The organism is Iodobacter ciconiae, from assembly GCF_003952345.1.
Classification (GTDB): domain Bacteria; phylum Pseudomonadota; class Gammaproteobacteria; order Burkholderiales; family Chitinibacteraceae; genus Iodobacter; species Iodobacter ciconiae.
In genome coordinates this window covers 1326446-1557131 of sequence record NZ_CP034433.1, presented here as the reverse complement: position 1 = coordinate 1557131, position 230686 = coordinate 1326446, and the positions used below count along the sequence as shown (strand labels likewise).

Below are 230686 nucleotides of genomic sequence, written 5' to 3'. Positions count from 1 at the left end.
AGCAGAACGGCATATTCCGCTGATTGAAGATGATTTATATGGTGAGTTTTATTATAAAGGCGAGCGTCCTCGCCCGGCAAAGGCCTTCGATAAAGAGGGTAATGTTATGCTGATTTCGTCTTTTACTAAAACAGTCGCTCCGGGTTTTAGAATTGGCTGGGTCGTGGCGGGGAAATACCACCAGAAAATAGAGCAGCTTAAATTTATTAATACTTTTTCAAATGCCATGCCGCTGCAAAGAACAATTGCCAGATTTCTGGAAAGTGGTGGTTACGATCATCATTTACGCCGCTTGCGCCGGGCCTGTCATGAACAAGTGGGGCATGCGGTAGCCGCGATCGAGCGATCATTTCCGGCAGATACACGTCTTCATGTTCCACAGGGTGGCTATGTGTTCTGGGTGGAGCTAAATGCAGTAGTCGATACTTTACTGTTGTTGCGACAAGCACTTAAAGAGGGGATTAGCTTTACACCCGGCCCTTTGTTTTCGCCAAGCCACAGCTACGGGCATTGCTTAAGAATTTGCTGCAACGCAGCCTGGAGTGATCTGCATGAGCAGGCTATCGTGCGTTTGGGCGAACTGATACGTCAGCAGATGGCCTCTACCACGACACACTGATAACCTTACCTTCTTCGGTCTTACGGGTTTCCGGCTCTCTCATCACGATCTGACAACTTTGTGGTGAATCAGGTTGTGTTTCTTCACAGCCTTCGGAGTAGCTCATAATGCAAGGCGGATTGCTGCGAGATTCATCCACCAAGATCACCTTTATTTTTGCACCGCAAAAAGCATTTATTGCCTGTTGCAAACCAAGAATGTCATTGATGTCGGCATAGGCAAGGGGCTGAATCAGGCCCAGGCCAAGGAGTAATGCAGGGGTATGTTTGCGCATGATCAATCTCCTACTCTGTATGTGCAGAATAGAGCGCAAAGCCGAGCTGTAAGGACCGAATGTGGCTAAATCCGCCGAACGGATACGTCTTTACGCACAATAATCATCAGCAATGCAGATCTCCTTGCCTCAGACAGGGAAATTATTATTATGGCGATATTTTCGCAATAAAAAACGAGCGGGATCAATAGCTTGCTGCAAATCTGTTTCAATGGGAATAGGGTCCTGGTTAAGCTGGCAGGCCAGTGTTTCTGCGGCAAGAGTTGCCCAGCTTAGCCCGCGAGAACCCAATCCCAATAAGCAATAAGCATTTTTTAAGCGAGGAATCTGATGCAATTGGTGAATAGCGCCAGTAATACTTTGCGGGTCAGGTAATGCGCCAGCTAGCGGCAGACGATCCAGGCTATTTGGACGATAACAGGCGCGGCTGCCCGCACTCTGGGAAGGGGCAAGCGCCGGCAGCAAGGCCTGTAACTCGGCAAGGTTGCGCTGCTCCGCAAAGGACAGATTGCCGTTACTTACTTCGGCAGCACCAATGCATCGATAGCCTCTAAAGGCGGGAGTAATGTAACCGGAGCCGGTAAGGCTGTAGCGGGGTACAGCAAGTGCAGGAATGAGCGTGGTACTGCGTAATGTTTTACTCAGCGGTAATTCAAGCTTTGGCAAGAGCGCCAGTGCTTCGGTAGCATTAGCAATAATCAGTACAGGTGCTGCTGCCAGCGCGAGGCCGTCCAGACCCAATGCCCGCCATCCGTCTGGCGTTTGCACAAGATGCGCCACATGACTATTGCAATGCAACTGTATCTGCTCTGGCCAAAGTGCCAGGCTGGCATGGCATACGCTGGCAGGGTTTGCCCAGCCTCCTTGTGGAAACCACCAGCCGCCATGACTCGGGCGCTCTCCCACCTGTGCAGCGGCTGCATCTTGCGCCATCCAGCTTAATATTTCGGGTGGAAAATTCTTGGCAATGTCCTGCATCAGCCGGGCCTGAGCATCATCTTTTGCCACCTGCAAAATGCCATCAATACCAAAAAAAGCATCTACCCCTTCGGATGGCAGTTTTGCCAGGTGTTGCCGGGTTTCTGCGCACCCTGCACGGCTTAAGCGGGCAGAAATATTGTCATCACGGCTGGCTCCGGGGTGGAATAATCCAGCGTGGTTGCCCGATGATTGCGTGGCAATTTCGCTTTGAGCTTCCAGTAGGTCGATTTTCCAGCCTCGGGCCGCCAGGCGTTCGGCGATGCTAACTCCGGCCAGGCCTGCACCAATAATCATGGCGTGATGAGGGTGCTTGGGCGATTTATCAAAAGGTGGGCGCATGCACGGGCCTGCCAGATAATCACCAAAATCTTCCAGCAGATAACCTGCGCTTTTTAAATGTGCCTCTCCGTATTTTTTGCATGTCACCACGCGCGTGCTGGTGCCAGATAAGCGCCACAGAGCTTTATAGTGAGCTGTGCTCAGATCGGGGGTGTTAAGGTCTGCCGCATCCAGTGTTGCATTTAAACTGCGCAGCTGGGCCAGTGGCTCGCCCCACATCAGCGTGAGTATCAGCGTGCCATTTTCTAAATGAATCCGCTGAAAGCCCCGCTGTAAAGCGGGCCATTTACCGGCTAATTCTGCATGTAAAGTGGTCAGCTCCGGCAGCGGACAAGCCGCCAGGCTGGCTGCATTGATCATGGCAAAGTAATAAAAGCGCTGGCTGCGTTGCGGGTCTTGCTGCCACATCTGCCATGCCTGTAAAAAATCTGCGCCATCTGCAAAATCAAATTGCAGCAGCACAAAGCGATCTTTTTCTTGCCAGCGATTTGGTAAATGGTGGCGGGCTAAAAAGTCATGAGGTGTAGTCATTAAGCTTTAAGCGCCTCGATACGCTGGTGCTTATCCATAAATCGTTTTAATGACATTACAAAAATGCCACCAACAATCAGCAGGGCAGTAGCAAAAAAACGGTTGCCTGCCAGTAAATGCCCTGCCTTGATGCCTTCAATGCCCAGCGAGTAAACACCCATGGTAATCATGCCAAATGCCGCAGCGACCGTACCTTTACTCACGTTACTGGAAAAAAGCACTAGTCTGAATAGCCCTGCATTCACAAGCCCGCAGCCAAAGGCGTAAAAACTAATGCCAATCACTAAAGAAATACAGTGACTAGGCGCGATAATCATACTGATAAAGCAAAAGCCCAGACCAAAGAGCTGAGGAATTAGCCCTAAACCAATCATACGGCGCACTGGCAGATAGTTACTTAATTTAGCCAGTGTGAAGTTGCCAATAATCAAAGCACCAAAAACCGGCATTTGCCAATAGCCAAACTCGATAGGTGAGAGGCCGGCGTCTTTAATCAATATGACGGGTGAAATACCGATCCAGGTGAGTAGTGGTACGCTGCATAGGCCCATTGCCAATGCACCGGTTAAAAAATGCGTATTACTGAATACTTTTTTGTAATCTTGCCAAACGGCAGTAAGCGTAAATGGAGTATCTGCTTTAACAGGCAGTACTTTAGGCATGGCAAACCACAGGCCGATCAGTGAAACAAAAGACACGGCAGCAATCAGAACAAAAATCATTCGCCACGGTGCAAGCTCAATCATGATTGCGCCAGCGAGGGGGCCCAGCAAGGGGGCAATCATGGCCACATTTGCCATTAGTGCAGTTACTTTAATTGCAGTCTTTTCATCGAAAGATTCCTGCACCAATGCATAACCTACTGCGCCAATAAAACACATACCTATACCCTGAAAGACCCGCAGCATAATAAATTGCTCGATAGTGCGAGTGAGTAGCGTCAGTAAGCACATGCAAATAAAAAACATTACGCCGGTTAACATTACGGGCCTGCGGCCAATACGATCGGATAGAGGCCCCAATAACCATTGCAAAGATGCGCCGCCCACCAGGTAGGCGGTCATCGAGGTAGGAATCCACTGTGGGCCGGCATTAAATTCGTGCGTCACTGCCAGCATGCCCGGCAAGATCATGTCGTTGGCGATATAGGTAGAGAACTCAAATAGCACCAGGGCTAAGGGTAGAAGCAGGGTACGCCAGGTAAGTTGCGTAATAAGGGCAGGAGTGGCGGGCATGGGGGTGTAAGCAGGACAATGACTAGCCGGGCATTCTCTCGTGTTTGGCATTACTTAGATAGAGAAGAATTCCCACCTTACTTAATTATTCTCTGCTGCCGATGCCTGCTCTGCCGCTTGTTTGAGGACGATACCTTCTACCTGTTTGGCTTTTTCCAAAGCTTCACGTTGCGGCTCGGCTATTTTATTCGGAGCGGGGCCTGGGCCACAGGCGCTCAGGGTAAGACAAAGAGAGAGAACAAAAAGTGATTTCATAATATGCCTGTATGTAGTGGTCATGCCGGGAAAGCCCGCAGTGAATTTGTTGCGTATATAAAGCCCAAACCTTAAACTCAATAATTAATCGTAAGCATCCTGAATGCATTGCAAGTATTCGCCTACCGTTTGTGTATACCCCAGCTCCAGCGCATCGGCAATAAAGGCGTGCCCGATGGAGACTTCCTGCACGCCAGGCACGGCACGTAAAAAGCGGGTTAAATTATTGCGGTTTAAATCGTGCCCGGCATTGATGGCAAGCCCTAACCCCAGTGCGGCTTGTGCCGTGGCTGTGAAGCCTGCCAGAACCTGCTCTTCTGTATCTGTGCCGTAAGCATTGGCATAGGTTTCAGTGTAAAGCTCGATACGATCAGCACCCAGTTCGGCCACAAAGGGCATGGCAGCCGGGTTTGGGTCCATAAAGAGACTGACACGTACACCCAGCGCTTTGCATTCGGCAATCAGCGGGCGTAAGCGATCCATATCGGCGGGTAAATTCCAACCTACATTTGAGGTGAATTGTTCCTCACTATCGGGCACAAAGGTCGCCTGATGGGGCCGGAATTCACGGATAAAATCCATCAGATTTTGAGTAGGGTTGCCTTCAATATTGTACTCAGCCTGTGGCCAGTTTTTAAGTAAGGCGGCCAGATCGCTTACATCGTTGCTGCGGATATGACGTGCATCGGGGCGTGGGTGAACCGTAATGCCCTGAACTCCTGCAGTAAGGCAAATTTGTGCGGCTTTCACTACACCGGGGATGCCCAGGTGGCGGGTATTACGCAGTAGCGCTACTTTATTAACGTTTACAGAAAGGGCGCAGCGATGGGTTGACGTTGTCATGGCGATCTATTTTCTTGTATTAAAGTTTTGCCGGGCGGGTGTACATGACATCAGGCAGAGGGTTAAGCCCTCTTGCCAAAGGCCTGGCGATAAGGATGCGAAGGGTGATTTTGCCTCAAGCCCGTTTAAAGAGCCATAGCCAGCTTGGCATAGTGCTTCAGATACAAGGGATTTGAAGCTGTAACTTAATTGAGCGGGTCATTTTTACAAAGGGGTCTTGCCATTTAAATCAAATAAAAAATTGAGTCATATGCAGCCGTAGTCATTTCTTAAAGGATGTTTTCTATATAAACGAGCTCCCAAATATGCCCGTCTAAATCCTGAAAACCATGCGCATACATAAAACCATGATCTTGCGGGTCATTATAGGTAGTGCCTCCTGCTGCTACCGCCCTGGCAACCATTTCGTTTACTTCTTTGTGGCTGTCGCATGACAGGCAAAGCAGCATTTCGGTATGGGTGTGCGAATTACAAAGGGTTTTAGGTGTAAAGGTTTGAAATCTGGCTTCTTTTAACAACATAACAAAAATATCATCAGACACAACCATGCAGCCAGCAGTGCTGTTTGAAAACTGAGGGTTAAAATCAAAGCCCAACTGACGGAAGAACCCAAGAGAGGCTTCCAGATTCTCAACAGGAAGATTAACGAAAATTTTGCGACTCATAGATTTACTCTCAGGATAGAATTGCAGCAAGGCAACCCATGTGGCTTAAAGCACCCAATCCAGTGTAGAGAGCGAGCGGCTAAACTGCTACCGAACTGACCTGCCAAAATGCAGCAGTGAACCAGGCTAACTAAACCACTGCTGTAATTTTTGTGCTGTCTGCTCTTTGATTTCTTCCGTGATATACATTGATACCATGCCAATTGCAGCGGCAAGCGCACCTAAATCATCGCTGTAGCCCACTACGGGAATAACATCGGAAATAGCATCCAGAGGCATAATGAAATAGGCGAGGGCACCAAAAATAACTGTCTTTGCCCAGGCCGGGGTTTCAGGACGCTGTGCTGCGTAATAAAGCCAGAGCGCTTTTTCTATCACTTCCCTGCCTGCTTTTAGAGCGAATTTTTTAATTTTTTGCCAAAAATTGTCATCAGAGTAGTCATTTGCTGTGGTCATGATGCTGGCCTGTAAGAGGTAAAAGGGTGTAGGTTTGCCATTGTTTAATCGCGTCCGAAAATTTTGAAAAGCCGATTTCGCAAATGAAATCTCTACCCGCACGGATGGCTTGATTATGAACCTTATCCTGCATCCATAGTTCGCAAAAATATACAATTAAATTAATATCGGATTGCTTAATTACCGCCATATCAAGTTTGATTAACTGGCTAAATTGTTGCTCATTTAATCCATCCGGCATTTCCCATCCTCTCTCACTATTGCCGTTGGGTTGAATCAAGGGGTTTAAGCGTACTAGCCCGGAGTCTGTAACAGGGCATTCAGCGCTAACCCTGGGCAAATACCCACCCATTAATAAATGAGCCAAAAAAGTATGTGAATCAGGTGGGTCAGCCAGAATAGTGGCTGCCAATTTTTTAATATCGTTTTCTATTGAAGAAATTTGTTTTTCTTTAAACAGCGCCTTTGGTTCATTGCCGTTTTGTGCGCTGAGTAATGGCAGCATAGTATTACCCGTGCCGATGCTTAAAATGGCAATTTGATCTTTTTCCCAGCCTGCAGCAATTGCTTCTGTGGCAGCAGCTAATACAGGATTATTATAACCAGTTAAGCCACCATCCCAATATTGTCCTCCCGCTATCTGTGCCGGCTGATCAAAAAAATGAATGGGTGCATTACTTGATGCATGCACTGCATCTACCAGTGAGATATCCCTATAGGGGGAGGTCATTGCGCCTGCGCGGCTTTGCCAGGATCGAAAAAATTTGGCGCGGTCACGATCAAAATCATAACTTACAAATACGAATAAAACGGGCTGATTGTTTTTGCCCGGAATTTGAACATCACGCATCCACCGGGTGCCGTATTGTTTAAATACGGAAATTAAAGCATGATATTTTTGTACAGTTGAAAACCGGGGTAATGGCAAAATCAAACCTAAAGGATTTAATTTTTTATACCAGGGTAATTCATTAAATATTTCTCGCCGTTGTGGCTCGCAGGTAAAGAGATCGAGTATTTCTGCCAGCGTAAAGTCTTCAATCAATGCAGCGGCCACAATACTTCCACCGGAATTGGCTGCGACCAAATCAAAGTGTTTTAAAACAGCATGCCCCCGTGTCTCTGCACCATAAAGTTTAATCAGCACTTTTACCTGAATAAGTGCCCAGGTACCCCCGCCATCTAAAGATAAAATATGGTGTTTCATGATCAGTGAAATTCCTGATGACTAATGCAGAATAAAAACTGTGCTCATTCGGAACACATTGGTCTGTAGCCGATGATTTCAAAGTATTACTTACGTTATTTAAAGAACCTTGTTTTTTTATGATGTTGCCATGTCAAATTACTTTCATCAAGATTAATTACGAGAAATTTTACATTTAACGATGAGGAGGGGGCAGTATCAATCCTATCAACTCAAGAACGGCATCGTAGAAGTGGCTTTGGCCGCGAATATTTTAAAAGTAGCGCTTTCGCGGCTAAAGCCGCTGCTACGAAAAACAGAAAGCCTTTGTGTTGCGCTTCAGTTGATAGGATTGAGGGCAACATCCGTCTTGTTGATGGCAGATCATTTAGAGTAAACCAATCAGGTGACTTTTATCCTTCTTGGCGTTTGTAAAAATTAAATTATTAATAATTATTTCAATAGTATAAATATATATTTTGAAAGTAATTATGGTATAAAAATTTTAAATAGTGCAAAAAGAATTATTGGTTAAAAAACAAAATTAAGAATTGATGTTAATGAAGTTTTTATGATAAATGACGAGTGATACTGAAAATTAAAACATCTTGAATGTGTCTTTTTGAGGGATGCAATATTCTGGAAAACATTATAAATAATAATTTTTTTCAAAATTAATTCAATAAAAATAAACAAAATAAGCTGGGCTAATGACAAAGTTTGATCGCGAAGTTAATTTTTCAGCAGTACTTAGAGTGAAGTGATTCATATCTTTTCTAAGTTGGTTTGGTTATAGTATGCAAATTCCATTCTAAATTAACTCATGTATTATATTTTTGTAGCATCAGGATTCTTTCTCGCAAAAAGAATTTATTTAATAGAGGACTTTTATGTATAAATTTTGTTTAATTTGTGTGTCTGGCCTGATTCTCGCAGGTTGTGCAGCAACTAAGTCAAAATATCCAACTATATTTATGGGGTCCAAAAAAACGGATCTTAATATTGAGCAATTCCTTTATCATACCATTGTGGATGGTACAGATGAAGAAAAAACGGCAGCTTATCTCGAGAAGAAATTTGGCAAACCAACAGTTATTCATCAGTTTACGCGCTTTTCAAGACCATCGCTTGTATATGACTGGCGCATTGCCGGGTGCCAGATTATGGTTGAGCTTGATCCGAAAACAAAAACAATTCAAGAGCATAAGGCACGCAAATATATAGAGCCGGGCCTGTCCTATTATAATAACTGCTCACTCAAGGTCACCGTAAAGAGCCCAGAAAGAACCGTGCTTGTGTCGACTTACCCTGATTATGCCGGGCGTTTGAGCATTAGGTCTGCTTATTATGGCGATCATTGGGTTGCTTGGATTGGTAAAAAATCTGATAAATTAATAAAAGACTGGGGGGTACCAACGAGCACAGCAAAATTAGATGGCGGCAATACTGTTTTTCAGTACTCTAGTAGCAGTTATGATGATTTTATTGGTAAAACCTATAATTGCACAAAAAAATTCCTTATTAAAAATGGCGTTATTGAAAAATTTAGCTATTCTGGCTGCCGAGAAAAACATGAAGGATATAATTCGCCGTACGGTACAGATGTTCCCGGTTTGAACCAGCCTTTATAATTTTATCTTTTACTAAAATTCAGTCTCAAAAAAAGCCCTTTTGAACTACACCTCTAAAGATGCTTAATCCTATATCGTGATGACTGGATTTTAGAGAATGCTTGAGCAGAAATAGACTAGTTTGAATTTTATAAAAATTGTCTATTAAAAATTCTCAAGACATAACGAATGCTAAACTCAGAAGCAAGATAACTCGGCTCAAATAGGCACACTTCAATGCTGTCTCTGTGGCAACCTCTGCTGGGTTTATAATTTCGAGATGGCTTACTGATAAAAGGGTCGCAATGAGTAATGAGCTAATAGTTGAAGATTTACAGCTGGGGGAAGGCAAAGAAGCCGTAAGAGGTGCTTTGATTACGACTCAATACCGGGGTTTTCTGGAAGACGGCACGCAGTTTGATTCTTCTTATGATCGTGGAGTGCCGTTTAAATGTGTAATTGGCACAGGGCGCGTGATTAAGGGCTGGGATCAGGGTTTGATGGGGATGAAAGTGGGCGGCAAGCGTAAGCTTTGGGTGCCTGCACATCTGGCCTATGGTGAGAGGCAAATTGGTGAACATATCAAGCCTGATTCCAATCTGATTTTTGAGCTGGAATTATTGGAAGTGCTAACACGTGATGAGTAATGCCCCAAAGATCCAGGCATCCTTGATAATCCTGGCAATTTAAGTGAAATTCGCTTTGCCAGGGCAGAGTAACCCGCAGGCAATACTGAAAAGTACGCAGGTTGCCTTGTATCTGTGCGTTAAATAAATATAATAAAAAGCGCTTTCGGTGCCCTGATTCGGGTGAGAGCGAAGGCTCTCATTTTTTGAATAGGCACAAAACCCCGAAATACAGACCGCCTCTAAAAAAAGTCGATCCGCACGGTTCAAAAAAGCTTCAAAACCTACTCCATCAATGCGACCGATTTAATCTGTGCCCACACCTGCTGACCGGGGTGAATATCGAGCGAGGCAGCTGATTTTTTAGTCAGGCGAGCCAGAATAATGGCGTCACCGACTTGTACTCTAACCAGCACAAGGCCAGGGTGCTCATCATCGGCGAGGGCATCAACGTGGCCTGGCAAGATATTCTGAATACTACTTTTGCCCGGCGGCCCGATCGCCAGGCTAACATCTCTGGCAAGCACTCGTACCCGCAATTTGCGGCCAACCGGCAGGCCCTGATCTCTGGCCCACAAGCTGCCGCCCGAAAAAACCACTCTGGTTAAATGCCATTCTGGGCTCAGCTCGGTTACACATACATCTAAAATTGCGCCCGCATCCTCGCCCAGGTGGATTGGCAGATCAAGACGGGTGAGGGTATCGGCCAGCGGGCCGGTCGCCAGTGTGCGGCCATTTTCCATGACCACCAGATAATCAGCGAGCCTTGCGACTTCATCGGGGGAGTGGCTAATATAGAGCACAGGGATATGCAGCGCTTCGTGCAGGCGCTCCAGGTAAGGCAGAATTTCCTGCTTGCGCTTTACATCGAGTGCGGCCAGTGGCTCGTCCATCAGTAAGATATCCGGGCGAAGCGCCAGGGCGCGCGCGATGCCGACCCGGCTGCGCTCGCCGCCAGATAATCGCTCGGGTTTGCGCTCCAGCAGGTGGGCTATACCAAGCAGCTCAATGGCTTGCTCCATATCAACCTGCTGACCGGCAGTGGTGCGCTTTAGCCCATAACGCAGATTATCCAAAACGCTCAAATGCGAAAACAAGCTGGCTTCCTGAAACACATAACCCAGTGCACGCTTGTGTGTGGCCAGAAAGTGGTGCTTGTCTTGCCAGATATTGCCATTGATCGTAAGCTGGCCTGCAGCACGCTCCAGCCCGGCGATGCAGCGCAGCAGGGTGGTTTTGCCAGAGCCGGAATGCCCGAACAAAGCGGTGATGCCGCGGTTTGGTAAATCTAAATCTACATCCAGCTGAAAGCCGGGCCAGTTCAGTTGAAAGCGGGCCTGAATACCGGTCATTTACATGCCCTTTTTGCTGCTGGGCCGCCAGAGATACATCACCAGCAGCACAACAAAAGAAAACGCCAGCATAACGGCAGAGAGGCGATGCGCCTGAAGATAATCCATGGATTCAACATAATCATAAATCTGCACAGAAACCACGCGGCTGACACCAGGTATATTGCCCCCGATCATTAGTACCACACCGAATTCCCCTACCGTATGGGCAAAAGTCAGAATAGAGGCAGTCATAAAACCGGGCATGGATAAGGGCACTGCAACGGTAAAGAAAGCATCAAGCGGGGATGCACGTAAGGTGGCGGCAACCTCCATCGGCCGATTGCCAATGGCTTCAAAGGCGGTTTGCAATGGTTGCACCATAAAGGGCAGAGAATAAAACACCGAAGCAATCACCAGCCCCCAGAAGGTAAACGGGAGCAAGCCAAGACCCAGTGATTGAGTTAACTGCCCAACCGGTCCCTCTGGTCCCATCGCCAGTAAGAGATAAAACCCCAGCACCGAAGGTGGCAAAACCAGCGGCAGCGCCACGACTGCAGCCACCGGTCCTTTCCACCATTTTTTGCTACGCGCCAGCCACCACGCAATCGGCGTGCCGATAAACAGCAAAATCAAAGTTACAATGCTGGCCAGCCTTAGCGTAAGCCAGATGGCTTGTAAATCACTCTCTGTCAGAGGCATTTATCGTGTTCCGGTCGATATGGGGCGTCTTGCTGTGTGCATGCCATTATTTAAATCGTATACCCGGACGCATTAATGATTGCTTTTGCCGGAGCAGATTGTAAAAACTGGATCAGTGCCTTAGCAGCAGGTTTATTTTTGCCTTTGCTAAGCAGTACGGCATTTTGCCTGATTGGTGAATAAAAGGTGGGCGGAACAATCCACGCCGAGCCATTTTTCAGCTTGCCTGATTCAAATGCCTGCGACATCGCAATAAAGCCCAGCTCCGCATTTCCTGTGCCAATAAACTGATAGGTTTGAGCGATATTCTCGCCCGTTACAAATTTTGGCGTCAGTTTTTCGTAAACACCAAGTATTTTTAATGTTTCGCTCGCAGCCAGTCCGTAGGGGGCCAGTTTGGGGTTGGCAAGGGCAAGACGGGTAAAGCGATCTGTTTTTAACACTTCCCCTTTATCATCAATAAAGCTGGCTTTTGCACTCCACAGCACCAGTTTGCCAATAGCATAGGTGAACGGCTCTGTGGCTAAGCCTTTTTTCTCAAGTCTGGAGGGGGTTTGCTCATCGGCGGCCAGTAACACTTCAAAAGGCGCTCCATTTTTAATCTGCGCATAAAATTTACCTGTTGCCCCGCTGGACATCCGTATTTTGTGACCGCTGCTTTGTTCAAATAACGCAGCAATCTTTTGCATTGGCCCTACGAAATTAGCGGCAACGGCCACCTGAACTTCATCGGCAAAGGAGGGGGTCGAAATATAGGCCATAAAGGCAGCTATAAAATACCTGGCAGTCATCAAAGCTCCAAAAGGTTACCCACAGCAAGTTCGCTTGCTGCTGATAGCTTAATGGTTTTAGCTGCGGGTGTGTTGGTAAGAAAGGGGTAGTGGGGCTAAAACATATGCCATTTTTTAGATGCCAGATAGTTACGTCAATCTACTGTTTTTAGATGAAAATCAGATCAGGTAATCGATAAGCCTTGTTGTACGATGTTGTTCGCTTTTATAGAGGTATTTAGGGGCTCAGATTTGACTTGGCAGCAGACCCTGCCAGAAGGTGGGGTTATCCATTTGATCAGGTAATGGTTATATATTCAACATTATGAATAGCTGGCAGTGATAATTTAGGTTATTTGATTAATTTGTCAGTAAAGTGGAAACCACCCTGATTTTCTTAATGAGACAGAGCCACAATGCCTTGCTTTGCCAGCATTAATGGTATGAAAATGCATCGGAAAACATCTGCTCTAATTTTGCATTTTTTTTAGATATTAATTGCTCTTTTACCGCTTTAACCATTATGGATGGACCACAAACATAAATATCAAATGATGATATATCGGTAAAATCATTCAAAATAGCATCAAGAACTGTTCCTTTTTTACCTGACCACTTGCCTTTATTGTCTTCAATAACAACAGGCACATAATGTAAATTACTATGTTTTATTGATAATGCCGTCAGTTCTTTGTCTGCATATAAAAAGTCGCTGTTTTTTACTCCCCAATAAATATAAATAGGTTGAGATAATTTTTTGCTCAGGCAGCTTTTTAAAATGCTATTTATATAAGAGAATCCAGTGCCGCCAGCAATCAATAACAATGGCTTATTGCTATTATCACGCAACCATGCTTCGCCATGAGGTGCGTCGATTTCAATGCAATTATTTTCAATTAAAGCATTGGCGAAAAAATGGATTGTATCTAATGAACTATTTACATCTGAACTACCAATGTGTAGCTCAATCATCCCGGTCTCTGTTGGGCAATTAGCAATTGAAAATAATTGTTTTTTATCTGATATTTTAGTTGATATGTACTGACCAGCTTTAAAATCAATTGGTTTATATAGTATCAGATATACTTTATATATATTTTTTATAAATGATTCTATTTTTGAAACTCTACAATTAATAAGCATATACAGTCCTTATTTTATTGAATTTGCCATAGAAAGAGCGCAACCTTTTTGAGCCCGAGTACTTAACCTTCTTACTATTTCAATCGTTGTTCCCGGATATGGATCCGGTGCTTTTATATGATGAATAATGCCAATATCATCTGTTACAATAAATGCCGGATAAGCAGTAGATGAAGCATCCATATAACTCAGTAAACCAGGCTCTCCATTTGTAACGGGTTTTAATGTTTCAGGGTCTAGCGCTCTTGCATAAACCCATGGCGGAACGTGCTTTCTCTGGTACTCATCTTCAAAAAAGCATGTATTTAGCTCAACTTGATTAAAGGTGTCGCGGATCTGATTTATATTAGCTAGCTGAAAAGTATGCATCATCAGTTGATTGAAATCATCGCGTCCCAATGATTCGTTTTGGTTTTTTTTCCAGCCACCACCAGTAATAATATGTAAACGCTTACCAGCATTAAATTTAATGCAGCTTTTTTTTATATACTGGCATAGCAGATAGATAAAATAAGGCGGGCCAATTAAACAAATATCTTTTTTTGTATTGCAAATACGATTCAGGTGGTAGATGGTTTTTTCAAAATCAATACTATTGTCATTGGCTGTAAATTCAGTCGGATAAAGCAGCTCAACTAGACTCATTACATATTTAAACCAAACATTATTAGTATTAAAACGATCCGGGCCAAGATTCACCAGTTCCATTTGGTGGTCAAACCAGCTCCCAACATATTTCATTCCAAAATTTACAGATCCAAGCAATCTTTCAATACTGAGACGGTCACGCCCTATATAGCTTTTAGCACCATTTGTGCCACTACTCGTATACCAATTTTCAATATCGCCTTCAGTGGCAGTGTGCAATTTTAAATATTTAAATACGGACGTTGGAAATACAGGAATATCATCAATAGAATAAATATTCTCATTAATACACTGAGCAATGCAGTAATTTCTATACTTATCATTTTTATGAAAATGATAAGTAAAAGCTTCCCTAACAAGTTTATCTTGAATTTCTTTTTGCTCTTCAAAGGTCCATTCTTGTGGTGAACTCATAAAAATAAGATCATCTATTTCTGAGCTTGCTATAATTTGATTTTTTTCAATTTTCACTAGTGCACTCATATTACCCCTAGATCATTAAATTGAGAAGTGATCATAGAAATAATGGCAGCAAGCTGCCATTATTTTGGCATGAATATTATTTAAGATTTTTAATGATTTTTTGATTGGCCATATTAATAACATCTTTAACCTTGCCCCGGTCTTTCATTGATTCAAATGATAATAGAATATTTTTTACGCCTGTTTTTTCAATTGCAAGTTTGCTTGAGTCATAATAATCGTCATAGGTTCCAATCGCATTTTCTTTAATGATTGTATTTATTTTTTCCTTATGATCAATATTGGGGTACATTTCAACAATATAATCATGTAAATATTTCGTTGCTTCTTTACGGGCAATATCACCATCTTCGTTTAAATTAACAATAAAAGTTAACTGATGGTCAACATTAGAAACATCAACCCCGTATTGCTGAGCTGTTTTATTGTAAATTTTTGCATAGTTTTCTTTAACAGCAAGGCTATCCTCCCACTTAAACGTTAAAGGCAATGCTTTTTTAGCTGCCCATGCAACAACATCCTTATTCGTTGCGACAATATATTGCTTAGGTCCATGTTTGCTAAAACAATGAGGGTTTATAGACACTTTAGGGAAATTATAAAAATCGTTTTGAGCATAACAATAACCTGTGGTTAAAGCCTCATTAATAACATCATAGCAAGCTTCAAACTGCTGCTGTTTAGATGGTAAGTGACGCTTAAAAAATGTCATTTCAAAATCACTTTCACTGTCACTCAAACCAAGAATAAAGCGACCTTCAGACATTTGGTCTAATAAGCTGGATTCCTCTGCAATACGAACAGGGTGATGAGTTGTAATAACTTGGTTTAGTGACCCAATATGTAATTTATTGGTCATTCCGAGCAGAAAACCTGCTGCAGTAATAGGCGCACCAACAATACCATTCTTGGAGAAATGGTGCTCATTAACAAACACAGTATCAAAATGATATTCTTTTGAATCAATAAGAGATACGGTATTTACCATATTATCTAAGATATCTTCTGAAGTAGAATCATCATTTTGGAAGTTGAGGAAAAACAATCCAAATTTCATAATCTATTCCTTATCATATTTAATAGCACGCTTAAATTGTTGACTTAGGATCTTTCAGAAAAGGGGCAACTTGTTTCATAAATCGATCCATTGATGCCACTATTTCGTCTTCAGTTCCATTGGCTTCAAAGCCGCAAGTAATATTGGTAATTCCTGTCGCATCAATATCACGCTGAATGATCTTAATGCATTCTTCAGGGGTTCCTACAGGATTGATTTCATGGCTATAATCTACACGCTTGCTAGTATTGGTATGGCCTTTTAAAACAAAATCGCGCCATTGCCCCTTATGGTAGTCATAACCACGAGTTTGATTGCTATCATTAAATATATTAGTTGCATTTACATATGAATCGTACCAATTAGTAAGGAAAGCACGGCATACTTCACGAGCTTTATCTCCATCATTATCAACAGAACATATAAATGTCATTGAGTGGTCAATTTTAGTTATATCATGGCCATATTCCGTCGCGATCTCATTATAGAGATCCATTTGAGCCTTCTTTTCATTCGTTCCTATGATCCAGCTTAGCACCATTGGCAAGCCTTGCTTTGCCAGCCACTCCGTCGTGCTTGCCGACTCAGCAGTCATGCATGTAGGAACTTCTTTTGAGTAAACTTTTGGATAAAGTACTACTTCAGGAAAATCTATATGGTCGCTATTTGAACTGATCGCTCCGGTTTTTAAGCTCTTCATTATCATCTGGTGGAAATCTTGAGTGATCTCGCGGGAGTCTTCCATATTGACACCAAACACCCGAAAATCTTTATGATATAACCCTCGGACAGCGCCAAAATTGAAACGCCCTTTGGATAATTGATCTAACAGTAAAACATCTTCTGTTTGTCTAACAGGATGAGCAGTAGGAATTACAACGCCCATAGTGCCAACATTCAGTGTTTTGGTTCGGCCTAATAGATTAGCAGCCGCAACAAAAAGATTACCCGTTAAACCAAACTCCGTAAAATGATGTTCAAGAGTCCAATATGTATCAAAACCAAGCTCTTCGGATGCAACACCTAATCGGACAAAGCGATCCATGACTTGTTTATGGGTTTCGCCTGGTGGCTGGTATGAAAAGCAAATGTTTCCAAATTTCATAATATTGCTCCTTTACTTTTATGTAATTGACCATTTAACTACGCTAATTCTAAAGATCCATTTTCAATTTTATTTTTTAATCGACGCTCTTTTACCGTTATACTTGTTATATCCTCAAATCGTGGTTCAACCATATCAACATCAAGCTCAACTGATTCATTATCTAAAGCAATAGCAGCCTTAGTTACTGACTGATAAAAATTTCTTAATACAACCAAGTTCTCACCTAAATCATGAGAGCTGCCAATCAATGAGTACAGTTTGCATTTTTCAAAATTAATATTATCTATTAATTTTAAAACTTCATTTTGTTTAACCCAGCTATCATCGTTAGCAGTAAAAGCAATAAATGGAATCTTTAAATTTTTCATTTTATTTATTGTTGAGTCTAATGAGTCCCAATTATGCTTAAAGCAATCCGATACGAAAATCTTTGACCCTAGATTGTGCCCCTCAAAATCAAGATCCTCGGGCAATTCATGAATAGGTAATTGCAGATAATCATATTTTAATGATTTTTCTAGCGTGTCACGAAGGTTTACAACCCCCACCGCCGTGACTAGAAATGATAAATCAATTTCGTTTGCTATTTCATATGCAATTCTGGCCGACAAACTGGATGCAACAAGACCTAATTTATGAAAGTTTCGCTCCTTTAGCCATTCGATAACAGAAAGCAAACTTTCTTTACCAATAGACATAGAGAATTCATTGATATTGCCGCTGCTTAGCCCGACGTGATGAAGTGAATCATAACGAATGACATGAAATCCATTGCAGGAGAGGTACTCTGCCAACCCCGCAAAATGATCCATTCGCCGGGCAAAGCCAGAGGCAATTAAAATGGTATTATTTTTTTTCAATGTATTTTCTTTTGGCAGTGTTTCCCAAGCTCGAATTATTTTGCCATTTTTGAGAGATATAATATGGTCGATAGTTGAAAGATCATCTGAATTTTCCATTTAATTTCCTTTTCTCTGGTTATGGTACAAAAACTAGGAATTTATCCTCTTCTAAATAACGAGTTTGTTCTATTTCTACTGCAACATCTTTAGTGGTATGCCCGAAAGGTTTCTCTTGTGAAACATATTTAACAAGGTGCTGAAGAGGGCGCTTGCCATCATGAGCACCACCGACACGAAAAATGTTATTCATGCCTGATTCAACAATGCGCTCAGCGCCATGTTTAGCCAGTTCATCGCGATATTTAAATGAAGACTCCCATGGTGCAATTGAAACTGTTTGCGTTATATTTTTATGAATGAAAGGCAGTATGTCTTTAATGCTGGACGCCTGGTGAATATAAGCGGAACGGGATAATGGCTGATTTCCAAATGCATTTAAAGGAGACTGGATGATTATCCAGCTTTGATCTTCTCCTTTTCTTACCTGATATCCGGAAAATAAACACTCTTTTTCTGTGAGTGTAAAAGCTGCTTTTTCATCAAAACTTTGAAAGCTTTTAGGTAAAATTCTGGCGTAAATATTTAATTTTTTCTCTAACTCATCAATAAATAAATTTATTTTATTACCTATATAATAAATGTTTTGTGTTGAAAAACACGCCTGCTGATCATAAAAGCAAATATCATGTGCTACTCCTGTTGCAGCTACCGCTATATCCTCCGGATCATCAATTATGCTCAGGCTTTTCTTTGGGCCAAATTTCAGTATATCGATATGATGTGGTGAATTTTTTACTGCCCATTTAATTGCTTCATCCCCCCCCCAGGCTACGACAACATCAGCATGATCCATTATTTTTTTTACTAATAAAATATCTTCATTATGTGACCAATACATGACTGACATTGCGCGTGTAATAGGGTGCTCTGCATGTACATCAATAAAACTTGATACTAAAGCCGTTGCTGTAAAAGGGTCTGCTGCAGAGGTTTTAATAATGCAGTCATTTTTAGTTAAAATTGCGCGAAGAATAGAAGTTATACCAGACAGAGGAACATTACCTGCAAGTAAATGTATCGATTTTCCTTTTGGAAATGCCTTAATGTAACAATCCCCCTGAGGAATCCACTCATCAATAATATGCAACGAGCCCAAGTCATGATTTACTATGTCATATAGTGCACTTTTTGAACATAACAGCATGGCAATCCAATTTGCTTCTAATTTAGCCATTTCGTTTGAATATCCGAGGTGATTTTTCAAATCCCGGATATATGCCCGGCGACGGGCATACTCTTCACTTTTCCATCTTTGGCCAACCGTGTACAGAAAATTAATTATTTGATTTAAACTTAAATTATTTTCTACTTTATTTTTAATAATATTATCCACACAATCACTGTCAATAACAGGCGTTGACACTTTGGTAGTGTTTTCGAATGTTAGCTCTCTAAAGTTAGGATTGTTTTGAACAATCCCGCCAATTATCATTGGAATGGTCTTAATCATTTTATTCCTTTAAATAAATTAGCCAATTAAGATATATACTGTTTTTTAGATTTTTATACAAATATGGCAGGTAACAGGCCATCAAAGTGCAAATAGCACCGCTGGTAATTGTAAAAAATCTCGCTATATTCCCGAATCGATATTTCTTTCGATTCGTTGGCAGTGTGATGCATCAGCCTAATCTTCAAGCTTTACAGAAGCTTTTCATTGGCACTCTGTTGCAGCAGTTTTTTGCCGAGACCGAGACCCGTAAACCAAATTGCTTAATTGCTTGATCAGCCTGTAATAGCTATACGAGCAATATTGGCGGCCTCGATCTAAATGCAGAGTTAGTTTATTGGGCGGCTATTTTTCACAAGGCCTGGCGAACTAGCTCTTTATCCAAAGCAGGGCCCAAATGGGCGTGCCACGGACTTTATGTTGCCTCAAATGGCGATAGGTAATGACACATAAAGATCAAGAATATTCTTGGATAGGTAGCCTAGGTAATGCACCTATGAAACCAGCTTATTATTTTTAAGTAGAATTTTCTTGATGTCTTTGAGAGGCCAGGCTGACCAACTCCTGCATCATTTTTTGTATCCATGGTGTCAACCCAATAAAGTGTGCCCACGGATTTTATGCTGCTTCAAGTGACTATAGACGATGACAAATAGAGATCAAGAATATTCTTAGATAAATTATTAAGGTAATACACCTACAAAACCGGCTCATTGGCCGGTAATTGCAGTATTTTCCTATTCGATGTGACTGATGATTTTAATTGGGAAGGATCTGGTGTTGAAGTTGGTTTTTCTTTGCCTACAGAGCCTTTGGCCGTAAATGCCCAACTTGCTCCGTAAACAAAAAACCCGCACAAGCTAGCGTTTATGCGGGTTTTACGTTCGTTCTCGGGGCTTGTAGAAGCTTACTCAGGGCGCATTTGCGGGAAGAGGATAACATCGCGAATGCTTGGTGAGTCTGTCAGCAGCATGACTAAGCGGTCGATGCCAATACCGCAGCCGCCGGTTGGGGGCATGCCGGATTCTAAGGTGCGGATATAATCTGCATCGAAATGCATGGCTTCATCATCCCCAGCATCTTTTTGCTCTACCTGGGCCATAAAGCGTTCGGCTTGGTCTTCCGGGTCGTTTAGCTCGGAATAACCGTTGGCGTGTTCACGGCCAACCATAAATAGCTCGAAGCGTTCGGTAATACCCGGCTTGCTGTCGTTAGCGCGGGCCAGTGGCGACACTTCGGCAGGGTAGTCGATAATAAAGGTCGGCTCCCACAGCTTGGCTTCGGTGTTTTCTTCAAACAGCGCCAATTGCAATGCACCCACGCCTGCATTTGGCATTGGCTTGCCACCTAAACGAACTACTTCTGCCGCCAGGAAGGCTTGATCGTTCAGTTGTTCATCCGTGTATTCCGGGTTGTAAGCTTTGATCGAGCCTGCGATGGTGTAGCGGGCAAAAGGCTTGGATAAATCGACTTCTTTGCCTTGGTAGGTAATCACTGTGCTGCCGGTAGCCAGCTGGGCACAAGCGCGGATAATGCCTTCGGACATTTCCATCATGCGCTGGTAATCGGCATATGCTTCGTAGAATTCGATCATGGTGAATTCTGGATTATGGCGTGTGCTCATGCCTTCGTTGCGGAAGGAGCGGTTAATTTCGAACACGCGCTCCAGGCCGCCAACGATCAGGCGTTTGAGGTAAAGCTCAGGCGCGATGCGCAGGTAGAGTGGCATATCCAGCGCATTGTGGTGTGTTACAAATGGCTTGGCCGTTGCGCCGCCGGGGATGCCGTGCATCATCGGGGTTTCAACTTCCAGATAGCTTTCGCCCACCATGTAATCGCGGATGCACTGCACGATTTTAGAGCGCTTGATGAAGGTAGCACGGCTTAAATCGTTAGTGATTAAATCCAGATGGCGCTGGCGATAAATTTGTTCCTGATCCGCAAGGCCGTGGTGTTTATCCGGAAGAGGGCGTAAAGATTTAGTCAGTAAACGCAATTCTGTGACTTGAATCGAAAGCTCGCCGGTATTGGTTTTCATCAACATGCCACGGGCAGCAATAATATCGCCCATATCCCATGACTTGAAGCTGTCGTAAAGATCTTCGCCCACTTTGTCTTTGCTGATGAAAAACTGAATGCGGCCAGTGGAGTCTTGCACGGTAGCAAAGCTTGCCTTGCCCATTACGCGTTTAAGCATCATACGGCCAGCTACGGCTACGCTGACTTGCTGGCTTTCCATCTCGGCTTTTTCAAGCTCGCCGTACTTGGCTTGCAAATCGCCCGCCATGTTTTCCCGTTTAAAATCATTCGGGTAAGCCACGCCGGCAGCGCGCAGGGCAGTCAGCTTAGCGCGGCGTTCTGCGATAATCTGGTTTTCATCTTGCTGGATAATTTGTTCTTCGGACATTTAATTTAAACCCCAAGTCTGTAGGCACAGAGAGCGGGGAGAACACAGAGCACACAGAGAAAATCAAAGTGAGAGTCTGCGAATCCCGTCTTTTAGTAATTTGCTATTAAAGTTGATCAATAATCCAACTTTGCATTGAGTTAATCGCATATAAGTGAGTAACTGGGCCTGATGCAATGGCAGAAAATTCTCAACCGCTTTAAGCTCAATAATTAATTCTTTATTTACCCAAATATTCATTTTGAAAGCGTTTTCAATATGAATATTTTTATAATCCAAAGCAACAAAACACTGTCGCTCAGTGATTAGCCCGCGTGAACGCAGTTCGTAATCAAGGCACTCTTCGTAGGTGCTTTCAAGTAAGCCCGGCCCCAGCGATTTATGCACTTCTAGTGCTGCGCCAATGACAATTTCACTCAGCATTTAAAGTGCCCCCCGAAGCCTGTAGATCACATAGTCAGTCAAATAATCAGCAATGTTTTACCTTTGCTCGATTTTCTCTGTGTTCTCAGTGTGCTCACAGATCTCTGTGTCTACAGAATTCAGGGGGGGTAAATACCACTAAACCCCGTGTTTCAGGCTGGCGGCGATGAAGCCTTCCAAATCGCCGTCCATTACGCCCTTGATATTACCAACTTCATAGCTGGTACGCAGGTCTTTGATGCGGCTTTGATCGAACACATAAGAGCGAATCTGATGGCCCCAGCCGATGTCGGATTTGGTGGCTTCCAGCGATTGCTGCGCTTCCATGCGTTTACGCAGCTCCAGCTCATACAATTTGGCGCGCAGCATTTTCCATGCTTCGTCACGGTTTTTGTGCTGGGAGCGATCGTTCTGGCATTGCACCACGGTATTGGTCGGGATGTGCGTCAATCGAACTGCAGAATCCGTTTTATTAATGTGCTGACCGCCCGCGCCCGAGGCACGGTAGGTGTCGGTGCGCACATCCGCCGGGTTGATTTCAATTTCGAAACTATCGTCCACTTCCGGGTAAACAAAGACTGAAGCAAACGAGGTATGACGACGATTGTTCGAATCATATGGCGAGCAGCGAACCAGGCGGTGTACGCCGGTTTCTGTGCGCAAAAAGCCGTAAGCGTAGTCGCCGGTCAGTTTGATGGTTGCCTGACTGATACCCACGATATCGCCGTCAGATTGCTCCATTACTTCAACGGTAAAGCCTTTACGCTCGCCATAGCGAACATACATGCGCAGCAACATGCCAGCCCAGTCTTGCGCCTCAGTGCCGCCTGCGCCCGATTGAATATCAATAAAGCAGGGCATCGGGTCCATCGGGTGATTAAACATCCGGCGAAATTCCAGCTCTTCTACCCGGGCGGCAATTGCGTCAACATCATCCGATACGGCTTGCAAAGTGTCGAAGTCGCCTTCTTCCTTGCCCATGTCGAATAAATCTTTGGCGTCGCCAAGGCCTGCCAGAACTTCATCCAGCACCACAACCACGCCTTCTAGCGCTTTTCGTTCGCGGCCTAATTCCTGCGCTTTTTTCTGATCGTTCCAGATGTCCGGGTCTTCCATCAGACGCACAACTTCTTCAAGCCGATCGCTTTTGCCGGGATAATCTAAGTATTTGCGTAGTTCTTCGCTGCGAGAAACCAAGTCTGCAACCCGGTTCTCGATCTGATTAAGCTGTTCTGCTTCCATGCCTGTGGCTTTGTCCCATTAACACGGCGTGCAGCCTGCCAGACTTAAACGATCGATACAGAAGGATGTCCGGTTTGGGGCACATTTCGCGGATTTCATGAGGTAAATAGCGTGCTATTTAACAAAAAACACGTGTTGGTGGCCAAATCCGGCGCTCCCGTAGCAGATCAGTCTTAAACCTGACAGGCTGCAAGCACTAAAGCGCAAAATTATACCGTGAGAGTGGCAAGCAGGGGGAGCCTCGGATTGAAAATTACTAAAAGTACGTTTATTTAATCGGAAAAAGAGCCGTTGCCACAATGCCCGGGCATGTGGCAAACCGATCCGGGGTTAAGCCTGTGCTGAAAATTGCGGCATACTTACCTGAATAGTTGTTGTGCCGCCATCGGCAGCATAAACAACCGGGCTATTTGTGTCTTTGCCCGCCTGATCCAGGGCAATAGAGGCTTTCTTGAACGTGTCATCCATGGTTTTTATAGCGTCATCATGGAGTGCCTTGTCTTCTTTTGAATCTCTTTTGCTTTTCTGAATTTCCAGAGCCAGAAGAAGTTTGGCTTTTTGCATTACTCTTTTGGCTTCTTCCATAAAGCCGCCATCCTGGGCGCTCATTCCATTTTTGGATTGCGCCATGGACGGGAGATCAGCCGGGGGTTTTTCCACCTTTTCAGCGTTTTCCACTTTTTCCGCGCTCTCTGCAGCGGCCTGCACCTGCTCTGCTGTTGCACTTTCCGATTTGCCGACGGAGGGGCTTGCCTGGGTGGCGGGAGCACTGCCCGCAACGACCGGGGCCTGTACTGCACTACCGCCGCTGATGCCTGCGTATTCTGCTACGGCGGCGGCAATCTGTTTGGCCAGCCTTGCCGCCGCCGCAACATTACCTTTGCCTACTCCGGCAAATTTCAATAAACCGTCAAGCTGGCGCTTAAGCATATCCAGCCTGGCTCTTGCAGCGCTTTTCCGGCTATCAACGGGGTCCCACTGGGGCAATTTGAATGAAGCCGAGCTGCTTTGTGTTGAGGTGTCTTCACCTTTTTCACTTGTGCGCGAGCGTGTGCTTAAAGATTGAATAATGGGCTGCATAAATTCAGCGGCAATTTTCATAGGGGAAGCCTTGAAGTGAAAGCGGATCGTTCTTCTTATCTCTATATATCGAGGTCAATCTGTAAATCTTTAATGTGATTTATACCCTGATAATTTATTCATAAGCCTACAGTTTTCTGCGCTCTCTTTTTAAAACAGGAAACAGGCGGCAGTAAAAAATAAAATGCGACCTCTGGGAGAGGTCGCATTTTTTAAAGAAGCAGACTGAGCCTAAACGCAGCCAGCTTCTTTACACTGCCAAACGATGCCGGATTTCACGTAATGCTGCAGACATCATGGCTAAGTCTGGTGCGAGTGTTTTCATTTCTTCAAACATTCTGCGGCAATGGGCGATGGCGGTTTCCTGGCTTTGCAGCCATGATTCAACCCGCACAGCTGGCGTGGAGCCAGGGCTTAGCTCAAGTGCGGCACTGGTAAGCGCGATGTGGGCGCGCTGCAGATCGTCGCGGCAGGCTAAGCGGGCCAGTGTTTGCCAGTGATTGGTGCGTGGCAATTGCTCGATCAGACTGTGCAGCCAATCGAGCTCCAGCGCATCCCCCAGTGCAAAGTGGATCGTGGCAACAGTATCCACATCTGCAGTTTGCTTTTTGGTGAGCAGCGCGATATTCAGCAGCTGCGTTGCACCATCAAGGCAGGCACTTTGCTTGGCAAGTGCGGCAGGTACGCCTGCAGCCAGCCAGCTTTGGGTGATTTCCGCCTGTTTCGCTGATCCTGCGTACCACTCGGGCAATTGTGGCAAAAGGGCTGGTATTTTGCCTTTCAGCTCACGAATTAGCTCTGCGTAATCGGGCAGTGTGTCCTGGTTTTGTACGAGCCAGCGTGTTGCATGCTCCAGCTGACGGCGCTCACGCAGCAGCATAGCGTATTGCATTGATGCCGGGATATTGTTATCCAGCGATTCGATCGCAACAAAACGGGCTTCGCTATCAAGCAGCTCGGTGGCGTCATACCAGGCACGCACAATCGTGGCTGGCGGCAGCTCGGTTTCTTCGGAAAGACGGAAAACAAAGCTGATGCCCATGCGGTTGATGGTGCGGTTGGTCAGCTCATTAGCGACAATCTCGCGGCGCAAAGGGTGCTCACCCAAGCGATCACCGAAGCGATCAACGAGTGGTTTAGGGAAGTAAGCCGCCAGCAGGCTGTCCCAATCCGGGCTGTCTGGCAAATCGCTGGCCAGTAAATCCTGGAACAATGCCATTTTTGCGTAGGCCAGTAATACGGCCAACTCTGGGCGCTCCAGTCCTTTGCCTTCTTGCTGACGCGCGGCGATCTGTACATCGGTTGGCAGAAACTCAATGCGCCGGGAAAGACGGCCATTTTTTTCCAGTGCCTGCATAAAGCGCTGATGCACCGGCAAGAGTGATGCTGTCTGCTGGTATTCAAGGCTGATGGCTTCGGTTTGCAGATAGTTGTCCCGCAGCACCAGATTTCCCACTTCATCGGTCATGGAAGCCAGAAGATCATTACGTTGCTTCATGGTCAGATCGCCACCAGCCATCATGCGGCCCAGCAAAATCTTGATATTCACTTCATGATCGGAGCAATCCACCCCGGCAGAGTTATCAATTGCATCGGTATGCACACGGCCACCGTGGGCGGCGTATTCGATCCGGCCAAGCTGGGTAAAGCCCAGATTGCCGCCTTCGGCGATCACTTTGCAGCGAAATTCCTTACCGTCGATACGCACCGCGTCAGTGCCTCTATCGTTGGCTTCGGCCGGGGTCTGTGCGGATGACTTACCATACGTACCAATACCGCCGTTGTAGAACAGATCAACCGGTGCTTTGAGCATGGCGCGGATCAGCTCGCTTGGTTCCAGCTCGTTATCATCCACCTCCAAAATGGCTTTAACTTCAGCCGATAGCGGAATCGACTTAACATTGCGCGGCCATACGCCTCCGCCTGCAGAAATCAGCTCGGCGTTGTAATCGGCCCATGAAGAGCGGGGCAGGTTAAACAGGCGTTCGCGCTCTTTAAACGACAGCTCAGGATCCGGGTTTGGATCAAGGAAAATATGGCGGTGATCAAACGCCCCAAGTAGCTTGGTGTGCTCACTGCGCAGCAGGCCGTTACCGAACACATCGCCAGACATATCACCCACACCAATTACGGTGAATTCATCTGTGCGAGTGTTAATGCCCAGCTCGCGGAACTGGCGCTCCACCGAAACCCACGCGCCCTTGGCGGTAATCCCCATTTTCTTGTGGTCGTAACCCACTGAGCCACCAGAGGCAAAAGCATCATCCAGCCAGAAGCCGTAATCGCGGGAAATGCCGTTGGCAATATCAGAAAACGTGGCAGTGCCTTTGTCTGCGGCCACCACCAGATAAGGATCATCTTCATCTAAACGGTGGACTTGTGCAGGATGAACCACTTCGCCTGCAACCAGATTGTCGGTTAAATCCAGCAGGCCACGAATAAAGTTTTTGTAGCATTCAATGCCGCGTGCCATCAGCGTTTCGCGATCGCCTGGCGGGTTTTTTACTACAAAGCCGCCTTTGGATCCGACCGGCACAATCACGGTGTTTTTTACCATCTGTGCTTTGACGAGGCCAAGCACTTCGGTACGGAAGTCTTCACGGCGATCAGACCAGCGCAAGCCACCACGGGCTACCTTGCCGCCGCGCAAATGCACACCTTCCATTTCTGGCGAGTAAACAAAGATTTCAAATAGCGGCACAGGCTGCGGCATATTCGGAATACGTGCCGATTCTACCTTGAACGACATATACGATTTAATTTTGCCATCGCCATCGAGCTGGAAAAAGTTGGTACGCACTGTTGCCAAAATGGCTGCCAGCAGGCTGGAGAGGATTCGCTCTTCATCTACGCTGGATTGATTAGCGCAGGCCTGACGGATTTCTTCTGCCAGAATTTCTGCCACGCCTGGCGAGTTGCTGACCGGATCGTGCAGCATCACAAACAGCGCCGCCAGTTGCCCACTGAGTTTGCCGTGACGCAAGAGGCAATCGGCAATGATTTCAATGCCGTATTTCAGATTCACCTGACGCATATAGCATGAATAAGCACGCAGAATCAGTACTTCACGCCAGGCAAGGCCCGCTCCCAAAATCAGGCGGTTAAAATTATCGTTTTCGCAGGCGCCTTCAAAAATAGCCGTAAATGCGGCAATCAGGCGTTCGCGGTCGTTGCTGTTTTCCAGCGAAGTGCCTGCAGGCAGACGCAGGCCGATATCAATAATCCAGGCGTGTTCGGTTTGATCAAAAGCCAGTGCATACGGGCGCTCATCCAGCACGCGCACCCCGAGGTTTTCCAAAAGCGGCAGGCAGTCGGATAATTCAATCGGTTTGCCACGGTAAAGTTTTAATCGCCACAAGGTAGGATCAACGACGCTACCCGGGGAAATAGTGATCGCAATCTTGTCGTTTTTCAGGCTGGCTTCCAGCGCTTCAATATCATAAACCGCCACGCGCCCGGTGAAGTCAGCGCAATAAGCAGTTGAAAATGCCCGCTGATAACGCTGATACAACGCCGCACCGATTTCTTCCCCGCGAACATGGGTTAGCTGATTGCGTAAGTCATCCTGCCAGCGCTGGGCCGCGCGGGCGATTTCATCTTCAATTTCTTTAACGTCATAAACAATACGCTCGCCCACCGGCAGATGAATCAGAAAATGAATCCGGGCCAGCGGGCTGTCTGCCAGCAGAACATTGAATTCTGCTTCATGTCCACCCAGGCGCTCCATTAGGATTTTTTCAACCTTCACGCGCACTTCGGTGGTGTAGTTATCCCGCGGCACAAACAGCATCACAGAGACGTAGCGGCGGTAGAGATCTTCGCGAAAAAAGGTGCGCACACGGCTGCGCTCGTGCAGGCTGACCACGCCTTGAGCGATACGGGCCAAATCGTCGATACCGATTTCCAGCAGCTCATCACGCGGATAGGTGTCGATTACGTTTAACAGGGCTTTGCCACGATAACCACCAATGTCGGCATTGCTTGCAAGTAAGACTGCATTAATTTTTTTGCGCAGCAAAGGAATATTACGTGGTGGTGTAGTGTAAGCACTGGCAGTATAAAGACCGAGAATACGTAATTCACCAATGACTTTCCCGCTGGCATCCACTTCACGCAGGCTGACCATATCGAGATAAACAGGGCGGTGGATTAAAGAGCGGGTATCCGCCTTGGTCATTAATATCAGCTGATCTGAACCATAAGCGCGTTCGCGCAAATCAGCGGGTAAAGAGGCCCAGGTATGAGACAGGCCAGAATCACCAGAATCACGTAATAAACCATGACCGGAGCCACCGACAAAGTGTAAGTTGCCGTCATCTGCAAAGCGGTAATCGCGCACACCAAGGAAAATAAAGTGTCCTGCCAGCATCCACTCTAGAAATGCGCTGGTTTCACGCACCAAAACCATATCCAGCGGGGGCGGGCGGTGGCGCAGGCCTTCGAGGGCTGCCGTTACCCGATCCGCCATACCCGGCCAGTCGGTAACGCATGCATCCAGCATGTAAAGAGCATTATTTAAATCATTTTCCAGCTGGGAAAGTGCCTCGACCGCAGTAATGCGGTCGATTTCGATATGCATCCACGATTCAGTGGTCCCTTTTTCATCCATCCCAATCCAGTCGCCATTTTCATTACGGGCAACTTGTAATACAGGGTGAACCACCTGATGTACGCCGTAGCCTAAGCGCGCAACAGCCATACCCACGGTATCAACCAGAAAAGGCCGGTCGGTTTGTACGATTTCAATGACAGTGTGGCTGCTCTGCCAGCCATGATCAGGCACGCTTGGATTATAAATTCTTAATTTCCGGGCGTTTGCCGCTCTGGTGCGGGCAATGCGCCAATGCGCCAGCACCGCGCCAAACCAATCTTCCGGTGTTTTTTCAATTAAATCATCTTCAGAGATGTGGGCGAAGTACGCGGAGAGAAAATCCTGGGTGATTGGCTGGTCACTCGCTGCAGCTAGCTCACCGAGTGCTTTGAGTGTGGACAAAACGGTCATAACAGAAGCTCCGGTTCAGTGTGTCATGACTCTATACCCACCTTTCAGGTATTGCCAGCTTTGGCACATCATGATTTTCACTAATAGCAAGAATTTAATAGTAAGCAGATTGCAGCCAAGTTGTTGTTGTTAATGAATAAGCCTGACTACATGTTATTTTTAACAATAGGGCATTGCGGAAGCAAATGATCAGTTTGTCTAGCCAATCAGACGAAAGACAGCTGACTATTGGCTGACCTGATTGCCTGTAAAAATATGCAGCAAAGAGGCCGCTGCAGGCGATTAACCGGCACAACTATTGTGAGTACCTTGAATACCAAAAAAACAGCAGCACACTGCCGTTTCACCCGGAGCCGGGCCGAAAAGTATTTTTGTAAGCATATATGCACCTGGCCCCGGATAAACGCCCCTGGCGCGTGTTTTTCCAGTATCAGCTGACCTTTGATGCATCGCTGCAGTTTTTAGAGTAGCTGCTGCTTGCCTGGCTAAAGAGGAATTCGAAAATTGGGTAAATTTTCGAATGAGCGTTTATTGAAAGCGATTTATAGCTCATCGGTACGAGACTGAAAACTTACAAGGGAAGGGAAAGCTGCATATCAAAAGGAGGCGGGTCCGGCTAACCCTGTAAGGCTTAATACGCAATTGGCATCTAAATCAGATAAGGAGAAGGCTGAGATGGGCCTGCTTCAATCGCTTAATAACGATTGGCGGGACGGTTTGGCATAAATCCAAAAATTGGATTTTGCGATTTATTCGCCTTTAAATTTTTAAAGTGAGTCATATTATGTTCTCTGGCATTGGTTCTAACATTAGCTCTACAATAAATACGCTCTTTACGGAAAAAAACGCAGGGTCTATGTCCGTAAAGCAATCTCGAATGGCCGGCTCCCTTTATGGTCTTCATAATGATCCGGTTGAAATGACTGATATTATTCCGCAGCAAAATAGCAGAAGTTCATCCACTTTATCTTTAAGTTCTTCCAGTCATCCATTGCCAGCACAAGAGATACCTGATCAGGCTAATAATGGCTGGACACAAAAACTGAAAGGGGCAGCTTCAAGTTTACTTGGCAGTGTTCAGTCCGGGGTTAGTTTAATAGCTAATCACAATATTATTCAGTGCGGGCCTCAATTCAGTGTATTTGGAAATGATTTAAAATTTACACCGACTACTATTGTTAATTTTGCCAATAAATGTGAAAAAATTACATGCTTTCCTATTCATCTGGAACTTGGCGGATTGGTGAAGGGGTTAAATAAGCAGAGCAGCCTTTATGGCTTAGCTGTTAATCAGTATGGCTGCGTTATTCATAGAAATGAAAGCCTTAACCCGTTAAACTGGACTCGAGGTAATTATGTAGTAGAAAAACTGGAACATATCGAGGTAGGCGTCCCGTATAAAAAATGGGGCAATAATGATTTATGGGATGGTTTTGGTTACAGAGGATCAGTTCAAGGCATTGTTGCTTTGGAAGTGGGCAAGACAACCGAAATCAAGCGACAGGATGCCTCTCTTCAGACCGCAAAGGACATGGCTAAAGAAGCCTTTCTGACATGGCCAATTGCAACGATGCAAGCCGTTGGTGCTGCAGCAATGGCGACGCTGGATGAATGTACAAAGGCAGAGCCGGGGCAAGAAAAAAATAATTATGTTAAAGATAAAATAGGTGGGTGTATTTCAAAAATGCTAATTGAAGGCTCTAAAGATAAAGAAAGCACTTACTGGTTTGGAGCCACAATTGGTTATGCAGATATAAATACAAATGTTTTTTTAGTTCCGATCGTTCCCCAGGCAATACCAACAAAATCCAATACAGGTGCGTCTTTTTCATTACAGTTAAATAACTACCTTAGAAAAGGAATAATGGTTTCATATAAAAATGGTAAATTTAATATCCCTGATGATCTGCAAGCCATAGGTAAGTTTTTTGTGCATGCCTGCGGATCAAAAGAAGATGCTATTCAACAGATTGATGATATAAAGTCACAAGTGAGTGTTTCCATTGATGCAAGCACGCTTTCTGCGGGAGCAAAAATACAGGCCCATTCAGATAGTGATGAATTAAATTCAATTCTTCTTAAATCAATAGGTGATTTAGAAGAAAACAAAGGTGCTGAAGATAGTATCAGCGTGATTACAGAACAGCCAAGAAATATTGATAAACCATCGGGTTATCCGCAGGAAAATATAAACCGAGCAGACGCAAAAGTTATTACCGAGCAACCCCGAAGCATGGAAGTAATTGCAGAAGTTCATCAGGAGGAGGATGAGTCTACGCATTTATAAAAAAAGAGTAGACGTCTCCTTATTTATTGGCATTGATCGTTATCGAAAATAACGATTTAATGCTGTATTCAAGATAAATTGGAGTTAAGCTTTGTCCGGAGTGGAGCGTTTACTCGATTTAATACAAAAATTAAGGCTGTACCATTAGCCTGTAAATGGCTCGGTGTTGGCTCGGGAACTGGGTATTGATGTTTACGATCGAGGAAATTGAAGCGCTGGCGCTTGGAGCAAGGTGGGTGGCAGGGCGGGCAGATACGGGTTTGGGAGATGCCGCCAATCAGGCCTTAAGTAAAATTGCAGCCATTTTACCTGTTGAGCTGCGTCTGGAGCTCGATAACGCAGCCTTGTTAGTTGGCCCAAGCCCGTATCCGGCAGGTTCTAGCTAGTGTCTGTTTTATTCCCGGCCAAGCCATAAAGTAAACGTCAACAGAGCGGCTATTGGGGGCGATCGTGCTTTTGCCGTTTTCGCCATACAGAAGGAGAAAGGGCTTCCATTTGCGCCACCATGCTGCTCTGAACGCCTGCGGACTGGCAAATCCGCAATGCTCGATAATGCACTCAATCGAGTGGTGGCCGTCTTTAAGCATACGGTGGGCCAGATCCAGCTTTAATTTTTGCAGGTATTGCTTCAGGGTAATGCCGCAGGCTTGCTGATTGCCACAGTAAGGCAGATCCGCCAAAACGCATTCAGGCTGGCGACAGAATAGTGTATTACTCGCCCGCAACCGTGATGATTGGCGATGATAAATTACAATCTTTTACCGCCATTGGTGAAGTCATGGCAGGGAGCCATATTCTTTTGATATGGGGGGCGGTTTCATTCTTTATCGTAAAGAGGTAGATTGGTGGCCTGCACAGCAAGCGGCCATACAGCCATTATTAGAGCAACTGACGTTTTTTAAAGGGGTGAGTCAGTGGGGCGCGCCATTTCGCTTTGGCCTGTTTGCAATCAACACACAGTATATGCAGATTATTGTGCATGCAATGGGGGCAAATACAGGTGTACCACCGCCTTTATCCTGCAGCGGCCCCAATCAAACAGCTTTTCCTTTTTAAATACACACAAAGTACAGAAAATGAATCCAAAACGTCTTGAAGTGAGTGGCTTTACAGTTGCAGGTATTGCGGTCAGAACAAAAAACAGCGATGAATTCAACCCCACAACGGCCAGAATTGCCAGGCTTTGGGGGCAGTTTTTTACCGAAAACTTAATTGATAAAATCCCGGATCGCCTTGCTGACTCACCTGTTTATGGTGTGTATTCAGAGTTTGAAAACGATGCTAATGGACTTTACGATTTAACCGCTGGTGTATCGGTCCGACAAGCCGGTGACGATTTCACTCATGTCGCTATTGAGCCGGGCAGTTATTTGGTTTTTGAAGGAGCAGGCCCTATGCCCGGCGCTGTGATACAGGCATGGGGCCATGTCTGGACCTATTTTGAACAAAACCCTCAGATCAAACGCAGCTATCAAAGTGATTTTGAATCCTATCTTGGCCCAAGCGAGGTGCATGTTTACATTGGGGTGGCCGCTGAATAAAGTGTTATTCCTGTAAAATCAGGCTGGGCTGCAAGATACTTGCCACCCGCCTGATTGACTCATTTAGACAGGAAAAATCATGCGTAAAGTATTTGCTCTTCTCTTTATGTCTTTATGCTTAATCGCTGGGGCCAGCGCTGTAGCGCCAACACAGACAGCACAAATCCGGTATTTAACCGGCTTAATGGCCCAGCGCCTGGATGTTGCTCCTTTAGTTGCTCAAAGCAAATGGAACACTGGTGCTGCGATCAATGATCCGGTTCGTGAGCAGGCTATTCTGGCTGATGTACAAAAACAAGCACTGGCAATTGGCCTTGATCCCCGCTTTGCTGCGGCTTTTTTTCAAGCTCAGTTTGATGCTGGCAAGCTGATACAAAGTCAGCTTCATCAAAAATGGCAATTACAAAAACAGGCACCATTTTCGCCCGCCCCTGATCTGGCCAAAGATGTGCGGCCCATATTAGATAGCTTAACCCCGCAGCTGCTAATAGCCATAAAAGAGGTGCAAGCCAATTTATGCCAGCCAGAGACAAAACGCCAGTTGCAACAGGCAGGAGCTCTTTCCCGGTTTGATCCAGAGGTAAGAGATGCGGCAGTCAGTATATTAAAATGCCCTTAAAAACCTGCAGCTAAATAGTTATTCTTAGCCAGGGGAGACACCTTGATGTGAATTGAGCGTGCCTGCAGCCATTATTCGCAGCTAGGCATTAAGGACGTAATTACTTAGCAAACAGCGGCGAAGAAAGTGAGTCACTCTGTTAGAATCCTGCCCCATGATACGACTTAAATCCCTCACTCTAAGACGCGGCACCAAGGTGCTGCTTAATTCTGCAGACCTTCTCTTGCAACCCGGCAGTAAAACCGGTGTAGTAGGGGCCAATGGTGCAGGTAAATCCAGCTTCTTTGCGCTGATGCGCGGCGAATTACACCCGGATGGCGGCGACATCGAAATGCCGCCACGCATCACCATCAGCCACGTAGCTCAGGAAACGCCTGCACTGGATTGCTCAGCGCTTGATTATGTACTGGATGGCGATCGTGAATTACGCCGTTTAGAGCACGAATTAGAAAACGTTTCGCATGATGATGGCATTCGCCACGGCGAGCTACTTGGCGAATTTGACGCCATTGATGGCTATACCGCAGCATCACGCGGCGCAAAACTACTGGCAGGTCTGGGCTTTTCTACCGAAGAACTTTCAAACTCTGTATCCAGTTTTTCCGGCGGCTGGCGTATGCGTCTGAACCTGGCTCAGGCTTTGATGTGCCGCTCAGACTTGCTGCTTTTGGATGAGCCAACCAATCACTTGGATCTGGAAACCGTAGTCTGGCTTGAGCAATGGCTCAAAACTTACCAAGGCATGCTGCTGGTGATTTCGCACGATCGTGATTTTCTTGACAATACCATCAAGCAAATTCTGCATGTGGAAGGCGGCACATTGACGCTTTACACCGGTACCTATGAAGACTTTGAAAACCAGCGCGCCGAGCGTTTATCGCTGCAGCAGCTGGCTTTTGATAAACAACAGCGCACGATTAATCACTTAGAATCCTTTATTACCCGCTTTAAAGCCAAAGCAAGTAAGGCACGCCAGGCACAAAGCCGGGTTAAAGCACTGGAAAAAATGGAGCGTATTTCGGCCGCCCATGTTGATTCACCATTTACGTTTGCATTTCGCGAGCCTGAAAACAGCCCTAATCCTTTAGTTAAACTGGAAAACGGCCAGGCTGGCTACGATATTAATCGCCCCATTCTGAAAGATCTGACACTAAGCCTTGAAAACGAAGCACGCCTTGGTTTGCTCGGCGTGAATGGTGCAGGTAAATCGACCTTTATTAAAGCTTTGGCAGGCGAAAACCCTCTGCTGTTGGGTGAGCGCGAAGAGGGTAAGGGCTTAAAAATCGGTTACTTTGCCCAGCATCAGCTCGAGCATTTACGTCTGGATGAATCGCCACTCTGGCATATGCAAAAGATTGATCCGCAAACGCGCGAGCAAGAACATCGCAACTTCTTGGGTGGCTTTGATTTTAACGGCACCATGGCCACCAGTAAGATCGAGCCATTTTCTGGTGGTGAAAAAGCACGTCTGGCACTGGCGCTGCTCATTTGGCAAAAGCCGAATCTGTTACTGCTGGACGAGCCAACCAATCACTTAGATATCGAAATGCGCCAAGCATTAACCATGGCACTGCAAGATTTCGAAGGGGCTATCATTGTGGTCTCGCACGACAGGCACTTACTGCGCGCCACAGTCGATGATTTCTGGCTGATTGAAGACGGCACCGTTCGCCCCTTTGATGGCGATCTGGATGAGTACACCAGATACAGCCAGCAAAAGCGTAGTGAAGAAAACAGCGCATTGCGTAATTCAAGCAGCGCTATCGATCGTAAGGCACAGAAAAAGCTGGAGGCCGACGCACGTCAGCGCAATGCCGTACTGCGTAAGCCTGTAGAGAAAAAACTCGCCAAGGTTGAAAAAGACATCGCAGTGTTTACGGCAGAAATGCAGAAAGTGGTGGCTTTACTGGCTGAAGAAAGCCTGTATTTACCTGCCAGAGCGGCTGAATTAAAAACAGCACGTGCGCAAGAAACTGAGCTCAAAAATAAATTAGATCCTCTGGAAGCATTGTGGTTAGAGATCTCCGATGAATTAGAAACTTTGCGGTAAATAAATATGTGCCGCACACACCTGAATCAATCATTGATTCAGGTGTTTTTGTTTGTTTCCCGGATTATCAACTTTACGAGTGGCTATATATTTTATTTGTGAAAGGATTCTCCTGTCCTACCTTAGTGCTGTAACACACGCACTAAGTTATTAGATTCATTGGATTTGTTAAATATATTGGATAAGCATGAAAACCTTAATTTTATTGGGGGGCGGACACGCCCATCTTGCTGTGCTAAAACAGCTGCAAAAAGGTACCCCTGAAGGTTGGAGAGTGCAGCTATTGTCCCCATCAAAATACCAGACCTACTCAGGCATGCTGCCTGGCTGGATTGCTGGTCATTACTCCCTTAGCGATTGCCAGATTGATTTACAGCGTTTATGCCAATCTGCCCATGTCGAATTTATTATTGATCAAGCGGCAAGTATCGATGCGGATCATTGCAATGTGTCGTTAAACAGCCAAGCGACGCTGACCTATGATCTATTGTCCATAGATATCGGTGGTGAATCAGATGTTAGTCATTTAGCGCTTGCTGCCGATAAATTGATTCCAATTCGTCCCCTTGATTATTTTATTCAAAAATGGGGTGAAATTGTTAATCAGCTGGAGCAGGGCAGGGCACTACGTATTGCAGTTGTAGGTGGAGGCGCTGCGGGTATTGAATTGGCCCTTGCCATGCAATACTTCAGGCAAAATCTAAAACTGCCGCTAGAGATTGATTTTATCTGTTCAAGCCGTGGAATCTTGCCTGGCTTCACTCAGGCAGTAAGGGGCAGAGCGCAGCAGGCCATGCTCAATAATGGAATTCGCCAGCATCAAGCTATTGCTAAAGGTATCGAAGGAGGGCTATTACTCTCCAATGGAGTGCGTATTGCCGCAGATTTTATTGTGGCGGCACCAGGCGTGCGTGCGCCGCTTTGTTTATCCGGTTCCAAGCTTGCACTCAATAAACGAGGGTTTATTGCTCTTAATGATGCGCAACAAAGTATTTCTCACCCGAACGTGTTTGCCGCAGGGGATGTTGGCTCCAGATCCGTTGAACATGAAAAATCAGGGGTTCATGCTGTCCGGGCAGGGCCTGTTCTTGCAAAAAATCTGTTTGATATGATGCAAGGGCGCTCTTCGCTGGTTCATTACACACCTAAAAGAACAACACTCTACCTGCTGGCCACAGGCCCAAAACATGCAATTGCGTCATGGGGCAACTTCAGTGCGGATGGCTATTGGGTCTGGCTCTGGAAACGCTGGATAGATCTTAATTTTATCAAAAAATGCCGTAATTAATGGTCAGTTAATTTTGATGCTAAAGCTTACACCAAACAAAATTTACGCATGCACTGTAATAAAAACAATCGTTATCCGACCAAAAACAGGTATAGATGTGAGGTGAGCTCCTGCCTCATGGTCATTTCAATACATTATTGCAGGCCAGCTACGCATGAATAAAAAAATACCAGTCATTGTACTGCTCTTGTTACTAGGTTTGTTTTTTAGCTTTGACCTGCAGCAATGGCTCACACTGGAGCAACTTAAAAGCAGTCAGGCTCAATTGAGTCTATGGCAGCAGCAATCTCCTTACTTGCTTGGGCTGGTTTTCTTTGCGGCTTACATCCTGGTAACAGCACTATCATTGCCTGGCGCTGTGATCATGACTTTAGCAGCGGGCGCAATTTTTGGTTTAACGACCGGAACGCTGATCGTCTCTTTTGCCTCGTCTATCGGTGCAACGCTGGCATTTTTAACTTCACGTTATGTCTTTCAAAATAGCGTGCAGCAGCATTTTGGCAATCAATTAGCCGGTATTGACGCAGGAATAGCGCGGGATGGCGCGTTTTATCTTTTTACCCTCAGGCTGCTGCCTGTTTTTCCCTTCTTTTTGATTAATTTATTGATGGGCTTAACGTCATTAAAGACGCGTACTTTTTACTGGGTAAGCCAGGCCGGGATGCTGGCAGGTACAGTGGTGTATGTAAACGCGGGGACGCAGCTGGCCAAGATTGAATCACTATCGGGCATTTTATCGCCTGCGCTATTATTTTCATTTGTACTGCTTGGCGTTTTTCCCTTATTGGCCAAATGGGTGGTTACCTGTTTCCAGCGTCGTAAAATCTATAAAAAGTGGAATAAACCCAAGCAATTTGATCGCAATCTGATCGTCATTGGGGGTGGTGCGGCGGGCTTGGTATCGGCTTATATTGCAGCAGCAGTGAAAGCTAAAGTCACCCTGATTGAAGCGCATAAAATGGGGGGGGATTGCCTCAATTATGGTTGCGTGCCCAGCAAGGCCTTAATTAGTAGCGCCAAATTGGCGTATCAGATGCGCCATGCCAGTCACCATGGCTTAAACGACAGCACCAGCGCGTTTAGTTTTCGCGCAGTCATGAAGCGTGTACAGACGGTGATCCTTGCAGTTGAGCCACACGACAGCGTCGAGCGCTACACCAAACTGGGCGTGGACGTCCTGCAAGGCTACGCCACACTGATCGATCCATGGACTGTATCGGTCAAACACCAAGATGGCAGCGAACAACGCTTAACAGCGCGAAGCGTCATTATCGCTGCAGGTGCAGAGCCGATTGTGCCGGATTTACCCGGCATCAACGAGACGGGTTATTACACCAGCGATACGCTTTGGGAAGCTTTTGCCCGGATGGATGAAATACCGCGCCGGATGGTGATTTTAGGGGGAGGGCCGATAGGCTGCGAGCTGGCGCAAAGCTTTGCCCGTCTGGGCGCTCAGGTTTACCAAATAGAACGGGGCAACCGCCTTATGCCACGTGAGGACACCGAAGTTTCTGAATTTGCTCAGACCCAGCTGAGCAAAAGCGGTGTGCAGGTGTTAACCGGGCATATAGCCCTTCGCTGTGAAGTGAAAGATGGTCAAAAATGGCTGATGGTCAAAACACCAAATGGAGAGCAATCAATTGCGTTTGATGCTCTGGTTTGTGCTGTTGGCCGTAAAGCGCGGCTTTCGGGTTATGGACTGGAGCAGCTAGGCGTTGAAACGACACGAACCGTGATCACCAATGATTATCTGCAAACCCTTTACCCGAATATCTATGCCGCAGGTGATGTAGCAGGGCCGTATCAATTTACCCATACCGCTGCACATCAGGCATGGTATGCCAGCGTCAATGCGCTATTTGGGGAATTTAAACGCTTTAAAGTGGATTACTCTGTGATTCCATGGTGCACCTTTATTGATCCCGAGGTAGCGCGGGTAGGTTTGTCGGAGCAGGACGCCAAGGCTGGCGGCATTGCCTATGAAGTGACGCGTTTTGATATAGATGACCTTGACCGTGCTATTGCCGATGGTGCAGCACAGGGCTTTATCAAGGTATTGACCGTGCCGGGTAAAGATAAGATTTTAGGCGTTACTATCGTCGGCGCTCACGCGGGGGAATTATTAGCCGAATATGTACTAGCCATGAAGCATGGGCTGGGGCTGAATAAAATTCTGGGCACTATCCACACTTATCCAACGATGGCAGAAGCAAACAAATATGTTGCCGGGGAATGGAAGCGCGCCCATGCGCCAGCGAAGCTTCTGCAATGGGCTGAAAAGTATCATCGCTGGGCCCGTGGCTAATACACAGGAGGCTGTGTGCTGATTTCAAATTACAGGGTTAATTCAAAAATGATAAAAATTTTACCGGTTTTATTCGCACTGAGTCTTAGCTCCGCCGCGATGGCCAACACCCATTGGAATAAGGTCGAAGCCGAGGCCAGGGGCCAGACTGTATATTTTAATGCCTGGGGTGGTGGGGAAAATATTAATGCCTACATTGATTGGGCCGCAAAGCAAGCCAAGCAAAAATATGGTGTGACAGTCAAACATGTCAAAGTGACAGATGCTGCGGATGTTGTTAAGCGGATTAAAACCGAAGTAGAAGCGGGGCGTATTGCGGACGGCTCGGTGGATTTTCTCTGGGTGAATGGAGAAAATTTCAAAGCACTCAAGCAAGGAAAATTACTATATGGTCCATGGGCAGAAAGCCTGCCCAACTGGAGCTATGTTGACCTAAAAAAACCAGTACAAGTCGATTTCTCAGAGCCCACCGATGGGCTTGAAATGCCATGGGGAACCGCGCAGCTCACTTTTATTGCCAACCAAGTCACCGTCAAAAATCCTCCACGCTCAGCGCAAGCTTTGCTGGCTTTTGCCAAAGCCAATGTGGGCCAGGTCAGTTATCCAAAACCACCAGACTTTCACGGCACAACCTTTATCAAGCAATTGCTACTTGAGCTGAACCCCGACACGAAAATACTACAGCAGCCTGTTAATTCAGAATCAATGACTAAAGCCACTGCGTCACTCTGGGCGTATTTAGATCAACTGCATCCGGCACTTTGGCGCAAAGGTAATAGCTTCCCCAAAAGTGCGGCAGACATGAACCGTATGCTGGCCGATGGCGAGCTAAAGCTCTCGCTGACCTTTAATCCTAATGAGGCGGCCAATCTGATTGCAACTCAACAACTACCCAAAACAGCATATAGCTTTGGCTTTAGCAAAGGCACGATTGGCAACGTTCATTTTCTAGCTATTCCAAGCAATGCAAAATCCAAAGCGGGCGCTCAGGTATTTGCCAACTTTCTGCTTTCTCCCGAAGCGCAAGCAAAAAAAGCAGATTTAAAGATCTGGGGCGATCCAAGCGTATTGGCCATCGATAAGATTCCGGCTCAATACCGCCAGTCCATGCAGATGACAGCACCGGGCGCACTAGCCGAAAAAGTGCCTACGCTTGCCGAGCCGCATTCAAGCTGGGTTGCAGCAATTGAGGCCGAATGGCTTAAGCGTTATGGTGCAAAATAAGTGAACACTCTCTCGCCTTGTAAGCCGGTGAGATTGGTAAGTAAGGGCAGCTTCTGGCTCGCCCTTGGCTTAATCAGTATGGTTTTCTTGCCTCTTATGCCAGGCCTGTACCGGATAGGGGTTGATTTTGTCCAGGCAAGCCATTGGCTGGCCATTTGGCAAGACTCACAAACGAAGTCAGCCCTGATTGCAACGCTGACCTCCACAATAATGAGTGGGGTATTGGCGTTAGGGCTAGCTCTGTCAATCTCCACAGAGCAATATCCGCTAAAAGCATGGCAAGCCACTGTAAAGCGGCTACCTGTCTTGCTGGCGATGCCTCATGCTGCGTTTGCAATAGGCTTCGCTTTTTTATTTGCACCAGCGGGCTGGCTGGCCCGTGCCATTACACCCTTGGCGGGATGGAATACCCCCCCTAATTGGCTGACTGTACAAGACCCTTATGGGATCAGCCTGGGCATTGCCCTGGCGATCAAAGAGAGCTTTTTTCTGCTGTGGGTGATCATGAATTTATTAGGCGAGCGGTACATCGCCCAGCAAATCACCGTAGCGCGTAGCATGGGGTATCAGCGGCAACAGATCTGGCGCAGCATTATTTTGCCGCAGATAGGGCCCCGAATGATATGGCCCTTTATGGCGGTGCTGGCCTACAGTCTGTCTGTCGTTGATATGGCGCTGATTTTAGGGCCAGGCACTCCGCCAACCTTTGCTGTACTGACGTGGCAATGGCTCTCCGATACTGATCCGCAGCTACAGGCTCAAGGCAATATTGCCTCCGTGATCCTGCTGATAACCCTATTGGCTTTAGGTATATTACTGCGTGTCAGCTGGTGGCTTTACCAGCGCTTTGCGCTCAATTTTACTGGTATTCGCCAGCCCAATCGCATATCAGTAATGTCGCGGCTTTATCGCTTAAGTGTATGGATGAGCTTCGGGCTGATGGGTCTTATTTTTATCTGGTCCTTGGCGCAAAGCTGGTTTTTCCCTTCTTTATGGCCTGATGCACTCAGTATTGAGGCCTGGATGAGCGCTGACTTTATCCCTTTTAAAACCTCACTCTGGCTGGGTCTGTCATCAAGTTTTCTGGCCTTAGTAATGGTTTTAATCTGGCTGGAATGGGGGCCCAGGCACAGCAATGCATGGCTCTATGCTCCGCTGATTTTCCCTGTCATCCCACTGGCAGCGGCGCAGTATTTTACACTGCTGCATTTACATTTGGATGGCACCGCCATTGGCTTGATTTGGAGCCATCTGCTCTGGGTTTTGCCCTATATCTTACTGAGTCTGGCCGGCGCTTATCGGCAATTCGATCCACGACTGATGCTAACTGCACAAGCATTGGGTTACTCACGCTGGAAAACATGCCTGTATATAAAGTGGCCTTTACTAATGCGCCCCATTCTGGCGGCTACCGCCTTGGGTTTTACAGTCAGTATTGCGCAGTATCTGCCAACATTATTTGCGGGGGCAGGGCGATATAGCACCGTAACTACCGAAGCAATCGCGCTCAGCAGCAGCGGTAATCGTCGAACGATGGCTATTCAGTCCGTTTTACTGATGGTATTACCTTTTCTGGCTTTCGGATTAGCTGCAATGGTAAGCAATTGGCGAGCAAAACACCGCAGAGGATTACGTTAAAGTGTTGGAAATAAAATCACTAAGCATTAAGTATATTGACCAGTGCCTGATAAGAAAACTGGATGCACAGATTGCGCCTGGTGAAATTTTAACCCTGATGGGCGCTTCTGGTTCCGGAAAATCAACGGTATTGCATTGGATCATTGGCGCGCTGGACCCGGTTTTTCATGCAGAAGGTGAGTTAATTCTCAATGCAAATCGCATTGATCAAAGCCCGACCGAGTTGCGCCGCATTGGTATTTTATTTCAGGACGACCTTTTGTTTGCCCATTTAAGCGTCGGGCAAAACCTGGCATTTGCTCTGGCAAATGATATAAAAGGCAGAGCTCTGCGCCGCCAAAGCATTGAAACGCATCTGACGCAGATTGGTTTAACCGGTTTTTATGATCGCGACCCGGCGTCGCTTTCTGGAGGGCAGCGTGCGCGGATAAGTGTTTTGCGTGCATTACTGGCAAAACCTCAGGCACTCTTGCTGGATGAGCCGTTTGCTAAACTCGACGCTGTATTACGCGAGCAATTTCGTGCTTTCGTCTTTGAACGCGTCAAACAATTGGCTATTCCAACTCTTTTGGTTACCCATGATATGGCCGATATCCCAGCGCAAGGCAGGGTACTTAAGATCGAGGATTTTCAGTATGCTTGATCGAAAAATACTGGAAGCCATCGCTCCGCCGGTTAAAAACGCCGCATGCCGTTTACTCGCACTCGGGCTGCGGGCTAACCACATTAGCTGGATCGGATTTATTCTGGGCTTATGCAGTGTGCCGATGATTATTTGGGGGCAGATGGAATGGGCACTTGCATTAATTTTATTTAACCGGCTCGCCGATGGCCTCGACGGGGCTATGGCAAGGCAAAGTCAGCCAACCGATCGCGGGGCTTTTTTAGACATCACACTCGATTTTCTATTTTACTCCGCAGTCCCATTGGCTTTTGCCTTGGCCAATCCGGCCGAAAACGCCCTTGCCGCAGCCGTCTTGATTTACAGCTTTATTGGTACAGGCTGTAGCTTTTTAGCCTTTGCTATTTTGGCGGCAAAACGCGGTTTATCTAGTGACATTTACCCGCGAAAAGGCTTTTACTACCTGGGCGGCTTAACTGAGGCAACCGAGACCATTTGTGTATTTATGCTGATGTGTCTAATGCCGCATTGGTTCTCAGTGCTGGCGTATGGTTTTGCCACGCTGTGCGCAATCACCACAGTGACGCGCATTTTTGCTGCATATCAAATATTCACTGAACAGGGATAATTGCCATGAAACCACTTATATCTTACCTGCTGAGCATCAGCTTTTTGATAAGTACACACCTAGTTAAGGCCGAGACAACTGCGGTTGGGCTATTTTCCCAAGGGCAACTTGGCGGCTGGGAAGAGAAAACATTTAAAGGAACTACGCATTACAAACTACAACCAGAAGGCAGCGCACAAGTCTTGGCTGCAACCATATCGGGAGGGGCGTCAGGAAAATTCAAAAAAATAAAAATCGACCTAAATCGTACTCCCTATCTCAATTGGCGCTGGAAAGTTGATCAGACATGGCTTGGGCTGAACGAAAAGACAAAATCTGGCGATGATTATCCTGCGCGCCTCTATGTTGTTGTCGAGCGAGGTTTATTCGGCATTTCATCCAAAACAGTTAACTACGTTTGGGCTAGCCAGCAATCAGTTGGCAGCTTATGGCCCAATGCTTTTACTACTCAAGCAGCATTAATTGCTGTCGAAAGCGGCAATAAAAACATCCAACAATGGCGCAGCTACAAACGCAATGTTAAAGCCGATTTGCGCCAAGCTTTCGGTGAGGATTTTACGCACATTGATGCCGTTGCCCTGATGAGTGATGGAGATAACAGCCAACAAACTGGCCGTGCATACTTTGGAGATATTTGGTTTACAGCAGATTAAAGAGCCATGACTGTTTGATAGGCTGCTTGGGGTGTTTCACAACCCCAAGCCTAATTTCTTTAACACTCTGTATGTTTTTAACTTTACATAATATACATTATGCGAATAGAAGTAAAATGATCAGGCGCAATTTGATATTTATCAAGTAGTATTAGGCTACTCAGTATATTCTGCAGGTATTCACTTTACACCGCGTGAACCAGCAACAAGTTCGCAGGTCCCAGCTAGCTAGGATTTCTAAGCCGTTTATAAAGTTTCTTTGGAGATGAAAATGACTGTTTCTAACATTCAAGAACTCGATGCACTGATGGAGCGGGTTAAAAAAGCGCAACAGCTTTTTGCAACGTATTCACAAGAGCAAGTTGATAAAATTTTCCGTGCAGCTGCACTGGCTGCAGCAGATGCACGTTTGCCATTAGCCAAACAAGCCGTTGCCGAAACCGGCATGGGTGTGCTTGAAGATAAAGTAATCAAAAATCACTTTGCTTCTGAATACATTTATAACGCCTACAAAGACGAAAAAACCTGCGGCATTCTGTCTCAGGATGACGCTTACGGCATTATCACGATTGCAGAGCCGATCGGGATTATTTGCGGGATTGTGCCAACAACCAACCCTACTTCTACCGCCATTTTCAAAGCGTTGATTGCACTTAAAACACGTAACGGCATTGTCTTTAGCCCGCATCCGCGAGCAAAAGGATCAACCTGTGAAGCTGCGCGCATTGTGCTGGATGCTGCCGTTGCTGCTGGTGCGCCACGCGATATTATTGGCTGGATTGATGAGCCTACTGTTGAGCTGTCTAACCAGCTCATGAAACATAAATACATTAACCTTATTCTTGCAACCGGCGGCCCAGGCATGGTTCGTGCAGCTTACTCTTCGGGTAAACCTGCAATTGGTGTGGGCGCGGGTAATACACCGGTTGTTATTGATGAAACAGCGGATATCAAACGCGCTGTTGCCTCTATTTTAATGTCCAAAACCTTTGATAATGGTGTGGTTTGCGCATCAGAGCAGTCCGTCATCATTGTTGACAGCATTTATGAAGCAATGAAAGCTCGCTTTGCACAAAGCGGCGGCCACATTTTAAGCAAGAAAGAAGCCGATGCTGTTCGGAAGGTAATCTTGATTGATGGCAATCTGAATGCTGGTGTAGTTGGCCAGGCTGCAGTAAAAATTGCCGAGATGGCGGGTATTAAAGTACCTAGTTACACAAAGATTCTGATCGCCGAAGTGACATCAACCGGCGAAGAAGAAGCCTTTGCACATGAAAAGCTTTCACCCACTCTGGCGATGTATCGCGCCAAAGACTTTTATGATGCGGTTACCAAGGCAGAAGCCCTGGTTGCGCTTGGCGGGATTGGTCACACCTCTGCGCTATACACCGATCAGGATCAGCAACACGAGCGCATCGCTTATTTTGGCGACAAGATGAAAACCGCCCGTATCCTGATCAACTCCCCTGCTTCGCAAGGCGGGATTGGTGACTTGTACAACTTCAAACTTGCACCATCGTTGACACTGGGTTGCGGTTCATGGGGTGGTAATTCTATCTCTGAAAATGTAGGTCCAAAACACCTGATCAACACCAAAACTGTCGCTAAACGGGCCGAAAATATGTTGTGGCACAAACTCCCTAAAAACATTTATTTCCGCCGTGGCTGCCTGCCGTTTGCACTGGCTGATCTTGCTGGCAAAAAGCGCGCTACTATCGTCACCGGCCCTTATTTGTTTGCTAACGGCTACAGCGATGAAACCATCAAAGTACTGAAGCAGATGGGCATGGAAGTTGAAGTGTTCCACGAAGTAGAAGCAGATCCGACACTGGAAGTCGTACGTAAAGGTGTGCATGCGCTGAATCTATTTAAGCCTGATGTAATTATTGCACTGGGTGGCGGCTCGCCAATGGATGCTGCCAAGATTATGTGGGTAATGTACGAGCACCCGGAAGTTCACTTCGAAGATCTTGCATTACGCTTTATGGATATCACTAAGCGCATTTACAAGTTCCCTAAGATGGGTATTAAGGCTGAATTGGTTGCGATTCCAACTACATCAGGTACAGGTTCTGAAGTTACGCCATTTGCAGTGGTGACAGACGAAAAAACCGGTATGAAGTATCCAATCGCTGATTACGAACTCACTCCGAATATGGCGATTATTGATGCCGATTTAGTGATGAATATGCCCAAAAGCCTGACTGCTTTTGGTGGTATTGACGCAGTAACGCACGCTTTGGAAGCTTATGTGTCCGTATTGGCCAATGAGTATTCTGATCCGCAAGCATTGCAATCGCTGAAGCTACTGAAAGAAAACCTGCCATCGTCTTACTTGAACGGCGCAAAAGATCCAAAAGCGCGCGAACTGGTACACAATGCGTCAACCATCGCGGGTATCGCGTTTGCCAATGCATTCCTGGGAGTTTGTCACTCCATGGCGCACAAGCTGGGTGCGGAGTTCCACCTTGCTCACGGTCTGGCTAATGCTTTATTGATTTCTAACGTAATTCGTTTCAATTCGGCAGATATTCCAACCAAGCAAACTGCATTTAGCCAATACGATCGCCCACAAGCACGTTGCCGTTATGCAGATATTGCCGAGCACCTTGATCTTGGCGGCAAGAATGATGAGCAAAAAGTGGCTAATTTGATTGCCTGGGTTGAAGAGCTGAAAGCAACCATCCAGATCCCTGCCTCAATCAAGGAAGCAGGTGTTCCTGAAGCGCTGTTCCTGTCTAAAGTGGATCAGCTGGCCGAAGAGGCATTTGATGATCAGTGCACTGGCGCTAACCCGCGCTACCCATTGATTTCAGAGCTAAAACAGCTTCTGCTTGACAGCTACTACGGCAATGCCTTCGTAGAGAAGCATCTACGCGAAGAAACTAAATAAGCGTATTTTCTTTAAAAACAAGCCCCGCCTTTTTTGCGGGGTTTGTTTTTTTGTACATCACGACTCGTCACGCAGATATTCAGAATACTTAATTTAATTTGCTTAATTAGGGTTACGTTTACTATAAAACCGGCAGGTTGTTATCATGACTCTGCTTGTTTTACCCAAACGTTTTTAGTGTTGTCGTATATTTCACCACGGGCAAATAATTCGCCAGGTCTTTGTTCTATTGGCCTTTGTGCTTGTCAATCCATAGGTCAGGGTAAAAGCTTACACATTCAAAACGTGACAGTAGATACATTCAGTCACTAAAATGGCGTCCGCCTTAAATGATCATAAAGTAATATGCGTCAGATTGAAGATACTAAAACGGCTGAATTGCCTGGCATGCCTACGGCAAAAAGGCGTGGCCGCCCTCCCCTCGGGGAGCGTGCCATGACGGCGGCCGAGCGCCAGAGGGCCAGCAGAAAAGCTCGTTTCCAAGCGGGCTTGAAAAATATGAGTTTAACGACACCTGTACAGTTTAATGCAATGGTAGATATTGCGACACGCGAAAAGCTAAAGCGCCTGGCAACCGAAGAAGGCCTAACAATGGGCCAATTACTGGATCGCCTTATTGAACAGCTTTGAGTATTAATGATGACCTGGAATAAAAAAAAGACACCACTCGGTGTCTTTTTTCATAAAAAACATAACCTTTTATGCAGATGCTTTTTTAGCTGCAACTACTTTTACGCCCGCTTCAGCTGCATTTACTGTTGCGTTTACTAATTCGGAAGCAATTTTTTGGCTTGTTTTAGATACTGCATCATAAGTGTGACTTGCAGTTTCAACAACATTACGCATTGCATTCACGGCAACACCTGAACCTGCCGGTGCGTTTTCAGTTGCTTTTTCTAAAGTGGCCAACAAGTTTTTGTTAAATTCCAGTACTTGCTCTTCGATCAGGCTGTTTAATTCTTGCTGAGTTGCACTGGCCGCATCAAATACATTACGCGCAACGGTAAGGCTTTTTTCTACCGAGGGCTGTGCCAGCTGGCGCTGAAATGCAACCAGGCCCTGAACATCTTTAACACCGGCTAATGTTTTTGTTGTTTCTGCATTTTCAGCAATTAAATCGCGTGTAATGCCAATTTGTAGATTCACCAAACGCTCTACGCTACTTAGTGCAATGTTTGTCAGGCGCAGGGATTTTTCCAGGTGAGCCTGACCAAAATCAGCAAATTGCTTAGGGTTAAATTGTGGGGCTTTAAACAGATCTTTGAACTGGTCGTTAAACATAGTAATTTCTCCGGTTGTGCAGTGCAACAATGTAATTCATTATGAACGCATGCTTCCCGTGAGTCAAATTATTTTGTGCAGTGCAGCAAAATATTTTTTTCCATTGTTAAACCTACCTTAAGCCCTTGTGTCTACAACACTTCCAAGGCCTGCCGGATTGTTATATTTGGGCGCGGGCACTGCTTCAAGCAGGCTCAGTGCTGATTTGGCCTGCATGTCCATTGATTTCTTAGCCATCAACAGCGCTGCGGCACTTTGCACGCCCGCCCCTCCCGTCGCATTAATTGCCAAAACATCCATACATCACCTCACAGCAAGAAGTTATATGCTCTGACTACTTTTACCAGTCTGGCGCAGAGTCAAACACTAGCTTCATTCTAGCATCAGGCACAACAGCGCGCTGTATAGAAATAATCTGCGTGATGTTTCCTGTAGCTCAAAGTGTGATGAGTGATAAAATGCCGCAATGAATTCGCCCTCCTTTATCCATTTACGCCTCCATTCCGAGTTTTCAGTCACCGACGGCATTGTTCGTCTGGATGATGCCGTCAAAGCCGCAAAATCCGGCGGCATGCCTGCGCTTGGTGTTTCGGATTTAATGAATCTCTTTGGAATGGTAAAACACTACAAAGCCTGCCGCGAAGCGGGAATCAAGCCTATTGTTGGTATTGATGCCTGGGTTGAAAACCCGGAAGACAGAGATATCCCTTTCCGTATTTTACTTATTTGCAAAAGCCGGGCCGGTTATGGACGGCTATGCGATCTATTATCAAATGCTTTTCGCAATAACCAGTACCGTGGCCGGGCTGAGCTAAAAAAAGAATGGCTTACCGAAGGAAACAATAGCGAACTTATTTGCCTGTCTGGTGCAGGACTGGGTGAAATTGGCCAGCTACTCATTGGCGGGCAATATGATGCAGCTTTAGCCGCAACCCGCTGGTGGGCTGATACTTTTCCCGATCGTTTTTACCTGGAGCTGCAACGCACGGGTTTTCCTACTTGCGAGCCCAGCGTACAAGGCCATCTTGATTTAGCTTCCGATCTTGATTTGCCCGTCGTGGCAACGCACCCGGTGCAGTTTATGGACAGGGATGATTACAAGGCGCATGAGGCACGCGTTTGTATTGCAGAAGGCACGATGGTTTCGGATAAACGCCGTCCTCGCCTGTTTACCGAAGAGCAATATTTTAAATCTGCCAGCGAGATGGCAAAACTATTTGCCGACGTACCCGAAGCGCTTGCCAATAGTGTTGCTATTGCCGAGCGATGCAATCTATCTGTGACGCTTGGTAAAAACTATTTACCTGATTTTCCTACGCCCGATGGCATGACGCTTGATGATTTCCTGGTTTTTGAGGCCAAACGTGGCCTGGAAACCCGCTTGCAGCTGCTTTATCCAGATGAAGCCAAGCGTGATGCAGAGCGCCCGCGTTATTTGGACCGCCTCAAATTTGAAACCGACACCATTGTGCAAATGGGCTTTCCCGGGTATTTCCTGATTGTTGCCGACTTTATTATCTGGGCAAAGCATAATGGCTGTCCTGTAGGGCCGGGCCGCGGCTCGGGTGCAGGCTCGCTGGTGGCGTATAGCCTTGGCATTACCGATATAGATCCAACAGCCTATGCACTGCTGTTTGAGCGCTTTCTAAACCCAGAACGCGTCTCCATGCCCGACTTTGATATCGATTTTTGCCAGGAAAACCGCTGGCGCGTGATCGAGTATGTGCGTGAAAAATATGGCGCAGAAGCCGTCAGCCAGATTGCCACTTTCGGCACGATGGCAGCCAAAGCGGTGGTGCGTGATGTAGGCCGCGTGCTTGACTTGCCGTACATGTTTTGTGATGGCCTATCCAAACTCATTCCCGCTGCACCAGGCAAGCAGTACAGCCTGGACGATGCACTGGAAATGGAACCCATTTTAAAACAGCGGGTTGAAACCGAAGACGAGGTTAAAGAGCTGTGGGTGCTGGCTAAAAAGCTGGAAGGTCTGACGCGTAATATCGGTATGCACGCCGGCGGCGTTTTGATTGCACCTGGCAAAATCACGGATTTTTGCCCTATTTATCTAGCTTCTGGTGCAGACTCCTCGCCCGTTTCCATGCTGGATAAGGATGACGTTGAAAAAATTGGCCTGGTTAAGTTCGATTTTTTAGGGCTGCGCAACTTAACCATTATCGAGCTGGCGCTAAGCTATATCCACGACATGGAAGGCAGCGCACCCGATTTGATGTTACTGGGCTTTGAAGATCAGGCAGCTTATAAAGTATTCCGAGATGCCAATACCACCGCCGTATTTCAGGTGGAATCGGATGGAATGAAGCGACTGCTGGCCAAACTAAAGCCCGATCGCTTTGAAGATATTATTGCGGTCTTAGCGCTTTACCGCCCAGGGCCACTGGGGTCCGGGATGGTGGACACCTTTATTAATCGTAAAAATAAACTGGAAGAAGTCGATTATTTTCACCCAGACCTGACCGCCTGCCTCGATCCCACCTATGGGGTGATCGTATATCAGGAGCAGGTGATGCAGATTTCCCAGATTATCGGTGGCTATACACTAGGTGGTGCGGATATGCTGCGCCGCGCCATGGGTAAGAAAAAACCAGAGGAAATGGCCGAGCACCGGGAAAAAATCGCCCAGGGCGCTGCACTTAAAGGCTACGATCCGAAGCTTGCCGAGCAACTTTTTGACCTGATGGCCAAATTTGCCGAATATGGTTTTAATAAATCACATACGGCGGCCTACGCAGTTGTTTCCTATCACACGGCCTGGCTGAAAGCGCACCATTGTGCTGCTTTTATGGCGGCCACGATGAGCTCGGAGCTCGATAACACCGATCAGCTAAAAGTTTTTTATGACGATAGCGTTGAAACAAATAAACTTATTTTATTGCCGCCTGATGTAAACCAAAGCTTTTACAGATTTGTACCGGTTTCCCGTAAGGAAATCCGTTACGCCTTGGGCGCAATTAAAGGTGTCGGTGAATCTGCGGTACAAATGATTGTTCGCGAACGTGAAACAAACGGCCCTTTCACCGATTTATACGATTTTTGCCGCCGAACTGAAAAACGTGAAGTTAATAAACGCACATTGGAAGCTTTGATTCGTGCAGGTGCTTTTGATCAGCTGGACTCTCACCGTGCGCGGCTTTTAGCCAATGTTGAACAAGCGATGGCACTGGCAGAAAGTGAGGCGGCTAATAAAAATCAATCCAGCCTGTTTGATATGCTGGAAGCGGTTGATGTTCCGCAAGTCGCTATCATTGAAGTGCCTGAGTGGGATGAGCGGGTTAAGCTGGCCGAAGAAAAAAATGCGGTGGGTTTTTATATTTCCGGCCACCCGTTCGATGCCCATGCCAAGGGAATTCGTCAGTTTATTAAATCTTCCCTGGAGCGGCTGGAGCCTAGTCGTACTCCACAAATGATTGCCGGTATCGTGAGCGGCTTACGGATCAAAAACGGAGACCGGGGCCGTATGGCCTTTGTGACACTGGATGATGGCAAATCACGCCGGGATGTAACAGTCTATTCTGAAGTATTTGAAGCCAATCGGAACAAAATCAAAGAAGACATACTTTTGGTGATTGAGGGCAAGATTTCTGAAGATAGATTTTCAGGTGGCTTACGAATTATTGCAGATACCATCTATGATGTCGCTGAAGCACGCAGCCGTTTTGCCCGCAGTATGACTTTAAGCATGCGCCAAGGAATGGATACCCAGAGACTAAAAAGCTTACTTTTACCTCACCGGGGCGGTGAATGTCCAATTGAGGTTGAGTATCAAAATGCCGATGCAGTATGCACTCTTTCTTTAGGCGAAAGCTGGAGAATTACATTACATGATGAGCTACTGGCGGAACTAAAAAACTGGTTAGGAAGCGAATGTGTTTCAGTTAAGTTTTAGTTAAGTTTTTAACAACTACTGAAATACCTGATTACAAGCACCCTAAAGAAAGCACAGCATCTATATTAAGCTCATTAGTTTTTGACAAGGGATACAAATATGGACGAAGAAATTCGCAAGAAAGCCCTCGAATATCACCGCTTTCCAAAGCCAGGTAAAATTCAGGTCTCGCCGACCAAGGCTTTATCTAGTCAGCGTGATCTGGCGCTGGCCTACTCCCCGGGCGTTGCAGCTGCATGCGATGCTATCGTTGAAGACCCTAGCGAAGCACGCAATCTTACTGCGCGTGGCAACTTGGTTGCAGTTATTACCAATGGCACAGCTGTACTCGGCCTGGGTGATATTGGCCCATTAGCAAGCAAACCCGTCATGGAAGGCAAAGGCGTATTATTTAAGAAATTTGCGGGCATTGATGTATTCGACATTGAAATTGAAGAGAAAGACCCGGAAAAGCTAGTTGAAATCATTGCCTCGCTAGAGCCTACTTTCGGAGGCATTAACCTGGAAGACATTAAAGCACCAGAATGCTTCTACGTTGAAAAAATGCTGCGTGAACGGATGAAAATCCCGGTATTTCATGACGACCAGCATGGTACTGCGATTATTGTAGGGGCCGCCGTTAAAAACGGCTTGCGCCTGATTGGTAAAAAAATTGATGAAGTAAAACTGGTAGCTTCAGGTGCAGGCGCTGCTGCCATCGCCTGCCTGGATTTACTGGTTTCCTTAGGTATAAAACGTGAAAACGTTACAGTGTGCGACTCAAAAGGTGTCATCTATGTAGGCCGTGGCCCGCTGGATGAAACAAAACAGCGCTACGCACAAAATACCGAATCCCGCACTCTGAAAGATGCCCTTGCCGGTGCAGATATTTTCCTGGGCTTGTCAGGAGCAGGTTTGGTTACGGGTGACATGATTCAACTGATGTCGGCGACCCCGCTGATTTTAGCGCTGGCAAATCCGGACCCGGAAATCACCCCGCCGGACGCACGGGCTGCCCGCAGTGATGCAATTGTGTGCACCGGGCGCTCGGATTACCCAAATCAGGTTAATAACGTACTTTGCTTCCCGTTTATTTTCCGTGGAGCGCTTGATGTTGGCGCAACCACCATTAACGAAGCAATGAAACATGCAGCAGTCAATGCCATTGCAGAATTGGCTCATGCCGAGCAATCTGATGTAGTGGCCGATGCTTATAGCGGTCAAAACTTAAGCTTTGGTGTTGATTACCTGATTCCAAAACCGTTTGACCCGCGCCTGATTATTAAAATTGCCCCTGCTGTCGCACGTGCGGCAATGGAATCAGGTGTTGCTACCCGGCCGATAGAAGACTGGGATGTATATATCGAAGAGCTGACGCAATTCGTATATAAATCAAATTTATTTATGCGTCCGGTATTTACTGCTGCAAAAAAAGCCAATAAACGGGTGATTTTCTGCGAAGGCGAAGACGAGCGTGTCCTGCATGCTGTGCAAGAAGTGGTTGACATGGGGATTTGCCAACCAATTATTGTTGGCCGCCCCGCCATTATTGAAAAGCGCATTGAAAAACTGGGCTTACGAATTAAAGCAGGTGTGGATTTCCAATTATGCAATCAGGAAGACGATCCACGTTATCGCGAATACTGGATGCAATACCACGAGATCATGAAGCGTCGTGGTGTGGCTGAAGAGCTTGCAAAAGCCGAAGTGCGTCGTAAAACTACTTTAATTGGCGCGCTGATGCTTCAGCGTGGCGAAGCTGATGCCATGATTTGTGGCACTTATGGCCAGTATCAACGCCATCACTGGTATGTCAGCAATGTACTGGGGCTGCAAAAAGGTGCAAAAGTAACGGCAGCAATGAATGCTTTGCTGCTGCCAACAGGTAATGTATTCATTACCGATACTTACGTTAACCAGGATCCAAACCCGGAAGAGCTGGCCGAAATCACCATGATGGCGGCAGATACTGTACGTAAGTTTGGCATTCAGCCCAAAGTGGCGCTACTGAGTCATTCCAGTTTTGGCAGCATGGACACGCCTTCTGCCCGTAAAATGCGTGCCACTTTAGCTATCTTGCGCGAGCGTGCGCCTGATCTTGAGGTGGATGGTGAAATGCATGGTGATGCAGCCCTATCGGCCACGGTACGTCAGCAGGTGTTTCCAACATCGACTCTGAAGGGGGAGGCTAATCTGTTAATTATGCCGAATCTGGATTCCGCAAATATCTCATTTAATTTATTAAAAATGACCTGCGGTGACGGAGTAACCATCGGGCCGATGCTAATGGGCCTGGCAGCTCCTGTACATATTCTGACACCTACGGCATCGGTGCGCCGTATCGTTAATATGGCAGCCTTAGCAGCAGTAGAAGCAGCATCAAAAGGCTAAAAATGCTGTGAAGCCCGACATCAGACAAAAGCATACGTGCCCTTTTGCCTTGATGTTCGGGCTTTTTTATTTTTCACAAAAGGGAACAATATGAGTGAATACAATTCCAATGATCCATTCGGTTTATTTTCCCAATTTTTCAAACCGACGGCAGGAAATCCTTTTACCCCGCCCATGACGATTGAAGAAATAGATCGTAAAATCGCAGAATGCCGTACTGTGGAGCAGTGGCTTTCTATGCAGATAGGCATGCTGCAAGTAACGGTTAAAACGTTAGAAATGCAAAAAGCAGGGATTGCTGCTTTTAAGCAAGGACTTGACCCAAAGGCCCCATGATTTATACCCGCTCTGCCCGCTCACTCAGCCTCGCCGCTTTTGCTGCGGGGCTTTTGGCTGCCTGCGCTACGCCAACATTACAAACGCCGGCCACAGGCCCGGCTCCCGCAGAAACACCGATTCAATCACCCTATCAGCAAAGCTCATGGTCAGCCCTCCCGAGCTGGCCGGGAGATGATTTGGCAACGAGCTTCAATACATGGAAGAAATCCTGCGCTAAATTACGAAGCGAGCCATGGCTGAAGCTTTGCAAAGAGGCGGGTGATATTACCGCGCAAAATGCACAAGCGTTTATCGAATCAAACTTTACCCCCTATCAGCTTACTAATTCGGATGGCAGCCAGACAGGCTTAATTACAGGTTATTACGAACCAGTTTATTCTGGCAGCACACAGAAATCGAGCCAGGCCATCTACCCCGTTTATGCTCCGCCTAAAGATATGATTACGGTCGAGCTAGCCGAACTTTATCCGGAATTAAAGGGCAAACGTGTACGAGGCCGGCTAGTTGGCAATAAGCTGCTGCCCTATTTTAGCCATGGCGATATTGCCAAGAAGAATCTGGATGCTCCTATACTGGCCTGGCTGGAAAGCCCGATGGATGTACAGTTTTTACAAATTCAAGGCTCTGGACGGGTTCGTTTAAAAGATGGCAAAGAGCTCAGACTAGGTTATGCAGATCAAAATGGTCATCCTTACAGGCCTATTGGGCGCTGGCTCGTCGAGCAAGGCGAGTTAAACGCTGCCGATGTTTCAATGCAAAGCATCAGAAGCTGGGCGGATGCCCATCCTGATCACATCGACGATCTGCTAACTAGCAACCCGAGCTATGTGTTTTTTCGTACCTTACCTCCATCCGGTGACGGCCCTGTCGGCGCACAAAATATTCCGCTGACCGCCGGTTTTAGCATTGCTGTCGATAAAAGAATCATTCCTCTTGGCAGCATGAGTTTTATTGCAACAGACCGGCCAGATAACGGCGGGGGAATCCATCGTTTGGTGGCGGCACAAGATACAGGTGGAGCAATTCACGGCACCATACGGGCAGATTTCTTTTGGGGAACAGGAGATGCGGCTGGAGAATTGGCTGGAAAAATGAAACAAAGCGGCCAGCTTTGGCTTATTTGGCCCAACGGGCAGGCATTACCTAAAGGAGATTGATTGCCTGCTATTTGGATAAAAAATACGCATAAGAAGGGCCGCAATTTTACTGCCCTTCTTATCTATGGCCTAGGGTCTGTTGACGTTTCAAGCTAAAGTCATGCAATGACGGATGCAAACCCGCAGAATTCAGGTTCCTACACCATTTCCCCTACAGGTTTGCGATGCCCCGATTAATGCTCAGTAACGAGCTTTGGTCGAAGCTAGAAAAGATTCTGCTTCAACACACCATTTACAACAAGCCTGATTTACGAATTACCGTCGAAGGAATGTTTTACCGCATGCGCGTTGGCTGCCCGTGGCGGGATTTACCCAGCGCCTTTGGTGAATGGAATTCAGTCTATAAACGCTTTAATGCTTGGTCTGTAGCTGGGAAATGGCTCAATATTTTCAAAGCCTTACTGATCGACCCCGATTTTGAATGGGTATTCATTGATGGTAGCTATGCCAAGGCGCATCAACACAGCGCCGGGGCGGCCAGCGATCAATCTGAAGCGATTGGCAAAAGCCGTGCAGGGAACACCAGCAAAATTCATTTGGCGGTAGATGCTTATGGTTTGCCGATTGCCTTCGAAATTACCGGAGGCGAGATTAATGATTGTACTGCCGCCCCAGAGCTGATTGCCCAACTGCCTTCAGCCGAAGTGATCATCGCAGATAAGGGGTACGATAGTGAGTACCTTCGAGGGCTGATTTCTGCGCAGGGTGCGCGATCAGTGATTCCCAGAAAACGTAATTCAATCAAAGGGAATGTGGATCTAGATCGTGGGCTGTATTGCTATCGACATTTGGTCGAGAATGCTTTTGCGCGATTGAAGCATTACCGCGCAGTGGCATTCCGATATGACAAGTTGAAGCGAAATTATGAAAGTGTCATAGCCATGGCGTGCGCATTTTTATGGCTACCGATGTGAAACGTCAACAGACCCTAGCGAATGGCACTACCTAATTCCCTGCGTAAAAACGCATGAAAATGGCGCATGCCCTCCTCCATCGGGTTTTGATACGGTCCCGTTTCATTACGTCCAGCAGCATAAAGTGCGCTACGGCCAGCCTCCATTCTGCGGATGATATCCTGATCCTCAATAGCTGTTTCAGCATAAGCTGCCTGCTCTGCCGCTAGTAATTCAGGCTCAAACCACGCTATATCTTCCGGATAATAAAATTCAACCACGTTTTTATAACTACGTGGCCCGGTTGGAATAATGGTTGAAATCACCAGTGTATGCGGATACCACTCCACCATAATATTGGGATAATAGGTTAGCCAGATTGCACCATGCTTTGGCGCTTTGCCTTTGCCATAGCGCATTAATTCCGCATGCCAGTCTGCATAAACCTTTGAGCCGGGCTTAGCTAATTCATTGTGTATGCCCACCGTTTGTACTGAATACCAGTCACCAAACTCCCAAGCCAAATCAGCACATTCAACAAAACGCCCAAGGCCTGGATGAAAAGGATCAACGTGGTAATCCTCTAAATAAACTTCAATAAATGTTTTCCAGTTACCTTCATATTCATCAACCACTACGCTGTGAAATACGTATTTAGAAAAATCCAGATCTTTAGCGACTCCTAGATTTTTTAAATCACCTTCAATATCACGGCCTGATTCAAACAATAATCCATTCCAGACTTGTAAAGGCGTATTGGGTAAATGCAGGCAAGGATTTTTTTTGAAATGTGGCGCACCCAATAGCGTGCCTTTTGCATCGTAGGTCCAGCGATGAACAGGGCAAACTGTATGCGTTTGATTGCCGCGCCCTTCCAGCATCAAAGCCTGGCGGTGGCGACATATATTGGAAAGCAGACCCACACCCTCTTCGCTACGCTTTAAATACCGCGCGCCCTTATCTGCTTCAAGCACATGATAATCGCCAACTTGCGGCACCATCAATTCATGGCCGATATAACGCGGGCCATGAGCAAATAAACGGGTTTGTTCCAGCTGATAAAGTTGCTCATCAAAATAAGCATTTACCGGTAATTGTAAATCGATTTTGTCTTGCACAACGGCAATGTTTGCCTGATTAAACATATCCCACACCCCCAAGAAGGTCTAAGAGGTCTTGCCACTACCGCTGCATCCACAGCGAACATCAGATGGGTGGGCAAGCCATCAATAAAAAAGCCGGGCATGGTGCCCGACTCGCAAAGGATCGTGATTTTCGCCGAAACAAGCCACTTTAGGCAAGTTATCTGGCGAAATCACCCAAAAAACCACTACCTGGCGTGGCAAGTGGTGGTATTGACTTACTTCACATCTGCTGCAATATCGCTATAACGCTTGATTTGATCAAAATTCAGGTAGCGGTACACCTCACCCGATTTCTGCTCAAGGATCCCAATATTTGCAAGGTATTCGGCATGTGTTGGAATCTTACCCAGCATTGCACAAACCGAAGCCAGCTCGGCCGAGCCCAGATAAACGCGGGTATCAATCCCTAAGCGATTCGGAAAGTTACGAGTCGATGTTGAAAACGCGGTCGAGCCTTTACGTACTTGCGCCTGATTGCCCATACACAGCGAGCAGCCCGGCATTTCCATACGTGCGCCAGTACGGCCTAATACACCGTAATGACCTTCTTCTGTCAGCTGCTGCGCATCCATTTTGGTAGGCGGCGCAATCCACAGGCGTACCGGAATATCACTCTTGCCTTCAAGCAGTTTAGATGCAGCACGGAAATGACCGATATTGGTCATGCAAGAACCGATAAACACTTCATCGATGGTGTCCCCAGCCACTTCAGACAAGAACTTCACATCATCCGGATCATTCGGGCAGGCTACAATTGGCTCTTTAATATCGGCCAGATCGATTTCAATAATCGTGGCATATTCAGCATCTGCATCCGGCTGCATCAGCACCGGATTAGCCAGCCATTCTTCCATCGCGGCAATACGGCGCGCCAGAGTGCGGGCATCTGCATAGCCTTCAGCAATCATCCATTTCATCAGAGTGATATTGGATGTTAGATATTCAGCAATCGGCTCTTTATCCAACTGCACTGAACAACCAGCGGCCGAACGCTCGGCAGACGCATCGGACAGCTCGAATGCTTGCTCAACTTTTAACTTTGGCAAGCCTTCGATTTCGAGAATGCGGCCAGAGAAAATATTTTTCTTGCCCTTTTTCTCGACCGTCAGCATGCCTTGCTTGATAGCATAAAGCGGAATAGCGTTCACCAGATCACGCAGCGTGATGCCAGGCTGCATTTCGCCTTTAAAACGTACCAGTACAGATTCGGGCATATCCAGCGGCATTACGCCGGTTGCTGCAGCAAAAGCCACGAGGCCGGAGCCTGCCGGAAAAGAAATACCGATCGGAAAGCGGGTATGGCTGTCTCCTCCTGTGCCAACAGTATCCGGCAGCAGCAAGCGATTTAACCATGAGTGAATCACACCATCACCCGGGCGCAGCGATACACCGCCACGGGTTGAGATAAATTCTGGCAATTCGTGATGCATTTTCACATCCACAGGCTTTGGATAAGCTGCGGTGTGGCAGAACGACTGCATGACCAGATCAGCAGAAAAACCAAGGCATGCCAGATCTTTTAGCTCATCACGGGTCATCGGGCCGGTGGTGTCTTGCGAGCCAACCGAAGTCATACGTGGCTCGCAATAGGTCTCCGGGCGAACACCTGTTACGCCACAGGCTTTACCAACCATTTTCTGTGCCAGGCTGAACCCTTTGCCTGAATCAACAGGAGCTACCGGGCGCTTGAACACCGTAGATGGTACCAAGCCCAGGGCTTCACGTGCTTTATCGGTTAAACCACGACCAATAATCAAAGGAATGCGGCCACCTGCACGGACTTCATCCAGTAATACATCTGTTTTCAGGCTGAATGTTGAAACAACCTCTCCGTTTTTCTCAACTTTACCTTCCAGCGGATAAACATCAATCACGTCGCCGGTTTCCATGGCAGAAACATCTACTTCAATCGGCAGAGCACCCGCGTCTTCCATCGTATTAAAGAAGATAGGCGCAATTTTTGTACCCAGACAAAAACCACCAAAACGTTTGTTTGGCACATAAGGAATATCATCACCGGTAAACCACAGTACCGAATTGGTTGCAGATTTACGTGAAGACCCCGTCCCGACCACGTCGCCAACATAAGCGATTTTGTGGCCCTTGGCTTTAAGTGCATCCAGCTGTTTAATCGGGCCCACGCTGCCCGGCTGATCTGCCTCAATACCCGGACGCGGGTTTTTTAGCATTGCAAGCGCGTGAAGCGGGATATCCGGACGTGACCAGGCATCTGGTGCAGGCGACAGATCATCGGTATTAGTTTCACCGGAAACTTTGAATACCGTCAGAGTTACTTTCTCAGGCACAGCCGGGCGACTGGTAAACCATTCTGCATCTGCCCAGGATTGCAAAACCTGCTTGGCAAAAGCATTACCTGCATCCGCCTTACTCTTAACGTCATGAAAGGCATCAAACATTAATAATGTTTTGGATAGCGCAGCGGCAGCAATGGCGGCAACTGCTGCGTCGTCGAGCAAATCGACCAGCGGCGCAATATTAAAGCCACCTAACATCGTGCCCAGTAATTCGGTTGCCTGAGCGCGGCTGATCAAACGGCATACTTCCGTACCGTGAGCAACCGCTGCTAAATAAGAGGCTTTTACTTTAGCGGCGTTATCAACACCGGCAGGAACGCGATAAGTAATCAGATCGACAAGAAAGGCCTCTTCACCCTGAGGCGGATTTTTCAACAGTTCAATTAAATCGGTGGTCTGCGAAACATTCAGTGGAAGCGCTGGAATACCCTGTGCTGCGCGCTCTGCAACATGCTGACGATAGACTTCTAGCACGGTTGGACCTTTCAAGTGATGATGGGAGAGTGTCTGGAAAACTGCAGACAGTGACATTTTACCTGTCTGGCTTTTAGATGTGAATCAAAGTGTAACGACTTTTACCTCACTACAATATAACGCGCCGTTATGGCGCTCTGCCATTTGACAGATGAGCCAAGGAAGCTAAGCCGATTTAGCTTGCGTTTTCGTTTGTCTATGGGTATGATCCGCAACCTTCTTTGTGCTTTGCACAAACTCCCATCGTACCCTGACCTTCCCCCGCCTGTGCTGTATGAGATGCGGATTGACCGGTTAGCGTCGATGTAACGCTGACGGCCGATTTCCGTATTTAATTCCGGAATGCGCCCGTCTTCCCGCTCGCCGGGATATATTCAAAGGAATATTCATGCCACATCGCGACACTCATTCTGATTCCCATGTTAATGCTTTTGCCGAAATGGGCCTTGCCACTGAACTGGTGCAAGAGCTAACTAAACTGGGCATCACCAGCCCTACCCCAGTACAAGCTGCTGCAATTCCACAATTGATGGCTGGCCATGATGTGATGGCTTCTGCGCAAACGGGTACAGGTAAGACTGCAGCATTTTTGCTGCCAGCACTGCATAAATTATTTAAACCTGCCAAACACAATGCCCGCGGCCCACGCGTTCTGGTTCTTACCCCGACTCGTGAACTGGCCGAGCAAGTTGCTAAAGTGGCTACAGATTACTGCAAACTGATCCCTCGTTGCAAGGTTGCTTGCGTGGTAGGTGGTGTTCCTTATCCTGTTCAAAACCGCATGCTGGCACAACCTTACGAAGTTCTGGTTGCAACACCAGGTCGTTTATCCGACCTGATGCGCGGTGGTCGTATTGATTTTGGCCGCCTGGATATGCTGGTTCTGGACGAAGCAGACCGCATGCTGGACATGGGTTTTATTGATGAAGTTGAAGCCATTGTTTCTGCCATGCCTAAAGATCGTCAAACTGCCCTGTTCTCTGCAACACTTTCAGAAACTGTTCAGCGTTTTGCCGGCCCGATGCTGCGTGATCCACGTCTGGTGGAAATGGAAGTTACAGTTAATGCCCAGCCGCAAATCGAGCAGGCAGTTCATTATGCCGACGGTTATGAACACAAACAAAAACTGGTTGCTGCCTTGCTAAAAGAAGCCAGTGAAACACAATCAATCGTGTTTACGGCAACTAAAGCAGATGCAGACAATCTGGCTGAATGGCTGAAGCTTGAGGGTTTTCGCGCTGCAGCAATGCACGGTGACTTAGCTCAACGCGACCGTCGCCGCACTTTAGATCGTCTGCGCCGTGCCGAAATCGATATCCTGGTTGCCACCGACGTTGCGGCCCGCGGGATTGACGTTGCCGGCATTGGCCTGGTTCTGAACTTTGATTTACCACGCTTTGCTGAAGATTATATTCACCGTGTAGGTCGTACTGGCCGCGCGGGTCGTACCGGTAAAGCCATTTCACTGGTTACTAAAAACGACTTCATGTTATTGACACGCATTCGTCGTCGTTACAACATCGATTTCGGCACCGTATCCCTGTCAGGTCTTGAGGCTCGCTTCAAGCCAGGCCAAGGTGGCAATGGTGGCGGTTACGGTGATCGTAAGCCTTCTGGCGGCTACAAAGGCAAGCGCCCCCATGGTGGCGGTTATGCCGGCGCAAGCACCGGTGGCTATGCGGGTAATGGCGGCGGCTACGGCGACAAACGTCGCAATGAATCCCGTGGTGCAGATACTCGCGGCGCAGGCAGCGAATCACGTGAATCACGCGGCACATTTGGCGGCGGCTCACACAACCCAAACAGCAACCCGGGCAGCTTTCGCAGTGGCAGCCGTGATGGTGGCGCTCCCCGCGCAGAGCGCCCGGCTAGCAACGGCGAAACACGTCAGCGTCGCGCCAGCTGGTAATTGAGTCATCTCATGAATTTCTGGCCAATGTATGCAGGTATATAATAAGCCAGTGTTTTTAGATTAATGAACAGCCCATCCTTTACAGATGGGCTGTTTTTACTTTTGAGCTCACTTTAAAAATCAGGTATAGCGCACAATACCATCTTTACCTTTCTGGCTCCCTTGCTACATAAACGAGGCATGCACTCCTTGAAGGCACGATTTAATACAATAACAGCATCAGATTAATACATACATAAGACGAGAAAATGATTAAGCCCCCCCGTACCGTTCGCCGTAGCCGCGGCACCGCTGAAGTTGATGAATTAATCCATATTGCGAGCAGTCTTTCGATCTCCTGCACCCTTGCTGAAGATCGCTTCTGGCAAGACAAGCTAACACGGCAGATCGAAGAAATTCTTATTGATGAAGATGAAGACACGCTTAACAGCGCTCTTGACACTCTGTCTAAAACAGATCCGCAAGCATGGAACGAGCTCGCAGATATCATCGAAGCGTGCACAGAGACTCATCGTGTAACACTTGGCAAACAAGAGGGCCAGAGCGTCATGTTTGCCGTACCTCTTCTGGCCTGGTCACGCTTTAGTATTCCATCCGGGCAACTTGGAACAGAAAGGATTGAAAACTTACGCAAGCATCTAGCCGAGCAGGTTTTTGCCAAAGATACCTGCTTCTCGATAGCCGACTTTTTATTTAGTCCCGACCAGCTTCCGCAAGGCTATTGCAACACAGCCAAGCTCAGCAAAATGCTGGCCACGCTAAGTGTAGAAAACGGCACTCTCGCTTGCGAGCAGGCCAACAGCGCCGAACCCGCAGCCTTTTTAACCGATACCCGCTATTTACTCGGTGCAGTTGCCGCCCCTGCCGGACAGGCACTATTTCGCTGGCAAGAGGAAGATGGCATTCGCAAAGAGGTGCTTAGCCAGTGGCAAAAACAAGGACTTGATTCTTTGCAATCTTTATTTGCCGGTTGCGCCATGGAATCACTTACCCCTCTTTCATACTTTGCTGCATGGCGCGAATCTGACCGTGCTTCACGAGGCTACTCACTCAGAGCAACTGTTTCATTCTTGCAACTTATGCTTGATATTGAAGCATCCCAATTGACCTGCGTGATTGCAGCATGCCACGGACGCCAGCTGGAAGAATACAGAATCGGCTTCATCCGCCGAAATGAAGAGCCCATACTGCATGGCGTAGTCTGGCCACTACTGGACGGCGAAGATGAGCAGACAGATTGTGTTGCTGAGATTGAAGCCATTTTGCGCGCAGCAGGAGTGCACGATATTGTCGCCCACGAACACTCTTTTCCGATGGATCAGTGCGATGACTGCGGGAACCCGCTATTTCCGGATTTAAGTGGCGATTTACTGCATATAGAAATACCGGAGGCCAGTGACACCCTATCATCTACGCATCTGCACTAACGTTTTTTGCAGTGGCAACCCTATCGGTTTGCCACTGCAACACATATCACATGACTGAGTCCAATCGACTATAATCACCTCGCCCCCTCTAACCAAAACGACTTACCATGCAAAAGTTCAGCAATCCCACCGATATTGCTCGTGAAACACTCAAGCAGCTCACTATGCGCAGGGTGCCTCCGACACCTGACCATTACGAGTCAATTTATCATGAGATTGCAGGCACGGCAGACAACGACAAGCTTCACCCTGTTATTAAAGATTTGATCGCCAGCATGGGTGAATTTCCCCGGCAAACCCCCGAATTACAACGAAATATCGAACAGCTCTATAAACAGGCCGCCCAGTCCAGCTGGGCAAATATGCCTGCACTGATTATCCGGAGTATTGAAAGCCAGGGCGGGCAAACAGAATTAAGCCGAGGCTGGGCAGATCTGATTCGTGATTTGATTCGCCAATGGGAATTACGCAACCCTGTCTACACCCCCAGCCGCAAGCAAGAATCACTGGAAAAAGTACTCATTAATTTTGGCAGCGACGCCAACTCTCTCAATGAAAAGCTATCTGCCCTGACAAAAGCATGGTCCGGTGCAAGTGTAGAAAACAGCGAAAACCCGGACGTTCTTTCTGACTTTTCTGAACCAAGCAGCAGTAGCTCAGGCAGCAATTCAAACAGCAGCTCACCAGATCAGGATCACGCAGACTGGCACGATTGGCGTGATGCACTTATAGCCGCACTGACTGTGGGCATAGAAGGCAGGCTTTCACACAATATTGATCTGCAGGCAGAGGTAGCAAGCCTTGCTGTTGAGGTAGCTTCGGTCAGCAACAATGCCGGCACGCAAAAGCTGATGCCAAGACTACGCAAATTCTGGCTAAGGCTGGAATTACAAAATGATCAAGAAATTCGGCTCTGTGACGGCTTGATGGGCCTGCTGCGCCTGCTGACCGACAATATGGCTGAGGTCGTAATTGAAGATGAATGGGTGCGCGGACAAGTAGCAGTAGTACAGGCCATCATGGCTCAGCCCCTGGACATGAAAGTCATTTATGACGCCGAGGCAGGTTTAAAAGAAGTACTGTTTAAACAGGGGCAAATCAAGCACAACCTTGTAGAGACACAAGCCGTACTTAAAAACATGATCGCTACTTTTATTGACCGCCTGAGTGTAATGTCGGACAGTACCGATCAATACCACAGCAAAATCAGCGAATATACAGAGCAAATTCAGCAGGCAAATAACCTGAATAGCATTAAGGATGTTCTGGAATCATTACTGGGCGATACACGCAGCATGCAGCTTGATGTGCGACGTTCGCGTGATGATTTAATCGAAGCACGGGCCCAGGCAGATAATGCGCAGCGCCGGATTACCGAACTCGAACAAGAGCTCACCCAGGTGAGCCAGAAAATACGTACAGATCAGCTGACCGGGGCGCTTAATCGCCGCGGACTGGAAGAGATCTTTGATATCGAGCTAGCCAGAGCGCTGCGTAATGAAAGCCCCTTAAGCATTGGATTACTGGACATTGATAACTTCAAGAAATTAAATGACAGCCAGGGCCACGCCGCAGGCGATGCCGCGTTGGTGCATTTGGTCTCGGTCATCAAGGATCTGCTACGCCCAAGTGACTCCGTAGCTCGCTATGGTGGTGAAGAATTCGTACTGATTTTACCCGAAACGGATATTAACGAAGCAGTGAGTGTTGTACAGCGTTTGCAGCGTGAGCTAACCAAACGCTTTTTCTTAAATAATAATGAAAAATTACTCATTACATTTAGTGCAGGCATCGCACTTACATTACCGGGCGAAGTTCGTGATCAAGTCATTGAGCGTGCAGATCAGGCCATGTACCAGGCTAAAAAATTAGGCAAAAATCGCGTAGAAATTGCCGAAACACCTTCCGGCATCACCTTAAAATAAAAGACTGCCCCATAAAAAAACGCCACTGCAGCCTCTGTGGCGTTTTTTTATGAAGAAATTTTAACTTAGTCTGACAGCGGACCTTACCGAAAGGCGGGGTTAGCCATTTATAGAGGACTGGTCCGGCTTAGCTTGTGCTGCATTTTTCCAACCCCAATCCCAGCTTCTGTTACGCTATGTTCCGGCTGCGCCTGGCAGATGGCATATCGTTTATCTAATAGCGCTTTGCCCTTCCTTTGATGCCGCTGCGATTAATTTTTTGAGCGTAAATATCATTTACTTTACGGGCCGCGTTTGAATTGAAGCGATGAGTTTATCCCATAGCGCAATGGCCTCATCATCTTTAAGGCTGGGTTCATTCACCCCTCGGCTATTTTTGCTTACGCCGGTACTTAATTCCATGTCTATATATGGCCTGAACATATCTTTTGCCACGCCAATCGATTTGAATTTAAATTCATGCGTCCACGGCATGCCTTTTTCGTCAGGGGGCATCCACGATAATTGCTCCGCGCCATCCCAATCACCGATTTTACGCTCGCCTTTGCGCAAAACTTTAATTTGACTAAACAATGACGTTAACCCAAATAAACCAGCCTCTTCTTTGGCATTTTTCATTATGTTTTCGAGGCTACTTTTAGGATTTACTTTATCTTTCCGAATCGTCAAAATCGAAAATCGAACGTCTGGATATTCAGGGAAGCTAAAGCCTATCGAGGTCATTTCGTGGTATTTTCCATTAGTTTCAGGAATAAAGCCCGCTTCGATGCAAATGCCCGGAACTTCGGGGATTTCTGAATCCGCTCTCGAACGCAACAAACCTGCAATTTCCTGAAATTCAGACACTAACCCTTGGTACGCTTGTTTGTCATGCTTGAATTCTGTCTTTGAAGAACTTAAAGGAGCGCCACTGGCTTTTTGTACAAATCCCGAATCACCCAATCGAATAAATGAATGAATTTGCACGCCTAAATTAGAAGTGTAATCTTCATACCCTAAGACAATCTTACTGTCTTTGTTTGGCCCATCAAATATGCCAATAAAGGTTGATGGTTCTCGGATGTGCTTAATTGCTTTTATTTCTTCTGTTTTTTCTCGAATTTCTAAGGGCATTTTTGAACCAGCACTTGGGTATGACGTTATTTTATAATTAACACGTGTCTCCCCCACGAAACTACCGCCGTTACTGGTGCATTAATAATAAATCGACCGAAACATACTGGTTTTGTCTGTTTAAACAATGCTTCAATTTTAGAGTTGTTCTGCTTCATTTTATAACCTTTATCTGCAAATGATGGTGTACTGGCAACAATTCCAATAATTAGTAAACCAAGGTAATTCTTTGCCCAATGATTAACATTAATCATACTGACCACTCCATTTTTTGTGCAATGCGAATAATAGAATGGATTGTTGAGGAAACTGCGTTTATATTTTTATAACTATCTTGATGCTCGTAGCCTGTTTGCCTAAAAATTGCCTTAAATGTAGGACTATTGCAATTTAACTGGTCATCAGCCGAGTAAGCGGGCACGGTTTCATCCCCGGGGTCTTTCGGATCGAGAATGCGCGCTTTAATAATTTGGCCAGTCTTTTTATTTTTTAACTTCAACGTCCCCGTTTCGTTATCGCTATCAATTTCCAGCTCATCAATATCATCATCTGTATATAACTCAGGCGTATCCAATTCCCAAACAACATCTTTAAATGCTTTGTGTTTTGGGTCATTGCCATAGTGGGCATAACTTATTTCATGATAATAAGATGCAATATCTGAATGATAGAGCTGTGCTTTAATTATTTTCTTTTGGCTCGAAACCAATCCAGCTTCATCCAATCCTGCAGGATTAAGCCAATCTTCTACCAATAAACCCCACCATTTTTCTTTTGTGCTGACCTTGTAAATCTCAGCATAGGGATCTCCTGTCTTAGGCCGACTTCCAAGGTCTATTCCGTTTTTATTAACAAACTTTAACCAGTCCTTGCCATACTCTTCGTTCGGCGCAAGTTCCAATCCTCCCTGAGCATTGGCTAAAACAGCAGTAACGTTTGGACCTTTATGCCCCAATACACGGGAGACAATCCCGCCACTTTCCCAGCCTGCCCGCATCCGGCGATAGGCGGCAGCAGCGCCCAAGGCTGGCATTACGCCATGCACGATCCCAAGCACTTTATCGTTCAGCTTGCCATGGGCCGGATGACAAATAGCACGGGCAACTAAACCGCCCATAGAGTGGGTAACCAGGATGACTTTTTCGCACTTCTTGCCTTGAGCCTTATAGCCCTCGATTAGCTTATCAATCCGTTCTGCTAATTTCTTGCCAGAGATCCCATTTGATTCCAGCCAGTTATAGCCAAAGGCATGAACAGGAAAGTAGCAATTAGTCATCACTTGTTTCAATTCATCTTCAGTGATTTTTGTGAGTGTGTATTTTTTATCCAGCTCCCAGTTAGCAGGGTCTCCCTCAACGATTTTTTTGCCTTCGGGGCTAAGTTCAGCGTTAGCAAAAGCAAGGTTGAGTTGAACTTCCATGGTATTGAGTACACCACCATAGCTATCAAACATCACTTCACCCCAGCCTCGTTCACGCGCTTTTTGCGTGGCGGTTTTTTTGCTGCCGCCAATAAGCAGAGGGGAGCCTTTGGCAACGCTCACATTATTGTTCCTGTCTTCTGAAGACTCTTTGCCCTTTTTATCTTGCTTAGGGTCATAGATATCCACTTCTGTTGTACCGGGATCTAGCGCCAACTGGCGTCCTTCTGCGCCAGTAAACAGCATGCCCAGCCCCCAAGTCATCCGATCTGGGCGCCATGCAATATCACTACTTTTATTCAGCTGTTTGAGCCGATCCTCATTTTTGATTCGCAAGTTACTACCCATAATACCGGGGATAAGAATCACGGGAATAACCCGCTCCGGCAAAAATGACGCACTTTGCACTGTGTCTAAGTCTTTAGGGGTGGTAAAGCCTTCAGCATGTTGAGAGCCATCCGCATTTTGCTGGGTTGGGATAGATTGAGATATTGGCTGTGGTGTTGGCATGGTTTGGCTTTTAGTCAGTTATTCAGGGAGCAATTCGATACGATAGCGTGCAAAGCCCATTTCAGACTGGAATTGCTCCGTCTGCCCTTCGGCATTGGTTTCACCTTGCAGTACACGGCCATCTTCCATTTTTAAGCGATATTTACGGTTTTTAATTGGCTCGCCCGTGCCTACCCAATTCAGAATCGCTTTCTGATCAAATTTGGCTTTTTGCGGGGAAAAAGTGCCGGCGGGGCTGCCACCGCCCGCCCCACTCATCTCATGTTGTGCTGCTTTCTGGTTGTGAGTACCTGAGCATTGAGTGGTAATCGCTCCACCACCCATATCGATTTGCGCCCCATTGGCAATGGTTTGTACCTTGGGTGCCTGTAATACAATCTCTTCACTCGAGGTCAATACGATTTTTTTAGTTGCGGTAATGCGAATTTCGCCGTCGTGCGCTTGAATGTCGATATGCCCGCCTGCGGCAATTAATTTCATTCCCAGTTTTTGCACGAAAAAACTCAAAGAGTCTGCAACACGAACCAGCCATTTTCCGCCGATGCTGTGATTGGTGTGCTTGACGCTCACCAGATCAATATTATTACCAGCAGTGATTGTAAGGCTTTCGGGTGTAGCTGCGGCAATGCCTAGCGGGCCTGAAATCCCCACTATGGGTTTGCCTCCACCAGCGGCATTTGCCTTGCTATTACTTCCGTTTTCCCATTCTTGTACGTACTTTAATAACTCACTTTGCGCTTTGGTTTCTGTTTCATCAGCATGATGTTTAACCGACAAATCAGAGAGCGATTTTGCAATCCCGTTAGCGGCTTCAAGTTGCCCCAGGAAAATATCACGGTCCAGCTGTTTACCTCCGGCTTGACTGCGCTCTTCCGCAGAGATTAATACGCCTTGTGCCGCTCGCAATGCCATTCTGGCATCAGTGCGTAATTCTGCACCTTCGCCTCGGGCCTCACCTTTGCCATCTGTACGTGGATGGATCAAGTAGCCAAGGTTAAGCTGGGTTTTCGCATGCTCGCTACTGAGCTTGGTGCGGACCTGACCTTGGGTGTCATCAAACAACAGCTCACCGTACTGGGCGCCTTCGTGCTCTTTGGTTTTTATACCCGATAGCCTTTTATTGGCAGGCAGCGCACCCGCGCCGCTAAATGTGGCCGGTGGATGACTGCCGTTATAAACCACGCCCGTCACAATAGGCCGGTCGATATCGTTATCCAGATAGCCAACCAAAACTTCCTGGCCGATTCTGGGGATAAACTGATGGCCCCAGCTTGCACCCGCAGACGGGTAAGCCACGCGCACCCAACAGGAGGATTTATCATCCAGATTTGCACCGAAATCAGGGTGCTCATCTGCGCGCTGCCACGAAAATTGAATTTTTATCCGGCCAAGCTCATCGGTATGGACTTCTGATCCGGCAGGGCCGACCACGGTAGCTGTTTGCATCCCAAAACTGCTGGGCTTGCTGCTTTCGTCATAGCGAGGGGTGAGCGCCTGGCCCCGGCGCTGGGCGGTAAAGTCCGCCTGATAAGGCATATTTTCTGCTGCTTCTGCTGGATTTGAGCCAGCCAGCAGGCCCGGTGCAATCATCAGCAGTTGCTGGGTCAGATCAACAGGCAAATTATTATTGGCCGTAAATTTAAGCTCGGTCACTACAAACTCACGCTTTTCAGCGGCATCCCACTCGTGGGCGGGGTGATCTTCCAGGCGAAACCACTGGCCTGCCTGCAAGGATCGCAATGTGCCAGAGCCACTAAAAGATTTTTTAACCTGATCGTGCGATTGCTGGCGTAGCTGTGCGTAGTGGCTAAGGTCTTCAGAATTATTCGCATAGTAGTGCGAGAGTGAGCCGTAATCTTCAAAGCTCGACTGAATTTGCTGGCCGCCTTCACCCTGATCAATCGGGCTGTCATCAAAGCTTTGGTTAGTCTTAACGGCCTTATAATCAAAGCTGGCTAAGGCTACGCTACTGCTTCCCAGCTGACGCTGGGTGGTCCAGTCAGTGAGTGCATCATCTGTCTCTGTGGAGTCGGCCCTGTGGAACCTGACGTGCGAATCACTGGCCTCGGGGATAGCGTAAGCGTCATCAAAAATCACCAGTTGTACTTGCGGTGAATCACCGGCTAAATGGGCAAAGCGCCAGGATAAGCCTTCACGCTGCATGATTCTGCATAGAAACGCATAATCAGATTCATTTTTCTGGGTGGTATAAGATTGGAGAGGGTAATTGCCGGACAGTTTGAAATCCAGCGTTTGTACTGAGGCAAAGACGGGGTTTTTGTCCTGATGTTCGGCCAGAACCTGTTTAATCAAATCTGGTACAGATAAATCCTGAAAAACGCGAGAAGTGCGCCGGTATCTAAGCAGGGCAAAGGGCGGCTCAACAGTGAGCTTGTATTTGGCAAAGCCCCCATCAGAGCCCAATAATTGTGCCTGGGAAACCACCCCACAGCGCTCTATTACTCCCCCCGAGCATCGGTAATTGACAGTACAACCGGTAAGCCCAGTAAGGATTTAAGCTCTAAATCCACGTTTGCGGACAAGCAATTAATACTGTAAAGAAAGGGCCGGTTTAGCCCTTCCTCCCCCGTTACCTGCTGGGGCAGCAGCTGATCTCCCCATACGGCACCATCGCCAATTTGCAATGAGATCAATCGCTGATCCTGATTAAAAGCAGCAGCAAAAGAAGCAAGAGGCTGATCGGGGCGCATAGGGTATTCCACAATCTTATCAATCACTAAGATTACCCGATGTTTTGCTTGCTTGCCAAAAAAATTACAAATCCTTTGACTTATTACCTATTTTACATACTAAATTAGTAAGGATTTACACCTATAACGAAATTTTAATTTTAAATCCAATCGCCACTTTTTAAAAAAAGTGACTCAATAAATATGAGAAAAAATGTGTTGCAGCAGAACACCGTTACAGACGTTACTAAAAAACTCCGCTGGAAGGAGAAGGCCACCAATCTAAACTAATCTGAAAATCCGACCCGAATCAAAATAGGGGCAGTCAGATAGGGAGTAAGCTTTTACAGATAAAAGATAGCCCCATAAAAAACGCCACGGAGAGTAGTCTCCATGGCGTTTTTTGATTCACAGCAAAGCCTGGCAGTATTTGATACTAACTTACGTTCGCTGTATTGAATCGAACATTAACAGCAGGCTAAGCAAACAGCTCATCGGGGTGAACCACGGCCGTTCCAAGCTTTGCAACCACTACACCTGCCGCGCGATTAGACCAATCCATCGCTTCCGGCATTTCCAGGCCAGCTGCAAGCATTAAGCCCAATGTTGCAATCACGGTATCGCCTGCACCAGAGACATCAAAAACCTCATGTGCATGAGTTGGCTTATGAACAACCCCCTGCTTACGAAATAATGTCATCCCTTCCTCACTACGTGTCACCAGTAGTGCATCCAGCTCCAGAGAGGCACGCAAAGATTCTGCTTTTTTTGCCAGCTCGTCATCACTCGACCATTTTCCTGCAACCTGCTTGAACTCGCTACGATTTGGGGTAAGCAAGGTGGCGCCACGATAGCGCTCATATTCATCCCCCTTAGGGTCGACCAGCACAGTTTTCCCGGCCGCACGTGCAATTTCAATCATCATCTGTACATGGCGCAGGCCACCTTTGCCATAATCAGACAAAATAACCACGTCGACATTTGGCAAAATCGCCCTGAAATCATCTAGCTTGGCGGCTAAAACCTCATGACTGGGCTCGCTTTCAAAATCAATGCGCAGCAGCTGCTGCTGCTTTGCCAGCACCCGCAGTTTAACCGTGGTATCAATATGAGAATCACGGTGAAAATACGTATTAACCTTATCCGTAAGCAATAAATCTTCTAGGCTGCGCCCTGCCTCATCATCCCCGACAACAGCCAGCAAGTAGGCTTGCCCGCCCAAAGCCGCAATGTTTCGTGCTACATTTGCAGCTCCGCCCGCCCGCTCTTCAGTGCGGCGAATTCTTGCTACAGGCACAGGAGCCTCAGGCGAGATGCGCTCCACATCACCAAACCAATAGCGATCTAGCATCACATCACCTACAACCATGACGCGTGCCTTTGCGACGGCGCGTTGCAGCATTTTTTTACCTTCGGTAGAAAGCATCATTTACCCCGCCAAACTGGCATTGATCTCAAGTAGCGAGGCAGCAGGATCATCACTTTGAGTAATGGGGCGACCAATTACCAGATAATCAGAGCCCGCCTCAATTGCAGCCCTGGGCGTCATAATGCGGGACTGATCATTGGCAGCGCTATTAGCCGGGCGAATACCCGGGGTGACCAACGTGAATGCCGGATGAGTGAAAGATCGCACCAAAGCGGCCTCATGGGCGGAACAAACCACACCATCTAAGCCACAACCATGAGTTAACCGGGCTAACAACTCAACCTGGCTGGCTGGATCTGGCTGCCTGAGCTCAGCCAAATCTTCTGTATTCAGACTGGTTAGCACCGTAACAGCAATCAGCAAGGGCCGCTGAGGCAGTGCTTCTAAAGCATTGCGAGTCGTTTCCATCATGCGCCGCCCACCACTGGCATGGACATTTACCATCCAGACACCCAGCTCTGCGGCTGCTTTACACGCTTGCGCGACCGTATTCGGTATATCGTGAAATTTCAGATCCAGAAAAACGTCAAAACCACGGACAACCAGCTGCTCGATCAATAAAGGCCCGCAGCGGGTGAATAATTCTTTACCCACCTTTAGACGACAAAGCGCCGGGTTAACGCGATCAGCAAACGCTAAAGCTTCGGCAGCATTAGAGTAGTCAAGAGCGACGATTACTTTGGGTAAGGAAGACATACAAAATCCTGTATTTATCATTCTTTTAGGTTTTTACAATTCAATACGCACGCAGCACAATCGATCAAGCTATCCTTTACGTGCCACGGACCGGTGGGAAAGTTTCCCATTCTGCACACGCAGGGCAATGCCAAAAGTATTGTTTTGCTTTAAAACCACAATGTGTACAGCGGTACATCGTTTGTTCTCGTGTTGCATCGTGAAGCAGCTTCACAATGACTTCCAGCTCTACTTTCTGATCATCAGGTGCAACTAAAAGATGAGCCTCCAGCGCCTTCCGCAAACTGGGCATGGTTGGATGAGCTTTTAGCCGCTCGCGAACAAACTCATGCGTAGCCAGCAAGCCCTGTTCCGTTAACAAACGCTCATAAGCCAGATCCAGCACATCTAATTCCGGATACTGACGCAACAAGCCAAGCAGCAGCTTTGTCCCATCCTCTGCACGCCCCTGAGCATCGTAAGCTGCCAATAAACCTCTTGCAGCAAGTGCAATATATAAAGGCTCCTGCGATTCAATTTTTAACCAGGCTTCAATTGCAGCATCAATATTGCCTGCATTTATCTCCAGATCAGCAAGAATCATATTTGCCCGCGCGCATTTACGATGCTCAGCAACCGCTTTTTGCAAGTAACCCCTTGCTGCAGCAGGCTCGGAACGTAAAGCGCCCTGCGAGGCAAGCTCACAATAAAACTGGGCAATTTCATGCTGATAGGTATGGCGCTCATCCCTCAATTGCTGTGCCGTTTCAATAGCCTTGGCCCATGCTTTTTCCTGCTGGTAGACACCAAGCAATTCAATTCGTGCCTGACGTGCGTAATCAGTATCAGCCAGCTCGGTTAACAGGCTTTCCGCGCGATCAAACAAACCTGCCTGCATAAAATCAAGTGCAAGCTCAAACTGTGCAGTCTGTTTTTGTGTAATTGTTAATTCACGGCGAACCAATAATTTTTGATGCATACGAATAGCGCGCTCTAATTCTCCACGGCGGCGAAATAAATGCCCCAGGGTAAATTGCAATTCAATTGTTTCTGCATGATGGCGAGCAATATCCACATAGACATCAACAGCCTGGTTAGTTTCACCATTCAATAAGTAATTGAGGCCTTTAAAATACGCAACAGGCAAGGAGCGTGTTTCGGATAGGACATGTTTAATATCTACGCGTGCAGCTAACCAGCCCAGGGCAAAAAAAACCGGCAGGGCAATAAGCCACCAATATTCAATTTCAAGCATAAGAAAATTTACAACGCATCACGAGGTTGTTCAACAAGAAGATCTGGCGGGAAGTCTGTTACAGTTTGCCGGGCACGTAATTCTTTTTTTAGCCCGACGATTTCACGGCGCAAACGAATAATCTTGGAAAAGGCAGCCAACAAACCAAAAACAGCGCCAATCACGAAGAATACCAACAATAGTAAGGCCAGTGGTGCTTGCCAGAAATAGCCCAAAAAGAATTTAAGCGTGACAGGTTCGGCATTGTGCATGGCAAAACCAAACATAATGACAAATAGAAAAAATTTAATAAACCAGAACAAATAGCGCATTGGTCTAAACCATAGAATATAAGCTAGCTCCCATTGTAACCGATTAAACACGATCTACACGATTAGGAATGACCTGGTATTAAGTAAGAATAAAGAAACAGAACGCTTTTATGCAAAAAGGCGACACCCTGAGGTGTCGCCTTGAAGCAGAATATCAAATCAGGGCATCAACCCTTTCTCTCAGCTCTTTGCCCGCTTTAAAGTGAGGAACAAATTTTTCCGGAACTGACACTTTCGCGCCTGATTTCGGATTGCGTCCCACTCGTGGCGGGCGGTAATTCAGATCAAAACTGCCAAAGCCACGAATCTCGATGCGCTGGCCTTGAGACAAGCTCTTAGCCATTGCATCCAAGATGGTTTTCACAGCCAGCTCTGCATCTTTCGCAACCAGCTGCGGATAACGCTGGGCGAGCTTTGCAATAAGCTCGGACTTGGTCATCCCACCTTGATCCATACTACTCGGCGCCGGACATCTTGGCTTTCAACAGCGCGCCAAGACTAGTTGTACCCGCAGTACCTGTGCTTTCTGTAGACAGCTTGCTCATTACTTCTGTTTCGTCAGCAGAATCTTTCGCTTTGATCGAAAGGTTGATCGAACGATTCTTACGATCAACGTTAATGATCATGGCTTCAACTTCGTCGCCTTCTTTCAGCACAGTACGGATGTCTTCAACGCGATCGCGTGAAACTTCTGTAGAGCGCAGGTAACCTTCAATTTCTTCAGACAGAGCAATGATCGCGCCCTTAGCATCCAAAGATTTTACAGCACCCTTAACAAGGGAGCCTTTATCGAAAGTAGAAACGTAGTTGTTGAAAGGATCACCTTCCATTTGCTTGATACCGAGGCTGATGCGCTCTTTTTCAGTGTCAATAGACAGAACCATCGCTTCAACTTCGTCGCCTTTCTTGTAGTTGCGAACGGCTTCTTCGCCGGCCACATTCCAAGACAGATCAGACAAGTGAACCAGACCGTCGATACCGCCTGCCAGACCAACAAACACACCGAAGTCAGTAATAGACTTGATAGCGCCCTTGATCTTGTCACCCTTCTTGAAGTTTTCTGCAAAATCATCCCATGGGTTAGCCATGCACTGTTTCATACCCAGTGAGATACGACGTTTTTCTTCGTCGATATCCAGAATCATCACTTCTACTTCATCGCCAAGCTGAACAACCTTGGATGGATGAACGTTTTTGTTAGTCCAATCCATTTCTGAAACGTGAACCAGACCTTCGATGCCTTGTTCGATTTCAACGAATGCGCCGTAGTCTGTAAGGTTGGTAACCTTACCGAACATACGTGTACCCGATGGGTAACGACGTGACAAACCAACCCAAGGATCTTCACCCAATTGCTTCAGACCCAGAGATACACGGTTTTTATCTTGATCGAACTTCAGAACCTTGGCTTCAACTTCATCGCCAACAGCCAGAACTTCGGATGGGTGCTTCACACGACGCCAAGCCAAGTCAGTGATGTGCAGCAGGCCGTCAATACCACCCAGATCAACGAACGCGCCGTAATCTGTAATGTTTTTAACGATACCCTTGATGATTGCGCCTTCCTTGAGTGTTTCAAGGAGCTTCTGACGCTCTTCACCCAAGGATTCTTCCAGCACGGCACGGCGTGAAACAACAACGTTGTTACGCTTGCGATCAAGCTTGATCACCTTGAACTCGATTTGCTTGCCTTCGAATGGGGTGGTGTCTTTAACCGGACGAATATCAACCAAAGAACCTGGCAAGAATGCGCGCAGACCGTTAACCATAACAGTCAGACCGCCCTTAACCTTACCGGAAATAACACCGGTCATAACCATGGCTTTTTCGAGGCAGTCTTCAAGCTCGATCCATGCGGCCAAGCGTTTCGCTTTTTCGCGGGAGAGTTTGGTTTCGCCGTAGCCGTTTTCAAGGCTATCGATCGCAACAGGAACGAAATCACCAACCTTAACATCAAGGTCACCGTTATCGTTTTTGAATTCTTCGAGCGGGATGAGCGACTCGGACTTCAGGCCGGCATTCACAGTCACGAAGTTATGGTCGATAGCAACCACTTCAGCAGTGATCACTTCACCAGCGCGCATTTCCTGACGCGTTAGGCTTTCTTCGAACAGAGCGGCAAAGCTTTCCATGGAGCCGGACAGAGTAGCAGTAGTCATATAAATGGAAATTTCCAAGCATTTCTGGCGGAATGCCAGAAATAAGTTAGTTAAACAAATGCTGCAAGGCTTTGCGCCCTGCTAACACGGCAAACGCCCCATAAGGGCAAAAGGCAACAAACCAAGGCCATAGCCTAGAGGGGTGATTCTAAAGAATTCTCTGTTATAGTTCAAGTACTTGGAGGCAGAAGGTGTGACTTATAACAAGAAAAACCACATTTTAAGTGATTATGTACGTGTTTTCCACCAGGATAAAACGCACTCAACCACCTGATCCAGACTCAACTCCGAAGTATCCAGCAACAATGCATCATGCCACTGCCGCAACGGTGCCTCCGCCCTTGCAGCATCACGCTCATCTCTGGATTGCAAATCCCGCATAATTGCCAATAAATCGGCAAGCTCACCCCTGTCAATCAATTGCTGATAACGGCGCTTAGCCCGAACTTCTGCCGTAGCTGTAAGAAAAATTTTAAGCTGTGCCTGCGGAAAAACCACCGACCCCATATCCCTGCCATCAGCCACCAGGCCCGGCCCCAGAGAAAATGCGCGCTGCCGCGCCAACAAAGCCCGCCTCACCGCGCTAAAAGCTGCAACTTGTGAAGCCCCTGCTCCGATCGATTCGCTGCGAATCAAGGCACTGACATCCTGTCCCGCCAGTAAAATCCGGCCATTATCAAAACACACATCCAAGGATTGAGCGATCCGTGCCACAGCCGGCTCGTTACACCAATCCACACCTGCCTGCTGAGCCGCCAAAGCAGTCAGTCGATACAAAGCACCAGAATCCAGATAAGCAAAACCCAGCACCTCGGCAACACGCTGTGCTACCGAGCCCTTACCCGAAGCAGATGGCCCATCAATAGCCAAAATAGCAACACCCGACATATTTTCCCTTTTGACGACCCAAACACCGCCAACTACGCTTTTAAAATTAATTCAATCGCTTGCAACTCGGCCTCATCAAAAGCCAGATTTTGTACGGCTAAAATATTCTCCTGGATTTGTGTAACCTGGCTTGCACCGATAATCACCGATGTCACCTTGAGCAGCGCCCATGCCAAAGCCATCTGAGCCAGTGTTTGCCCGCGTGATTGAGCAATCTGATTGAGCGCCTTAACCTGGGCAATACGCAGCTCTACCTTATCCGTTGTTAAAAAGGGATTATCAGATGCTGCAGCACGCGAATCAGCAGGAATGCCATTCAGATAGCGCGAGGTCAGCAACCCTTGTGCCAGCGGGCAAAAGGCAATCGAGCCAATCCCTTCCTCGCTCAGCACATCGCACAGACCATCTTCAATCCAGCGATCAAACATCGAATAGGACGGCTGGTGAATCAGGCAAGGCGTACCCAGCGCCTTTAAAATATGGCTCGCTTCTCGCGTTTGCTCGGCAGAGTATGATGAAATCCCCACGTACAGTGCTTTGCCCTGGCGGACCATCGCATCCAGTGCCGACATAGTCTCTTCAAGCGGGGTATCTGGATCAGGGCGATGCGAGTAGAAAATATCCACATAATCCAGCCCCATACGCTGCAGACTCTGATCGAGGCTGGCCATCAGATATTTACGACTTCCCCATTCGCCATAAGGGCCAGGCCACATTTCCCAGCCTGCTTTACTCGAAATAATCATCTCATCGCGATAAGGCTTGAGATCTTTAGCCAAAACACGGCCAAACGTAGATTCAGCCGCACCGGGTGGCGGGCCGTAATTATTGGCCAGATCAAAATGTGTAATGCCTGCGTCAAAAGCAGATAAAACCATATTGCGACTGGCTTCGTAGGCGCGATTTTCACCAAAGTTATGCCACAACCCCAAGGAAATGGCAGGGAGCTTTAAACCACTGCGCCCCACCCGGCGATAAGGCATAGCCTGATAACGCGTTTCACTAGCCTTATAATTCATTTTCATTTCCTTTAGTTAATTTACGTAAAAGCCGGCGCCCCATCAAAACGCCCATTCAAGCCTAGCCCGATCACGATCCGGACCGATGCCCCCATTGATTACGCGCCGAGCTGGCACGAACAATTTTCTCGTCCAAGCCTAAAGTATCATGACTTTCAATACACTCTATTAATGCCGATAATTGTGCCATATTGGCTTTTAAATCCAGTAAAATGGCTTTCTTATTGGCTAATGTAATATCCCGCCACATTTCAGGGTGAGATGCAGCGATACGGGTAAAATCCCGAAAGCCCGTAGCGGCAAAATCAAAGCAAAGCGCAGCATCATGCCGATCAAGTACCGCATTCATATAACTAAATGCCAATAAATGCGGAACATGGCTCACTGCAGAAAAAATGCCATCGTGCTCTGCGGCACTCATTTCAAACACCTGTGCCCCACAGGCATGCCATAAAGATTTTAATAACTCGATTGCATCTGGCGCACTTTCGGCAAGTGGCGTCAATACTACCCGCCGCCCTTCATACAAACCATATTGCGCAGCGGCTGCGCCTGACAATTCGGAGCCGGCAATCGGGTGGCCAGGTACGCAACGATGCAAATGATGAGGCAGATGCTGCCGGTAAAGCGCACAGACATCCTGCTTGGTAGAGCCTGCATCACTCACAATGCAATCATCAGGCAGATATGCCGCAATCTGCTGCAAAAGCACCGCCATCTGGCCGACAGGGGCACTAAGCAAAACCAAATCAGCATCCGCCACCGCCAAAGCCGCATCACTACTGGCTTCATCAATTACTTTAAGCTCAAGCGCCCGCGCCAGGTTATCCGGATTACGACCTACGCCCACAACATGCTCGACACACTTTGCCCGCTTTAGCGCCAAAGAAAACGAGCCTCCAATCAGACCCGTTCCAAGCAAAACCAGCTTTTTAAGCTTGCGCATCAGTCACCCAGAACTTCGAGTAATACATATTTAAACGCGGAGGCATCCGCAGGCGGATGAACCACTTTTTCACGCCGTACTTTGATTTTGTAGCTTTTACCCGCCACATAATCGAAACCTTCAATGTGATCATAAAACAGCGACCATTTCTCGGAAGGTGCTTCACGCACCTGCATACATTCCATTGGCCCAACACCGACACATGATTTCGTTTCCGGGGCAATATAGAGCACTTGTTCAACCGTACCGGGCTGGCGCACAAAAATCAGATATTCACCCCTGGTACTACTTAGCTCCAGACGATCCGGGCGCCCTAATTTAAAACGCTTTGCACCTTCAAGCACAGCCAGTACGGCAGTTTCATTACGCCGCTCCTCTTCCCCCAAACAGGCCATACGCGTTGTTGCAAGCGGACCCACTTTAAGTTTAGGCAGGGTACTGATCATCCCTGAATAACGATTACACCCAGCAAAGCCGCTTATGCGATCACCCCGAATTGTTAAGGTTGGCACTTTTTTATATGAGCGAGACATGACACCTGCATACTGCCATTCGCTTAAAATATAATCACCATCAAGCAAAGAACGCGCTTCTGCAGCAATAGACAACGTAAGTAAAGCCGCAAGCAGCGCTGTATTTTTAAGCATCTTCATGTTTATGACTCTTAATAACCTATAGTGAGCGCCCTAATGCCATGACCAGGGGCTTTAATCCAGCCATTAATTGCATCAAGGCTGCCAGACTCAAAGCCTGATCTGCTGCATAACGTGCTTCAGCAGGGCAAGGATGCACATCAAGCAGCACCCCATCTGCACCGGCGGCAATTGCGGCTTGCGCCAAGGCGGGCACCATCCATGCCTTACCACAGGCATCGCTCGGGTCAACCATTACGGGCAAATGAGTTTCCTGTTTCAGTACAGCAATTGCACTAATGTCCAGTACATTACGATAGGCATTTTCAAAAGTACGAATCCCATGCTCACAAAAAATAATATTGTGATTGCCACCAGCCGCAATTGATTCGGCCGCCATTAGCCATTCAACAATTGTTGCCGATACACCGCGCTTTAAAATAATCGGTTTATTAATCCGCCCTATTTCTCTCAATAAATCCAGATTTTGCATATTGCGCTCACCAATCTGAATCATCTCAATATCGTATTCCATAAAAGCATCAAGCATGCGCACATCAGGCAGCTCGGCCACTACGGGCAATTGATGACGCGCGGCAGCGTCTTTTAGCCAAGCCAAGGCTTCGCGCCCTTTTTGCGGCGCAGGTTCGGAATAAAATGCGCCACAACGCATCAGACGGCAAGACGCCGCAGCCAACAAATCAGCACTTAAATCCATTTGTTGCGCTGATTCGGCAGCATAGGGTCCGGCAATGATCTGAACTTGCTCGCCGCCGATTTCAATGCCGCGCACTTTAATTGTTGTGCCATCAGGGTGAGTGCTGCGAGAAACAATTTTGTACTGCTTGGCTACGCGATTAACCCGATCAACCCCTGGCAAAATAGCAAAACGAGAAGGATCCAGCCGCTCTTCATCACCAATTACGCCAATAATCGTCAGCTCTGCACCCCGGGAAAGGTGCTCTTTTAAACCGGATTGATGAATTTTACGTACTACCGCGTCAATTTGCGCTTCACTTGCGCCGTACTTCATCACAATAATCATCACGATCGCCTTTTAACGCTGGCTTATAAAAAACTAACGCTACCTCAAGTGCTCATGAAAAAATTTCCAGCAAAGCAATACACCAGATGTCAGCACAACATATACAGAGACATAGCGGCATCAGGGGAAAGAACTTTATCCTTCTTTGAATTGCTTTGCAGCCAGCTCAAGATAATAAAACATCGAAATAATTGTCAGTATCCCTGCCACATACAACGCCAGCTCACCCACAAATTGCGTAGAGATACCGGGCAGCAAGGGGCCAGACCAAAGCAGCAATAAAATAGCGATCATTTGTGCAGCGGTTTTCAATTTACCGATATAGGCAACTGCAGTGTTTTTTGATTTACCCAGCTGAGCCATCCATTCGCGCAAAGCTGAAATAGTAATCTCCCGGCCAATAATAATCACCGCCAGCCATGCAGGTGCGCGCGCCAGCTCGACCAGTAAAATCAATGCAGCAGCCACCATGAGTTTATCGGCAACAGGATCTAGAAACGCCCCAAAACTAGAGGTTTGATTCCAGCGACGGGCAAGATAGCCATCAAACCAGTCGGTAATTGCAGCTAAAAAAAACAGAGCACCACCCACCATGTTCTGCATCATCACGGGCATGACACTTGTGGGCAGATAAAAGACGCCCACAAAAATAGGAATCAGCGCCACGCGCAACCAAGTCAGAAAAATCGGCAAATTAAAAGGCATGCGAATACGTAACCCGATAGCAAACATTACAAGAAAACCGCATTCTAACAGCATGCACTGTCATATTTGCTGTCGACGGCATTTTATTGCGCGCATTCGTAAAGAATCTGCAACAGAGACGGGCTCCATTGCAGATTCTTTCATAATTCAAGCTCGAAACAAGCACCAACAGCGCCTCATAACCGTAAAAATAGTGGCACTGTGATCAGGCGTGTAAAACCGCATAGATTTTTTCTGCTAGGGCAGAGTTAATCCCATCCACCTGTTTTAGCTCATCCAGACTCGCTGCTTTCACCCCCTGTAAACCACCAAAACTTGCTAATAATTTCTGACGCCGCTTAGGGCCAATCCCTTCCACATCTTCCAGTGAAGACGTCACCCTTGTTTTTGCCCGCCGCGCGCGGTGGCCGGTAATGGCAAACCGGTGTGCCTCATCGCGAATTTGCTGAATCAGATGCAAAGCGGGGTGATCTCGCTTAAGCACAACAGGCGCAGGTCTGTCATTCAGAATTAATTGCTCCAATCCAGCCTTACGTGTTTCGCCTTTGGCAACGCCCAGCAAAATAGGGCTACTCATTCCGACCTCGGCCATGGCTTCGGTTGCCATAGAGAGCTGGCCTTTGCCGCCGTCGATCAATATCACATCAGGCACGACTCCCTCGCCCGCAGCAATTTTTCCGTAGCGGCGAATCAAAGCCTGACGCATCGCTGCGTAATCATCACCCGGCGTGATGCCTTCAATATTGTAGCGACGGTATTCTTTGGGCTGCATATCAAAACGGTCATACACCACGCAGGATGCAACGGTAGCTTCGCCCATAGTATGGGAGATATCAAAGCATTCAATACGGGCCACCGCATCGGGCCACCCGAGCGCCTCAATTAAAGATCCTAAACGCGCATGCTGAGTTGCTGTTTGACTGCTGCGTTGCAAAATAGCCAATTCGGCATTTTTAATCGCCATATCCAGCCAAACACGCCGCTCGCCATTGGGGTGGCTATTAAGCACCACCTTATGTTCGGCTTGCTGTCCAAGTAACTCTGCCAGTACATTGGCATTTTCCGGCTCTGGATGGCAAAAAATGACCGGTGGCACATTACGATCCAGATAATGCTGGGCCAGAAAGGCTTCCAGCGCAGCAGGTGCATCATAGCCATCTGCATGCGATGGGAATAAATTCTTATCACCTACATGTCGTCCGCCACGCACCATAGCCAAATTGACACAAATCATGCCACTACCGATCACACAAACTACGATATCAGCATCCACTTCGCTGCTATTACTTGAGACAAACTGTTTGTCCTGAATTCGTGATAGCGCATTAATTTGGTCACGAATGGCGGCAGCCTCTTCAAACAACCATGCCTCGGATGCAGTCTGCATACGCGTTTCGAGCTCACCCAATACTTCGCTGGCTTTGCCATTTAAAAAACGCACTGCGTTATTAACATCACTACGGTAATCATCCGCAGTAATCAAATCCACACAAGGGGCTGAGCAGCGTTTGATTTGATGCAATAAACACGGGCGGGAGCGATTGGCAAATACACTATCTTCGCAGGTGCGCAGTCTGAACACCTTTTGCAGCAACTGAATACTCTCTTTAACCACATAGCTATTTGGAAAAGGGCCAAAGTATTGGTGGCGCTTATCTAATGCTCCACGGTAATAAGCCAGCCTTGGGGAGGCATGCCCGGTAATTACCACATAGGGGTAACTTTTATCATCACGAAATAAAATGTTATAACGCGGGCTTAATGCTTTTATCAGATTATTTTCTAAAACCAGCGCCTCACCTTCGGAGCGAACCACCGTCGTTTCTAAGCCAATAACCTGTGCCAGCATCAAACGAATTCGGGGGCTATGATCATTTTTCTGAAAATAAGAACCAACGCGTTTTTTTAAACTAATCGCCTTACCTACGTAAAGTACGATGCCATCCGCCCCCAAAAATCGATAGACCCCTGGCTGACCCGGCAGGTTTTTAACTTGTTCCAGCAGCGCCTTTTGCGAACTTAAAGCGGCAGAATGGAAAGGGATTTCTGATGAAGATTGTTCAGGCATGGCTCAAAAATAATCAGCGAAGAGAGCGCAATTCTACCCCTAAGCCACAGCGGCCCGCGCCAAATAAAACGACTTTTTACACGGAAGAGTATTAGTGCCCGCCGATATTTCTCACCCGTCAGCATAAAAACCCGCTCATCATAGCGATGAGACTTTCAATAACTCTATTTTATGAAGAGAACTCTGTTCTGTGCTGTCGACAAACTCACTGTAACGGGCCAGATGACGGGCAGATAGGCGTAAACGATAAACTATTCAAAGCCCAATTTGAACTGCAAAAAAACACAGTCTGAAATATCATGAAATAAGGGAACACAGACCAAAGCCGAGCACACGCCCGGCTTTGGGTGTTTATTTCTTCAATAACACTTCAACATAACGGCGCACTCCCTCCTCCACCGTTAAAAAGTCTTCATCGTAGCCGGACTCCCGTAATAAGGTAGTATCGGCCTCGGTAAAACATTGATACTTCCCTTTGAGTGAATCCGGAAAATCAATATATTCCAGCACACCCTGTGTAATCATTTCTTCCAGGCTAAGTGTTGCTTTACCTTCATGCTCACGACAAGTATTAACTACCGCCAATGCTACGTCATTAAATGGCTGCGATTTACCTGTACCCAAATTGTAAATACCGCAAACATCGGGATTATCCAGAAACCATAGGTTGGCTTTAACAACATCTTCTACAGAAATAAAATCGCGCGTATGGCCACCATTACCGTAACCACCATACTCACCAAATAATTTTACTTTACCGTGTTCACGGTATTGATTGAAATGGTGAAAAGCCACCGAAGCCATACGGCCTTTATGCTGCTCACGCGGCCCATACACATTAAAATAACGAAAGCCCACAACCTGTGCAGTAATTTCATTCATACGCTGGCGCAGCACCTGGTCGAATAAAAGCTTGGAATAACCATATACATTCAGTGGAGCTTCACAATCAGGGCTTTCAATAAAACCATGATCACCATTGCCATAAGTAGCTGCACTGGATGCATATAAAAACTGCACTTCTTCGGCTTGGCACCAATCAAACAGAGCCAAGGTATATTGATAGTTATTATCCATCATATACTTTCCGTTATGCTCCATCGTATCTGAACAAGCCCCCTCATGGAAAATAGCAGTGATTTCGCCGTCGTAATGCCCTTCGCTTAAATCGGCAATAAAATCTTCTTTATCCGCGTAATGGCTAATTTGGCAATCAACCAGATTTTTAAATTGATCCGGCAAAGCCAAATCATCCACAGCAATAATCTCGGTTTCGCCACGAGCATTCAGGCCTTTAATAATATTTGAACCAATAAAACCGGCAGCTCCGGTAACAACGATTGCCATTTTGTATTCCTTTTAAATGATGACTATTTACGCATGGGTAAGCGCTTTACCCAGCCTCTATTTAGTTTTTACCAATTCGCGTGCTTAGTGCCAGAAACAGCCAGGCACCATGCGGCATCCATTGCTCTGTCCAGCGCCAGCTATTTGCCATGGTGGCTATTTCTGATTTTCTGAAATCAATATCGTTTTCATTATCTAAGCCACTGGTAATACCATTGCATACACCACCCGGGGCATTATAAAAGCCAACTTCATAGCGTGGATTGTTGCGACCCCAGCCTTGCAACATGCAGGCGTCAAAAGGATTTGCGCCCAGCAACCAGTCCAGCGCAGCTTGCTCATACTTTATCAATTTCGTGACTAGAGACAAATCATCAACAAAGAAAACTTGTGCACGGACACTGGCTGCGGCAAGCGAGCCTAAACGGGCGTTCTCGCCCTGCCACCAATAACCCGTACCATTATTATGCGGAATAAAAAATTGCTCGCACCCTGCTTCACCAGCCTGTTTTACAAACTGGCGCGGATAACCAAAGGGGTTATTGACACTGGCAAAGGTGATTTTGTATTCATACTCAAAAGCACAGCGCAGCGCTTCACGAATCCGCCCAACTAAAGGCGAGCTAGGTACAACTTCGACAAAACGCATCAGCGCAATATAAGGCAAGCCTGCTTCCGCAGCGTGAAAATAACTACGCTCCCCGGCTGCATCGGCTTTAAACCAACCCTCTGCTGTTTGCCGCTCCAGTAAATTTAAAACCCGCCGTACAGCGGCATCTGCATAGACTGCATCACCACTTACTTCCAGTAATTCACAAGCGGCCAGCAAGGCGCAGTAATCGTCGATAATATTTTCGACACCATTATCTAGGTATTCAATATTGTACTGCTCAAGATGAGCAAAGCCACGCTGTGCTGCTTGCAAATAGAAAGCACGGCTGAATTCACCATCGCGCTGTAAGGCTGATGCGCGGGCCAACGCAGCGATGGCTACCCCACCGCCCTGACGATAGCCAGCCTGATAACAGGCAAATTTCTCGCCTTTTTGCGTTTCATAAGCGCAGATATCCCGGCGATTTTCGTCTTTGGACCATTGATCAAACACGGTCATATAGAAATAACCTGCCGGATCTTGCATACGCACTAAATAATCAGCGCCATGCAAGACCTCATCGACCATTCTTTCATTAAACCATTTAGATTGCGGCGGCAATTGCGCCAGGCCATCAAGCAAATTCCACACCACTTGTGGCGTTTGCTGCGGATTCATAAAGTTGGCAAAAGACAAATGGCTTAGGTATTTGGAGCAATCCCCCGAAGCATCATACCAGCCGCCATGCACATCACGACGCTCTTCGCCACCCCATTTGGGGCGACTGCGATCCGCTTTATCATACAAGCCGGTGCAGCGCTGGCCTTTGATGTAATGCACGATATCCGACAGAATTTGCTCAGAAAATAATTTTTTTGCAATACTAAAGGTGTGCGAGACCAGAGGGGGATTGATACCACCCACCACCAGAAAATACTCGCCCTCAGCATCCAGAGCAGAAAAATCAGCTACCCAGTAATGCCATTGCCCAGCCCCCCAATGATCCACGCCACCGCTTTGCTGAATCTCACCCGAAAAAGCCAGCTCGCGGCTCTCGCTGTGATACACACTAAAATGGCGCGCTGCAAAATCAGCAGGTGCATCAATAATGGCGATTTTTTGCCCTGCCAATTCAAAACCAAGGTGATTCAATAGTATTTTCAATATGCTCCCCTGCTTGTGCCTATACAGCGCCTAACATGCCTGCTGCGGTAAGCTCGGTCATTGTTTCAAAATCGGATGAAAGTTATTGATCACAGACTTGACATCGACGTTTATAATTCCCACATCTGCCTACCGGCATTCACCCGCTAATTTTCCAATCAATGCCTGATTTACCCTGCGCAAGTAAATAGCGATTTGCCGCCGAAAAATGCCCATTCCCAATAAACCCGCGATGAGCCGATAGCGGTGAAGGATGAGCCGAGCACAGGATGCAATGATGGCCAGCATCAATTAAGGCTTGCTTCTTTTTCGCATAAGCCCCCCAAAGCATAAAAACGATATGACTATGCTGCTCGGCCAGCGATTTAATTAAAGCATCGGTCAGCTCTTCCCAGCCCTGCCCGGCGTGCGATGCGGCTTTATCTGCTTCAACGGTTAAAACGCTATTAAGCAGCAAAACTCCCTGCGTGGCCCATGATTGAAGATTGCCATGCTGAGGAGGGGTATGACCCAGATCGCGCGTCTGTTCTTTAAAGATATTGACTAAAGAGGGGGGAGGCTTAACCCCGACAGGCACAGAAAAGCTCAAGCCGTGTGCCTGTCCAGCGCCATGATAGGGATCCTGCCCGAGCACAACTACTTTGACGTGCTCGGGCAGGACAGATTCAAGCGCCGCAAACCACCGTGATTGTTTCGGGTAAATAACCTTGCCTGCGGCAAGCTCCGCATCCAGAAACACGCTTAGCTGCTGCCATTTTGTGCTTTGCAACACATCACCGACTAAAAGCTGCCATTCAGCTGGCAATATCATCATATTTGCATCCCGCGCTCTGCATGCACAATACGGCGGTGGTTTCTGAAAACAGTGCGCTCGAACCAGTCACGCAAAGCTTCTTCCTGCAACAACAGGCGTGCAGTCAGCACATATCCGTGCTCCGCTACCGTGCAACCCATAATTTGGGCAGGCAACTGCAAGGAAAAAGGAAATACATGTGAAAGGCTAATAGCAAGCACACCATGCACGCCAACTGGCAAAGCAGCGGTATCCCGCCATGCAATTGTTTCCAGGCCAACGATAACCTCTTTGGGCGGCGGAAGGCTATGACTCGCATTTTTTGCAGTCCACAGAAGCATCAAGTCCAGCTTGGCGTGCAAAGCATCCTGTGCATGACCGCGCTCATCATTATTTGACTCGAACTCGGCCAGTACCGCAAGATAGCGCGTTGCTTCAAAAGCGCTTTGCTGCAACAAACCATGCCACGCAAGTGGTAAATGGGCGTGAAAATGTACGCCATCAGGAACAGGTAGTGGATTCATCAGTTTGAACCTTGGTTGTTTTACAAATTATAACGCAGCAAAGTTGTCTTTTTGCTGATCACAGCTAAGCTTTCAAAAAGACATTCAGACCTTATCTAAACGGAATACACACTATGCGCTACTCCGCACTCATGATGTGCCTGACTATTACGTTTGCCATTGCCACCGAGCCCAGCCATAAAGCACCGGTCCCTGCTCATAAAACTGAAAAGCCCGACGCAGAATCCGCCAGCAATGAAGCCCCCGCCCCTGAAATAATCCCCATCCCCCATTCTGCTCCTACTGGAAAACATGGCATTCCAGCACCCGGCCGCCGTAGCAGCAGCACCCACATCACAAAGAAACGCAGTACTACGGCACACAATCCATCTCCCGCGCCGAGTGTACACGGAGCGCCTCATGCAGGCGGGCACTGGGGCTACGAAGAAGGCAATACCGGCCCCAGCAGCTGGGGCAATATGAGTCCTTCATTTTCACTATGCACCGAGGGGAAAGAACAATCACCCATCAATATTACGACCAGCTATGCGCAAGAAATGGAAAAAATTAAATTCAGCTATGGCATGAGCAGAATTACCGTCCTTAATAACGGGCACACCATCCAGCTTAATATTGATCCGGGCAGCTTTATTGAAATAATGGGCAGTAAATATCAGCTCCTGCAATTTCACTTTCACACTCCAAGCGAAGAAGCCATCGGCGGAATACGCTATCCAATGGTTGCACACCTGGTGCATAAAAGTGAGGAAGGCAAGCTGGCTGTTGTTGCTGCACTTATTCAACAAGGAACACAGGACAATCCGCTCATTGAAACACTCTGGGACAAAATGCCTAGTGAACACAATGAGACACGAACATTTGATAAACTGACATACAGCCCTGCCGCACTACTTCCTCTGGATCAGTCTTTTTATACCTTTATGGGGTCTCTCACGACCCCCCCATGCTCCGAAGGTGTGCGCTGGTTGATCATGAAAAACCCACTTAGTATTTCTGCGCGGCAGATTGCGCGATTTCGCAAAGAGTTCCCAATGAACGCGAGGCCAATTCAATCAATCAACGCAAGAAATGTGATGGAGGGAATGTGAGTATTCCGCATGCCCCATATAACCCACACTACTATATCAGGCTGACTTGCCTTTGCCGCTCATAACAAAGAATTGCAGCGGCAGCGGCCACATTTAATGATTCAATCTGCCCGCTCATAGGAATAGTTAGTTTCAGGCTGGCCATATCTTGCAAGGCTTGCGAAACGCCAGCACCTTCCGACCCAAGAACCAGAGCCAGATCACCCGCTAAATTTGCGGCATAAGGAGGTACAGCGCTCTCCAGAGTCGTCACAGCCACATCACCGGAAAATCTACCAGCAAAAGAAAGTAAATCGGCATGCTCCAGCATTTCCAATACAAAGTGCGCCCCCATCCCTGCCCGCAGAACTTTGGGCGACCAGATATCAGCACACTCATCTGCGAGCAGTACCTGATCTACACCAAACGCCACTGCAGACCGCAAAATAGTGCCCACATTACCAGGATCTTGCACCCCGTCCAGCAACAGGCAAAAACCACATTCACGTGCTGCGGCGACAGAAGGAATAGCATAGAGCCCCATCACGCCCGTGGTACTGGGCAAATCACTCAGCTCGGCAAACAAAGCTTCATCTAATACAGTTTGTGCCGCAGTAAAACGCTGCAAAAGTATCTGCACTTCGGTGTTTTCACGCGCTGATGGCGTTAAAATGATTCTCTCCAATACCCCGCCTGCATCCGCCAAAGCCAACAAAAGATGTGTACCATCAAGCAGGGTCTGCCTGGTTTTTTTTCGCTCACGGCGGCTACTGGAAAGTTTCAATAAAGACTTAAAAAAAGGATTCTGACGGGAAGAAATAACAAGCATAGATAACCTAAAGCAATCAGCGATGCTGAGCGGGGTGATGAGATAGAGCGCGACTGGTCAGTAAACCAATCTGCTTAAAATGCTGATAATGCGCATCTGTGATACTGTCACCGCCATGCCGGTCTGCATAGATAATTCCTACCGCTTTGTCCCCCACGAAGATGGACATTGCGCAAAACTCTCCCCGGCCGACCTGATTACGAAAACCAGCTGGCAGCATAGGCTCCAGACTTGCGGCATTAGCTGAATTTAGCCAGATACTTTGCTGCTTTAACATAAGCCGCGTCAGTAAATGTGGCTCATCCAGTTTGATATGCAGCTGCCGTGCGGGGTCGGCTGGCTCTATACCATGGGCAAAGCGCGCTTTAACAGCGTTTTCCCCAGTTACCATCAGCGCAAAAAGAATACGGCGCATACCCAACCCTTCAGCTAAAGCGCGCACCGCCAGCGTCATAATCTGATTGGCAGGCGCCCCCTGAGCCCCCGCCAGATGAAGTGCTTGCATTCTTTCTGCCAGGATATCTTTAGTTACTACAGGTACCACCGCCTGCGGTGCAACTGCAGGCTGAGGCCATTCACCTGGCAGCATGGGCAACCAGCGGGCTGCTGGCCAGCCTTGTTTCTGAGGCTCATTTCGCGCGTATTGCAGCATTAATCGGTTGACTCTTTGCCAGATATCATCGACCGAAGTATTTAATATTTCAGCCATAGTGCGCAAACCGATAGCTACCTCGGGCTGCCACCAGCCACGATCCAACAAATGAGCCAATTGCAATGTGGCCTGCTGCAAAAGCTGCCTTGGAGAGGAAGGTTCCTGTGACAATAAAGCATCCAGTGCCAGGGGTAACGACCAGGCGGCCAGCAAAGCATAGGCCTCATCCCGCCCAGGAGGTGCGGCAGGATCAATATCGTGAGCCAGAAGTTCCAGAATTTCCGGCATACGGCTGAGTAAAGCAGAGATAAAAACCTCATCCAGATGCGCATCATAGCGCTCACTGGCAAACTCTCTCGCCAGCTTTGCACAAAAACGGCTATCGGCAACACATTTGTGTATACGGGCAATGGTAAGCGGGTGGCTTTGCAGGACGTCTTCTAAAATGGGCTGCCGGATAAAATACTCAATAAATGGAGTCACCCCCATCAGCATCACAATCCCATTAACGGTTGTGATATCGGCTGCCAGACTATTTTTTTGCCGCTGATTAATATAGCGCAGTGCCTGAGCGGTAAGCAGAGGATCTCTTAAAACAATGTCGGCTAAATCAGCCGGGCTGAAGCGATCAGCGCGACGCAGTGCCAGAAGCAACTGCTCACGGCTGGACTGCAAAATAGGCAGGCTGCGACGAGCCCAGTAGGCCAGCCAGGCGACATTACTTGTAGCGGGTGGGGGAGCTAGATTTTCCATACCAAAAGTCTGCTGCCTTTCCAATCTCCAATATCACATACGCGGGCGGGGGGCGCATTGGGAATATCAAAGCTATTGCTAATTAATAAGCTACCGGGCCGCATTTCTTTTTGCGCTTTCTCCCAGAGCAAGCTCATCGGTTCAGGTGACAAATAGGCATAAACTACATCATAAGCAGCTAAGTCGGCGGCAAATGCATCACCGTGCAACCAGCCCGCACTGCTTCGGGCTAAACGCAAGCGACCAAACAACCAGGGAAGCCAGGAAAATTCAATACCATCTGCCTGTACATCGGGGCGGTGATAGACAAACCATGCCAGTACAGTCCCCGTGCCAGCTCCTAAATCCAGTAGCCGCGCACCCTGTGGTACCTGCTCTGCCAGCCGCTCCAAAGCCTGGGTATTACTTAGATAGAGCGGCACTCTATTGCGCAATACGCCGCCAAACAGCATCCAGCTCAAAACCAAAGCGGCCAGGTACCAAAGTGGATCAACCGGAAGAAACAGTGCCAGCAATACAACAAACGGGAAAACAAGATGAATATAGCGCCACCATTTTCCATCGTGCCAGCGCAAAGATGCCATAAACGACATGCCTGCGACCAAAACTGCCCAGATGATTGCTGGCCATCGAACAAGGCCAACTATCGTTGCGCTCAGTACTATAGCGCTTAATTGAATCAAGACAAAGCGCAGGGCCTGTGTCATTTACCCGTCTTTTCTGCAACAGCAGAGGCCTCTTCCTGGCTTTTCCCCGCCTGCTGGCGAATATTATCTTCAGCATCATGATTTAATACCACAATACTAATACGCCGATTAACCGGATTATAAATGTTAGCCGTATCAAGGGGAACTACATCACCAAAACCATTCACACGCAATATTTTTTTATCGGACAAGCCACCTGCAATTAATTCTCGACGTGAGGCATTAGCCCGATCGGCTGACAATTCCCAATTACTGTACCCCTCATCCCCCCCTGCAAAACGGGATGAATCAGTATGCCCGGACAAGGAAACTGCATTAGGTACTTCATTAAGAAATTCAGCGATTTCACGCAGCATATCACGACTAAAGGATTCGAGATCTGAACTGCCTGATTTAAACATGGGCCGATTTTGTTCATCCACGATCTGAATTCTTAAACCCTCTGCCACCATATCAAGTTTCAATTGGTTTTTAAACTGAGCCAGCTTGGAATTTTCTTTAATTTTATTAGCCATCAAAGCTTCAAACTTCTGTTTAAGCTCGGATAAACGTTTTTTATCTTTTGCAGCAACTACATCACCATTTTTAACCTGCCCAGTCTGCTTAGTTAAATCATTTCCACCGCCTTTAATCAAAGAGGTTGCATCACCAGCCCCATCCCCTCCAGACATAGATACTTTTAGCGGATTAGCAAAATAGCTGGTAATCCCTTTCATCGTCCCTTTGGATACAGAGCCCAGCAGCCACATTAGTAAAAAGAAAGCCATCATCGCTGTTACAAAATCGGCATAGGCAATTTTCCAGGCCCCGCCATGATGACCATGGCCGCCTTTTTTAATTCGTTTGACCACGATGGGGCGTTGTGAATCGTCGCTCATTTTGCGCTACCTTAGAAACTATGTGGTTTTACTTACCCTTGGCACTCTTTACATGCTCTTCTAACTCTTTAAAGCTTGGACGATCACTACCGCTAAGGGCTTTGCGGCCAAACTCAACGGCAACTTGCGGCGCATAGCCATTCAGGCTGGCCAGTAAAGTCACCTTTACCGCCTGAAATGCAATACTTGTTGCTGCACCTTGTTTTTCCAGCACGGTTGCCAAGGGCCCTACAAAGCCGTAAGCCAGCCAAATCCCCATAAATGTACCGACCAGCGCGGCACCAATCAGCTCACCCAAAGCAGGCGGCGGCAAGTGCAGCGATCCCATTACGTGCACAACGCCCATAACCGCAGCCACAATACCAAAAGCGGGCAAACCGTCAGCCAGCTTGGTGATTGCATCCACCGCGACATGCGCATCGGCATGGTGAGCTTCTAATTCCACATCCATCAGATTTTCAATTTCCATCGAATTCAAATTTCCCCCCACCATTAAACGCAGGTAATCGCAGAGAAATTCAGTGAGGTGATGATCTTTTTCAATGGAAGGATATTTGGAAATAATCGGGCTGGAGTGAGGATCTTCAATATCTGTTTCAATCGACATCAAGCCTTCTTTTCGCACCTTGGAAAGAATCTCGAACATCATGGCAAATAAGTCCATAAAAAAAGGCTTGGTATATGGCGTATTTTTAAATAACAGAGGCAGCGCAGCAACCGTTTGCTTCATCCCCTTGGCACCCTGAGCGGCAATCATCCCGCCAATTGCTCCCCCAAAAATAATAACAATTTCAGAGGGTTGCCAAAATACGGCTAAATGTCCGCCGTGCACAACATAAGCGCCCAAAATACAAACGCACATAAAAACGTAGCCAATAATGACGAACATGCGTCAGCTTCCCTGTAATGATCTAATAAAATAACTTACTTAACTTGCATATTAGAAGATTGAATACAGCACGACAACCAATTCGGGAGAATTAAAAAGAAATGAATAACCTGGCGAGCTGCGTTACCAGAGGGGTGCCTGTGCGCCAGCCCTCATTACAGGACCAAAACTTTTCCTATGTACAGGACAGGGACCAAGGCGCTTAAGTGCTTCAAGATGCTGTGCCGTCGGATAGCCTTTATGCTGAGTGAAACCGTAGCCTGGATAAAGGACATCAAAGCCATCCACCTCTCTATCCCGGCTCACTTTTGCCAAAATAGAGGCGGCTGAAATGCAGTTTTCCAGCGCATCTCCTCCAATAATGGCACGACCTGGAACAAGTAGCCCCTTGGGGACACGATTACCATCAATTAAGGCTTCGGCAGGCACAACAGAGAGGCCTGAAACAGCACGCTGCATAGCCAGCATCGTGGCATGCAGTATATTAAGCTCGTCAATTTCCTCGATAGACGCAAAGGCAACCGACCAGGAAACAGCACAGGATTTAATTAAATCAAATAAAACATCACGGCGGCGAGCAGTTAATTTTTTTGAATCATTCAGACCGGGCAAATCGTAGTGCGCGGGTAAAATAACTGCGGCAGCATACACCGCACCGGCCAAAGGCCCCCTACCCGCCTCGTCAACGCCACAGATCAGGCTCACGCTCTGGCACCCAACACTGAGCACACCGCATCTGCCGCACGCTCTGCCGCTTCGCAGCGTAAACCAAGATGCAAATCAGCAAAGCGCCGACTGAGCGCCGTTGCAAGGCGCTTATCATCATACAAATTACTGATGACCTGAAGTAAGTTATCTGAGGTTGCATCATCTTGCAAAAGCTCAGGCACAATAAATCTTTCAGCCAGCACATTAGGCAGGCTAACATAAGGTAGCCGAAGTTTTCTTTTGACTATGCGGTAAGTCAGCGAAGACAAACGATAAGTTACCACCATGGGCCGCCGTGACATCATCGCCTCCAGAGTAGCCGTTCCAGAGGCCAGCAAAATAACATCAGCAGCTTGCATCGCTTCATGAGCATGACCAAACATTAGGCGAAACGGCAACGCTTGCGCGCCTTGTTTCCAGATTTCCTGTTCGAATAAAAGCCGGGTTTCACGCGTGACAAAGGGCACCAGAAACAGGGCGTTAGGATAACGATCAAGCAGCTTTTTTGCCGTTTCAACAAACAGAGCAGCCAGCATGCTAACTTCACTTTGGCGGCTGCCGGGCAGTAAGGCAAATACGGCTTTTTGCGGGGGAATATCTAAAACCTCACGCACCGCCAGTTGATCGGGAACCTCAGGGAAAATCTCAGCCAAAGGATGACCTACATAGCTGGCAGGGATGCGCGCATCCTGGTAAATCTTTTCTTCAAAAGGAAAAAGCAGCAGCATATGTGAAACACACTGCCCGATTTTCTTTAGCCGCTCCGAACGCCACGCCCACACGGACGGGCCAACATAATGGATTGTTGGTATACCAGCCTGTTTGAGTGACTTCTCTAATCCAAAATTAAAATCAGGTGCATCAATCCCGATAAATAAATCAGGTTTATCTGCCAGCAATTGCTGTTTTAATTGACGACGGATGCGCAGTAATTCGGGCAGATGACGAATCACTTCCATATAGCCGCGCACAGCCAGTTTTTCCATAGGCACAACAGAAGCGCAGCCTGCTGCTTGCATTTTAGGGCCGGCAATGCCAAAAAATTCAGCATGTGGCAGACGTTTTTTTAGTGCCAGAATAAGCTGGCTTCCTAATAAATCGCCCGAAGATTCACCGGCCACAACAGCAATACGCAGGCGAGCTTGAGTATTCAATATGCGCTGCATACTAACGGATAATCCCACGCGTAGATTGTGCAAAAAAATCGAGGAAAGCCCGCAGCTCCGGCTGAGTAAGAGACTGCGCTTCAATTGCCGATTTTGCCTCGGCAAAAGGCAAGCCCTGACGATAAAGTGTTTTATAGGCACGCTTAATATGAGTGATCTGCTCGCTGTTAAAACCCCGGCGTTTTAAGCCCTCACTATTAATGCCATTAGGCACTGCACGATTACCTGCAGCCATCACAAAAGGCGGCACATCCTGAGCAACTGCTGCAGTAAAAGCAGTCATTGCATGAGGTGCAATTTTGCAGAATTGATGTACCGTGGTAAACCCGCCCAGAATAACCCAATCACCAATATGTACATGGCCTGCAAGTGTGGTGTTATTGGCAAAAATAGTATGGCTGCCGATCTTACAATCATGCGCAATATGCACGTAAGCCATAATCCAGTTATCATCACCGATCAACGTTACGCCATCGTCCTGTGCAGTCCCTGTGGAAATGGTTACATTCTGAAAAATAGTATTACCATCACCAATGATGAGGCGCGTTGGCTCCCCCGCATATTTTTTATCCTGCGGTGCACAACCGATACTGGAAAAAGAATAAATACGGTTATTTTTGCCAATCTGCGTGTGCCCATCAATGACAACATGAGCTTCCAGCCGCGTACCCGGGCCAATACTGACATGCTGACCAATAACGCAAAATGGACCAATCTCTACGTCAGCAGCCAGTTCGGCTCCGTCATGAATAATGGCTGAAGCGTGAATTTTTGACATATTGTACTCTGGCTAATTAGCGTTGAACTTCGCGTTGCGCGCATATCAAATCGGCTTCGGCAGCTAATTCCGTACCAACAAAAGCCTGTGCTTTGTATTTCCAGATACCACGTTTATTGGCCGTAATCTGTACACATAAAATCAGCTGATCACCAGGCACAACCTGGCGTTTAAATCGTGCATTATCAATGCCGGCAAAGAAATATAAAGAATCTTCCGAGGGCGCAACTTCAAGGCTCTTATACGACAATACACCTGCGGCCTGGGCCATCGCTTCCAGAATCAACACACCGGGCATCACCGGATAAGACGGGAAATGGCCTTGAAAAAATGGCTCATTAACCGTGACATTTTTTATGGCTTTAATCGAAACACCCAGCTCCATTTCCAATACACGATCAATCAGTAAAAAAGGATAACGGTGCGGCAAGCATTTTGTAATTTCTAGAACATCCATAGTCTGACTCATTACTCTTTCTCTCCAGCCGGCATTTTACTGCCGTGATCTCTTACTTAAAGTGGCTTAAAGCCTCTATTCAACAGGCAACTTGAGTACAGCGATTTCTTTTTCAAGCTGCTTGATGCGCCTGGCTAATTCATCCAAATGACGCAGGTGCGCGGCATTATGCCGCCAGTCATCATAGGTTTGCATGGGGTACGAGCCTGAATACACACCGGCTTCACGAATTGTTTTAGCCACCAGCGTCCCCCCCATAACCGTTACGCCGTCACAGATTTCCAGATGTCCGGAAATCATTACTGCCCCACCAATCTGACAACGTGCACCGATTTTTGTTGAACCGGCAATGCCTACACAGGCAGCCATGGCCGTGTGCTCACCGATTTCCACGTTATGGGCCACCTGAATCAGGTTATCAATTCTTGCACCGTTACCAATAATGGTGTCGTTTAATGCACCCCGGTCTACCGTGGTGCAAGAACCAATTTCAACGTCATTGCCAATCAGTACCCGGCCAAGCTGGGGGATTTTCTCCCAGTGATCTGCTGCCCAAGCATTGCCAAAACCGTCTCCTGCAATAACCGAATTACTGTGCAAAATCACCCGATCCCCAATAAGAGCTCCCGGATGTACACTGGCATTAGGATGAATCAAACAATCATTTCCGATCTCGACTTGCTCACCGATATAGGCATTCGCCTTGATAATTGTACGCTCCCCGACTATGGCTCCCGCTTCAATCACCACTCCCGGGCCAATCTGTGCGCTCGCAGCCACCTTTGCCTGCGAATCAACCACAGCACGGGAATGAATCCCAGCTAGAGCGGCAGGACGGGGGTGCAGTAGCTGAGCAACCTGAGCAAAATAAAGCTGAGGGTCCCGTGTCACAATATGCGGACAGCTCAGGCTGGCACTTTCTGTCGGGCGCACGATAAAAGCAACCGCTGCACTGGTTTTTAATTGTGCCCGCAAGCGGGGATTGGCTAAAAAAGCAATCTCCCCTGCCCCTGCTTTTTCTAAAGAAGAAACTCCGGTAACCAGCACATCATCACCATGACGCTCACCACCGAGTAATTCAACAAGCCTTGATAACGTAAAGGAGAGCAACATGCGATTATTTATCCACTAAAAGCTTTAATACTTTGTCCGTAATATCAATACGAGGGCTACGCCATGCTACTTCTTGCAAAATTAAATCGTACTTTTCACTCGTCGCAATTTGCGCAATAGCCGTATTGACCCGCTCTTGTAAACCGGATAATTCCTCGTTACGGCGTACATTCATATCTTCATTGAACTCACGCTGCATACGCTGAAAATCCTGATTTAACTTGATAAGCTCACGCTCTTTAACTCTGCGATCCGCTTCTGCAAGGGCCCCTTTATCCAGGAGCTGTTGCAGCGCTTTCCCCTGAGCCGAAATCTTTTGCAAATCGGCTTTCCGGCTATCAAACTCACGCTCTATCTTTTTAGCCGCCCTCACCGCAGGAGATGCTTCCCGTAAAATTCGTTCAGTATCTACAAAACCGATTCGCATATCTGCAGCAAATACATTGGAAACAAATACAAAACCCATTGCCAGCAATACAGCACTTGGCCATTTCAACATAGAGAGTGGCTCCTTAAAATCAGAATACTTGACCCAATTGGAATTGAAGTCCGCGTTCAACACGATCTGTCGGCTGAGCATTAAACGGCGCTGCCCAGCTTAATTTAATAGGGCCTACCGGAGAAACCCAAGTAAACGCAACCCCTGCGGAGTAGCGAAGATCGCTAAGATCCGGCCTCGAACCAGGCCCCCATACCGCACCAGAATCAGCAAATACACTCAGACGAGTGGAGCGGTCATCCTTCAGGCCTGGAATCGGGAAGAAAAACTCGAAGTTATTCACGATTCGCTTATCCCCCCCCATGCCGTCGCCATGGCTGTCGATCGGGCCAACCGACCCAGACCTGAAGCCCCGGATGGAGCCCACTCCACCAGCGTAGAAATTTTTATAGAAGGGATAAATATTATTGCCATAAGAGTGGCCATATCCCCCTTCCACGTTCCACATCAGACTCATCTCTTTACCAATCGGGACAAAGTACTGGCTCCGGGAGGATATCTTGTAATAATCAATATCGGAAAATGGTGCGGTAATCTCGCCATTGAGGCTCAGCAACCAGCCTGATGTCGGATAAGAAGCACTGTTTCGGGTATCGCGTCCCCAATTTACAGAAACCGGGAATGTTTTATTTCTGGCACCCTGATTATTCACAAAATCCAGTACATGCTGCGGGGCAGAAGCATCAGCCTGAATTGCAAGGCTTTCATAGCCCAGGCCAAAACCGATCCGGTTACTTTCTGTTAACGGCAGGCTGAAATTCGAGCCAAAACCGTAAGACGATGTAGTGTACTGACCCAGATCCACACGTGAAGGATCTGTATCACGGCGATACACATTCCAACCCACAGAAACACCATCAGGTGTTGCATAAGGGTTGGTCACTCCCAGTGAATAGACTTTATTAGATGAGCTGGAATTCACATCAATTGCAAATTGTTTACCACTACCCAGAAAATTGCTCTGGGAAAGCGATAAAACCAAAACAACGCCTTCACTTTGCCCATAACCGGCACCAATATTAAAGTTGCCTGATTTCTTTTCCGTCACGGTGATATTCATATCCACCTGATCGGCTGTATCAGGCACCAGCGGGGTATCAACAGCAATTTCAGCGAAATAATCAAGCTGTTCCAAGCGCTGTTTGGAGCGTTTAATTTTTGCGCCATCATAAGCTGCTGATTCTAACTGGCGTAATTCACGGCGAACAACCACATCACGGGTCTGAGAGTTGCCGTTCACATTAATTCGTCTTATATAAGTTTTTTTACCCGGATCAATATAGAGAGTAAATGCAACTTTATTATTCTTCTGATCTATTTCAGGCACGGCATTCACATTAGCAAAGGCATAACCCTGCTCACCTAAAGTGTCTGTAATAGCGGCAATTGATCGGTTCAAACTTTCACGCGAAAACACTTCACCTGTATTTAAAGTAATCAGTTTCTTTAAAATAACAGGGTCAATCACAGTGTCGCCCAGCAATTTAACATCACTCACTTCAAACTGCTTACCCTCAGTAAGGTTTAAAGTAAGAAAAATGCCCTCACGATCTTCGGAAATAGCAACCTGAGTGGATTCAACATTAAATTCTATATAGCCCCGATCCATATACCAGGAACGTAATTTTTCCAGATCAGCAGACAACTTTTGTTTCGAATACTGATCCGCTTTGGTATACCAGGTTAGCCAGCCGCCGGTTGTCTGGCTCAGCATATCGAGCAAATCATCCTCGGAAAAAGCTTTGTTTCCAACAATATTAATTTGCTGGATACGTGCCACCTCACCCTCGGAAATATCCAGCTGAACGCCAACGCGATTACGCTCTAATTTGGTCACTTCTGTCTTAACAACTACGGAATAACGGCCGCGTGAATAATATTGCTGTTTAATTTCCTGGACTGCGGCATCCAGCACACTCTGATCAAAGATGCGCCCTTCCGCAAAACTCTGGCTTTTGAGGGCACTTTTAATCTGATCTTTGTCCAGCATTTTGGAGCCATTGACATTAATTTGTGCAATGGTAGGCCGCTCGTCAACCGTAACAATCAGCACCTGACCGTTTGATTCAACACGCACGTCATTAAAAAAACCGGTGGCAAATAAAGCTTTAATTGCCTCTTGTGCTCGATCATCATCAAAGCGATCCCCTACCTTAACCGGTAAATAATTAAAGATTGTTCCGGCATCGGTCCGTTGCAGCCCCTCAACACGAATATCGCGGATCACAAATGGCTCAACCGCCCAGGTAGGAAAAGCAATGCCACTAAGGGCAGCGGCTAGCAACAGGTTTATCGATTTTAATTTCATTGTTATAAAGAGTCACTAATGAGTTAGCAGGCGGTAAGCTGCCCACACTGCGTTAAAAAACGGCCGAAACCCTTAATTACTGCTGAAAACTCTGGCCTTGAAATATCCGGTTGAACCAGCAAATATTGTCTAACCAAGAAAAAGTCGATGGATGTCGTTATAAAGAGCCAGAGACATCAAGCCTAACAACAAGATAATGCCAATCTGCTGACCAAACGCTTCAGCACCGGGAGGCAAACGCCGCCCAGTTAAAAATTCTACCGTATGATACATCAAATGCCCGCCATCAAGCACCGGCAGGGGCAGCAGGTTTAATACCCCCAAACTGATACTGATGACACAAAGATATTCAAGGAAAGTGCTCAAACCCAGTCGTGCACTTTCCCCTGCAAAGGTTGCAATCGTAATCGGGCCACTTACCTGCTTGATAGAAACCACACCCGTCAGCATTTTCCAGAACATCACTAAAGTCAGACGACTGCCCTGCCAGGTTTTTTCGAGCGCATATTGCAGCCCTTCCAGCGGGCCAAAATCCTGCATAAATCGTTGCTGCTGCCAGGCATGCATATCGACTTCCGGTGCAAAACCCAGTTTCCCTATCTTCAGACCATTTTCTACAACAGCATCAGGAATGACTGTGTGTTCAATGACTTGCCCCTGGCGCTGCAAACTTAAAAGAAGCGGCTGGGACGCTGAAGAAGCAATATGGCTTTGCACATCCTGCCAGCCATGCAAACGCTCGCCGTTGATCATCATAAGCTGATCCCCCGCCCGAACACCTGCACGGGCAGCGGCACTGCCAGGGGTAATCTGAGCAATTCGCAAACTCAGGGGAACAGGCGACATACCAAGACGGGATAGCAGCTGCTGATCAATTTCATCACGCTTAAGGTGAGTAAGATCAAGGGAAATCGAGCGATCCGAACCAGTATTTGATCGAAGCTGCAAGGGTACTGTTACCGCACCGCCGCTTTTCTCCAGCAGGCTCAATTGCAGTTCATCCCAGCCAGAAATCGGCACTCCGCCTACGGAAATAACCTCATCCCCCTGCCGGATTCCCGATTTTTCTGCCACAGACCCTGAGCTGACAAAGGAGATAACGGGGCGCAATGCCTCAACCCCGGACAAAGACAATCCCCAGTACAACAAGATTGCAAGCAAAAAATTGGCCAGCGGCCCTGCAATCACAATGGCCATTTTGGCCAGAGGGGGGCGACGATTAAAGGCACGAGGCAAATCGGCAGCCTCAATCGGCTCACCCGCCCGCTCGTCAAGCATACTGACATAGCCACCCAATGGAATCGCGCCAATTTGCCAAAGGGTTTCACCACGCTGCCACTGCCAGAGCGGTTTACCAAAACCGATAGAAAAAACCAGCACTTTGACGCCGCAGCCTTTTGCCACCTTGTAATGCCCGTATTCATGAATCGATACCAGCACGCCGATTGCAACAATAAATGCCAGCAGGGACGTCAGCATAAAGCATGACTCTGCAACCATTGGCGTGCAGCAGCACGCGCCATTTGATCGGCACCTAGCAAGGCCTCCAGAGACTCTGCAGATGCCCGATGAGTGCACTCACCCAGCACGGCGTCTATTAAGCGAGGGATATCGGTAAAACGTAGCATTCCATTTAAAAAGCCCTCAACAGCAATTTCATTGGCAGCATTCAAAATAGCCGGAGCCGCGCCAGCCATTGCGAGCGCATCAAAAGCCAGCTGCAGACAAGGAAAACGCTGCAAATCAGGCGATTCAAAATCCAGACGCCCTACACTAAAGAAATCAAGTGATTTTACACCGGCATCAATTCGTTCCGGATAAGCCATCCCATAGGCAATCGGTGTACGCATATCCGGGTTACCCAGCTGAGCGAGCACGGAGCCATCCATATACTCAACCATGGAATGCACAACGCTCTGGGGATGCACGACCACGGCAATATCATTTTTCTCCGGCGCATCAAATAACCAGCGCGCCTCGATAACTTCCAGACCTTTGTTCATCAGCGATGCCGAATCTACAGAGATCTTCCGGCCCATAGACCAATTGGGATGCTTACAGGCCTGCTCCGGCGAAACATGATGCAACTTTTCCTGCGCCATGGTGCGAAACGGGCCGCCCGAGGCGGTTAATAAAATGCGCTTAACACCTGCATCCTGCAAAGGGATTACGCAGGGGTTTTCGCGATAGCTGCGCGGCAAAACCTGAAAAATGGCATTGTGTTCGCTATCAATCGGCAGTAACACAGCTCCGGATTCACGTACCGCATCCATAAATAAGGAGCCAGCCAGTACAAGCGTTTCTTTATTAGCCAGTAAAACCCGCTTGCCTGCACGCGCAGCATCCAGAGTAGGCTGCATTCCTGCAGCACCTACAATGGCAGCCATAACGGCATCCACTTCAGCTGCAGTAGAAACTTCACTTAATGCAGCCACGCCGTATAACACCTCGGTGTCCGAGCCAAGCTCTTTCAAAAGGCCAGATAATGTCCGGGCAGAAACCGCATCCAAAACAACGGCAAAGCGCGGCCTAAACTGCATACACTGCCGTGCAAGCTTATCTAATTGACTTGCTCCGGTTAGCGCAAAGACTTGATAACGATCAGGGTGCCGTGCAATCACATCCAGCGTATTTACGCCAATGCTGCCAGTTGAACCCAAGATGGTGATTTTTTGCATAGAGGACATGATGATATGACCTTGCGCTTTATTTACGGCGCTTTAAAACCCATGCACCGCTGATTAAAAACAGCAATCAAACCAATAATCTTTTTAATAGTTAACACTCTGGTTTGATTACCATGGTTTTAATGGGCAGCAATAAGGTTTGGTAACGCGCGCATGATTTACGCAGTTTGAATTTAGAATAACAAGGAGCTGAGGTAGATTGCAGCGGCCACAGGCAAAATGGCTAATAAGCTATCAACTCTGTCGAGCACGCCACCATGCCCGGGCAATAGACGACTACTGTCTTTCATTCCTATCTGACGCTTAAACAGGGATTCCAGCAAGTCTCCCATAACACTCACCGCTGTTAATACTGCAGCAATGGCAAGCCATACGCCAAGTGATAATAATTCGCCATGAAAAAACAAATTTTTAGGAAGAAAAAAGGCATAAACCAATACGCCAAGCAATCCGCCTGCAGCACCTTCCCAGCTTTTACCGGGGCTAATTAAGGGCGCAAGCTTGTGTTTACCAAAAGCTTTACCAAAAAAATATGCCGCAGAATCGGCAACCCAGGCAATGGCCAGCACCGCCAGTAAAGCCCAGGGACCAGCCGTACGCAGTACAACCAAAGCAAGGCCTGCAGGTAGTAATAGGGCCCAGCCTAGCAAAACATTCAGGTTTGCCGCATTAGCCAGCTTCCATTTTTTAGATAGCCAGCATGGCGTAACAATCAACCAGAATACACTTGCTCCCAGCATCAACCCCAATAACGCCGAAGGGGCGTAAATCAGCTGGCTTAGCAAAGTAAAAACCACTGCGGTTAAAAGCGGGTAGATTTTAGCAATGACCCCTTGCATTCCTGATAAACGTTGCCATTCCCATGAGGCCGCCACCATAATCAGCCCGCAAAAAGCGATCCATGCCAGGGCACCAGATGAACCCATTTGAGGCAGATAAAAAATAGCTGCTAGCACAACAGGTAGCAGCAAAAGGGCGGTGATAATACGCATTTTTAGCATGGTGACTGAAGCTGCTCGCTAATTCGGCCAAAGCGTCGTTCACGCCCCTGATACCAGTCAACCGCTTCTTCCAGTGCCTGACGATCAAAATCAGGCCAGAGCCTGTCGCTAAAATAGAGCTCGGTATAAGCAAGCTGCCATAGCAAAAAGTTGCTGATACGCTGCTCCCCTCCCGTTCTGATAAATAAATCAGGCTCCGGCGCATAAGCCATGGCCAGATAAGGGGATAAATCATCTTCGGTAAAGCAGGTGCTTAACTCTGGGTGCTCTGCCAGCATGGTGCGCGTAGCATGAATAACATCCCAGCGCCCGCCGTAATCTGCAGCAATAGACAGGGTTAAACCCGTGTTTTTGGCTGTTTTTTCTTCGGCGGCGTCAATGAGTGTGACTAATTCGGGGCCAAAATGCTCACGATTACCCACAATTTTTAAACGAATATTTTTTTCGTGCATGCGATGCACTTCACCGCTTAGCACTTTAAGAAAGAGCCCCATTAAAAAAGAGACTTCATCTTGGGGGCGACGCCAGTTTTCATTACTAAATGCAAATACAGTCAGATATTCAACACCAAGCGCATCACAAGCTCTCACCGTATCACGCAAAGCCTCCACACCACGCTTATGACCAAATATACGTGGCATCATGCGTTTTTTTGCCCAACGGCCATTGCCATCCATAATCACGGCAATATGACGGGGAACAGCTGCAATGTCCTGCGGTATTTCTTTAGTTGAGCTACTGAATATGGCCACACAAAACCCCTTACGTTTACTGGCCGGTACAATTGCACCGGCCAGTAAATGATTACATTGTCATCAATTCTTTTTCTTTTTCTGCCAACAACTTATCAATTTCAATTACATATTTATCTGTTAATTTCTGAACATCCTCAGCTGCACGGCGCTCATCATCTTCAGAAATATCTTTATCTTTTACCAAGCGCTTTAATTGCTCATTTGCATCGCGGCGAATATTACGCACGGCGACCTTAGCATCATCTGCTTCATTACGAACAACTTTTGTTAAATCTTTACGGCGCTCTTCAGTTAATGCCGGCATCGGCACACGAATCACATCACCATTTGTTGATGGATTCAAACCTAAATCACCATCACGAATTGCTTTTTCAATCTTGGAAATCATTGTTTTTTCCCAAGCCTGAACACCAATTGTGCGTGAATCAATCAAAGTCACATTAGCAACCTGATTAATTGCGGTAGGTGCACCGTAATAGTCCACATTGATGTGATCCAACAAACCAACGTGCGCGCGACCAGTACGAACCTTTGCCAAATTAACACGCAAAGCTTCAACTGATTTTTGCATTTTTGTATCGGTATTGCTTTTAATTTCTGCAATCATAATGCATTTCCTTATTTACTCGTTTCTATTGAGTAATCGTTCATTTGTACTATGGCTCACTAACAGTGCACGACATAATCATGATGCGTGCCTCTTCAGAAAGTTTAACAGTGTACCAGTGTCCCTTCATCTTCCCCAAGAACTACGCGCTTTAGTGCGCCTGCCTTGAAAATACTAAAGACACTTAAATTCATATTCTGATCACGGCAGAGCGCGAACGCAGTGGCATCCATCACTTTCAGATTGCGGCCAATAGCCTCATCAAAAGTCAGGGTTTGATAACGTACAGCATCTGGATTTTTCTTTGGATCGTCGGTGTAAACACCATCAACCTTGGTGGCTTTCAGTACAATATCAGCGCCCATTTCCATGCCGCGTAAAGCTGCAGCAGTATCTGTGGTAAAGAAAGGATTGCCTGTTCCTGCGCCAAAAATCACAACTTTATTTTCTTCAAGGTAACGAATCGCTTTGCCCCGCACATAAGGCTCGGCTACTTGCTGAATGGTTAATGCAGATTGAACACGGCTCACAATCCCTGCCCGCTTCATTGCATCTTGCAAAGCCAGTGCATTCATGACTGTTGCCAGCATGCCCATATAATCTGCTGTTGCGCGATCCATTCCTGCTGCTGCAGGTGCCACGCCGCGAAAAATATTACCACCACCGATCACCACACCAACTTGCACACCCAAATCTAGTACAGCTTTGATTTCACCAACAATACGATCAATGGTGACACGATTGATACCATAGCTATCCTCACCCATAAGGGCTTCGCCGGAGAGTTTCAGCAAAATGCGTTTATATTTGGGTGCTTGGCTCATTTGAAGTTTCCTTATCCATGGAGGGGCGAATTGTGGAAACGCCGCACGTTACCGTGCGGCGCATAAAGCAAATTTCTTGCAGCCTATTTAGCCCGAAAACAACTTCCGGGCCGAATAAGTTTAATACAAATCATTAAATCTTTGCAGCAGCAGCCACTTCAGCAGCGTAATCAACCACTGCTTTTTCAATGCCTTCGCCTACAACAAACAGATTAAATGCGTTTACTGTTGCAGAGTTGGCTTTCAGTAGTTGCTCGATCGTTACCTTGTCATCCATCACAAATGACTGGCTCAGCAACACAACATCTTTCAGGTACTTTTGTACTGTACCTTCGACGATCTTCTCCAGCATTGCTTCTGGCTTGCCCGCCTCCTTGGCGCGCTCGGTAGCAACACGGCGCTCGGTTTCAATCAGCTCAGCAGGTACGCCGCTTGCATCAAGAGACTTAGGCTTGGTCGCCGCAATGTGCATCGCAATTTGCTTAGCCAATTGCTCATCACCACCTGCGATATCCAGCAGAACGCCCAGCTTGTTGCCGTGCAGGTAAGCTGCAACCTGACCCGCTGTTTCAAAGCGTGCAAAGCGGCGCAGCGTGACGTTTTCGCCTAGCTTAGCTACTGCATCTTTACGGATTTCTTCAACTGTTTTGCCATTAACAACAACTTGCGCCAGCGCATCTACATCAGCCGGGTTTGCATCAGCAACGGCTTGAGCTGCCAGCTTGGCAAATGCGATAAAGCCTTCATCTTTTGCTAAGAAGTCTGTTTCACAGTTCACTTCAAGCACCGCACCGATTTTCTTATCATCAGAGATAAATGCAGCAATAATCCCTTCGGCAGCAGTACGACCTGCTAATTTGGACGCTTTGTTACCAGACTTGATTCGCATTACTTCTTCAGCTTTTTTGATATCGCCATCGGCTTCAACCAAAGCTTTTTTACATTCCATCATGCCAAGGCCAGTCAGCTCGCGCAGCTGGGCAACCATCTTCGCGGTAATTTCCGCCATGATTATTTCTCCTGAAACTGGGTAAGGAGTAGAGCATCGCTTATCCGGGCGTTTTTAACTCAAAGCGCCGGACAGATGCAGAGCTACTTATCTGTTATTTACAAAAAAGGGGCGAAACGCCCCTTTTTCGCATATTAACTTTACGATATTACTGTGCAGCGGCTACAGCAGCTGCTTCGATAAGTTCTTGTGCTGATTGGTTTTTACCTTCAAGCACGGCATCAGCCATACCTTGAGCATACAAACGAATTGCGCGACTTGAATCGTCGTTACCAGGAATAACGAAATCAATACCTTCAGGATTATTGTTGGTATCAACCACACCGATAACCGGGATACCCAGTTTCTTAGCTTCAACCAAAGTACCCTTTTGGTAGCCTGTGTCGATCACGAAAATCACATCAGGCAGACCCTTCATATCCTTGATACCGCCCAGGCTACGATTGAGTTTTTCAACTTCACGATTCATATCCAGCAATTCTTTCTTACCGTAGCCGCTGTTTTCATTAGCAACGATAACTTGTAACTCTTCCAGACGTTTGATCGACTGCTTCACTGTTTTATAGTTAGTCAGCATACCGCCTAACCAGCGGTGATCAACGAAAGGCATGCCGCAACGCGCTGCTTCTTCAGCAACGATTTCACGAGCCTGGCGCTTAGTACCTACGAACAGAACAGTCCCTTTGTTTGCAGCAATACGGCGGGCGTATTTAACAGCATCTTCAAACAGTGGCAGTGTTTTTTCGAGGTTGATAATATGAATCTTGTTACGTGCGCCAAAAATATATTGACCCATCTTTGGGTGCCAGTAACGAGTTTGGTGACCAAAGTGGACACCGGCTTCAAGCATATCGCGCATGCTAACGGACATAGTAAAACTCCAAGCTAAGGGTTACATCTAGCACTCACACGACACCCATAATCAAAGACTAAGAGCACCCTTAACGGGGTGAGCACCAAAATTATCTGCAGGTACCATACCCACAGAGCACAGGATTATAGCCCTTTACGCCATATTCAGTCCAGCTTAATCAGGCTGTCATCCTTTATGCCCTCGCCGCGCCACATCAAACATCAGCGCATAGCAGCATTGCCTACTTGACAACACCAAACCTGCTGAAAAACATCCCCACTAACCTGCCTGCATCGCATGCAGACGAGCATAATAACCATCCGGCTTTTGCAGTAGCTCATGATGCGGCCCTTCCTCCACGATCTGACCTCTATCCATTGCCACAATCCGATGCGCATTTCTAACCGATGATAAACGATGCGCAATAATCAGAACCGTGCGCCCATGACAGATTGCCTTCATATTATTCTGGATAATCCGCTCGGACTCATAATCCAGCGCACTGGTGGCTTCATCAAAAATCAAAATCCGTGGATCACTAACCAGAGCACGGGCAATGGCAACGCGTTGTTTTTGCCCACCGGATAAACCACTGCCATGCTCACCAACCACGGTATCGTAACCTTCAGGCAGCTCGATAATAAAATCATGGGCTCCGGCCAGTTTAGCGGCATTAATTACTCTATCCATACCCATACCCGGATCAGCCAAGGCAATATTGTCGCGAATGCTACGGTTAAACAGCAGGTTTTCTTGTAAGACCACGCCAATCTGACGACGCAGCCATGCCGGATCAGCCAGGCCCAAATCAATACCATCAATCAACACCCGGCCGCGCTCCGGTACATATAGTCTTTGCAGAAGTTTGGTCAGCGTGCTTTTACCGGAGCCAGAGCGCCCGACAATCCCGATTATTTCACCGGCTTTAATACTTAAATTAATGCCACGCAGGATTTCCGGGCCATCTGTACGGTATCTAAAGTGCACCTGATCAAATTCAATCTGGCCAATAATGGCAGGCAATTGTGCCCGGCTCTGATTAATTTCACTGCGGGTATTTAAAATATCCCCCAGGCGCTGCATCGAAATGCCTACCTGCTGAAAATCCTGCCATAACTGCGCCAAACGCATCACCGGGCTCGCCACCCGGCCTGCCAGCATATTGAAAGCAATGAGCTGACCCACCGTCAACTTCCCTTCAATTACCAGCTTTGCCCCCATCCACATAGTGGCCACCGTAACGATCTTTTGAATGAGATTAACCCCCTGGCTACCAATATTGGCAAGATTAGCCACTTTAAAGCCTGCAGCCACATAGGCCGCCAGCTGCTGATCCCAGCGACGGGTAACCTGTGGCTCAACAGCCATCGATTTAACCGTTTCAATCCCGCTTACCATTTCCACAAGAAAAGATTGGTTCTCTGCACCACGGGCAAATTTCTCATCCAGGCGGACTCTTAAAATGGGGGTAATCAGTACCGACAAGCCGATGTAGCAAGGCAAAGATATCAGCACAATTAAAGTCAGCCACCAACTGTAGTAAGCCATCACAGCCAGAAATACGACCGAGAAAAACAAATCCAGCAATGAAGTCAGCGCCTGACCGGTCAGAAAATTACGAATATTTTCCAGCTCACGCACTCGCGCCACCGAATCCCCTATGCGCCGCGCCTGAAAATAAGCCAAAGGCAAAGCCAGCAAATGGCGAAACAGCTTAGCGCCTAACTCCACATCAATCCGGTTGGTGGTGTGGCTAAATACATAGGTACGCAGCCCGGTCATCCCCACTTCAAACAGAGAAATCACCAATAGACCAATAGCGATCACATCCAAAGTAGTCATACCGTGGTGCACCAGTACCTTATCCATCACCACTTGAAAAAATAGCGGGGTAGCCAAAGCCAGGAGCTGTAGAAAAAACGACACCAACAGCACTTCACCAAGCAATTTTCGATACTTAACTACGGCAGGAATAAACCATGAAAAATCAAAACGAGCCAAATCACCCGCCAGGCTGGAACGAGAAGTAAACAGAATCAGACGGCCAGACCATAAAGCCTGCCATTCTTCTTTGGAGCATGCTTGAGGCCGCCCGCTTTGTGGATCATGAAATAACACAGCAGGATCACTATTGGTATCAACCTTAGCCAAAATCACCCAACTGCCATCCAGGCATTGCGCCATCGCTGGCAAAGGGGTGCGATCCAGGCGATCAAAATAAGCATCAATCGCTTTGGCTTTTAATCCGGACTGTTTAGCCGCCCGCAATACATCGGATTCACTTAACAGGCCTGATTCGCCTGCAAACTGATGCTTAACCTGTTCAGGCTCAATTGCTATCTGATGAAAGCGTGCCAGCATAATCAGGCACGCCAATGCAGAATCAAAAGCAGGTGTATCTGCAGAAGATTCGGCTGAGTTTAAAAGTTTCATTGCATTTTCTACTTCAGAAAAAAGAAGAAACCCAACCCCTTGCGGGGCTGGGCATATTGATTACACTAGGACATTAATGCCAGTTGGCAGCCAGCACCGGCTGCAGGGCATCCTGCTGCTGCTGGTTTAATGTCATCTGGCCTGCGGCAGGCGGATTAAAGGCTGCCATAGCCGACACCAGAGCACTAACCTGTGTATCCAGCAACACCAGACCATCTGACGTCTTAAATTGCTCCACATGGTAAGCATTACCCGAATACCAGTTTTGCATTATCAGCTTATCGCCCGTGCCTATGACACTGACTTCCAGATTATTGCTGACCTTACGGAACCAGAGCTGACTGCTGGCAATTCCCGCCTGAAACTGTGCGACGTCTATATTTTTGGCCGTAGCATCATTTTCAGTAACCGTATCACTACCATCACCACGGGCCAGCATATAAGTATCGTTGCCCGCACCACCGATCAAGGTATCAACACCTGCACCACCACTTAAGGTGTCATTACCTGCGGCACCGGTCAGCGTATTGGCCCCTGCATTGCCAACCAGGATATTATTTAGTGCATTACCCGTAGCATTGATTGCAGCAGTGCCTGTAAGTGTCAGATTTTCCAGATGATTACCAAGCGTCCATGACAAGGATGCCTGCACCGTATCACTCCCTTCATTGGCATTTTCTGTAATTACATCACCACTGACATCAACCACATAGCGATCATCACCCTGCCCGCCCAGCAACTTATCGGCCCCCGCCCCACCATCCAGAGTGTCATTACCTGCGGCACCCATCAGCGTATTAATAGCCGCATTACCCACCAGTACATTTGCCAGCCCGTTGCCCGTACCATTAATTGCAGCAGTACCGCTGAGGGTAAGGTTTTCCAGATTATTGCCAAGAGCCCAGCTTAGGTTACTTTGTACCTTATCCGTTCCCTCCCCCGCCAATTCAGTCACCACATCGCCCACGTTATCGACGATATAAGTATCATTGCCTACCCCCCCTACAAGGGTATCCGCAGCAGCGCCACCATCAAGCACATCATCACCGGCAAGCCCTGTTAGAACATCTTTACCCTTATCGCCCACTAAAGTGTCGTTCCCCTCAGTCCCGACCAGCTTCAGGCCAGCAGCTGCAACAGCTGCGTTAATCACTGCAGTTGTCAAGTACGACACATTACCACTGGGCTGTACATAATCAATCGCCCAATCTCCACCAAGGAAATGATTCAGTACTCGTACGCTTTGCTGGGCATTGCCATCTACTGTAATTAATAAATCATCACCCGAACGTGTAAAGCCAAGCTGCTCTTTAGTCACTGTACCGCTGAAGAACACCCCATCGAACCCACCGCCGGAGTTATCAATCACATCCTGCGATTTGCCATCAAAGACGTATCTATCATCACCTGCTCCACCTTCAAGCCGATCGTTGCCATCCTCGCCCGAAAGCTGGTCATTACCCGCGCCACCGATCAGCACGTCATCGCCGGTATTGGCTACATTACCGTAGCCACCGGCCAGGTAATCATCACCATCACCACCTTCTAAACGATCATTTCCTAAACCACCGAACAACTGATCATTGCCAGCAAAACCGCGCAACAGATCTTTTGCCGCTGTACCGGTCAACTTATTATTGCCCGCATCCCCATCAACCAGTGCTTCATACCCCCCCGGGATAGATTGCGCACCGATTATCTGAGCAATTTTCTGGGCAGAAATCATATTGCCACCACTAGGCTGCACATAGCTAATCGCCATATCACCACCAAGGAAATGCTTCAGTACGCGAACAGAAGTCGCTGCACTCTTATCCACCATCAGCAATAAATCATCACCATCACGACTAAAGCTTATTCTGTCTGCGCCAATCCCATCGGCAAGGAAGACTCCGTCACGACCACCACCCGTATTATCAATCACATCCTGTGATGCACCATCGAAAACATAACTATCATTGCCTGTGCCCCCCTCCAGGCGATCATTGCCATCTTCACCATTCAGAGTGTCATTGCCAGCACCGCCCATTAACAGATCATCACCGCTATTCCCACGGCCAAAACCACCAGAGAGATAATCATCCCCATCACCCCCTTCCAGGCGATCATTTCCCCCACCACCAAATAACTGATCATTACCTGCCATTCCGCGGATTAAATCTTTTCCGGAATCACCCTGAAGCTGATTATTAGCAGCATCGCCATCTATAACCTGGTCAAAATCAGCCGTATTTGCATTACCACTTCCACCGTTATTACCACCGGTATTTGGTAAGAGCTCAGCAATATCTGCCGCCGACAACGCATTCCCCGATTTAGGCTGCAGATACGCAATGGCTGCATCACCGCCATTAAAGTGATTCAATATCCGCACACTACGGCCAGCATCGCCCACTACGCCAATCAATAAATCTTTACCCTCTTGCTTAAAACTCAGCTGATTGCGCTCTAAATCAGATAAGAACAACCAATCAGAGCCGCCGCCGATGTTATCAATCACGTCATTACCCCACTGACCGGTAAAGACGTATTTATCATCGCCAGCACCCGCAATCAAGCGATCATCGCCTTCACCCCCAATCAGCTGATCCTTACCTACACCGCCTTCAAGCAGATCATTGCCAAGGCCACCATCCAGATAATCATCGCCTTCATCGCCGCGCAGCGTGTCATTGCCTGCCTGGCCAAACAAAGAATCATTACCCGCAGCACCCGTGATTAAATCAACTTGAGCAGTGCCAGATAAATTGTCATTGCCGCTCGTGCCATTCAGAGTATTAGTACTACTGCCACCGCCGCCCAAGAGTTTGGCAATCTCTACAGCAGACAAAGCATAACCAGATTTAGGCTGCACATAAGCAATTGCCGCATCACCGCCATTAAAGTGATTCAATACCCGCACACTACGGCCAGCATCGCCCACTACGCCAATCAATAGATCTTTACCCTCTTGCTTAAAGCTCAGCTGATTGCGCTCTAATTCAGAAAAGAACAACCAATCAGAGCCGCCACCGGTGTTATCAACAACATCATTACCCCACTGACCGTTAAAGACGTATTTATCATCGCCAGCCCCTGCCAGCAATAAATCATCGCCTGCACCGCCACTAAGCTGATCTTTACCAACGCCCCCTTCTAATTGATCTTTACCTGCGCCACCATCCAGATAATCATCGCCTTCGCCACCTTGCAGTAGGTCATTGCCTGCATTACCGAACAATTGATCATTGCCAGCAAAACCACGCATTAATTCATTGGCATCAGTGCCAATTAATTTATTAGTATCTTCATCGCCATCAATCAGTTCATCACACCCCTGCAGGATGCGTGCCCTTTCTTCCTTATATAATTTAATTATTGTTGCAGAATCCCAAACCAAACCATCCGCAAACTTTATCTGATCAATTGAATAACGTGCGGGAGAATAACTTGAATTAAAGTAATACTCAATTCGCAAGCTATCAGACGTTCCATTAATGGATAAAATAAGAGCATCACCATCAATACTCAAAGTGATTTCACTAGCAAGTATGCCCTTCCCCATGCGGATTTCATCAATTTTCCCTTCGTCTATATCACGTGAAACGATAGTATCTTTCCCACCACCTAGATCAAACAAATAAACATCACTTCCACGGCCACCATCTAAAACATCATCTCCACGGCCACCACCTAAAATATCATCCCCGCTAAATGTTCTAATAGAATCATTTCCATTTCCACCATTAATAATATCATTACCTTCGTATCCCAATAAATAATCATCATCATCAGTTGGAATAATTACTTTCGACTTTACTGTATCAACATCCCAAATTGTATTGTCTGCAAATTTTAAATACTTTAAATATTCTAATTTATAATTATCACTAGAAGATACAACTTGTTTACTGAAATAATTTTTAACTGTCAGCTCATCATTTGTATTAGCTATTTTCACAATCAAATCTTCATCAGAACGGCGCAACACTATATCTTCTGGCGTAATTCCAGCCTCAAATAAAACAGAATCTTCATTATTAGCAAGTGGATTATTTTTATATGAATAATCATAATTGTAATGGCTATACGAAGTAGAGTCATGGCCTGACCCTCTACCAAATAAATAGACATCACTCCCATCACCACCACTTAAATTATCGTCTCCTGCACCACCACTAAGCGTATCGTTGCCAGCCCCGCCCTTAAGCGTATCATCTCCCAATCCCCCCTCAAGCAGATCATTCCCCGCGCCCCCATCAATGCTATCAGCTCCTTCTCCCCCCTCTAGAATATCATCCCCACCAAAGCCAGTAATAATGTCATTACCGCCATGACCAATTACATGACTATTTGATGAACGACCATATAAATTATCATCTCCAGATGTTCCTTCAGCTAATAGGTTAAAAATAGCATCTCTATTCCAAACAGTGCCATTCTGAAACTTAACAAACATTATTCCTGAATAAACTCCATCACGATGAGTGAAGTCTTCTATTATCAATTGATCAGCAGTACCATTAATTGACACGAACAAGGAAGAACCATTACTAACCAACGTTATATCAGCGGGCGTAATTCCTTCCCCCAACACAATCGAACCATCATCTACTGGGCTTAAAAAGTTTTGAACAATGGTATCTACTCCATAACCACGGCCAAATAAATACGAATTAATACCTTCTCCGCCATCAAGAATATCATTTCCTTTACCACCATCAAGCACATCGTCACCCAAGCCACCACGAAGGGTGTCATTACCTATTCCACCTTCAAGTATATCGTCGCCCAGATCACCAATAAGGGTGTCATTACCTGCGCCCCCACTAATCAAATCCTTGCCAGCATACCCAAGCAACACATCATCCCCATCCGTTGAAAGCAGTGTCTTGTTTTTAATGTCCGCATAATCCCAAAGTAAGCCATCAGCAAACCTAATTTGCTCCACAAAATGCTTATCAGCAGGAACATCACTATAAAAATCATTCCAAACTGTCAGTCGATCAGTCGTCCCTTTTATCTCAAGAGTAAGAGACGATTCAGTGTGAGTTAACACAAGATCACTGGCGGAAATGCCTTCACCTAATTGGATGATATCTTGCTCAAAACGATTATTGTCTTTATCTCTATCGCCAATAATATCTTGGCCAGAACCTCTGCCAAACAAGTATGTGTCTTCGCCTACTCCACCATTAAGCCGATCATTACCTGCCCCGCCATTTAAAATATCTCTCCCCTCGCCACCATCCAGTTCATCATCACCACCCCCCCCTAATAGGTAATCATCCCCAGCCCAGCCTAATAGTCGATCTGCCCCCGCTCCACCATCAAAAGTATCATTACCAGATCGCCCATAAAACGTGTCATTGCCGCCTTGCCCAAAAATCGTAGAGCCTTTAAAGAAAGCATAAAAAGCATCATCGCCATCACTTGGGATCAATGCCTGAGCTTTAATAGCCTCAAGATCCCATGATGTGCCATCAGCAAAGCAGATTTGCTTTGCATTCAGGTAGTTAGCCCCCTCCTTAGGTGGCGCAGTAATAGCATATTGAACAATTTTCTCCATAAAATAATTACTAATTCTCAAATTGCTATTCGAATTTTTAACTTTTAAAACCAAATCGCCATTATCATTCCTTAGCTCCATATCATTCATCGATATATTAGAAGCAACTTTAATAGAATCTCCATCTTGCCAATAAGTAATTAAATCATTACCCGCATCTCTGGAAAAAACATATACATCATTACCACTTCCACCATCTAATTTATCATTACCACTTCCACCATCTAAAATATCATTGCCATCCTCGCCAGATAATTCATCATTACCATTTCCACCATTTAAAATATCATCCCCCCAAAAACCACCTAACCGATCATTACCCTCTCCTCCATTTAAAATATCATTGCCTTGTCCACCACCAATTCTATCATTTCCGCCACCTCCATTAATAATATCGTCAGACTTATAACCATTTAATGAATCATCTCCTTCCGTCCCTTCAAGCAACTTACTTTTAATATCTTCCACACCCCATATTGTGCCATCAGCAAACTCAAGCACATCCACGGCAAATTCGCTATAACCATCATTATTTAGAAAATTACGAATATCTAAGCGATCACTTGTGCCATTAACTTTGACTATTAGATTATTCTGACTACGGGTTAACGTAATATTTTCAGGAGTAATCCCATCCCCAAACAGAACTTTATCTTTAACCGTACCAAGAGCATCACCATTACCATAACCATTCCAAATAGAATCAGCCCCTGAACCTACATTAAATAAATATGTGTCCCAGCCCGCCCCTCCAGATAATTCATCATCACCAAGCCCACCATCAAGCATGTCATTCCCACCTCCCCCACTGATCTCATCATTGCCTTCGCCGCCATTGATATACTCATCTAAATCAAAACCAATTAATTTATCATTACCAATAGTAGATTCAAGCACCTTGGCCTTAATTACGGCCTGATCCCAAATTGTGCCATCTGCAAACTTAATATATTTCATTGCCTGATAGGTAGTACCTTCTAGATAGAGATTACCTGATACCAGCAACTGATCATCTGTGCCTTTAATACGCAGAATTAGATCTGCTCCACTATCTCCTCCTCTGCTAAGCATTACATCTGCAACAGAAACCCCCGATGCCAGTTGTATGCTATCGATAGCTTCTTCATAAATACTTCGACTCTGAGAAATCAGATCACTTCCTGAGCCTCGCCCAAACAAATACGTATCTGCACCCGATCCACCATCTAGTAAATCGTTACCACTGCCACCGTCCAGAATGTCATCCCCATCCCCACCATATAATTTATCATTCCCTGCGCCACCCACTATAAAATCATCACCCTCTTTACCAGATAACTGATCACTCGCATTACCGCCAAAAACAAAATCTGACCGACTACTACCTTGCCACACCCCATCAACTTTATGTATTCCTGATAATGAAATTACTTCCGTTACTATAGAGCTATATTCAGGACTGTTTAAATAAGAATCTAACAAATGTAAACCATCAAACCCAACAAACAAGAGTGTTTTTGATGCATATTTATTTATCTCGATCAAATTTATTAAGGCTTGTTTTGGGCTTTCCTTCATTTGTTTCTCAAATAAACTATATATTCCTGAGCAATCAAAGTTAATAGTGCCTAGCTCGCTGTTAGTTTTCACAGCAATAAGATCAAGATAAGGCTTTAAATTTGTTTGAAGGGCCAGCGCTGAATAAACGGAATCTTTTAGATCAGAATAAGACTGATTCAAAAGATTTATTTGCTCTTGGCTATAATTAACGCTTAAGATTGGGATTTGTGGAACGCTAGCCGCACTACTTCCACCGCCGCCGCCGCCGCCGCCGCCGCCGCCAGATAATGCAGCTCCACTTGGTATAATAGGATCAGTATTTTTTCTTTCATTAGGAAATGTCATAAAATAGCGGCCATTAAATGCCTCTAAAATATGCATCTTCTGATTCCAATACTGAATTGTTTCAGAAAAACGTAATGAATCTTGAGCGCTAGTAGAGCCCACAGGTTTTTTAATATCACCAAATGCTTGATAATCAAAATTATAGCTACTCTTCGGTAATGCAAATGCATGAGAATCAGAACTATAGCTAATCTTCGCTCTTTCCTCTAATGATTTAGCCATTCCAGAGGTATCAGCCCAAGCTGCAAGCATTTTATCGATCAGAGTGAAGCGATCTTCACCTGTATTTGTACTGCTATATTGTGAAAGCAACGATTTTAATAAATCAGACTGACTAGCCGCCTCTCTCAAATCACGGACCTTTCCCGATCCAGTCATTTCAGGCAGTGCTTTAATTTCATCAGAAATAGCAAGATGATCAGTAAATTCACGATGAAACGTGTCTTCTGCTAAATCAATATCTGCCATATCGCCAACCTCACCCAATACTGCAGTTTGGCCATCCGTGCGTGTATAGCTGCCCAGATCTGCAAGGCGATTACCATTTCCCAATATCAAACTATGTTTTGTTTCTTTGGTATTAAAGCTAGCAATACCCACTTGCTCTAGCGTAAGCAGCTCGCCACTATCCGTGAGGCCATCACCATTGATATCCCGCCACACTTTGAGCGATGCAAATGCGGCATCATTGATATCCACCTTGCCATCTTTATTACTATCCAAATCTGCCAGCGCATCAAAGCCATTTTTTGCCAAACTACCGTCTAACTTGCGGGTCGCATCACCAAACAACTCACTACCATTATCAATCTTGCCATTGCCATTTAAATCACGCACCAAAAAGCCATCATCGGGTTTCACCCAGCCGGATTTATTTTTAAGACCATCCCCATCATGATCAAAAAATACGCCTTCCTTAGTGCCGACCGTCTCTAATCCATCATTATCGAGGTCGAGGGTGAGCGGATCACGGCGCGGTTGCCAGCGTAAGGCATTGTTAAAGGCATCATTAGCACTAGGATCAATATCTTCTGGATGCAGGGCATCAAACAACCACGCCCCCAAATGCAATGAATTAAAATAATTTATAAATTCATTAACTACATAGCCAGCTGACATTCCAGCAGTAAGCCTTGTGTTAATGTTACTCCATCGAAGCAAATAACTCTTATCTATATATTTAGAAACAACAGGTCCAACTATTTTTTCAAATGTACTTGGATTTTTCCTAATAGATTCAAAAAGAAAATTAAGTCCCTTTGTAGAAAATTTACCCGGTGAAGCTGCAACGGATGCAACAACAGAAGTAATTACTACTGCTGTAATTTGAGCGGATGCAGCAACCACACCTGCATCATCTCCAGAATCAATCGACTCTTGAATTTTATTAACAATATTACCAATTGCCTTTCTATCATATTCAGTTAATATATTTTTTGGTTTGGGCAAGTTATCACCAGAAATTTCATTAACTGTATTAACAATCGAGTCAAAAATCGTAGAATCACTACACATAACGCCACCTTAATAAAATCAAACAAAATGAAGAAAAAATCCAAGAACAAGAGTAAGACCAAATTACAAAAAAAGTAGATTTTGCATTTATATTCAACGCCATCAAACGCAATGATTCCACATACGAATAACAAGAAATATTTAAGTATTTACTAGCAAACCATGTTTCATTTGCTGCAGCAAAAATAAAAACAGCAACAAATACAAGCTCCATAATACTGCAACTAGATTGATAGTTTTTCATCCTAAATATATTTATAAAAGTAAAAAACAAAAACACAAAAATAAAATATATAAACATTATCAATCCAACATCACATACTGACCCACTTAGATAACCAAATACCTTGCCAAATAAAATAACAACTACATTTGGGAAAAAAACAAAAAAAGAGACTATAATTAAATCAATTAAAATCAATTTAACGTCGTAACAGTTTTTATATAAAAAAATCATGCCGCACCAACTAGATAATTAATAATATAATAACTGGGGTCAGAGTACAGTTAAACCCGCTTTCTTTGGTACGAAGAGCATTAAGCATAGTAGGATTTAATTTTGTTCTGACCTCAGTTATTCCTTGTGTCAAAACAGCCAATCTATCTGGATGCCAGATATGCCACTTTGAGTTGCAGATACATTAAGCATCAATCCGTATGCATCTATTGTAGTAGCTGCTACCACACCAGCATTGCTCATTTTTCACCTCTGAAATAAGAAATTATAAAATGCAAACAGGTATCATCAAAATACATAATAAAATAATACCAGTAGGACCTAAATTGGCGAGTGGTTTGGAGATTCCAAACCAAAGCGGGTACAAACTAAAAGAAAACAATATAATCCTAGAAGACACCCTCATTCGCCTCAAAATTAAAATTTGTAATCTCCTTGCTTTTGGTAACATACCCCCATCCACTGGCTTTCTTTGCCGCATAAACACCAGATTGAGCCGGCATGATTATTTCATATTCAGCTGCATAGGAATTCATGGCGAGCACACCGAAAGAAGCTACCGCTGTTAATTGGCACAAGCCTTTAAATAAACCAATCTTTTTATTCTGATAGATAATCATATACAGCACCCATATTGGCCAAATTCACATCCAAAATAATTACCAATTACCAATTACCAATTAATTACATAAATTAAACCTCACAAAAAAATCCATATAAAACAAACAAAAAAACCAAGTATATATAACTAAATTTTCAACTGCGTTGAATGAAATTTTCGCACTGCACTTTTACCACGCCACCCATCAACAAAGTAAAAATTATCAATAAAATAATAATCATATAATTTTATTAAATTAAATTAAACCCATTATTAAATATAAGAACCTAAAGTTAAACCTTTCACCTCTCCCTCACACTTTCCGAAACATGCGCCATAAGTGGCGATAAGAAATATTCAATAATTCTGCGTTGTCCGGTTTTAATTTCTACCGTTACCGCCATCCCCGGAGCCAGCTTTAGCCATTTACCATCAACATTCATTTTATTTTTGTGTAATTTGATTCTGGCCTGATATATCAATCCTAATTTTTCATCTGGTACGGCATCAAATGAAACGTTTCTCACCAATCCTTCAATTAGGCCGTATTTGGTGTAATTAAAGGTTTCAATTTTGATAGCGGCGGCCTGCCCAGCATTTACAAAGCCGATGTCTTTGTTTTCCAATACCACTTCGGCCTCTACGGCTTCATCTTTTGGCACGATCACCAGCAGGGCTTGCGCAGGGGTGACGACGCCGCCCACGGTGTGCACAGCCAGTTGCTGCACGATTCCGGCTACGGGCGCGGTTAGGCGGGTTTGTTTTTGTAGCTGCCCTGTTTTAACCACGTCTTGGGTAAACGAGCGGGCTTGCTCACTGGCTTGGCTAAACAGATCGTGCTGGGTGCGGCGAAACTCTGCCTGTATGGCGATTCTTTGCTGGGCATTGCCGCGAATGGCAGCATCTAACTCAGATTTTTTATGCCGCTGGTTGGCTAAATCTTGCTCGGCCTCTATTCTGGCCTGTTGTTTCTCTAGCACGCCGTGTTTGGAAACAAAGTTTTGCAGCGCCAAATCCTGAAAGTCTTTTTCGCGCTGCTTAATAATCGGTAAGGTTTGCTCAAACCTGGCGATCTGGTCTTGTACCCCCGCCCGCTCGGCCTGCTTGCGTGAAGTATCACTATCTAGGGTAGATAGCCTGGCTTGTAATTCCTGCCACTGGCTGAGCGCCAAACGGCTGGCCTCCAGAGATTGCAGCTCCTTACCCGCCGCCACATGATTAACAACAGGCGCTTGCCTGTTATCTAAAGCGACAAGCAAGGCTTTGGCGCGCAGCGCGTTTAATTCTGCATCGTACAGATTGGTTTGCTGCTTGGTGTTTTCTGCGCCTGAGACGGTGCCATCCAGCTCGATCAATAGCTGCCCCGCCTGCACCATTTGCCCGTCTTGCACATGAATGGATTTCACCACCCCTGCCTCTAAGGGCTGAATGGTTTTACTGCGATCAGACACAATCAACCTGCCAGGCGCCACGGCCACAATATCGATCTTGCCAAGGCAGGCCCAAGTAAAGGCAATCAAGATAAAAGCGAGCAAGGCCCAAAGCGTGATGCGGGCGGCGGGGTGAGGGGGATTTTCTTGCAGCTCTAGCGCTGCGGGTAAAAAGGCAAGCTCGTTAGCACTTTTAGGTGGTAAATCTTGCTGTTTGCGGCTTTGCCACGCCGCAGCAAAAACCTGCCGGTATTTTGTAAGCAATTCACCGACAATTTGATATTTCATATTAACTTTATAAAGTTATTTTAATAAACCATAGTAAGCACCATATAATTAATACGTCAATTAAAAACAAAGAAAAATAAATAATTATTTCAATAATATTTATTAAAACACAATAAATACAAAAGCAATAAGCTGTAATAATTAGCCGAATACCCGTACAAGCCAATATAATTATCTGTTTTTTCAGTAAATTGCTAATTAACAGCAACAATCAAAATACTTACATATTGTAAGTATTTACCTTTAATAAATCTGATAAATCCGCATTTTTTATTTTTCTGCGCATTTAGAAACAACTTAATTAACAGCACTACTAACGTTTTAATTTCTTATTTTTCCGGACGTAAACGTGGGCGCTAAAGATTTGCATTACTTCTAATATTCGCAACAAAACACGCCCCCGGTAAATAGGTTCGTAGTAGGCCGATAGTGGCATCAGTTAATTTTTCACATTAATGGTGGCATCTTTAGGCGTACTGGCATAACGGAGCCGTTCGCAATCACTGACAATTAGCGTTTACACGAAGGAAGGTTACCACTGCAGCCATTTCCAGCGCACACATCAAAAAAACCACGCTACGGCTCCAGATTGCGTGCCACGCAGGCTTGCGCCGGATTTTTCCAGGTTAAAAACGGCTATTGTCATGGGCTAAAACTGATATCCGGGTCAGGTCTGCCCCAGTGGGTGTCAATGTCTTTGTGAATGACTTCGATTTTGTTTTATTAATTCAGAGAGAAAGCGAGATTTTTGTCAGTGTGCGGGGGGAATGCCTGAGCGATTTAGCTGGTGCATGCCTGGGGCTATAGCAAAGCATCACCCCCGCCAAACCCGGCGTCTGCTTTTACCCTAGCGCCAATAACCGGTAATCTGGCTGTTGCGCTAGGTATGCAAGCAAATAACAAAATTGACCAGGAAAATTTTAATGGAGAAACAAAACATCAAAGGTACACATTAAATTAAAACTTAGCCACCTAAACTCTGAATTTAAGATTAATTATAAGTCATCAGTACCAGGAACTGGAGTAGCAGCCGGATAAAATGGCCGTCCAAGTACAACCTTTGGACTTCCACAACCAGAATAACTAAATTTTTTAATAATTCCTTTTCTTATAATAAATTTTTTCTCACAGTGGTAAGTATGATATTCATCATAGCTAGTTCGAGAATATTGAAGAATAGTATCTCCATTGCTTAATTTTACTGAACTATTGGGCACCCCCCAGCTTTTCATTAAATTATCTGCACTGTCCCCAATCCAACTAACCCAAAGATCCCCCACGCAGCCAATCTTATGCTTAAATTGCCTCTGTATATATCAGGGTCAGAAAGCACTTTTCTCTCTGGCCCGGTTATTTCAGTAGAACAATTAGAAATGTAAGAGATAGTTGGATCAATTTTATATCGATGCTCTTTACCTCCTGAAAACTCTATAATTAGTTTTGTTACAGGATCAAAAGCAATCATAATCTGGCAGGAATCTTTATGCCAATCATATACGATCATTGCTTTTGATTTCATATCATAACCATATACAAGTTTTGGTTGTGATTTAATATTATAAATATTAGCGGGCTTCCCAAAAAATCCAGTAAAATAATCAGCTGTCTTTTCTTTATCCGCCCCATCTCTAATAGAATGATAAATAAACTGATTAATAGTATATTTTGTTTTTGGACGCCCCAAGGCGGAAAACATGGTAGATTTTCCATATATTACATTTTCATTTACTGGTTTCAAATCAACACAACCTGTGCCTGTAAAAGTAAAAACCAGCAATACACACACTAAATAAAATTTAGTCATTTAAAGCCTTCCTTTATTAAATTTACCTTCACAAAAAGTAATATAAAAAATAAATAGCAACATCAAAATATATCACCATCTAGCATGGTTTAAAAATATCATTTATTTTATAATGTTTATTATTTAAATAACCCATAAATTTGTCGACTTCATATAATTAATTTAAAAAAAACATCAGAATTATTAGCATTACGCATAGCATAATAATCAGCGTTTCCAAATCTGCCACCTACAATCTCAATACTATCAGGCATACGACCTTTACCATTAAAGCCAGCATATAATATGCAAACTTAAACCGGCCAAACGCACACCATATGACTAAAAACAATCGTTATTCATTTACTTTTTGAAGAGAAACAACCCAGTTAAAAAACACTCCCCAAGTATTACGGCTAAAATATTAGCGGGTATTTAATCATTCACTAAAACATTGTGGATTATACCAAAGTCATTATACGGCCCAACTATTTTTTGCATTAAATTCACAAAAATTGACAAAAAATAAATGTTACTAATTAAAACCCAAGACACGGATTGCCCATTATTGATGACAACGAGGACTCTTTCCCTGATGCACGCAAAAATAAATTAAACACCCTACATCTGTAGCTACAAACAACTCAATTAACAGCATTAAGGGCAGCTTGCATTTTTGAAGTTTTTAAAGAGACAACTTCTTCCGTAGATTCGGTGTCAGTATGCTTAATGGCTTCCATAGGCATTTTCGATTAGAAAGCTCAGCGCAAAAACCGTAAACTTCGTAAAATCCTATGAATACTCCCTACCTTTCCAACACAGGACGCTGATTTATGGCTACGCAACACGCTCGTTTACTTATTCTAGGCTCAGGCCCCGCTGGCTATACTGCAGCTGTTTATGCAGCACGTGCCAACCTTAACCCGGTTATGGTGACAGGACTTGCTCAGGGAGGCCAGCTAATGACAACTACGGATGTAGACAACTGGCCCGCTGATGCTGATGGCGTGCAAGGCCCGGAGCTCATGGCCCGCTTTCAAAAACATGCCGAGCGTTTTGGCACAGAAATGATCTTTGATCATATTCACACCACGCATTTAAATGAAAAACCGATTCGCCTTGTGGGGGATTCCGGTGAATACACCTGCGATGCACTGATTATTGCAACCGGCGCATCTGCCCAATATATCGGTCTGCCAAGTGAAGAAGCCTTTGCTGGCCGCGGCGTATCAGCTTGTGCAACCTGCGATGGCTTCTTTTACCGTAATCAGCAGGTTGCTGTGGTGGGTGGTGGCAATACGGCGGTTGAAGAAGCGCTGTATCTATCCAATATTGCGGCACATGTCACTTTAGTTCACCGCCGTGACACTTTCCGCTCAGAAAAAATCCTAATCGACCATTTAATGGAGAAAGTGGCTACTGGTAAAATCACCCTAGCCATTAACAGCACACTGGATGAAGTATTGGGCGATGCAACAGGCGTGACAGGCGCGCGTCTTAAATCAACCATCGATGGCACGACACGTGACATCGAATTAACCGGTGTATTTATTGCTATTGGCCACAAGCCAAACACCGATATTTTCAAAGGCCAGCTCGAGATGGATGCCAGCGGCTATATCATCACCAAGGGTGGCCGTGATGGCGGCTCAACCGGCACAAATATCCCCGGTGTATTTGCTGCAGGCGATGTGCAGGATCATATTTACCGTCAGGCAGTCACTTCGGCAGCGTCCGGTTGCCAGGCCGCTCTTGATGCAGATAAATACCTGGGTGCCAGCGTTTAATTCACAATTGCGCCAGACCCAAAAAGCGGTCGTGAGCAAAGAAAGTGTAATCGATCTCGATAATCAGGATACATAACAAGGTGAAGCGCTGTTTTTCAGCTCAGCGCCAAAACGGCAGGCAACAAAGCCGTGAGTTAAGTATTGGCATATTGCTTACATTAAAGTAATGGTTCAGATGAACCCAAGGGGCGCCAGGCGCCCCTTTTGCATTGGATTCACATGGACAAACTACGCCAGCTCAGAAAAGCCTTACGCATCAAGACGCAGATTGCGGCAAAGGTGCCTCATAAGCCGCATCAAACAATTGAAGCATTAGATGATCGCGCCCTTTTTATGCGCTCGGTACAAGGCGTTAAGCCATTTCAAACCAAGCAATACATTCACCCCAAACCGGAAGTCAGCCCCTGGCCAAGAAAGCAGCGTGCCGAGAACCTTAGCCCGCTGGATGATATGACCGATTTCTGGCCCTGGGATGAGCTGGCTCCGGGGGAAGAGCTGCTGTACAGCAAACCGGGGCAAAAGCTCGATACCCTGAAGCGGCTTCGCAAAGGACAATGGCCCACAACTAGACATTTGGATTTACATGGTTTGAGCAGCGACGAAGCCAGAATCAGCGTGACACGATTTTTACAAAATGCCCATGCAGCTGGTTTACGCTGTGTACGCATAGTGCATGGCAAGGGCATGGGATCAAAGAATGGCGAGCCAATTCTAAAACAGAAGCTTAAAAACTGGCTGGCACAAAGAGATGAGGTACTGGCTTTTTGTCAGGCACCACAGCATGAAGGCGGCGGCGGCGCGGTGCTGGTTTTAATCAGAAGCCGCCATCAATAAATAAAGTCCTGTGCAAAAACGCAAGGCATTCGCTATTATCTGCCTGAAAATCATCACCCTTTAAGTAGTTTAAGGTAGTGTTTCGTGTGATCAAGTGGCTTCAGGTACAATACCGCACCGCACAATCCTCATCAAAAGACCCATGAATAGTCTGATTAACCGCCCGGCAGCCAAATGGCTGATACTTATTCTTTTGTCCGTCCTCTGGTTTGGCACGCTAGGTCATCGCAAGCTGATCACTCCGGATGAAGGCCGTTATGCCGAGATTTCCCGTGAGATGGTTGCAAGCGGCAACTGGAATACCCCCCGGCTTAATGGCATTAAATACTTTGAAAAACCCGCCCTACAGTATTGGACAACAGCTGCTGCCTTCAAGATGCTGGGCGAATCAGATTTCATCGCCCGTCTGTGGCCCGCCACAACCGGCTTTTTAAGCCTGTTAGCTGTTTTTTTCACCAGCCGCAAAATCTGGGGTGAAGCCACGGCATGGCTGGCGGGCGGTATTTTAGCCAGCAGCGTGTGGTGGATCGGTAACGGGCACTTTCTAACGCTGGATATGGGCGTCAGTGCTTTTCTGACTTTTAGCCTGTGCGGCTTTCTGCTGGCGCAAAGAGACGGTGCCAGCCCCAAAGAAAACCGCAATGGCATGCTAATTGCCTGGACATCCATTGCCCTGGCTGTTTTATCCAAAGGTCTGATCGGTCTGGTACTGCCCGGCATTGCGATTGTGGCCTATTCGATTATTTGCCGGGATCTTAAGCTTTGGACAAGGCTGCATTTATTCAAAGGCCTGGCGCTGGCCTTACTGATTACCGTGCCTTGGTTTTTAACCGTATCTAAAGCCAATCCTGAATTCGCCCAGTTTTTCTTTATTCATGAGCACTTTGAGCGTTTTCTGAGCACCGAACACCGTCGTGAAGGGCCAATCTGGTACTTCTTCCCGATTCTTGCCGTCGGCCTACTGCCGTGGACCAGCCTGCTGCCGCAAGCTTTAAAGAAAAGCTGGCAAAGCAATGAGCAATTTAAAACCAACCGTTTTCTTTTAATCTGGTCGATATTTATTTTTGCCTTTTTCTCCAAATCAGGCTCCAAACTGCCTTCCTATATTCTGCCGATTTTTCCGGCACTAGCCATGCTGATGGCGCAAACGCTGATGGATATCAGCAGCAAGGCGCTGCGCTGGCATTTTGTGTGGATGGTTATTCCCGGCCTGATTTTAATCGGCGCCTATCCCTATGTCAGTACAATAACCAGCGACAACACCCCACAAATGTATAATGCGGCCTATGCCATATGGCTTGTTGCCGCAGGCCTGGTTTTCACTGGCGGCTCGATAGCCAGCTTTATTCTGGCAGGTAAAAACAAAAAAGAAGCCGCCATTGCCACCATGGTGCTAACCGGATTAATAGGCGGGCAATTGCCGATGGTAGGGCATGAGTCTTATGCTTACACTAATTCCAGTTATCATTTGGTAGAAGCAATCAAGCCGCAGGTCAATGAGCAAAGCACCCTTTATGCTGTGCGTTATTACGACCAGTCCCTGCCCTTTTATCTGAAGAGAACAATTCAATTTGTTGAATATACTGATGAGTTTCAAATGGGCCAGAAATCAGAGCCTGATAAGCACATCACGCTGGATGATTTTATTGCCCGGTGGAATAGCGATGCTCAGCCTGTTGCCATCTTGCAAAAAGAAACACTCAATGAATTACAAACACGTGGGTTACAAATGAAAATAATTGCAAAAGACGCCCGCAGACTGGTGATTGCAAAACCATGAAAGCCATCGAATTCGGATTGATTTTATTTGGCGTATTACTCAATGCAGGTGCTCAGCTTTTATTAAAAGCCGGTACACGCACCATTGGGCAATTTGATTTTTCCATGGCCAATGCGTGGCCAATCGGGCTCAAAGTTGCCAGCAACCCGCACATCATTGGCGGGTTATCCTGCTATGTCATTAGCGTAGTAGTCTGGATTCTGGCCCTGTCCCGGGTCGAAGTCAGCATTGCCTACCCCATGCTGTCTATTGGCTATGTTGTGAACGCAGGGCTGGCATGGTGGCTATTTGGTGAAGCCGTAACACCAATGCGCTTAATTGGCATTGCTGTAATTATGCTAGGCGTTCTGTTGGTGGCAAAAAGCTAATGATACGCATAGCCTTTGAAAGACTGGCATGGGCCTATGTGGCCTTTATTTGGCTCATGTCCTTAATCCCCCTCTCTATGCCTGCTGTACCCAACAGCGATAAAATCGGCCATTTTCTTGCCTATGGCTTACTGGCTCTTTGGTTTGGCTTGGCCCGCCAGCAAAAACTGCCACTGATCTGGTTCACAGCCAGCCTGATGGGCGTCGCCATCGAATTTGCACAGGCACTTACACCCTACCGAAGCTTTGATCTCAAAGACATGCTTGCCAATGCCTGTGGTGCACTTATCGGTACGCTATTGGCTGCATTTCTTTTGCGGCTACTGCCACACAATTTAAGAATACACCCGGAAAAACCATGAGCGACTTTCTCCCCTTCACCCGCCCCAGCATTGATGAAGCCACCATTCAGGATGTGGCTGATGTACTGCGCTCCGGCTGGATCACCAGCGGACCTAAAGTCAAAGCATTTGAAACCGCCCTGTCCGCCTATTTTGGCGGCCGTCCTGTGCGTGTGGTGAATTCCGCTACCGGCGGGCAGGAAATTGCACTGCGACTCATTGATCTGCAACCTGGCGACGAAGTCATCACCACACCTATGACCTGGGTATCAACCACCAATGTCATCCTGAATACGGGCGGCAAACTGGTGCTGGTCGATGTAGATCCTGTCACACGCAATATTGATCTGGATTTAGTCGAAGCGGCAATCACACCACGCACCAGAGCGATTATCCCGATTGATCTGGCAGGTTTACCAGTTGATCGGGATCGCCTCTACGCCATTGCAAAAAAACACGGCTTACGCGTGATCGAAGACGCTGCACAGGCACAAGGCGCAACGTGGAATGGCAAAAAAATCGGCAGCTTTGGCGATCTTTGCTCAATTTCGTTTCATGCCAATAAAAATATGACCACCACTGAAGGCGGCGCCTTGGTCATGAATAATGAAGCTGAGGCAGCTCTATTTGAAAAATGGCGTCTGCAAGGCGTTACGCGCTTTCCTGATGGCAGCATGGATGTAGATTTACCCGGTGGAAAATTCAATATGACCGACGTGGCGGCTGCCATTGGCCTTGGACAACTCAGACAGCTCGACAGCTTTAACAGCAAACGAAAAGAGCTCGCCCAAGCTTATTTTGATTTGCTGGATCCCCAATTAGGCTTAGAATTGCCGCCCGCTGACTTTATAAACAGCAACTGGCATATGTTCCAACCGCTGTTACCGCTGGCAAAAATGAAAATCAGCCGAGGTGAGTTTATCAACCGGATGAAGGAAAAAGGCATCGGCATCGGCGTACATTACCCGGCGCTGCATTTGTTTACTTATTATCGTGATCTGGGCTATGCCGAGGGAATGTATCCTCACGCAGAGCATATTGGCGCTAGCACGATCACCCTGCCGCTTTTTCCCGCTATGGAAATCGCTGATGTAAAACGTGTCTGTACCGCTTTGCGCGAAGTACTTTCCACCAGTTTTGAATAAGAGATACTGATTCCTATCATGCACACAGCACTTATGTCATCAGGATTTAAAGAAGAGATATTAATGAAACCCATCATCTCTGTTGTCGTGCCGGTTTATAATGAAGAAGACGGCTTGCAGGCACTGTTTGATCGCCTTTACCCTGCACTTGACGCACTGAAGACGCCGTATGAAATTTTGTTCATTAATGACGGCAGCCGTGATCGCTCGGCAGGCATACTAAGCGCCCAGTACGAAAAACGCCCGGATGTCACGCGGGTGATTTTATTTAACGGTAATTTTGGTCAGCACCGCGCCATTCTGGCAGGGTTTGAGTACTCCCAAGGCTCACGCATCGTAACTCTTGATGCTGACTTACAAAATCCGCCCGAAGACATTGCCACCTTACTGGCCGAAATGGATAAGGGCCATGATTATGTTGGCTCGATCCGTCGCCAGCGTAATGACAGCTGGTGGCGGCATGCAGCCAGCCGCAGCATGAACCATCTGCGTGAAAAGCTCACCAAAATCAAAATGACCGATCAGGGCTGCATGCTGCGCGCCTATAGCCGCCGCATTATCGACACCATTAATCAGTGCCAGGAAATGCATACCTTTATCCCGGCGCTGGCCTATTCTTTTTCGCAAAATCCAACCGAAGTAATTGTAGGGCATGAAGAGCGCTTTGCCGGCGAATCCAAGTATTCGCTCTATAGTCTGATTCGTCTTAATTTTGACCTTATGACCGGCTTTTCGATTCTGCCTTTACAATTGTTTTCCATGCTGGGGATTTTTGTTTCATTAGGCTCAAGCGCTTTATTCCTATTACTGGTTTTACGCCGTATTTTTATGGGTCCCGAGGTGGGCGGCTTATTTACCCTGTTTGCAATTGTCTTCTTTCTTATTGGCATTGCGCTATTTGGTATTGGCCTGCTTGGAGAATATATTGGCCGTATTTATCACGAAGTACGCCAGCGCCCGCGCTACTTGATTGCCGGTATTTTACAAGCCAACCCGGATCAGCATAAAAAGGGCTGTGCATGAAATCAGCAGTTGTTTTTGCCTACCATAATGTTGGTGTGCGCTGCATTAAAACACTACTGGCAGCAGGCATTGAAATCAAGCTAATTGTAACGCACGAAGATAACCCGGGCGAAAACATCTGGTTTGGCTCGGTGGCGCAATTGGCAAGTGATTATGAAATTCCGTTTATTACACCGGACAATCCCAACACGGCAGAAATAGAAACACAAATTGCCGCGCTCGATGTAGATTTTCTATTTTCATTTTATTATCGCAATATGCTAAAAGCCCCCTTATTAGATACGCCAAAACGGGGCGCATTTAATATGCACGGCTCTTTATTGCCGCAATATCGCGGCCGGGTGCCGATTAACTGGGCCATTATTAAGGGCGAAACACAAACCGGCGCAACATTACATGTGATGAATATCAAACCGGACAATGGCCCGATTGTGGCCCAGCAAGCCGTACCTATTCTGCCCGACGATACGGCCCAGGAAGTATTTGAAAAAGTTACTATTGCTGCCGAGATATGCTTAAGCGCCGCATTGCCGCGTTTAATTGCCGGAAAAACTGATTTTACGCAGCAAGACTTAAGCCAGGGCGCCTATTATGGTGGCCGCAGCGCGAAAGACGGCCAGATAGACTGGCAGCAAAGCGCAAAAGAAATTCATAATTTGGTCCGCGCCGTGACCGCTCCCTATCCGGGTGCATTTACTGACATTCATGAAAAACGCCTGATTATCTGGCGCACGCGGCAAATATTTACAGCAACAACCACCGCCATCGAGCCCATTACACCGCTTATGTATGCCGATGGCGATAAAATTATATTGCTTTGCAGTGATGGTGCAGCGCTATTGGTGCTGCACGCAGAATTCGCGGGGGAAACGCTCAACGGCAAGAATTTTATTCACCATTTTGGCGCTTCTTCAATAGATTTACACAGTACCACCCTCGGGAAAACATAATGAAAAAAGTCCTTATCCTTGGCGTAAATGGCTTTATCGGCCATCATTTATCCAAACATATCCTCGAAAATACCGACTGGGAAGTCTTCGGTATGGATATGTATAGCGATAAAGTGTCTGAATTTATGGGGAACTCACGCTTTCACTTTTTTGAAGGTGATATCACCATTAACCAGGAATGGATTGAATACCACGTCAAGAAATGTGATGTTGTGCTGCCACTGGTTGCCATTGCGACTCCTGCTACTTATGTACAGGCACCATTACGCGTATTCGAGCTGGATTTCGAAGCTAATCTGCCGATTATCAAATGGTGCGTTAAATACAAAAAACGCGTGGTTTTCCCATCCACATCCGAAGTTTACGGTATGTGTGAAGACGAAGCGTTTGATCCTGAAAACTCCAATATGGTTTACGGCCCGATCAGCAAACCGCGCTGGATCTATGCCTGCTCCAAGCAATTAATGGATCGCGTGATTGCAGCTTACGGCCAGCAGGAAGGCCTGGATTACACCCTGTTCCGTCCATTTAACTGGATTGGTGCCGGTCTGGATAATATCCACACACCGAAGGAAGGTTCCAGCCGTGTGATCACCCAGTTCCTGGGTCATATCGTTCGCGGCGAGCCTATCAAGCTGGTGGATGGCGGCGCGCAAAAACGTGCATTTACCTATATCACCGATGGTATCGAAGCGCTGGTTAAGATTATCGACAATAAAGACGGCAAAGCCACACGCCAGATTTATAACATCGGCAACCCGGTTAACAATTACTCGGTACGCGAGCTTTCAACCATGATGCTGGATCTGGCGAAAACCTATCCTGAATACGCAGAAATGGCAGCCAAAGTAACCGTACTGGAAACCACTTCAGGCGAATACTATGGCAAGGGTTACCAGGACGTGCAAAACCGCGTGCCAAAAATCGACAACACCAAGGCTGACCTGAACTGGGCACCAAGCACCACGATGGAAGACTCCTTGCGCGGTATTTTTGATGCTTATAAAGATCAGGTTGCTGCAGCGCGCGAGCTGGTTGATTAATTGATCTACTTAGCCTTAAGACCGCTCGCCTGGCTTAAATGAGCGGTCCTAAGGCCATAACAGCATAATGACCCTGCACGCTTTTAATGCCAATCCAATGCATTAACTACCGGCGCGATTACAATTTTCCCGGCTTTTTTCCGCAAAGCACCCGCCGCGCCAGCGTGAAATTAATAAATCCAGAAATGATAACAGGGGCATAAATGCCCCTGTTATCAAAATCTGCGCCAGCCCAGCCAAGCATCGATACATCAGGGCTTAAACAAACAGCATCAGCTCCATCAGGATCTGATGCAGCATATCGCGATCACTTCCCTCCCAAAGCTTTATAAGCCTGAGCAGATGCAGCCAAACGGGCACGACGCGTTTCGATCAGCCCCTGACTTGCTGTATAAAACTCGCGCTGCGCATCCAGCACATCCAGATAGCCCGCCAAGCCCGATGCATAACGCACTTCGGCAAGCTTCAAGCGTTGCTCCTGCCGCTCGCTAAGCCGCTGCTGAGCAGCTAACTGTTTACTCAGCCATGCCTGATCAGACAACACATCGGCTGCATCTTTAAATGCCAGCTGAATGGTTTTTTCATATTCAGCCACAGCAATGACCTTCCGGGCTTCAGCAATATCCGCCCCGGCACGCAAACGCCCGCCATCAAACAGCGGCAGACTGATTTGCGGCAAAAAGCTCCATGCGCGGTTGCCACCAGAAAATAAATCTTCCAGCTCATTACTTACTACCCCGCCACTACCCATTAAAGTGACTTTAGGAAAAAAGGCCGCGCGGGCCGCGCCGATATTGGCATTGGCCGCCACCAGCTTTTGCTCTGCAGCGCGCACATCCGGGCGCTCCAGCAAAACAGCAGAATTTACCCCCCCCGGCAGCTGCACCACTTCTGCATTTAAATTGGCAGCAGGCAGACTAACCGGCTCTCCCACCAAGACCACAAGTGCAGTCTGTGCGTTGGCCGCCTGGCGGGCCAATGCTGCATGATCACTGATGGCAGCATCTTGCGCGCTTTGTGCCTGCAACAGATCAAGACGGTTAGCCACGCCCACATCCACACGGCGTTTTACTACGCGCAGGTTTTCTGCACGCGCTGTAGCGGTTTGCTCGGCAAAATTGCTACGTGCAGTTAATGCCTGCGCGCTGTAATAGCTATTGGCCACATCGGCAATCAAAGAGCTGCGCACCGATTGCTGCGCCTCTTCGCTCGCCAGATAATTAGCCTTAGCCGCCTCGCTTAAACGGCGCACACGGCCCCAGAAATCTACCTCATAGGAGAGCAGTGCCAGATTAGCTTCATAGCGGCGGCTGATATCGGTATCCGGGCTGCTGCGGCTGATACTGCCCGAGCCATTGGCATTCACCGAAGGCAGAAAGTCCGCTTTTTGAATACCATACAAAGCACGGGCTTCTTCGATTCGGGCGGTGGCAATTTTTAAATCACGGTTATTCGCCAGCGCTTTTTCAATCACCAAGTGCAAAGCAGGATCAGTAAAGTAACTCCCCCACTGCGGCGTATTCACGTCCGCTGGCTGGCTGCCTACCACAGCAGCGACAGGTGCTGCAGGGCGAATATAATCCGGCCCCATCGCGCATGCACCCAAGGCCAGCGTCATCGCCAGCAGCAGCGTCTTAGACATTAATTGTTTTTTCATACATTGATTACCTATGGATTTGCATCATCACTCGAAGGATGGACACACCACCCTTCGAAGGACTGCAACGATCAGTCTAATTAACGATGGTCATCGGCGATTTCGTCGCTTCGCACCACAATTTTTTCTGGGAAGAAGCGGCGCACGACAACAAAGAACACCGGCACCAGGAACACCGCAAAGACCGTCGCTGTAATCATCCCGCCCATCACCCCGGTACCAATCGCGCGGCGACTGGCAGCTCCTGCACCGGAGCTGGTAACCAGCGGCAATACACCTGCAATAAAGGCAAAGGACGTCATCAGAATCGGGCGAAAGCGTAAGCGGCAGGCTTCCAGTGTGGCATCAATTGCACTCATACCCTGGCGCTGCAGATCCCGGGCAAATTCAATAATCAAAATCGCGTTCTTGGCTGACAAACCGATAATGGCAATCAGCCCCACCTTAAAGTACACATCATCCGGCAGGCCGCGTAATGTCATGGCAGCAACCGCACCAAAAATACCCAGCGGCACAACCCATAACACAGCAAACGGAATCGACCAGCTTTCGTACAGCGCTGCAAGGCACAAGAACACGATCAGAATCGACAAGCCAAACAGAAATGGCGCTTGCGAGCCGGAAAGCCGCTCTTCAAACGACGTACCCGACCATTCAAAGCCCACACCCGGCGGCAATTGCTTGGCCATCGCTTCCATGGCATCCATCGCCTCGCCCGAGCTTTTACCCGGAGCCGGGCCGCCTGAAATCTTGAACGCAGGCAAGCCGTTGTAGCGATCCAGCGCAGAAGCACCCGCCTGCCACTTGGCTACGGCAATTTCAGACAGCGGCACCAGATTACCCGCACGGGTTTTAATCTGCAGCTTGAGTAAATCATCCGGAGATAACCTGCTTTCCGGTGTAGCTTGCATTAAAACGCGCAAGATACGGCCTTCACGCACAAAGTCATTCACATAGGCTGAACCCAATGAAATAGCCAGAGTGTTGTTCAGCTCGGTCATATCAATCCCCAGCTGGCTGGCTTTTACCTTGTTTACATCCAGTAAAAGCTGCTGACCCGGCTCCTGGCCATCCGGGCGAACACCGGCCAGCGCTTTGTTTTGCGCAGCCATGCCCAGCAATGCATTGCGTGCATCATAAAGGCGATCACGACCTAAACCGGCGCGATCTTGCAAACGAAAATCAAACCCACCTACCGAAGCCAGTTCAGGAATCGGCGGCACATTAGTTGCAAATGAGAACGCCTGTTTAATGCGAAACAACATCATATTGGCGCGCTGCACCACCGGGCCAACCTGACTATCTGCCAGCGGGCGATCTTTCCAGTCTTTTAAGGTAACAAAGGCCAGCGCTGCATTTTGACCACGGCCAAAGAAGCTAAAACCCACAATCGCAATCACACGATCCACCTCAGGCTGTTTCACAAAATGCGCTTCAACCTGTTCAACGATTTCCAGCGTACGCTCATGCGTAGCCCCTGCAGGCAATTGCACCACGCTAATAAAATAACCCTGGTCTTCATCAGGCAGAAAAGACGTGGGCAAACGCGACATCAGCCAGCCGGTAGAAACCAGAATCAAAGCAAAAAACAGTAAAGATAAACCGGTTTTACGTATGCATGTACCTACCCAGCCCTGATAGCGCAGGGTTAAAGCGGCAAATTTGCGGTTAAACCAACCTAAAAATCCCTTAGTGCCATGATGCTCGCCCTTTTTCAAAGGCTTAAGGAAGGTCGCGCACAAGGCAGGCGTTAAGGTTAAAGCCATCAGCGCCGAGAAGAACATCGTCAGCACTAAAGTTACCGAGAACTGGCGATAAATAGCGCCCACCGCACCCGAGAAAAACGCCATCGGCACAAACACGGCCGTCAGCACCAGCGTAATGGCAATAATCGGGCCAATAATCTGCCCCATTGCTTTTTGCGTGGCTTCGCGCGGCGCAAGGCCTTCTTCGCTCATAATCCGCTCGACGTTTTCGATCACTACAATGGCATCGTCAACCAAGATACCAATAGCCAGCACCATGGCAAACATCGTCAGCACATTGATCGAATATCCAAAGAGCTGCAAACCTACCAGAGCCCCCAGAAGCGCAATAGGTACCACAATGGTCGGAATCAGGGTGGCGCGGATATTTCCCAGGAACAAATACATCACCACAAACACAAGGCCAATCGCCTCAACCAGAGTACTCAGTACTTCCTTAATTGAAACATCAACAAACTTGGATGTGTCATAAGGCACTTCAACTGCAATACCCTTAGGAAAAAACTGCGATAACTCGGTCAGCTTGGCTTTCACCGCTTTAGCCGTTTCCAGAGCATTGCCATCAGGAGACAGCTTAATCCCGATCGCTGCGATACTTTTGCCGTTTAAGCGCGCCAGCACGCTGTAATCGGATGCGCCCAGCTCAACCCTGGCCACGTCTTTTAAGCGTAATTGCGAGCCATTCTTACCATCACGCAACACGATATTGCCAAATTGCTCAGCCGTTAAATAACGGCCCTGCGTCACGACCGTGGCTGTAAATTGCTGGCCTGCAGGTGCGGGCAGCTGGCCGATTTCGCCGGTAGCCAATTGCACGTTTTGCGCGCGTACAGCAGCCAGCGCTTCGGAGGCAGACAGCTTAAAACCCGCCAGCTTGGCCGGGTCCAGCCAGATGCGCATAGCGTATTCGGAGCCAAACAACATCGCCTCACCCACGCCCGGCACACGGCGGATAGAATCAATCACGCTGGAATTAACATAGCTGCCCAGCGCCACATTGTCGTAACTGCCATCTGGCGACAAGAGCGTCACAAACATCAGAAAATTACTGCGGGATTTAACCACCTGCACGCCCTGCTGGCGCACTTCGCTCGGCAAGCGTGCTTCAACCCGCTTTACACGATTTTGCGCTTCAACCGAGGCAGTATCTAAATCTGTACCCGGCTTAAACGTCAGCGTAATTGCCATATTGCCGGCGCTATCGCTGTTGGAGCTCATATACTGCATGTTCTCCAGCCCGTTCATTTCCTGCTCAATCAGTGCGGTAACCGTTTCCTCCATCACCTGCGCACTGGCACCAGGATAAGTGGCATTAATCGTTAAAGCGGGCGGAGCCACTTCGGGGTACTGGGAAATAGGCAGGCTTTTCAAAGCCAGCAAACCCGCCAGAACAATAATAATTGCGATCACCCAGGCAAATACGGGGCGATCGATAAAAAATCGAGCAAACATAAACTCTCCTAATGCGCCAGTGATGCTTATGCATCATCAGCAGCATCTATTTTTTTGCAGGGGCAGAAGCAATTGGGGCAGATTTAGCCGCAGCCGCATCAACCGGGCTCACTACAGCGCCGGGGCGTACTTTCTGGATGCCATCGATCATTACCCGCTCGCCACCTTTTAAACCACTCAGAATGATCCAGTCCGTACCCGAAAAACCGCCAGTTTTAACCGGGACAGGTGCAACTTTATTGTCGCTGCCCACGATATAAACAAGCTGCCCCTGTGGTGAAGAAACAATGGCTTTTTGTGGTACACGCACTGTGGCATCCATTGCACCTTGCGCTACACGCACGGTAGCAAACATACCCGGCAGTAATAGATGATCAGGGTTTGGAAATTCAGCGCGTAACGTCACCGTACCGGTAGCAGGATCAATGGTTTGCTCGGCAAACAGTAATTTACCGGCATGAGCGTAAGGCGTGCCGTCTTCAAGCAGCAAATCAACCGGCAGCGAGGCTTGTTTAAGCTTGCCGACTTTTGCCAGCTGTTTTAGGCGTAAGAGATCTGCACCGGACTGACTGAAATCCACATACACCGAATTGATTTGCTCGATAGTGGCCAGCGCCGTACCTGAACTCTTACTTAGCAAAGCCCCTTCCGAAACCAGGGCGCGACCAATACGGCCACTAATCGGCGCCTGTACGCTGGCGTATTCCAGATCTACGCTACTGCGGCGCACTTCCGCTTCAGCGGCAGCCATTTCTGCCTCGCTTTGCTTGAGCTGCGCTTCGGCCTGATCAAATTCCTGGCGGCTTACACCTTGCTCGCCTACGAGCTGGCGGTAGCGATCGGCAGTTTGCCGGGCAATCAGCACACTGGATTTGGCCTTGACTAAAGCCGCCTTTGCCGTCGCCGCATTGGCTTCAAGCACACGCGAATCAATCTTAAATAAAGACTCACCCGCTTTAACTTCACCACCTTCGTTAAATAAGCGCTTCTCTAAAATACCATCCACCCGCGCCCGCACTTCAGCAGTGCGTACTGCCGTAATCCGCCCACTTAGATCACGGGTCAGCGCAGCACTACCCGCCTGAGCCGTCACCACGGTGACTTCTGCTGGCGGCATGCCCCCCCCTGCAGCACCCGCAGCTTCTCCTTCCGGTTTGCCGCAAGCGGCCAGCATGGCTGCCGCTCCAATAACTAAAACCACACTTTTTTTGAGTGAAGGCAGCATTCTCAATCCTTTGTAATAAGACACTATTTAAATTTCCCTGCTTAAGCTCATATTTAATGAGACTAATTTTCATTTGAATGATAATTTAACACTTTAATCCCGCTTAAAACCAGCCCAGACTTACGCCTGATAAGCACGCAAGAACATATCCACAATGCGGTTCACTTTTGCAGTCTCACCCGCCGGGTCTGGTGGCTCACCGCCAAACAACAACTTTAGATGATCGTAACCTTTCAACATATCAAATAGAAATGTGGCCGCTTCCATAGAGTCAGCCCGGCGAAGCTGCCCTTCCTGCATGGCAGTTTCTAACTGCGCCGCTAATTGCCTGGTCGTGCGCTCGATACAAAGCTCGAAATGACGGCGGGCCAGCTCGGGAAAACGAGGTGCCTCGCTTGTAAGCATCCTGTGTGCTTTAACAGACTCTGCTGTCATCATTCGTGCACGAAACGACAGAGAAAAACGCAGCAGCCGCTCCCTCACGCTCCCCTCGTTCACCGCCAGCGGAGCAAGCATTTCGCCAATAAAATATTCAATCGTCAACTCAAACAGCGCTTGTTTACTACCGAAACGATTATAAATAGTTTGTCTTGCCACTCCCGCCCGTGCCGCAACTTTCTCAATACTGGCGCGATAACCCATTTCACAAAAAACGGACTTAGCCGCACAAATGACAGGGTCAAGCCCTGCTTCACTCCCTGCAAGCTTACTCTTAACCATTGTCACACCTCATTTTGGACTGGACAGTCTAATCTAAAAAAAACCAAAAGTGAAGACACCTGAAAAGATCTGCTTTACTTGCAAAAAAACCGCATCTACACACTTGCAAGTCAATAAAACAAAGGCAGTAAATAAGTTTACAAACTAAACCCCTACACTTCAGGCAGGTAAAATGACACAATCCACCTCATCCCTTACTTCAGGCAAACTCAAAAACAATTAAACTTGCAAGGTAATAATGTGAATTAATAAAAATTAATATGCACTGGTTTTTTAAAATAAAAAACAATACCCTTACCTTCCTGATTTTTAATCAATGCAAATGACATTGCATTGTAAGAATACTTACTCTTCACATACACGTCCCGATACGGAGCCCACCCATGAACCAGGGTACTAGGTCTTTACCAAACATATTTCGCCTGAGTGCACTTACCACCCTGGTGCTACTTAGCGCCTGTGGAAAAGAAACTGGCCTGACAGCCCCCTCCCCTGCTCCGGTCAGCTTTATCGAGATTAAAGCCAGCGATGTTGCCCTTACTAAAGAGATGGTAGGTGAAACAGCAGGCTATCGTGATGTAGAAGTACGCTCGCGCGTAAATGGTATTCTATTAAAAAGGACCTATGTAGAGGGTGCACAGGTTGCAGCCGGGCAAGTGTTATTTGAAATTGATCCCGAGCCTTACAAAGCAACGCTGGACCAGGCCAAAGGCCAGCTATTGCAAGAAGCATCCAAACTGGAAAAAGCCCGTGCAGACCGCGACCGGATTACGCCGCTTTTCAAAGAAAACGCAGTAAGCCGCAAAGATTATGATGATGCAATGTCAGCATACACCTCGGCTTTAGCCAGCAACCAAACAGCGCAGGCCAGCGTTAAACAAGCTGAGCTTAATCTGGGTTACACCAAAGTCACCGCCCCTTTTTCCGGCACCACCAGCAAACTGGTGCAATCCGAAGGCAGCCTGATCTCGGCCACTGGCGACTCCGGCCGCCTTACCACCATCAGCCAGCTTGATCCGCTTTATGTGAACTTTTCTTATTCCGAGCAAGATAAGCAAGCTCTCGAAACCGCAACACGCAGCGGCCAGGTTACGCTAAACGATTCGAAACACTTCACAGCCCAGATCAAGCTGGCCGATGGCAGTATTTACCCGCAAACCGGCCTGATTAACTTCTCCGATAACCGTGTTGACCCCAAAACCGGCACCATCCGTGCCCGCGCCATTTTCAAAAACCCCAAGGGTGATCTGCTTCCGGGGCAATTTGTCCGTGTCACGGTAGCGCTAGGCAAACGCAAAAACACCATCCTGATCCCTGAGCGCGCCGTGGTTCAGTCGCAGGCAGATCACATTGTGATGACACTGGGCGCTGATAACAAAGTTGTTCCGGTGCCAGTCAAGCTGGGCTCGGTTACAGACGGCAAGGTCATTGTTGAATCAGGGCTGAAAGTGGGGCAAAAAGTGATTGTAGACGGGCTAATGAAAGTTAGACCCGGTGCCGTCGTCAATCCATCCCCCGCCAGCAGCCCGGCTGCTCAATAAGGACACACTATGTTTTCGAAATTCTTTATTGAAAGGCCAATCTTCTCCAGCGTGATTTCAATCATCATCGTGCTGGCAGGTCTGGCCGCAATGCGCTCGCTGCCGATCGAACAATACCCGGGCATTACGCCACCCGTAGTTTCTGTTTCTGCCGTTTACCCTGGAGCTACGCCTGAAGTGATCGCTCAAACGGTCGCGGCCCCGCTGGAGCAACAAATCAACGGCGTGGAAAAAATGATTTATGTGCAATCTGGCTCCGCTTCGAACGGCCAGATGAATATGAACGTGTACTTTGAAATTGGTACCGACCCCGATCAGGCCACCATTAACGTCAACAACCGCGTCTCTGCGGCACTGGCGCAATTGCCCGAAGAGGTAAAACGCCAGGGTGTGACGGTTAAAAAGAAATCGACCTCGATTTTAAGCGTGATGACGCTTAGCTCACCCAATAACCGCTATGACACCACCTATCTGTCCAATTACGCCCTACTCAATATTATTGATGAGCTAAAGCGTTTACCTGGCATTGGTGATGCATCACTGTTCGGGGGGACTGATTACGCCATGCGTGTCTGGTTGCGCCCTGATCGTTTAGCCCAGCTCGGGCTGACCCCATCGGATGTAATCGGAGCAATCCGCGAGCAAAATGCGCAATTTTCAGCCGGCAAAATCGGTGCTCAGCCAACCACAGCACCCATCGACTTTACTTATACGGTTAATACACAGGGCCGTCTAAAAGACGTCAAAGAGTTTGAAAACGTCATCGTTCGCTCTACCGCAGACGGCGCAAAAATCCGCCTGAAAGATGTGGCCAGAGTAGAAATGGGGGGGAAAGATTACGATCTGCAAGCCCGTGTAAATGGCAAATCTGCAGTTGCGGTAGCACTCTACCTGCAACCGGGAGCCAACGCAGTTGCAGTCGCTGAGGGTATTAAAGCCAAAATGGAAGAGTTGAAAGGCCGCTTTCCGGACGGCATTGAATACTCCATTCCTTACGACACCACCGAGTTTGTTAAAATCTCCATCGAAGAAGTTGTCCATACCTTGTTTGAAGCCATTGTTCTGGTATTCATCGTGGTTTATCTCTTCTTGCAAAACTTCCGCGCCACACTGATTCCGTGTATCGCCGTACCAATTTCGCTGATTGGTACCTTTGCGGGGATGCTCATGCTGGGCTTTTCGATCAATCTCTTAACCCTGTTCGGGATGGTACTGGCTATTGGTATTGTGGTAGATGACGCCATTGTGGTGCTGGAGAACGTCGAGCGGATTATGAGCGAGACCAAATGCTCGGCCAAAGAAGCCTCAATCCAGGCCATGCAGGAAGTCGCAGGCCCCGTTATTGCCATTGTGCTGGTTCTTTGCGCCGTATTTCTGCCTGTTGCCTTTATGGGCGGCATGACAGGGGTAATGTATAAACAATTCGCAGTAACAATTGCGGTTTCGGTTGTTATCTCGGGGATTGTGGCCTTGACCCTCACCCCGGCGCTTTGTGCCATTTTGTTAAAAAACAATCATAGTGAGCCTGCAAAATTCTTTGTCTGGTTTAACAAAAGTTTTGATCGCCTCACCAATGGCTATGTAAGTGGCGTCGCGTTTCTGAACCGCCGTGTGGGTGTGGCGTTTGTGCTGTTTGCTGCGGTATTGCTGTCGATCTTTGTTCTGCTGCAAAAAGTACCTGGCGCGCTGGTGCCTGACGAAGATCAGGGCACATTAATCAGTTCGGTCATGCTGCCGGACGCCTCTTCACTCAACCGCACAACAGCCGCCAGTGATCAGTTTGAAAAAATGCTGATGGCTAATAAGAATGTTGAAAATGTTGTGTCTTTTGTAGGTTTTGATATCCTTTCCGGCGCCATTATCAGCAATAGCGGCATTGTGTTTTCTACGCTCAAAGACTGGAAAGAACGTAAAGATCCGGCAGACAGCTCATTTGCACTGGCCAAAGTATTCCAGGGCATGGCCTATATGGGCATGAAAGACGGCTTTGCTGCAACATTTAACCCGCCTGCCATTCAGGGGATGTCCACCACGGGCGGGATTGAAGGTTACCTGCAAAACCGCGGCACGGGCGACACTAAAGAGTTTGCCAAAGCGGCGCAGCGCTTTGTAGATGAAGCCAAGAAACGCCCTGAATTTGCCAGTGTTTCAACCACCTTCCGCGCTAATGTACCGCAGATTTACCTTGATCTTGACCGGGAAAAAGCCAAAGCACTCGGTGTAAGCATCAATCAGGTATTTGACACCATGCAGGCCACATTCGGCCAGGTTTATGTCAATGACTTTAACCAGTTTGGCCGCACTTACCGCGTGCAATTGCAATCTGAAGCCGATTTCCGTGCCCGCCCAGATGACATCCGTAATGTGTATGTGCGCTCAGATAAGGGTGACATGATCCCGCTCACCAGCCTTGTGCAAGTCAAAACATCGGTCGGCCCGGAGCTGGTTGAGCGCTTCAATGTGTTTCAGTCAGCCAAAATCATGGCGCAACCTGCACCGGGCATCAGCTCCGGGCAAGCCATTAAAGCACTGGAAGAAGTCGAAGCCAGCGTAATGGGCGCAGATTACAAGCTGCAATGGACAGGCTCGGCCTATCAGGAAAAAGCAGCTGGCTCGTCTGCAGCACTGGCCTTTGGCTTTGGTATCATCATGGTCTTTTTAATTCTGGCTGCACAATACGAGCGCTGGACTTTGCCCATTGCCGTAATCAGCGCGGTACCATTTGCACTGTTTGGTGCCTTGCTATCCGTATTTCTAACCGGCCTGACTAACGATGTTTACTTTCAGATCGGGCTGGTCACGCTGGTGGGGCTGGCTGCAAAAAATGCGATTCTGATCGTAGAGTTTGCCGTCATGAAGCATGAAGAAGGCATGAGCCTGCTTGATTCTGCTCTTTCAGCAGCCCGCCTGCGTTTCAGGCCAATTATCATGACCTCACTTGCATTTATTCTGGGTTGCCTGCCCCTGGTTTTATCCAGCGGTGCAGGCTCGGCCAGCCGTCATTCACTCGGCACCCCCGTAATTGGCGGCATGTTAGCGGCAACCTTTATTGCTATTTTCTTTATTCCGCTTTTCTTCCGTTTGATTATGAAAGGCAGCGAGAAAAAAACCGCAACAAGCCCTGAAGCAGGAGATCATCATGCGTAAAACAATTCTTGCTCTTCTGATTGCATCCGCTTTAAGCGCCTGCGCTCTGACGCCTCCTGCTATCGATAAAAACACTGATCTGCCCGATTCATGGCACAGTGATTCTGCCAGTGATATCAGCATCGGCAGCAACTGGTGGGTGCAATTTGACGACCCGGCACTAAATAGCTTGATCAATGCGGCAGAAGCGCACAACCAGAATCTGGTCATTGCCGCCGCCCGCATTGACGAAGCGCGTGCAGCGCTGGGCATTACCTCTGCGGAGCAGTTACCAAGGCTTGATCTGGGAGGCAAAGCAGGCCGCGGCCTGTCGACGCAGCTTGGTACTCCATCTGATAACTACTCACTTGGGGCAAGCGCATCATGGGAGCTGGATCTATGGGGCCGCATTAAAAACACCAATGACGCCGCCAGGGCTGATCTACTCGCCAGCGAATACAACAGAGATGCCGTGGCATTAGCGCTCTTTGCCAATGTGGCGCAAACCTACTTTAATTTGCGCGCACTGGATCAGCAGCTGCTTATCGCACAGGAAACACTTAAAACCAGACAGGAAAGCTTTCAACTTAGAAAGCGCCGTTTTGAAGGCGGTGTCACTTCCGAGCTGGACCTGCGTCAGGCCGAAGTAGAGCTGGCCTCAGCACAAGCCAGTGTGCCGGGTATCGAACAAAGCATAGCCAAGGTCACTGGCAGTCTGGGGATTCTGATTGGCCAAAACCCACGAGAAATGATCGAATCCGGCATCAACCGCGGAAAAACACTCAGGCAGATCAGCCTGCCTGTAAATGTGCCGCTGGGCCTGCCCTCCCAGCTACTGATTCGCCGCCCTGATATTCAGGCCAGCGAGCAATCATTGCAAGCTGCAGGAGCCAGAATTGCTGCTGCCCGAGCGGCTTACTACCCTACAATTTCCCTTACAGGCTTTTTAGGAACAGAAAGCACATCGATCAGTAATTTATTTTCAGGACCGGCAAAAACGTGGTCTTTTCTTGGCAACCTTACTGCGCCACTATTTGATAATGGCCGCACCACCGCCAATGTAGAAGGTGCCACGGCCAGACAAAAACAGGCCGTAGCCAATTATCGCCTTACTATTCAGCAGGCTTTTGCCGAAACCCAAAATGCACTGATCGCCCGCAGCAGCAGTGTAAAAATTGTAGCCGCCCAGCAATTACAGCTGGATTCGCTCAGCCGGCAATTAAAGCTTGCCACTTTGCGCTACGACAATGGATTTTCTGGCTATCTGGAAGTACTGGACGCGCAGCGCTCACTCTTTCAAGCCCAGCTCAATCTTGCAGCAGCCCAGCGTGATCAGCTCAATGCCACGGTCGATCTTTACAAAGCCATGGGCGGAGGCTGGAAAGCCGACAGGCAATCATCCAATAGCTGATAAACCAAACCAATCCGGCTTATTTTACCGGATGTAGTACACCGCATAAAACGGAAAAAAAGCACCAGAATTTATTCCCGTTTTATGCGGCTCTTTTCCCCCTGCGGCACAACAACCTCACCTCATATGACAGCAACTTCTGGCATAACCAGCAGTTTTTCTTTGCTGCCAAACACCCCGTCATCATTGATACTCATCATGGCCTGATAAGCATTTTTTATCACCACATCAGTATCTTTAATAGCTTTTTGCAGCAAGGGACGCGCCTCTTGCGCTGAGGCCTGTACTTCTTTCAGTGTTTTATCAACTCCATTTTCATCCCGTCGATCCAGCACAACCTCCAGTGTCATACTGATCTGTACCAGCCGGGCATCCATACTTTGTGCGGCTTTTTTAAATCCAGCCAGCGTGCCCTCGACATAGCCTAAAGTATCGGGGATATTTTCATAGGCAAGCAAAGCGGCACTTGCCAGTGTTTTATCGATATCCGTACGGGTGCTGTGCAGCTCCTTTAATAAACCCCGCACCTCACCCAAAGTATGCCCATCTGGTGATTCAAGTAAAGCGGCCAGACCTTGGATTTCTTCCTGCAGCCGGAACAGGTGTGCTCGCAATTGCTGCAAAAGCACATTCATCCCCGCATCAAACACCAGCTCGGAGCCTGACTCTAAAGAAGGGCCTTTGCTTTCACCAACAGAAATCTGAATAAAGCGTTCACCAAAAATGCCTTCCCGCGCTAAAGAGACTACCGAGTCACTTTTGATCCAGCGTTTAAAATCTTTATTAATAAGCATTTGCACGCGCACACGGGTTTCTTTTTCGCGACTAATTTCGATAATCTTACCGGCAGTTCGCCCCGACAAACGAACCAGCATTCCTTTATATAACGAGTCAGTACCTGCAGCTTGAAATTCAAGCGAATAGCTTTGCTCAAACAGACTCAAAGAACGGGCCAGGACATATACCGCAACCGCAACCACAAACACGCACCCGGACATCAAACCCCCGATATAAACCCGATTATCTTTTTTTAGTAGGCTTATATATAAATCAACACTCATATTCCAACTCATTTTAATCGCATAGAAAAACCACAAACCACCCTCTGATAAACCGGGCACATGGGAAGTGCCATGCAAGCAACTGGAAAGATCAAAAGCCAATGTACTTACAAAGCCCGCGTACTTATATCAGACTTCAAAAAAAAGGTCATGATCCAAATAATTACCCTGAGTCATTTAGCTCATTACCGTCAAGCAAGCTTGCAAAAAACATCAGTCCGACTTACAATGCCCCAGCATCACACGGCGGGCGTCGTATAATGGTAATACCCTAGCTTCCCAAGCTAGCGCCGTGAGTTCGATTCTCATCGCCCGCTCCAAATAAAAAAATAAAGCCCTGATTTTTCAGGGCTTTATTTTTTACTCCCTACCTAGTCCCACACTTCATAAAAAACCCCTCTGGGATTTGTAATCTGATCAGCTCATCGATTTTTGTCAGGTAACTCACCGCATATCTGATCAAATTCTTTCGCATCCCAACGCCCTTTCCTGAGCACATCAGTATTTTTATTGCTGTTGTGATACGGACCATATCCACCTACTATTTTCTTACTCCAATACTACCCAACCATGTCCGCATAATTAATACCCTGCTGGCTGCACCAAAAGCTAGGCTCTGCCAACAAGCCCGAATCGAAAGCAACCTAAAACACGGCATATCACCCCGGTTGACCTAGGGCTTTTTTTGTGCGCTCGAGTGTTTTTTTGTAAAGACAGCACTGATTAGTGCTGAGACTAGGGATTCCTATTAAATCATCAGTCCAGCTTATTGAAGGCACAGCCAAATTTTCAGATGCCATTATTGGTGGAGAAGCACTATTTAATGCTTAGAATGCCAATCAGCATCCAATACTTTCCACTCATCAGCGTCCAAAAGTTTCCAGCTTGTCAGCCCGTTTTCTGCCCCTTTTTACGCTGTTTAAACCTGAACGAATCATTGCCCGTTTCCAGAGTTTCACAGTGATGCGCTATCCGGTCCAGCAACGCTGTTGTCATTTTGGCGTTCCCGAATACAGTTACCCACTCGCCGAATCACGGGTTGGTCGTGATGGTTAGACTCGTTTTTTCATACAGCTGGCTGAGCAAATGAAACAGTAAGGCACCACCAGATGCCGGAAACGGCAGATAACCTAGTTCGTCCAAAATAAGCGTATCAATCTCACTGAACTGCCGTGCCAAGTTGCCGCTTTTACCCAAATTCACCCTTTCTTAATTGGAAGAAATGGCTCCTTATCAACTGAAGACCTAATACAGCATAAATAAAGCTTCATGTAATATCAAAAATCACCTCTAAACCCTTGGTTTATGATGACTTCCGATCTCCTTGCCTCTTTCGCCGCTGCCTTTAATCAGGATCAGCGCCTTATCTCTCTTCAGCTTGGCGATGGCTCAGTGTGGAGTGAGCAGTTATTGCCCCAGCACGTAACAGGCAGCGAGGGCATCAATCAGGCATACCGCTACCAGATCGATTGCTTATCCCCCGATAGTGCTTTAGAGCTTAAATCGCTACTGGGTTTGCCAGTCGTTCTATCTATTGAAAATGCTGATGGCGAGGCGGTTGAGCGCTGCGGGGTCATTAGCCAGGCGCAGTTACTGGGCTCGGATGGCGGCTTTGCCAAATATGCGCTGACGGTAGAGCCGCCGTTTGCCTTACTCCGCTACCGCCGCACTTCCCGCGTGTTCCAGGATTTATCCGTCCCCGATATTGTGAAACAGGTACTGGCTGAGCATCAGGAAAAAAATCCGGTGTTTGCATCGGTGCAAACGCTGGATTTCAAACTCTCCGGCACGCATTCACCGCGATCCTATTGCTTACAATACCGCGAATCCGATTTCGATTTTCTGACACGATTATTAGCAGAGGAAGGCTTAGCCTGGTTATTTAATCATTTTCCGGGCGATAGCCCTCAGGTTCAGTTGCTTGTGTTTGATGATGCTTTTGCAATTGCAGAAGCGACAGATTCATTTGTTAGATTTCACAGAGCTGACGTCACGGAAGAGAGCGATAGTCTGACTGAATGGCAGAGTCAGCGGCAAATCGGCAGCAGCAGCGTGTCTTTGGCCAGCTTTGATTACAAAGCTACCAGCACCAACGAAAGTTTTGATGAAAGTAGCATCGATCAGGGTGATGGTGGACAGCAGCTGCAGGTAAGCTTCGAAGATTATGACCCGCAATCGCTCTATTACGCCAGCGACGCGGAAGGCTTAAGCCACTATGCTAGCTTGCGTCAGCAGGCATTGGATGCCAAAAAGAAATCCTTTACCGGCTCTGGTACTTTACGCAGCCTGCAGGCCGGGCAGTGGTTCCGCCTGGAAGATCACCCCGCGCATGAATGGGATAGCGCCGAGCAGCGTGAATTTGCCATCACCGAGCTGAAATTCACCGCCAATAATAATTTGCCCGCTGATTTAACCCAGCAACTTGGCCTGGTCGCGCCCGGCTTACTCGCAGGAGCGGCTTTAACCGCGAATAATCCCCCTTATCAAGCTAATTTCACCGCCCAAAGGCGCGGCCAGCCGATCGTGCCCGCTTTTGCCCATATCGAGCACAGCAAGCCCAAAAGCTTTGGCGTACAGACCGCCACCGTCGTCGGCCCTGCCGGATCAGAAGTCCACACCGATGAGCAGGGGCGTATAAAAATAGAATTTCATTGGCAGCGTGCTGCAGAACACCCGGAGTTTGGCGCAAACCTGGATGACAAATCATCCTGCTGGATACGCGTCGCCTACCCCTCGGCAGGCGCGGGCTGGGGCCACCAGTTCATCCCGCGCATCGGTCAGGAAGTTTTAGTCGATTTTATCGAAGGCGACATCGACCGCCCGATTGTCACCGGCGTGGTCCATAACGGCAGCCATTCTGTGCCAGCCTTTAGCGGCGCAGGCGCGCTGCCTGCCAATAAAACGTTATCTGGTATCAAAACCAAAGAGCATGAGGGCGGCCAGTATGGCGAGCTGCTGTTTGATGATACCAAGGGCGAAGTTCGTACCAAATTATCCAGCGAGCACGGCAAAACCCAGCTTAACCTTGGTTACTTAATTCACCCAAGAACTGACGGCAAGGGTGAGCCTCGCGGCGAAGGCTTTGAGCTGCGCAGTGATAAACAAGGCGCAATCCGCGCCAGCGGCTTACTCATCAGCACCGAAGCTAAGAGTGGAGCCAGCGGCAAGCAGCTCGATCGCAGCCCCGCGCAAAGCCAGCTGGAATCCGCCCTGGCACTGGCCCAAAGCCTGGGTGAAACAGCAACGAATCAGCTTGCCGATACCATAGAAACCGGCGACGATGGCAAAACCGTAGAGGCTGACGGTGCAGGCAGCAAAGCCAGCATCGGCCATCTGCACCACCATGTGCATGCCAGCAAAAGCTTCGAGGCAGGCAGCAATACCGATCAAGATGGCAAAACCAAATCCAAAGAGCAGGCAGGGCAACAAAATATCATCCTGCTGCACGGGGAAGACGGCGTAGCGATTACCAGCCCGCAAAGTCAGACGCTCTCCGCCGGTACCAACCTGGATCTGGTCGCGCAAAGAGACAGCAACCAGACCTCCGGCCGCCGCTGGATTCATAACGTCGGCCAGCATATCAGCCTGTTTGTAGCCGGGGTAAAAGATAAAGTCGCGCTCAAACTGATCGCCGCCAAAGGCCAAATCCAGCTGCAAGCACAAAGCGATAACGTTGAAATCACCGCCGACAAAAACGTCAAAATCACCGCCTGCAAAGAAAGCATTACGGTGGTGGCCAAAGACGAAATTCTGATGACTGCAGGTGGCGGCTATATCCGGCTAAAAGGCGGCAATATCGAAATTCACTGCCCGGGGAAGGTAAGTATTAAAGGGGCGAGCCATGATATGAGCGGGCCAACCAGCCTAAATGCACCCTTGCCCAAGTTTGCCAAAGGCTGCGAGCAGAGTATGGATGCTGCATCGGCATCGCAGGCGGCCACTGTGCGTTTAAGCTGAGGGATTAAAAATGACAGATCAAAGCTTAGCGAACCATGTAACTGCTATTTTGCAATGCTTAAGCGATAAGCTGCAGGTAGGAAAACAGCTGTACCTCGCATTAGATAACAGCCACCGGGTGCTTTCGGATGATGAATTGCTGCTGGATGAAGCGGCAAAGCTAAAGGGGTTTGTTGTGCCTTTAAAATATCGCTCGCTCAACCCGGTAATGCGGCCGCACTGGCTGCCATTGACCGGCGAAAATTCAGAATATCTGTTGCCCAGTATCGAGCAAGCCTTGCAAGAAGCCTCACCAGATTTAATTGCCGAAGGCTGTGGCCGCAGAGTGGCGGGCTGGCTGGAGATTTCGGGGGATGCCAAGCAAGCCGCTTTGCATATCAGCGGGCAAATGATTCGCTCCTCTCCTTTAGGCGGCAAGCACTTACTGCGCTTGCATGATCCTGCCGTACTGTGGGCCTTATGGCCACTGCTGAATCATGAGCAGCAAAAATACTTACTCGGCCCCGTGGCTAGCTGGAGCCTGATTGCTCCTAACGGCCAACTGATGGCTTTGCAAATCAAGCCGGATACCGGCAATAACAAGGGTACGCCTGAGATATGGGGCCGACTGCTCTGGCAGGATATTGCCCTGATCGCACCTTTTAATCAGGCGCTGCTAGCCTATCTGGCGCAAAATGCCGATTTGCAAATAGCCCAACTTGATCATCTGCACGAGCTTGGTTTTGCTGCCATCAAGCGGGCCAGATTATTGGGCTTTAGTGATGATGCAGATTTAGCGCTATTTGCCCAGCACGCGTTCACGATCCATCCGTTTTTTGATCGCCACTCTTTGCTGCAAAAATGCCTTGCAGCGCGGCAGGCGGATAGCTATTACGGCGGCTTGGTTGCGGATCTGAGTGATAGCGATTGGCAAAATATCGCCGCAAGCACTGTTTAGTTTTACATAGGGCACTACCTTTCAATTTTCAGGAAATTACCAAAGCATGAGTCAACTATGTAAAGCATGCCAAGCCAGTGGCTTACCCATTATGCCGGTGCGTTATGCCGTTGTGCCCAAGGCTGTGGCAGCAAAGCTACCCGCTTGGGCGGAAGGCACAAGGGTAAAAGACATTGCCTTGGGCGATGAGTTTCATTACGCATTGCGCACCATTCGTGCAGGCTACGTGTATTTGTTCTACTCAAAAAACGCCCGTGGTACCAAGCAGTGGGAGTGTTACAGCGTTACCGAAGATGGCCTGCTACTGCTTCAGCCCACGCCCAAGGCGGCTTCCGCGCCTAAAGACAGCATTACTTGCCAAACTGCAGGCCATCGCAATAGCCGCTTGCACCACCTGATTATTGATCGCCCGGATGAGTGCGGCCCAACATGGATCGCGTTTAGCGAGCATAAATGGAGCGATGAAACCCTGGCGCAATATGGCAGCGATGCCAAGCTGCGCAGCGCCAGAATGCAAGAAATCGACCCTAAAGCCATGGCCGCTGGTACCAAAAACCCGCATAGCAGCCCAGCCAGCTTAACCGCACTAGAAAGCATCATGGAATACAGCCCAGGCTTTTCGAATGCTCAGTTACCCTACGATCAGAAAATGCCTATTTTTAGTAAGCGCGATGGTAGTTATGAAAAAGGGCAACTGACTAGGGTCAGCACGCAATATCGGGTTACCACTCGCAAAGCCGTGGTCGCAGAGACTTTGCAATTTATGCAATCTCGCGCAAAGAAAAGTGCAGGTGGCAGCAACACACCTCATGTTATGGCCCTATGGGATGCGGTGGGGGTGGCTCATGAGCTGAATGGATATCGTAACGACCCTGCTGCTTATCTCGCGCTTTTCACTCAAGAGCGTGAATTTCAGCTTGATGCCATTCTGGGTATTGAATCATTAAAAGAATCTTTAACAATACAACGTGGCGAAGCCATCGATAGAGAAGAAGATCGCCCACTCGTCGCTCATAGTACATATCCAATCTCCAATAGAGGAACCACTCAAAGCGTGGCCAAACAAGCTCCTTTATATCCAATGGCCAATAGTGAGTACGCTCGGGAAGAAGCCAAAAAAAAATCCATGGCAAGGACATGGGATAAGTATGAAAATAATATCGATCAAGATGCATATAAAAAATTTAAAAATCATCAAAAAGAACTGATCGAAAGTATTGAATCGCTAGCAGATAAACGCACTCAAGTCTTGGTTCGTTGGCTTGATGCCCCATTATTCATTGATACCTTAGAAGACTTTCATAATGAAAATCCTGCGGATGGCCTTGCTTTTGAAAGCGTTTTTGGAGCGGCAATTCTGGGTATCAATTCCAGTGAATCAGGGAAACGCAAACTAAAGATTTGGATGGATCAAATCAAGATTGATAAAAACAGTTTGTTTTATCGCGCAGTAGCACAGAATCAAAAAGAGATTGCCACCGAACTCGAGCATTTCTTAAAACTGGCCAAAGAAAATAAAGACAAGCCTTATACCGAGGCGGACTTTAAGGAGGGGATGAAATCTCTTACCTTCGGGCAAAAATTATTTGATATGTACAAAAAGGCATTATCAGTTGAATCAACAAATGCGAAAGCACTTGCTGATGCCAAAATAAAGCCTAACCCCAATCCAAAAGCTAAAGCTTTTGGGATCGCTTTGCATGCCGTGCCAAAAGGCAATCCTGGTACATGGATAAAAACAGTGGGCGATCTATTCTTTCGAAATTTTTTGCCCGCATTTAATCAAGTTGCAGACCTCACTAAGTCAAATACTTCAGGGCATTATCTGGGTGAGAAATTCATCCAAATGATTTTGGGTGCACGTGCTTTAGTTGATCCAGCGGATATCAAAGTATTAATTAAAGAGCAGCATAATGCGGATGTACTTCGCAGAAAAGAAATTGATAGCCGTTCGAAAAACAAACGGGAAGCGGGTAGAAAAGATCGACATACTTCAAAAAAAGCGACACTGACAGCCCAAGAAGCCGCTTTCCGTGCGAATCAGGGTAAAAATCTAGGCAAGGCATGGGAAACTTTCCAAAAGACCAAATCCGCCGATCATTTATCAGCCATTAAAGATATGCGGCTGACTTTAGCCGTTATCCTTATTGAAGGTGTAAACCTAACCCGATTAACCGTGTTTTACCACAATGATCTTGTAGCACTGGGGCTAGTTAGTGCGTCCGCATTAAGTTTAACCGCAGGCATTATCGATATTTCGGCCACACCCATTAAAAATGCATTAGGAGCGGATAGCCGAAGCTTTCAAAAGATGAAACTTGTTGGTGGCTCCTTAAGTGCCACGGCAGGCATGATTGGCATGATTGTGGATGGCATATATGCGTATAAAAATTTTCAGAAAGATGATTATCCTATAGCCTTTCTATACATTGCAAAAGCCGCACTTGGCGGTGCATCAGCCGCTTTAACTGGTGCGAGTACCTTTACTTATGCCGCTCCGATTATTCTGCGAGTCACAAGTAATGCTGCCCTTGCAGAAGTAACAGGCTTTATGGGCTTACAAGCAAGCAAAATTATTGCCACACGAATATTTTTTATGTCAGTGGGTTTGTGGCTTACCGTAGGCGCATTTGGGATTCAAATCATTATTTGGCAAATAACCGATGATGCTTTAGAAAAATGGCTAAACCTTACCCCCTTTGGCCGTAAAAAAGATGAGCAGGGTGCATACCTAGACAGTGAAGAAATGAAGCACGCACTCGACAACGCAAAAAAGGAGCACGCATCATAATGTTGGACATTGAGCAAACACCCTCGGTTTCTGGATTAGTAAAAATCAGTGGCCAGATTAAAAACTACAAATCAACGCGTGAGCATGCCAATTTCTTTTTTACTCAAAATGATAATAAAGCGATGGGCTTGGCGGCCATTGCCAGTGCGGCAATTGGCTCAAGTGGGCTGGCAATGGGCGCGGCAATTTCCGCATCGGATATGGAAGAAGAAGCCGATTATGTAGAGTTTGAAATGGATGGCAAAGCAATGAAGGGCTGGGTTTGGCGCAGCCCCTTTGCCAACAATGATATTGTGGATGTGGTTGGCGAATGGCGGGATGATTATTTTGAATTAGTCGCCATTGCCCGCCCCGCAGATCGAACCATTGCTCTTTATCCGCACTGCTCACGTGGCAAGCATGCACATATCAAAAATGCGATTAAATGGTGGTTTCTTGGTGTGACAGGCATGATCGGCTTTACCGCTATTACTATGGCTTTTCTAATCGCTCTCGGCGAATCTTTTCTTGTCCTTTTACTTTTTATTCCTTGTTTTTTAGTACCCTCATTGATGTGGCTATTCTTTGGGAAAAAGGGTCTGCTCGGGTGTTTAGGCGTTCTTTTGTCGGTAATAATATATATATATAGTCTAGATGATTTTATTTTAGCAATACGTACTGTTTGGCCTGTTCCTATTGGGCTCTATATATTTATGGGGATATTTGCGATTCTATACTCACGAAAAACGATGAAGTTTGTCAATGTAGCGACTTATGTTTTTGATGCCCTTGGCTTAGAAAACCCATCAAATATAGATTTGCCAAAGACATCGCAGGCAGAAGTTTACAAATTAATTAAAGAAAGAAAAATAGAAAGAGAAAATGAAGTAATAAAAGAAAATGAATTAATAAAAAATAATAAAGAAATAAAAAGAAAGAAAGAGGGAAATAAAGGAAGAAAATTAGAAATAAAGAAAGAAATAAAAGATAATTCCTTGTTAAGCCAGACTGAAATGAGCTTGGGCTCTATGTATTTTAAATACTGAGTGCTCCCCTTAATGAGCCTATTTTTCATTCATACCTTCGCCATTGCAAGGAGTACGCATCATAATGTTGGACATGGAACAAACTCCCTCGGTTTCTGGATTAGTTAAAATCAGTGGCCAGATTAGTAATTACCAATCAACACGTGAACATGCCAATTTCTTTTTTACTCAAAATGATAATAAAGCGATGGGCTTGGCAGCCATTGCCAGTGCGGCAATAGGCTCAAGTGGGCTGGCAATGGGGGCTGCCATATCAGCATCGGATATGGAAGAAGAAGCCGATTATGTAGAGTTTGAAATGGATGGCAAGGCAATGAAGGGCTGGGTTTGGCGCAGCCCCTTTGCCAACAATGATATTGTGGATGTAGTTGGCGAATGGCGGGATGATTATTTTGAATTAGTTGCCATTGCTCGCCCCGCCGATCGAACCATTGCCCTTTACCCGCACTGCTCACGTGGCAAAGTAGCACATATCAAGAATGCCATAAAATGGTGGTTTCTTGGAGTGACTGGTATGTTTTGCTGGATTTCAGCTGCAGGCGCTCTATTACTTGCTTTTGGAGAGTCTTTTATTGGCATGTTGGTTTTTCTTCTTTGTTTTTTTGTGCCTCCATTTATGTGGCTATTCTTGGGAAAAAAAGGTCTACTGGCAAGCATAGGCGTAATTTTTGCGCCAATACTATATATATATAGCCTCGATAATTTCATTTATGCTATACGTGTGGCTTGGCCTGCGCCTGTTTTTCTCTATATATTTATGGGGATATTTGCGATTCTATACTCACGAAAAACGATGACATTTGTCAATGTGGCGACTTATGTTTTTGATGCCCTTGGCTTGGAAAACCCATCAAATATAGATTTGCCAAAGACATCGCAGGCAGAAGTTTACAAATTAATCAAAGAAAGAAAAATAGCAAGAGAAAATGAAGCAATAAAAGAAAATGAATTAATAAAAAATAATAAAGAAACAAAAAGAAAGAAAGAGAGAAAAAAAGGAAGAAAGGTAGAAATAAAGAAAGAAATAAAAGATAATTCCTTGTTAAGCCAGACTGAAATGAGCTTGGGCTCTATGTATTTTAAGTACTAAGTGCTCCCCTTAATGAGCCTATTTTTCATTAATACATTCGCCATTGCAAGGAGTATGCATATTGCCTGTTGAGCAAACACCCTCGGTTTCTGGCAATGAATAGCTGGGGTCAGAGTAAAGTTAAATCTGCTTGCTTTGGCTCTAAGAGCATTAAGTATAATAAGATTTAATAGTGATTTACCTGCATGGGAACTTGAGAATGTTGAATCTATACTTTTTATTAGCTAGGGAAGTGGGGGAGCCAGGTCTTATCTCTTGAAAATGATTTAAAACCTGCCCGGTACTTCGTTGGCTACAAGAAAAAAACTAACTTTATAAGTTGCAGACTATGGCAAAACAACACCCTTATGAATTAATACTGGAAATTATTAAGCAAGCCGAAGCAGGCGCTACAAGCTCAAAGCTAAGTCGTGAGTATGGCATAAACAGTAGTCTCATAAGTAAATGGCGGGTTAAATATAAAGGTATGGACCTTGCCATGATGGTGGAAAGAAAGAGGTTAATTCTTGAAAATATTGCTAATAAAATAAGGCAAGCTAAGCAATCCGTTGTAGCCGTGCAAGCAGAAATAAAAAAGAAAAAATCAGAGCCTTTACTGCAGCCCTGCAGCCCCTACTTCTCTGCTACCCCCCAAGCAGTGCAAGAGGCGGTACAAAGCTGGAAAAACTTGCAAACCAGTAAAGCACCAAGCGCACAACTGCTTGAATCGCGCCTGCAAATTGTTCATGACATTGCCAAGGCTTGGGATGGAGAATGCTTGTCTAGAGAATACAAAAGTAAAGTTGCGTACATGTCCTTTCGCTGTGGAAAAGGGCATGCTTTTGAGAGCAATGCGCGGCGATTGTTATATGGCAATTTCTGTACCGTTTGTTATAGAGCCAAGCCAGAAGGTTTAAAAAAACTACAGGACGTAGCAGCGGCCCGTGGCTGGCAAAGTCTGGCGACTGAATATAAAGACTGCAAGACTCCCGTTTCATGGCGCTGCGATCAGGGGCATGAAGTTAAGGCACCATTGGAATCAATTAAAAATGGTATGGGATGCATGCAGTGCCATAAAAATCGCCGCTGGTATACGCTGGAAAAAATGCAAGCCATGGCAAAACTAAGGGGTGGGCTTTGTTTATCTGATAAATATACAACGTACGAGCCTATGCTCTGGCAATGTAAACGTGGCCATGTATGGAAGTCCATCCCAAGCAATATTACGCGTGGATCTTGGTGCCGAGTGTGTGGGAATATAGACAAGATCACCCGCCCCAATAGCAAGGCATGGAGAAAATATCCAAATGGTGCATAGTGAGGCATGCTGGGAATAACGGACACCTTCAATTCTGTAAAATCAGTGTATGGAGGTAGTGATGAGCAAAATACCGAGAGCAAAATATACCGCAGAATTTCGTGCCGAAGCCGTAAAACTGGTTCTGGAAAAAGGTCATAGCACGCCTGAAGCCGCGAGGCTATTGAGCATCCCCGAGCAATCTCTGGGCAATTGGGTTCGACTCGCTAAAAATGGTTAGTTAAAGACTGTCGAGCCGTTAGGGCGCGCCGCTGTTAGTACGCAGGAGCAAGAAATTTCCCGCTTGCACCGCGAATTGGCGGAGGCGCGTATGGAGCGTGATTTATTAAAAAAAGCCGCCGCGTACTTTGCCAGGGAAGCCCTGCCAGGTACGCGTTCATGAAGCAGCATCGGTCTGAATTTCCGGTGGCACTCATGTGCCGAGTACTGGAAGTATCCAGTAGTGGCTTTTACGACTGGCTGGAGCGCAAGTCCTCAATGCGAGCGCAAAATATGCACCTTAATTTTTTAATTAAGGCGCGCATATGTTTGGCATTCACGACTTGGGCTTATTTGTTATTTCCGGTCTTTTACTAAATATGGCGCCGGGTCCGGATTCTTTGTTGATTGTTTCACGCAGTGCGTCACAAGGCTGGCGCGCTGGCTCGGCTGCGGCACTGGGGATAGGCAGCGGCACTTTGGTACATATTTTTGCAGCAGCATTGGGCCTGTCCGCCCTTTTGTCCACCTCAGCCATGGCATTTAGCATTATGAAATACATAGGCGCAGCCTACTTAATTTATATGGGTAGCAAGCTTTTATTAAACAGATCAGCCACACCAGCCATCAACCAGCCCGCATCCACCCTCACTTACAAAAACGTTTTCCTACAAGGCCTCTTCTGTAATTTATTAAACCCCAAAGTTGCAATTTTTTTCCTTGCCTTTGTCCCGCAGTTTATTTCTGCTCAATCCCCGTCCAAAACGCTTGCATTTATCTTACTTGGCTGCATATTTAACGCCAACGGCATGGTCTGGTGCCATTTTTTAGCCCTTTCATCGGCAAAAATCAGCCATCATATTCAGCTTAACAGCAGCTTTACCTGCTGGATAAATAAAGCCATCGGGGCGCTTTTTGTTTCTTTCGGAATCAAGCTCGTTAACCACAACTAACGCCAGCGGGGAAAAGATAAACCCTCACCATTCGGGCAAATACATTTTGCAAGCATCCGCAGGCAAGGCTTACACGCGGCCTATTTCACCCGCCTTAGTAACAACAAGCCCAACACCCTATCAATAACTCGGCAAAAATCTTACACCTCTGTTAATATTCGCCCCCGTCACACTGATCTGTTTCGCCCTGTTATCCCGCACTCTGGAATAAAAGTCTTATGCTTAACGCCGTACCGCTTTCTGAACAACTTCAACATTATTTCGGTTTTAACCAATTTCGCAATGGTCAGCGTGAAGTCGTTGAAGCACTGACAGACGGGCATTCGGCAATGGCGATTTTTCCTACCGGCTCGGGCAAATCGCTATGCTATCAGCTGGCAGCCTTACAAATGCCGCACCTCACACTGGTAATCTCCCCCCTGTTAGCTTTAATCCGCGATCAGCTGGCTTTTTTACAAAGCAAGGGTATTGCATCTGCAGCAATTGATTCCAGTCAAAGCCGCGAAGAAACACAGCAAGTCATGAAGGATGCGCAGGAAGGCAGACTCAAGATCTTAATGATATCGGTAGAGCGTTTAAAAAACGAGCGGTTCCGCCGCTTTATTGCGCAGATTCCCGTATCACTCATGGTGATTGATGAAGCGCACTGCATTTCCGAATGGGGACATAACTTTCGACCCGACTACCTGAAACTACCCGATTACAAGCGCGAATTAAAAATCCCCCAGGCACTATTACTCACCGCTACAGCCACACCGGCTGTGATTAGGGATATGGCCGCAAAATTTGCCATTCATGAACATCACACTACCGTGACCGGCTTTTATCGTTCTAATTTACACCTGCATATTCGCCCAACTGAAAGCGCTCATAAAGACGCCACGCTGATCCATGTGCTCGGTAAAACACCAGATGAGCCCTGTGTTGTGTATGTTACCCAGCAAAACACGGCCGAAGTCGTCGCTGCCATGCTGCAAAACAAAGGATTTAAAGCCACGGCCTATCATGCAGGGCTGGATAATATGGTGCGCCAGCAGATTCAGGATGATTTTATGCGGGGTGCGTCACAGGTGATTGTGGCAACGATTGCCTTTGGCATGGGCATCGACAAAAGTGATATCCGCCAGGTAATTCATTATGATTTACCTAAATCAGTGGAAAACTATAGCCAGGAAATTGGCCGCGCCGGGCGTGATGGCAAAAAATCGCTATGCACCTTGCTTGGCAGCCAGGATGGATTAAACCTGCTGCAAAACTTTGTTTATGGGGACACGCCAGAACAGGCGTCCATTGCCAGAGTCTTACAAAACATTATTGAAAACACAGAAAACGGCCAATGGGAAATAACGCTTTACGATTTATCATCGCAAAGCAATATTCGCCAATTGCCATTAAAAACACTCCTGGTTTATTTAAACATGCAGGGTGTGATTCAGCCCCTGTACAGCTACTACAGCGAATATCGTTTCGTATTGCAAATGAGCGAAACCGATTTATTGGGCCACTTTAAAGAAGAGCGCCGTGATTTTATTAGCTCCCTTCTTAAACACTCCAAGCTTGCCCGCACATGGTACAGCTTTGATTTTGATTCTTTTCTTGGCGAGTTCCCTGATCAGCGCCAGCGCGCCGTTGCTGCACTTGAATATCTTGATGAAAGTGGCTATTTGCGCCTTGAAACCAAGCAAATGACCGATGTATATCAAGTGCTCGCCCCTATCGATATTGAACAGTTATCTGCACAGCTTTATCGCCAGTTTAGTGACAAGGAACAAAAAGAAATTGGCCGCCTGGCACAAATGCTGGCACTTTTTGAAAGCAAAGAATGCTTAAGCCACACTCTGGCAGTCTATTTTGGCGACGAAAAAGCCCCCGCTACCTGTGGCCATTGCAGTGTATGCCACGGCAAACCCGCCACCCTCCCTGCACCACCAGCGCTTGTTTCCGTTGAAGATCTCGATTTACACGCAATGTGTGCTGACCTGCTTAATAAAGCAGGCAAGCCACTTAGCGCCCATTTACTCAGCTGTTTTTTGTGCGGCATCACCCTGCCGCTACTCACCAAATACCGTGCTAGCAAAATGGCCTATTTTGGCAAACTGGCAGATTATCCCTTTGCAGAAGTCAGGGCGGCGTTTGCTATGGCCTGATTTTATTTAACAAGAGATAAGCCATACATTTTGCCGGCTAAAACATGGCAACGCTCTCTCGCAAGCCCCCGAATTACGGCGTAGAATGCGGCATTTTTCGCCGGGACCCCATTCATGGCCAAACTCTATTTTCGCTATTCCGCTATGAATGCGGGCAAATCCACGGCCATGCTGCAAGTTGCTCATAATTACGAAGAGCGAGATATGCAAATTGCGCTTTTTACCGCCGCCATTGATGACAGGCACAGCGTAGGCACGGTGGCATCGCGGCTGGGTGTTACGCGGCAAGCCGAAATATTCAGCAGCAGCAGCGATTTCAGCCTGCTGTTTGCCAAGCGAAAAGTCGCCTGTATTTTGATTGATGAAGCGCAGTTTCTCAGCCCGGAGCAAGTGCGGCAGCTGCATAGACTGGCGCATCAAAGCAATTTACCGGTAATTTGCTACGGCCTGCGGGCAGACTTTTTAGGCACCCCCTTCCCCGGCTCTGCCTATTTACTGGCACTGGCCGATGATTTAGAAGAGATGAAAACCATCTGCCTGTGCGGCAAAAAAGCCACCATGAACGCAAGGGTAAACGCCCAAGGCTACCGGGAAATCACCGGCGAGCAGATTGTCATCGGCGGCAATTCCAGATACCTGGCCATGTGTGCCAGATGCTATTACTCGGCAAAAGCCGCCCTGTAAACGCAAACAGATCGCGCTTACCCCACCACAAAAAAACAGCCCTTAGAAGCCACCAAGGGCTGTGGATCACGATTCCAAATCGGTGTGACTTTGAATCACCCTGGAAACAAGGCCGTACTCAATGGCCTCTTCTGGATTCATCCAGTAATCACGCTCAATATCATTCAATACTTTCTCCAGACTCTGACCAGTTTCTTTAGCAATCACTGCCGCAATCCGCTCGCGCATACGGATGATTTCTTTGACCTGGATTTCTACATCAGAAGCAGATCCACCCATACCCCCGCTGGGCTGGTGAATCAAAAAACGTGTATTGGGCAGGCACACCCTTCGCTCTTTGGGAGCCGAAAGAAAAATATGTGCACCCGCGCTAGCTACCCAGCCGCTGCCTATCATATTCACCGGGGCACGAATAAATTTGATAATGTCATGAATCACATCACCTGATTCCACATGGCCACCGGGGGACGAAATCAGCACATTAATAGGCTTGGCCGACTCGGTCGCCAGAGCAATCAAACGCCGAGCCGTATCTTTAGCCAGTACATCGTTAATCGTGCCAATAATAAAAACAAAGCGGGTTTCGAATGCTTTTTCTTCCAGAAAAGCGTCTTATGAGCCCCCTGTTACTGCTGCTTCAGCCATCTTATACCCCTGGGTAGATAAACTTACAAAAATCAAAAGCAATAACAATGGAAATACTTAAGAATAGGCGTTTTATCCCTACCCATCTCCTTTAATATGAGTCAGCCAGCAACAAACCCAAAACACTTGACCCTGCACAATACGTAAATAAGCAGGGGGCTTATGCTGCATCTACCTACGTAAGGATAAACAATGAGCTTTAAATCACTTCAGATTGCAGGACACAGCCTCTTACCTATCGTACAAGGCGGCATGGGTGTGGGCGTTTCAGCGCATAAACTTGCCGGAGCCGTTGCCAAAGAAAATGCCCTCGGCACCATCGCCAGTGTGGATTTACGCCAACACCACCCCGATCTGCTAGCTGCAACACACCGCTGCCTTGATGCCAATCTGATCAATAAAACCAATTTAACCGCGCTGGACAGAGAGATTCGCGCAGCCAAAGAAATAGCCAATGGCTGCGGCATGATTGCTGTCAACGTCATGAAGGCCGTGCGTGATCATGTAGCCTTAGTAAAACAGGCCTGCGAAAGCGGAGCAGATGCCATTGTTATGGGGGCGGGACTGCCAATCGATCTACCTGAAATGATCGCAGATCACCCTAAAGTTGCACTAATTCCGATTCTGTCCGACGCACGCGGCGTAGCCATTATTTTAAAAAAATGGTTAAAAAAAGGCCGGCGCGCTGATGCCATTGTAATTGAGCATCCCGGCCACGCAGGCGGCCATTTAGGCGCGGCACGCATCAGCGACGTGCATGACTCCCGCTTTGATTTTGCTAAAGTACTGGCTGATTGCCATGCTCTGTTTACAGAGCTGGGTTTGGGCCGCGATGCACCTCAATTAATTGTTGCTGGTGGCATAGACAGCCATGAGAAAGTAGACCACTGGCTAAACAATGGCGCAGATGCCGTACAGCTTGGAACAGCCTTTGCGGTTTGTGAAGAAGGCGATGCGCATATCAACTTTAAGCAAACCTTAATCAATGCCAAAGCCAGCGATCTGGCCGAGTTTGTCAGCGTAGCCGGCCTGCCCGCCCGTGCCGTTGCCACCCCCTGGCTCAAACAATACTTGCGCCGCGAAAGCCATCTGCAAGCACTGGCCCGCGCTGATCCGCGCCGCTGCACCCAGCGCATGGATTGCCTAAGCCACTGCGGCCTGCGCGATGGGTTGAACAAAGTTGGCCAGTTCTGCATCGACCTCAAACTTGCCTCCGCCATGCATGGTGAACTCGACAAAGGCCTGTTTTTCAGAGGCAATGGCAACCTTCCCTTCGGCAAAGCCATTCGTCCGGTGCGCGAACTGATCGACTACCTGATGAGCGGCAGAGTAGCTGCTATGGCCTGAGGCCTGCTGATGTTTCTTCATAGCCAGGCAAACTACAAAGCTGCACAGTCTTAAAAGACGCTCATGGTGATTGCATCATGAGCGTCTTCTGCCTTGTTCAACCCTAAAACCACGCCTAGGCTTTCAGCCTTGCTCGCATAAAATCAAGCAAAATTCTGACCTTTGCAGGCAAATAACGGGCACTTGGATATACCGCATAGATGCCACCGGCTGGCATGGCCCATTCAGGTAAAAGATGTAGCAGCATATTTTTTAGGACACTCAACATGCTGCATCTCTTATTTGACCCACTTTGTGGTTGGTGTTACGGCGCAGCGCCTGCTCTTTCTGCCTTAAAAGCACAGACAACCCTGAAATGGCAGTTGCACCCAACGGGGCTATTTTCCCATCCTCAGGCAATGAGCAGAGAAATGGCAAGCCACTTCTGGAGCAGCGATCAACGCATCGCCCAGATCACAGGACAGGAGTTTAGCCTGGCCTACAAAGAGCATATTCTGGCTGATCTGGACACCCCTTTTGATTCGAGTGCTTCCACACTGGCTTACTACCTGATCAGCCAGACCGTACCAGATCAATCGGTGGATGTACTGCACCGGATACAACAACTGCGTTATGCCAAAGGCACACAGGACATAGCCGATTTTATTGGGCTGGCAGCAGAGTTTGGTCTGGATGCCGGACAATTTGCCAAAGATTTTGCAGCAGGCTGGCCCAAAGAATTACACACGATTACGCAACGGGCTCAGGCTTTAATGCAAAAAAACGGCCTGCGCGGCGTACCCACGCTGCTATTACAAAAGGGCGGCCAACTGTCTGTTGTTCCCAGCTCTTTGATGCACAAGGACCCGCAAAATTTAATTGATTTTGTTGCAAAACAATAAAACCGCTTTACACCATCAACATGTAAGGAAACACCATGAAAATCGCAATCATCGGCGCAACAGGTTATGTCGGCTCTAAGCTTTTAAACGAAGCGCTTGAGCGCGGCCATCAGGTCAGCGCCCTGGTACAAAACATCGCCAGGCGCCCGCTCACGCGGCCCTGACCGCAGTTAAAACCGATGTAAACGATGAAGCTGCGCTAGCTGCCCAATTAGCGGGCCATGACCTCGTAATCAGTGCATTCAGCGGCCACGCAGCGGGGGATGTTTACCAGTATTTTGTAGATGGTTTTCAGCACATTCTGAACAGCGTAAAAGCATCAGCGGCACCCCGCTTTTTAGTTGTCGGTGCGCAGGTAGCCTGGAAGTCGCTCCCGGCGTGCAAGTGGTAGACACGCCCGGCTTTCCGGCCGAATGGAAAGGCTCAGCTCTCGGTGCTCGTACGGCTTTGAAATGACTGCGCAAAGAAAGCGTACTGGACTGGTCGATGCTCAGCCCATCCGCTCATTTAGAGCCAGGCGCACGCACAGGTCAGTTCCGCCTGGGTGGCGATCAATTACTGCTTGATGCTCAGGGCGAAAGCCGTATCTCGGTAGAAGACTTTGCTGTGGCCATGCTAAATGAAGCAGAAAACGCACGGCATAGCCGTCAACGCTTTACCGCAGGCTATTAAATTATGCATGCTTTCACCCAAAGGGCACCCTACAAAAAAACAAGATTGCGGGCTACCCGTATCTAGAGCTGTCATTGTATAAGCAGCGTAGAAACAGGGCACCGCAGCCCCTTTATCGGGCTTAGTCAGCGTACAATAAGCAAACTTTTCTTTTAAAAAAGCAAAACTGCATGCGCTATTTCCCACCATGGCTACTCTTACTGGGTGCGCTTACTGCACTTGGCCCGCTTTCCATCGATATGTATTTACCCAGCTTCCCGGCTATTTCGCACAGTCTGGGGGCTACACCTGGCTCGGTACAGCTTACTCTTGCCAGCTTTTTTATTGGTCTGGCAATCGGGCAGGCAATTTACGGCCCGTTTAGCGACCGTTTTGGCCGTAAACCACCGCTCTATTTTGGCCTTACGATTTATATTCTGGCCACTATAGGCTGCATCTTTGTCACACAGATTGATCAGCTTATTGCTTTGCGCTTTTTGCAAGCCCTTGGCGGCTGTGCGGGCATGGTGGTTTCCAGGGCCGTAGTTAGGGATCGCTGCAATGTGCAGGAAATGGCCAAAGCTTTTTCTACCCTGATGCTGATTATGGGCCTCGCCCCGATTCTGGCCCCTATTGCGGGTGGGTGGGTAACAACCACAGCGGGATGGCGGGCCATTTTTGCTTTTCAGATGCTGTTTGCACTGATCTGCCTGATTAATGTGCATTTCTTTTTTAAAGAAACCCACGATACCCAGCACAGCCCGGCACTTGAACTGGGTAAAGTACTAAAGGGCTACGCCACACTGATCCGCGATAAAGCATTTATGCGTCACGCTCTGACGGGATCACTGCTTATGGGGGGCTTTTTTGGCTATATCGCAGGATCACCGTACATCATCATTGAGCTATTTGGCGTGCCTGCCGAGCATTTTGGCTGGATCTTTGCCAGTAATGCAGCAGGCTTTATTATCAGCAGCCAGTTTAATGTACGCGCATTAAAAAACCACAGCACAAGCAAGCTACTCAGACGCGCACTGTACTTTCCCGCCTTTTCCGGGCTAAGTCTGTTTTTGCTGCAAGTATCGGGCCTGCTTAATTTCCCGCTCTTGCTGCTGGGTTTATTTATGTTTGTCACCAGCATGGGCTTTATCACCCCCAATACCTCAGCAATGGCTTTGCAACACCAGAGCAAACAAGCCGGGCTGGCATCTGCTCTGCTTGGCTCCTTGCAATTTGGCTGCGCCACACTGGCTGGTTTATTAATGGGCTTATGGCACGACAACAGCGCACTACCCTTACTCACGCTGCTTGCCGCGTGTAGTGCAGGTGCATGGCGGCTAAACCGCAGCGGGCCAGTGACCGTTGCAAAGGTTTAAATCGTATCCTCCGTTCCCCTGTGCAACCCGGGCGACGCCACGCAAACCCATTCAGGCGATGAATTGAATAAACGACTGTGTGGCAGATAAGCCCGTAAAACAGAACCGGCCCAATATCTTTAACATCAGAAACACACCAAAGAGCCATCCGATTCCCTCGCCCGCCTGCAAGCTCGCCCCCTTATTAACGGGGCGCTACCCTGATGATGGGCTTTCATTTAGAATCAATACTTTCGTATTCACCGAATACCGACCCTATACACTATGAAATCAAACGAAATCCGCCAGAAATTCCTCGACTTCTTTGCCTCTAAAGGCCACCAGGTCGTTAACTCCAGCCCGCTTGTGCCAGGCAATGATCCAACCATCATGTTTACCGTGGCTGGCATGGTGCAATTCAAAGACGTGTTTCTGGGCTTTGATAAGCGCAATTACACCCGTGCCACCACCAGCCAGAAATGCTTACGCGCTGGCGGCAAGCACAACGATTTAGAAAACGTCGGCTACACTGCACGCCACCACACTTTCTTTGAAATGCTCGGCAACTTCAGCTTTGGCGATTATTTCAAAAAGGATGCCATCCATTACGCCTGGGAGTTTTTAACCGGCCCTGAGTGGCTGGCCATCCCAAAAGAAAAACTGCTGGTCACGGTCTACGCATCAGACAATGAGGCGTTTGAGATCTGGAACCAGCAAATGGGCGTGCCTGCAGACAAAATCATCCGTATTGGCGACAACAAAGGCGCAGCCTATGCCTCGGATAATTTCTGGGCCATGGGCGACACCGGCCCTTGTGGCCCTTGTACCGAGATTTTTTATGATCACGGCGATCATATCTGGGGAGGCCCTCCTGGTAGCCCGGAAGAAGACGGCGATCGCTTTGTAGAAATCTGGAATAACGTGTTTATGCAGTTCAACCGCGATGCCGAAGGTGTGATGCACCCACTGCCAAAACCATCCGTTGATACCGGCATGGGGCTGGAGCGCCTGTCTGCCGTACTGCAAAAAGTGCATACCAATTACGAAACAGATTCCTTTGTTGCTCTATTACAAGCTGCAGCTGGCGCAACTGGCGTGCCTTACAATCAGGAAACGCCTTCACTTAAGGTGATTGCTGACCATATCCGCGCGTGCTCCTTTTTGATTGCTGACGGTGTATTGCCAAGTAATGAAGGCCGTGGTTATGTATTGCGCCGCATCATCCGCCGCGCCGTGCGTCATGGCTATAAACTTGGCCAGAAAAAACCATTCTTCTTTACACTGGTTGCCGCACTGGTTGCCGAAATGGGTCACGCCTACCCAGAGCTGGTACAAAAACAAACACTGATCGAAGAAACACTGAAATACGAAGAAGAGCTGTTTGCCAAAACACTGGAAAACGGCATGGCCCTGCTCGATACCGCCTTAGCGGGCGGCAAGACAGTACTGGATGGTGCAACTGCCTTCAAACTCTCTGACACCTACGGTTTCCCTATCGACTTAACCGCTGACGTATGCCGCGAGCGCAATGTCAGCGTGGATATGGAAGGCTTTGAAGTAGCACTCAATACCCAGCGGGCGCAATCTAAAGCGGCCGGTCAGTTTAAAGCAGTAACGGGTTTGGTTTACGACGGGGAAGCAAGCTGTTTCCACGGCTACACCGAAAGCACCCAAGCGGCCAAGGTACTGGCACTTTATCGTGGCAGCGAGCCGGTTGAAATCTTAAACGCCGGCGAATCGGGCGTAGTGGTGCTGGATCACACGCCGTTTTATGCCGAATCAGGCGGCCAAGCCGGTGACGTAGGCAGCATCCGTGCGGGCGATATTTTGTTTGATGTGACCGATACGCAAAAAGTGAAATCCGATGTCTTTGGTCATCAGGGTGTGGTCAGCAATGGCAATCTGAAAGTAGGCGACGCCGTAACCGCCAGCATTGATTTGGTGAAGCGTCAGGCCAGCCAGCGCAATCACAGCGCTACCCACTTGCTGCACGCAGCACTACGCACCGTGCTTGGCACACATGTGGAGCAAAAAGGCTCGCTGGTGACGTTTGAGCGCACACGTTTTGACTTTAGCCAGCCCAAACCAGTAACCCCAGCTGAAATCGCCCGGATTGAAGCGCTGGTTAATGAAGAAATTATGCGTAACGATGCTGTTTCAGCAGCACAGATGAGTTTTGACAACGCCATCGCTGCCGGTGCCATGGCGCTGTTTGGCGAAAAATACGGCGACGATGTGCGCGTATTAAAAATGGGCGACTTCTCTACCGAGCTATGCGGCGGCACGCATGTGGGCCGCACGGGCGATATTGGCCTCTTCAAAATCATCGCAGAAAGCGGTATTGCAGCAGGGATTCGCCGTATTGAAGCCATCACCGGTGAAGCCGCTTTAGCCCTGGTGCAAACGCAAGACAGCGAAATCAAAGCCCTTGCCGCGATGACGCAATCCAAGCCAGGTGAGCTGATCACTAAGCTGGAAAAACTGCAAGCCGAGCTGAAACTGGCCCAGAAAGAAGTACAAAATCTGAAAGGCCAGATGGCCTTTGCCCAGCTGGACAGCCTGATTGGCGTTGGTTTACGCACGATCAGTGACGTAAAATGTGTAGTCGGCATCGTAGATGGTGTTGAAGGCACAGTCTTGCGTGAAATGAGTGATAAGCTAATGGATCGCCTGCAAAGCGGCATCGCCATTCTTGCCAGTGTATCCGAAGGTAAAGTCAGCCTGATCGCCCGTGTCAGTAATGACTTGACTGGCAAAGTAAAAGCTGGCGAGCTGGTTAACTTCGTCGCCCAGCAGGTTGGCGGCAAAGGCGGCGGCAAGCCTGATCTGGCACAAGCCGGCGGCACAGAGCCGGAAAACCTGAAAAGTGCGCTAGACAGCACCCCGGCATGGCTTGCAACTAAGCTTTAAAGCTACCCCAAAACGGGCAAGCCAAATGGGCGACTCCTAAGCAAAGTCGCCCGTTTTATTTTGCTGCCCCTCATGCCACTCCTTATCAGGCTCTGGCTGTCATTCGCTGGTTTAATGCCAAATCACAATAAATCCGGTAAACCCGTTTATGATTCCAGCTCCGCTGCTGGACATTTCGCAAATATAAAAAACACAAACCAAAACCCCATTCGGGATTAGTTTCGGTTAAATTTCGTAAGCAGTCAGCGATCTCCTTATTTTCCTGCTCCAGCCGGGATACATAGTGATAACAGGTCAGGCTAATGGCAAAACAGGCACAGGCCTCACGCACAGAAACCAAATAATGCTCAACGGCCCAATGAGCCATCTGGCGGCGCCAGGATGACTTAACCCTCTTTTTTAGCATGGCCTTTCTCATCAGCTCCGCTCGCATCCGGGCCTCAAGGTACATTTTTCTAAGGTGCCGATTCTCATCTTCGAGCTCTTTTATCCGCGCCATCGCAAAAGCGCCCACACCGTAAAATTTGGTTCGCCATTTACAAAAACATGCTGAACTCATGCCATACTGACGGCAAAGCGCCGCCACAGGAAAACCTTCTTCGGCCTGCTTCAAAATCGCCATAATCTGACTATCGGAATACTCAGCTGGTTTCATTTAGAATCTCCCAAGACGAGGGGAAAATTCTACTCAAAAATACGCCGTTATGGTGTCATCCCCAATAGCCTGCTGAACATCTGATTCATTTCATAAATTAAACACCAGCAAAGCCAAATAAACCGAGGTAAACCACGAGCAAGCTTTGTGTACAGCAGCAATAGACACCAAATTGCTTTTCCAACTAATACCCAGAGTTTCACTTACACAGGGTGTTAAAATCTGCCGCATGCCTATCCACTCAATCCCCCTCCTTTGTCGTTTTCTGCCTTTTTTACTTTTGCTCAGCGCTTGCGGCACAGCCCCCATCGGCGAGGGCATGTATCAGGTAAAAGCAGGTGACACGCTCTATAGCATTGCCCGCAATGCAGGCCGTAGTGTCGGCGAGCTACAGCGCTTAAATCAACTGAATGACAACACGATTCACGTCGGGCAAATATTGAATATCGGCATGGGCAAGCCCGCCACTCCCGCCCTTGATCCTGTAAAAACCAAGCCCCCGGCAACAACGCCTGCGCCTGTCAGTAAGCCAAAAACACCAGCCATATCGCTGGTGTGGCCCAATAAAGGCCCGGTTTTAAGGGCCTTTAACGGCAAAAGCAATAAAGGAATCAATATTGGCGGAGCAGCAGGCTCCCCCGTTTACGCGGCGGCAAGCGGTAAAGTAATTTACGCCAATCAGGTGCGTGGTTATGGCAAGCTTCTGATCATTAAGCACAATAAGGACTATCTGACCGCCTATGCACATAACCGGCAGATTCTGGCAAAAGAAGGCGACAACGTAAAACAGGGGCAAAGCGTAGCCGAAATGGGAAATACAGGCAGTGACAAAGTCATGCTGCACTTTGAATTACGTTTCAAGGGAGTAGCAATCAACCCAGCCCCTTACCTTCCCTAAAAAAAACAGCAGCCCGTAAGCTACTATTTTTTTGTATCTGACAAAAATCCGGCATCAAGGCTTCTCTGGCCTTTGCACACCGAACCGGTCAGAAATCAGAACAAATACCCCAGGCCCAGTAAAATTACATCGGTATCTTTATCATAGGAAGTCACTGTCCGATTCCAGGCCACCCGGGCACGCCAGTGTTCACTAAAACGGTAGCTGCTTGCCAGTGTCACCAGGCCTGATACGGTTTTTTTCTCTATATCAGGCTGATTGTTACGATAACGCTTACCCAGCGAGAAATATGGCCCGATCCCCAGACCCACACTGAATTTATCGTCAAAAAAACTGGGCTCATACCAGGCTTGCAAGGCAATCCCGCTGCGACGCAAATGATCAGTCTCTCCCTCCTGAATAAAGGCAGCCGATGCTTTCAGCCCCGGTACAAAAGCATAGCGATACTCCAGAGCGGCAGCATCCGCCAATTCCGAACCAAAACTATTCACAATAGTTTGCCCCAGATAAAGCGCCACTTCCTGCCTTCCCCTTGATCCCGGCCAGTCTGCTTCATCAAAACCCATCGGGGACAACTGATACCCCATTCCCAGCATCACCGAATTGGTATCAATGCTGCTCGGTGTTTGAATATGGTTCAAACGTAATTGATACTGCCAGTTACTTTCACCCTGCCAGGTGGCCTGCACACTAAAGATCCCGCCCCAGCCGTGCTCGTTTAAATAGCCGTGGCTATTTACGGTCCGCCGTGTTGTATCAAAATAGCGATAGGGTCCCAGCCCTGCAGCCAGCATTAAATTAGGGTGCAAAGCTTTAGTTTTTCCCCACAACTGAAAGGCATGCCCATCCCGATGATGATCATCCACATGACCTTCGTTCACCCAGGAAAAACTGACCGCCAGGTCTTCATTTAAATCATGCATATAGGACAACGCCCATGCATAGGATGTTTGATCACTTTGGGCGCTGCTCATGCCTCCGGCAAGAAGTGATAAATTGTCTGCCTGAGCCAGTGAGCTGAAGAACGCCACCGAAGTAATACCGTATTTAATCCAGTTACACATATCCATCCTGATTTATCATACGGATCAGTATAAAAAACACCGAAGCCATACGTACACTATTTTTAAAACCCTGCGCATTTTAACGCAGCACACACAGAAGAAAATCATGCACGAGTTGGAATGGGGCAGCGAACATCAGGCTATTTTCAAATGGCTGGAGCACCCTGACCACCCCTCCGGGCTTATCTGTGCCCGCGCCGGCACAGGAAAAACCACCACACTGGTTGCAGCCTACAGACAGTTGCGCAACCAGGGACACAGCCCGCTGGTACTGACCTTTTCCAATAGTGGGCGCGACACCTTTATCAAGCGCTGTCGCAGCCATTACCCGGAATTACCGCCACCTCAGGCTTATACTTTTGACGGCTACGCACTCCGGGTATTTTCCCAATACTCCGGCCGCTCAAGGCTCAGGCCACGCCGCCTGCGCCCGGACTCGCTGGCTAATTTAATCGATCTGGCCATGAACGAAGCCATTGACATCTTAAATGGTAGTCTGTCAGAAGATGAACTGCGGATTCCTCGTGACAGTCAGTCCTTAGCCGTACTTCACCAGTTTATTGATAATGCAAAAGTAAGTCTGTCATTTAATTACCCTCCCTTCTCGCTATGGGGTGAGCTGGACGAAGAAGAGGACGAATACGATGTCGATGACGCTCTGATACATTTGGGCTTGAGCCACCAGCGTTACCGTTTATTCAAACGCTATGAAAATGCCCGGGAACGTCTGGAGTTTCTTGCTCCCGGCGATGCCGCATTTGATTTACTGCGTGAGCCAGAAATTATCAGTAAAGATTTAAAACAGCTCGGCATCCAATGGGTACTGGTGGACGAGTTTCACGATACAAAGCCTGTACACGAGCAAATTTTGCGACATATGCAGGCAGCAGGCATCCGTATGCTGGCAGTTGGTGACGATGCACAGGACATTTATGAATGGCGCGGTCTGACTGCGTTTTCTGCATTTAAAGCATGGGAAGCGCAATCAGCGCCCTTTGGCCTGTCCCGCTCTTTTCGTTTTGGCCGCCCGCTTGATCAGATTGCAACCCGCCTGATCAAACCCCTGGGCAGCCCTATTGAGGTACGCTCCAAAGCCAGCCATTACACGCGGCCTAAGCTGCGTAAAGTGGTGCTGGAAGCCGACACCACTGCCATTTTGGAAGACTGGCAAGCCAGTGGCCGCAATCTTGGTGAATGCGCCATCCTGGTGCGTGAAGCCGACGCATCCAAGCCCATCGAAGACGCACTATTTAAAGCAGGCATCAGCTATCGCATGGAAGGCAGCCGCCCGTATTTTCTTCGCCAGGCCGCCTTACTTTGCCAGGCCCTTGGCTACCTTGCCAGCAGCAAACCTATAGTTCACGACAGCAGCGATGTTGATGCATTCCTAGCGCTCATCCAGTCTCCGGCGTGGGAAATCAGCGAAGAGCAAATTTCCAATTTTCAGAAAGAACTAATCAGTGTTGACTATGAAAACAAGCCTCTTTACCGGCTGGACTGGCTGCCCGATGCTTACGCTATTTTAAAAGGGCTAATCCCGGCCCCCATGGCTCATCTGGCCTTTGTCAGAATAAAGACAACACCACTTCCCCTATGCCTGGAAGAGCTGGTTGATCAGCTCAACTTAAAACCACTGGTTGCCCTCAGCGCGCCAACGGCTCGCGCTGCCAAAGCACGCCTGCAGCTATTTAAAACCCTGATCACCGAGCTGGGCAAAACCGGCCCTGACGCATTGGCCAAAGACTGGTTTAAACGCCGTCAGCGCTATCAGCAGTTTAATAAACAACGTGTAGTGGTCAGCAGTGTACAGCAGGCGAAAGGACGGGAATGGGTGCATGTGATTTTGCCACAACTGAGTGACTGGGTACTAAGAGAGGGTGCAGATTCGGCAAATGAGCGCAGGCATTTCTATGTGGCCATCACCCGTGCGCAGGAATATCTAACCCTGCTGGCAAATGCACAAAGCCTGGCACAAAGCCCATGGCTGGAAGAAATTGGAATTAAATAATAGTTTTAATAAAAAACCGCCCCCTTTCAAAACAGACCTGCTCATCATTTATCTAAAGACTTAACCCAAAACAGAGATTCAAACCAGCACGACAAACCAGCCGGCTGGCCGTGCATTACGCGGCAAAAGTCAGTAAATACGTAAATATAAATTATTCCAGCCAGTTCCCGGTTATTAATGCACCACTGGCAATCCAGCCTGATCATAAAACCACGATATAGCCAGTCCCACCAAAGCAAGACTGACACACATATTTCACCCTATAATCATTTTCAGTCAAATAGCATAAAATATTTCCGAGCACCTCGGACATCCAATAGATTAGCATCATGAAAAAAACCTACACAAAATGGCTATTGGCACTTGGGGGCATCTCTGCTGCGGCAGCTTTTTGGGTATTCAAACCAATAAAAGAAATCCCCCCCAAACTCGACACGCCCATCATTGCTCTGGCAGCCGGATTAACATCGCCCGATCTGGTACTGGCCACGCCCAATCTTGCACAGCTGCCTGCCGCGCTAATGCAGGTGCCGCTGTTTAAAAAGGTACTCACAGAAGATGCGGTGGATTATTACGAGCACCACCCGGATAAATTAGGTCTGGAAGGCTCGCTCAGGCGGATTGCTTTTGAGCACGAGCTGAATCTGCAAGACCGTTTTATGAATGCGCTTTTATCCGAGCCCGCCGAAATGGCGATGTGGAAAAGCGACGATGGCCGCCCGGGGCACTGGGTGCTGCGCATTACAAAAAATAACTTTGCCAGCCTGCTGCAATGGGTGACTAAGGCTTCATTAAGCGACAGCCAGCTCAGCATCGATGGCCATATCGCCAAAGTGCCGCTGTATAAATTGCAATATGGTAATGATGACGCCATCTGGTTTTTTAGCCAGGATAATAAGCTGGTTGTGCTTTCTGATAAAAACTGGCTGGAAGGCAAGCAGGCTGCCGCCTGGACTAAAATATTAAACGGTTTGCTTGGCGACTCGGCCAACCCTTTACTCCAGCATTACGGCGTACAGGCCGCCAGCAGCGGCCATACTGTGGTCGCGAATATGAAATATCTTTCATTTGGCTATCAAAGTCTCTTTGCCGATGTAAAAGCATTGCGCATGGATGTCAGCAAGGAAAACGGCTGGTTCAGCCATATACTACTCAACCAGCAAACCCAGTGGGACGGCATGCCTCTCTGGCAATCTGCCCCTGATGGCGCTGCACTCTGTTTATCTGCTCCTGTAGATTGGAAAACACTCAAGCCCGTCAGCAAAAAAGCCAATATTCCCGCCGAATGGCTGGCGCAGCTGAAGCCTGCCGCAGGCGTGTGCTGGTATCCGGATTCATCGCTCTATAGCCCGCTGCTGCTGGCACAAACCCGCGAGCCCAAGCAATTTGCCAAACACGCCCCCAAGCTGTTTGACTGGCTGATCGGTGCAAGTGAAGCCGGTCTGCGGGACGAAGAAGCATCGCGCCTGCCGCTTAGAAAAAGCAAAAAAGACGACGGCCTACTCTTGCAGCGCGCAGTCAGCGCCGACGATGGCAACCTGAGTAAAGACGCCAAAGACGCCGCACCCAATGTCGATAAACTCACACTGGGCCGCTATTTTGATGTCAGCATGGCGCAATCCGGATCATCCATCGTATTCTCGCCCGACAGCAAACTTGTCAGCACCGCCATGGCCGTGCAGCAAAAACGCTACGCCGCGCTGGCCGACAGAATGGAAGGCCCGAAACAAGGCTACATCGCCCCGGAAGCGCTCTCCAAACTACTGACCACCGCCACGATGTCTACGCTGCCAGGCAAAGCACAGCCCCTGCTACAAAACGCCGCAGTGACATATCTGATCCCGCATATCACCGCCATAGGCGAGTTCTCCAACACCGGCCTACAACTCAGCCCCAGCGCAGATCAGCGCAAAGATCAGCATTGGGAAAGACTGGAGTGGAAAAGTCCGAAGTGATGACCAACCCACACCTTGAACCACGGAGAACGCAGAGGACACGGAGTTTCACGGAGAAATACAAGGCTTACAAACAGGAGTTTAGCATTTTAAAAAACAGCGACTGGGGCTTAGATAGCTGCTCGTAGCAAGGGGCTTAAATCCTCCCCTTGAAACACGCCGGAGCGAGGAACAAGCGGGGCGGGGTTTCGGCCAGGGAGCGAGGCAGCGAGCCAATCCCGCCTGCCGCCGACTCGATTGTCCGCAGCGCAGGGGCCTTCGTGTTTTGCTGTTGTCGCTTTGGCTTCGTTTCTTGGCGAAGCAAGAAAGGAAGGCCCCGCGGTGCCTACCGCACCTAAATCAATGTGCCGCAGGCACTAAAAGATCTTTTTGATTTGAGTTAGCAAAAAAACAAAAAACGGCGGATTTCACCCGCCCTACAGATACCCCCACCACAAGGAAACCAAGCTTCTGTGTTTTTAAGTAAATATCTCTGCACCGGCCTTATTTTGCTCAGCACCACCTGCCTTGCCGCTGACCCCGTGCTCAACCCCGCGCAAACGCAGGCTTTTCGAGGCTGGTTTGTGCGGATTGTGAATGAGCAGCTTCGTCAGGGCCAAACCCGCGCTGGCAGCACAGAGATTGCGCGGGGCTGGTGCGTTTTGCAGTGGCAGAAGCCCTGCAAAAACACGACGCAGCATGGCTGCAAAGTAATGGCATTAGCCGAACGGGCCTGCCGCCAGAAGTGGATTTAAGCCCGGCCAGCCGGGATGCCTTGCGGCATAACTGGAAGCAGGCCGACGGTAAACGTGCCGCCTATGTGCCGGCTTTTGGGTTGGTGCAAAACAATGCCCGCCTGATAGGCAAAGATATCAATCAGGCAGAAGCAGGTGATTTACTGTTTTTTGATCAGGGCGACGATCAGCACGTCATGATCTGGACGGGTCGATATATTGCCTACCACACCGGAACGGTCCACCCAAAAGACTCGGGCTTAAGAGCCGTAAGAATCGATCAACTCATGCAATGGAAAGACACGCGATGGCAGCCACGCAACGACAATCCCAACTTTATCGGCATCTATCGCCTCGCTTTCTTGCCCTCTGCTTCTTAATTTTCGGCCTGTTTAGCACCCACAGCTTTGCTGCGGATTACGCCGTGCGCGGCAATACTTTTTATTTATTGTCTGATTCAGGCTTTGCCAGTACAGACGAGGCCACAGTGCGGCTGGAAGCGTCTACTTACGATGCGCAAAGCTATGGGGGCGTTGATATTCTGGTTTACCGCGTGCCCAAGCCGCTGGATTTTCTAAAGCAGCAAAAAGATCCGCACAAGCTTGATTTAAAGGGTAACTATCAGGGCGAAGGCGCGGCCAATGCGCTGCGCTATCTGTGGGACCAATGGTATGCCCGCTCACGTAAAGCATGGCAAAGAGTATTTTCTGCCCCTGCACGCGGCGCCGTCACCCAAGCCGCGCCCGCACTCAAAACCCCGCCGCCCACCACCACCCGCTATACCGCTGTGCGCCAGTATCAGCCGCTCAAAGGTTTTGAGCTGGTGAACGAGTTTCGCTATCCGCTGCATCTGGCCAAACCAGAAGCTGCAAATAAAGCGGGGCGCTTAGAAGGCAGCAGCAGCGAGCGCGGCGTCACCCCCGGCAATGTTCGTGTGCCTTTGGGCAGGCTGGCTCCGGGCTTATATATTATTGAAGGCTATCTGGGCAGCTACCGTGCAGCCACCCTGCTGTTTGTCTCTGATACCGCGCTGATTACCAAGGTCTCCAGCGAGCAAATGCTGGCTTGGACGGCACATAAACAAAGCGGCGTGGCCGTTGCCGGCAGCGAGCTGGTCTGGAGCGATGGCAACGGCACTTTAAAATCTGGCGACACCGATAAAGAAGGCATTACCGTCTTTAAAAAAACCGCACCCGAGCAAAGCTATGTTTACGGCACAGACAGCAAGGGCGGCGCGATGATTTCGGAGAACTTCTACTACCCGGCAGAGGTAAACAACAGCAAGCTGTATATCGTCACCGACCGCCCGCTCTACCGCCCCGGCGATGAAGTCAATGTGTCGCTGGTAGGCCGGCAATTTGAAAGCGCCCGCGAAAGCAGTCGGCTTAAATCTGAAACCGTGCAGCTGATGCTGCGCGATCCTGCGGGCAGCGAATTATCGCGCCAGGAAATAAAAATCAGCAGCGATGGCGCAATCAGCCGCTTTACCCTGCCCGACAATGCCGTGGCGGGCGGCTATGAGCTGAGGCTGGTTTATCAAAACACGCCTTATGCCGCGCCGTTTCGCGTATCTGAATACACCAAGCCGCATTACGATATCAGCATTGATCTGGATAAGGCTGCGCTTAAAACCGGCGAAGAAGTCAGCGGCAAAGTCAGCATGCGCTACCCCGATGGCCGCCCTGTGGCGGGGGCCAGCGTAGAGCTGGTGCTGCGCAGCCAGCGGGTATCGATGGTAAATGCCGAGGTGCAATACCAAGGCTTATTTCCACTTAAGGTAAAGCAAGAAACGCTCAAATTAGATGCCAGCGGTAATGCCCGCTTTAGCCTGCCTGCCGCCACCGACCCCAACCGCTATGTCTTGCGTGTGATCGGCAGCCAGTCTGGCGCTTACCCCGTTACGGCCAGCCGCGAAGTGCTGATCGACAGCGCCGCCAGCCGCTACCACATTGTGCCGGACAAGCAGTTTTCAGCGCCTAATGAAACCGCCCGCTTTAAGCTGATCAGCGATTGGCCGGGGCAAAACAAACCTGTCAGCTGGAACGCCCAGCGACTGGAAGATCGCAGCAGCCAAAGTGGCACGCTCACCAGCAATACCCAGCAATTTGATATTCAGTTTAAGCAGGCCGGCAATTACCAGATTAATTTGCTGGATGCTGCGGGTAAATCGCTTGGGCAAAGTAGCTTTATTGTTAGCGGCAAGGGGCTGAATGTGGCGCCTGGCTCAATCTCGCTACTATTTGATCGCGAAAACTATGCAGTGGGCGAAACCGCCGAAGGCGTGCTGAGTTTTCCTGAAGATGTGAACGACGCCCTACTCACCTTAGAGCTAGAAAACGTGCAGGAAAAAGCCACGCTGGCCCAAGGCGGCGATTGGCTCAAGCTGAATAAAATCAACGCCCGCCAGTGGAAGATCAGCCTGCCTATCGTCAAAGACTATCGCCCGAATATGACTTTCTCGGTGCTGTATATCAAGCACGGCAGCCATACCTTCCAGAACCGTGGTTTAGCCGTGATTCAGCCCAAAATCGACGTGGCCATTAAGAGCGATAAAAAAGAATACCAACCCGGCGAGATGGTAACGCTGGAGCTAAGCAGCAGCGTGGCGGGTAAAGGCGCACCGGCCCAGCTTAGCCTGGGTGTGGTCGATGAAATGATTTATCTACTGCAGCCTGAAATCACACCGGATATTTATGACTTTTTCTATCACACCCGCCGCAATGCGGTGCGCACCAGCGCCAGCTTAAATTTCTATGGCTACGATATGGCATGGTCGCCGCGCGCAGGCGGGACCGATGAAATGCGCTATAGCTCGCGCTCGCAGAAAATGCTGGTTCGCCCACGGCGCGACAATATGGATACCGCCTACTGGAACGGCGCGCTAAAAACCGACACCAATGGCAAGCTTAAAGTCCAGTTCCGCATGCCCGACGCGCTCAGCCGCTGGCGCATTACCGCGCGTGCTATCGCCACTGATGGAGCAAATGATGGCGTAGTCGGGCAAAAAACCCACTATATCAACTCGAATAAAGCGGCCTATGTGCAATGGGCAGCAGCTAAAACCTTCCGCGAGGGTGACACGCCCAGCCTGCAAATCGCCGTGACTCAGCAAGCCGACAAAGCCCAGTATCAATTGGTGACGCGCGCAGGGAACAGCGTACAAAAAGAGCAAGCGCTTAACCTTAGCAAGGGCACCAGTTATATTCCGCTGGAGACTGGCCCGCTGCAAAACGGCCAGTTGATTGTTGAATTAAAACAAGGCGGTAAGCTAATCGACCGGCTGATTACCGATCTTAGCCTGCAAGCAGCGCAAGAAATGCACACGATTAGCCAAAGCATTCAGCTTAAAGAGGGCAAGGCCGATATCAGCCTGCCTGCCGATGCACAAGCCGTGCGCTTGCAACTTTTAGATAGCGGCGATGCGGCGTTTCGCAGCGTAATCGATGATTTGATCGATTACCCCTATGGCTGCGTAGAGCAAACCGCCAGCCGCCTGCTGCCCTTAAGCCTTGCTTACCAAAAGCTCAGCGACGCGCCAGCGCCTATGCGTGCTGCCTTGCGCCAGCGCATCGAAAACTCACGTTTACGCTTACTTAAAATGAGCGGCAGCGGCGCAGTCTTTAGCTGGTGGGGCGATAGCACGGCAGGCGACCCTATGCTCACCAGCTACGCCCGCCTTGCCGAATCGCAAGCCAGCCGTGCGCTGGGCCTTAGCCCAAGGCTGGCCAACAGCAAAACTTTCCAAACGCTGTATGCCAATCAAGTGAAATCCATGCCGCCGCTGCATCAGGCGCTGACTTTATGGATGGCAGCTGACACCGGCGAAGCGATTCGCACCCAGCTCTCTGGCCTTGTTGATCAGCTGGCAAAAACCAGCCCTTCGGCAAGTAATGCCAAGGCCAATATCATGAACGCGCCCGATTCGGCGCAAGGCCAGCAGGCCGCGCTGGTGCTGGTCAGCAAGCTCGCCAGCCAGCAAAAGCTGCCCCTGCCGGACGCCATCAAAACATCGGCCAAAGCGGCAACGCTCAGCCTTAAAAAATCCAATGAGCCATGGTTGCAAGCACTGGCCGCATGGAGCAGCGGCGACGCAGCCGACACCGCACAACTGCTGGCCACACTCAGCCAGAACACACCGACGCTGGAGCGATCGCTCGCCCTGCTGTGGTTGCAAGACGAGTGGAAAACCGCCAAAGCCAGCGCGCTTGCACCACAGGGTGCATGGCGCAAAAACGCAGGCAGCAGCGGCGGCATTGAATGGCGTTTAAGCGGCAAAGCCACAGAAACATTGGCCATTCAGGTGGAAAAAGCGCCAGCGCTACTCAATGCTACGCTGAAATACAATAGCGCCAGCCAAGTAGCAAGCGCCCTGCCGGTGAGCATTAGCCGTCAGCTCTATGTATTAGAGCCCAAAGGAGAAGCCGGCTTTACCGCCAAGCCCGTGCCGTGGACCAGTAAGCTGGCCACCGACAAACTGTATATTGACGAAATCGTGCTGCAATCGAAAAAGACCTATCGCTATGGCCTGATTGAAGCCGCACTGCCACCGGGCGCGATGGTTGAAGAACAGCACTGGGGATTAAATATCGACAATCTGCCGGGGCAGAATAAATACGAGGATGCAGAAGGTAAGGAGCAAAACACCCTCGCCGTCCAGCCCATGCAGCAGCGCACCTTAGGCTACGCCCAGCCTGTGGCCGTGCTGGACGGTAAAGTGGTGCAGCGGCAGATTATTCGCTTCACCCAGGCAGGCCGCTTTACCCTGCCTGCGGCACGCTATTTCAGAATGTATCAGCCGGACGAAGCCGCGCTTGAGGAAGGAGCTGCACGTGTTGTGGAAATTCGCTAGCCGCCACCCTCTTCCCATCAATGGGGGCATTGAAATTCGTAGGGCGGGTGAAACCCGCGGGTTTCACCCCAGATGCGCTAAGCAAAAGCTTTTTAGTGCCTTCGGCACGTTGATTTTGGAGCGGGAGCCCCCGCAGGGGCCTTCCTTTCTTGCTTCGCCAAGAAACGAAGCCAAAGAAGGCGACCCCACGAAACACGAAGGCCCCTGCGCTGCGGACAATCGAGTCGGCGGCAGGCGGGATTGGCTCGCTGCCTCGCTCCCTGGCCGAAACCCCGCCCCGCTTGTTCCTCGCTCCGGCGTGTTTCAAGGGGGCTTTAAAAAGCCCTATGCAAAGTGCGTAGTTGTTATGCTTTTTCGCTGCTTGCTAATGAAAAAAACAATTTGCTTAGCGCGTATAGGGTTTCACCTGCCCTACGGCTGGCTTTGTGTTGGCCTAATGCTGCTGCTCATCAGCCACCAAGCCGCAGCCAGCACGCCCTGCCAGCCTTTGCCAGAAATCCAGCAAAAGCTGAGTCAACTGGCGCGTGGCTGGCATAGCACGCTGGCATTGGAAACCGGCTATGCGCCGCCTGCACGTTATACCGTTTGCCAGTTAAAAAGTGGCCTGCCCTTTGCGGATCACCAGTTAAAACGCATTTATATCCGCGGACTAGCCAGCGAGGACGATGAAATCGCCCTCGCCCACGAGTACCTGCACCTTGCCTTCAGCCACCACCCGCGCGGCCACGACGAGGCGTTTATCGAAGCCATGGCAAGACGCCTTGTGGGGGTGCAGTGAAATACCCGAATACTCTAAAAAGTTCTGGAAACACAAGGCTAAAATCAAAAAATTCTGTAGACACTAAGATCTGCAAGAACACAAAGCACACATAGAAAAGCGGAGTAAAACCTCAACTCATTCCGTATATTTTCTCTGTACTCTGCTTTTAAACGCTGTGTTCTCTGTGTCTACAGATCTTAGGTTTTCTCATATTTCTGCACTAACGCGCACTATTCGGACCAACATCATGAAGCCTTTAGCCCTGTTTTTCTGCCTTTTGAGTCCTTTTGCCGCTGCCGCCGGTTTGCAGATCGACACCCCCGCTGGCGGCTGGCGCAATACGGCGGGTAAGCCTGAGCGCTATATACAAAACGTACAATATCCGGCCACGCTGGTGAATACGCCTGAAAACCAGGGCAAGATGGCCTTGATCCGCGGGCATATCGGCAAAACACCCAAGGAACCCGCCAAAGGAGAAAACAATCCGCCTTACCGGCTCATTGTCAACGGTGTGCCCATGCCGCTACGGGTTGATGCAGACGGCAGTTTCTCCCGTCCCTACTCTTTTGGCCGTGGAGCAAATAGCGTTGAAATTCAAAGCCCGGATGGTAAAGAGCGCGCTGTCACACAATTTTTTGACAGCAATAAAGACCGCCCGCAAACCAAACTACGCGTTGTATTGTCGTGGAATACCAATAACACCGATCTGGATTTACACGTCATTAGCCCGGATGGCGAACACACTTATTATGGCAACCGTGTCAGCAAAAACGGTGGCGCACTGGATGTGGACGTCACCTCAGGCTACGGCCCGGAAATCTACGCCAACCCAAGTCCGCCTAAAGGCCGCTATCTGGTGTATGTGAACTACTACGGTGGCTATGATGAAAAGCCCGCAATGACCATTGCCCAGCTTTCCATCATCAACTACGAAAACACGCTGCACGAGAAACAGCAGCTGTTTAATATCCCTATGCGTAAAACAGGAGATTTAACACTGGTGGGCAGCTTTGTTTATCCATAACCATTGGCTGAAAACCATAAAACACATAATGCTGATCATCAGCATGCTTTTATCTGGCCTTGCTCACGCAAGCCCGGCTATACCCATTTACATCAGGAGCAGTGAATACATGGATGCCTGTCCTGGGGTAGCCAGGTTACAGGCTTACGAAAAGGCGGTGACAAGTTTCTGGCTGTCAGAACCGGCCCAGGCACAGGGTATCCCTCAGCGATAAATTCAAAGAAGGCCAAAGCTTTTACGTTTGCTCATCCTCAAAAAATCAAAAATGGGTGGGCATTGTTTATTCGGCAAACAAATCCGACGACTGTAACGTCAGCACGGCAATTAAAAAAATCAGCACCTTATCGTGGCAAATGTAAACAGGGCTGGATTCACTCGCGCTGGATAAAAATCGTTGCTGGCTAATAATTAAAAGGCATTTAATGCATCATCAAACCAATACGGCCCAGGCCTGCTTCAAACCTGCTTTATGGATTATCGCCCTGCTGGCCCTGCTGATGCTCTGGCATGGCCCCATTGCCCAGCATGCGCATTACCATGATTTTGCTGATCAGCGTATAGGGCTGGGAGTACCCAATTTTTGCGATGTATTCTCTAATCTGGGCTTTGCCATTATTGGTTTTTGGGGTTTAAAACTAAGCTGGCCTCAGAGGGGCATTAGCCGTACAGGCTGGCTTTTAGGTTTTTCCAGCCTGATTCTCACCGCGCTGGGCTCGGCCTGGTATCACCTCGCCCCGGATAACACGCGACTAATCTGGGATCGTCTGCCGATTGCCCTGGCCTGTGCAGGTTTTCTGGCAGCCCTTGCCAGCCAATTACACGGGCAGCTAAAAAGCCAGTGGTTTGCTGTGCCACTGGCCTTATGGGCTATATTTTCTGTGGAATACTGGGTGCTCACACAAGATTTGCGCCCCTATCTATTACTACAGGCTTTGCCTTTGATTCTGCTACCTTTATGGCAATGGCAAATCAGTAGAAAGCATCGTGCCTTCTGGCTTATGCTATCTGCAAGCCTTTGCTATATTTTGGCTAAAATCGCCGAGCTGCAAGATATACTCTGGTTTAATGCCCTGCATCAGATTATTTCCGGCCATACCCTCAAACATCTGATTGCAAGCCTGGCCTGCCTGTTTATTTTGCTATCGAGAAAATATGAAACCCCACACTCTCCTGCCTAAATCTCTGATAACCCGTACTACACGGTGGTTTCAATGGGCAGCGCTATTTTTTAGCTTCTGCATACCCGCCCATGCGGCCAGTAATTTACAGGATTTTCAAAACCATATCAGCGAGCTCATTAGCATTCGCTCAGAAGCCTATCGCTTTGCTGAATTGCACCAAATTATCAGTAGCAGCGATACGCCTAAATTAAATCGTCAGCAAAGCGAGCAATTACGCAGTATTATTCAGCGCTATCTGGCCATACGTGCACTTTTAATGCCTGAAGTAGAGCGTGTAGCCCCTTGTTTTTCACTGACTTCGCCTATCCGCCTTAATATCCAGAAACCAAGCACAGTAGGCCTGCCCGAGCTTTGCAATACCGCCCACAGATGGGCGCCATCCCTCAACCCCTATGATGAAACGGGTAAAAACACACTTTTAGATATTGAACGCGGGCTGGCTGCAGCGCTGGTGCTGATGGATAGCTATCAGATTGCGATCGAGCCCTATGTACAAAATGCTGAAGTCCGCTATTTGCTCAATTACGATATAAAAAACACCGTGCAAATTGACCAGCTTATCCACCAATATCGCTCTGGCGATGTACATAACCAATTGCGTTTAGCCAGCGACTTAGTCGATCAGTATTTTAAAATCCAGCGCGAAAGCGGTATCACCCCCAATACCACCGAACAATATCTCTATGCACTCAGCCAGAGCACTGTCTGGTATGTGAACCAGCGCAAAACCGCCCGGATCAGCCCGCTGCAAATTACGGGCTTTGTGCTGGAAGACTTTAATCAGCAGAAAAAAGTGGCTGTGAATACGCTCAGCTTTGGCCTGAGCCTTGGCTTTGGCCAGATGGTGGGGCTGGTGCAAACGCGTAGCGGTAAGCTGCGTAAACTGGATAAAGATGCACTTGCCCGGCTTGAAGCAGAAATGAAGCCACTGGATATCCTGCTGGAAAAAACACCTTTTCGCCTCACCGATAAAATGATTCCCGGCCACTATGGCCATATGGCTTTATGGCTGGGCAGCGAGGCAGAGCTAAAAGAAATAGGCGCATGGGACACAATCCCAGGCCAGTGGCAGGAGCAGGTGCGGCAGGGAAAGCGGATTGTCGAAGCGCTACGCTCCGGTGTAACGCTAAGCACGCTTGATCACTTTATGAATATTGATGATCTTGTAGTGCTGCGCGATCAGCGCCACACCAATAAAGATTATCAGCGTAATGCCGCGCTCACAGCAGTGCAGCAGCTGGGCAAAGAGTACGATTTTAATTTTGACGTCATGACGCATGAGCGCATTGTGTGCTCCGAGCTGGCCTATGTTGTTTTCCCGGATCTGGATTGGCCACTGGCGCAAACACTGGGGCGCTACACGATTAGCCCGGATAACGTTGCACAGCTATCCATCGGTAAAACCCCTGTTTTCAGCCCCGTTATTATGTTTCGTGACGGCAAACGTGAGCCGGATCAGTTACAAGAAAAACTATCCGCACTTATTAATAAAGATAAATCGCAGGCCCTTTGGTGAAACGGACAAAACAAATCAGCCCACCGGCAAAATAACTTTATTTCTTAATGAGTGATACTGACACAATGATAATTCTTTATACCTTTGGTCCCGCCTTTGGCTTACCTGATATGAGCCCCTTTGTCACAAAAGCAGAACTGCTTCTTAAGATGGCAGGCTGCAACTACCAGTGCCAGACAGGGGGCTATGCCAAAGCCCCCAAGGGGAAAATGCCTTATCTGCAAACAGGTGATGCCCTCATTGATGACTCCACACTGATCCGTTTTTATCTGGAACAAAAACACCAGATTAATTTTGATGCCTCGCTCACCCCCGCCGAGCGAGGGATTGCCTGGGCTTTTGAAAAAATGCTGGAAGAGCATTTTTACTATATTTCGCTCAGAGATCGCTGGGCCATTGATGCCAACTTTGATAAAGGCCCAAAAAAAATATTTAAACGTATCCCTGCTTTTATCCGTGGTCTAATCATCTGGAAAGTGCGCCGTAAAATGAATGCCAAATTACGTATTCAGGGCATTGCACTGCATAAAGAAGCCGATATCATTCAGCTGGCTAAAAAGGATCTGGACGCACTGGCCGATTTTATAGCAGATAAAACCTATTTAATGGGAGATCAAATATGCGCTGCCGATGCCACGGTTTATGCCTTTATACGCAGCGTGCTCTGTCCGCTTTTTGATTCAGCTACACATCAATATGCAATGAGTAAGCCTAATCTGATTGCCTACTGCGACCGCATGAACCAGAAATTCTATCCTGTAAACTAAAAAAATTGGCGGGCGCGGGGCTTTTGTCCTAAGCTCGCCCTTTTGCATGAATTGGCCCAAACCGTGCTGCCCTATAAACTATCCCCCTTCTTACTTTGCACTTTGCTTGCAGCCTGCGCCAGCACCCCGATTCCGCCTGCAATCATTAGCCCCGCTGCCAGCGAGCCAATCCAGCCTGCGGCATCTGCCCCCACCCCAGCACCCGCTCCCGTAGCCGAGCCCCCTGTAATCGTTGCTCCGCCAGTGCCTGCAGTTAAATCAATCAACCAGCTTGAGGCCCAAACGCTGGTTAGTAGATTGCTCCCCGCTAAAATCAGCGAGCGTAATGGCTGGAAAAATGATTTAGTCGATGCCTTTACTGCACTGAAAATTCCTTACACACCGGAATACTTTTGCGCTGCCATGGCTGTGATCGAGCAAGAATCCAGCTGGCAAGGCGATCCAACCGTGCCAGGCCTGGGAAAAATCGTCTGGAAGCAGGTTGAAGAAAAAGCGGGCAAATATCACATCCCCCTGATCGCCGTGCAAACCGCTCTGCTTAAAAATTCTCCCAGCGGGCTTAGCTACAAAGAACGTATCGATAAGCTGCAAACCGAAGCACAGATGAATGCCGTATTTGAAGACCTGGCTAATGATGCCAAACGCCTCAGCCTGCCATTTAATATGAGCAACCCCATCCGTACGGGCGGCCCTATGCAGGTCAGTGTAGAATTCGCCGAAGGCCATGTGCGCGCCTGGCCCTACCCCTACGCGCGCCGTGGCAGCGTAAGAAATGAAGTTTTTACCCGTAAGGGCGGCGTGTATTTTGGCACCGCCATCCTGCTGCAATACCCGGCACCTTACAGTAAAATGATTTATCGCTTTGCCGATTTTAATGCCGGCCGCTATGCCAGCCGTAATGCAGCTTTTCAAGCCGCAGTTAATAAGCTCGCTGCAGATAATATGGATCTGGATGGTGATTTACTGCGCTACGAAAGGGGCTATCCGATGAGCCAGAGCAGCAGCACAGAAAAAGCCCTGCAAAAACTAGGCAGGCGCTTAAACCTGAGTAATGAAGAAATCCGCCGCGATCTTTTATTGGAAAAAGTCACAGGATTTAGCCAGACAGCACTCTATCAGCGCGTATTTAACCTAGCGGGCAATCCAAGCCGGGAAGTTATGCCGCAAATTGATTTACACAGCCCTAAAATCACAAGAAAACTGACTACGGAATGGTTTGCCAAACGCGTCGAAGGGCGCTACCAAACCTGCCTGAGCCGGGCACCGGCCATATAAAATACAGAACCTGCTGGCTCTTGATTTACTACTCAGCACAATTGTAAATCAGCTGTCAGCAGAACCCGGCCAGCAGGCATGACGCCAGTTCTGAGCGCTTTTCAACCTTCTAAAAAGGCTTAATTCGCATTAAATAACATTGAAAAGAATTAGTAGAAGACCATTTTAACCATAACCGGCTCATTGCACACACAGGTAAAAGGATTGCTTTACAAATTGGTGCCGAATATATTGCAGAACAATTAGCGAAGCTAGAAAGCACCAGGGCAAATATAATTTGGCTCAAATTAAAGAATAAGCCGATTTACTTATCAGCACACACAATCCCATACAGCAGCAAGACCTTAGTTATTCAGCCAGCAAAATGAATCAATCACTTTATATTATAAATTTATGGCTCTGTTTATTATTTAATTTATAATAAAAATCCGGCGCCTAGTGGTTTTGGTGTACGCAAATACACCTATCCGCATATATTTTCAAAATTTAATTTTTCAAATATTTAATCATTGAATTTTTCTCTGCAAAAAAACAATGAATTATATCTTTTTGCCTCTCTGCCCTTTTTACTCCCACTCTTGCTGTCATTATGCTTGCTATTAAATCATAGTTAATTTAATCTCTGGCTGACTTTTATGAAAAGATATTATTTATTTAGATTATTTTGAAAAAAGTCCCTCCCTGAATTCGTCAGCCATAAACAAAGGATAAAATATGAAAGCAAAACACAGCGGCCCATCCGGGGCCTTTATTGGTGCTTCCTGGCTTGCACTTTTTATCGGAACGCTGACCTATTCTATCGGCCTCTGGAATGCCACAATGGCACTTAATGAAAAAGGCTATTACTTTACCCTGCTATTATATGGTTTATTTGCCGCAATTTCATTACAAAAATCAGTTCGGGATAAATTGGAAGATATTCCTGTTACCGGACTTTATTTCGGAATTTGCTGGATTTCTATTGCTGCGGCACTGTTACTCCTTGCTGCAGGCTTATGGAATGCAACGCTCACCTCCAGCGAAAAAGGCTTTTATGCAATGTCGTACCTGCTTAGTCTTTTTGCCTCTGTTGCCGTGCAAAAAAACGTACGGGATTTAGCCTTATTCAAACCAGAATTTGCAGAAACCGAAACCACAGACCTTAGTGCTTTCAAATAGCAGCGCAGGGGTGGCTAGGCACAGTCACCGCCCCTTCTGACTTCAAAGTTGCAGACCCCAAATGATATTTTTCGGGGAACAAGCGATCCAGCAGCCTGCTCAGAGCCCACCTGTTTGCTAACAGCCCATTTTATCAATATCAAGCGCTGCCGGAGTAAGCATAAAAGCTATTCCAGGTAGCGCCGCCCGCCGTAGCCACTCATCCCCATCATCAGCCGAACCGCCGCATGGCATAACCAGGGTAAAACCCGGTAAATCCAGCGATCACGTTCCACATCACTTTTTTTAATTTGTACTGCGTCCTCCTGTAAGGCACGCTTAAGATCCATCCGCAGCTCACATGCAAATTGTTTTTCGCACACAAAAATATTCGCCTCCCTAGCCAGTAACAAACTAAAAGGATCAATGTTACTCGATCCTACGGTGGCCCATATACCATCAATCGTAGCGACTTTAGCGTGCATAAAGCCTTTTTGATATTCATAAATTTGAATACCGGCACTTAAAAACTGCTGATAAAACCCTCTGCTGGCATAGTGAAGTAAGGCATGATCAACCCGCCCCTGCACCAAGAGCACCACATTCACTCCCCGCTTGGCGGCATAAATTAAGGCATGGCGTAAACGATAGCCGGGTAAAAAATAGGCGTTAGCAATAATAATTTCACTTTTAGCATGCAAAATCGCACGCAAATATTCGCGCTCTATATCATGCCGGTGCCGTAAATTATCCCGATATAAAAATTGCCCGCGCGCGCGTCCTGATAAAGTACTTGATGGCTTGATTGTGCTTTTTTTCGCCCAGTTTTTCTTAAGCTGCACCCAGGCAGTATGCCGCCATAAATGATCGGCTGACTCATGCAACTGAGCCACCAAGGGGCCAGCCATACTTACGGCATAATCATAACGGGCCGCCAGCTCCGGCTGATCAGGCTCAAAATCAGACAAAATATTAATCCCGCCAATAAATGCGATACGGGCATCAATCACCGCAAGCTTACGATGTAAGCGTCGCAGGCGCTGCCTGTCGAGCGACAATATTTTTACTTCCGGCCTGAAAAATAACAGTCTTACTCCAGAGTCGGCTAGCTGCTCCCGCCAGGCCAAAGGCAAATTTCCCGCCCCAAAACCATCAAGCTGAAGATTCACCCGTACCCCGCGCAAAGCAGCAGCAATCAAGGCCTGCATCACTGCAATGCCCACTTCATCGGCTTCGAATAAATAGCTTTCCAAAAAGACTTCTTGCTGGGCCAGCTCAATCGCACTGATCAGCTCAGGAAAATAATCCTGCCCGTTAAAAAGCAACTTGAAACGATTTCCCGCCACATACATAGCCAGCCTCACTGCCGTTGGCACAACTGTTTTATCTCAAACAATGAAGGGAAAAACTACAAAAAGCCGGGTCTTGGCCCCTCGTACAGGCACACAGACCTGCCTGTATTACACCACAGCCTCGCTACGATGCAGAACGGTATAAAGTGGTGCATGATCCGATAAGTCAGACCAGGGCACGCCCCCCAGCACATCCGCGACATGCACTGAAAAACCACGTAAGTACACCCGATCCAAAGACAAAATAGGCAATTGGGCTGGAAAACTTTTTGCCGATGCCCCGTGCAAAGTATTAAAAGCCTCGATCAGGCCCAGCTCACGGGCAAACTGAATGGTGGCCTCACCCCGCCAGTCATTAAAATCACCAGCCAGAACCAGAGGTGCATTTTCAGGCACATCCCGAAGCACCCGTTCAATCAGCATTTTTATTTGCTTACGCCTATCCATTGCCCGCAAATTAAGGTGTACACAAAATGCATGCAAAGGCTGGCACCAGCCCGGCACAGCCAGCTCGCAATGCAAAACCCCACGCTGCTCAAAACGATGCAAAGTTAAATCATGGTTATGCCAACGCAATATAGGAAAACGCGACAGCAGAGCATTGCCATGGTGCCCAAGCTTATAACGGGCATTGATACCATAAGCCGCATGTAAATCGCCCGCCAGATATTCATGCTGCGGCGCAACCGGCCAGCTGGTAAAACGCTGCACACGCTGACTATGTGCCCCTTGCACTTCCTGCAAAAAAATCAAATCAGGCGACAAAGCATGCAAGGCTTCGCGCACATCATGTACCACCAGGCGCTGATTAAATAAAGAGAGCCCCTTGTGGATATTGTAAGTTGCAACTTTCAAAGAAAGAATAGTATTCAAAGTAAAACCACCCGCAGATGCCCTGATGCACATTATTTTTATAGACAGTTAATGCCCACTCTTTGTGAATTGCCCGCCCTTGCATCAAACACCCAGTGTCTCTGAGGCAGCCCTAAACGTCAATAAATGTAAGAAACCATATAAAATTCGATTGCATAAATAAAAATTTTTCAGACATATCAGTTGTTTTGAAATAACCAACCATTGCAGCAAAGATAAACAAACCACCCTATTTTTGACATCATTTATTAATAACCAACTAAAAATGTTTTCAGTATATAAGCACTCAATTTACGCACGACTTTTTAGCGCTAATAATTTTTTACCCTATAAAACACACTCCCCATAAATCAAAACACCTTGCTGATTGAAAAATAGCTAATGCCATCCGGGCATAAATACTCATAGCAAACTGAGGCTGATATGCAAAACAAACAATAAAAACAATAATCATTAGTATTTAATAAAATATCAAAACGGCTTTCCTGCCTATTGGCCTGGTGTATTTATTTGGCATAGCTTTAATACCTAGGTGTAAGCCCCAGTAATCAAAAGATTGCATTGTGCTTAACAATGGTTACCCTTCAACAGATTTTGCATTCCAAATACCTGAGGAAAACACCATGCAAGAATGGGTTAATGTGATTAATAGCTGGGTATGGAGCTCTGCTCTTATCTACCTTTGCTTAGGTGTAGGGCTGTATTTTTCGATCCGAACCCGCTTTATGCAAGTTCGCCATATCGGAGAAATGATCCGCCTGATGTTTAAAGGTAAGGCTTCTGCAGCGGGTGTTTCATCATTTCAGGCCCTGTCTTTATCCCTTTCTGGCCGTGTTGGAACCGGTAATATTGCCGGAGTCGCCACTGCCATTTCTTTTGGCGGGCCAGGTGCTATTTTCTGGATGTGGGTTGTTGCCTTTTTAGGCGCAAGCACAGCTTATATTGAATCCGTACTTGGGCAGATCTACCACGAAAAGCACGAGGGCCAGTATCGGGGCGGACCTGCTTTTTATATTGAAAAAGGCCTGGGCTGGAAGTGGTATTCCATGCTGTTTGCCTGTGTCACCGTGATTGCTTGCGGGGTGTTGATGCCGGGCGTGCAGGCTAACGGCATTGCTGCAGGCTTAAAAACAGCCTTTGGCCTTACCCCCGCAGTGACAGGTGCAATTGTAGTGCTATTACTTGGGATGATTATTTTTGGCGGCGTAAAGCGTATTGCCAAGGTCGCACAGGTAGTCGTACCCTTTATGGCACTGGGCTATATCCTGATTGCCTTTGTGGTTATTTTACTTAATATCCATCAGCTGCCAGATGTATTTATGCTCATTATTCGCTCCGCTTTTGGCACAGAAGCAGGCATGGGTGCCATGCTGGGCCTGGCCATTCAATGGGGTGTAAAACGCGGCATTTATTCTAATGAAGCAGGCCAGGGAACAGGACCACACGCAGCGGCAGCTGCCGAAGTCAGCCACCCTGCGCAGCAAGGGCTGGTGCAGGCGTTTTCAGTCTATATCGACACGCTATTTGTATGCTCTGCCACTGCCTTTATGATTTTAATCACCGGTAAATACAATGTGGTGGCACCCGACGGACATGCTATTTTCACCGGGCTCGCCGGACTGACTGCAGGAAGCGATTTTACTCAGGCAGCAGTAGAACAAGCTCTGCCCGGTTTTGGCTCAATGTTTGTCGGCATTGCACTTTTCTTTTTCGCATTCACCACAATTCTGGCGTACTACTACATAGCCGAAACCAATATCGCTTTTTTGGCACGTAAAATCCCGTCTGCAGGGCTGTTTTTTATTTTGAAAATCGCCATCCTTGCCGTCTCGTTTTATGGTTGTGTCCGTACAGCAGAGCTGGCCTGGGGATTAGGGGATATGGGAGTCGGGCTGATGGCATGGCTTAATATTATCGCCATTTTAGCCCTGCAAAAACCAGCGCTGGCCACGCTAAAAGACTATGAACAGCAAATTAGCCTCAATCAGGAACCGGTGTTTAACCCCAAGGCATTGGGCTTGGATGTAGCACATCACTGGCATATTAAACATTTAGAATCTGAAGCCGCACCAGAAGCGCCAAAAGTTTAGTAGAAAAAAACAATACCGGCCCCAAGGCCGGTATTGTTTTTGTAGCGCGATGGCTTAAACCTGCCCTGGCTCACAACACCAGAGTCACCGCAGCACCGTTGCCAGGGCATGCACACACAGTGCAATATTCTCACGCCGTGCACCATAGCCCATCAAACCCACCCGCCAGGCTTTACCCGCCAGTACACCCAGGCCAGCACCGATTTCCAAATTGTAATCTGCCAGCAGCAACTTACGCACTGCAGCATCATCCACGCCAACGGGGATATGCACGGTATTAAGCTGAGGCAACCGGTATGCTTTATCCACCACAAACTCCAGACCTAATGATTCCAGACCATGGCGCAATAACTGATGCATATCACTATGACGCTGCCAGGCGTTTTCCAAGCCTTCATTGGCAAGCAAGCGCAAAGATTCATGCAAGGCGTAGAGGGTATTTACCGGTGCAGTGTGATGATAGCTGCGCTTTGCGCCGCCTGTAGCATCACCCCAATAGCCCATAACCAGGCTTTGATCCAAAAACCAGCTTTGCACCGGCGCTTTGCGCGCTTTTAATTTAGCCACCGCCGCATCAGAAAAAGACAATGGCGAAAGCCCCGGCACACAAGATAAACACTTCTGGCTGCCTGAATAAACCGCATCAATCCCCCAGTCATCCACACGCAGCTCTGCGCCACCAAGGGATGTGACCGCATCCACAATACTCAGGCAATCATATTTTTTGGCCAGAGCGCAAAGCATTTTGGCATCTGACAATGCACCGGTAGAGGTTTCAGCATGCACAAAAGCAAGGAAGCTGGCCTCTGGATGCGCTTTAAGTGCGTCTTCGACCTGCTGCGGATTAACCGGCTCTCCCCAGGTGTTGTCGACCAGCACAGCAATGGCACCAAGGCGCTCGACATTCTGACGCATGCGTTCGCCAAATACGCCGTTACGGCACACGATAACGGTTTCACCCGGCTCAACCAGGTTTACAAAACACGCTTCCATCCCTGCAGAGCCCGGCGCAGAAACAGCCATCGTGACAGAATTTTTAGTCTGAAATGCATATTGCAGCAGCGTTTTAATCTCATCCATCATGCCCACAAACAGCGGGTCTAAATGGCCAACGGTAGGCTTGGACAAAGCCGCCAGCACAGAAGGATAAATATCGGACGGCCCCGGCCCCATCAAAATACGGTGCGGAGGGAAAAAAGGCATAATCATCGGTGGCGTAAGCATAGGAATCTCCATGATGGGTAGCACCATTATCAGGCTATTTAGCCCAACTTACGGCAGCGGAAAACACTTATGTTGTTGCAGTGCAAAAAACATCTGCTTTACACCTCTGATTTCTGCAGAATGTCATCTGGCGGGCGTACACTGTATTTAAATTATCTTTATGGGAAAAGCAGATGCTTAACGATAAAGAAATCAGGCTATATCTGGATCGAATAAATTATTCCGGCAGGATTACGACAGATTCAGTTACACTGACTACTTTGTATCAGGCCCATATACGGCATATTCCTTTTGAAAATTTAGATATTAAACTCGGCATCCCGATTTATTTAAGTATTCCAGCTCTATTTAAAAAAGTAATCCTGGCCAAGCGTGGCAACTTTTGCGATGGCTAAATTATTTATTTTTTGCACTGCTCTCATCGATTGGTTTCGAAATCAAAATAATCTCTGTCCAGGTTTTTAATGGTAAAAATTATGGGCCGGAATTCGATCATTTACTGCTGCTCACAGAGATTGATAACCAGCTATTTATTATTGACATTGGCTTTGGTGATTCATTTCAAACGCCTTTAGCCATTCAGAAGCATCCGGATCGAAATACAGCATATCCGGGGTATAAAATTGTACAAAACGGCATATTTTATACAGTACAGCAAAAAAGAGGCAATCAGCAGTATCGGCCACAATATCAATTCACATTGAATATTTATAACATTAGCGATTTTGCTAAAATGTGTATTTACCGGCAAACATCCCCTGCGTCACACTTCACATAAAAATCACTTTGCCCACTGGCAACGGCGCAAGGGCGCCATACAATAAGCAATGACCACTTCATTCAAACCCAGGCAGGTCGCCGCACGATACACCATATTGCCAACGCTGCAGAGTATTGCCAGCTCTTAACACAATGCTTTCAGCTATCCTTGGCAGAAACAACCAATATCAGCGCACCAATACCGGAAAAACAACATACTCACTAAGTAAACAAGCAATAAAAGTCGAAAAGCCATCAATATGCATATATAAGCAGCCATTAGGCTGCCGGCTTAAGATTGCCTCGCAAATCATTACCTCGTACAAGCTACCATGCCAACCCCAAAATTTCCGGCACTGCCCGCGGTTTTAGCGCGTAGTTTCAGCCTGGGCAAACGACACCACTATTCCATAGCCAGCAAAACGATAGAATCCTTAAAAACAATGCTCCCTGCAATTTATCCTGATCGGGCACAGCGTAACCCGGCTAAGAAACAGAAGCCACCGGTCAGGCATGGCTTTACAAAGCAGATATAGCCCCAAAGGTATTTAAAGCCAGGATGCTGTATAAAAAAGCAATTGATTACAACAGTAAAATTTATAAAGAAAAATAAATTTGCTACAACCATGTAAATATTTATATTAAATCAAACATGCATGTATTAAATTCATTATTTTTCCTGTATTTATTTCTTGCTGACATTGATACAAACAGCCTGTAAAAATCCCTAACGTCATAAAGACCAAACTCTTCATTTAAATAACATATCGTTCCAATTTAAATAAACTATACTAGTGTCCTTCGATCTAAAAATTGACTCCGCTATCGTGTTGACAATTAACAAAACATCAAATTTTAATTAAAAAAAACAGCAATTCGCAACATTTCTTGATATCGCTCACATTATTTAACAGAAGCGTATTTTATGATCGCTCAGACATAAACACCTGCGGATGCCGACCATGCTCGACCTCTCTACATTTTTTCTTGGCCGCCCCCTGACCGCACCGTTAATGAACGCTTCCGGCGTTTGGTGCAATGTCAACGGCCAGCTTCATGCACTCGCAGAAAGTGAAGCTGGCGCGATGGTGACCAAAAGCTGCACCTTACTGCGCCGTGATGGCAATCCTGAGCCTCGTTACCATACACTCTCCATGGGAAGCATTAATTCCATGGGCTTGCCCAATGAAGGGCATCAGTATTATCTGGATTATGCCGAACGCCATGATTATGAAAATAAACCGCTTTTCTTTTCTGTAGCGGGATTAACACTTGATGACAATCTGACGATTGTTGCACAGATACAAGACGCCTATACACCCGCTTTATTAGAGCTCAACTTAAGCTGCCCCAATGTTCCGGGTAAGGCACAGATCGGTTATGACTTTGATGCACTTGATGTGATACTGGCTGAAATCAGCTCGGCCTACTCCCGCCCATTTGGTGTCAAACTTCCACCCTATTTTGATACCGCTCATTTTGATGAAGTGGCCGATATTCTGAATCGCTATGAAAAAGTCAATTTCATCACCTGCATCAACTCAATTGGCAACGGTTTAATGATTGATATGGACAGCGAAACCGTACTCATCAAACCCAAGCAAGGCTTTGGCGGTATCGGCGGAGAATACGTTTTACCCACAGCACTGGCCAACGTGAATGCGTTTCACAGCCGCTGCCCCAAAAAATCCATTATTGGCTGTGGTGGCGTCAGTACAGGTGAACATGTCTTTATGCATTTATTAGCCGGTGCAAGCCTTGTGCAAGTTGGAACTGCTCTTTATGAGCAAGGCCCGGAGATTTTTGTACGGTTAAAAACCGAACTAGCAACGATCATGCAAGAAAAAGGCTACAAAACCATTAGAGAATTTCAAGGCAAATTAAAAACACTTTAAGCTACCTTAGCTGCGTTTCCTGTCAGCCATTCTAGCTATATGCACTTGCTACTTTTCCCAGAACATGATTCATCATTCACCGCAAAACATGCCGTGATTGATCAATAGGGAGGCGCAGTTATATCCTGGCTGCGCCCCAATATTATGCTTCAGGCAACACCTGCCCTCCCCACACCCAGATGCTCTGAAATTCTTTGATTTTAAGCGGCATCAGAAAAACGCCAGTCTAAAACAACGAAAACAATGACGTAAAAAAGCGAAACCTTAACCCTGCCCCGTAACAACTTCAAACAACCATTCCAAATTCTTTTATAACGACGCTTTCCTTTTTCTTCCCGGCAATATAGCCTTAGCGCGCTTAAATCTGGAGCCCACTGTGTCTATATTGGAAATTATCGGTTTTATTGCTTCTTTACTCGGAATCTGGCTGGCTACCCGTAGCCATGTACTGACATGGCCCCTGCAATTGATCGCCAGCTTGCTATATGTATGGCTGTTTTTTGATGCAAAACTTTTTGGCGAAAGCCTGCTGCAATTTGTCTACGCAGCTCTGGCTATTTATGGCTGGTGGATGTGGAAGCGTAGCGCCACAGATCACTCCCTGCCCATCAGCAGGCTAGGCCGCCGGCAATGGCTGCTGATTAATGGCGCAGGCCTGCTGCTCACCCTGCTTGTTACCCGTTTTCAAGTGCAGTTTTTACCCACCGATCTGCCTCTGCTCGATTCAGGTATTTTTGTCTTTGGTCTGATTGCCCAGTGGATGCAGGCACGCAAAAAAATCGAAAACTGGCCATACTGGATTGCTCTTGATCTGATTGCCTCTGGCGTTTACGCCTATAAAGGCTTACACCTGACCGCCGTGCTCTACGTTATTCTGACGGCGCTAGCCATATCAGGCTGGATAAGCTGGCGTAAAGAAATCAAAAATGAAACTAGCTGTGTATGAAAATTGCCATCGTCGGCCCTGAATCCTGCGGCAAATCCACTCTAGCGCACGATCTGGCCGGCACGCTAAAAGCGCCATGGGTGCCCGAATATGCACGCGGATACTTCGCACAAAAAGGTACGAGCCATTACGATCTGAGCGATATTACCGCCATCGCCCGCGGCCAGCTTGTCGCTGAGGCGGCTCACCACGCCCCACTGCTTATCTGTGACACAACGGTGCTTGTATGCAAGATCTGGGCCGAAGTACGCTACGGCCACTGCCCCGACACACTCGCAGCCCTCTATCACCCTCAAGACTACGCCCTGCACCTGCTCACCCGCCCCGATATCCCCTGGGAGCCAGACCCCCTGCGTGAAAATCCCAGCGACAGAGATTATTTGTTTGATCTTTACGAAGCAGATTTAAAAACCAGTGGTGTGAATTACCAGATAGTGAAAGGAAGCAGAGAGGCGCGATTAGCCATTGCTGTAGAAGCCATTTTGAAATTGGGTATTGCCAGATAAGCTATACCGCTTAAGTGATCATATTCAGCATTGAACATCGGCTCATTCCAGCTTGCAAATGATCAATATTCAAGTAAACATAGCGATGCAATCACAGCCCTTGCCGCCCGGCATCAAGCACAAAAAATGAATAGATATTTAGCGCTTTTGCAAAACCGGCCACTGCCAGCGCAACCAGACCCGCCACTGCCGTAAACATTCAGCCGGTGCACTATCGGGCCAGAGCACCAGATTGATACGCCGCCCTTCACCCACAAGATGCAAAATAATGAGAGAGCCAAGCACCCGGCTGGAAGGCAAAAGAGCAGCATCGACTTCTTTACCATCGCCCATAGCCAGCCTGAGTTGCCCATCAGGCAGAGCCATCACAGAGCGGGGAGCAGGTGGCTTTCGATAAAGACTACGATACAAAGAAAAGGCCACCACAAGTGTGATGGCCCATAAGCTGGGAGAAAAAACACAGGCAAGCGCTGCCACAGCATGGCTCAGATACAAACAGCGCAGCTCCCAAACGGAAGATGTCAGCACAAGCGGCGCGGGGTTCATTCGCTGATTTGAATACTGCCTGAAACATTGGCAGTTAATCGGCTGTCACCTGATTCTATGGGCGCATCAGCCATTCTGAACATTTCCATTGTGCTGCTTTTCGCCATCATGACCGGCTGTGGACGATAGCTGCCTGAGGTATTTACGCTAACATTTATCATCTTCCAGCCCTTTGCTGCAAAGCCTTTCTGAATCAGATCTGCACGATGCTTAAATGCCTGCAGCCCCTCTTCAATCAAGGCGTCTTCGGCCTTTGCACGCGTGACATCCGAAACACCGTAGCTCACATTGGCAAGCTGCATTGACAAGCCAGCGGCAAGCGGTTGCTGCAGCTGAGTCAGCAATTTGGATAACACCGCAAAATCACGGGAAGTAATGCGTAATTCACCGCGGCTGCGCCAGCCTTCCTGCCTGTTGGTTTTACTATAAAGCGGATACGTTGCATAAGTTGTCCCGCCACTTTGAACCACACTTTGCTGCTTTACCAGATTTAACCCAGCGGCCAAAGTTTGGTTAATTTTTTCGCTCAGGCGCGCGGGGTCCGTATCTGTCAGCTCCACAAACAAAACTGCACTGGCCAAATCATTCGGAACTTCACGCGTTACGCTGGCATCCAGATTAACCACATTAAAAACAGGGGCCTCATTTGCCGCCATTGCTAATGTCACCGTAGCCAGCATGGCAGCGGAAAGAAAGTATTTCATCGTCAGAATCTCCTCATCACTTACAAAATCAACTCGGCACCGCTACTCTAATCAAAACAAAAAAGAAAGATATAAGTAAAAATTAACATTAACCAGATTATAGCTGCTCATACAAAATCAAGCGGCCCACCATTCTTACCAACGTCTTTCTCTAGCCATTACATATCATGAAGTATCAGGCTGTTTATGCGTATTTTTATCATTGAGCCGGTCCGGCTTTGTGTTTCTTTCTTACGTAAAGAAAGTCAATTGTACTTAAATGGTTAGCCGTAAAACAAAAGGGCGAGAACTCGCCCTTTTTTGCACTAGAACAAGTGAAATCACTTAAAACAGCACCTTCTCAGTGATAACCATGATCTGTAGGAGTGTTGTGAATATCTTCCGCTACCGCGTCCATGACACCCAGATGTACTTCAACATCAAACCATTCCCAGAATGCTTTAAGATTGCGCTTTTCCGGCCAGTGCTGCTCTTCGGCTCCCCAGGAAGCCAGCTCCATTTCAAACAGTTTTTCAGCAATTTCATCAATGAATGCGATGCCGTCTTCAGTTTCATTCGCTTCAGGGATCAAAATAGAGGTACAGTCACAACGCACTTCTTCCAAAGTCAGCTGGATGTCATTTCCAGGCAACTTATTTAGCCAATCGAGAAAAGGTTGCCGTGGCTTAATAATAGCAACCGAGCGATCGACGATAAACATGCAGAACTCCTTGGTTAAAAGTATATCTTTACCGCAGTGCGGTATTCAGGCACAAGGTTAGCACGGCGAGTGCTACGCTGTATTTTCAACGGCAAATAATTCTGCCCATTTTGATAAGCATCATGAACCAAACAACTGATACCCATTCTCGCAAAAAAGTAAGCTGGCGCGCCGCAATGGTCACAGCCCCCAGTATTCCCCCCATCTATGGCATCGCCGTTGAGGTGGCCGAACACAACCTCATTATACTGACAGATAAGGAGGTTAAAGTGGGGACCCCTTGCCATGTGTACCTGGATATCCCGGACATGCAGATCAACAAAAAGAACTACGTCGACTTCACTGGCACCATCAGCTGTACCTCTCTGATGGGGCAAATCAGCATGTTCCGCCACATTGTGCAGGTAAAAGAAATTAACGCGATACAACGCGAAAACTTACTTAAAGCATTAAAAATCTTCTGAACATAAGCACTGCTAAAACAGCCAGCAGTCAGCAGGCTGTTTCAAAAAGATTACTTGGGTTTGCGCTTACTGACCACGGCCCCCTCTGCTGTGACCACTTTTACAACAGCTGGTTTCACCCTGGGCGCCCTTGGCTTTCTGGTCGCAGGCTTTGCTTCACTACCCGGCAAAGGCGTACTTCCCGGTTTGACTGCGGCTTTCACAGCAGGTGCTCCAGGTAAAACTTTGGCAGCCTTTGAGGCTGCTTTGCGTGCCGCTGCCTTTTTCACACCATCTTCCACCACAGGGATTGCAGGCTGCTGTACTGTGGGCACCACCGCCCCCGGGGCTTTACGTACGGCACGCCTGCCCGGAGCAGGCTTACTTACCACAGCCACCGGAGCCTGCGTTGCGACGGGGATATTTGCCACTTTACGTGCCGCCGTTTTTTTGACACGTTTGGCCGGGCTCCCGGCTGTTTTGGCATGCTCAATAGCGGGCAAAGATTGCTCTTGCACGGCAGGCTTAGGTTTATTGCCTCTTGGTGCAGCACCACGCGGCGGAGCATTACGGCGACCTGCTGCTGGTAAATCTCCCCAGGTTGGTTTTTCTTCAACCAGCATAAAATCAATCTTGCTGGTTTCAAGCGAAACGCGGGCTACTTTGATTTTTACACGGCCCGTGATGCGATAAACCTGGCCAGTACGCTCGCCTTTCAACTCTTTGCGAACTTCATCAAAGTGAAAGTAATCAGTGCCCAGCTCGGAAACATGCACCAGTCCTTCAACAAAGACATTATCCAGCAAGACAAAAATGCCGAAGCCTGTGACCGCAGAAATCACGCCTTCAAATTCTTCACCAACCTTGTCTTGCATGTAGTAGCACTTCAACCAATTTTGCACATCCCGGCTGGCTTCGTCTGCCCGGCGCTCTGTCATGGAGCACTGAGTACCTAAGGCTTCCCATTTCATTTTTGGCGTGTATTTTTTACCGGCCAGAATCGCTTTGATTGCCCGGTGCACCAGCAGATCCGGATAACGGCGAATCGGGGATGTAAAGTGTGTATATGCATCGTAAGATAAGCCAAAGTGACCTTTATTATCAGGGCTATATACGGCTTGCGAGAGTGATCTGAGTAACATGGTTTGCAACAGCGGCGCATCATCCCTCAGCTTGATTTTTTCCAGCAGTACGGCGTAATCGCCAGCGGTAGGATCATCATCCCCATCCAGCGACAAACCCACACTCTTCATATAAGTACGCAGATTTTCAAGTTTTTCCGGCGTCGGGCCTTCGTGTACGCGGTAAACGCATTCGTGCTCTTTTTTAAGCAGAATATCTGCAGCACACACATTGGCGGCCAGCATGCATTCTTCAATCAGCTTATGCGCGTCATTTCTAACAACAGGCACAATCTCGCTGATTTTGCCTTTATCATCGAAACGCATTTCCGTTTCAACGGTTTCAAAATCAATGGCGCCACGTAAAGCTCGTGCCGCAGAAAATGCTTTAAACAGCGCGTAAAGCGTATCGATCTGCGGCAATACATGCTGATATTGCCGTGCTATTTCACCATCAGGATGCTGCACCATATCCCATACTTTGGTGTAAGTCAGCCGAGCCTTAGAATGCATCACCGCCGGATAAAAGCGATATTTTTTGATCTCGCCCTTAGCGCTAATCTGCATATCACATACCATACACAGGCGCTCTACATCAGGCATTAAAGAGCAAATACCATTAGATAGGGCTTCTGGCAGCATTGGAATCACCCGGCGAGGGAAATACACCGAATTTCCACGCTCGATTGCGCCCACATCCAGCGCATCCCCCGGCAAGACATAGTGGCTTACATCGGCAATAGCTACGATCAAGCGCCAGCCCTTGCCTTTTTTCTCGGCATAAACTGCATCATCAAAATCTTTGGCCGTTTCACCATCAATGGTCACCAGCGGCAAATCGCGTAAATCCTCTCGCTCCAGCGTATCTAGCACCTTTTTCCAGTCTTTTTTGCGCACTTTGCCGGGTGTATCTTCGCCTTGCAAAATCGCCTCGGCAGAAAATTCATGCGGTAAATTATGCTTACGCAGGGCGATTTCGATTTCCATCCCCGGATCAGCATAATTACCCAGAACCTGAACCACCCGGCCTACCGGCTGCGAATAACGCGAAGGTTGTGCCACCAGCTCGACCATCACCACCTGCCCGTGTTCAGCACCCATCGTGCCATTGGGCTCTAATAGAATTTCATGACTGATACGCTTATCTTCGGCGCTTACCGTAAATACACCATGCTCGCCATGCAGGCGGCCCACTAATTTTTGTGTGGATCTCACCAATACTTCAACAATACTGCCTTCACGCCGCCCACGGCGATCCAGCCCCATCGGGCGAACCAGTACACGATCCCCATGTAAAACCTTGGCCATTTCCTTAGGCCCAAGGTAAAGATCACTGCTGCCATCGTCAGGCACTAGGAAGCCAAAACCATCGGCGTGCCCCTGTACCCGCCCCTGTAGAAGATCAAGTTTATCCGGCAGGCAAAGCGCCCCTTTCCGGTTAATCATTACCTGCCCTTCACGCTCCATTGCGGCCATTCTGCGATGAAACTGGGTTTCTTCTTCGGGAAGGATGGATAACATACTCATTAATTCGTCAACAAAAATCGGCGCACCATGCTCGGTGAGCACTTGCAACACAAATTCACGCGAGGGAAGCGGAGATTCATAACGTTCGCGTTCACGCTCAAGAAATGGGTCTGACGCGCGTATGCCTTTGATTTTTTTGGAACGGCCGCTCATAGACGGGGCCTCCTGATTGGGAATAGTGGAAATTCTTAAAGATTTCTTCGGTATATTTCTTGACATGGAGTCCGCTTTTAACAATAATCGCCTCCTCTTAAGTGAGGCGCAGCAACATTCTAACGCTTTTAGAGCGCCCAGGTGGCGGAATTGGTAGACGCGCATGGTTCAGGTCCATGTGCCTTCGGGTGTGGAGGTTCGAGTCCTCTCCTGGGCACCACGTTCTAAAAGCAGTAGTTATTAATATTTGCACGATCACTTCTGAAGTAGTAGCAGGCATTGCCCAGATGGCGGAATTGGTAGACGCGCATGGTTCAGGTCCATGTGCCTTCGGGTGTGGAGGTTCGAGTCCTCTTCTGGGTACCATGTTTTAAGAGTAGTAGATAGTTGTTGTTGATATTTACACGATCACTTCTGAAATAGTGATAGGCATTGCCCAGATGGCGGAATTGGTAGACGCGCATGGTTCAGGTCCATGTGCCTTCGGGTGTGGAGGTTCGAATCCTCTTCTGGGCACCAAGTTTTAAAAGTAGCTTAGACACTAATATGAGCGATCTGGTCAGAGCAGATATGGTCATCTGCGCATTAATTGAGCAAGATCATCCAGCGCTCAACGCCTTCCCCGCCCCATCGCTTTTCCCCGTCATTTTCTAATTGCCACAAGATCCCCAAAAGATTGCCATGGTGACTATTTCATCCAATTGTCCTCCGGCTTTCTCATTCTACTTCCAAAACATAAAAACCCAGCAATACGCTTATGCCACCAGAAAAATCAACGCCCTTTATTAATTCATGGCCAAGATGGCTGCAATTTTAAGGCCGAACAGCGCAAAAAATACAATATGGCACGCGAATATCACTCGTGCCCTTTAACGCTCTGCTGCCCCAAAAATACAGTCCCCCTTCCCATTCGAAGAGATTTCCCACGCTGTTTCCCCGCTCAGTAATTACCTCCCCTAGACTCGTTTACCTTTATCTATATAATTAAGATATGTTTAATTACTCTAGACATTACTAAACATGGATAAAAAAAGCGCACCCGACTGGCATTTTCAACGCCCAGAGCTGGCTGACTATTACCTGAAGAGCTTCGCGTTAAAACTCAGCAACAGCCGCGCGCTATTTGCACGCCGGCGCATGGGTAAAACCGAGTTTTTACTACAAGACCTCTGCCCCCAGGCCTGCAAGCAAGGCTACCGGGTGATTTACATCAATCTATGGGAGTGCCGGGACAATACCAGCGAAGGCGTTGCCTCAACGGTCATTAACAGCCTGCAAAACAGCAATGGTTTTTTTGATCGCATCAAAAAAATCAGCAACAAACAAATTGCTTCAATTAAAGTCAATGCAAAAAGCCCTCTTGCTGAAGGCAGTCTTGAAACCCGCTTTGAAAATGACATCAGTGCATCAAGCTTAATGAATAAAATGTGGCAAAAAATAGATCAGACTAACGACACTATTTTGCTGCTTATCGACGAAGCCCAAATTTTAGCCACCACCAGCAATAATCATCTGGCTGCAGCACTTCGAGCCGGGCTGGATGTGCGGAAACAAAGAATTCACGTTATCTTCACAGGCAGCAGCGAACACACCTTGCGTGATATGTTTGCCAAATCAAATCAGCCCTTTTATAACTGGGCACCGGTCGAGCCATTCCCGCTTCTGGATAATTTATTTGTTCAACACATGATTAATGTTAGCAATCATATTCTGGATAGCAGCTACCACATCAGCCTTGAAGAGGGTATCTCGGCATTTAAGCAGCTCAAACAAACGCCTGAATTATTCAGACGTTTTCTAGAAGAATATTTGATACGCCCTTTTCATGGCTGCGATACCGCAATAGAAAGAGCGCTGGCAAAAACATATACCGACCAGGGGTTTGACAGCCTATGGAATGAACTTTTACCAGTAGATCAGCTTATTCTGCAATTTATTGCCACAAGGAAAACAGGATTAAGCAGCAAAAGCACAAGACAAAAACTAGGCCAGCACCTGGGGCTTAGCGAGCTGGCAAACCATACTGTAAACAATGCGCTGGCACGCTTATTTGACAAGCAGCATTTATCCAGAGAAGACCGTGGCATATACCGCTTTGAAGATGACCATTTTGAAGAATGGATACAAACCGAACACCCTTTTGCATAAAAGCATCAAGCTGAACGGTATGTTCGTTCAAAAAATACGTCTGTGGTTGTCATTAAAAATGGCAACCATTATTTGAACAATCCTTACAACAAAAACAAACAGTCACTTTAATTTAACGAATCAATGTCTCTGCCAGCAATAAAAAATAACCTGCCCATTTGGAAGAAAAAAACAAACTACGCAACAATAAAATAGAAATGCATACAGCTAAGCAACAAAAATAAACCATAACAATTAAACCATGGAATTTACAGCAAGACGGATTACACATTCGATAATCCACACCAGCAAAAAAACCTTACAAAAAAATATTCAAAAACCTAAAATTAAAACGCCCACTCAAAAACAAACAAAACAACCCGCTATTAAAAACATAACGCAAAAATATGATTTTTTTATTTCACACAAAAAAGATATAGTAATAATTGCTAATCTATTTAAAAATACCTCACATAACGTTTACAGAACAGCCGGAGACAACCATGTCATTACGCTTACGTTTAATTATCATGAGTGCTCTGGGGATCATTGCAATGCTGATCACCAGCCTAATCGGGCTCTATGGCATTTACCAAGCAAATCAGACTATAAACAGCATCTACCAAGATCGTGTTGTTCCTCTGCGCGACCTTAAAAACGTCGCTGATTTTTATGCGGTCAACATTGTGGACACCAGCCACAAAGTACGCAATGGCAGCCTAAGCGCAGAAAAAGGCGCCTCTCTGATTAATGAAGCAGAGGCAGGCATTACCCGCGACTGGGGCCATTACATGGCAAGCAGCATGGTTGAAAAAGAAAGCAAGCTAGCCAATGAAAACGAGCAGCTTATGAAACGGGCCAGTCAGATAAGCAATAAACTCAAACAAGCAATAAAAAACAAAGATACGGCAGCTCTGGATCAATTAGTGATCCGTGAAATGTATCCTGCCATTGAACCTGTCTCTGACAAAATATCAGAACTCATCACATTGCAACTGGATGTAGCAAAACAAGACCATGAAGCATCAGAGCAGGCCTATCTCGCGACGCGTGCATTCAATATCGTACTACTCGTTGTCATCGCCCTCATTCTGATCACCATTTCGGCATGGCTTATCCGGGACATCAGCCATGCAGTGCGCAGCACCACCCAATTTGCCGACGTTATCGCCTCGGGAGATTTAAGCAAAGACAAACCCAGCGCCAGCAAAGATGAGCTGGGCACACTACTGAATAAACTCGGAGAAATGCAAAAGAGCTTGCGCAGCGCAGTACAAGAAATTGCGAAAAGCTCCACAGCAATCGGCAGCGCATCGAGCGAATTAAGCCAAGGGAGCAAACAGACATCGGCTGCCATTGATTTACAAAACCAGGCTTCAGCCTCTCTGGCCTCCTCCGTAGAAGAAATGACGGTCAGCGTATCCATCATTACCGACAACTCGGAAGACGTCAGCTCGTCGACCGATATAGCACTCGCCACTACCCACACCAGCGGCCAGGTTATTCAGGCCACTCAGGCAGCGCTATCGCAAATGAGCTGCACAATCGGCACTGCAACCCAGCGCATTTTACAACTACAGGACCGCTCTAACGCCGTCGGGCAAATTGCCCGCGTAATCCGCGATATCGCCGATCAGACCAATTTGCTGGCGCTTAATGCTGCCATTGAGGCCGCGCGGGCTGGCGATATGGGCCGGGGCTTTGCCGTCGTCGCCGACGAAGTCAGAAAACTTGCAGAACGCACTACTCAGTCCACGCTAGAAATCAATGAAACGATTAATGCCATTCAAACCGGCACCACGGAGGCTGCCACCATCATGAATCAGGCACTAAGCGAAGTACAAATCGGAGTACAGCATGCGGGCGACGCCGCAGCATCCGTTCAAAGCAGCCATAATGCAGCCCGCTCAGTGCATACAGCCATTCACGCCATTGTGGATTCACTGCGCGAGCAGCGCCAGGTTTGCAATCTGATCAGCCAGAATATTGAGCGGATTGCACAGGCCAGCGAAGAAAACAACCTTGCAGTGCATGCCAATGTAAACACCGCATTTGAACTCGATCAACAGGTTCTGACACTACAGACCGTCGTGGCCAGATTTAACTTATAGAATAGCAGGCCGCCACATCAGCCAGGCCCAGAGCGCCATGGCTGATGTGGGCAGCTTATTCATGGGAATTGGCCATATCCAGCAATACCGGCCTAAGCACGCGCAACACCTCTTTCGCCTCCAAACTCACCAAAAATCCCCGCTTGCCACCATTGATATAAATCAGCCCCATCTCGGCAATGCTCGCCTGCATATACACCGGCATCACACGTTTGGTACCAAAGGGCGAGGTTCCGCCTACCACATAGCCAGAATGGCGATTTGCCACTTCCGGCTGACATGGTGCAATATGCTTTACCTTTAAATATCGCGCCAGATTCTTGGTAGAAACCTCACAATCACCGTGCATCAACACAATCATGGGCTGTTTTTTTTTCATCTTCCATAATCAGTGTTTTAATCACTGCGTGCTCTTCTACGCCCAGCTCTCTGGCCGACACAGCTGTTCCGCCTTTTTCCTCATAAGCATACAAGCACTCGCCAAAGGCCACCGCATACTGGCGCAGGGTGCGTATCGCTTGAGTCACTGGCGCTTTTTCACTCATTTCCCACCTCAAATTCTCGCTAAAAGAGTTACAATACCCGACTAAATCACTCTGGTTTGCCCCACAATGAAAGCCACTTTTGATCAGATATTACTGACACCACGCTTTGGTCGTCTACCCGGGCATTTTTACTCACGCATATTACCAACGCCACTTCCCGCCCCCTATCTGATGGCCTGGAATACCGAATTAGCCCATGAAATGGGATTTGAAAGCATGGCCGAACAGCAACCTAACCTTACTGATTACCTCTGCGGTAATCGCTTGCCACAGGGTAGCGAGCCTATCGCAAGCATATATTCCGGTCACCAGTTTGGCGTCAATGCAGGCCAGCTTGGTGATGGCAGGGCCATTTTAATTGCAGAGTATCTCGCCCCCAATGGCCGCCACTGGGAAATGCAACTTAAAGGAGCAGGCCCCACCCCCTATTCACGCCGTGCCGATGGCAGAGCCGTACTGAGATCATCAATCCGTGAATATTTATGCTCCGAAGCCATGCACGGGCTTGGAATTGCCACAACCCGTGCACTTGGCATGGCAGGCTCGGAGCAGAGCGTATGGCGGGAAAAGCTTGAAACTGCCGCCGTGGTTCTGCGTGTCGCCCCCAGCTTTGTGCGTTTTGGTCATTTTGAGTACCATCGCCAAAATCCTGATTCACTACAAACACTCGCCGATTGGGTAATTCAATCTCACTACCCGGATTGTGCTTTGGCCAGCAATCCCTATGTCGCTCTGCTTGAAAGCGTAGTGGAGCGCACCGCACTCATGATTGCAAAATGGCAGGCTGTCGGCTTTTGCCATGGCGTAATGAATTCCGACAATATGAGCATACTGGGGCTTACCCTCGACTACGGCCCTTTTGGCTTTATGGACAGCTTTGATGCAGGGCATATTTGCAACCACTCTGACAGTGCCGGACGCTATGCTTACCAGCAGCAGCCCGAGATCGGGCTCTGGAATCTGCACGTTCTGGCACAGACCTTACTTCCTCTAATGGACAAAGAATCAGCGCTACATGCCCTGCAGAGCTACCAAGGACAATTTGAAAACCATTTCGCCAATTTGTTACGCCAGAAACTAGGGCTACTTCACTGGCAGGAAGACGACTGGAATCTGATCACCAGACTATTTGAACTAATGCACCATAGCCACTGCGACTGGACCTACTTCTGGCGTAATCTACCCACATCAGGCTCACAACTGCGTAATCATTTCCAAGACAGAGCCACTTTTGATATTTGGTTTGCCAATTATCAGACACGCCTTAGTACAGAAGCACGCAATCCTCTTGAACGGCAAGCGGCGATGAATCGGGTCAACCCCAAATATGTGTTGCGCAACTACCTGGCCGAAATTGCTATTCGCAAAGCCAGAGACGAAGGTGATTTCAAAGAAATCAAAGCGTTACAGCAATGCCTGATGCACCCCTTTGATGAACAAACCAATTTTGAGCATTATGCAGAGCTGCCACCAGAGTGGGCTGCACAGATCGGCGTTTCTTGCTCGTCCTAAAAACAGTAAATATTTTACTAAGGATTATTTACGGCTACACGAGTGAAATCAAAACAGGACATAACGATTTTGGGGCATAATCGCGCCGTCATCACTCATTTCCCCCTACCATGCCCGATATTTTTAGTGGTCTTGACTATGGCGTTGCCATCAGCTTGGTTCTGGCCCTTGGCTTTGTACTTACCTACGAATTTATTAACGGCTTTCACGATACGGCCAACGCTGTTGCTACGGTTATTTACACCAAGGCCATGCCCCCTCATCTGGCTGTGGTTGCATCGGGTATCTGTAATTTCTTTGGTGTACTTCTGAGCGGACTGGGTGTCGCTTATGCCATTGTTCATCTGCTCCCTGTCGAGCTTTTGCTCAATGTAGGATCCAAGCAAGGCCTTATTATGGTTTTCGCGCTATTGGCTGCGGCAATCATCTGGAATCTGGGCACATGGTATCTGGGCTTACCCGCATCAAGTTCGCATACTCTGATTGGCTCCATTCTTGGCGTGGGGATTGCCAATGCTTGGATGACAAGCATCCCTCTGCTTGAAGGCATCAACACCCAGAAAGCAATCGACATCATGCTATCACTACTGATTTCACCTACCGTAGGCTTTCTGGTTGCGGGTGGTCTGCTTCTTTTGCTGAAAAAGTTCCGCGCCGAGTCGCGCATGCACAATACGCCTGATGAGCGTAAAGCATTAGATGGCAAAAAACATCCACCCTTTTGGACCCGCGTTGCGCTCATTGTCTCTGCCATGGGTATCAGCTTTGCACATGGCTCCAATGACGGACAAAAAGGCATTGGCCTCTTAATGCTGGTACTGATCGGCATTGTGCCAGGTAAATTTGTAGTGGATATGGCCAGCAGCACTTACCAAATCGAGCGCACACACGATGCCGCTCTGCATCTACAGCAATTTTACAGCCGCAATAGCTACCGGCTAAGTAACTATATCGATCAAAGTGCACAGGACCCGTTACCACCGCAATTCAAGTGCGACTCCAGGCAAACCATGCCAGCTAGCAATGAGCTGGTAACCAAACTGGCAGGCATTCACAACTACGAGCAGCTTTCCGAGGATGAACGTATCCGTGTGCGCCGCTTGCTGCTCTGCCTTGATGACACTGCTAAAAAAGTCAGCAAGCTACCAAGCATCACTTCGGCAGAAAAAGCCGACCTGGATCGCCTGCGCAAAGATCTTTCAGCCACCACCGAATATGCCCCGCAGTGGGTGATTATTGCGATTGCACTGGCTCTGGGGCTGGGTACCATGATTGGCTGGAAGCGGATTGTACTGACTGTTGGTGAAAAAATTGGCAATAAGGGCATGACCTACAGCCAGGGGATGGCTGCCCAGATTACCGCAGCATCTGCCATCGGCATTGCCAGCCTGACCGGCATGCCCGTTTCAACTACCCATGTTTTATCATCTGCCGTAGCAGGAACCATGGTCGCCAATCGTAGCGGCCTGCAAAGCCAGACAGTGAAAAACATCCTGCTGGCCTGGGCTCTGACACTACCTGTCTCAATGGCACTATCAGGTGGCTTATTTATTGCGGCAAGTCATTGGATTAAATAAAAGGCACTGACGATCTAAAGATCTAAAAGGCCATGTCATAAGACATGGCCTTTCTTATTCATATCGTAACTATCGGTGTAATTTAAAACTTAATTGAGCGGCACACTTTGCGAATTTTCCATGCCACTTGGAAATTTCACTTTTACCACCAGCTGGGCATCGGCCGGGATCGGGCAAGCCACAGCAGACAAAGTGCCGGCAAAAGATGAAACGGCGGATGTGCTCGGTACAATAAAGCTACTCAAACCTGTTAATTGTGCAGGGTTATTAATGGCATTACCCAGCGCATCGACCAAAACCGTTTGAATAACTTCTAGATCGACCTGTGTTTTAGCCGGTAAAACATTGCCGTTACTATCTCGCGCAGCAAAGGCAAACTGGCTAATCAGACTCCCCGATGCACAAAGCTTGCCTGCGCTCAATGGGTAGGTCAGCACATTACTGCCTAAGGAGCTGGCGGACCAAATAATCACTTTGCCGCTCGACACATGAATAGTTTTTGCCACCGAACCGGCGATACTTGAGGACCTCAATACGCCATTATATTGCCCATCCGGCCCGTTATATATTCCATCACCATTAAAATCAATAAAGGGCTCCACATAAACCGAGCCATCAACTGCCAGTAAAGAAAGGGGTGCAGCATGCGCGGTTTCATTGCCATTTAAGAAAACCTCACCCTGATCCGACCAGCTTTCCCCCGAGTCAAACACCCCGTTACCATTTAAATCATTAAAACTCTCTTCTCCTACCATATGCGCCAGCACCGTCATCCGCCCTGCTCCGACCAGTTTTTGCCGGTCACCCGAGCTCAGCAGTGTAACGCTGCAAGCCCCATTAACCATACTGCAGCGCGGGGCAATCGTTCCTATACCGCCCTCGGTCATAAAGCTCACCGCAGAACCATCGGGCACGGGATTACCAAAACGATCAGAAGCACGCGCAGTCAGCACAATCTCATTGCCATCCACGGAGTAGAACTCCGGATTGGCAATATTCGCCGACAAACTAAAGCCATTTTGATGTGGCAAGCCCGTTGAAATAGTCAACGCATTAGACTGACTGCTAATTGAAGGATTTGCACCGCGCAGCGTAGCAGTTACCCTCACCACGGTGCTCACTGATCCTGCGTTCACTACGACCTGCACTAAGCCTGACCCCGGCTGGCTTTGTGCTGCACTTTGCACTAAAGAAATCCCACCAACCGAGCTATTCAGAACAACATCCACCCACTGCCCGCCCAAAGGGCTGCCCTGTAAATCCTTCACCTTGAACTGCACAACGGCACTGGTATTGCCCCCGGTCCCCGGCAAAGAAATCAGCTCCGGAACCGCACTGACAAACTCAATATTGCCCGCCGCAGCGGCAAGTACGGTAAGACTGGCTTTGGCAGAGCGGCTAATACCGCCCAATGTTGCAGTTGCCGTAATTTCATCAGCACCTGCGCAAGATTTATCCTGATAAGTGCTTGATGCACTGGCTGCTTTTACACCATTCACAATATTTACAATCGACAAAACCGGCGTCGACAACAACGCCTTGCCGGCATCAGCGCAAGGCGAGTTAAAACTCACACTAAGCGGCATATCCAGTGCCAAACCTGTTTCACTATTTGTCAAAGAGACGGACACCCCCACACTTCCCCCCGCAGACAGTGTACTCAAATCAAGTCTGGGTATGCCAAGGATAAAATCTAGCGATCTGATACTGTAATTAAAAGCGGTACTATAAGACTTACCATCCACGTCAATACTGGCGTTTATTACATCTGCGCCGGTATTGTCATTACTGATCAGCTGCGACTGCGCCCGGCCAAACGAATCAGTTAATACGGTATCAGGGCTAATTTTGCCAAGAGAAGGGGTGTTAACACTAAGCTTCACAATACGGTTACTCAAGGGCACGCCCTTGGCGTCACTCAAACTCACAACAAGAGTCGTCATTGAATTTGCGTAAACCGTCGTCGAAGCCTGCCCGGCAACATTTTGCAACACAAGCGAGAGCCGGGCTGCGCCACTGGCCACTGAGCTGGCAGTCACATCGCTTGCTCCGCCACCACAGGCCGCCAGCGCACCAAACAGCAGAAGTAAGAGTAAGCCTCGCATGATCCTGTCCACTTATTGTCATCCCAGTGGCATTTATAGCAAAAGAGTAGCAAAGAAGCTTGTCAGTTTATCGAAAGGGCAACTTTAAGCTGCAATAAGTCCTGCAAATAAAAGCTGCATCAGATATCCGCCAGTTCTTTAATGTGCGCCGCCACACTACGCCCCAGTGCAGAAAGATCATATCCCCCTTCCAAAAAGGAAACGATGCGTCCCGAAGCATACTGATCTGCGATTTTCATCAGCTGCCTGGTCACCCAGGCAAAATCTGCCTCAACCAGGCCCATCGTCGACATCTCGTCTTCCAGATGAGCATCAAAGCCTGCCGAAATGAATACCAGCTGCGGTGCAAATTCATTTAAAACCGGCAGCCACTGCTCGGTCACCAAGTCACGAAACTGCACCCCGGTCGTGCCGCGGGGCATAGGAAAATTACGCATATTCGCACCACGAGGCTCATCCCCAGAATAGGGGAAAAAGGGGTGCTGAAAAAAACTCACCATCATCACTCGCGGATCTTCGCAAAAAATATCCTCGGTACCATTACCGTGGTGCACATCAAAATCCACAATCACCACCCGCTCCAGAGCATATTTCTCTATGGCGTAACGTGCCGCAACGGCTACATTATTGAAAAAACAGAACCCCATCGCATTATTTTTTTCTGCATGATGCCCCGGAGGGCGTACCCCACAAAAGGCATTGGCTGCCTTTCCCTGCATCACCGCATCCACGGCAGCAATCCCGGCCCCTGCGGCATGATAGGCAGCACGCAAAGTAAAAGGATTCATCGCAGTATCCGGGTCAGCATGTACAAAACCTTGAGCAGGAGAAATCAACGCCAGCCGGTCTAAATATTCTGTGCCATGCACAGATGCCAATTGCTCACGCGTGGCAGCAGGCGCATCAATATGCCACAAAAAATCCCATATCCCTGCGGCCATTAAACGATCTTTTATAGCCTCCAGGCGCTCTGCACACTCAGGATGCCCCTTGCCCATATTGTGCATCGCACAGGCAGGGTGACTAATATAAGCACTTGGAACACTACTCACAGGCACGACCCCTTTAAAAAAACAGGCTGCCTTCGCCACCTGCTTGATCCATCATCATTCAGCCTGCTACAGGCTACATCAAACATTAATACAAACCATTCTGACTATCAGTTTACGCCCTGAGCAAATGTACTGGCAACGAAAGCGAATAGACAGTTTGCGTTTCATGGTCAACACTGAAGTGATAAATAAACAGGAAGCCATACCATGGCACCACGCCTGCCTGCCGTACTCAAGCAACTCGAAGCCATTATTCTCGGCAAACCCGTGCAAATCCGTCAGGCGCTTTCCTGCCTGCTGGCACAGGGCCATTTACTAATTGAAGACTTACCCGGTGTTGGCAAAACAACACTAGCCCATGCATTGGCCCGCACACTGGGCCTTAAATTTCAACGAGTCCAGTTTACAAGCGACCTGCTCCCTGCCGATCTGACGGGGATTTCGATTTTTGACAAAGAGAATCAGCGCTTTCAATTTCATCACGGCCCGCTCTTTACCCAGCTACTGCTGGCTGACGAGATTAACCGCGCTTCTCCCAAAACCCAGTCGGCCCTTCTAGAAGCAATGGAAGAAGGCCAGGTCACCGCCGATGGCACGACCTGGCAGCTACCCGAGCCATTTTTTGTGATCGCCACACAAAACCCATCCCATCAGATTGGCACTTTCCTATTGCCCGAATCCCAGCTGGACCGGTTTCTGATGCGTATTGAGCTAGGCTACCCCGACATACATGCCGAGCGTGCCATGTTATCAGGATCCGATCGCCGCCATCTGATTGAAACACTAGCAGAAGCAATCAGCAGCAGCGATTTGCAGAGCAGCCAGAAAACAGTGCGCGATGTGCACATTGCCCCTGCGCTGCTCGATTATGTACAAGCACTGATCGCAGCATCACGTCAGCCAGGCCGGTTTATGTGCGGTTTATCCCCACGTGCAGCCTTAGGCCTTTTACATGCAGCACAAGCCTGGGCCTGGCTAGATGGCCGTGATTTAGTTTTACCCGAAGATATACAAGCTGTTTTTCTACCAGTAACCCAGCACAGACTGGTGATGGCAGGCAGCGGTAAAACCGCCATTGAAATGGTCAAAGCGTTGATTCTGGAAACCCCGATTCCCTAATGCTCAATCAACTTAAGCAAAGCCGGCAACGCTGGCTTCATCGCTGGTTTAACAAGCGTCACCCTGCGCAGCGCAGCGCGGTCGTCCTTCGGTATGACCGCATCTATATTTTGCCCAGCGGTTTTGGTTACGCATTCTGTTTTACCGCCCTGCTCATTTTAATCGGAGCGATCAATTACCAGCTTAGCCTGGCTTATTTATTTGCCTTTACGCTGTTAGGCCTTGGCCATGCAGTGCTGTTTCGCACCTTCAGAAACCTGTTAAAGTTGCGATTACAACTCTTTGATGCACCCGCCGTTTTTGCCGGTGAAGTTGCAGCTTTCCCTCTTCATATCCGCCATAGCAGCACCTTAAGCCGACATGCTCTGGCCTTTAACTTTCTTCATCAAACATCTGTCAGTCTTAATATTATTGAACACGAAGCAAAGCTCGCCATCCCCTTACTCAGCCAGAAACGCGGCTGGCTAAATGCGCCGGCCCTGCACTTATCCAGTGATTATCCTGTTGGCTGGTGCCATGCCTGGAGCTATCTTAACAGCCCCGTCCGCTGTATTGTCTGGCCCCGCCCGGAAAACGATCCGCCCCCCTGGCAAACCGAAAACAACCAGGAAAATAACACAGGACGCGGTGAAGAAGACTTTGCAGGCTTACGCCCCTATCAGGCAGGGGACTCCTTACGCAGAATAGCCTGGAAGCAAGCGGCACACAGTGAATCGCTACCGGTTAAGTTTTTTAATTCGCAAGCTGCAGCCCCGCAGGTTTTTAGCTGGGATCAGCTCTCCCAGCTGGAAACAGAAGCTCGCCTGTCAAGATTAACGGCGTGGATACTGGCGGCACAGCAAATAGGCACGCCCTACGGCCTCTCTCTCCCCGGCCTGCAAATTGCCCCTGCGCTGGGAGAACCCCATCAGATCAGTTGCCTCAATGCACTGGCCCTATTTGATAACGACGCCCAGCAAACCCCGACCGGCAAGTGGCAATGAACACGACACTTGCCCGCAAACCCACTCAATACCTGATTGCTACGCAAGCCTTGGTGCTGGCCCCCCATAGCCTGCAATTCAGCCCCTGGCTGACACTGGTGCTGGCTTCACTTTTACTCTGGCGCGCATGGATTGCCTATAGCGGCAAAACGCTCCCTCCCGCCTTTTTCAGTCTCATTCTTTCTTCAGGTTTGTTTTTTCTAATCTGGCTGGATTACCAAACCTTAATAGGCAGACAGGGGGGCGTTGCCACGCTGGCCTGCCTGGCGACGGTCAAGCTCTTTGAAACCCGCACGCAAAGAGATATTAAAGTGATTAGCTTACTGGCCTACTTTTTAGTGGGAGCGGGGTTTTTAAGTGTGTCCTCAAGCTGGATATTAGGCTGGGCCGGTTTTGCTATGCTAGCAATCACCGGGCAGCTAATACAATGGCAAAGCCTTCAAACATGGCAGCTTATGAGCAAACAGTTAATTTACATGCTGTTTGAAGCTATTCCCTTTGCCATTTTTCTATTTGTTTTTTTCCCCCGTATTCCTCCGCTCTGGAGTATGCCTGACGAGCAGACTGTTGGCCGCACCGGTTTAAGCGATGAAATGCGGCCCGGTGACTTTAGTAAGTTAGCACGTGACGAGTCCGTCGCATTCAGAGTCGAGTTTGAAAATACCCTCCCAAAAATGTCAGCCAGATACTGGCGAGGCCCCGTATTTGATCTCTTTGACGGAGAAGCATGGCTACAAATGCCGGTTAATATAGCCGGAGGCCCGGCCATCACTGCCCGTGGCCCGGTGATGAACTACACCATGACAATGGAGCCACACAACTTAAACTGGCTATTGGCCCTTGACATCCCCGGCACACTCCCCGACAGCGCACTGCTTAGTAACCGACTGCAAGCCGTCAACAACACCCCGATCAGCCAACGACAACGCTATCGCTTAAGCAGCTTTCTGCTCTGGCGCACCAGCGATGACGACACCATAAAAAGTGCATTGCAACTACCACAAAATGGAAACCCGCAGGCACGAAAACTAGCAGCAAGCTGGCGAGCGCTTTCTCCGCCAGAGCGTGTAAAACAGGGGTTAAATTTCTTAACGCACGGCCATTTTAGCTACACTCTACAACCCCCGCTCAATAAAGGCCCAAATGGTATAGACACTTTTCTGTTTAAGAACAAACAGGGTTTTTGCGAGCATTACGCCAGCAGCTTTACATTTTTAATGCGTGCAGCTGGCATCCCCAGCAGAGTAGTTGCGGGCTATCAGGGCGGAGAGTGGAACAGCCGTGGTAAATACCTAATTGTGCGGCAAGCCAATGCCCATGCATGGAGCGAAGTATGGCTAGCCCAAAGCGGCTGGCAGCGCGTCGATCCCACTGCTGTCATTGCCCCTTCGCGCATCAATAACGGACCGGACATCAACTTAAGCCAGGCAGACAGCCTGCCCTTTATGGAAGGCGCTCCACCCGAATGGATACATAATCTGCGATTAAACTGGGATAGTCTCATTAACGGCTGGAATCAGTGGGTGATCGGCTACGACTCGCGCAGACAAATACAGCTTTTCAAAAAGCTGGGCATCCCAGACGCCTTATCCGGCGAATTTATCCTGCGAATGGCATTAGCCAGCAGCCTTATTCTTGCCCTGCTCTTTTTACTCGCCACTCGGAATACAGCTATAAAACGAGACCCGGCCAGCCGTATATGGCAGCGTTTTAGCCGTCAGCTCGCCCGCAAAGGCTGCCTGCAGCTTCCCCACGAAGGACCGCTTGCATTTAGCCTGCGCGCCAGCTCGCAATTACCCCAGCATCACGATGTTATTCATTACATCACCCAGCAGTACATTGCCGCACGCTATGGAAAAGATACCGCAGCACTTATCAGGCTTCGCAAAGCAGTACGTCACTACACACATAATCAAATTAAACAGAGCCTGTTATGATTCAGGCAATCCATTCGAGTCTGCCACTATGTCCTCATTTCTACCCGAACCCCCGTTCCGACACGACCAATCCAGCCGGATCGGTGTTTTACTCGTCAATCTGGGCACGCCTGCGGCCCCGACATCAGCGGCCATTCGCCCCTATCTACGCCAGTTTTTGTCTGACCCACGTGTGGTAGAAATACCAAAAGCTGCCTGGTGGATCATTCTCAACACATTTATTCTGCCTTTTCGCCCCAAAAAAACAGCGGTCAAATATGCAAGTGTATGGATGAGCGAAGGTTCTCCTCTAAAAGTCTGGACAGAAAAACAGTCAAAACTTGTAAAAGGCTGGCTGGGAGAGCAAGGCCATAAAGAGGTTCTGGTTGACTATGCCATGCGCTACGGACAGCCATCCATTGCTGCACAGATGGACAAGCTGAAAGCTGCTGGTTGTGAAAAATTACTTATCCTGCCGCTCTACCCACAATATTCTTCTAGCACCAGTGCAACAGTCGTTGACGAAGTGAGCCGGGTTATGGCGGGCTACCGCAACCAGCCTGCCCTGCGTACAGTGCGTAGTTTTCACGATGACGAAGGCTATATCAAAGCACTGGCCGGACGCGTTCGTGAATACTGGCAAACAAAAGGCCGGGGCAATCATTTATTGATGAGTTTTCACGGCGTACCACGCTATACCCTGGATAAAGGCGATCCTTACCACTGTTATTGCCGTAAAACGGGACGCTTATTAGCTGAGGAACTCGATCTTGCAGAATCCGAATATACCGTTGCTTTTCAATCCCGCTTTGGCCGTGCAGAGTGGCTTCAACCCTATGTTACTGCCACCTTGAAGCAACTGGGAAAAGCCAATACAGGCAGACTGGATGTAATCTGCCCTGGATTTGTAGCTGACTGCTTGGAAACGCTTGAAGAAATTGCCATCGAAGGGAAACAGGACTATTTACAGGCCGGCGGTAAGGACTATCACTTTATACCCTGCCTGAATGACTCCCCCTTATGGATAGATGCTTTAACCGCGCTGACAAAAAAAGAGCTTTCTGGCTGGCTACTTACTGACAACACTGCTATAGACAATACACAACTATGCACATTAAGCAGAGCCCAGGCTTTAGGTGCACAAAATTAACTTGGGTATTGAAGAAATTACAGTTAAACTGCCGGTAAGCTTATTCTTACAAAACGAGGTTCAGAATATGAGCACAAAGCTCTTTCTCGCTGAAGACGACCTAATTCTCGCTGACGCTTTGAAAACCAGCCTGTCTCAGGCTGATTTTCAAGTTGATTGTGTTAACGATGGCGCTCTAGCCTTACAAATTTTACTGCACAATGACTACGAAGTTGTAGTGTTGGACGTTGGCCTGCCAAATATGGACGGCCTGCAGGTTTTAAAAAACGTTCGTCAGCATAAACCTTCCCTGCCTATCCTGATCCTGACGGCTCTTGATGGCCTGGAAGATCGCGTAGCGGGCTTAGATGCCGGTGCCGATGACTATCTCGCGAAGCCATTCGAGTTCTCCGAACTTGAGGCACGTCTGCGTGCCCTGCTTCGTCGCAGCAAAATCTTACCGCAGTCCGTGCAGCAACTGGGCAATCTGCGTTTGGATCGTGCGGGCCAGCGTGCCTGGTGTAATGACACACCGCTTGATCTGTCTGCACGTGAGCTCACCGTATTGGAAATCCTGATGTCCAATATTGACCGTGTAGTCACAAAAGAGCAGATTGTCGGTGAATTAGGCTCAGAAAATGCAGAAGTGGGCCTGAACGCAATCGAAGTTTACGTGCACCGCCTGCGTAAAAAGCTAGATCCTTGCGGCGTCGTGATCCGTACTATCCGTGGTCTAGGCTATTTACTTGAGAAGCAACCTAATCAAGCTCAGGATGTTGAGGGGTAAATTCTCAATCAAGCGACAGCTCCTTCTGTGGTTACTCATACCACAGGGGGTGCTTTGGCTTGCCGGTGCATTCTTAAGCTACAACGTTGCCCGGCACTATACCAGTACGGCTATTGATGACAGCCTGCTGCAAACCGCACGCGCCATTGGCCGCCAAATCAAGCCACAAGACAACGGGCTGATTATCGATTTTCCCCACGCTCTGCAGCTTTTACTGGATGACGATTCGGATGAGCGCCTGTTTTATACGGTGTCGCTTAATACTGGCGGTATTATTTTCAGCAACAGCGAATTACCCCCACTTCAAAGCCACCAAAGACCCGACAATAGAATTGTTTTCTATGATGCGCCGCTGCAAAGCGAATCTCTGCGCATTGTTTCGCTGTATTTCCCAGTGGAAATCACCCAGCAAAAGAAATGGATGCATGTGCAGGTTGGCAAAAGTACCGAGGCTCGTAGCCGGCTCTCCAAAGAAATTCTGATTGCCATTGCAGCACCGCTGGCCGTGCTGATTTTTGCCATGAGTTTCCTGGTCTGGTGGGGCATTAACCGCGGTCTTCGCCCTCTGGCCCGCCTGCAGCGCCTTGTAGAAGAGCACTCAGGCCAGGACCCCTCTCCCCTGCAACTTGATAATGAACCCGAAGAAGTGGGCGCGCTCACCTCGGCACTTAACCGCCTGTTAAGCAGCACCAATGAAAGTGTTGCCAGACAACGACGTTTCATTGCCGATGCCGCGCATCAGCTCAGAACACCACTGGCTGGGTTAAAATCACAAACCGAGCTGGCCATGCGTGAAACCACACCGGAAGGGCTAAGCAACCGGCTGACCATGGTGCATACCAGTGCTAATCGCAGCATTCATCTTGTCAATCAACTTCTCACCCTTGCAAGATCAGAGCCAGACAGCGTCAAGGGCATGCCGCGTGTCCCGCTTGATCTGGCCAAACTAATTCGAGAACTAACGGCTGAATGCGTTCCGCGCGCCCTTGCCGCAGGAATGGATCTAGGCTGTGATACCGATATATCCGAAGCCCCCATGCATGGCAATTCCGCACTGCTGCGCGAGCTATTTACCAATCTGATCGAAAACGCTATTAAATATATCCCGCGCGGTTGTAATATCACGGCCCGCCTGAGCATTGAGGACGAGCATTACGTCGTAGAAGTGGAAGACGACGGCGCAGGGATTCCGGATTCTGATAAAGAACGCGTATTTGAACGCTTCTACCGCCGAGAGCAAACCGGCAATGGCTGCGGCCTGGGAATGGCAATTGTAAAAGAGATCACCGAAAGACATCGCGGTAATATCCAATTACTCGACGCAGAACCACACGGGCTAATTGTGCGGGTAGTCCTGCCAATTAAAGCGGGCTAAATTTTTAATCATAATAAGCCCCATCATGCAGTTATATCAAATACAGTTGATACCCAACCCAATCCCGCTCAAAAATAAGCACCTTATATCATCAAGTTCACTAACGCCTTCTCAACCAGACAATTCGTGGAACCTGATCAGGCTTGCGCTCTAATAATGCTTGAAAGCGCATATTTACCCGCCCAAAATTTGTATCAACTTCACTGATAAAATAATTACTGCTAATAGATACCGCATTTAAAGACAGGGTGTTTTGCAAAGTCTGAGGCAGAGCCAGCTTGAATTCTTCAATACTTTTAAAATATTTACCCGAGCGTTTTGCAATAACGCCCTGTGCTGCAGACACAGATAAGCCGGGAATAATCGCAGCCAGTACTTCTGGCCCCGCAAAATTGACATTCACAGGCACAGTCTGGGGCAAGATACTGACCAGCGGCTCCAGCTTGGCAATCACCTCGGGACTAAAGCCACGAATACGTGACAAGCCTTGAATATCCAGCAAGGCACGGTTGCCCGCCCGATAAGGTTCAGGCATCGCCAGGTACTCCACGTCCTCAGCCCCACCGGGATAGCGCGTCAGACTGTCTGCGTCCTGCCAGTCCACCAGCGCATTGGCGATATCCTGCGGCAAACCCAGAGTTTGCAATAAGCGCTGAAATGCAGCAAAACCTGCCTCATTTAGTATGCCGTTTTGCACTACATTATTTAAGTTAAAACGCCCCTGCTGCTCAAGTAAGCGCCCGCCAACCCGCCCTGCCTCTACCGGAATCGCCGGAATCGGGATATTCCATGGCTCTAGCTGGTGGTCAATCTGATTATTACGGGCATCATCACGCAAGGTAAGCCGGGCCAGATTAATCGAAGCACGGGCGATACCACGTGCTTCGGCCAGATCAAACTGATTTTCCAACTGCCGAAACCATAGCTGCTGCCGCCAGGCAATAGCCACCGCCAGTGTAGCGACCAGAGCCGCAGTCAGCACAGCGGTAATGATGGCAACGCCCTGTTGTTTGCGCATCATGGCAGGGTGTAGATCCTTTGCACGATAGTGTCATCAGCAAGGGTAAGTTTTATTCTAACACCCCGTGGTGGCACCTTATTATTGCCCGCTGGTGGCCAGCTTGGCTGCCACTGGCTGGCAGCATCTAAAAAAGTAACTTCGAAAGCCCGGATATTTTCCAGAAGAACATGGACTTGAGGCTCTTCACGTGGTCCCAAATCAAGGGCGTTCCATAGCAATAACTCTAAACGGCTGTTATTCAGGCGATACGCCACGTGAAAAGCATCCCGATTACGATCCAGGCGAATTAACTCCAGGGGCTGATCTCCCCTGCGCTCTGGCTTATTGGTGCCACGCATGGCTGGCTGCTCTACCCCTCCCTGGTCCCGCCAGGGGCGATCCACCGCCTGGCTCACGTCTTCTTCTATGCGATCAAACACCAGAGATAAATCCCGCCAGTGCTTGGCCTCAGCATCCAGAGCCGTGCGTGTTTGTGCAACAGACTCCAGCCCCTTATAGGAAATAAGCGTCACCACACTAAACACCGCCAGCGCGATTAAGATTTCCAGCAGAGTAAAGCCAGCCTGTTTATGCCACTTAGACTTAGCCCCGCCAACTGGCGATTCGTGTTTATGCGAAACGGGTTCCGCCAGCAGTGATGGCCCCCGATCCAAAATCAATATGCCAAAGGCACTGAAATGAAATAGTCGTCTCATCAAAGTTTAGTGGGGAACGCGAGCAAGATAGCTAACCAGGTTTGCTGCTGCATGCTGGTGATCACCGGCGGAAAAAACCTTTATTTCGATGCGGCGAAAACTACGGTTTGGTGAGCCCCCAATTTCCACTCGCCAGGTAAAATCCATACCCGCTTGCGATTCATTCCCCTCGGTAGCACCAATATCCGGCCATGCACCTAAAGCCGCCAGCTCATTTAAACGGTTTTGCGCCACCCAGCCCGCTGCCGTACGGCCTTTTAATTCAATGGCGTTATTGGTGCTGGCTAAGGTAGCCTTCATCGCAGCCCCCATGGCAATAGCAATCACGGCCAGCGCAACTAGTACTTCAATCAAGGTAAAGCCTGTAGCATTTCTACGCATGGGGTAAGGCCACCGTCTCCGAGGCATCAGGCCGGCGTACTTCAACCCGTCCCATCACATCCCCCACCAGCTCCAAACGACTATTATTCAAGCGAAGGCGCAGACTAAAGGGTACATTGACCCCGGAAGGCTCAAAGACCAGGCGCTCACCTAAACGCTGCTCACGCAAATTCACCGTAAATCCCTCAACCTGTACCTCTTCCAAAACTCGTGGATTAAGCAAATCGTGCGCAGCAATTGATTGCCAGTTATTTTGTGCATCTTGTAACCAGAACTGATAGCCCTGCCCGTCTGACGACCAGGCAATCGTCTGCCCGCTGGTAATCGCTTCATCTCTTGCAGATTCAAACAAAGAGGCCAGACGGCTCGCCTCACGCTCCACTCTTTGCCCATCGGACAAATCCAGGCGCACCACAGCCAGCCCCATAATGATGCCGATAATGGAAAGCACCACCAAGATTTCAATCAGGGTAAAGCCAAGCTGACGCATCACCTTCATGGCTCAAAGCCAAGCGTACTCGGGCATAACATCAGCTATCCCAGGAACCAATATCTGCATCAGTATCTTCACCGCCCTGTTGGCCATCGGCACCATAGCTCATTACGTCAATTTCACCCTTAATACCCGGGCTGAGATACAGATAATCACCACCCCAGGGATCTTTAGGTAGTTTTTCCACGTAGCCCCCGGTTTTCCAGTTATTAGGCACAGGCGCTGCACTGGGTTTTTCTACCAGCGCTTTTAAGCCTTGCTCGGTACTTGGGTAGCGCCCGTTATCCAGCTTATAAAGCTTGAGCGCCTGAACAACAGAGCGGATATCTTGTTTGGCGGCGACAACACGCGCCTCATTCGGGCGATTCATAATCTTGGGCACAACCAAAGCTCCCAAAATAGCCAGAATGGTAATCACCACCAAAATTTCAATCAGCGTAAAGCCGCCTTGCTTGCGTTTCATTTAATACTTCCCCTTTACTAGAGTGATCACTTTGAGTAATCAGGCTTTTTATTTAACTAACTGATTCATTTCAAAAACAGGTAATAAAATCGCCAATACAATCACAAGCACCACCCCCCCCATCAATAACACCATCAGAGGGCCAAGCAGGCCGGTAAATGTGGAAACACGATTTTCCAATTCCTGTGCTTGCTGCGCAGCAGCTTTTTCCAGCATATGCTCCAAGCGGCCAGTAGCCTCTCCGCTGCCGATCAGATGAATCAGCACAGGGGGGAACATTTTACTTGCCGCCAGCGCACGCGATAGTGTCATCCCTTCACGGACCTGCTTGGCTGCTTCGGCCACTGCATCACGCAAAGGCAGGCTACCTAATACGCCACTCACTGCCTGCAAAGCATTCAGGAGCGGCACGCCGCTTCCTACCAAAATAGCCAAGGTAGATGCCAGTTGTGCCGTATTGGCTGTGCGCTCGAAGCGCCCAATCAGGGGTAGCTTTAAACGCCAGGCATCAAATTGCCGTCTGACGGCCTGTTTTTTGAGAGCATGCCAGCCCGCTACCGAAGCCATCGCCATCAGTACAAAGAAAATGAGCCCCCAGTCACGCACAAACTGGCTAGCCCAAAGCAATAATCGGGTAAGTAAAGGTAACGTTTGCTTCGCACTTTGAAACACCGTCACCATCTGTGGCACAACCCAGGTCAGCAGCCCGACAATCACCAGAGCGGAAACAAACATCACCACCGCAGGATAAATAAATGCCAGCCCCACCTTAGAAGCTAACGAAGCCCGTGACTCCAGGTAATCAGCCAGCCGCTGCATCACGGCAGCGGCCTTACCTGATTCCTCCCCCGCGCTGACAATCGTACGATAAAGCTCGGGAAACACGCGAGGGTGACGCAAAAGTGCCTGAGAAAGCGAAGAGCCGGACAAAATCTCGCTGCGCAGTGCAGCAACCAGTTGTTTTTCACGCTCCACTTCACTCTGTTCGATCAGTACTGATAATGCCTGCTCAATCGGCAACCCCGCATCCAGCAAGGTAGCCAGCTGGCGGGTAAGCAAAGAAAGCTTGGCGGTGCCCAGGCTACGCTCGCCCTTCGCCCCAAGCGAGGCAATTTCTTCCAGCTCCGAAACCCACAAGCCCTGCTGGCGCAGCAAGCCTTTAGCCAGACGGGGTGTCTCCGCTTCAATGACGCCGCGCGCAGCCTTGCCACTCTCGTTGACGGCACGATAGCGAAAAGCGCTCATACGGGATAACTCAAAAAATGAAATACGACGCGGAAGGGCATTTTTATTATTTTTTTCTGGCTGAGTGAATCAAATATAGTATTTCATACTGTGAATAAAAGCCGCCTATGATTTTATACAAAAAATCAAAAACAGCCCTGATATAACTTTTAAACCATGCTTAAGAAAAAATGACCGTTTTCTTTGCATAAACCAAAATCCGGTTTTCAAGATGGGCACGCACCGCACGCGAAAGCACCATTCTTTCCAGATCACGCCCTTTCTGAATCAGCATATCAATATCATCGCGATGAGAAATACGCATAACATCCTGCTCGATAATCGGGCCATCATCCAAGACTTCAGTCACATAATGACTGGTTGCACCGATAAGTTTTACGCCACGGGCAAATGCGCGATGATAAGGTTTTGCCCCTTCAAATGCTGGCAAAAACGAATGATGGATATTAATGATGCGCTGCGGATAAGACGCTGTAAATTCGTGGCTTAATACCTGCATATATCGGGCAAGTACAATTAAATCAATCTGACTTGTTTCCAGCAATGCATGCTGAGCCTGTTCTGATTCAGCTTTATTGTCTTTAGTTACCGTAATAACATGATAGGGAATACCATAGTAATCAGCCAGACCACGGCAATCTTCATGATTAGAAATAATCAGGGGAATATCACAACGTAGTTCGCCACTTTTATGCCGATGCAATAAATCAACAAGGCAATGATCATACTTTGAAACAAAAATTGCCATTTTTGGACGGCAAGCAGATAAAGCCACCGACCATATCATTTGAAAACGATCAGCAATCGGCTGAAATGCTGCTGCAAATGCACTCATGTCCAGTGAGAAATCAGTAACGTCCCACTCGACCCGCATCAAAAATAAATTTTCTGTTTCATCCTGATGCTGATCGGAGTGAACAATGTTGGCGTTGTAGGTATACAGAAAATTGGCAATCGCTGCAGATAAACCTTTTCGATCTGGACAACTAATCAGTAGTGTTGCGGTATTCATTCAATGACTCTAGTAAAAACCATCCCCGATTCTAACAGCAACATTAGTGATAAGGCATTACTCAGCTTAGCCCCCAACCCGTTCAATGGTGATTCGGATCAGAAATTTTCCATTTTGCCTTTGATAATACACCTCAAGTGCTTGTTTTCCATTAATCAGCAATCACTCAAACCGGATGCTTAAATTATCTTTGGTATTTTTACAGGCCAGGCGTATT

Annotated in this window: 186 protein-coding genes, 4 tRNA genes and 2 pseudogenes (1 of these 192 only partly in view); 89 read left to right on the top strand and 103 right to left on the bottom strand. The window is 47.8% G+C overall.

Translation table 11 applies throughout. The annotated features are described in order from the left end of the window. Positions 1–619: the final stretch of an aminotransferase-like domain-containing protein gene (locus EJO50_RS06785; protein ID WP_125972678.1), read on the top strand. Its footprint begins 842 nt before the window's first position; the window shows 619 of its 1461 coding nt (coding positions 843–1461); the start codon falls outside the window, past its left edge; it ends in the stop codon at positions 617–619. Here EJO50_RS06785 and EJO50_RS06780 read toward each other — a convergent pair. The 8 genes from EJO50_RS06780 to EJO50_RS06750 form a co-directional block, all read right to left on the bottom strand. Then, positions 603–893 carry a hypothetical protein gene (locus EJO50_RS06780; protein ID WP_125972676.1) on the bottom strand — a complete coding sequence of 97 codons (291 nt, stop codon included), beginning with the start codon at positions 891–893 and terminating at the stop codon, positions 603–605. The two genes, EJO50_RS06785 and EJO50_RS06780, sit on opposite strands and share 17 nt — an antisense overlap. A 129-nt stretch (positions 894–1022) precedes the next feature. After that, complete coding sequence (gene mnmC1, locus EJO50_RS06775) at positions 1023–2744, bottom strand: FAD-dependent 5-carboxymethylaminomethyl-2-thiouridine(34) oxidoreductase MnmC1 (protein WP_125972674.1); 1722 nt, start codon at positions 2742–2744, stop codon at positions 1023–1025. Further along, on the bottom strand, positions 2744–3979 hold the full coding sequence (locus EJO50_RS06770; RefSeq protein ID WP_125972672.1) for an MFS transporter: 1236 nt from the start codon (positions 3977–3979) through the stop codon (positions 2744–2746). Before EJO50_RS06770 ends, mnmC1 begins: the two co-directional genes overlap by 1 nt. Positions 3980–4060: 81 nt before the next feature. After that, the gene (locus EJO50_RS17140; protein WP_164521446.1) at positions 4061–4234 is read right to left on the bottom strand and encodes a hypothetical protein; all 174 of its coding nucleotides are present in this window, start codon (positions 4232–4234) and stop codon (positions 4061–4063) included. Between the two features lie 84 nt (positions 4235–4318). Beyond that, entirely contained in the window at positions 4319–5077 is a 759-nt protein-coding gene (locus EJO50_RS06765) for a pyridoxine 5'-phosphate synthase (RefSeq protein ID WP_125972670.1), read from the bottom strand. Between the two features lie 269 nt (positions 5078–5346). Then, entirely contained in the window at positions 5347–5742 is a 396-nt protein-coding gene (locus tag EJO50_RS06760; RefSeq protein WP_125972668.1) for a VOC family protein, read from the bottom strand. Positions 5743–5868: 126 nt separating this feature from the next. Continuing rightward, positions 5869–6198: a YkvA family protein gene (locus tag EJO50_RS06755; protein ID WP_125972666.1), complete on the bottom strand. Its 330-nt coding sequence runs from the start codon at positions 6196–6198 to the stop codon at positions 5869–5871. Continuing rightward, on the bottom strand, positions 6182–7405 hold the full coding sequence (locus EJO50_RS06750) for a patatin-like phospholipase family protein (RefSeq protein WP_125972664.1): 1224 nt from the start codon (positions 7403–7405) through the stop codon (positions 6182–6184). Before EJO50_RS06750 ends, EJO50_RS06755 begins: the two co-directional genes overlap by 17 nt. 869 nt (positions 7406–8274) lie before the next feature. On the opposite strand from EJO50_RS06750, the gene EJO50_RS06745 reads away from it, so the two are divergent. Together EJO50_RS06745 and EJO50_RS06740 are read left to right on the top strand one after the other, a co-directional pair. After that, positions 8275–9015 (top strand): hypothetical protein, encoded by a 741-nt coding sequence (locus EJO50_RS06745; RefSeq protein WP_125972662.1) that lies wholly within the window; start codon positions 8275–8277, stop codon positions 9013–9015. A gap of 284 nt (positions 9016–9299) precedes the next feature. Beyond that, positions 9300–9641 carry an FKBP-type peptidyl-prolyl cis-trans isomerase gene (locus EJO50_RS06740; protein WP_125972659.1) on the top strand — a complete coding sequence of 114 codons (342 nt, stop codon included), beginning with the start codon at positions 9300–9302 and terminating at the stop codon, positions 9639–9641. 263 nt (positions 9642–9904) lie between these two features. On the opposite strand, the gene modC is transcribed toward EJO50_RS06740, so the two are convergent. From modC to EJO50_RS06670, 14 genes are all read right to left on the bottom strand, one after another. Then, positions 9905–10972: a molybdenum ABC transporter ATP-binding protein gene (gene modC / locus EJO50_RS06735; RefSeq protein WP_125972657.1), complete on the bottom strand. Its 1068-nt coding sequence runs from the start codon at positions 10970–10972 to the stop codon at positions 9905–9907. Continuing rightward, a complete protein-coding gene (modB, locus tag EJO50_RS06730) occupies positions 10973–11653 on the bottom strand; it encodes a molybdate ABC transporter permease subunit (protein WP_125972655.1) in 681 nt (226 codons plus the stop codon). A gap of 50 nt (positions 11654–11703) precedes the next feature. Continuing rightward, on the bottom strand, positions 11704–12444 hold the full coding sequence (modA, locus tag EJO50_RS06725) for a molybdate ABC transporter substrate-binding protein (RefSeq protein WP_206434468.1): 741 nt from the start codon (positions 12442–12444) through the stop codon (positions 11704–11706). 414 nt (positions 12445–12858) lie between these two features. After that, the gene (gene luxG / locus EJO50_RS06720; protein WP_125972653.1) at positions 12859–13566 is read right to left on the bottom strand and encodes a flavin mononucleotide reductase LuxG; all 708 of its coding nucleotides are present in this window, start codon (positions 13564–13566) and stop codon (positions 12859–12861) included. 9 nt (positions 13567–13575) lie between these two features. Continuing rightward, complete coding sequence (gene luxE, locus EJO50_RS06715; RefSeq protein ID WP_125972651.1) at positions 13576–14697, bottom strand: long-chain-fatty-acid--protein ligase LuxE; 1122 nt, start codon at positions 14695–14697, stop codon at positions 13576–13578. Positions 14698–14773: 76 nt separating this feature from the next. Continuing rightward, complete coding sequence (gene luxB, locus EJO50_RS06710; protein ID WP_125972649.1) at positions 14774–15754, bottom strand: luciferase subunit beta; 981 nt, start codon at positions 15752–15754, stop codon at positions 14774–14776. 31 nt (positions 15755–15785) lie between these two features. Continuing rightward, a complete protein-coding gene (gene luxA / locus EJO50_RS06705) occupies positions 15786–16859 on the bottom strand; it encodes a luciferase subunit alpha (RefSeq protein ID WP_125972647.1) in 1074 nt (357 codons plus the stop codon). A 38-nt stretch (positions 16860–16897) separates the two neighbouring features. Further along, positions 16898–17821: an acyl transferase gene (locus EJO50_RS06700; RefSeq protein WP_125972645.1), complete on the bottom strand. Its 924-nt coding sequence runs from the start codon at positions 17819–17821 to the stop codon at positions 16898–16900. Positions 17822–17840: 19 nt separating this feature from the next. Further along, complete coding sequence (gene luxC / locus EJO50_RS06695) at positions 17841–19274, bottom strand: long-chain-fatty-acyl-CoA reductase LuxC (RefSeq protein WP_125972643.1); 1434 nt, start codon at positions 19272–19274, stop codon at positions 17841–17843. 907 nt (positions 19275–20181) lie between these two features. Continuing rightward, a complete protein-coding gene (gene lysS, locus EJO50_RS06690; RefSeq protein ID WP_125972641.1) occupies positions 20182–21681 on the bottom strand; it encodes a lysine--tRNA ligase in 1500 nt (499 codons plus the stop codon). Positions 21682–21744: 63 nt separating this feature from the next. Beyond that, the gene (locus tag EJO50_RS06685; RefSeq protein WP_125972639.1) at positions 21745–22104 is read right to left on the bottom strand and encodes a GxxExxY protein; all 360 of its coding nucleotides are present in this window, start codon (positions 22102–22104) and stop codon (positions 21745–21747) included. A 138-nt stretch (positions 22105–22242) separates the two neighbouring features. Continuing rightward, positions 22243–23346 (bottom strand): peptide chain release factor 2, encoded by a 1104-nt coding sequence (prfB, locus tag EJO50_RS06680; protein ID WP_125972637.1) that lies wholly within the window; start codon positions 23344–23346, stop codon positions 22243–22245. 330 nt (positions 23347–23676) lie between these two features. Continuing rightward, a complete protein-coding gene (locus tag EJO50_RS06675; protein WP_125972635.1) occupies positions 23677–24447 on the bottom strand; it encodes a hypothetical protein in 771 nt (256 codons plus the stop codon). Between the two features lie 229 nt (positions 24448–24676). Beyond that, positions 24677–29428, bottom strand: a complete 4752-nt coding sequence (locus EJO50_RS06670) for an NAD-glutamate dehydrogenase (RefSeq protein ID WP_125972633.1) — start codon at positions 29426–29428, stop codon at positions 24677–24679. 877 nt (positions 29429–30305) lie between these two features. Here EJO50_RS06670 and EJO50_RS06665 point away from each other — a divergent pair. Both EJO50_RS06665 and EJO50_RS06660 read left to right on the top strand, forming a co-directional pair. Further along, positions 30306–31715: a hypothetical protein gene (locus tag EJO50_RS06665; protein WP_125972631.1), complete on the top strand. Its 1410-nt coding sequence runs from the start codon at positions 30306–30308 to the stop codon at positions 31713–31715. Between the two features lie 188 nt (positions 31716–31903). Continuing rightward, a complete protein-coding gene (locus EJO50_RS06660) occupies positions 31904–32101 on the top strand; it encodes a hypothetical protein (RefSeq protein WP_125972629.1) in 198 nt (65 codons plus the stop codon). Here EJO50_RS06660 and EJO50_RS06655 read toward each other — a convergent pair. After that, positions 32063–32395 (bottom strand): helix-turn-helix domain-containing protein, encoded by a 333-nt coding sequence (locus EJO50_RS06655; RefSeq protein ID WP_206434467.1) that lies wholly within the window; start codon positions 32393–32395, stop codon positions 32063–32065. The genes EJO50_RS06660 and EJO50_RS06655 overlap by 39 nt on opposite strands. Positions 32396–32791: 396 nt before the next feature. On the opposite strand from EJO50_RS06655, the gene EJO50_RS06650 reads away from it, so the two are divergent. From EJO50_RS06650 to EJO50_RS06595, 12 genes are all read left to right on the top strand, one after another. Next, complete coding sequence (locus EJO50_RS06650) at positions 32792–33256, top strand: GyrI-like domain-containing protein (RefSeq protein ID WP_125972627.1); 465 nt, start codon at positions 32792–32794, stop codon at positions 33254–33256. A gap of 79 nt (positions 33257–33335) precedes the next feature. Further along, entirely contained in the window at positions 33336–33875 is a 540-nt protein-coding gene (gene aroQ, locus EJO50_RS06645) for a gamma subclass chorismate mutase AroQ (RefSeq protein WP_125972625.1), read from the top strand. 154 nt (positions 33876–34029) lie between these two features. Further along, complete coding sequence (locus EJO50_RS06640; protein WP_125972623.1) at positions 34030–35925, top strand: ATP-binding cassette domain-containing protein; 1896 nt, start codon at positions 34030–34032, stop codon at positions 35923–35925. A gap of 187 nt (positions 35926–36112) precedes the next feature. Continuing rightward, entirely contained in the window at positions 36113–37213 is a 1101-nt protein-coding gene (locus tag EJO50_RS06635) for an FAD-dependent oxidoreductase (protein ID WP_125972621.1), read from the top strand. Positions 37214–37367: 154 nt separating this feature from the next. After that, entirely contained in the window at positions 37368–39518 is a 2151-nt protein-coding gene (locus tag EJO50_RS06630) for a dihydrolipoyl dehydrogenase family protein (protein ID WP_125972619.1), read from the top strand. A 48-nt stretch (positions 39519–39566) separates the two neighbouring features. Continuing rightward, positions 39567–40742: an ABC transporter substrate-binding protein gene (locus tag EJO50_RS06625; protein WP_125972617.1), complete on the top strand. Its 1176-nt coding sequence runs from the start codon at positions 39567–39569 to the stop codon at positions 40740–40742. After that, a complete protein-coding gene (locus tag EJO50_RS06620; RefSeq protein ID WP_125972615.1) occupies positions 40743–42380 on the top strand; it encodes an ABC transporter permease in 1638 nt (545 codons plus the stop codon). 1 nt (position 42381) lies between these two features. After that, on the top strand, positions 42382–43023 hold the full coding sequence (locus EJO50_RS06615) for an ATP-binding cassette domain-containing protein (RefSeq protein WP_125972613.1): 642 nt from the start codon (positions 42382–42384) through the stop codon (positions 43021–43023). Further along, positions 43016–43630 (top strand): CDP-alcohol phosphatidyltransferase family protein, encoded by a 615-nt coding sequence (locus EJO50_RS06610; protein WP_125972611.1) that lies wholly within the window; start codon positions 43016–43018, stop codon positions 43628–43630. Before EJO50_RS06615 ends, EJO50_RS06610 begins: the two co-directional genes overlap by 8 nt. A gap of 5 nt (positions 43631–43635) precedes the next feature. Continuing rightward, the gene (locus tag EJO50_RS06605) at positions 43636–44283 is read left to right on the top strand and encodes a DUF3047 domain-containing protein (protein WP_125972609.1); all 648 of its coding nucleotides are present in this window, start codon (positions 43636–43638) and stop codon (positions 44281–44283) included. Between the two features lie 271 nt (positions 44284–44554). Beyond that, on the top strand, positions 44555–47176 hold the full coding sequence (gene adhE / locus EJO50_RS06600; protein ID WP_125972607.1) for a bifunctional acetaldehyde-CoA/alcohol dehydrogenase: 2622 nt from the start codon (positions 44555–44557) through the stop codon (positions 47174–47176). 345 nt (positions 47177–47521) lie between these two features. Then, positions 47522–47806 (top strand): RepB family protein, encoded by a 285-nt coding sequence (locus EJO50_RS06595; protein WP_125972605.1) that lies wholly within the window; start codon positions 47522–47524, stop codon positions 47804–47806. A 69-nt stretch (positions 47807–47875) separates the two neighbouring features. Here the strand turns inward: EJO50_RS06595 and EJO50_RS06590 are convergent, their stop codons facing one another. Continuing rightward, positions 47876–48457: a phasin family protein gene (locus EJO50_RS06590; RefSeq protein WP_125972603.1), complete on the bottom strand. Its 582-nt coding sequence runs from the start codon at positions 48455–48457 to the stop codon at positions 47876–47878. A gap of 117 nt (positions 48458–48574) precedes the next feature. Beyond that, the gene (locus EJO50_RS06585) at positions 48575–48757 is read right to left on the bottom strand and encodes a putative motility protein (RefSeq protein ID WP_125972601.1); all 183 of its coding nucleotides are present in this window, start codon (positions 48755–48757) and stop codon (positions 48575–48577) included. A gap of 166 nt (positions 48758–48923) precedes the next feature. On the opposite strand from EJO50_RS06585, the gene dnaE reads away from it, so the two are divergent. From dnaE to EJO50_RS06560, 5 genes are all read left to right on the top strand, one after another. Then, positions 48924–52361 carry a DNA polymerase III subunit alpha gene (gene dnaE / locus EJO50_RS06580; protein ID WP_125972599.1) on the top strand — a complete coding sequence of 1146 codons (3438 nt, stop codon included), beginning with the start codon at positions 48924–48926 and terminating at the stop codon, positions 52359–52361. 99 nt (positions 52362–52460) lie between these two features. Further along, positions 52461–54731, top strand: coding sequence for an NADP-dependent malic enzyme (locus EJO50_RS06575; RefSeq protein ID WP_125972597.1), 2271 nt, complete (start codon positions 52461–52463; stop codon positions 54729–54731). A 90-nt stretch (positions 54732–54821) separates the two neighbouring features. Next, positions 54822–55067 carry a PhaM family polyhydroxyalkanoate granule multifunctional regulatory protein gene (locus tag EJO50_RS06570; protein WP_125972595.1) on the top strand — a complete coding sequence of 82 codons (246 nt, stop codon included), beginning with the start codon at positions 54822–54824 and terminating at the stop codon, positions 55065–55067. Next, positions 55064–56227, top strand: a complete 1164-nt coding sequence (gene mltA / locus EJO50_RS06565) for a murein transglycosylase A (RefSeq protein ID WP_125972593.1) — start codon at positions 55064–55066, stop codon at positions 56225–56227. The genes EJO50_RS06570 and mltA overlap by 4 nt, the downstream gene beginning before the upstream one ends. A gap of 164 nt (positions 56228–56391) precedes the next feature. Next, on the top strand, positions 56392–57141 hold the full coding sequence (locus EJO50_RS06560; RefSeq protein WP_125971449.1) for an IS5 family transposase: 750 nt from the start codon (positions 56392–56394) through the stop codon (positions 57139–57141). Positions 57142–57155: 14 nt separating this feature from the next. Here EJO50_RS06560 and EJO50_RS06555 read toward each other — a convergent pair whose 3' ends face one another. Together EJO50_RS06555 and acnB are read right to left on the bottom strand one after the other, a co-directional pair. Further along, positions 57156–58265 (bottom strand): aromatic ring-hydroxylating oxygenase subunit alpha, encoded by a 1110-nt coding sequence (locus EJO50_RS06555; protein ID WP_125972591.1) that lies wholly within the window; start codon positions 58263–58265, stop codon positions 57156–57158. 215 nt (positions 58266–58480) lie between these two features. After that, positions 58481–61054 (bottom strand): bifunctional aconitate hydratase 2/2-methylisocitrate dehydratase, encoded by a 2574-nt coding sequence (gene acnB, locus EJO50_RS06550; RefSeq protein ID WP_125976339.1) that lies wholly within the window; start codon positions 61052–61054, stop codon positions 58481–58483. A gap of 388 nt (positions 61055–61442) precedes the next feature. Here acnB and EJO50_RS06545 point away from each other — a divergent pair, with 388 nt between their 5' ends. The 3 genes from EJO50_RS06545 (at position 61443) to EJO50_RS06535 (ending at position 66318) form a co-directional block, all read left to right on the top strand. Further along, positions 61443–62963: a DEAD/DEAH box helicase gene (locus EJO50_RS06545; protein WP_125972589.1), complete on the top strand. Its 1521-nt coding sequence runs from the start codon at positions 61443–61445 to the stop codon at positions 62961–62963. A 251-nt stretch (positions 62964–63214) separates the two neighbouring features. Then, entirely contained in the window at positions 63215–64393 is a 1179-nt protein-coding gene (locus EJO50_RS06540; protein WP_125972587.1) for a DUF2863 family protein, read from the top strand. A 107-nt stretch (positions 64394–64500) separates the two neighbouring features. Further along, positions 64501–66318 (top strand): sensor domain-containing diguanylate cyclase, encoded by a 1818-nt coding sequence (locus tag EJO50_RS06535; RefSeq protein ID WP_125972585.1) that lies wholly within the window; start codon positions 64501–64503, stop codon positions 66316–66318. Between the two features lie 276 nt (positions 66319–66594). Here EJO50_RS06535 and EJO50_RS06530 read toward each other — a convergent pair whose 3' ends face one another. The 22 genes from EJO50_RS06530 to EJO50_RS06430 all read right to left on the bottom strand — a co-directional run bounded on the left by EJO50_RS06530 (position 66595) and on the right by EJO50_RS06430 (position 89603). Further along, positions 66595–67431, bottom strand: a complete 837-nt coding sequence (locus EJO50_RS06530; protein WP_125972583.1) for a T6SS immunity protein Tli4 family protein — start codon at positions 67429–67431, stop codon at positions 66595–66597. A gap of 26 nt (positions 67432–67457) precedes the next feature. Then, positions 67458–67685 carry a hypothetical protein gene (locus EJO50_RS06525; protein WP_125972581.1) on the bottom strand — a complete coding sequence of 76 codons (228 nt, stop codon included), beginning with the start codon at positions 67683–67685 and terminating at the stop codon, positions 67458–67460. Further along, the gene (locus EJO50_RS06520) at positions 67682–69361 is read right to left on the bottom strand and encodes an esterase/lipase family protein (protein WP_125972579.1); all 1680 of its coding nucleotides are present in this window, start codon (positions 69359–69361) and stop codon (positions 67682–67684) included. Before EJO50_RS06520 ends, EJO50_RS06525 begins: the two co-directional genes overlap by 4 nt. Before the next feature lie 18 nt (positions 69362–69379). Then, complete coding sequence (locus EJO50_RS06515) at positions 69380–71806, bottom strand: type VI secretion system Vgr family protein (protein ID WP_233702186.1); 2427 nt, start codon at positions 71804–71806, stop codon at positions 69380–69382. 14 nt (positions 71807–71820) lie between these two features. Further along, positions 71821–72099: a hypothetical protein gene (locus EJO50_RS17420; protein WP_233702185.1), complete on the bottom strand. Its 279-nt coding sequence runs from the start codon at positions 72097–72099 to the stop codon at positions 71821–71823. 430 nt (positions 72100–72529) lie between these two features. Next, positions 72530–73480, bottom strand: coding sequence for a D-glycero-beta-D-manno-heptose-7-phosphate kinase (rfaE1, locus tag EJO50_RS06510; protein WP_125972577.1), 951 nt, complete (start codon positions 73478–73480; stop codon positions 72530–72532). Next, positions 73481–74176: an orotidine-5'-phosphate decarboxylase gene (gene pyrF / locus EJO50_RS06505; RefSeq protein ID WP_125972575.1), complete on the bottom strand. Its 696-nt coding sequence runs from the start codon at positions 74174–74176 to the stop codon at positions 73481–73483. 76 nt (positions 74177–74252) lie between these two features. Next, positions 74253–75410 carry a lipopolysaccharide assembly protein LapB gene (lapB, locus tag EJO50_RS06500; RefSeq protein WP_125972573.1) on the bottom strand — a complete coding sequence of 386 codons (1158 nt, stop codon included), beginning with the start codon at positions 75408–75410 and terminating at the stop codon, positions 74253–74255. 8 nt (positions 75411–75418) lie between these two features. Next, entirely contained in the window at positions 75419–75721 is a 303-nt protein-coding gene (locus EJO50_RS06495; RefSeq protein WP_125972571.1) for a LapA family protein, read from the bottom strand. Between the two features lie 154 nt (positions 75722–75875). Beyond that, positions 75876–76160 carry an integration host factor subunit beta gene (locus tag EJO50_RS06490; RefSeq protein ID WP_125972569.1) on the bottom strand — a complete coding sequence of 95 codons (285 nt, stop codon included), beginning with the start codon at positions 76158–76160 and terminating at the stop codon, positions 75876–75878. A gap of 16 nt (positions 76161–76176) precedes the next feature. Beyond that, positions 76177–77853, bottom strand: a complete 1677-nt coding sequence (gene rpsA / locus EJO50_RS06485; protein ID WP_125976338.1) for a 30S ribosomal protein S1 — start codon at positions 77851–77853, stop codon at positions 76177–76179. A gap of 255 nt (positions 77854–78108) precedes the next feature. Beyond that, positions 78109–78768 (bottom strand): (d)CMP kinase, encoded by a 660-nt coding sequence (gene cmk / locus EJO50_RS06480; RefSeq protein ID WP_125972567.1) that lies wholly within the window; start codon positions 78766–78768, stop codon positions 78109–78111. A gap of 32 nt (positions 78769–78800) precedes the next feature. Continuing rightward, on the bottom strand, positions 78801–79787 hold the full coding sequence (locus tag EJO50_RS06475) for an aldo/keto reductase (protein WP_125972565.1): 987 nt from the start codon (positions 79785–79787) through the stop codon (positions 78801–78803). Between the two features lie 70 nt (positions 79788–79857). Then, positions 79858–80733 carry a prephenate dehydrogenase gene (locus EJO50_RS06470; protein ID WP_206434466.1) on the bottom strand — a complete coding sequence of 292 codons (876 nt, stop codon included), beginning with the start codon at positions 80731–80733 and terminating at the stop codon, positions 79858–79860. After that, on the bottom strand, positions 80733–81386 hold the full coding sequence (locus EJO50_RS06465; RefSeq protein WP_125972562.1) for an META and DUF4377 domain-containing protein: 654 nt from the start codon (positions 81384–81386) through the stop codon (positions 80733–80735). The genes EJO50_RS06470 and EJO50_RS06465 overlap by 1 nt, the downstream gene beginning before the upstream one ends. Positions 81387–81405: 19 nt before the next feature. Then, positions 81406–82410, bottom strand: a complete 1005-nt coding sequence (locus EJO50_RS06460) for a 3-deoxy-7-phosphoheptulonate synthase (protein ID WP_125972560.1) — start codon at positions 82408–82410, stop codon at positions 81406–81408. Between the two features lie 135 nt (positions 82411–82545). Continuing rightward, the gene (gene pgsA / locus EJO50_RS06455; protein WP_125976336.1) at positions 82546–83115 is read right to left on the bottom strand and encodes a CDP-diacylglycerol--glycerol-3-phosphate 3-phosphatidyltransferase; all 570 of its coding nucleotides are present in this window, start codon (positions 83113–83115) and stop codon (positions 82546–82548) included. A 205-nt stretch (positions 83116–83320) separates the two neighbouring features. Continuing rightward, entirely contained in the window at positions 83321–85183 is a 1863-nt protein-coding gene (gene uvrC / locus EJO50_RS06450; protein ID WP_125972558.1) for an excinuclease ABC subunit UvrC, read from the bottom strand. Positions 85184–85534: 351 nt separating this feature from the next. Then, positions 85535–86530 (bottom strand): ADP-glyceromanno-heptose 6-epimerase, encoded by a 996-nt coding sequence (rfaD, locus tag EJO50_RS06445; RefSeq protein ID WP_125972556.1) that lies wholly within the window; start codon positions 86528–86530, stop codon positions 85535–85537. Positions 86531–86591: 61 nt separating this feature from the next. Further along, positions 86592–88286, bottom strand: coding sequence for a glycoside hydrolase family 9 protein (locus tag EJO50_RS06440; RefSeq protein ID WP_125972554.1), 1695 nt, complete (start codon positions 88284–88286; stop codon positions 86592–86594). A gap of 139 nt (positions 88287–88425) precedes the next feature. Continuing rightward, on the bottom strand, positions 88426–89100 hold the full coding sequence (gene ung, locus EJO50_RS06435) for a uracil-DNA glycosylase (RefSeq protein WP_125972552.1): 675 nt from the start codon (positions 89098–89100) through the stop codon (positions 88426–88428). After that, positions 89097–89603 carry a PilZ domain-containing protein gene (locus EJO50_RS06430; protein ID WP_125972550.1) on the bottom strand — a complete coding sequence of 169 codons (507 nt, stop codon included), beginning with the start codon at positions 89601–89603 and terminating at the stop codon, positions 89097–89099. The genes ung and EJO50_RS06430 overlap by 4 nt, the downstream gene beginning before the upstream one ends. 113 nt (positions 89604–89716) lie before the next feature. Here EJO50_RS06430 and EJO50_RS06425 point away from each other — a divergent pair, with 113 nt between their 5' ends. Continuing rightward, the gene (locus EJO50_RS06425) at positions 89717–90691 is read left to right on the top strand and encodes a carbonic anhydrase (protein WP_125972548.1); all 975 of its coding nucleotides are present in this window, start codon (positions 89717–89719) and stop codon (positions 90689–90691) included. Positions 90692–90722: 31 nt separating this feature from the next. Here EJO50_RS06425 and EJO50_RS06420 read toward each other — a convergent pair whose 3' ends face one another. From EJO50_RS06420 to EJO50_RS06295, 26 genes are all read right to left on the bottom strand, one after another. Continuing rightward, entirely contained in the window at positions 90723–91499 is a 777-nt protein-coding gene (locus EJO50_RS06420; protein ID WP_125972546.1) for a TrmH family RNA methyltransferase, read from the bottom strand. A gap of 16 nt (positions 91500–91515) precedes the next feature. After that, complete coding sequence (locus tag EJO50_RS06415; RefSeq protein ID WP_125972544.1) at positions 91516–92904, bottom strand: HDOD domain-containing protein; 1389 nt, start codon at positions 92902–92904, stop codon at positions 91516–91518. Continuing rightward, on the bottom strand, positions 92892–93611 hold the full coding sequence (locus EJO50_RS06410) for a class I SAM-dependent methyltransferase (RefSeq protein ID WP_125972542.1): 720 nt from the start codon (positions 93609–93611) through the stop codon (positions 92892–92894). The genes EJO50_RS06415 and EJO50_RS06410 overlap by 13 nt, the downstream gene beginning before the upstream one ends. Continuing rightward, positions 93608–94489: a flagellar motor protein MotB gene (gene motB, locus EJO50_RS06405; RefSeq protein ID WP_125972540.1), complete on the bottom strand. Its 882-nt coding sequence runs from the start codon at positions 94487–94489 to the stop codon at positions 93608–93610. Before motB ends, EJO50_RS06410 begins: the two co-directional genes overlap by 4 nt. Before the next feature lie 28 nt (positions 94490–94517). Then, positions 94518–95378 carry a flagellar motor stator protein MotA gene (gene motA / locus EJO50_RS06400; protein WP_125972538.1) on the bottom strand — a complete coding sequence of 287 codons (861 nt, stop codon included), beginning with the start codon at positions 95376–95378 and terminating at the stop codon, positions 94518–94520. A gap of 123 nt (positions 95379–95501) precedes the next feature. Then, positions 95502–96077 carry a ribonuclease HII gene (gene rnhB, locus EJO50_RS06395; protein WP_125976334.1) on the bottom strand — a complete coding sequence of 192 codons (576 nt, stop codon included), beginning with the start codon at positions 96075–96077 and terminating at the stop codon, positions 95502–95504. A gap of 2 nt (positions 96078–96079) precedes the next feature. Further along, on the bottom strand, positions 96080–97240 hold the full coding sequence (gene lpxB / locus EJO50_RS06390) for a lipid-A-disaccharide synthase (protein WP_308418411.1): 1161 nt from the start codon (positions 97238–97240) through the stop codon (positions 96080–96082). Positions 97241–97253: 13 nt separating this feature from the next. Further along, positions 97254–98030 carry an acyl-ACP--UDP-N-acetylglucosamine O-acyltransferase gene (lpxA, locus tag EJO50_RS06385; RefSeq protein WP_125972534.1) on the bottom strand — a complete coding sequence of 259 codons (777 nt, stop codon included), beginning with the start codon at positions 98028–98030 and terminating at the stop codon, positions 97254–97256. 16 nt (positions 98031–98046) lie between these two features. After that, complete coding sequence (gene fabZ, locus EJO50_RS06380) at positions 98047–98499, bottom strand: 3-hydroxyacyl-ACP dehydratase FabZ (RefSeq protein WP_206434465.1); 453 nt, start codon at positions 98497–98499, stop codon at positions 98047–98049. Between the two features lie 63 nt (positions 98500–98562). Continuing rightward, positions 98563–99600, bottom strand: a complete 1038-nt coding sequence (gene lpxD / locus EJO50_RS06375; protein ID WP_125972532.1) for a UDP-3-O-(3-hydroxymyristoyl)glucosamine N-acyltransferase — start codon at positions 99598–99600, stop codon at positions 98563–98565. Positions 99601–99604: 4 nt separating this feature from the next. After that, entirely contained in the window at positions 99605–100099 is a 495-nt protein-coding gene (locus EJO50_RS06370) for an OmpH/Skp family outer membrane protein (protein WP_125972530.1), read from the bottom strand. Positions 100100–100118: 19 nt separating this feature from the next. Continuing rightward, entirely contained in the window at positions 100119–102407 is a 2289-nt protein-coding gene (gene bamA / locus EJO50_RS06365; protein WP_125972528.1) for an outer membrane protein assembly factor BamA, read from the bottom strand. 129 nt (positions 102408–102536) lie between these two features. Then, complete coding sequence (gene rseP / locus EJO50_RS06360; RefSeq protein WP_164521445.1) at positions 102537–103886, bottom strand: RIP metalloprotease RseP; 1350 nt, start codon at positions 103884–103886, stop codon at positions 102537–102539. Continuing rightward, entirely contained in the window at positions 103880–105094 is a 1215-nt protein-coding gene (gene ispC / locus EJO50_RS06355; RefSeq protein WP_125972524.1) for a 1-deoxy-D-xylulose-5-phosphate reductoisomerase, read from the bottom strand. The genes rseP and ispC overlap by 7 nt, the downstream gene beginning before the upstream one ends. A gap of 173 nt (positions 105095–105267) precedes the next feature. Beyond that, a complete protein-coding gene (locus tag EJO50_RS06350) occupies positions 105268–106095 on the bottom strand; it encodes a phosphatidate cytidylyltransferase (protein WP_125972522.1) in 828 nt (275 codons plus the stop codon). After that, on the bottom strand, positions 106089–106841 hold the full coding sequence (uppS, locus tag EJO50_RS06345) for an undecaprenyl pyrophosphate synthase (RefSeq protein WP_206434503.1): 753 nt from the start codon (positions 106839–106841) through the stop codon (positions 106089–106091). The genes EJO50_RS06350 and uppS overlap by 7 nt, the downstream gene beginning before the upstream one ends. A gap of 58 nt (positions 106842–106899) precedes the next feature. Further along, positions 106900–107457, bottom strand: coding sequence for a ribosome recycling factor (gene frr / locus EJO50_RS06340; RefSeq protein WP_125972518.1), 558 nt, complete (start codon positions 107455–107457; stop codon positions 106900–106902). A gap of 104 nt (positions 107458–107561) precedes the next feature. Then, positions 107562–108281, bottom strand: coding sequence for a UMP kinase (gene pyrH, locus EJO50_RS06335; RefSeq protein WP_125972516.1), 720 nt, complete (start codon positions 108279–108281; stop codon positions 107562–107564). Between the two features lie 133 nt (positions 108282–108414). After that, positions 108415–109290: a translation elongation factor Ts gene (tsf, locus tag EJO50_RS06330; RefSeq protein WP_125972514.1), complete on the bottom strand. Its 876-nt coding sequence runs from the start codon at positions 109288–109290 to the stop codon at positions 108415–108417. Between the two features lie 148 nt (positions 109291–109438). Further along, the gene (rpsB, locus tag EJO50_RS06325; RefSeq protein WP_125972512.1) at positions 109439–110161 is read right to left on the bottom strand and encodes a 30S ribosomal protein S2; all 723 of its coding nucleotides are present in this window, start codon (positions 110159–110161) and stop codon (positions 109439–109441) included. 261 nt (positions 110162–110422) lie between these two features. Continuing rightward, complete coding sequence (locus tag EJO50_RS06320) at positions 110423–112576, bottom strand: type I secretion system permease/ATPase (RefSeq protein ID WP_125972510.1); 2154 nt, start codon at positions 112574–112576, stop codon at positions 110423–110425. Between the two features lie 73 nt (positions 112577–112649). Further along, on the bottom strand, positions 112650–121523 hold the full coding sequence (locus tag EJO50_RS06315; RefSeq protein WP_125972508.1) for a calcium-binding protein: 8874 nt from the start codon (positions 121521–121523) through the stop codon (positions 112650–112652). Positions 121524–122369: 846 nt separating this feature from the next. Beyond that, positions 122370–122600: a hypothetical protein gene (locus EJO50_RS06310; protein ID WP_125972506.1), complete on the bottom strand. Its 231-nt coding sequence runs from the start codon at positions 122598–122600 to the stop codon at positions 122370–122372. Positions 122601–122883: 283 nt separating this feature from the next. Then, positions 122884–124299, bottom strand: coding sequence for an HlyD family type I secretion periplasmic adaptor subunit (locus tag EJO50_RS06305; RefSeq protein ID WP_125972504.1), 1416 nt, complete (start codon positions 124297–124299; stop codon positions 122884–122886). Between the two features lie 995 nt (positions 124300–125294). Continuing rightward, entirely contained in the window at positions 125295–125531 is a 237-nt protein-coding gene (locus EJO50_RS06300) for a hypothetical protein (protein WP_125972502.1), read from the bottom strand. Next, a complete protein-coding gene (locus tag EJO50_RS06295) occupies positions 125531–126103 on the bottom strand; it encodes a hypothetical protein (protein WP_125972500.1) in 573 nt (190 codons plus the stop codon). Before EJO50_RS06295 ends, EJO50_RS06300 begins: the two co-directional genes overlap by 1 nt. 812 nt (positions 126104–126915) lie before the next feature. Between EJO50_RS06295 and trxB the strand changes: the two genes are divergently transcribed. The 9 genes from trxB to EJO50_RS06250 all read left to right on the top strand — a co-directional run bounded on the left by trxB (position 126916) and on the right by EJO50_RS06250 (position 135353). Next, the gene (trxB, locus tag EJO50_RS06290) at positions 126916–127869 is read left to right on the top strand and encodes a thioredoxin-disulfide reductase (protein WP_125972498.1); all 954 of its coding nucleotides are present in this window, start codon (positions 126916–126918) and stop codon (positions 127867–127869) included. Positions 127870–128073: 204 nt separating this feature from the next. Then, the gene (locus tag EJO50_RS06285) at positions 128074–128703 is read left to right on the top strand and encodes a Smr/MutS family protein (RefSeq protein ID WP_125972497.1); all 630 of its coding nucleotides are present in this window, start codon (positions 128074–128076) and stop codon (positions 128701–128703) included. Between the two features lie 142 nt (positions 128704–128845). Continuing rightward, positions 128846–130483, top strand: coding sequence for a phospholipid carrier-dependent glycosyltransferase (locus EJO50_RS06280; protein WP_125972495.1), 1638 nt, complete (start codon positions 128846–128848; stop codon positions 130481–130483). Beyond that, positions 130480–130851 carry an SMR family transporter gene (locus EJO50_RS06275; RefSeq protein ID WP_125972493.1) on the top strand — a complete coding sequence of 124 codons (372 nt, stop codon included), beginning with the start codon at positions 130480–130482 and terminating at the stop codon, positions 130849–130851. Before EJO50_RS06280 ends, EJO50_RS06275 begins: the two co-directional genes overlap by 4 nt. Continuing rightward, positions 130851–131213: a VanZ family protein gene (locus tag EJO50_RS06270; protein WP_125972491.1), complete on the top strand. Its 363-nt coding sequence runs from the start codon at positions 130851–130853 to the stop codon at positions 131211–131213. Before EJO50_RS06275 ends, EJO50_RS06270 begins: the two co-directional genes overlap by 1 nt. Then, positions 131210–132337, top strand: coding sequence for a DegT/DnrJ/EryC1/StrS family aminotransferase (locus EJO50_RS06265; RefSeq protein ID WP_125972489.1), 1128 nt, complete (start codon positions 131210–131212; stop codon positions 132335–132337). Before EJO50_RS06270 ends, EJO50_RS06265 begins: the two co-directional genes overlap by 4 nt. A gap of 63 nt (positions 132338–132400) precedes the next feature. After that, on the top strand, positions 132401–133360 hold the full coding sequence (locus EJO50_RS06260; RefSeq protein WP_125972487.1) for a glycosyltransferase: 960 nt from the start codon (positions 132401–132403) through the stop codon (positions 133358–133360). Then, the gene (locus EJO50_RS06255; protein WP_125972485.1) at positions 133357–134310 is read left to right on the top strand and encodes a formyltransferase; all 954 of its coding nucleotides are present in this window, start codon (positions 133357–133359) and stop codon (positions 134308–134310) included. The genes EJO50_RS06260 and EJO50_RS06255 overlap by 4 nt, the downstream gene beginning before the upstream one ends. Continuing rightward, positions 134310–135353, top strand: a complete 1044-nt coding sequence (locus EJO50_RS06250) for a bifunctional UDP-4-keto-pentose/UDP-xylose synthase (RefSeq protein ID WP_125972483.1) — start codon at positions 134310–134312, stop codon at positions 135351–135353. Before EJO50_RS06255 ends, EJO50_RS06250 begins: the two co-directional genes overlap by 1 nt. A gap of 118 nt (positions 135354–135471) precedes the next feature. On the opposite strand, the gene EJO50_RS17600 is transcribed toward EJO50_RS06250, so the two are convergent. The 5 genes from EJO50_RS17600 to EJO50_RS06230 all read right to left on the bottom strand — a co-directional run bounded on the left by EJO50_RS17600 (position 135472) and on the right by EJO50_RS06230 (position 142173). Beyond that, entirely contained in the window at positions 135472–135597 is a 126-nt protein-coding gene (locus EJO50_RS17600) for a hypothetical protein (RefSeq protein WP_267900660.1), read from the bottom strand. A 63-nt stretch (positions 135598–135660) separates the two neighbouring features. Beyond that, a complete protein-coding gene (locus EJO50_RS06245; RefSeq protein ID WP_125972481.1) occupies positions 135661–137010 on the bottom strand; it encodes an efflux transporter outer membrane subunit in 1350 nt (449 codons plus the stop codon). A gap of 80 nt (positions 137011–137090) precedes the next feature. Further along, positions 137091–140228, bottom strand: coding sequence for an efflux RND transporter permease subunit (locus EJO50_RS06240; RefSeq protein ID WP_125972479.1), 3138 nt, complete (start codon positions 140226–140228; stop codon positions 137091–137093). A 46-nt stretch (positions 140229–140274) separates the two neighbouring features. Then, a complete protein-coding gene (locus EJO50_RS06235; RefSeq protein WP_125972477.1) occupies positions 140275–141453 on the bottom strand; it encodes an efflux RND transporter periplasmic adaptor subunit in 1179 nt (392 codons plus the stop codon). A gap of 120 nt (positions 141454–141573) precedes the next feature. Next, positions 141574–142173, bottom strand: a complete 600-nt coding sequence (locus EJO50_RS06230; RefSeq protein ID WP_125972475.1) for a TetR/AcrR family transcriptional regulator — start codon at positions 142171–142173, stop codon at positions 141574–141576. A 383-nt stretch (positions 142174–142556) separates the two neighbouring features. Here EJO50_RS06230 and EJO50_RS06225 point away from each other — a divergent pair, with 383 nt between their 5' ends. The 3 genes from EJO50_RS06225 to EJO50_RS06215 are packed head-to-tail and all read left to right on the top strand — an operon-like array spanning position 142557 to position 148251. Further along, on the top strand, positions 142557–143714 hold the full coding sequence (locus tag EJO50_RS06225) for an efflux RND transporter periplasmic adaptor subunit (RefSeq protein ID WP_125972473.1): 1158 nt from the start codon (positions 142557–142559) through the stop codon (positions 143712–143714). Between the two features lie 9 nt (positions 143715–143723). Then, complete coding sequence (locus EJO50_RS06220; protein WP_125972471.1) at positions 143724–146861, top strand: efflux RND transporter permease subunit; 3138 nt, start codon at positions 143724–143726, stop codon at positions 146859–146861. Continuing rightward, entirely contained in the window at positions 146854–148251 is a 1398-nt protein-coding gene (locus tag EJO50_RS06215; RefSeq protein ID WP_233702184.1) for an efflux transporter outer membrane subunit, read from the top strand. The genes EJO50_RS06220 and EJO50_RS06215 overlap by 8 nt, the downstream gene beginning before the upstream one ends. Positions 148252–148373: 122 nt before the next feature. On the opposite strand, the gene EJO50_RS06210 is transcribed toward EJO50_RS06215, so the two are convergent. Then, on the bottom strand, positions 148374–149312 hold the full coding sequence (locus EJO50_RS06210; protein ID WP_164521444.1) for an MlaD family protein: 939 nt from the start codon (positions 149310–149312) through the stop codon (positions 148374–148376). Positions 149313–149558: 246 nt separating this feature from the next. Here EJO50_RS06210 and EJO50_RS06205 point away from each other — a divergent pair. Next, positions 149559–149632 (top strand) — tRNA-Gly (locus tag EJO50_RS06205). 568 nt (positions 149633–150200) lie between these two features. On the opposite strand, the pseudogene EJO50_RS06200 reads toward EJO50_RS06205, so the two are convergent. Then, positions 150201–150461: pseudogene (locus EJO50_RS06200) on the bottom strand (ATP-binding protein); the annotation flags it as partial. A gap of 156 nt (positions 150462–150617) precedes the next feature. Here EJO50_RS06200 and EJO50_RS06195 point away from each other — a divergent pair. From EJO50_RS06195 to EJO50_RS06150, 10 genes are all read left to right on the top strand, one after another. After that, positions 150618–153269 (top strand): type VI secretion system Vgr family protein, encoded by a 2652-nt coding sequence (locus EJO50_RS06195; protein ID WP_125972465.1) that lies wholly within the window; start codon positions 150618–150620, stop codon positions 153267–153269. Between the two features lie 10 nt (positions 153270–153279). Beyond that, positions 153280–154206: a DUF4123 domain-containing protein gene (locus EJO50_RS06190; RefSeq protein WP_125972463.1), complete on the top strand. Its 927-nt coding sequence runs from the start codon at positions 153280–153282 to the stop codon at positions 154204–154206. A 46-nt stretch (positions 154207–154252) separates the two neighbouring features. Continuing rightward, positions 154253–156997, top strand: coding sequence for a T6SS effector BTH_I2691 family protein (locus EJO50_RS06185; protein ID WP_308418410.1), 2745 nt, complete (start codon positions 154253–154255; stop codon positions 156995–156997). Further along, positions 156997–158022 (top strand): putative type VI secretion system effector, encoded by a 1026-nt coding sequence (locus EJO50_RS06180; RefSeq protein WP_125972460.1) that lies wholly within the window; start codon positions 156997–156999, stop codon positions 158020–158022. The genes EJO50_RS06185 and EJO50_RS06180 overlap by 1 nt, the downstream gene beginning before the upstream one ends. A gap of 64 nt (positions 158023–158086) precedes the next feature. Then, positions 158087–159112, top strand: a complete 1026-nt coding sequence (locus tag EJO50_RS06175) for a putative type VI secretion system effector (protein WP_125972458.1) — start codon at positions 158087–158089, stop codon at positions 159110–159112. Between the two features lie 328 nt (positions 159113–159440). After that, positions 159441–160409 (top strand): transposase, encoded by a 969-nt coding sequence (locus EJO50_RS06170; protein WP_125972456.1) that lies wholly within the window; start codon positions 159441–159443, stop codon positions 160407–160409. 61 nt (positions 160410–160470) lie between these two features. Next, positions 160471–160629, top strand: a complete 159-nt coding sequence (locus tag EJO50_RS06165) for a transposase (protein ID WP_164521443.1) — start codon at positions 160471–160473, stop codon at positions 160627–160629. A gap of 304 nt (positions 160630–160933) precedes the next feature. Then, complete coding sequence (locus EJO50_RS06160) at positions 160934–161560, top strand: LysE family translocator (protein WP_125972452.1); 627 nt, start codon at positions 160934–160936, stop codon at positions 161558–161560. A gap of 218 nt (positions 161561–161778) precedes the next feature. Then, entirely contained in the window at positions 161779–163707 is a 1929-nt protein-coding gene (locus EJO50_RS06155; protein ID WP_125972450.1) for a RecQ family ATP-dependent DNA helicase, read from the top strand. Between the two features lie 114 nt (positions 163708–163821). After that, on the top strand, positions 163822–164391 hold the full coding sequence (locus tag EJO50_RS06150) for a thymidine kinase (RefSeq protein ID WP_125972448.1): 570 nt from the start codon (positions 163822–163824) through the stop codon (positions 164389–164391). Positions 164392–164457: 66 nt separating this feature from the next. On the opposite strand, the gene EJO50_RS06145 is transcribed toward EJO50_RS06150, so the two are convergent. Further along, entirely contained in the window at positions 164458–164934 is a 477-nt protein-coding gene (locus EJO50_RS06145) for an ATP-dependent Clp protease proteolytic subunit (RefSeq protein ID WP_233702223.1), read from the bottom strand. A gap of 294 nt (positions 164935–165228) precedes the next feature. On the opposite strand from EJO50_RS06145, the gene EJO50_RS06140 reads away from it, so the two are divergent. Continuing rightward, the gene (locus EJO50_RS06140; RefSeq protein ID WP_125972444.1) at positions 165229–166383 is read left to right on the top strand and encodes an NAD(P)H-dependent flavin oxidoreductase; all 1155 of its coding nucleotides are present in this window, start codon (positions 165229–165231) and stop codon (positions 166381–166383) included. Positions 166384–166498: 115 nt separating this feature from the next. Here the strand turns inward: EJO50_RS06140 and EJO50_RS06135 are convergent, their stop codons facing one another. Next, complete coding sequence (locus EJO50_RS06135) at positions 166499–166651, bottom strand: hypothetical protein (RefSeq protein WP_125972442.1); 153 nt, start codon at positions 166649–166651, stop codon at positions 166499–166501. On the opposite strand from EJO50_RS06135, the gene EJO50_RS06130 reads away from it, so the two are divergent. The 6 genes from EJO50_RS06130 (at position 166650) to alaS (ending at position 172180) form a co-directional block, all read left to right on the top strand. Continuing rightward, positions 166650–167264 (top strand): DsbA family protein, encoded by a 615-nt coding sequence (locus tag EJO50_RS06130; RefSeq protein WP_164521442.1) that lies wholly within the window; start codon positions 166650–166652, stop codon positions 167262–167264. The two genes, EJO50_RS06135 and EJO50_RS06130, sit on opposite strands and share 2 nt — an antisense overlap. 35 nt (positions 167265–167299) lie before the next feature. Continuing rightward, on the top strand, positions 167300–167428 hold the full coding sequence (locus EJO50_RS17415) for an NmrA family NAD(P)-binding protein (protein WP_125972438.1): 129 nt from the start codon (positions 167300–167302) through the stop codon (positions 167426–167428). Beyond that, positions 167425–167655 (top strand): NAD(P)H-binding protein, encoded by a 231-nt coding sequence (locus EJO50_RS17410; RefSeq protein ID WP_125976330.1) that lies wholly within the window; start codon positions 167425–167427, stop codon positions 167653–167655. The genes EJO50_RS17415 and EJO50_RS17410 overlap by 4 nt, the downstream gene beginning before the upstream one ends. Positions 167656–167750: 95 nt before the next feature. Then, positions 167751–167936 carry an NAD(P)-dependent oxidoreductase gene (locus EJO50_RS17405; protein WP_125972436.1) on the top strand — a complete coding sequence of 62 codons (186 nt, stop codon included), beginning with the start codon at positions 167751–167753 and terminating at the stop codon, positions 167934–167936. A 170-nt stretch (positions 167937–168106) separates the two neighbouring features. Then, positions 168107–169291: a multidrug effflux MFS transporter gene (locus EJO50_RS06110; protein WP_125972434.1), complete on the top strand. Its 1185-nt coding sequence runs from the start codon at positions 168107–168109 to the stop codon at positions 169289–169291. 264 nt (positions 169292–169555) lie between these two features. Then, the gene (gene alaS, locus EJO50_RS06105) at positions 169556–172180 is read left to right on the top strand and encodes an alanine--tRNA ligase (protein ID WP_125972432.1); all 2625 of its coding nucleotides are present in this window, start codon (positions 169556–169558) and stop codon (positions 172178–172180) included. Positions 172181–172265: 85 nt separating this feature from the next. On the opposite strand, the gene EJO50_RS06100 is transcribed toward alaS, so the two are convergent. Then, positions 172266–172835, bottom strand: a complete 570-nt coding sequence (locus tag EJO50_RS06100) for a transposase (RefSeq protein ID WP_125972430.1) — start codon at positions 172833–172835, stop codon at positions 172266–172268. Positions 172836–173064: 229 nt separating this feature from the next. Between EJO50_RS06100 and EJO50_RS06095 the strand changes: the two genes are divergently transcribed. Beyond that, positions 173065–173733, top strand: coding sequence for a peptidoglycan DD-metalloendopeptidase family protein (locus EJO50_RS06095; RefSeq protein WP_125972428.1), 669 nt, complete (start codon positions 173065–173067; stop codon positions 173731–173733). A 95-nt stretch (positions 173734–173828) separates the two neighbouring features. On the opposite strand, the gene EJO50_RS06090 is transcribed toward EJO50_RS06095, so the two are convergent. Beyond that, positions 173829–174797, bottom strand: a complete 969-nt coding sequence (locus tag EJO50_RS06090; RefSeq protein ID WP_125972426.1) for a hypothetical protein — start codon at positions 174795–174797, stop codon at positions 173829–173831. Between the two features lie 106 nt (positions 174798–174903). Here EJO50_RS06090 and EJO50_RS06085 point away from each other — a divergent pair, with 106 nt between their 5' ends. The 12 genes from EJO50_RS06085 to yiaA all read left to right on the top strand — a co-directional run bounded on the left by EJO50_RS06085 (position 174904) and on the right by yiaA (position 192003). Then, a complete protein-coding gene (locus EJO50_RS06085; protein WP_125972424.1) occupies positions 174904–176805 on the top strand; it encodes a UvrD-helicase domain-containing protein in 1902 nt (633 codons plus the stop codon). Positions 176806–177134: 329 nt separating this feature from the next. Further along, positions 177135–178760 (top strand): DUF2138 domain-containing protein, encoded by a 1626-nt coding sequence (locus EJO50_RS06080; RefSeq protein WP_125972422.1) that lies wholly within the window; start codon positions 177135–177137, stop codon positions 178758–178760. Positions 178761–179212: 452 nt separating this feature from the next. Then, positions 179213–179494, top strand: coding sequence for a DUF1175 family protein (locus EJO50_RS17260; protein WP_206434546.1), 282 nt, complete (start codon positions 179213–179215; stop codon positions 179492–179494). Continuing rightward, positions 179407–179853, top strand: a complete 447-nt coding sequence (locus EJO50_RS06075) for a DUF1175 family protein (protein WP_233702183.1) — start codon at positions 179407–179409, stop codon at positions 179851–179853. Before EJO50_RS17260 ends, EJO50_RS06075 begins: the two co-directional genes overlap by 88 nt. Continuing rightward, positions 179781–184322 (top strand): alpha-2-macroglobulin family protein, encoded by a 4542-nt coding sequence (locus EJO50_RS06070; protein WP_164521441.1) that lies wholly within the window; start codon positions 179781–179783, stop codon positions 184320–184322. Before EJO50_RS06075 ends, EJO50_RS06070 begins: the two co-directional genes overlap by 73 nt. A 367-nt stretch (positions 184323–184689) precedes the next feature. Then, positions 184690–185100 (top strand): DUF2300 domain-containing protein, encoded by a 411-nt coding sequence (locus EJO50_RS17135; protein ID WP_164521440.1) that lies wholly within the window; start codon positions 184690–184692, stop codon positions 185098–185100. Between the two features lie 229 nt (positions 185101–185329). Next, on the top strand, positions 185330–186106 hold the full coding sequence (locus EJO50_RS06060) for a YfaP family protein (RefSeq protein WP_125972416.1): 777 nt from the start codon (positions 185330–185332) through the stop codon (positions 186104–186106). A 422-nt stretch (positions 186107–186528) separates the two neighbouring features. Continuing rightward, the gene (locus tag EJO50_RS06055) at positions 186529–187284 is read left to right on the top strand and encodes a hypothetical protein (protein WP_125972414.1); all 756 of its coding nucleotides are present in this window, start codon (positions 186529–186531) and stop codon (positions 187282–187284) included. Continuing rightward, the gene (locus tag EJO50_RS06050) at positions 187259–188803 is read left to right on the top strand and encodes a YiiX/YebB-like N1pC/P60 family cysteine hydrolase (protein ID WP_125972412.1); all 1545 of its coding nucleotides are present in this window, start codon (positions 187259–187261) and stop codon (positions 188801–188803) included. Before EJO50_RS06055 ends, EJO50_RS06050 begins: the two co-directional genes overlap by 26 nt. Before the next feature lie 110 nt (positions 188804–188913). Continuing rightward, on the top strand, positions 188914–189570 hold the full coding sequence (locus tag EJO50_RS06045) for a glutathione S-transferase family protein (protein ID WP_206434463.1): 657 nt from the start codon (positions 188914–188916) through the stop codon (positions 189568–189570). Positions 189571–189612: 42 nt separating this feature from the next. Continuing rightward, positions 189613–190845, top strand: coding sequence for a DUF1615 domain-containing protein (locus tag EJO50_RS06040; protein WP_125972408.1), 1233 nt, complete (start codon positions 189613–189615; stop codon positions 190843–190845). A gap of 714 nt (positions 190846–191559) precedes the next feature. Continuing rightward, positions 191560–192003: an inner membrane protein YiaA gene (gene yiaA, locus EJO50_RS06035; RefSeq protein ID WP_125972406.1), complete on the top strand. Its 444-nt coding sequence runs from the start codon at positions 191560–191562 to the stop codon at positions 192001–192003. Positions 192004–192170: 167 nt separating this feature from the next. Here the strand turns inward: yiaA and clsB are convergent, their stop codons facing one another. Continuing rightward, positions 192171–193328: a cardiolipin synthase ClsB gene (gene clsB, locus EJO50_RS06030; RefSeq protein ID WP_206434462.1), complete on the bottom strand. Its 1158-nt coding sequence runs from the start codon at positions 193326–193328 to the stop codon at positions 192171–192173. A gap of 114 nt (positions 193329–193442) precedes the next feature. Next, the gene (locus EJO50_RS06025; protein WP_233702182.1) at positions 193443–194207 is read right to left on the bottom strand and encodes an endonuclease/exonuclease/phosphatase family protein; all 765 of its coding nucleotides are present in this window, start codon (positions 194205–194207) and stop codon (positions 193443–193445) included. 623 nt (positions 194208–194830) lie between these two features. Between EJO50_RS06025 and EJO50_RS06020 the strand changes: the two genes are divergently transcribed. Further along, positions 194831–196297 (top strand): alanine/glycine:cation symporter family protein, encoded by a 1467-nt coding sequence (locus EJO50_RS06020; protein WP_125972402.1) that lies wholly within the window; start codon positions 194831–194833, stop codon positions 196295–196297. A gap of 84 nt (positions 196298–196381) precedes the next feature. Here the strand turns inward: EJO50_RS06020 and EJO50_RS06015 are convergent, their stop codons facing one another. Beyond that, the gene (locus EJO50_RS06015; protein WP_125972400.1) at positions 196382–197521 is read right to left on the bottom strand and encodes a pyridoxal-phosphate-dependent aminotransferase family protein; all 1140 of its coding nucleotides are present in this window, start codon (positions 197519–197521) and stop codon (positions 196382–196384) included. A 173-nt stretch (positions 197522–197694) separates the two neighbouring features. Here EJO50_RS06015 and EJO50_RS06010 point away from each other — a divergent pair, with 173 nt between their 5' ends. The 5 genes from EJO50_RS06010 to EJO50_RS05990 all read left to right on the top strand — a co-directional run bounded on the left by EJO50_RS06010 (position 197695) and on the right by EJO50_RS05990 (position 201627). Next, positions 197695–197916 carry an arylamine N-acetyltransferase gene (locus EJO50_RS06010; RefSeq protein WP_125972398.1) on the top strand — a complete coding sequence of 74 codons (222 nt, stop codon included), beginning with the start codon at positions 197695–197697 and terminating at the stop codon, positions 197914–197916. Then, positions 197904–198299: an arylamine N-acetyltransferase gene (locus EJO50_RS17720; RefSeq protein ID WP_125972396.1), complete on the top strand. Its 396-nt coding sequence runs from the start codon at positions 197904–197906 to the stop codon at positions 198297–198299. Before EJO50_RS06010 ends, EJO50_RS17720 begins: the two co-directional genes overlap by 13 nt. A 943-nt stretch (positions 198300–199242) precedes the next feature. Further along, positions 199243–200175: a dihydroorotate oxidase gene (locus tag EJO50_RS06000; protein ID WP_125972394.1), complete on the top strand. Its 933-nt coding sequence runs from the start codon at positions 199243–199245 to the stop codon at positions 200173–200175. Between the two features lie 376 nt (positions 200176–200551). After that, on the top strand, positions 200552–201121 hold the full coding sequence (gene pnuC / locus EJO50_RS05995) for a nicotinamide riboside transporter PnuC (RefSeq protein WP_164521439.1): 570 nt from the start codon (positions 200552–200554) through the stop codon (positions 201119–201121). Then, the gene (locus EJO50_RS05990) at positions 201118–201627 is read left to right on the top strand and encodes an AAA family ATPase (protein ID WP_125972390.1); all 510 of its coding nucleotides are present in this window, start codon (positions 201118–201120) and stop codon (positions 201625–201627) included. The genes pnuC and EJO50_RS05990 overlap by 4 nt, the downstream gene beginning before the upstream one ends. A gap of 138 nt (positions 201628–201765) precedes the next feature. On the opposite strand, the gene EJO50_RS05985 is transcribed toward EJO50_RS05990, so the two are convergent. The 3 genes from EJO50_RS05985 to EJO50_RS05975 form a co-directional block, all read right to left on the bottom strand. Next, complete coding sequence (locus EJO50_RS05985; protein ID WP_125972388.1) at positions 201766–202173, bottom strand: protein YgfX; 408 nt, start codon at positions 202171–202173, stop codon at positions 201766–201768. Further along, positions 202170–202877: an SIMPL domain-containing protein gene (locus EJO50_RS05980; RefSeq protein WP_125972386.1), complete on the bottom strand. Its 708-nt coding sequence runs from the start codon at positions 202875–202877 to the stop codon at positions 202170–202172. Before EJO50_RS05980 ends, EJO50_RS05985 begins: the two co-directional genes overlap by 4 nt. 340 nt (positions 202878–203217) lie before the next feature. Further along, a complete protein-coding gene (locus EJO50_RS05975; RefSeq protein ID WP_125972384.1) occupies positions 203218–203577 on the bottom strand; it encodes a hypothetical protein in 360 nt (119 codons plus the stop codon). A gap of 122 nt (positions 203578–203699) precedes the next feature. On the opposite strand from EJO50_RS05975, the gene EJO50_RS05970 reads away from it, so the two are divergent. Beyond that, on the top strand, positions 203700–204041 hold the full coding sequence (locus EJO50_RS05970) for a hypothetical protein (RefSeq protein ID WP_125972382.1): 342 nt from the start codon (positions 203700–203702) through the stop codon (positions 204039–204041). A gap of 50 nt (positions 204042–204091) precedes the next feature. Here EJO50_RS05970 and rnr read toward each other — a convergent pair whose 3' ends face one another. After that, positions 204092–206821 carry a ribonuclease R gene (gene rnr / locus EJO50_RS05965; RefSeq protein WP_125972380.1) on the bottom strand — a complete coding sequence of 910 codons (2730 nt, stop codon included), beginning with the start codon at positions 206819–206821 and terminating at the stop codon, positions 204092–204094. A gap of 135 nt (positions 206822–206956) precedes the next feature. Between rnr and EJO50_RS05960 the strand changes: the two genes are divergently transcribed. The 5 genes from EJO50_RS05960 to EJO50_RS05940 all read left to right on the top strand — a co-directional run bounded on the left by EJO50_RS05960 (position 206957) and on the right by EJO50_RS05940 (position 211059). Continuing rightward, positions 206957–207041, top strand: a tRNA-Leu gene (locus EJO50_RS05960). 61 nt (positions 207042–207102) lie between these two features. Next, a tRNA-Leu gene (locus tag EJO50_RS05955) sits at positions 207103–207187 on the top strand. Between the two features lie 68 nt (positions 207188–207255). Continuing rightward, a tRNA-Leu gene (locus tag EJO50_RS05950) sits at positions 207256–207340 on the top strand. A gap of 501 nt (positions 207341–207841) precedes the next feature. Next, positions 207842–208969: an ATP-binding protein gene (locus EJO50_RS05945; RefSeq protein ID WP_125972378.1), complete on the top strand. Its 1128-nt coding sequence runs from the start codon at positions 207842–207844 to the stop codon at positions 208967–208969. Between the two features lie 482 nt (positions 208970–209451). Next, entirely contained in the window at positions 209452–211059 is a 1608-nt protein-coding gene (locus tag EJO50_RS05940; protein ID WP_125972376.1) for a methyl-accepting chemotaxis protein, read from the top strand. A gap of 55 nt (positions 211060–211114) precedes the next feature. Here EJO50_RS05940 and EJO50_RS05935 read toward each other — a convergent pair. Then, positions 211115–211604 (bottom strand): annotated as a pseudogene (locus EJO50_RS05935) (YbaK/EbsC family protein). A gap of 66 nt (positions 211605–211670) precedes the next feature. Between EJO50_RS05935 and EJO50_RS05930 the strand changes: the two are divergent. Together EJO50_RS05930 and EJO50_RS05925 are read left to right on the top strand one after the other, a co-directional pair. Next, positions 211671–213116 (top strand): protein adenylyltransferase SelO, encoded by a 1446-nt coding sequence (locus EJO50_RS05930; protein ID WP_125972374.1) that lies wholly within the window; start codon positions 211671–211673, stop codon positions 213114–213116. 155 nt (positions 213117–213271) lie between these two features. Then, positions 213272–214693 (top strand): inorganic phosphate transporter, encoded by a 1422-nt coding sequence (locus EJO50_RS05925; RefSeq protein ID WP_373280525.1) that lies wholly within the window; start codon positions 213272–213274, stop codon positions 214691–214693. Between the two features lie 89 nt (positions 214694–214782). Here the strand turns inward: EJO50_RS05925 and EJO50_RS05920 are convergent, their stop codons facing one another. Together EJO50_RS05920 and EJO50_RS05915 are read right to left on the bottom strand one after the other, a co-directional pair. Next, entirely contained in the window at positions 214783–216798 is a 2016-nt protein-coding gene (locus EJO50_RS05920) for a hypothetical protein (protein ID WP_125972370.1), read from the bottom strand. A gap of 119 nt (positions 216799–216917) precedes the next feature. Beyond that, positions 216918–217850, bottom strand: coding sequence for a histone deacetylase family protein (locus EJO50_RS05915; protein ID WP_233702181.1), 933 nt, complete (start codon positions 217848–217850; stop codon positions 216918–216920). Positions 217851–218057: 207 nt separating this feature from the next. On the opposite strand from EJO50_RS05915, the gene EJO50_RS05910 reads away from it, so the two are divergent. The 6 genes from EJO50_RS05910 (at position 218058) to EJO50_RS05885 (ending at position 225159) form a co-directional block, all read left to right on the top strand. Next, on the top strand, positions 218058–218969 hold the full coding sequence (locus EJO50_RS05910) for an AAA family ATPase (RefSeq protein ID WP_125972368.1): 912 nt from the start codon (positions 218058–218060) through the stop codon (positions 218967–218969). Continuing rightward, positions 218969–219952, top strand: coding sequence for a DUF58 domain-containing protein (locus EJO50_RS05905; protein WP_125972366.1), 984 nt, complete (start codon positions 218969–218971; stop codon positions 219950–219952). Before EJO50_RS05910 ends, EJO50_RS05905 begins: the two co-directional genes overlap by 1 nt. Next, positions 219949–221889: a transglutaminase TgpA family protein gene (locus EJO50_RS05900; RefSeq protein ID WP_125972364.1), complete on the top strand. Its 1941-nt coding sequence runs from the start codon at positions 219949–219951 to the stop codon at positions 221887–221889. The genes EJO50_RS05905 and EJO50_RS05900 overlap by 4 nt, the downstream gene beginning before the upstream one ends. Positions 221890–221917: 28 nt before the next feature. Continuing rightward, entirely contained in the window at positions 221918–223018 is a 1101-nt protein-coding gene (gene hemH, locus EJO50_RS05895; protein ID WP_125972362.1) for a ferrochelatase, read from the top strand. Positions 223019–223085: 67 nt separating this feature from the next. Then, positions 223086–223784, top strand: a complete 699-nt coding sequence (locus EJO50_RS05890; RefSeq protein WP_125972360.1) for a response regulator transcription factor — start codon at positions 223086–223088, stop codon at positions 223782–223784. A gap of 49 nt (positions 223785–223833) precedes the next feature. Further along, positions 223834–225159, top strand: a complete 1326-nt coding sequence (locus EJO50_RS05885) for a sensor histidine kinase (protein WP_233702180.1) — start codon at positions 223834–223836, stop codon at positions 225157–225159. 100 nt (positions 225160–225259) lie between these two features. On the opposite strand, the gene gspK is transcribed toward EJO50_RS05885, so the two are convergent. The 7 genes from gspK to purU all read right to left on the bottom strand — a co-directional run bounded on the left by gspK (position 225260) and on the right by purU (position 230469). Continuing rightward, positions 225260–226180: a type II secretion system minor pseudopilin GspK gene (gene gspK, locus EJO50_RS05880; protein ID WP_125972356.1), complete on the bottom strand. Its 921-nt coding sequence runs from the start codon at positions 226178–226180 to the stop codon at positions 225260–225262. Beyond that, positions 226177–226875: a type II secretion system minor pseudopilin GspJ gene (gene gspJ, locus EJO50_RS05875; protein ID WP_125972354.1), complete on the bottom strand. Its 699-nt coding sequence runs from the start codon at positions 226873–226875 to the stop codon at positions 226177–226179. The genes gspK and gspJ overlap by 4 nt, the downstream gene beginning before the upstream one ends. A 6-nt stretch (positions 226876–226881) precedes the next feature. Further along, on the bottom strand, positions 226882–227256 hold the full coding sequence (gene gspI, locus EJO50_RS05870; RefSeq protein ID WP_164521438.1) for a type II secretion system minor pseudopilin GspI: 375 nt from the start codon (positions 227254–227256) through the stop codon (positions 226882–226884). Continuing rightward, entirely contained in the window at positions 227249–227755 is a 507-nt protein-coding gene (gene gspH, locus EJO50_RS05865; RefSeq protein WP_125972350.1) for a type II secretion system minor pseudopilin GspH, read from the bottom strand. Before gspH ends, gspI begins: the two co-directional genes overlap by 8 nt. Positions 227756–227786: 31 nt before the next feature. Continuing rightward, the gene (gspG, locus tag EJO50_RS05860; RefSeq protein WP_125972348.1) at positions 227787–228212 is read right to left on the bottom strand and encodes a type II secretion system major pseudopilin GspG; all 426 of its coding nucleotides are present in this window, start codon (positions 228210–228212) and stop codon (positions 227787–227789) included. A 48-nt stretch (positions 228213–228260) separates the two neighbouring features. Then, a complete protein-coding gene (gspF, locus tag EJO50_RS05855) occupies positions 228261–229457 on the bottom strand; it encodes a type II secretion system inner membrane protein GspF (protein WP_125972345.1) in 1197 nt (398 codons plus the stop codon). 160 nt (positions 229458–229617) lie between these two features. Beyond that, positions 229618–230469 (bottom strand): formyltetrahydrofolate deformylase, encoded by an 852-nt coding sequence (gene purU, locus EJO50_RS05850; RefSeq protein WP_125972343.1) that lies wholly within the window; start codon positions 230467–230469, stop codon positions 229618–229620. Positions 230470–230686: the final 217 nt, after the last annotated feature.

What these genes read in the sequence shown, in the direction of transcription:
- lpxD (WP_125972532.1), bottom strand. Translation starts at nt 99,600, where the DNA reads ATGTTGCTCTCCTTTACGTTATCAAGGCTTGTTGAATTACTCGGTGGT.
- EJO50_RS06280 (WP_125972495.1), top strand. Translation starts at nt 128,846, where the DNA reads ATGAATAGTCTGATTAACCGCCCGGCAGCCAAATGGCTGATACTTATT.
- uvrC (WP_125972558.1), bottom strand. Translation starts at nt 85,183, where the DNA reads ATGCCTGAACAATCTTCATCAGAAATCCCTTTCCATTCTGCCGCTTTA.
- EJO50_RS06150 (WP_125972448.1), top strand. Translation starts at nt 163,822, where the DNA reads ATGGCCAAACTCTATTTTCGCTATTCCGCTATGAATGCGGGCAAATCC.
- EJO50_RS05930 (WP_125972374.1), top strand. Translation starts at nt 211,671, where the DNA reads ATGAAAGCCACTTTTGATCAGATATTACTGACACCACGCTTTGGTCGT.
- aroQ (WP_125972625.1), top strand. Translation starts at nt 33,336, where the DNA reads ATGCGTAAAGTATTTGCTCTTCTCTTTATGTCTTTATGCTTAATCGCT.
- EJO50_RS06595 (WP_125972605.1), top strand. Translation starts at nt 47,522, where the DNA reads ATGCGTCAGATTGAAGATACTAAAACGGCTGAATTGCCTGGCATGCCT.
- EJO50_RS06295 (WP_125972500.1), bottom strand. Translation starts at nt 126,103, where the DNA reads ATGACTAAATTTTATTTAGTGTGTGTATTGCTGGTTTTTACTTTTACA.
- EJO50_RS06765 (WP_125972670.1), bottom strand. Translation starts at nt 5,077, where the DNA reads ATGACAACGTCAACCCATCGCTGCGCCCTTTCTGTAAACGTTAATAAA.
- gspJ (WP_125972354.1), bottom strand. Translation starts at nt 226,875, where the DNA reads ATGAGACGACTATTTCATTTCAGTGCCTTTGGCATATTGATTTTGGAT.
- alaS (WP_125972432.1), top strand. Translation starts at nt 169,556, where the DNA reads ATGAAATCAAACGAAATCCGCCAGAAATTCCTCGACTTCTTTGCCTCT.
- EJO50_RS06260 (WP_125972487.1), top strand. Translation starts at nt 132,401, where the DNA reads ATGAAACCCATCATCTCTGTTGTCGTGCCGGTTTATAATGAAGAAGAC.
- pyrH (WP_125972516.1), bottom strand. Translation starts at nt 108,281, where the DNA reads ATGAGCCAAGCACCCAAATATAAACGCATTTTGCTGAAACTCTCCGGC.
- EJO50_RS06085 (WP_125972424.1), top strand. Translation starts at nt 174,904, where the DNA reads ATGCACGAGTTGGAATGGGGCAGCGAACATCAGGCTATTTTCAAATGG.
- EJO50_RS06215 (WP_233702184.1), top strand. Translation starts at nt 146,854, where the DNA reads ATGCGTAAAACAATTCTTGCTCTTCTGATTGCATCCGCTTTAAGCGCC.
- tsf (WP_125972514.1), bottom strand. Translation starts at nt 109,290, where the DNA reads ATGGCGGAAATTACCGCGAAGATGGTTGCCCAGCTGCGCGAGCTGACT.
- lysS (WP_125972641.1), bottom strand. Translation starts at nt 21,681, where the DNA reads ATGTCCGAAGAACAAATTATCCAGCAAGATGAAAACCAGATTATCGCA.
- EJO50_RS06300 (WP_125972502.1), bottom strand. Translation starts at nt 125,531, where the DNA reads ATGAAAAGCTGGGGGGTGCCCAATAGTTCAGTAAAATTAAGCAATGGA.
- EJO50_RS05890 (WP_125972360.1), top strand. Translation starts at nt 223,086, where the DNA reads ATGAGCACAAAGCTCTTTCTCGCTGAAGACGACCTAATTCTCGCTGAC.
- EJO50_RS06050 (WP_125972412.1), top strand. Translation starts at nt 187,259, where the DNA reads ATGAAACCCCACACTCTCCTGCCTAAATCTCTGATAACCCGTACTACA.
- EJO50_RS06610 (WP_125972611.1), top strand. Translation starts at nt 43,016, where the DNA reads ATGCTTGATCGAAAAATACTGGAAGCCATCGCTCCGCCGGTTAAAAAC.
- EJO50_RS06585 (WP_125972601.1), bottom strand. Translation starts at nt 48,757, where the DNA reads ATGGATGTTTTGGCAATTAATGCGACGGGAGGGGCGGGCGTGCAAAGT.
- EJO50_RS05945 (WP_125972378.1), top strand. Translation starts at nt 207,842, where the DNA reads ATGGATAAAAAAAGCGCACCCGACTGGCATTTTCAACGCCCAGAGCTG.
- EJO50_RS06495 (WP_125972571.1), bottom strand. Translation starts at nt 75,721, where the DNA reads ATGCGCTATTTGTTCTGGTTTATTAAATTTTTTCTATTTGTCATTATG.
- EJO50_RS06240 (WP_125972479.1), bottom strand. Translation starts at nt 140,228, where the DNA reads ATGTTTGCTCGATTTTTTATCGATCGCCCCGTATTTGCCTGGGTGATC.
- EJO50_RS06000 (WP_125972394.1), top strand. Translation starts at nt 199,243, where the DNA reads ATGCTCGACCTCTCTACATTTTTTCTTGGCCGCCCCCTGACCGCACCG.
- EJO50_RS06525 (WP_125972581.1), bottom strand. Translation starts at nt 67,685, where the DNA reads ATGATTAATGTTAATCATTGGGCAAAGAATTACCTTGGTTTACTAATT.
- EJO50_RS05990 (WP_125972390.1), top strand. Translation starts at nt 201,118, where the DNA reads ATGAAAATTGCCATCGTCGGCCCTGAATCCTGCGGCAAATCCACTCTA.
- EJO50_RS06520 (WP_125972579.1), bottom strand. Translation starts at nt 69,361, where the DNA reads ATGCCAACACCACAGCCAATATCTCAATCTATCCCAACCCAGCAAAAT.
- EJO50_RS06460 (WP_125972560.1), bottom strand. Translation starts at nt 82,410, where the DNA reads ATGATTATTGTGATGAAGTACGGCGCAAGTGAAGCGCAAATTGACGCG.
- EJO50_RS06745 (WP_125972662.1), top strand. Translation starts at nt 8,275, where the DNA reads ATGTATAAATTTTGTTTAATTTGTGTGTCTGGCCTGATTCTCGCAGGT.
- EJO50_RS06490 (WP_125972569.1), bottom strand. Translation starts at nt 76,160, where the DNA reads ATGACCAAGTCCGAGCTTATTGCAAAGCTCGCCCAGCGTTATCCGCAG.
- EJO50_RS06235 (WP_125972477.1), bottom strand. Translation starts at nt 141,453, where the DNA reads ATGCTGCCTTCACTCAAAAAAAGTGTGGTTTTAGTTATTGGAGCGGCA.
- EJO50_RS06110 (WP_125972434.1), top strand. Translation starts at nt 168,107, where the DNA reads ATGCGCTATTTCCCACCATGGCTACTCTTACTGGGTGCGCTTACTGCA.
- pgsA (WP_125976336.1), bottom strand. Translation starts at nt 83,115, where the DNA reads ATGCCTTTTAATTTGCCGATTTTTCTGACTTGGTTGCGCGTGGCGCTG.
- EJO50_RS17140 (WP_164521446.1), bottom strand. Translation starts at nt 4,234, where the DNA reads ATGAAATCACTTTTTGTTCTCTCTCTTTGTCTTACCCTGAGCGCCTGT.
- EJO50_RS06130 (WP_164521442.1), top strand. Translation starts at nt 166,650, where the DNA reads ATGCTGCATCTCTTATTTGACCCACTTTGTGGTTGGTGTTACGGCGCA.
- EJO50_RS06625 (WP_125972617.1), top strand. Translation starts at nt 39,567, where the DNA reads ATGATAAAAATTTTACCGGTTTTATTCGCACTGAGTCTTAGCTCCGCC.
- purU (WP_125972343.1), bottom strand. Translation starts at nt 230,469, where the DNA reads ATGAATACCGCAACACTACTGATTAGTTGTCCAGATCGAAAAGGTTTA.
- cmk (WP_125972567.1), bottom strand. Translation starts at nt 78,768, where the DNA reads ATGTCGGGTGTTGCTATTTTGGCTATTGATGGGCCATCTGCTTCGGGT.
- EJO50_RS05900 (WP_125972364.1), top strand. Translation starts at nt 219,949, where the DNA reads ATGAACACGACACTTGCCCGCAAACCCACTCAATACCTGATTGCTACG.
- ung (WP_125972552.1), bottom strand. Translation starts at nt 89,100, where the DNA reads ATGATGATATTGCCAGCTGAATGGCAGCTTTTAGTCGGTGATGTGTTG.
- EJO50_RS05920 (WP_125972370.1), bottom strand. Translation starts at nt 216,798, where the DNA reads ATGCGAGGCTTACTCTTACTTCTGCTGTTTGGTGCGCTGGCGGCCTGT.
- EJO50_RS05980 (WP_125972386.1), bottom strand. Translation starts at nt 202,877, where the DNA reads ATGAAATACTTTCTTTCCGCTGCCATGCTGGCTACGGTGACATTAGCA.
- modA (WP_206434468.1), bottom strand. Translation starts at nt 12,444, where the DNA reads ATGACTGCCAGGTATTTTATAGCTGCCTTTATGGCCTATATTTCGACC.
- EJO50_RS05940 (WP_125972376.1), top strand. Translation starts at nt 209,452, where the DNA reads ATGTCATTACGCTTACGTTTAATTATCATGAGTGCTCTGGGGATCATT.
- EJO50_RS06570 (WP_125972595.1), top strand. Translation starts at nt 54,822, where the DNA reads ATGAGTGAATACAATTCCAATGATCCATTCGGTTTATTTTCCCAATTT.
- EJO50_RS06060 (WP_125972416.1), top strand. Translation starts at nt 185,330, where the DNA reads ATGAAGCCTTTAGCCCTGTTTTTCTGCCTTTTGAGTCCTTTTGCCGCT.
- EJO50_RS06230 (WP_125972475.1), bottom strand. Translation starts at nt 142,173, where the DNA reads ATGGTTAAGAGTAAGCTTGCAGGGAGTGAAGCAGGGCTTGACCCTGTC.
- fabZ (WP_206434465.1), bottom strand. Translation starts at nt 98,499, where the DNA reads ATGAGTCAGACTATGGATGTTCTAGAAATTACAAAATGCTTGCCGCAC.
- EJO50_RS06015 (WP_125972400.1), bottom strand. Translation starts at nt 197,521, where the DNA reads ATGCTTACGCCACCGATGATTATGCCTTTTTTCCCTCCGCACCGTATT.
- EJO50_RS06430 (WP_125972550.1), bottom strand. Translation starts at nt 89,603, where the DNA reads ATGAATCCACTACCTGTTCCTGATGGCGTACATTTTCACGCCCATTTA.
- EJO50_RS06170 (WP_125972456.1), top strand. Translation starts at nt 159,441, where the DNA reads ATGGCAAAACAACACCCTTATGAATTAATACTGGAAATTATTAAGCAA.
- EJO50_RS06605 (WP_125972609.1), top strand. Translation starts at nt 43,636, where the DNA reads ATGAAACCACTTATATCTTACCTGCTGAGCATCAGCTTTTTGATAAGT.
- EJO50_RS06055 (WP_125972414.1), top strand. Translation starts at nt 186,529, where the DNA reads ATGCATCATCAAACCAATACGGCCCAGGCCTGCTTCAAACCTGCTTTA.
- EJO50_RS06160 (WP_125972452.1), top strand. Translation starts at nt 160,934, where the DNA reads ATGTTTGGCATTCACGACTTGGGCTTATTTGTTATTTCCGGTCTTTTA.
- EJO50_RS06670 (WP_125972633.1), bottom strand. Translation starts at nt 29,428, where the DNA reads ATGACCGTTTTGTCCACACTCAAAGCACTCGGTGAGCTAGCTGCAGCG.
- gspF (WP_125972345.1), bottom strand. Translation starts at nt 229,457, where the DNA reads ATGAGCGCTTTTCGCTATCGTGCCGTCAACGAGAGTGGCAAGGCTGCG.
- rseP (WP_164521445.1), bottom strand. Translation starts at nt 103,886, where the DNA reads ATGCTGACGTCCCTGCTGGCATTTATTGTTGCAATCGGCGTGCTGGTA.
- gspI (WP_164521438.1), bottom strand. Translation starts at nt 227,256, where the DNA reads ATGCGTAGAAATGCTACAGGCTTTACCTTGATTGAAGTACTAGTTGCG.
- motB (WP_125972540.1), bottom strand. Translation starts at nt 94,489, where the DNA reads ATGAGCGACGATTCACAACGCCCCATCGTGGTCAAACGAATTAAAAAA.
- EJO50_RS06590 (WP_125972603.1), bottom strand. Translation starts at nt 48,457, where the DNA reads ATGTTTAACGACCAGTTCAAAGATCTGTTTAAAGCCCCACAATTTAAC.
- EJO50_RS06265 (WP_125972489.1), top strand. Translation starts at nt 131,210, where the DNA reads ATGAGCGACTTTCTCCCCTTCACCCGCCCCAGCATTGATGAAGCCACC.
- EJO50_RS06305 (WP_125972504.1), bottom strand. Translation starts at nt 124,299, where the DNA reads ATGAAATATCAAATTGTCGGTGAATTGCTTACAAAATACCGGCAGGTT.
- EJO50_RS05910 (WP_125972368.1), top strand. Translation starts at nt 218,058, where the DNA reads ATGGCACCACGCCTGCCTGCCGTACTCAAGCAACTCGAAGCCATTATT.
- EJO50_RS06370 (WP_125972530.1), bottom strand. Translation starts at nt 100,099, where the DNA reads ATGTTGAAATGGCCAAGTGCTGTATTGCTGGCAATGGGTTTTGTATTT.
- EJO50_RS06095 (WP_125972428.1), top strand. Translation starts at nt 173,065, where the DNA reads ATGCCTATCCACTCAATCCCCCTCCTTTGTCGTTTTCTGCCTTTTTTA.
- EJO50_RS06155 (WP_125972450.1), top strand. Translation starts at nt 161,779, where the DNA reads ATGCTTAACGCCGTACCGCTTTCTGAACAACTTCAACATTATTTCGGT.
- EJO50_RS06410 (WP_125972542.1), bottom strand. Translation starts at nt 93,611, where the DNA reads ATGACACAGGCCCTGCGCTTTGTCTTGATTCAATTAAGCGCTATAGTA.
- EJO50_RS06630 (WP_125972619.1), top strand. Translation starts at nt 37,368, where the DNA reads ATGAATAAAAAAATACCAGTCATTGTACTGCTCTTGTTACTAGGTTTG.
- EJO50_RS06010 (WP_125972398.1), top strand. Translation starts at nt 197,695, where the DNA reads ATGCTTAACGATAAAGAAATCAGGCTATATCTGGATCGAATAAATTAT.
- gspH (WP_125972350.1), bottom strand. Translation starts at nt 227,755, where the DNA reads ATGAAGGTGATGCGTCAGCTTGGCTTTACCCTGATTGAAATCTTGGTG.
- EJO50_RS06415 (WP_125972544.1), bottom strand. Translation starts at nt 92,904, where the DNA reads ATGGAAAATCTAGCTCCCCCACCCGCTACAAGTAATGTCGCCTGGCTG.
- EJO50_RS06635 (WP_125972621.1), top strand. Translation starts at nt 36,113, where the DNA reads ATGAAAACCTTAATTTTATTGGGGGGCGGACACGCCCATCTTGCTGTG.
- EJO50_RS17405 (WP_125972436.1), top strand. Translation starts at nt 167,751, where the DNA reads ATGCTCAGCCCATCCGCTCATTTAGAGCCAGGCGCACGCACAGGTCAG.
- EJO50_RS06250 (WP_125972483.1), top strand. Translation starts at nt 134,310, where the DNA reads ATGAAAAAAGTCCTTATCCTTGGCGTAAATGGCTTTATCGGCCATCAT.
- EJO50_RS06665 (WP_125972631.1), top strand. Translation starts at nt 30,306, where the DNA reads ATGGCCGGCTCCCTTTATGGTCTTCATAATGATCCGGTTGAAATGACT.
- EJO50_RS06465 (WP_125972562.1), bottom strand. Translation starts at nt 81,386, where the DNA reads ATGAAGATGCTTAAAAATACAGCGCTGCTTGCGGCTTTACTTACGTTG.
- modB (WP_125972655.1), bottom strand. Translation starts at nt 11,653, where the DNA reads ATGCCTCTGACAGAGAGTGATTTACAAGCCATCTGGCTTACGCTAAGG.
- frr (WP_125972518.1), bottom strand. Translation starts at nt 107,457, where the DNA reads ATGATTGCAGAAATTAAAAGCAATACCGATACAAAAATGCAAAAATCA.
- pyrF (WP_125972575.1), bottom strand. Translation starts at nt 74,176, where the DNA reads ATGTCTTCCTTACCCAAAGTAATCGTCGCTCTTGACTACTCTAATGCT.
- gspG (WP_125972348.1), bottom strand. Translation starts at nt 228,212, where the DNA reads ATGAAACGCAAGCAAGGCGGCTTTACGCTGATTGAAATTTTGGTGGTG.
- EJO50_RS06195 (WP_125972465.1), top strand. Translation starts at nt 150,618, where the DNA reads ATGATGACTTCCGATCTCCTTGCCTCTTTCGCCGCTGCCTTTAATCAG.
- EJO50_RS06685 (WP_125972639.1), bottom strand. Translation starts at nt 22,104, where the DNA reads ATGCTGAGTGAAATTGTCATTGGCGCAGCACTAGAAGTGCATAAATCG.
- rnr (WP_125972380.1), bottom strand. Translation starts at nt 206,821, where the DNA reads ATGAGCGGCCGTTCCAAAAAAATCAAAGGCATACGCGCGTCAGACCCA.
- mltA (WP_125972593.1), top strand. Translation starts at nt 55,064, where the DNA reads ATGATTTATACCCGCTCTGCCCGCTCACTCAGCCTCGCCGCTTTTGCT.
- EJO50_RS17600 (WP_267900660.1), bottom strand. Translation starts at nt 135,597, where the DNA reads ATGCTTGGCTGGGCTGGCGCAGATTTTGATAACAGGGGCATTTATGCC.
- EJO50_RS06070 (WP_164521441.1), top strand. Translation starts at nt 179,781, where the DNA reads ATGGCAGCCACGCAACGACAATCCCAACTTTATCGGCATCTATCGCCT.
- luxA (WP_125972647.1), bottom strand. Translation starts at nt 16,859, where the DNA reads ATGAAATTTGGAAACATTTGCTTTTCATACCAGCCACCAGGCGAAACC.
- bamA (WP_125972528.1), bottom strand. Translation starts at nt 102,407, where the DNA reads ATGAAATTAAAATCGATAAACCTGTTGCTAGCCGCTGCCCTTAGTGGC.
- prfB (WP_125972637.1), bottom strand. Translation starts at nt 23,346, where the DNA reads ATGGAAGCAGAACAGCTTAATCAGATCGAGAACCGGGTTGCAGACTTG.
- EJO50_RS06310 (WP_125972506.1), bottom strand. Translation starts at nt 122,600, where the DNA reads ATGATTATCTATCAGAATAAAAAGATTGGTTTATTTAAAGGCTTGTGC.
- EJO50_RS17415 (WP_125972438.1), top strand. Translation starts at nt 167,300, where the DNA reads ATGAAAATCGCAATCATCGGCGCAACAGGTTATGTCGGCTCTAAGCTT.
- EJO50_RS06175 (WP_125972458.1), top strand. Translation starts at nt 158,087, where the DNA reads ATGTTGGACATGGAACAAACTCCCTCGGTTTCTGGATTAGTTAAAATC.
- dnaE (WP_125972599.1), top strand. Translation starts at nt 48,924, where the DNA reads ATGAATTCGCCCTCCTTTATCCATTTACGCCTCCATTCCGAGTTTTCA.
- luxB (WP_125972649.1), bottom strand. Translation starts at nt 15,754, where the DNA reads ATGAAATTTGGATTGTTTTTCCTCAACTTCCAAAATGATGATTCTACT.
- lpxA (WP_125972534.1), bottom strand. Translation starts at nt 98,030, where the DNA reads ATGTCAAAAATTCACGCTTCAGCCATTATTCATGACGGAGCCGAACTG.
- EJO50_RS06270 (WP_125972491.1), top strand. Translation starts at nt 130,851, where the DNA reads ATGATACGCATAGCCTTTGAAAGACTGGCATGGGCCTATGTGGCCTTT.
- motA (WP_125972538.1), bottom strand. Translation starts at nt 95,378, where the DNA reads ATGTTCGTCATTATTGGCTACGTTTTTATGTGCGTTTGTATTTTGGGC.
- EJO50_RS06245 (WP_125972481.1), bottom strand. Translation starts at nt 137,010, where the DNA reads ATGAAAAAACAATTAATGTCTAAGACGCTGCTGCTGGCGATGACGCTG.
- luxE (WP_125972651.1), bottom strand. Translation starts at nt 14,697, where the DNA reads ATGAGTGCACTAGTGAAAATTGAAAAAAATCAAATTATAGCAAGCTCA.
- EJO50_RS05975 (WP_125972384.1), bottom strand. Translation starts at nt 203,577, where the DNA reads ATGTTTATCGTCGATCGCTCGGTTGCTATTATTAAGCCACGGCAACCT.
- EJO50_RS06020 (WP_125972402.1), top strand. Translation starts at nt 194,831, where the DNA reads ATGCAAGAATGGGTTAATGTGATTAATAGCTGGGTATGGAGCTCTGCT.
- rpsB (WP_125972512.1), bottom strand. Translation starts at nt 110,161, where the DNA reads ATGTCCGTTAGCATGCGCGATATGCTTGAAGCCGGTGTCCACTTTGGT.
- EJO50_RS06140 (WP_125972444.1), top strand. Translation starts at nt 165,229, where the DNA reads ATGAGCTTTAAATCACTTCAGATTGCAGGACACAGCCTCTTACCTATC.
- EJO50_RS06255 (WP_125972485.1), top strand. Translation starts at nt 133,357, where the DNA reads ATGAAATCAGCAGTTGTTTTTGCCTACCATAATGTTGGTGTGCGCTGC.
- luxG (WP_125972653.1), bottom strand. Translation starts at nt 13,566, where the DNA reads ATGCTTATTAATTGTAGAGTTTCAAAAATAGAATCATTTATAAAAAAT.
- EJO50_RS06535 (WP_125972585.1), top strand. Translation starts at nt 64,501, where the DNA reads ATGCAAAAGTTCAGCAATCCCACCGATATTGCTCGTGAAACACTCAAG.
- EJO50_RS06740 (WP_125972659.1), top strand. Translation starts at nt 9,300, where the DNA reads ATGAGTAATGAGCTAATAGTTGAAGATTTACAGCTGGGGGAAGGCAAA.
- EJO50_RS06770 (WP_125972672.1), bottom strand. Translation starts at nt 3,979, where the DNA reads ATGCCCGCCACTCCTGCCCTTATTACGCAACTTACCTGGCGTACCCTG.
- EJO50_RS06090 (WP_125972426.1), bottom strand. Translation starts at nt 174,797, where the DNA reads ATGTGTAACTGGATTAAATACGGTATTACTTCGGTGGCGTTCTTCAGC.
- EJO50_RS06660 (WP_125972629.1), top strand. Translation starts at nt 31,904, where the DNA reads ATGTTTACGATCGAGGAAATTGAAGCGCTGGCGCTTGGAGCAAGGTGG.
- hemH (WP_125972362.1), top strand. Translation starts at nt 221,918, where the DNA reads ATGTCCTCATTTCTACCCGAACCCCCGTTCCGACACGACCAATCCAGC.
- EJO50_RS06320 (WP_125972510.1), bottom strand. Translation starts at nt 112,576, where the DNA reads ATGAAACTTTTAAACTCAGCCGAATCTTCTGCAGATACACCTGCTTTT.
- EJO50_RS06675 (WP_125972635.1), bottom strand. Translation starts at nt 24,447, where the DNA reads ATGAAAATTGCCGCTGAATTTATGCAGCCCATTATTCAATCTTTAAGC.
- EJO50_RS06650 (WP_125972627.1), top strand. Translation starts at nt 32,792, where the DNA reads ATGAATCCAAAACGTCTTGAAGTGAGTGGCTTTACAGTTGCAGGTATT.
- EJO50_RS06555 (WP_125972591.1), bottom strand. Translation starts at nt 58,265, where the DNA reads ATGTTTAATCAGGCAAACATTGCCGTTGTGCAAGACAAAATCGATTTA.
- EJO50_RS06575 (WP_125972597.1), top strand. Translation starts at nt 52,461, where the DNA reads ATGGACGAAGAAATTCGCAAGAAAGCCCTCGAATATCACCGCTTTCCA.
- EJO50_RS06640 (WP_125972623.1), top strand. Translation starts at nt 34,030, where the DNA reads ATGATACGACTTAAATCCCTCACTCTAAGACGCGGCACCAAGGTGCTG.
- EJO50_RS06100 (WP_125972430.1), bottom strand. Translation starts at nt 172,835, where the DNA reads ATGAAACCAGCTGAGTATTCCGATAGTCAGATTATGGCGATTTTGAAG.
- EJO50_RS06210 (WP_164521444.1), bottom strand. Translation starts at nt 149,312, where the DNA reads ATGAGTGTTGATTTATATATAAGCCTACTAAAAAAAGATAATCGGGTT.
- EJO50_RS06225 (WP_125972473.1), top strand. Translation starts at nt 142,557, where the DNA reads ATGAACCAGGGTACTAGGTCTTTACCAAACATATTTCGCCTGAGTGCA.
- rpsA (WP_125976338.1), bottom strand. Translation starts at nt 77,853, where the DNA reads ATGGAAAGCTTTGCCGCTCTGTTCGAAGAAAGCCTAACGCGTCAGGAA.
- EJO50_RS06760 (WP_125972668.1), bottom strand. Translation starts at nt 5,742, where the DNA reads ATGAGTCGCAAAATTTTCGTTAATCTTCCTGTTGAGAATCTGGAAGCC.
- EJO50_RS06190 (WP_125972463.1), top strand. Translation starts at nt 153,280, where the DNA reads ATGACAGATCAAAGCTTAGCGAACCATGTAACTGCTATTTTGCAATGC.
- mnmC1 (WP_125972674.1), bottom strand. Translation starts at nt 2,744, where the DNA reads ATGACTACACCTCATGACTTTTTAGCCCGCCACCATTTACCAAATCGC.
- EJO50_RS06165 (WP_164521443.1), top strand. Translation starts at nt 160,471, where the DNA reads ATGAGCAAAATACCGAGAGCAAAATATACCGCAGAATTTCGTGCCGAA.
- modC (WP_125972657.1), bottom strand. Translation starts at nt 10,972, where the DNA reads ATGACCGGTATTCAGGCCCGCTTTCAACTGAACTGGCCCGGCTTTCAG.
- gspK (WP_125972356.1), bottom strand. Translation starts at nt 226,180, where the DNA reads ATGATGCGCAAACAACAGGGCGTTGCCATCATTACCGCTGTGCTGACT.
- EJO50_RS06530 (WP_125972583.1), bottom strand. Translation starts at nt 67,431, where the DNA reads ATGCCCTTAGAAATTCGAGAAAAAACAGAAGAAATAAAAGCAATTAAG.
- EJO50_RS05905 (WP_125972366.1), top strand. Translation starts at nt 218,969, where the DNA reads ATGCTCAATCAACTTAAGCAAAGCCGGCAACGCTGGCTTCATCGCTGG.
- adhE (WP_125972607.1), top strand. Translation starts at nt 44,555, where the DNA reads ATGACTGTTTCTAACATTCAAGAACTCGATGCACTGATGGAGCGGGTT.
- EJO50_RS06185 (WP_308418410.1), top strand. Translation starts at nt 154,253, where the DNA reads ATGAGTCAACTATGTAAAGCATGCCAAGCCAGTGGCTTACCCATTATG.
- EJO50_RS06350 (WP_125972522.1), bottom strand. Translation starts at nt 106,095, where the DNA reads ATGCTAAAAATGCGTATTATCACCGCCCTTTTGCTGCTACCTGTTGTG.
- EJO50_RS06470 (WP_206434466.1), bottom strand. Translation starts at nt 80,733, where the DNA reads ATGCGCAAGCTTAAAAAGCTGGTTTTGCTTGGAACGGGTCTGATTGGA.
- EJO50_RS06560 (WP_125971449.1), top strand. Translation starts at nt 56,392, where the DNA reads ATGCCCCGATTAATGCTCAGTAACGAGCTTTGGTCGAAGCTAGAAAAG.
- ispC (WP_125972524.1), bottom strand. Translation starts at nt 105,094, where the DNA reads ATGTCCTCTATGCAAAAAATCACCATCTTGGGTTCAACTGGCAGCATT.
- EJO50_RS05970 (WP_125972382.1), top strand. Translation starts at nt 203,700, where the DNA reads ATGAACCAAACAACTGATACCCATTCTCGCAAAAAAGTAAGCTGGCGC.
- EJO50_RS06180 (WP_125972460.1), top strand. Translation starts at nt 156,997, where the DNA reads ATGTTGGACATTGAGCAAACACCCTCGGTTTCTGGATTAGTAAAAATC.
- EJO50_RS06545 (WP_125972589.1), top strand. Translation starts at nt 61,443, where the DNA reads ATGCCACATCGCGACACTCATTCTGATTCCCATGTTAATGCTTTTGCC.
- EJO50_RS06315 (WP_125972508.1), bottom strand. Translation starts at nt 121,523, where the DNA reads ATGTGTAGTGATTCTACGATTTTTGACTCGATTGTTAATACAGTTAAT.
- EJO50_RS06475 (WP_125972565.1), bottom strand. Translation starts at nt 79,787, where the DNA reads ATGAATTATAAGGCTAGTGAAACGCGTTATCAGGCTATGCCTTATCGC.
- EJO50_RS06425 (WP_125972548.1), top strand. Translation starts at nt 89,717, where the DNA reads ATGCGCTACTCCGCACTCATGATGTGCCTGACTATTACGTTTGCCATT.
- EJO50_RS06780 (WP_125972676.1), bottom strand. Translation starts at nt 893, where the DNA reads ATGCGCAAACATACCCCTGCATTACTCCTTGGCCTGGGCCTGATTCAG.
- EJO50_RS06700 (WP_125972645.1), bottom strand. Translation starts at nt 17,821, where the DNA reads ATGGAAAATTCAGATGATCTTTCAACTATCGACCATATTATATCTCTC.
- yiaA (WP_125972406.1), top strand. Translation starts at nt 191,560, where the DNA reads ATGAAAGCAAAACACAGCGGCCCATCCGGGGCCTTTATTGGTGCTTCC.
- EJO50_RS06135 (WP_125972442.1), bottom strand. Translation starts at nt 166,651, where the DNA reads ATGTTGAGTGTCCTAAAAAATATGCTGCTACATCTTTTACCTGAATGG.
- EJO50_RS06080 (WP_125972422.1), top strand. Translation starts at nt 177,135, where the DNA reads ATGAAAAAAACCTACACAAAATGGCTATTGGCACTTGGGGGCATCTCT.
- EJO50_RS17135 (WP_164521440.1), top strand. Translation starts at nt 184,690, where the DNA reads ATGAAAAAAACAATTTGCTTAGCGCGTATAGGGTTTCACCTGCCCTAC.
- EJO50_RS06420 (WP_125972546.1), bottom strand. Translation starts at nt 91,499, where the DNA reads ATGCTTGTTATTTCTTCCCGTCAGAATCCTTTTTTTAAGTCTTTATTG.
- EJO50_RS06220 (WP_125972471.1), top strand. Translation starts at nt 143,724, where the DNA reads ATGTTTTCGAAATTCTTTATTGAAAGGCCAATCTTCTCCAGCGTGATT.
- EJO50_RS05985 (WP_125972388.1), bottom strand. Translation starts at nt 202,173, where the DNA reads ATGAACCCCGCGCCGCTTGTGCTGACATCTTCCGTTTGGGAGCTGCGC.
- trxB (WP_125972498.1), top strand. Translation starts at nt 126,916, where the DNA reads ATGGCTACGCAACACGCTCGTTTACTTATTCTAGGCTCAGGCCCCGCT.
- EJO50_RS06750 (WP_125972664.1), bottom strand. Translation starts at nt 7,405, where the DNA reads ATGAAACACCATATTTTATCTTTAGATGGCGGGGGTACCTGGGCACTT.
- EJO50_RS06045 (WP_206434463.1), top strand. Translation starts at nt 188,914, where the DNA reads ATGAGCCCCTTTGTCACAAAAGCAGAACTGCTTCTTAAGATGGCAGGC.
- EJO50_RS06275 (WP_125972493.1), top strand. Translation starts at nt 130,480, where the DNA reads ATGAAAGCCATCGAATTCGGATTGATTTTATTTGGCGTATTACTCAAT.
- luxC (WP_125972643.1), bottom strand. Translation starts at nt 19,274, where the DNA reads ATGATTAAGACCATTCCAATGATAATTGGCGGGATTGTTCAAAACAAT.
- EJO50_RS06540 (WP_125972587.1), top strand. Translation starts at nt 63,215, where the DNA reads ATGATTAAGCCCCCCCGTACCGTTCGCCGTAGCCGCGGCACCGCTGAA.
- rfaD (WP_125972556.1), bottom strand. Translation starts at nt 86,530, where the DNA reads ATGGCAATCGTTGTTACCGGAGCTGCCGGTTTTATTGGTTCAAATATT.
- lapB (WP_125972573.1), bottom strand. Translation starts at nt 75,410, where the DNA reads ATGCTTGAAATTGAATATTGGTGGCTTATTGCCCTGCCGGTTTTTTTT.
- rfaE1 (WP_125972577.1), bottom strand. Translation starts at nt 73,480, where the DNA reads ATGATGCTTTCTACCGAAGGTAAAAAAATGCTGCAACGCGCCGTCGCA.
- EJO50_RS06755 (WP_125972666.1), bottom strand. Translation starts at nt 6,198, where the DNA reads ATGACCACAGCAAATGACTACTCTGATGACAATTTTTGGCAAAAAATT.